At 71.8% G+C, this 220474-nt stretch carries 217 protein-coding genes, 1 other RNA gene, 1 pseudogene and 2 riboswitches (2 of these 221 only partly in view); of the genes and pseudogenes, 94 read left to right on the top strand and 125 right to left on the bottom strand.

Annotation, left to right across the window (positions count from 1 at the left end; all coding sequences use genetic code 11):
- The 4 genes in view from GWK15_RS16170 to GWK15_RS16155 are tightly spaced (at most 57 nt apart) and all read right to left on the bottom strand, a layout consistent with a single transcriptional unit that may run on beyond the window.
- Positions 1-268, bottom strand: the beginning of a protein-coding gene (locus tag GWK15_RS16170) for a carbohydrate ABC transporter permease (protein ID WP_168042381.1). It extends 686 nt beyond the left edge of the window; 268 of the gene's 954 nt are visible here — the first part of the coding sequence; its start codon is at positions 266-268; its stop codon lies beyond the left edge, outside the window.
- A 57-nt stretch (positions 269-325) separates the two neighbouring features.
- Entirely contained in the window at positions 326-1666 is a 1341-nt protein-coding gene (locus GWK15_RS16165; RefSeq protein ID WP_168042380.1) for an ABC transporter substrate-binding protein, read from the bottom strand.
- Positions 1667-1698: 32 nt separating this feature from the next.
- Positions 1699-2745 carry an ABC transporter ATP-binding protein gene (locus GWK15_RS16160; protein ID WP_168042379.1) on the bottom strand — a complete coding sequence of 349 codons (1047 nt, stop codon included), beginning with the start codon at positions 2743-2745 and terminating at the stop codon, positions 1699-1701.
- Positions 2746-2801: 56 nt separating this feature from the next.
- Positions 2802-4430 carry a thiamine pyrophosphate-requiring protein gene (locus GWK15_RS16155; RefSeq protein WP_168042378.1) on the bottom strand — a complete coding sequence of 543 codons (1629 nt, stop codon included), beginning with the start codon at positions 4428-4430 and terminating at the stop codon, positions 2802-2804.
- A gap of 122 nt (positions 4431-4552) precedes the next feature.
- Here GWK15_RS16155 and GWK15_RS16150 point away from each other — a divergent pair, with 122 nt between their 5' ends.
- Positions 4553-6139 carry a serine hydrolase domain-containing protein gene (locus GWK15_RS16150; RefSeq protein WP_168042377.1) on the top strand — a complete coding sequence of 529 codons (1587 nt, stop codon included), beginning with the start codon at positions 4553-4555 and terminating at the stop codon, positions 6137-6139.
- Between the two features lie 9 nt (positions 6140-6148).
- On the opposite strand, the gene GWK15_RS16145 is transcribed toward GWK15_RS16150, so the two are convergent.
- Genes GWK15_RS16145 through GWK15_RS16135 form a run of 3 tightly spaced genes read right to left on the bottom strand, consistent with a single transcriptional unit; the run spans position 6149 to position 8125 of the window.
- Positions 6149-6940, bottom strand: a complete 792-nt coding sequence (locus tag GWK15_RS16145) for an enoyl-CoA hydratase/isomerase family protein (protein ID WP_211844001.1) — start codon at positions 6938-6940, stop codon at positions 6149-6151.
- Complete coding sequence (locus GWK15_RS16140) at positions 6937-7647, bottom strand: metal-dependent hydrolase (RefSeq protein WP_168042376.1); 711 nt, start codon at positions 7645-7647, stop codon at positions 6937-6939. The genes GWK15_RS16145 and GWK15_RS16140 overlap by 4 nt, the downstream gene beginning before the upstream one ends.
- Positions 7648-7666: 19 nt before the next feature.
- Complete coding sequence (locus GWK15_RS16135; protein ID WP_170055651.1) at positions 7667-8125, bottom strand: MaoC family dehydratase; 459 nt, start codon at positions 8123-8125, stop codon at positions 7667-7669.
- A 95-nt stretch (positions 8126-8220) separates the two neighbouring features.
- On the opposite strand from GWK15_RS16135, the gene GWK15_RS16130 reads away from it, so the two are divergent.
- Entirely contained in the window at positions 8221-9426 is a 1206-nt protein-coding gene (locus GWK15_RS16130) for an MFS transporter (RefSeq protein ID WP_168042375.1), read from the top strand.
- A 3-nt stretch (positions 9427-9429) separates the two neighbouring features.
- On the opposite strand, the gene GWK15_RS16125 is transcribed toward GWK15_RS16130, so the two are convergent.
- The gene (locus tag GWK15_RS16125) at positions 9430-10029 is read right to left on the bottom strand and encodes a HupE/UreJ family protein (RefSeq protein WP_168042374.1); all 600 of its coding nucleotides are present in this window, start codon (positions 10027-10029) and stop codon (positions 9430-9432) included.
- Here GWK15_RS16125 and GWK15_RS16120 point away from each other — a divergent pair.
- Entirely contained in the window at positions 10028-10897 is an 870-nt protein-coding gene (locus GWK15_RS16120; RefSeq protein WP_245211694.1) for a sterol desaturase family protein, read from the top strand. The two genes, GWK15_RS16125 and GWK15_RS16120, sit on opposite strands and share 2 nt — an antisense overlap.
- Position 10898: 1 nt before the next feature.
- Positions 10899-11684, top strand: a complete 786-nt coding sequence (locus tag GWK15_RS16115) for a hypothetical protein (RefSeq protein WP_168042373.1) — start codon at positions 10899-10901, stop codon at positions 11682-11684.
- A 4-nt stretch (positions 11685-11688) separates the two neighbouring features.
- Here GWK15_RS16115 and GWK15_RS16110 read toward each other — a convergent pair whose 3' ends face one another.
- Positions 11689-14067: a recombinase gene (locus GWK15_RS16110; RefSeq protein ID WP_168042372.1), complete on the bottom strand. Its 2379-nt coding sequence runs from the start codon at positions 14065-14067 to the stop codon at positions 11689-11691.
- Positions 14068-14201: 134 nt separating this feature from the next.
- On the opposite strand from GWK15_RS16110, the gene GWK15_RS16105 reads away from it, so the two are divergent.
- Positions 14202-14996, top strand: a complete 795-nt coding sequence (locus GWK15_RS16105; RefSeq protein WP_168042371.1) for an RMD1 family protein — start codon at positions 14202-14204, stop codon at positions 14994-14996.
- Between the two features lie 34 nt (positions 14997-15030).
- Here the strand turns inward: GWK15_RS16105 and GWK15_RS16100 are convergent, their stop codons facing one another.
- The 5 genes from GWK15_RS16100 to GWK15_RS16080 form a co-directional block, all read right to left on the bottom strand.
- The gene (locus GWK15_RS16100; RefSeq protein ID WP_168042370.1) at positions 15031-16416 is read right to left on the bottom strand and encodes a GDSL-type esterase/lipase family protein; all 1386 of its coding nucleotides are present in this window, start codon (positions 16414-16416) and stop codon (positions 15031-15033) included.
- 82 nt (positions 16417-16498) lie between these two features.
- Positions 16499-17482, bottom strand: coding sequence for a zinc-dependent alcohol dehydrogenase family protein (locus GWK15_RS16095; RefSeq protein ID WP_168042369.1), 984 nt, complete (start codon positions 17480-17482; stop codon positions 16499-16501).
- A 2-nt stretch (positions 17483-17484) separates the two neighbouring features.
- On the bottom strand, positions 17485-18870 hold the full coding sequence (locus GWK15_RS16090; protein ID WP_168042368.1) for an amidase: 1386 nt from the start codon (positions 18868-18870) through the stop codon (positions 17485-17487).
- Positions 18867-19061, bottom strand: coding sequence for a hypothetical protein (locus tag GWK15_RS16085; RefSeq protein WP_168042367.1), 195 nt, complete (start codon positions 19059-19061; stop codon positions 18867-18869). The genes GWK15_RS16090 and GWK15_RS16085 overlap by 4 nt, the downstream gene beginning before the upstream one ends.
- Positions 19062-19126: 65 nt before the next feature.
- Positions 19127-20305, bottom strand: a complete 1179-nt coding sequence (locus GWK15_RS16080) for a pyridoxal phosphate-dependent aminotransferase (protein ID WP_168042366.1) — start codon at positions 20303-20305, stop codon at positions 19127-19129.
- A gap of 65 nt (positions 20306-20370) precedes the next feature.
- Here GWK15_RS16080 and speB point away from each other — a divergent pair, with 65 nt between their 5' ends.
- The 4 genes from speB (at position 20371) to GWK15_RS16060 (ending at position 26368) form a co-directional block, all read left to right on the top strand.
- On the top strand, positions 20371-21267 hold the full coding sequence (gene speB, locus GWK15_RS16075) for an agmatinase (protein ID WP_168042365.1): 897 nt from the start codon (positions 20371-20373) through the stop codon (positions 21265-21267).
- A 645-nt stretch (positions 21268-21912) separates the two neighbouring features.
- Positions 21913-23127 carry a type III PLP-dependent enzyme domain-containing protein gene (locus GWK15_RS16070; RefSeq protein WP_168042364.1) on the top strand — a complete coding sequence of 405 codons (1215 nt, stop codon included), beginning with the start codon at positions 21913-21915 and terminating at the stop codon, positions 23125-23127.
- A 21-nt stretch (positions 23128-23148) separates the two neighbouring features.
- Positions 23149-24552, top strand: coding sequence for a homospermidine synthase (locus GWK15_RS16065; RefSeq protein ID WP_168042363.1), 1404 nt, complete (start codon positions 23149-23151; stop codon positions 24550-24552).
- 118 nt (positions 24553-24670) lie between these two features.
- A complete protein-coding gene (locus GWK15_RS16060; RefSeq protein ID WP_168042362.1) occupies positions 24671-26368 on the top strand; it encodes an acyl-CoA dehydrogenase family protein in 1698 nt (565 codons plus the stop codon).
- Here the strand turns inward: GWK15_RS16060 and GWK15_RS16055 are convergent, their stop codons facing one another.
- Positions 26369-26848, bottom strand: coding sequence for an STY0301 family protein (locus GWK15_RS16055; RefSeq protein WP_168042361.1), 480 nt, complete (start codon positions 26846-26848; stop codon positions 26369-26371). It abuts the gene before it with no gap.
- A gap of 17 nt (positions 26849-26865) precedes the next feature.
- The gene (locus GWK15_RS16050; protein ID WP_168042360.1) at positions 26866-27807 is read right to left on the bottom strand and encodes a mitochondrial fission ELM1 family protein; all 942 of its coding nucleotides are present in this window, start codon (positions 27805-27807) and stop codon (positions 26866-26868) included.
- A 63-nt stretch (positions 27808-27870) separates the two neighbouring features.
- Between GWK15_RS16050 and GWK15_RS16045 the strand changes: the two genes are divergently transcribed.
- The 8 genes from GWK15_RS16045 to GWK15_RS16010 all read left to right on the top strand — a co-directional run bounded on the left by GWK15_RS16045 (position 27871) and on the right by GWK15_RS16010 (position 34133).
- On the top strand, positions 27871-28593 hold the full coding sequence (locus GWK15_RS16045) for an orotate phosphoribosyltransferase (RefSeq protein WP_168042359.1): 723 nt from the start codon (positions 27871-27873) through the stop codon (positions 28591-28593).
- Positions 28594-28605: 12 nt separating this feature from the next.
- Complete coding sequence (locus GWK15_RS16040) at positions 28606-29283, top strand: hypothetical protein (protein WP_168042358.1); 678 nt, start codon at positions 28606-28608, stop codon at positions 29281-29283.
- On the top strand, positions 29280-30944 hold the full coding sequence (locus GWK15_RS16035; protein WP_338147270.1) for a peptide ABC transporter substrate-binding protein: 1665 nt from the start codon (positions 29280-29282) through the stop codon (positions 30942-30944). The genes GWK15_RS16040 and GWK15_RS16035 overlap by 4 nt, the downstream gene beginning before the upstream one ends.
- Positions 30944-31333 (top strand): VOC family protein, encoded by a 390-nt coding sequence (locus tag GWK15_RS16030; protein WP_168042357.1) that lies wholly within the window; start codon positions 30944-30946, stop codon positions 31331-31333. Before GWK15_RS16035 ends, GWK15_RS16030 begins: the two co-directional genes overlap by 1 nt.
- A gap of 85 nt (positions 31334-31418) precedes the next feature.
- Positions 31419-32342 (top strand): ABC transporter permease, encoded by a 924-nt coding sequence (locus tag GWK15_RS16025; RefSeq protein WP_168042356.1) that lies wholly within the window; start codon positions 31419-31421, stop codon positions 32340-32342.
- Positions 32339-33175 (top strand): ABC transporter permease, encoded by an 837-nt coding sequence (locus tag GWK15_RS16020; RefSeq protein WP_168042355.1) that lies wholly within the window; start codon positions 32339-32341, stop codon positions 33173-33175. Before GWK15_RS16025 ends, GWK15_RS16020 begins: the two co-directional genes overlap by 4 nt.
- 126 nt (positions 33176-33301) lie before the next feature.
- Positions 33302-33691, top strand: coding sequence for a hypothetical protein (locus GWK15_RS16015; RefSeq protein WP_168042354.1), 390 nt, complete (start codon positions 33302-33304; stop codon positions 33689-33691).
- A 145-nt stretch (positions 33692-33836) separates the two neighbouring features.
- A complete protein-coding gene (locus GWK15_RS16010) occupies positions 33837-34133 on the top strand; it encodes a hypothetical protein (RefSeq protein WP_168042353.1) in 297 nt (98 codons plus the stop codon).
- Between the two features lie 58 nt (positions 34134-34191).
- Here GWK15_RS16010 and GWK15_RS16005 read toward each other — a convergent pair whose 3' ends face one another.
- The 3 genes from GWK15_RS16005 to GWK15_RS15995 form a co-directional block, all read right to left on the bottom strand.
- Complete coding sequence (locus GWK15_RS16005; RefSeq protein ID WP_168042352.1) at positions 34192-36153, bottom strand: PhoX family protein; 1962 nt, start codon at positions 36151-36153, stop codon at positions 34192-34194.
- A gap of 89 nt (positions 36154-36242) precedes the next feature.
- Positions 36243-37682: a PhoX family protein gene (locus GWK15_RS16000; RefSeq protein WP_168042351.1), complete on the bottom strand. Its 1440-nt coding sequence runs from the start codon at positions 37680-37682 to the stop codon at positions 36243-36245.
- Positions 37679-39994 carry a molybdopterin-dependent oxidoreductase gene (locus GWK15_RS15995; protein WP_168042350.1) on the bottom strand — a complete coding sequence of 772 codons (2316 nt, stop codon included), beginning with the start codon at positions 39992-39994 and terminating at the stop codon, positions 37679-37681. The genes GWK15_RS16000 and GWK15_RS15995 overlap by 4 nt, the downstream gene beginning before the upstream one ends.
- A 124-nt stretch (positions 39995-40118) precedes the next feature.
- On the opposite strand from GWK15_RS15995, the gene GWK15_RS15990 reads away from it, so the two are divergent.
- A complete protein-coding gene (locus GWK15_RS15990; RefSeq protein WP_168042349.1) occupies positions 40119-41522 on the top strand; it encodes an aspartate aminotransferase family protein in 1404 nt (467 codons plus the stop codon).
- A 144-nt stretch (positions 41523-41666) separates the two neighbouring features.
- On the opposite strand, the gene GWK15_RS15985 is transcribed toward GWK15_RS15990, so the two are convergent.
- Positions 41667-42623 carry a polyprenyl synthetase family protein gene (locus GWK15_RS15985; RefSeq protein WP_168042591.1) on the bottom strand — a complete coding sequence of 319 codons (957 nt, stop codon included), beginning with the start codon at positions 42621-42623 and terminating at the stop codon, positions 41667-41669.
- Positions 42624-42779: 156 nt separating this feature from the next.
- Here GWK15_RS15985 and GWK15_RS15980 point away from each other — a divergent pair, with 156 nt between their 5' ends.
- On the top strand, positions 42780-42992 hold the full coding sequence (locus GWK15_RS15980) for a putative signal transducing protein (RefSeq protein ID WP_168042348.1): 213 nt from the start codon (positions 42780-42782) through the stop codon (positions 42990-42992).
- On the top strand, positions 42989-43711 hold the full coding sequence (locus GWK15_RS15975; RefSeq protein WP_168042347.1) for a methyltransferase domain-containing protein: 723 nt from the start codon (positions 42989-42991) through the stop codon (positions 43709-43711). Before GWK15_RS15980 ends, GWK15_RS15975 begins: the two co-directional genes overlap by 4 nt.
- A 136-nt stretch (positions 43712-43847) precedes the next feature.
- Here the strand turns inward: GWK15_RS15975 and GWK15_RS15970 are convergent, their stop codons facing one another.
- From GWK15_RS15970 to GWK15_RS15945, 6 genes are all read right to left on the bottom strand, one after another.
- Entirely contained in the window at positions 43848-44054 is a 207-nt protein-coding gene (locus GWK15_RS15970; RefSeq protein ID WP_245211692.1) for a hypothetical protein, read from the bottom strand.
- Positions 44055-44236: 182 nt separating this feature from the next.
- The gene (locus tag GWK15_RS15965; protein ID WP_338147269.1) at positions 44237-44956 is read right to left on the bottom strand and encodes an SCO family protein; all 720 of its coding nucleotides are present in this window, start codon (positions 44954-44956) and stop codon (positions 44237-44239) included.
- Positions 44957-44979: 23 nt separating this feature from the next.
- Positions 44980-46032: a ribonucleotide-diphosphate reductase subunit beta gene (locus GWK15_RS15960; protein WP_168042345.1), complete on the bottom strand. Its 1053-nt coding sequence runs from the start codon at positions 46030-46032 to the stop codon at positions 44980-44982.
- Between the two features lie 128 nt (positions 46033-46160).
- Positions 46161-47129 (bottom strand): Bug family tripartite tricarboxylate transporter substrate binding protein, encoded by a 969-nt coding sequence (locus GWK15_RS15955; RefSeq protein WP_168042344.1) that lies wholly within the window; start codon positions 47127-47129, stop codon positions 46161-46163.
- Positions 47130-47185: 56 nt separating this feature from the next.
- Complete coding sequence (locus GWK15_RS26595) at positions 47186-48265, bottom strand: phosphatase PAP2 family protein (RefSeq protein WP_168042343.1); 1080 nt, start codon at positions 48263-48265, stop codon at positions 47186-47188.
- A gap of 311 nt (positions 48266-48576) precedes the next feature.
- On the bottom strand, positions 48577-50469 hold the full coding sequence (locus GWK15_RS15945) for a ribonucleoside-diphosphate reductase subunit alpha (RefSeq protein ID WP_168042342.1): 1893 nt from the start codon (positions 50467-50469) through the stop codon (positions 48577-48579).
- Positions 50470-50716: 247 nt separating this feature from the next.
- Between GWK15_RS15945 and GWK15_RS15940 the strand changes: the two genes are divergently transcribed.
- Positions 50717-51694 carry a Bug family tripartite tricarboxylate transporter substrate binding protein gene (locus tag GWK15_RS15940; protein WP_168042341.1) on the top strand — a complete coding sequence of 326 codons (978 nt, stop codon included), beginning with the start codon at positions 50717-50719 and terminating at the stop codon, positions 51692-51694.
- Here GWK15_RS15940 and GWK15_RS15935 read toward each other — a convergent pair.
- The gene (locus GWK15_RS15935; protein WP_168042340.1) at positions 51684-53312 is read right to left on the bottom strand and encodes an FAD-dependent oxidoreductase; all 1629 of its coding nucleotides are present in this window, start codon (positions 53310-53312) and stop codon (positions 51684-51686) included. The two genes, GWK15_RS15940 and GWK15_RS15935, sit on opposite strands and share 11 nt — an antisense overlap.
- A gap of 89 nt (positions 53313-53401) precedes the next feature.
- Between GWK15_RS15935 and GWK15_RS15930 the strand changes: the two genes are divergently transcribed.
- Positions 53402-53917, top strand: coding sequence for a VOC family protein (locus GWK15_RS15930; protein WP_209442235.1), 516 nt, complete (start codon positions 53402-53404; stop codon positions 53915-53917).
- A gap of 102 nt (positions 53918-54019) precedes the next feature.
- The gene (locus tag GWK15_RS15925) at positions 54020-54604 is read left to right on the top strand and encodes a lipase family protein (protein ID WP_168042339.1); all 585 of its coding nucleotides are present in this window, start codon (positions 54020-54022) and stop codon (positions 54602-54604) included.
- On the opposite strand, the gene GWK15_RS15920 is transcribed toward GWK15_RS15925, so the two are convergent.
- From GWK15_RS15920 to GWK15_RS15905, 4 genes are all read right to left on the bottom strand, one after another.
- Positions 54601-56412 carry an ABC-F family ATP-binding cassette domain-containing protein gene (locus tag GWK15_RS15920; RefSeq protein ID WP_168042338.1) on the bottom strand — a complete coding sequence of 604 codons (1812 nt, stop codon included), beginning with the start codon at positions 56410-56412 and terminating at the stop codon, positions 54601-54603. The two genes, GWK15_RS15925 and GWK15_RS15920, sit on opposite strands and share 4 nt — an antisense overlap.
- A gap of 32 nt (positions 56413-56444) precedes the next feature.
- Positions 56445-56855, bottom strand: coding sequence for a VOC family protein (locus GWK15_RS15915; RefSeq protein WP_168042337.1), 411 nt, complete (start codon positions 56853-56855; stop codon positions 56445-56447).
- Between the two features lie 94 nt (positions 56856-56949).
- On the bottom strand, positions 56950-58239 hold the full coding sequence (locus GWK15_RS15910) for an adenylosuccinate synthase (RefSeq protein WP_168042336.1): 1290 nt from the start codon (positions 58237-58239) through the stop codon (positions 56950-56952).
- Between the two features lie 4 nt (positions 58240-58243).
- The gene (locus tag GWK15_RS15905) at positions 58244-59383 is read right to left on the bottom strand and encodes an ATP phosphoribosyltransferase regulatory subunit (RefSeq protein ID WP_168042335.1); all 1140 of its coding nucleotides are present in this window, start codon (positions 59381-59383) and stop codon (positions 58244-58246) included.
- Positions 59384-59530: 147 nt separating this feature from the next.
- Here GWK15_RS15905 and GWK15_RS15900 point away from each other — a divergent pair, with 147 nt between their 5' ends.
- Positions 59531-60106, top strand: a complete 576-nt coding sequence (locus tag GWK15_RS15900; protein ID WP_168042334.1) for a hypothetical protein — start codon at positions 59531-59533, stop codon at positions 60104-60106.
- A gap of 51 nt (positions 60107-60157) precedes the next feature.
- On the opposite strand, the gene serA is transcribed toward GWK15_RS15900, so the two are convergent.
- From serA to glmM, 5 genes are all read right to left on the bottom strand, one after another.
- A complete protein-coding gene (gene serA, locus GWK15_RS15895) occupies positions 60158-61744 on the bottom strand; it encodes a phosphoglycerate dehydrogenase (protein ID WP_168042333.1) in 1587 nt (528 codons plus the stop codon).
- A gap of 3 nt (positions 61745-61747) precedes the next feature.
- The gene (locus GWK15_RS15890; protein WP_168042332.1) at positions 61748-62923 is read right to left on the bottom strand and encodes a phosphoserine transaminase; all 1176 of its coding nucleotides are present in this window, start codon (positions 62921-62923) and stop codon (positions 61748-61750) included.
- Between the two features lie 84 nt (positions 62924-63007).
- Positions 63008-63820 (bottom strand): DUF1217 domain-containing protein, encoded by an 813-nt coding sequence (locus GWK15_RS15885; RefSeq protein ID WP_168042331.1) that lies wholly within the window; start codon positions 63818-63820, stop codon positions 63008-63010.
- A 34-nt stretch (positions 63821-63854) separates the two neighbouring features.
- Positions 63855-64664: a bifunctional hydroxymethylpyrimidine kinase/phosphomethylpyrimidine kinase gene (thiD, locus tag GWK15_RS15880; RefSeq protein WP_168042330.1), complete on the bottom strand. Its 810-nt coding sequence runs from the start codon at positions 64662-64664 to the stop codon at positions 63855-63857.
- Positions 64665-64787: 123 nt separating this feature from the next.
- A complete protein-coding gene (glmM, locus tag GWK15_RS15875) occupies positions 64788-66167 on the bottom strand; it encodes a phosphoglucosamine mutase (protein ID WP_168042329.1) in 1380 nt (459 codons plus the stop codon).
- Positions 66168-66275: 108 nt separating this feature from the next.
- Here glmM and GWK15_RS15870 point away from each other — a divergent pair, with 108 nt between their 5' ends.
- Positions 66276-67187, top strand: coding sequence for an MBL fold metallo-hydrolase (locus GWK15_RS15870; RefSeq protein ID WP_338147268.1), 912 nt, complete (start codon positions 66276-66278; stop codon positions 67185-67187).
- A 108-nt stretch (positions 67188-67295) separates the two neighbouring features.
- On the opposite strand, the gene folP is transcribed toward GWK15_RS15870, so the two are convergent.
- From folP to GWK15_RS15800, 14 genes and pseudogenes are all read right to left on the bottom strand, one after another.
- On the bottom strand, positions 67296-68336 hold the full coding sequence (gene folP / locus GWK15_RS15865; protein WP_168042328.1) for a dihydropteroate synthase: 1041 nt from the start codon (positions 68334-68336) through the stop codon (positions 67296-67298).
- 160 nt (positions 68337-68496) lie between these two features.
- Positions 68497-70419: an ATP-dependent zinc metalloprotease FtsH gene (gene ftsH / locus GWK15_RS15860; RefSeq protein ID WP_168042327.1), complete on the bottom strand. Its 1923-nt coding sequence runs from the start codon at positions 70417-70419 to the stop codon at positions 68497-68499.
- Between the two features lie 85 nt (positions 70420-70504).
- Complete coding sequence (gene tilS / locus GWK15_RS15855; protein WP_168042326.1) at positions 70505-71716, bottom strand: tRNA lysidine(34) synthetase TilS; 1212 nt, start codon at positions 71714-71716, stop codon at positions 70505-70507.
- A 51-nt stretch (positions 71717-71767) separates the two neighbouring features.
- On the bottom strand, positions 71768-72637 hold the full coding sequence (locus GWK15_RS15850; RefSeq protein WP_245211691.1) for a tol-pal system YbgF family protein: 870 nt from the start codon (positions 72635-72637) through the stop codon (positions 71768-71770).
- A gap of 43 nt (positions 72638-72680) precedes the next feature.
- Positions 72681-73145, bottom strand: coding sequence for a peptidoglycan-associated lipoprotein Pal (gene pal, locus GWK15_RS15845; protein ID WP_168042325.1), 465 nt, complete (start codon positions 73143-73145; stop codon positions 72681-72683).
- Between the two features lie 219 nt (positions 73146-73364).
- Positions 73365-74741 carry a Tol-Pal system beta propeller repeat protein TolB gene (gene tolB / locus GWK15_RS15840; RefSeq protein WP_168042324.1) on the bottom strand — a complete coding sequence of 459 codons (1377 nt, stop codon included), beginning with the start codon at positions 74739-74741 and terminating at the stop codon, positions 73365-73367.
- Complete coding sequence (locus GWK15_RS15835; RefSeq protein WP_168042323.1) at positions 74738-75769, bottom strand: hypothetical protein; 1032 nt, start codon at positions 75767-75769, stop codon at positions 74738-74740. Before GWK15_RS15835 ends, tolB begins: the two co-directional genes overlap by 4 nt.
- Positions 75770-75785: 16 nt before the next feature.
- Entirely contained in the window at positions 75786-76310 is a 525-nt protein-coding gene (gene tolR / locus GWK15_RS15830; RefSeq protein ID WP_168042322.1) for a protein TolR, read from the bottom strand.
- Positions 76311-76317: 7 nt separating this feature from the next.
- Entirely contained in the window at positions 76318-77061 is a 744-nt protein-coding gene (gene tolQ / locus GWK15_RS15825) for a protein TolQ (protein ID WP_168042321.1), read from the bottom strand.
- 69 nt (positions 77062-77130) lie between these two features.
- Positions 77131-77598 (bottom strand): YbgC/FadM family acyl-CoA thioesterase, encoded by a 468-nt coding sequence (locus GWK15_RS15820; protein WP_338147267.1) that lies wholly within the window; start codon positions 77596-77598, stop codon positions 77131-77133.
- A complete protein-coding gene (gene ruvB / locus GWK15_RS15815) occupies positions 77595-78629 on the bottom strand; it encodes a Holliday junction branch migration DNA helicase RuvB (protein WP_168042320.1) in 1035 nt (344 codons plus the stop codon). The genes GWK15_RS15820 and ruvB overlap by 4 nt, the downstream gene beginning before the upstream one ends.
- Positions 78626-79243 (bottom strand): Holliday junction branch migration protein RuvA, encoded by a 618-nt coding sequence (ruvA, locus tag GWK15_RS15810; RefSeq protein WP_168042319.1) that lies wholly within the window; start codon positions 79241-79243, stop codon positions 78626-78628. Before ruvA ends, ruvB begins: the two co-directional genes overlap by 4 nt.
- Positions 79244-79358: 115 nt before the next feature.
- Positions 79359-79877, bottom strand: a complete 519-nt coding sequence (gene ruvC, locus GWK15_RS15805; RefSeq protein ID WP_168042318.1) for a crossover junction endodeoxyribonuclease RuvC — start codon at positions 79875-79877, stop codon at positions 79359-79361.
- Positions 79878-79988: 111 nt separating this feature from the next.
- Positions 79989-80291, bottom strand: a pseudogene (locus GWK15_RS15800) (YkvA family protein); the annotation flags it as partial.
- A 148-nt stretch (positions 80292-80439) separates the two neighbouring features.
- On the opposite strand from GWK15_RS15800, the gene GWK15_RS15795 reads away from it, so the two are divergent.
- Together GWK15_RS15795 and GWK15_RS15790 are read left to right on the top strand one after the other, a co-directional pair.
- Positions 80440-81102, top strand: coding sequence for a winged helix-turn-helix transcriptional regulator (locus tag GWK15_RS15795; RefSeq protein WP_168042316.1), 663 nt, complete (start codon positions 80440-80442; stop codon positions 81100-81102).
- A 75-nt stretch (positions 81103-81177) separates the two neighbouring features.
- Entirely contained in the window at positions 81178-81780 is a 603-nt protein-coding gene (locus GWK15_RS15790; RefSeq protein ID WP_168042315.1) for a LysE family translocator, read from the top strand.
- A gap of 10 nt (positions 81781-81790) precedes the next feature.
- Here the strand turns inward: GWK15_RS15790 and GWK15_RS15785 are convergent, their stop codons facing one another.
- Entirely contained in the window at positions 81791-82543 is a 753-nt protein-coding gene (locus GWK15_RS15785; protein WP_168042314.1) for a YebC/PmpR family DNA-binding transcriptional regulator, read from the bottom strand.
- A 117-nt stretch (positions 82544-82660) separates the two neighbouring features.
- Between GWK15_RS15785 and GWK15_RS15780 the strand changes: the two genes are divergently transcribed.
- Complete coding sequence (locus GWK15_RS15780; RefSeq protein ID WP_168042313.1) at positions 82661-83293, top strand: MSMEG_1061 family FMN-dependent PPOX-type flavoprotein; 633 nt, start codon at positions 82661-82663, stop codon at positions 83291-83293.
- Between the two features lie 62 nt (positions 83294-83355).
- Here the strand turns inward: GWK15_RS15780 and GWK15_RS15775 are convergent, their stop codons facing one another.
- The 9 genes from GWK15_RS15775 to GWK15_RS15735 form a co-directional block, all read right to left on the bottom strand.
- Positions 83356-84147 carry an SDR family oxidoreductase gene (locus tag GWK15_RS15775; RefSeq protein WP_168042312.1) on the bottom strand — a complete coding sequence of 264 codons (792 nt, stop codon included), beginning with the start codon at positions 84145-84147 and terminating at the stop codon, positions 83356-83358.
- Positions 84148-84224: 77 nt separating this feature from the next.
- Entirely contained in the window at positions 84225-84809 is a 585-nt protein-coding gene (locus tag GWK15_RS15770; RefSeq protein ID WP_168042311.1) for an HXXEE domain-containing protein, read from the bottom strand.
- A 54-nt stretch (positions 84810-84863) separates the two neighbouring features.
- Positions 84864-86207, bottom strand: coding sequence for an LLM class flavin-dependent oxidoreductase (locus tag GWK15_RS15765; protein WP_168042310.1), 1344 nt, complete (start codon positions 86205-86207; stop codon positions 84864-84866).
- Positions 86208-86309: 102 nt separating this feature from the next.
- Positions 86310-88073: a solute carrier family 23 protein gene (locus GWK15_RS15760; RefSeq protein ID WP_168042309.1), complete on the bottom strand. Its 1764-nt coding sequence runs from the start codon at positions 88071-88073 to the stop codon at positions 86310-86312.
- Positions 88070-88891 carry a TIGR00282 family metallophosphoesterase gene (locus tag GWK15_RS15755; RefSeq protein WP_168042308.1) on the bottom strand — a complete coding sequence of 274 codons (822 nt, stop codon included), beginning with the start codon at positions 88889-88891 and terminating at the stop codon, positions 88070-88072. Before GWK15_RS15755 ends, GWK15_RS15760 begins: the two co-directional genes overlap by 4 nt.
- Positions 88888-89487, bottom strand: coding sequence for a 5-formyltetrahydrofolate cyclo-ligase (locus tag GWK15_RS15750; protein ID WP_168042307.1), 600 nt, complete (start codon positions 89485-89487; stop codon positions 88888-88890). The genes GWK15_RS15755 and GWK15_RS15750 overlap by 4 nt, the downstream gene beginning before the upstream one ends.
- A gap of 276 nt (positions 89488-89763) precedes the next feature.
- A non-coding RNA gene (gene ssrS, locus GWK15_RS15745) (6S RNA) lies at positions 89764-89918 on the bottom strand.
- Between the two features lie 9 nt (positions 89919-89927).
- On the bottom strand, positions 89928-90272 hold the full coding sequence (locus GWK15_RS15740) for a cell division protein ZapA (protein WP_168042306.1): 345 nt from the start codon (positions 90270-90272) through the stop codon (positions 89928-89930).
- The gene (locus GWK15_RS15735; protein WP_168042305.1) at positions 90272-90493 is read right to left on the bottom strand and encodes a hypothetical protein; all 222 of its coding nucleotides are present in this window, start codon (positions 90491-90493) and stop codon (positions 90272-90274) included. Before GWK15_RS15735 ends, GWK15_RS15740 begins: the two co-directional genes overlap by 1 nt.
- A 90-nt stretch (positions 90494-90583) precedes the next feature.
- On the opposite strand from GWK15_RS15735, the gene GWK15_RS15730 reads away from it, so the two are divergent.
- The 4 genes from GWK15_RS15730 (at position 90584) to thiE (ending at position 93671) form a co-directional block, all read left to right on the top strand.
- A complete protein-coding gene (locus GWK15_RS15730; protein ID WP_168042304.1) occupies positions 90584-91042 on the top strand; it encodes a hypothetical protein in 459 nt (152 codons plus the stop codon).
- Between the two features lie 66 nt (positions 91043-91108).
- Positions 91109-92029 (top strand): class I fructose-bisphosphate aldolase, encoded by a 921-nt coding sequence (locus tag GWK15_RS15725; RefSeq protein WP_168042303.1) that lies wholly within the window; start codon positions 91109-91111, stop codon positions 92027-92029.
- A gap of 104 nt (positions 92030-92133) precedes the next feature.
- On the top strand, positions 92134-93003 hold the full coding sequence (locus tag GWK15_RS15720; protein WP_168042302.1) for a tetratricopeptide repeat protein: 870 nt from the start codon (positions 92134-92136) through the stop codon (positions 93001-93003).
- A 41-nt stretch (positions 93004-93044) separates the two neighbouring features.
- Positions 93045-93671 (top strand): thiamine phosphate synthase, encoded by a 627-nt coding sequence (thiE, locus tag GWK15_RS15715; RefSeq protein ID WP_168042301.1) that lies wholly within the window; start codon positions 93045-93047, stop codon positions 93669-93671.
- Between the two features lie 4 nt (positions 93672-93675).
- Here the strand turns inward: thiE and GWK15_RS15710 are convergent, their stop codons facing one another.
- The gene (locus GWK15_RS15710; RefSeq protein ID WP_168042300.1) at positions 93676-95310 is read right to left on the bottom strand and encodes a pectate lyase family protein; all 1635 of its coding nucleotides are present in this window, start codon (positions 95308-95310) and stop codon (positions 93676-93678) included.
- A 113-nt stretch (positions 95311-95423) separates the two neighbouring features.
- On the opposite strand from GWK15_RS15710, the gene GWK15_RS15705 reads away from it, so the two are divergent.
- Together GWK15_RS15705 and GWK15_RS15700 are read left to right on the top strand one after the other, a co-directional pair.
- Entirely contained in the window at positions 95424-96158 is a 735-nt protein-coding gene (locus GWK15_RS15705) for an FkbM family methyltransferase (RefSeq protein ID WP_168042299.1), read from the top strand.
- A gap of 23 nt (positions 96159-96181) precedes the next feature.
- Positions 96182-97027, top strand: coding sequence for a TauD/TfdA dioxygenase family protein (locus GWK15_RS15700; protein ID WP_168042298.1), 846 nt, complete (start codon positions 96182-96184; stop codon positions 97025-97027).
- Here GWK15_RS15700 and GWK15_RS15695 read toward each other — a convergent pair.
- The 3 genes from GWK15_RS15695 to epmA all read right to left on the bottom strand — a co-directional run bounded on the left by GWK15_RS15695 (position 97024) and on the right by epmA (position 99131).
- Positions 97024-97335, bottom strand: coding sequence for a c-type cytochrome (locus GWK15_RS15695; RefSeq protein WP_168042585.1), 312 nt, complete (start codon positions 97333-97335; stop codon positions 97024-97026). The genes GWK15_RS15700 and GWK15_RS15695 overlap by 4 nt on opposite strands.
- Positions 97336-97337: 2 nt before the next feature.
- Positions 97338-98039, bottom strand: a complete 702-nt coding sequence (locus tag GWK15_RS15690; protein WP_168042297.1) for a hypothetical protein — start codon at positions 98037-98039, stop codon at positions 97338-97340.
- 69 nt (positions 98040-98108) lie between these two features.
- Positions 98109-99131 carry an EF-P lysine aminoacylase EpmA gene (epmA, locus tag GWK15_RS15685; protein ID WP_168042296.1) on the bottom strand — a complete coding sequence of 341 codons (1023 nt, stop codon included), beginning with the start codon at positions 99129-99131 and terminating at the stop codon, positions 98109-98111.
- 35 nt (positions 99132-99166) lie between these two features.
- On the opposite strand from epmA, the gene GWK15_RS15680 reads away from it, so the two are divergent.
- Positions 99167-100153: a lysine-2,3-aminomutase-like protein gene (locus GWK15_RS15680; RefSeq protein WP_168042295.1), complete on the top strand. Its 987-nt coding sequence runs from the start codon at positions 99167-99169 to the stop codon at positions 100151-100153.
- Here the strand turns inward: GWK15_RS15680 and GWK15_RS15675 are convergent.
- From GWK15_RS15675 to GWK15_RS15660, 4 genes are all read right to left on the bottom strand, one after another.
- Positions 100150-101040: an EamA family transporter gene (locus tag GWK15_RS15675; protein ID WP_168042294.1), complete on the bottom strand. Its 891-nt coding sequence runs from the start codon at positions 101038-101040 to the stop codon at positions 100150-100152. The genes GWK15_RS15680 and GWK15_RS15675 overlap by 4 nt on opposite strands.
- Positions 101041-101295: 255 nt before the next feature.
- Complete coding sequence (locus GWK15_RS15670) at positions 101296-101856, bottom strand: transposase (RefSeq protein ID WP_168042293.1); 561 nt, start codon at positions 101854-101856, stop codon at positions 101296-101298.
- Between the two features lie 97 nt (positions 101857-101953).
- Positions 101954-102466, bottom strand: coding sequence for a hypothetical protein (locus GWK15_RS15665; protein ID WP_168042292.1), 513 nt, complete (start codon positions 102464-102466; stop codon positions 101954-101956).
- A 2-nt stretch (positions 102467-102468) separates the two neighbouring features.
- Complete coding sequence (locus GWK15_RS15660; RefSeq protein ID WP_168042291.1) at positions 102469-103722, bottom strand: AAA family ATPase; 1254 nt, start codon at positions 103720-103722, stop codon at positions 102469-102471.
- 253 nt (positions 103723-103975) lie between these two features.
- Here GWK15_RS15660 and efp point away from each other — a divergent pair, with 253 nt between their 5' ends.
- Positions 103976-104542: an elongation factor P gene (gene efp, locus GWK15_RS15655; protein ID WP_168042290.1), complete on the top strand. Its 567-nt coding sequence runs from the start codon at positions 103976-103978 to the stop codon at positions 104540-104542.
- Positions 104543-104761: 219 nt separating this feature from the next.
- Here efp and GWK15_RS15650 read toward each other — a convergent pair whose 3' ends face one another.
- Positions 104762-105214 carry an SgcJ/EcaC family oxidoreductase gene (locus GWK15_RS15650; RefSeq protein WP_168042289.1) on the bottom strand — a complete coding sequence of 151 codons (453 nt, stop codon included), beginning with the start codon at positions 105212-105214 and terminating at the stop codon, positions 104762-104764.
- A 176-nt stretch (positions 105215-105390) separates the two neighbouring features.
- Between GWK15_RS15650 and GWK15_RS15645 the strand changes: the two genes are divergently transcribed.
- The 5 genes from GWK15_RS15645 (at position 105391) to GWK15_RS15625 (ending at position 110860) form a co-directional block, all read left to right on the top strand.
- Positions 105391-106203, top strand: coding sequence for an inositol monophosphatase family protein (locus tag GWK15_RS15645; RefSeq protein ID WP_245211689.1), 813 nt, complete (start codon positions 105391-105393; stop codon positions 106201-106203).
- Entirely contained in the window at positions 106200-106721 is a 522-nt protein-coding gene (locus GWK15_RS15640) for an OmpA family protein (protein WP_168042287.1), read from the top strand. The genes GWK15_RS15645 and GWK15_RS15640 overlap by 4 nt, the downstream gene beginning before the upstream one ends.
- Complete coding sequence (locus GWK15_RS15635) at positions 106718-107854, top strand: flagellar motor protein MotA (protein ID WP_168042286.1); 1137 nt, start codon at positions 106718-106720, stop codon at positions 107852-107854. The genes GWK15_RS15640 and GWK15_RS15635 overlap by 4 nt, the downstream gene beginning before the upstream one ends.
- A 230-nt stretch (positions 107855-108084) precedes the next feature.
- Entirely contained in the window at positions 108085-110019 is a 1935-nt protein-coding gene (locus GWK15_RS15630; RefSeq protein WP_168042285.1) for a peptidoglycan -binding protein, read from the top strand.
- Positions 110020-110023: 4 nt separating this feature from the next.
- The gene (locus GWK15_RS15625) at positions 110024-110860 is read left to right on the top strand and encodes a diguanylate cyclase (protein WP_168042284.1); all 837 of its coding nucleotides are present in this window, start codon (positions 110024-110026) and stop codon (positions 110858-110860) included.
- Positions 110861-110867: 7 nt separating this feature from the next.
- Here the strand turns inward: GWK15_RS15625 and GWK15_RS15620 are convergent, their stop codons facing one another.
- Positions 110868-111200 (bottom strand): DUF1491 family protein, encoded by a 333-nt coding sequence (locus tag GWK15_RS15620; protein ID WP_168042283.1) that lies wholly within the window; start codon positions 111198-111200, stop codon positions 110868-110870.
- A gap of 200 nt (positions 111201-111400) precedes the next feature.
- Here GWK15_RS15620 and GWK15_RS15615 point away from each other — a divergent pair, with 200 nt between their 5' ends.
- Both GWK15_RS15615 and GWK15_RS15610 read left to right on the top strand, forming a co-directional pair.
- Positions 111401-111616, top strand: coding sequence for a hypothetical protein (locus GWK15_RS15615; protein WP_168042282.1), 216 nt, complete (start codon positions 111401-111403; stop codon positions 111614-111616).
- 84 nt (positions 111617-111700) lie between these two features.
- Positions 111701-112570 carry an OmpA family protein gene (locus tag GWK15_RS15610; protein ID WP_168042281.1) on the top strand — a complete coding sequence of 290 codons (870 nt, stop codon included), beginning with the start codon at positions 111701-111703 and terminating at the stop codon, positions 112568-112570.
- Positions 112571-112702: 132 nt separating this feature from the next.
- Here GWK15_RS15610 and GWK15_RS15605 read toward each other — a convergent pair whose 3' ends face one another.
- Positions 112703-113290, bottom strand: coding sequence for a cytochrome b (locus tag GWK15_RS15605; RefSeq protein WP_168042280.1), 588 nt, complete (start codon positions 113288-113290; stop codon positions 112703-112705).
- A 63-nt stretch (positions 113291-113353) separates the two neighbouring features.
- Here GWK15_RS15605 and GWK15_RS15600 point away from each other — a divergent pair, with 63 nt between their 5' ends.
- Genes GWK15_RS15600 through GWK15_RS15590 form a run of 3 tightly spaced genes read left to right on the top strand, consistent with a single transcriptional unit; the run spans position 113354 to position 116392 of the window.
- Positions 113354-114277 carry a hypothetical protein gene (locus GWK15_RS15600; RefSeq protein ID WP_168042584.1) on the top strand — a complete coding sequence of 308 codons (924 nt, stop codon included), beginning with the start codon at positions 113354-113356 and terminating at the stop codon, positions 114275-114277.
- Positions 114278-114325: 48 nt separating this feature from the next.
- On the top strand, positions 114326-115585 hold the full coding sequence (locus GWK15_RS15595) for a tetratricopeptide repeat protein (RefSeq protein WP_168042279.1): 1260 nt from the start codon (positions 114326-114328) through the stop codon (positions 115583-115585).
- A gap of 51 nt (positions 115586-115636) precedes the next feature.
- Positions 115637-116392, top strand: coding sequence for a metallophosphoesterase family protein (locus GWK15_RS15590; protein ID WP_168042278.1), 756 nt, complete (start codon positions 115637-115639; stop codon positions 116390-116392).
- Positions 116393-116476: 84 nt separating this feature from the next.
- Here the strand turns inward: GWK15_RS15590 and GWK15_RS15585 are convergent, their stop codons facing one another.
- From GWK15_RS15585 to GWK15_RS15570, 4 genes are all read right to left on the bottom strand, one after another.
- The gene (locus GWK15_RS15585) at positions 116477-116620 is read right to left on the bottom strand and encodes a hypothetical protein (protein WP_168042277.1); all 144 of its coding nucleotides are present in this window, start codon (positions 116618-116620) and stop codon (positions 116477-116479) included.
- A gap of 62 nt (positions 116621-116682) precedes the next feature.
- On the bottom strand, positions 116683-117672 hold the full coding sequence (locus GWK15_RS15580; RefSeq protein WP_168042276.1) for a 2-dehydropantoate 2-reductase: 990 nt from the start codon (positions 117670-117672) through the stop codon (positions 116683-116685).
- Entirely contained in the window at positions 117669-118460 is a 792-nt protein-coding gene (locus GWK15_RS15575; protein ID WP_168042275.1) for a creatininase family protein, read from the bottom strand. Before GWK15_RS15575 ends, GWK15_RS15580 begins: the two co-directional genes overlap by 4 nt.
- Positions 118457-119632, bottom strand: coding sequence for a M20 metallopeptidase family protein (locus tag GWK15_RS15570; protein ID WP_168042274.1), 1176 nt, complete (start codon positions 119630-119632; stop codon positions 118457-118459). The genes GWK15_RS15575 and GWK15_RS15570 overlap by 4 nt, the downstream gene beginning before the upstream one ends.
- Positions 119633-119757: 125 nt before the next feature.
- On the opposite strand from GWK15_RS15570, the gene GWK15_RS15565 reads away from it, so the two are divergent.
- From GWK15_RS15565 to GWK15_RS15555, 3 genes are read left to right on the top strand one after another with little or no spacing between them, the layout of a single operon-like run.
- Entirely contained in the window at positions 119758-120735 is a 978-nt protein-coding gene (locus GWK15_RS15565; RefSeq protein WP_168042273.1) for a Bug family tripartite tricarboxylate transporter substrate binding protein, read from the top strand.
- A 43-nt stretch (positions 120736-120778) separates the two neighbouring features.
- Positions 120779-121375: a tripartite tricarboxylate transporter TctB family protein gene (locus GWK15_RS15560; RefSeq protein ID WP_168042272.1), complete on the top strand. Its 597-nt coding sequence runs from the start codon at positions 120779-120781 to the stop codon at positions 121373-121375.
- A gap of 19 nt (positions 121376-121394) precedes the next feature.
- Positions 121395-122900, top strand: coding sequence for a tripartite tricarboxylate transporter permease (locus GWK15_RS15555; RefSeq protein WP_168042271.1), 1506 nt, complete (start codon positions 121395-121397; stop codon positions 122898-122900).
- Positions 122901-123272: 372 nt separating this feature from the next.
- Here GWK15_RS15555 and GWK15_RS15550 read toward each other — a convergent pair whose 3' ends face one another.
- On the bottom strand, positions 123273-123695 hold the full coding sequence (locus GWK15_RS15550) for a PaaI family thioesterase (protein WP_245211707.1): 423 nt from the start codon (positions 123693-123695) through the stop codon (positions 123273-123275).
- Between the two features lie 158 nt (positions 123696-123853).
- Here GWK15_RS15550 and GWK15_RS15545 point away from each other — a divergent pair, with 158 nt between their 5' ends.
- The 7 genes from GWK15_RS15545 to GWK15_RS15515 all read left to right on the top strand — a co-directional run bounded on the left by GWK15_RS15545 (position 123854) and on the right by GWK15_RS15515 (position 131041).
- A complete protein-coding gene (locus tag GWK15_RS15545; protein ID WP_272870052.1) occupies positions 123854-125257 on the top strand; it encodes a mannose-1-phosphate guanylyltransferase/mannose-6-phosphate isomerase in 1404 nt (467 codons plus the stop codon).
- 440 nt (positions 125258-125697) lie between these two features.
- Positions 125698-126486 (top strand): hypothetical protein, encoded by a 789-nt coding sequence (locus GWK15_RS15540; protein ID WP_168042268.1) that lies wholly within the window; start codon positions 125698-125700, stop codon positions 126484-126486.
- A gap of 82 nt (positions 126487-126568) precedes the next feature.
- A complete protein-coding gene (locus GWK15_RS15535; RefSeq protein WP_168042267.1) occupies positions 126569-126832 on the top strand; it encodes a hypothetical protein in 264 nt (87 codons plus the stop codon).
- A gap of 103 nt (positions 126833-126935) precedes the next feature.
- Positions 126936-127922, top strand: a complete 987-nt coding sequence (locus GWK15_RS15530) for a TRAP transporter substrate-binding protein (RefSeq protein WP_168042266.1) — start codon at positions 126936-126938, stop codon at positions 127920-127922.
- Between the two features lie 163 nt (positions 127923-128085).
- Entirely contained in the window at positions 128086-129084 is a 999-nt protein-coding gene (locus GWK15_RS15525; RefSeq protein WP_168042265.1) for a TRAP transporter substrate-binding protein, read from the top strand.
- Between the two features lie 86 nt (positions 129085-129170).
- Positions 129171-129710 (top strand): TRAP transporter small permease, encoded by a 540-nt coding sequence (locus GWK15_RS15520; protein ID WP_168042264.1) that lies wholly within the window; start codon positions 129171-129173, stop codon positions 129708-129710.
- Complete coding sequence (locus tag GWK15_RS15515) at positions 129710-131041, top strand: TRAP transporter large permease (RefSeq protein ID WP_209442233.1); 1332 nt, start codon at positions 129710-129712, stop codon at positions 131039-131041. Before GWK15_RS15520 ends, GWK15_RS15515 begins: the two co-directional genes overlap by 1 nt.
- Positions 131042-131434: 393 nt before the next feature.
- Here the strand turns inward: GWK15_RS15515 and GWK15_RS15510 are convergent, their stop codons facing one another.
- Both GWK15_RS15510 and GWK15_RS15505 read right to left on the bottom strand, forming a co-directional pair.
- The gene (locus tag GWK15_RS15510; protein ID WP_168042262.1) at positions 131435-132001 is read right to left on the bottom strand and encodes a DedA family protein; all 567 of its coding nucleotides are present in this window, start codon (positions 131999-132001) and stop codon (positions 131435-131437) included.
- A 127-nt stretch (positions 132002-132128) separates the two neighbouring features.
- Positions 132129-132536 (bottom strand): VOC family protein, encoded by a 408-nt coding sequence (locus tag GWK15_RS15505; protein ID WP_168042261.1) that lies wholly within the window; start codon positions 132534-132536, stop codon positions 132129-132131.
- A 77-nt stretch (positions 132537-132613) separates the two neighbouring features.
- On the opposite strand from GWK15_RS15505, the gene GWK15_RS15500 reads away from it, so the two are divergent.
- From GWK15_RS15500 to GWK15_RS15470, 7 genes are all read left to right on the top strand, one after another.
- The gene (locus GWK15_RS15500) at positions 132614-133951 is read left to right on the top strand and encodes a TAXI family TRAP transporter solute-binding subunit (protein WP_168042260.1); all 1338 of its coding nucleotides are present in this window, start codon (positions 132614-132616) and stop codon (positions 133949-133951) included.
- 88 nt (positions 133952-134039) lie between these two features.
- Positions 134040-134540, top strand: a complete 501-nt coding sequence (gene mscL / locus GWK15_RS15495) for a large conductance mechanosensitive channel protein MscL (protein ID WP_168042259.1) — start codon at positions 134040-134042, stop codon at positions 134538-134540.
- Positions 134541-134676: 136 nt separating this feature from the next.
- Entirely contained in the window at positions 134677-136974 is a 2298-nt protein-coding gene (locus GWK15_RS15490; RefSeq protein WP_168042258.1) for a type VI secretion system Vgr family protein, read from the top strand.
- A 40-nt stretch (positions 136975-137014) separates the two neighbouring features.
- The gene (locus GWK15_RS15485; RefSeq protein WP_168042257.1) at positions 137015-139618 is read left to right on the top strand and encodes a DUF2169 family type VI secretion system accessory protein; all 2604 of its coding nucleotides are present in this window, start codon (positions 137015-137017) and stop codon (positions 139616-139618) included.
- On the top strand, positions 139615-140676 hold the full coding sequence (locus tag GWK15_RS15480) for a pentapeptide repeat-containing protein (RefSeq protein WP_168042256.1): 1062 nt from the start codon (positions 139615-139617) through the stop codon (positions 140674-140676). Before GWK15_RS15485 ends, GWK15_RS15480 begins: the two co-directional genes overlap by 4 nt.
- Before the next feature lie 27 nt (positions 140677-140703).
- Positions 140704-141303, top strand: coding sequence for a DUF3540 domain-containing protein (locus tag GWK15_RS15475; protein WP_168042255.1), 600 nt, complete (start codon positions 140704-140706; stop codon positions 141301-141303).
- 9 nt (positions 141304-141312) lie between these two features.
- Positions 141313-141708, top strand: a complete 396-nt coding sequence (locus GWK15_RS15470) for a DUF4150 domain-containing protein (RefSeq protein WP_168042254.1) — start codon at positions 141313-141315, stop codon at positions 141706-141708.
- Positions 141709-141718: 10 nt separating this feature from the next.
- On the opposite strand, the gene GWK15_RS15465 is transcribed toward GWK15_RS15470, so the two are convergent.
- The 8 genes from GWK15_RS15465 to GWK15_RS15430 all read right to left on the bottom strand — a co-directional run bounded on the left by GWK15_RS15465 (position 141719) and on the right by GWK15_RS15430 (position 152090).
- Entirely contained in the window at positions 141719-146242 is a 4524-nt protein-coding gene (locus GWK15_RS15465; protein WP_168042253.1) for a DUF4011 domain-containing protein, read from the bottom strand.
- Positions 146243-146282: 40 nt separating this feature from the next.
- Positions 146283-147851: a Na+/H+ antiporter gene (locus tag GWK15_RS15460; protein ID WP_168042252.1), complete on the bottom strand. Its 1569-nt coding sequence runs from the start codon at positions 147849-147851 to the stop codon at positions 146283-146285.
- 43 nt (positions 147852-147894) lie between these two features.
- Positions 147895-148065 carry a hypothetical protein gene (locus GWK15_RS15455; protein ID WP_168042251.1) on the bottom strand — a complete coding sequence of 57 codons (171 nt, stop codon included), beginning with the start codon at positions 148063-148065 and terminating at the stop codon, positions 147895-147897.
- A complete protein-coding gene (locus tag GWK15_RS15450; protein WP_168042250.1) occupies positions 148062-148586 on the bottom strand; it encodes a DUF1003 domain-containing protein in 525 nt (174 codons plus the stop codon). Before GWK15_RS15450 ends, GWK15_RS15455 begins: the two co-directional genes overlap by 4 nt.
- Before the next feature lie 55 nt (positions 148587-148641).
- Positions 148642-149394, bottom strand: coding sequence for an SDR family oxidoreductase (locus GWK15_RS15445; protein ID WP_168042249.1), 753 nt, complete (start codon positions 149392-149394; stop codon positions 148642-148644).
- A 79-nt stretch (positions 149395-149473) separates the two neighbouring features.
- Positions 149474-149905, bottom strand: a complete 432-nt coding sequence (locus GWK15_RS15440; protein ID WP_168042248.1) for a CBS domain-containing protein — start codon at positions 149903-149905, stop codon at positions 149474-149476.
- A gap of 173 nt (positions 149906-150078) precedes the next feature.
- Positions 150079-150324 carry a hypothetical protein gene (locus GWK15_RS15435; protein WP_168042247.1) on the bottom strand — a complete coding sequence of 82 codons (246 nt, stop codon included), beginning with the start codon at positions 150322-150324 and terminating at the stop codon, positions 150079-150081.
- Positions 150324-152090, bottom strand: a complete 1767-nt coding sequence (locus GWK15_RS15430) for a glucan ABC transporter ATP-binding protein/ permease (RefSeq protein ID WP_168042246.1) — start codon at positions 152088-152090, stop codon at positions 150324-150326. Before GWK15_RS15430 ends, GWK15_RS15435 begins: the two co-directional genes overlap by 1 nt.
- Positions 152091-152240: 150 nt before the next feature.
- Here GWK15_RS15430 and GWK15_RS15425 point away from each other — a divergent pair, with 150 nt between their 5' ends.
- Together GWK15_RS15425 and GWK15_RS15420 are read left to right on the top strand one after the other, a co-directional pair.
- Positions 152241-153230 (top strand): Bug family tripartite tricarboxylate transporter substrate binding protein, encoded by a 990-nt coding sequence (locus GWK15_RS15425; RefSeq protein WP_168042245.1) that lies wholly within the window; start codon positions 152241-152243, stop codon positions 153228-153230.
- Positions 153231-153328: 98 nt separating this feature from the next.
- Entirely contained in the window at positions 153329-154321 is a 993-nt protein-coding gene (locus tag GWK15_RS15420) for a Bug family tripartite tricarboxylate transporter substrate binding protein (RefSeq protein WP_168042244.1), read from the top strand.
- A 9-nt stretch (positions 154322-154330) separates the two neighbouring features.
- Here GWK15_RS15420 and GWK15_RS15415 read toward each other — a convergent pair whose 3' ends face one another.
- The 3 genes from GWK15_RS15415 to GWK15_RS15405 form a co-directional block, all read right to left on the bottom strand.
- Positions 154331-154678 carry a hypothetical protein gene (locus tag GWK15_RS15415; RefSeq protein WP_168042243.1) on the bottom strand — a complete coding sequence of 116 codons (348 nt, stop codon included), beginning with the start codon at positions 154676-154678 and terminating at the stop codon, positions 154331-154333.
- A gap of 103 nt (positions 154679-154781) precedes the next feature.
- Complete coding sequence (locus tag GWK15_RS15410) at positions 154782-155597, bottom strand: MBL fold metallo-hydrolase (RefSeq protein ID WP_168042242.1); 816 nt, start codon at positions 155595-155597, stop codon at positions 154782-154784.
- Positions 155594-156328, bottom strand: a complete 735-nt coding sequence (locus tag GWK15_RS15405) for a DsbA family protein (protein WP_168042241.1) — start codon at positions 156326-156328, stop codon at positions 155594-155596. The genes GWK15_RS15410 and GWK15_RS15405 overlap by 4 nt, the downstream gene beginning before the upstream one ends.
- A 514-nt stretch (positions 156329-156842) precedes the next feature.
- On the opposite strand from GWK15_RS15405, the gene GWK15_RS15400 reads away from it, so the two are divergent.
- The 3 genes from GWK15_RS15400 (at position 156843) to GWK15_RS15390 (ending at position 161413) form a co-directional block, all read left to right on the top strand.
- On the top strand, positions 156843-158255 hold the full coding sequence (locus GWK15_RS15400) for a gamma-glutamyltransferase (RefSeq protein WP_168042240.1): 1413 nt from the start codon (positions 156843-156845) through the stop codon (positions 158253-158255).
- Between the two features lie 38 nt (positions 158256-158293).
- Positions 158294-159421 carry a pyridoxal phosphate-dependent aminotransferase gene (locus GWK15_RS15395; RefSeq protein ID WP_168042583.1) on the top strand — a complete coding sequence of 376 codons (1128 nt, stop codon included), beginning with the start codon at positions 158294-158296 and terminating at the stop codon, positions 159419-159421.
- A 66-nt stretch (positions 159422-159487) separates the two neighbouring features.
- On the top strand, positions 159488-161413 hold the full coding sequence (locus tag GWK15_RS15390) for a hypothetical protein (protein WP_168042239.1): 1926 nt from the start codon (positions 159488-159490) through the stop codon (positions 161411-161413).
- A 9-nt stretch (positions 161414-161422) separates the two neighbouring features.
- On the opposite strand, the gene GWK15_RS15385 is transcribed toward GWK15_RS15390, so the two are convergent.
- Positions 161423-161773 carry an antibiotic biosynthesis monooxygenase family protein gene (locus GWK15_RS15385; RefSeq protein WP_168042238.1) on the bottom strand — a complete coding sequence of 117 codons (351 nt, stop codon included), beginning with the start codon at positions 161771-161773 and terminating at the stop codon, positions 161423-161425.
- 84 nt (positions 161774-161857) lie between these two features.
- Here GWK15_RS15385 and GWK15_RS15380 point away from each other — a divergent pair, with 84 nt between their 5' ends.
- A complete protein-coding gene (locus GWK15_RS15380; RefSeq protein WP_168042237.1) occupies positions 161858-162571 on the top strand; it encodes an ArsR/SmtB family transcription factor in 714 nt (237 codons plus the stop codon).
- Positions 162568-163794 (top strand): MFS transporter, encoded by a 1227-nt coding sequence (locus GWK15_RS15375; RefSeq protein WP_168042236.1) that lies wholly within the window; start codon positions 162568-162570, stop codon positions 163792-163794. The genes GWK15_RS15380 and GWK15_RS15375 overlap by 4 nt, the downstream gene beginning before the upstream one ends.
- 82 nt (positions 163795-163876) lie before the next feature.
- Here the strand turns inward: GWK15_RS15375 and GWK15_RS15370 are convergent, their stop codons facing one another.
- From GWK15_RS15370 to GWK15_RS15360, 3 genes are all read right to left on the bottom strand, one after another.
- Complete coding sequence (locus GWK15_RS15370) at positions 163877-164833, bottom strand: NAD(P)H-dependent flavin oxidoreductase (protein WP_168042235.1); 957 nt, start codon at positions 164831-164833, stop codon at positions 163877-163879.
- Positions 164834-164857: 24 nt separating this feature from the next.
- Positions 164858-165949 (bottom strand): NAD(P)H-dependent flavin oxidoreductase, encoded by a 1092-nt coding sequence (locus GWK15_RS15365; protein ID WP_209442232.1) that lies wholly within the window; start codon positions 165947-165949, stop codon positions 164858-164860.
- 206 nt (positions 165950-166155) lie between these two features.
- Complete coding sequence (locus tag GWK15_RS15360; protein ID WP_168042234.1) at positions 166156-167034, bottom strand: LysR substrate-binding domain-containing protein; 879 nt, start codon at positions 167032-167034, stop codon at positions 166156-166158.
- A 23-nt stretch (positions 167035-167057) separates the two neighbouring features.
- Between GWK15_RS15360 and GWK15_RS15355 the strand changes: the two genes are divergently transcribed.
- The 3 genes from GWK15_RS15355 to GWK15_RS15345 all read left to right on the top strand — a co-directional run bounded on the left by GWK15_RS15355 (position 167058) and on the right by GWK15_RS15345 (position 169801).
- On the top strand, positions 167058-167678 hold the full coding sequence (locus tag GWK15_RS15355; RefSeq protein WP_168042233.1) for a ribonuclease HII: 621 nt from the start codon (positions 167058-167060) through the stop codon (positions 167676-167678).
- Between the two features lie 418 nt (positions 167679-168096).
- Positions 168097-169182 carry a DNA methyltransferase gene (locus GWK15_RS15350; protein WP_168042232.1) on the top strand — a complete coding sequence of 362 codons (1086 nt, stop codon included), beginning with the start codon at positions 168097-168099 and terminating at the stop codon, positions 169180-169182.
- 37 nt (positions 169183-169219) lie between these two features.
- On the top strand, positions 169220-169801 hold the full coding sequence (locus GWK15_RS15345) for a hypothetical protein (RefSeq protein ID WP_168042231.1): 582 nt from the start codon (positions 169220-169222) through the stop codon (positions 169799-169801).
- Here the strand turns inward: GWK15_RS15345 and GWK15_RS15340 are convergent.
- Both GWK15_RS15340 and GWK15_RS15335 read right to left on the bottom strand, forming a co-directional pair.
- Positions 169776-170966 carry a glycosyltransferase family 87 protein gene (locus tag GWK15_RS15340; protein ID WP_168042230.1) on the bottom strand — a complete coding sequence of 397 codons (1191 nt, stop codon included), beginning with the start codon at positions 170964-170966 and terminating at the stop codon, positions 169776-169778. The two genes, GWK15_RS15345 and GWK15_RS15340, sit on opposite strands and share 26 nt — an antisense overlap.
- A complete protein-coding gene (locus tag GWK15_RS15335; protein ID WP_168042229.1) occupies positions 170963-172018 on the bottom strand; it encodes an NUDIX domain-containing protein in 1056 nt (351 codons plus the stop codon). Before GWK15_RS15335 ends, GWK15_RS15340 begins: the two co-directional genes overlap by 4 nt.
- On the opposite strand from GWK15_RS15335, the gene GWK15_RS15330 reads away from it, so the two are divergent.
- The 9 genes from GWK15_RS15330 to GWK15_RS15290 all read left to right on the top strand — a co-directional run bounded on the left by GWK15_RS15330 (position 172012) and on the right by GWK15_RS15290 (position 181663).
- Positions 172012-172476: a DUF721 domain-containing protein gene (locus tag GWK15_RS15330; protein ID WP_168042228.1), complete on the top strand. Its 465-nt coding sequence runs from the start codon at positions 172012-172014 to the stop codon at positions 172474-172476. The two genes, GWK15_RS15335 and GWK15_RS15330, sit on opposite strands and share 7 nt — an antisense overlap.
- A gap of 85 nt (positions 172477-172561) precedes the next feature.
- Complete coding sequence (locus tag GWK15_RS15325; protein ID WP_168042227.1) at positions 172562-173161, top strand: DsbA family protein; 600 nt, start codon at positions 172562-172564, stop codon at positions 173159-173161.
- Positions 173161-177255 (top strand): chromosome segregation SMC family protein, encoded by a 4095-nt coding sequence (locus GWK15_RS15320; RefSeq protein ID WP_245211688.1) that lies wholly within the window; start codon positions 173161-173163, stop codon positions 177253-177255. The genes GWK15_RS15325 and GWK15_RS15320 overlap by 1 nt, the downstream gene beginning before the upstream one ends.
- Before the next feature lie 110 nt (positions 177256-177365).
- A complete protein-coding gene (locus tag GWK15_RS15315; protein ID WP_168042226.1) occupies positions 177366-177662 on the top strand; it encodes an AtpZ/AtpI family protein in 297 nt (98 codons plus the stop codon).
- Between the two features lie 22 nt (positions 177663-177684).
- Positions 177685-178440, top strand: a complete 756-nt coding sequence (locus GWK15_RS15310; protein ID WP_168042225.1) for a F0F1 ATP synthase subunit A — start codon at positions 177685-177687, stop codon at positions 178438-178440.
- Positions 178441-178516: 76 nt separating this feature from the next.
- Entirely contained in the window at positions 178517-178741 is a 225-nt protein-coding gene (locus GWK15_RS15305; RefSeq protein ID WP_027284881.1) for an ATP synthase subunit C family protein, read from the top strand.
- Positions 178742-178836: 95 nt separating this feature from the next.
- Positions 178837-179439 (top strand): F0F1 ATP synthase subunit B family protein, encoded by a 603-nt coding sequence (locus GWK15_RS15300; RefSeq protein ID WP_168042224.1) that lies wholly within the window; start codon positions 178837-178839, stop codon positions 179437-179439.
- Positions 179439-179945 carry a F0F1 ATP synthase subunit B family protein gene (locus GWK15_RS15295; protein WP_168042223.1) on the top strand — a complete coding sequence of 169 codons (507 nt, stop codon included), beginning with the start codon at positions 179439-179441 and terminating at the stop codon, positions 179943-179945. Before GWK15_RS15300 ends, GWK15_RS15295 begins: the two co-directional genes overlap by 1 nt.
- Before the next feature lie 110 nt (positions 179946-180055).
- The gene (locus GWK15_RS15290) at positions 180056-181663 is read left to right on the top strand and encodes an ABC transporter substrate-binding protein (protein WP_245211687.1); all 1608 of its coding nucleotides are present in this window, start codon (positions 180056-180058) and stop codon (positions 181661-181663) included.
- A gap of 141 nt (positions 181664-181804) precedes the next feature.
- Here GWK15_RS15290 and GWK15_RS15285 read toward each other — a convergent pair whose 3' ends face one another.
- The 10 genes from GWK15_RS15285 to GWK15_RS15240 all read right to left on the bottom strand — a co-directional run bounded on the left by GWK15_RS15285 (position 181805) and on the right by GWK15_RS15240 (position 192420).
- Entirely contained in the window at positions 181805-182776 is a 972-nt protein-coding gene (locus GWK15_RS15285) for a Bug family tripartite tricarboxylate transporter substrate binding protein (protein ID WP_168042222.1), read from the bottom strand.
- 30 nt (positions 182777-182806) lie between these two features.
- Positions 182807-184198: an MmgE/PrpD family protein gene (locus GWK15_RS15280; RefSeq protein WP_168042221.1), complete on the bottom strand. Its 1392-nt coding sequence runs from the start codon at positions 184196-184198 to the stop codon at positions 182807-182809.
- Positions 184102-185199: a TRAP transporter substrate-binding protein gene (locus GWK15_RS15275; protein WP_168042220.1), complete on the bottom strand. Its 1098-nt coding sequence runs from the start codon at positions 185197-185199 to the stop codon at positions 184102-184104. Before GWK15_RS15275 ends, GWK15_RS15280 begins: the two co-directional genes overlap by 97 nt.
- 79 nt (positions 185200-185278) lie before the next feature.
- The gene (locus GWK15_RS15270) at positions 185279-186175 is read right to left on the bottom strand and encodes an alpha/beta hydrolase family protein (RefSeq protein WP_168042219.1); all 897 of its coding nucleotides are present in this window, start codon (positions 186173-186175) and stop codon (positions 185279-185281) included.
- Complete coding sequence (locus GWK15_RS15265; RefSeq protein WP_168042218.1) at positions 186172-186498, bottom strand: cupin domain-containing protein; 327 nt, start codon at positions 186496-186498, stop codon at positions 186172-186174. The genes GWK15_RS15270 and GWK15_RS15265 overlap by 4 nt, the downstream gene beginning before the upstream one ends.
- A gap of 145 nt (positions 186499-186643) precedes the next feature.
- Positions 186644-187204 (bottom strand): NUDIX hydrolase, encoded by a 561-nt coding sequence (locus tag GWK15_RS15260; RefSeq protein ID WP_168042217.1) that lies wholly within the window; start codon positions 187202-187204, stop codon positions 186644-186646.
- Positions 187201-190101 carry an aminomethyl-transferring glycine dehydrogenase gene (gene gcvP / locus GWK15_RS15255; protein WP_168042216.1) on the bottom strand — a complete coding sequence of 967 codons (2901 nt, stop codon included), beginning with the start codon at positions 190099-190101 and terminating at the stop codon, positions 187201-187203. The genes GWK15_RS15260 and gcvP overlap by 4 nt, the downstream gene beginning before the upstream one ends.
- Positions 190098-190475, bottom strand: a complete 378-nt coding sequence (gcvH, locus tag GWK15_RS15250; protein ID WP_168042215.1) for a glycine cleavage system protein GcvH — start codon at positions 190473-190475, stop codon at positions 190098-190100. Before gcvH ends, gcvP begins: the two co-directional genes overlap by 4 nt.
- Positions 190476-190488: 13 nt before the next feature.
- Positions 190489-191598, bottom strand: coding sequence for a glycine cleavage system aminomethyltransferase GcvT (gene gcvT / locus GWK15_RS15245; RefSeq protein ID WP_168042214.1), 1110 nt, complete (start codon positions 191596-191598; stop codon positions 190489-190491).
- 47 nt (positions 191599-191645) lie between these two features.
- A riboswitch (glycine riboswitch) is annotated at positions 191646-191738 on the bottom strand.
- A 3-nt stretch (positions 191739-191741) separates the two neighbouring features.
- Positions 191742-191831: riboswitch (glycine riboswitch) on the bottom strand.
- A gap of 55 nt (positions 191832-191886) precedes the next feature.
- Positions 191887-192420, bottom strand: coding sequence for a hypothetical protein (locus tag GWK15_RS15240; RefSeq protein ID WP_168042213.1), 534 nt, complete (start codon positions 192418-192420; stop codon positions 191887-191889).
- 112 nt (positions 192421-192532) lie between these two features.
- Here GWK15_RS15240 and ispH point away from each other — a divergent pair, with 112 nt between their 5' ends.
- From ispH to GWK15_RS15210, 6 genes are all read left to right on the top strand, one after another.
- Complete coding sequence (ispH, locus tag GWK15_RS15235) at positions 192533-193489, top strand: 4-hydroxy-3-methylbut-2-enyl diphosphate reductase (protein ID WP_168042212.1); 957 nt, start codon at positions 192533-192535, stop codon at positions 193487-193489.
- Positions 193489-194469, top strand: a complete 981-nt coding sequence (locus tag GWK15_RS15230) for a homoserine kinase (RefSeq protein WP_168042211.1) — start codon at positions 193489-193491, stop codon at positions 194467-194469. The genes ispH and GWK15_RS15230 overlap by 1 nt, the downstream gene beginning before the upstream one ends.
- A gap of 145 nt (positions 194470-194614) precedes the next feature.
- Positions 194615-195064, top strand: a complete 450-nt coding sequence (gene rnhA, locus GWK15_RS15225; protein WP_168042210.1) for a ribonuclease HI — start codon at positions 194615-194617, stop codon at positions 195062-195064.
- A gap of 52 nt (positions 195065-195116) precedes the next feature.
- Positions 195117-196001 carry a rhodanese-like domain-containing protein gene (locus GWK15_RS26590; RefSeq protein WP_168042209.1) on the top strand — a complete coding sequence of 295 codons (885 nt, stop codon included), beginning with the start codon at positions 195117-195119 and terminating at the stop codon, positions 195999-196001.
- A complete protein-coding gene (locus GWK15_RS15215) occupies positions 195994-196194 on the top strand; it encodes a hypothetical protein (protein WP_168042208.1) in 201 nt (66 codons plus the stop codon). Before GWK15_RS26590 ends, GWK15_RS15215 begins: the two co-directional genes overlap by 8 nt.
- 64 nt (positions 196195-196258) lie before the next feature.
- Entirely contained in the window at positions 196259-197467 is a 1209-nt protein-coding gene (locus GWK15_RS15210) for an MFS transporter (RefSeq protein WP_168042207.1), read from the top strand.
- A gap of 100 nt (positions 197468-197567) precedes the next feature.
- On the opposite strand, the gene GWK15_RS15205 is transcribed toward GWK15_RS15210, so the two are convergent.
- Genes GWK15_RS15205 through GWK15_RS15195 form a run of 3 tightly spaced genes read right to left on the bottom strand, consistent with a single transcriptional unit; the run spans position 197568 to position 200491 of the window.
- Entirely contained in the window at positions 197568-198581 is a 1014-nt protein-coding gene (locus tag GWK15_RS15205; RefSeq protein WP_168042206.1) for a cytochrome d ubiquinol oxidase subunit II, read from the bottom strand.
- Positions 198578-199924, bottom strand: coding sequence for a cytochrome ubiquinol oxidase subunit I (locus GWK15_RS15200; protein WP_168042205.1), 1347 nt, complete (start codon positions 199922-199924; stop codon positions 198578-198580). Before GWK15_RS15200 ends, GWK15_RS15205 begins: the two co-directional genes overlap by 4 nt.
- Positions 199925-199927: 3 nt before the next feature.
- Positions 199928-200491 carry a GbsR/MarR family transcriptional regulator gene (locus GWK15_RS15195; protein WP_168042204.1) on the bottom strand — a complete coding sequence of 188 codons (564 nt, stop codon included), beginning with the start codon at positions 200489-200491 and terminating at the stop codon, positions 199928-199930.
- 185 nt (positions 200492-200676) lie between these two features.
- Here GWK15_RS15195 and GWK15_RS15190 point away from each other — a divergent pair, with 185 nt between their 5' ends.
- Positions 200677-202668, top strand: coding sequence for a VWA domain-containing protein (locus GWK15_RS15190; protein ID WP_168042203.1), 1992 nt, complete (start codon positions 200677-200679; stop codon positions 202666-202668).
- Positions 202669-202707: 39 nt separating this feature from the next.
- Here GWK15_RS15190 and GWK15_RS15185 read toward each other — a convergent pair whose 3' ends face one another.
- Complete coding sequence (locus GWK15_RS15185) at positions 202708-203190, bottom strand: peroxiredoxin (RefSeq protein WP_168042202.1); 483 nt, start codon at positions 203188-203190, stop codon at positions 202708-202710.
- A 103-nt stretch (positions 203191-203293) separates the two neighbouring features.
- On the opposite strand from GWK15_RS15185, the gene GWK15_RS15180 reads away from it, so the two are divergent.
- Positions 203294-203884 carry a YqgE/AlgH family protein gene (locus tag GWK15_RS15180; protein ID WP_168042201.1) on the top strand — a complete coding sequence of 197 codons (591 nt, stop codon included), beginning with the start codon at positions 203294-203296 and terminating at the stop codon, positions 203882-203884.
- Positions 203885-203895: 11 nt separating this feature from the next.
- Positions 203896-204237 (top strand): DHCW motif cupin fold protein, encoded by a 342-nt coding sequence (locus GWK15_RS15175; protein WP_168042200.1) that lies wholly within the window; start codon positions 203896-203898, stop codon positions 204235-204237.
- Positions 204238-204411: 174 nt separating this feature from the next.
- Here the strand turns inward: GWK15_RS15175 and GWK15_RS15170 are convergent, their stop codons facing one another.
- The gene (locus GWK15_RS15170) at positions 204412-205056 is read right to left on the bottom strand and encodes a hypothetical protein (protein WP_168042199.1); all 645 of its coding nucleotides are present in this window, start codon (positions 205054-205056) and stop codon (positions 204412-204414) included.
- Positions 205057-205141: 85 nt separating this feature from the next.
- A complete protein-coding gene (locus tag GWK15_RS15165; RefSeq protein WP_168042198.1) occupies positions 205142-205513 on the bottom strand; it encodes a DUF983 domain-containing protein in 372 nt (123 codons plus the stop codon).
- A gap of 118 nt (positions 205514-205631) precedes the next feature.
- Between GWK15_RS15165 and GWK15_RS15160 the strand changes: the two genes are divergently transcribed.
- Positions 205632-207017, top strand: a complete 1386-nt coding sequence (locus tag GWK15_RS15160; RefSeq protein WP_168042197.1) for an aminotransferase-like domain-containing protein — start codon at positions 205632-205634, stop codon at positions 207015-207017.
- Between the two features lie 111 nt (positions 207018-207128).
- Here GWK15_RS15160 and GWK15_RS15155 read toward each other — a convergent pair whose 3' ends face one another.
- From GWK15_RS15155 to GWK15_RS15145, 3 genes are read right to left on the bottom strand one after another with little or no spacing between them, the layout of a single operon-like run.
- Positions 207129-207482, bottom strand: coding sequence for an MmcQ/YjbR family DNA-binding protein (locus GWK15_RS15155; RefSeq protein WP_168042196.1), 354 nt, complete (start codon positions 207480-207482; stop codon positions 207129-207131).
- Positions 207479-208339: a TIGR01459 family HAD-type hydrolase gene (locus GWK15_RS15150; protein ID WP_168042195.1), complete on the bottom strand. Its 861-nt coding sequence runs from the start codon at positions 208337-208339 to the stop codon at positions 207479-207481. Before GWK15_RS15150 ends, GWK15_RS15155 begins: the two co-directional genes overlap by 4 nt.
- Complete coding sequence (locus GWK15_RS15145; protein WP_168042194.1) at positions 208339-209394, bottom strand: quinone-dependent dihydroorotate dehydrogenase; 1056 nt, start codon at positions 209392-209394, stop codon at positions 208339-208341. The genes GWK15_RS15150 and GWK15_RS15145 overlap by 1 nt, the downstream gene beginning before the upstream one ends.
- Before the next feature lie 104 nt (positions 209395-209498).
- Here GWK15_RS15145 and GWK15_RS15140 point away from each other — a divergent pair, with 104 nt between their 5' ends.
- Complete coding sequence (locus GWK15_RS15140; RefSeq protein WP_338147265.1) at positions 209499-210371, top strand: DMT family transporter; 873 nt, start codon at positions 209499-209501, stop codon at positions 210369-210371.
- On the opposite strand, the gene GWK15_RS15135 is transcribed toward GWK15_RS15140, so the two are convergent.
- Genes GWK15_RS15135 through GWK15_RS15125 form a run of 3 tightly spaced genes read right to left on the bottom strand, consistent with a single transcriptional unit; the run spans position 210344 to position 211493 of the window.
- Positions 210344-210700 carry a DUF952 domain-containing protein gene (locus GWK15_RS15135; RefSeq protein WP_168042193.1) on the bottom strand — a complete coding sequence of 119 codons (357 nt, stop codon included), beginning with the start codon at positions 210698-210700 and terminating at the stop codon, positions 210344-210346. The genes GWK15_RS15140 and GWK15_RS15135 overlap by 28 nt on opposite strands.
- 26 nt (positions 210701-210726) lie before the next feature.
- The gene (locus GWK15_RS15130) at positions 210727-211161 is read right to left on the bottom strand and encodes a cell wall hydrolase (protein WP_168042192.1); all 435 of its coding nucleotides are present in this window, start codon (positions 211159-211161) and stop codon (positions 210727-210729) included.
- Complete coding sequence (locus GWK15_RS15125; RefSeq protein WP_168042191.1) at positions 211158-211493, bottom strand: hypothetical protein; 336 nt, start codon at positions 211491-211493, stop codon at positions 211158-211160. The genes GWK15_RS15130 and GWK15_RS15125 overlap by 4 nt, the downstream gene beginning before the upstream one ends.
- Positions 211494-211581: 88 nt before the next feature.
- On the opposite strand from GWK15_RS15125, the gene GWK15_RS15120 reads away from it, so the two are divergent.
- The gene (locus tag GWK15_RS15120) at positions 211582-211803 is read left to right on the top strand and encodes a hypothetical protein (protein WP_168042190.1); all 222 of its coding nucleotides are present in this window, start codon (positions 211582-211584) and stop codon (positions 211801-211803) included.
- Between the two features lie 100 nt (positions 211804-211903).
- On the opposite strand, the gene terL is transcribed toward GWK15_RS15120, so the two are convergent.
- From terL to GWK15_RS15080, 8 genes are all read right to left on the bottom strand, one after another.
- Positions 211904-213349 carry a phage terminase large subunit gene (terL, locus tag GWK15_RS15115; protein WP_168042189.1) on the bottom strand — a complete coding sequence of 482 codons (1446 nt, stop codon included), beginning with the start codon at positions 213347-213349 and terminating at the stop codon, positions 211904-211906.
- Positions 213327-213590: a hypothetical protein gene (locus tag GWK15_RS15110; RefSeq protein WP_168042188.1), complete on the bottom strand. Its 264-nt coding sequence runs from the start codon at positions 213588-213590 to the stop codon at positions 213327-213329. The genes terL and GWK15_RS15110 overlap by 23 nt, the downstream gene beginning before the upstream one ends.
- A 47-nt stretch (positions 213591-213637) precedes the next feature.
- Positions 213638-215917: a glycosyl hydrolase family 28-related protein gene (locus GWK15_RS15105; RefSeq protein ID WP_168042187.1), complete on the bottom strand. Its 2280-nt coding sequence runs from the start codon at positions 215915-215917 to the stop codon at positions 213638-213640.
- A gap of 164 nt (positions 215918-216081) precedes the next feature.
- Complete coding sequence (locus GWK15_RS15100; protein WP_168042186.1) at positions 216082-216522, bottom strand: hypothetical protein; 441 nt, start codon at positions 216520-216522, stop codon at positions 216082-216084.
- Positions 216522-218399 (bottom strand): hypothetical protein, encoded by a 1878-nt coding sequence (locus tag GWK15_RS15095; RefSeq protein WP_168042185.1) that lies wholly within the window; start codon positions 218397-218399, stop codon positions 216522-216524. Before GWK15_RS15095 ends, GWK15_RS15100 begins: the two co-directional genes overlap by 1 nt.
- Before the next feature lie 3 nt (positions 218400-218402).
- A complete protein-coding gene (locus GWK15_RS15090) occupies positions 218403-218972 on the bottom strand; it encodes a hypothetical protein (protein WP_168042184.1) in 570 nt (189 codons plus the stop codon).
- A 170-nt stretch (positions 218973-219142) separates the two neighbouring features.
- Positions 219143-219976, bottom strand: a complete 834-nt coding sequence (locus GWK15_RS15085) for a phage capsid protein (protein WP_168042183.1) — start codon at positions 219974-219976, stop codon at positions 219143-219145.
- Between the two features lie 359 nt (positions 219977-220335).
- Positions 220336-220474 carry the 3' end of a capsid assembly protein gene (locus GWK15_RS15080; protein WP_168042182.1) on the bottom strand. 602 nt of this gene lie beyond the right edge of the window, so 139 of the gene's 741 nt are visible here — the last part of the coding sequence; its start codon lies off the right edge, out of view; it ends in the stop codon at positions 220336-220338.

Below are 220474 nucleotides of genomic sequence, written 5' to 3'. Positions count from 1 at the left end.
AATAGAAGACCGCGTTCCAGAAGATCGGGTCCTCCATCATGAACTCGAAATTCTCGAGCCCGACCCAGACGCCGCTGCGCCCGATGGTGGTGTCGGTGAAGGCGAGCCAGATGCCGAGGCCGAGCGGATAGGTCAGAAAGACCATCAGCAGCGCGACCGCCGGCAGCAGGCACATCACGACGAGGAAGGGTTTCCAGTCGAGCAGGCGCGTCAGCCAGTTCTGCTCCTGGTTCTTCCTGACCCAGCCTTGGGCGGCGGTGGCGGACATCGGGCGGTCTCCGTGGCGGTCCGGCGGCGCCACGAAGGGCGCCGCCGGGGTCGCGGTTCAGCGGCGGAAGATGCGGCGCGCGCGGCGATCGGCCTCGCGCATCGCGGCGTCGGGCGTGGACTGGCCCGAGGCGACGGCCGCGAACATCTGCACCAGCACGTACTCCGCGTTGGCCTGGCCGGAAGCGACCGTGATCGGTCCCTTGTAGCCATTCCAGAACTGGTTGTTCATGCTGTCGCGGAAGATCGCGATCTTCGGATCGGAGGTCCACACCGCCGCATCCTTGTAGGCGTTCACCGGATGCGCCCAGTAGCCGAGGTTGGCGTCGAGCCACGGCTCGTACTGCGGCTGCTCCATCAGGAACATCAGCAGCGCCTTGGCCGCGTTCGGGAAGCGGCTGTGCTTGAACACCATGGCGTTGAGCGTCAGCGGCGCGCTCGGCCAGGAATTCGCCACGCCGAGCGGCATCACCGAATGCTCGGTGTCGTCCGCGATGGCGCGCGTCGCCGGGTCGTTCTTCAGCGCGAAGTAGAGCGATACGCCGTTCGAGGTGACGAAGAGCGTATTCGCCGCATAGGCCTGGTTGTTGCTGATGTCGCCCCAGGAGATCGTGCCGCCGTCCACGAAGGTCGGATACAGCTCCTTGAGGTAGTTCAGCGCCGCGAGCGTCTGCGGGCTGTTGACCGAGACGGCGCCGGATTCGTCCGTGATGGACGCGCCGTGCGACCACATCAGCCAGTTGGCGAAGCCGTTGCCGTCGCCGACCGCGTTGCCGAGCGCGAAGCCTGCCGGCTTGTTCGCCTGGCGCAGCTTCTTGCACATCTCGAGGAAGCCCGGCAGGTCCGACGGCGGCGTCTGGTAGCCGACCGCATTCACCGCCGACTTGCGCCACACCAGCGGGCCGGCGGTGCCGCCGAAGGGCAGGCCGATCCAGTTGTTGGTGCCATGCCGCTTGCCGAGCTTGTTGCCGACGAACATCCAGCCGCCGTACTTGCGACCGATGTATTCCGCGATGTCGGAGACCTCGACCAGCTTGTCGACGTAGATGTGCGGCGCGTCGCCGAAGCCCACGATGATGTCGGGGCCCGCGCCGGTGTTCGCCGTCACCGCGGTCTGCTGGTTGATGTCCTCCCAGCCCACGAAGTCGACGCGCACCTGCACGCCGGTCTGCTGGGTGAAGCGGGCGCAGTTGGCACGGAACACTTCTTCGTCCGGGGCGACGAAGCGGACCGGGCGCAGCATGCGCAGCGTCGCGCCGCTCTCGATCGACAGGTTCGGCGCCGAGACGCCCGAGGCGACCTGCACGCGCGACTGCGCGTAGGCCCCGCCCCCGGCGGCGAGCGCGGCCACGCCCGCCCCCGCCCCCAGGATGCTGCGCCGAGTGATGATGTTCGCCATGTTTCCTCTCCCTGGTCGGTGTTGCCCCAACTCTAGATGCGCTGGCCCGTCGCCTTGTCGAAGAGATGGACCAGCGAAGTGTCGGGGCTGACCGGAAGGGTCTCCCCGGGGCGCGCCGTGATGCGTTCACGGAAGGCGCCGATGACGGACGCATCGCCCAGATGCATCACGACCTGCGTCTCCGAACCCGTGGGCTCGATGACGTGCACGGAAGCGGGCAGGCCATTCGGGTCGAGGCGCAGATGCTCGGGCCGGATGCCGTAGATCACCTCGCCCGAGGCCGGCGCGCCGGGCGGCAACGGCCAGGCCACGCCGCCGGGCCCTCGGAAGGCGCCACCCTCGATCCGCCCTTCCATCATGTTCATCGCCGGCGACCCGATGAAGCCCGCGACGAAGGTGTTGGCCGGGCGGTCATAGAGCTCGAGCGGCGCGCCTGCCTGCTCGATGCGGCCATGGTTCATCACCACGATCAGGTCGGCCATGGTCATGGCCTCGATCTGGTCGTGGGTGACGTAGACCGTCGTGACCTTCAGGCGCTGGTGCAGCTCCTTGATCTCGGAGCGCATCTGCACGCGCAGCTTGGCGTCGAGGTTGGACAGCGGCTCGTCGAACAGGAAGACCTGCGGGTTGCGAACGATGGCGCGGCCCATGGCCACGCGCTGACGCTGCCCGCCCGAGAGCTGGCGCGGGAAGCGATGCAGCAGCTGCTCGAGGCCGAGAATCTTCGCGGCCTTCTGCACCTCCCGCTCCATCACCTCCTTGGGCGCGCCCGCGAGTTTCATGGAGAAGGCCATGTTCTGGAACACGGTCATGTGCGGGTAGAGCGCGTAGTTCTGGAACACCATCGCGATGTCGCGGTCCTTGGGCGGGACGTTGTTCACCACCCGCCCGCCGATCGCGATCTCGCCGCCCGTGATGTTCTCGAGCCCCGCGAGCATGCGCAGCAGCGTCGATTTGCCGCAGCCCGACGGCCCGACGAGGACCACGAACTGCCCGTCCTCGATCGCCACGCTGACCCCATGGAGGATCTTCGTGCTGCCAAACGCCTTCCGCACGTCGCGGATATCGACCGTCGCCATTCAGCCTCCCTGGGTGTCCCGGACGGGTTGGTCCCCGCCTCGTGGCCGCATCCGTCCTACAGACGCGATACGGCGGTTTCCTTGGACGTGATGAACTCCAGCAGCGCCGGGGTTCCGTTCCTGGTCTGCTCGATGCCGCGCCGGATGGCCGGCACGATGTCCGCGACCTTCGTCACGCGTTCGCCATAGCCGCCGAAGGCGCGCGCCATCGCGGCATAGTCGCCGGAAATGTCGGTCGAGCGATACTTCTCCGTGCTGACCGGCATGACCTTCAGCTCGATCGCCATGGAGAAGTTGTTGAGCAGGATGGACAGGATCGGGATGCGTTCGCGCACCGCCGTCTCGAAATCCATCCCCGTGAAGCCGATCGCCGCATCGCCCCAGACATTGATGCAGAGCTTGTCCGGCGCCGCGAGCTTCGCGCCCATCGTAAGGCCAAGCCCGTATCCGAGCTGCGTCGTCTTGCCCCAGCCGAGATAGGACAGCGGCGTGCGCGCCACCCAGAAGGGGGAGAGCTGATCGCGCGGCGACCCCGCATCATGCGTGATGATGGTGTTGTCCACATCCACCGTGCGCCACAGGTCGCGCAGCACGCGATAGGGGTTCAGCGGCTCCGCATCGCTGTCGGTCTTGGCCGCCCAGGCGGCAAGCCATTCGGCGCGATGCTCCTGGATCTCCTTCGCCACGGGCCCGGCATCGCGCGCTTCCTTCACGCGGCCTTCGAGCTCCACGATCAGCGCATCGAGCGTCAGCGCGGCATCGCCCACCAGGCCGATGTCGCAGGCGACATCCTTGTTGAGATGGTCGGGGTCGAGCGTGGCATGGATGATCTTCTTCCCCGCCGGCATCTTCACGCCGAAGTTCGTCTCGGTGAACGAACACCCGATGCCGAGGATCAGGTCCGCATTGTCGAGGAAATGCCGCACCGGCTTCGGGATGGCGAGGCCGCCGGACCCGAGCGCGAGCGGATGATCCTCGGGGAAGGAGGACTTGCCGCCGAGGCTCGTCGTCACCGGCGCCGCGAGCAATTCCGCCAGCCGCCGCAGCTGCGGCCAGGCCCGCGCCCAGTGCACGCCGGTACCGGCGTAGATGACGGGCCGCTTCGCCGCCGCCAGCGCCTCGGCCGCGCGTGCCACGTCGGCCGGATCCGGCCCGTAGCGCGTCGCGATGACCGGCGTGTAGTTCAGCGGCTCGGGAACCTCCTCGTTCCACATGTCGGTCGGGATCTCGACCAGCACGGGGCCGCCGCGGCCATTCCTGAGCCGGGTGAAGGCGCGGCGCAGGATGTTCGGCACCTCGGCGGCCGAGGTGATCGGCTCGGCGGATTTGGTGATGCCGCGCATCTGGATCGACGAATTGAAGTTCGGATCGACATGCGCAAGGCGTCGCGCATAACCCATCGGCAGCACCAGCACCGGGATGCTCTCGCCGTAGCATTGCGCGACGCCGCCATAGGCGTTCTCGGATCCCGGCCCGTGCTGCATGCAGAAGGCGCCGATGGTGCGGCCCGAGGTGACGCGGCTGATCGCGTCGGCCATGTGCAGCCCGATACGCTCCTGGCGCACCATGATCGGACGGATGTCGATCGCCGCCGCGTGCTCGATCAGGTGATTCACCGGATAGCCCGTGAGGATCTCAATGCCCTCACGCTTCATGATCTCGGCGATCGCCGCACCCAGCTTCATTCCGTCGCTTCCTCATGGCCGGCGCTCTAAGGGCCCGGCTGCTATGGCAGCCTAGACACCGCATGACTGGGACGGCAACCCCCTGCTTGTGTCATGCCTTTGCGAAGGGCAGGCTGCTTAACATGACAGCGCGCGACCTCGATGCCCTCGCCCTCGAACGCCGGGTGGAGGCGCTGCTCGCGCCCTTCGGCACCCCCGGATCGCCTGGCTGCACCATCGGTGTCGTGCGCGACGGCGCGCTCGTGCTGCATCGCAGCGCGGGGCTCGCGAACATCGAGCATGGCGTGCCGATCAACGCCACGACGACCTTCCGCATCGCCTCAGTGACCAAGCAGTTCACCTGCGCGGCGGCGCTGCTGCTCGCCGAGGATGGCGCGCTCTCGCCCGAGGACGACGTCGCGGCGCTGATCCCCGAATTCCCGGATCTCGGCGCGCGCATCACGCTCGACCACTTGATGCGCAACACCTCCGGCATTCGCGACATGCTGGAACTGCTGCGCTTCGGCGGGCTCGACCTCGCCATGCCGTGCAGCGAGGCCGGGCTGCTCGCCGCGATCTGCCGCCAGCGGTCGCTGAACTTCGCGCCGGGCAGCCGCTTCCTCTACAGCAACGCAGCCTTCTTCCTGCTCGGCCTCGCGGTCGAGCGCGCCGCCGGTGTGCCGCTCGGCGCCTTCCTCGAGAAGCGCATCTTCGCGCCCCTCGGCATGACGCGCACGCGGCTGACGCCGCGCACGACCGAGGTCGTGCCCGGCCTCGCCACCGGCTACCTGCCGGCCGCGGGCGGCTACGCGCGCGCCGCGCATGGCTTCGCCCTCGGCGGCGAGGGCGGCCTCGTCTCCTGCGTCGAGGACCTTGCCCTCTGGGCGCGGAACTACGAGACGGGGCGCGTCGGCGGGCCGGCCCTGGTCGCCGCGCTGCAGCATCGCATGCCGTTCACGAACGGCGCGCTGAACCTCTATGCCCGCGGGCTCGAGGCCGGGGAGCATCGTGGCGTCGCCACCATCGGCCATGGCGGCCTCTGGCCCGGCTACAAGACGGCCTTCCTCCGCGCGCCGGCCGAACGGATCGCCGTCATCGTCATCACCAACCACGGCGGCGCCGATCCCGGGGCGATCGCGCTGCAGGCGCTCGATGCCGCACTGGCCGGCACGCCGCGCCTCGCGCCCGAACCGCCGCTGCCGCCGCGCCACGCACTGGAAGCAATGGCCGGCCGCTGGATCGCGGAGGACGATACGGCCTCCTTCGACCTCGCGCTGCGCCCGGACGGCGTGCCGGAGGTCCGCAGCCACGGCATGCCCTTCGCGCTGGCGCCGCTCGCCGATGGCGCGCTGACGGCGCGACGCGGCGTCTTCTGTTTCACGCTGCGCCAGGTCGCGGATGGCCTCGAAGTCGAGGAGGACGCCGAACGGCGGCGCCTGTATCGCCGCGCGCCCGATTCGGCGGAACTCCCCGGGGACCTCTCCGGTCGCTACGCCTGCGCCGAGCTCGATGTCGAATGGGAGATCGATGCGGCGCACCAGGTGACGGTGCGCGGGCCCCACGCCGTCGCCGGCCCCTGGCGGCTCGAGGCCATCGCGCCGGAGCGATTCCGCCTGCACATCCCCGGTGCGCTCGCCGACACCTGGGCCGAACTGCGCCGCCGCCCCGATGGCAGCATCGAGGCGAACGGCGCACGGGCGCGCGGGTTGATCTTCGCGCGCCGCGGCTGAACCGGAAGGTCAGCGCCCCCGGAACACCGGCTTGCGCTTCTCCGCGAAGGCGGCCAGCGCCTCCTTCGTGTCCTCGGTCTTCGCAAGTGCGGCCGTCTGCGTCTGCTCGAAGCGGTAGCCCTCGTGCAGCGGCATGTACTCGCACAGCGTGAAGGCCCGCTTCATGGCAGCGACGGCGAGCGGCGCCTTGCCCGCGATGTCCTTCGCCATGGCCTGCGCCACCGCCAGCAGCTCCGCCTTCGGATAGCAGCCCGAGGCGACGCGCATCCGGTGCAGCTCGACGCCCGACAGCCGCCGCGCGGTGTAGAGGAACATCCGCGCATCCGACTGGCCGAAATGCCGCAGCACGTGCTGCACCCCGCCGGCGAGGCCGACCTCCACCTCCGTCATGGACATGAAGGCATCCTCGGCGACCAGGATGATGTCGCAGACCAGCGCCAGCACGCAGCCCGCGCCGATTGCCGCCCCGTTCACCGCCGCGATCACCGGCTTGCCGCATTCCATCACGCAGTCGAAGCCGGCGCGCACGCCGCGGCTGTGGCGCGGAAAGGCGCCGCGCTTCGCCGCATCCGGCCGGTCGCGCAGATCCGCCCCGGCCGAGAAGGTCTTGCCCGCCCCGGTCAGGACGATGGCGCGGACCTCCTCGGATTCGTGCAGCACGTCGAAGACGCGCGTGATCTCGTCGCGGAACACGCCGTTCTGCGCATTGACCGGCGGGCGGTCGATGGTGACCGTCGCGACGCCCTCGGCGACCTCGACGCGGAGGACCGAAAGGTCCTCGATCCCTGGCAGCGCGCTCACGGCGTGAAGGCCACGCCCTTCTCGGGCACCAGGACGCGCGCATTGGCGCCGTCCATCGCCGCCACGAAGCCCGAGGCATCCGGCAGCAGCAAGCCGAAGGTCGCATAATGGCAGGGAATAGCGGTGCGCACGCTCGGCAGGAAGCGCTTCAGCGCCAGCGCCGCGCTGCGCGGGCCCATGGTGAAGCGGTCGCCGACCGGCACCATCGCGACGGCGGGGCGATACAGCTCATCGATCAGCGCCATGTCCGAGAACACGTCGGTGTCGCCCATATGGTAGACGACGGGTTCCGCCTTGTCCTTGGGCGTCACGACGATCCCGTTCGGCAGGCCGAGGCACTGCGACACGCCATTCGCGTCGATCTCAGACGAGGAATGGAATGCGATGGTGAGCGAGACCGAGAACTCGCCCTGGTCCGTGGTGCCGCCCGTGTTCATCGGGTCGAGCTTCTCGACACCCTGCCGCGCGAGATACATCGCGAGGTCGTAGTTGGTGACGAGCTTCGCGCCGGTGCGCTTGCAGATCGCCACCGTGTCGCCGATGTGGTCGCCATGCCCATGCGTCAGCAGCACATGCGTCGCGCCGGCGCTGGCCTTCTCGGCATCGCCGCCGAAGGCCGGGTTGCCGGTCAGGAAGGGGTCGATCATCACGACCGAGGAGCCGAATTCCAGCCGGAAGGCGGAATGGCCGAACCAGGTGATCTTCATCGTCGTTGGTCTCCTTCGCTCAGGGGAAGGTCATGCGGATGGTGTCGGCGATCAGGGCGGGCTTGTCCTTGCCCTCGATCTCCATGGTCTGGCGCACCACGATGCGGTGCGTGCCGTTCGCGCCGTCATCGACGCCCACCAGGGCCTGGCGCAGCCGCACACGGTCGCCGGCCTGCACCGGGTTGATGATGCGCACCTTGTCCGACCCGTAGTTCAGCGTGCGCGACGGCCAGGACACCTTGTAGACGCCGCCGCCGAGCTTGGGCAGCAGCGAGAGCAGCAGGTAGCCGTGCGCGATGGTCTTGCCGCCCGGCATCTCCTTCTTCGCGCGTTCGACGTCGACATGGATCCACTGGTGGTCGCCGGTGACCTCGGCGAAGCGGTCGATCATCTCCTGCGTCACCTCGAGCCACTCGCCGACGCCAAGTTCCTGGCCGATCAGCGCCTTCAGCGCCTCCGGCGTCTCCACCACGCGCATGCGTTCCTCCTGGATTGGGGCGCGGAGTGTCGGGCGGCGGGCCGCCCCGATCAACCCCGCTTCCGGGACCGGCGGGCTGGCCCTACGGTTGCGTCATGGCGCTCAGTCCCGGCACCTCCCGCTTCGTCGCCGCCATGGTGGCCGCGCAGGTGCTGACGCAGATCGGCGCCTTCACCCTGCCCGCGCTGTTGCCGACCTACATGGAACGCTGGTCGCTGTCGGGCACCGAGGCGGGCTGGCTGATCGGCGTTTTCTTCGCGGCCTATGTCCCGGCCGTGCCGGTGCTGCTGGCGCTGACCGACCGCGTGCCGTCGCGGCGGATCTACCTGGTCGGTACGGGCGCGACGGCGCTGGCGCATCTCGGCTTCGCGCTGCTCGCGGACGGGTTCTGGAGCGGGCTCGCCTTCCGGGCGCTGGCAGGCATCGGCTGGGCCGGGGCCTACATGCCGGGGCTCAAGGCGATCGCCGATCCGCTGACCGGAACGGCGCAGACGCGCGCCGTATCCTGGCATGCGGCCGGGGTCGGCTTCGCGGGGTCCTTCTCCTTCCTGCTCGCCGGCATCCTCGATGGGCTGGCGGGGCCGGAGGCGGCCTTCCTGTTCGGCGGGCTTTGCGCCACCGGCGCCTTCGTCATCGCGCTGGCGATCCTGCCCGATACGCCTCCGCCACGACGCGCGGGCGGCGGGGCGCTGCTCGACTTCCGGCCGGTGTTGCGCAACCGCCGCGCGCTCGCCTGGATCGCGGGCTACACGGTCCATACGCTGGAACTCGCGGTGCTGCGGGCCTGGGCGGTGACCTTCCTCGCGGCCTCCTTCGCCATCCAGGCCGCGCCCGCCTGGCTGCCGGCGCCGACGGTGCTGTTCACCGCCGCCGGCCTGGTCGGCAACGTCATTTCCATCTTCGGCAACGAGGCCTCGGTCCGCTTCGGCCGGGCGCGCATCGTCGGCATGGCGATGCTGGGCGGGGCGGCGCTCTCGGTGGTGACCGGCTTCACGGCCGGCGGGGTGCCGCTGCTCGCCCTCGCCTGCGTCCTGCTGTGGAACGCGACGATCTACCTCGACAGCTCGGCGCTGACGGCGGGCACGGTGCAGGCAGCGGAACCCGCGCTGCGCGGCGCGACCATGGGGCTGCATTCCATGGCGGGCTATGCGGGCGGCTTCGTCGGGCCGCTGCTCTGCGGGGTGGTGCTCGACCTCGCGGGCGGGGACGGGCCGATGGCCTGGGGACTCGCCTTCGGCCACGTCTCCCTGATCACTCTGGCGGGCTATGCCGCGGTGCGGCGCCTCGGGCGGGCGGGCTGACCCTCAGCCGACCAGCGAGACGCCGAGGAACACCGCGCCGATCGCGATCCCGGCGAGCCCCGCCGCGGTCCGCATCCGCGCTTCGTGGCCCGCTGCAGCGATCCGCCGCGCGACCAGCATCGCCACGATGCCGATGCCCGCCTGCATCAGCGCCAGCGCGGCGAGATAGGCCACGAGGGGCGTCGCCTCGGCGCCGATGATCGCCTCGGCGAAGGCATGGCCGTGCACCAGGCCGGCGACGGCGAAGGCTGCCGGCAGCAGCGCGCCCGTCACGCCGCGCAGCAGCGCGAGGCCCGCCAACACCACCGTCAGTGCTACCAGCGCCTCCACCGGCCCGAAGCCGATGCCCGCGACATGCGCGAGGCTGCCCGCGAAGCCGCCCCCGACGAAGGCGAGGATCGCCAGCACGCCGCGACGGGTCGGCAGCGTGGCGGCCAACACGCCGGCCGCCAGCAGGAAGGCGAGATGGTCGAGCCCGATCACCGGATGCCCGATGCCGGAGGCGAAGCCCTCCCACAGCGTCGCAGGCGTCGTCCCGCCCATCGGGTGGTGCGCGAAAGCCGGCAGGGGCGCGAGCGCGAGCAGGGCAACGAGGCGCTTCATGGGGGGTCTCCTTCTGCCGGCGATGCTCGCCCCTGCGGGCGGCCCCTGCAAGGGGTGGCCGATCGCGCTACATCTGCGGCCGATGCTTGCGCAGGAACCTCTCATCCGGCTTGGCGCCTTCCTCGGCGTGCTGACGGCGATGGCGCTGCTCGAGCACGCCTTCCCGCGCCGGCCGCAGCGGCTTGCCTGGCGGCGCTGGCCGTCGAACCTCGGGCTGGTGGCGGTCGCCTCCGTGCTGCTGCGGCTGGTGGCGCCCGCCGGGGCGGTCGGCGTCGCGCTCTGGGCGGGGTCGCAGGGGATCGGGCTGTTCCGCTGGTTCGGCGTGCCCGGCTGGGTGGCGGGGCCGGCCTCGGTCGTGCTGCTCGACTTGCTGATCTATTTCCAGCACCGCGTCTTCCATGCGGTCCCGGCGCTGTGGCGGCTTCATCGCGTGCATCACGCGGATCCGGAGCTCGATGCCTCCTCCGGCCTGCGCTTCCACCCGGTCGAGATCCTGCTCTCCCTCGCCATCAAGGGGGCGGCGGTGGTCGCCCTCGGCGCGCCGGCCGAGGCGGTGCTGGTGTTCGAGGTGCTGCTGAACGCAACCTCGCTGTTCAACCACGCGAACCTCGCTCTGCCCGCCTGGCTGGACCGGCCGCTGCGCCGGGTGCTGGTCACGCCCGACATGCACCGCGTCCACCATTCCGAGATCCGCGCCGAGATGGACAGCGATTTCGGCTTCTGCCTGTCCTGCTGGGACCGGATCTTCGGCACCTATGTCGCCGCGCCGGCGAAGGGGCAGCTCGGCATGGTGATCGGCGTCCAGGGCTTCCGCGCCGATCCCGAGCAGCGCCTCGACCGGTTGCTGCTGCAGCCGCTGAAGGACTGACATGGCCGAGGAGGGCGTGCTGCGGCTGAAGCCGGACGGCGCCGCCTCGGGCGCGGTGCGCGCGGCACTGGAGGCGGCGCTGGCGCGGCACGGCCTCTCGGTGGTTTCGCGGCGCGTGCTGCACCTGTCGCCGGAGGATGTCGTCGCGATCTGGCCGATGTTCGGCGGCGGCGCGCATCCGGTCATGTCGGCGCTCTATCGCCACTACGTGACCAGCGGCCCGTCCGAGGCGCTGCTGCTCGGCGGCGCGGATGCGCCCACCCGCTGCGCCGCGGTGAAGTCCGAGATCCGCAGCGCCTTCGAGATCTGCGCCATCGAGAACGCCATCCACGCGCCGGCGGATGCGCAGGAACGCGCGGCGAACCGCGCCTGGCTGTTCGGCGGAGCGACCGCCCTGCCCGACCACACCTGGCCGGACTGGACCAAGCGCGGACGCAGCGGCGCGGCGCTCGCCATTCCCGATGCCGAGATCGATCGCATCGCCGCCGCCATCGGGGCGGACCGCGTCGCGGGCGGCTGGACCCGCGTCTTCGACACCTTGCCCGACGGCGCTGGGGCGCCCTGGCGCGCGGAACTACTGCCAGGCGACCCGAACAGCATCGACCTCGGCCTGTCGCTGTTGTTCGACACCCTGCCCGGATGCGACTTCGAGACCTGCGTGCGGCTCTACATTCAGGCGGAGGTCACTGGCCGCGCCGTCATCGCCACCGGCGGCCGCGGGGCGATGGAAGCGATCCGCGACGCCCTCGCGCAGCACCGCATGACCGTCGACGTCATCGCACGCTGACCGATCAGATCGGGCAGACCCCCGCCTCGCATTGCAGCCGCGCGAGGTCCACCGCCTCGGCGAAGCCCGGGTCGCGGATGCCGGCGACGATGGCCCGGAATCGCGCCTCGTCCACCTCCTCCTCGGGCAGGTACTCGTAGCCGAGGTCGCGGTCGGGCCGGCTCGGCAGCACGGCGCAGCAGCGCAGATGCGGCTGGTGGTCGCGCAGCAGGGCGCGGAAATCCTCGAGCCCGACGCGATCCGTCGCGATCTTCAGCGTGTAGGAGACCTGGTTGCCGCGCTCGGCGCCGATCCAGTGGCGCTCGAGCAGCATCAGCCAGTGGTACTGCTCCTCGGGGCTCGCCTCGGGCGCCGTCACCAGCCGATCCCCGATGCCGAGGCGCTGGATCAGCGGCAAGGTCGGGAAGCCGACGATGGTGACCCCAGGGAAGGTCTCGAGGTCGCGCGTCGGATAGCCGCGCGCGGCGTAGTCGGCGATCAGCGGATCGCCCTCCGGCCCGCCGCGGAACTGCACCCAGCGCAGGTATTGCCGCCGCGCGGGCAGGTGCGCGCCCTCGGTGAGGCCGAACAGCTTGCTGGTGGTCCCCGCCGGCTTGATGGTCGTGACCGTCGCCGGCGGTGCCATGCCGAGGCTCGCGGCATAGGAGGTCGCTTCCTCCTTCGCCGCCGCGGACAGCCGCGCCAGCGCGTCCCAGAAGGGCTTGGACCGCGCCTCCTCGACAAGGTCGGGGAAGGCGAGGCCGAAGCGCGCCCAGGCCCATTCGTGCAGCCCCGTCGGGCCGATGCCGATGCGGTTGGTGCGCGCGACCTCGGCGCCATAGAGCGCATCCATCCGGTTCACCCGGATGAGGAACCGCACGCCGAGGCGCACCGCATCCTCGACGCGCGCATCCCAGTCGCGCGCAACCTGTTCTTCCACGGCGCCGGGCGTCAGGCTGTCCAGCGGCACCGGGCAGGCGAGCAGCGGCGCGAAGTCCGAGATCACGCAATACCCGCCGGTGACATGGAGCACGACCTCGCCACAGGGATTGGTCGTGACCGGGAAATGCGTCGATGCCGCGCGGCGCGCGACCTCCGCCAGCAGGCCAGCGCCCTCCTCGACGCGGTAACGGGAGGAGCCGGCCTCGGCCGTCGCAGGCTTTTGCCGCGCGAAGCCGGTGCGGGCATCCTCCAGCCGGTCGCCGTTGATGAAGCCCGGCTCGCCGTTGACATAGGCGCAGGCGGTGGCCGCGGCGAACAGCGCGCGGGCATGGCGCGTCAGCGGTTCCTCGTCGTTGCGCCCGAGGCGGTCCCAGAACTCCGCATCGACCATCAGCGAATGGTTCGCGGTCCAGAGGCCTCCTTCCGCCTTCAGCCGCACGAAGCGCAGCGCGCCGGGATCGCGCCAGGACTTGGTCGCCATGCGCGCGGCACGGCGCGCGCCGCCGACCTGCACCTCGGTGGACAGGATGTGGTCCGCGCGCAGCGCCTGTTCCCAGGGGCGCATCGCCTCGCCATCCGGGTCGCGGTCGCGCGAGGCCTCGATCACCTCCCGCCGCAGGTTGATGAAGGCCCGCAGCAACGACAGCGGCCCCGAGGCCGGCCGTCCCTGCATGCCCTTGATCGGCGCCCCGAGCGGGCGGACGCCGGAGAGATCCAGCAGCAGGGTCCGGCCGCGCTCCCGCCGGAAGGCCATGCCCTCCAGGATCTCGACCGCCTTGGCCCAGCCCTCGCGCGTGTCGGCGATGCGGTGGCGAATTGCGTCCGCGGGCACGCGCGCCAGGTCGTGCACCATCTCCCGCGCCAGGAAGGCGCGGACGTCGGCTTCCTCGATGTCGCCGAAGGCGTCGGGGCCCATGCCCCATCGCAGCAGGCCGAACTCGACGCCGAAGCGGTGCAGCGCCGCGCGGTCCTTGGGCCAGTCGGGATGCGAGGGCGCCAAGTAGAGCAGCAGGTCCGGCGCCTCGGCCCAGTCGACGGGACACAGATCGTCGTCATAGGCGCGCCCGACGCCTGCGCCGTTCAGCAGCAGGTAGAACTTGGTGAAGGTCGCGCCGGCGGTGGCGCAGTTGGTGAAGACCTCCATGTTCCGCCGCGCCTGGCCGGCATCGCCATGCTGCAGGTGGCGCCCCGAGGTGATCAGCGCCCCGGTCGCGATGGCGTTGCGCAGCCGCGCCTGCTCGATGCGGGCGGCAGCCGCCGGCGCAGCGCCGAGCAGCGTGATGTTCCCCGCCGCGACCCGGTCGGCGACGCGGCCGAAATCCTCGCCATCCTCGGCGCGCAGAATCGTGCGCCTGGCGACGGCCAGGCCCATGCCGGGGTCGAAGGCGCGGGCCGGCAACGGGGCCTCCCCGAAGGATGCGCCGGGCGGCCCGGATGACGGGGCGGGGGTGAAACCGTCCATCCATTCCTCCGCCGCCGGCGGTCGGCGCCGGCGACCCACCCAATATAGGGGGCCGGGGGGTGGGATTCACACCACATCTCGGAGACAGCCGGCGATGGACAGACGGGCCACGGACCGCCCAGGCTTGGCGCACCATGCCCGAAGCCCCAGCCGTCCGCGCCCGCGCCGTGTTGCTCGGCGAACGCCTCGACCACCGCGGCCTGCCGCGCGAGGGCGCGCCCACGGCCGACCCCGTCCCCCTCGCGACGCCCGAGGGCTTCACCGCCTTCGCCTTCCGCTGGGGCGCGGTGGTCTTCATCGGCGCGACCGCGGCGCAGGAAGCCGCGATCGTCGAGATGCTGCGTCCCCGCCTGACCAACCCACTCGCGAAGCCGGTCGAGGAAGCGGCGACGATCCTGCCGGGCGCCGAGCAGGACGGCGTCGACCCGGACGGCGTGATCCGATTGCGCGACCTGGCGGTGCCGCGCCTCGCCGTGGTGGCGGATGCGCTGGCGAAGAGCGCGGCCCTCGCCCACCAGGAAGTCCTGCTGACCGAGGCGCTGGACCGGCTCGAACCCATCGTGACCACGCTGCGGAAGGAGGGGCGCCTCGCCGCTTCCTCCCGCGCGCTGCAGCGGCAGATCGGCCATGCGCTCTCGGCCCGCAGCCGCACCACCGCCCGCGTCGAGGCGGAGGAGAAGCCCGAGATTCTTTGGGACCATCCGGGCCTCGAGCGCCTGCATGCGCGCCTCGCCGATGAATACGAGCTGAAGGAGCGTTCCGCCGCGCTCGACCGCAAGCTCGCGCTGATCGGGGACACGACCGAGGGCGTGCTCTCCCTGCTGCATGGCCGGCGCGCGCTGGGGCTCGAGATCGCGGTGGTGGTGCTGGTCGGGATCGAGGTGGTCTTCACCCTGTGGGAATACGTGGCGAAGCCCTTGCTGCGCTGAGGGGGCGGGCGGCGCGGCCCGCCCCCCCGCGCGATCAGCCGCGACGCCGGTGCTGCGGCCCCGGACCCGGCATGGGCGCGAGGCCGAGCGCGTCGATCGGCACCGTCTCGGCCATTGCCATCAGCCCGGCGCGGTTCGGGTGCAGCCGGTCGCCCGCGCCGCCCACCGTGCTGTTCGGAATGAATTGCGGCTTCAGCCCGCCCGTCGCGGCATCGATCGTCACCGCGTCGAAATCCGCCACCGCGTCGAAATTGCCCGAAGCGCGGATCCACGCATTGATGGCGCGACGGCGTTCGTCCACCTGTGGCGTGCCGTGGCCGCCATTGTAGCCGAGCGCCGTGGTCAGCGTCGCGCCGATGACGCGGATGTTGCGCTCGCGCAGGCGGCGCACGCCCTCGCGCAGCCCGTCGATCACCTGCTCGGCCGTCGCATTCGCGGTGCCGAGGTCGTTGATGCCTTCCATCCAGATCACCGTCCGCACGCCCGAGGCCTGCAGTACGTCGCGGTCGAGCCGCGACAGCGCCGACGGCCCGCCCGGTATGGGATTGGCCGGCGTGTATTGCGGGGGGCCGACGACCTGGTTGCCGCCGATGCCGGCATTCACCACAGCCACGCGATGCCCGAAGCGTGCGTGCAGTCGGCGCGACAGCCCGTCCGGCCAGCGGTCGTCCCCGTTCATCGTGGTGTTGGTGCCGTCGGTGATGGAATCCCCGAAGCAGACAACGACCTGGGTGCCCGGCATCGCCCGCATGTCCACCATGTCGAGGAAGAACCAGGACGCGGTGGTGAAGGGGAAGGCCGCGTCGCTTTCCTCCTCGCCCTTGGACCCGCCGCCGGGCGGCGTGACGTAGCTCGTCGTCAGGGACTTGGCGTGCCAGGTCATCGGCCCGGTCGGGCCCGGCAGGTGCAGGCTGACGGCAAGGCGCCGGCCCTCGAGCCGCGGATCGCCCGGCCCGCGCACGAAAGGCAGGTCGACGGCGTCGCTCCAGGCCGTCTGCCCCGGCGGGATGGTGATGGTCTTGCCGCCGCTGAAGGTGACCGGCCGGTTGGTGCCGCGCGCGACATTGCCGCCCATGCCCTGCAGGCCGGCGAAGACGCCGTCGATCACCAGCGGCCGCGTGCCGAAGGCGTTGCTGAAGCGCAGCCGCGCCGCCGGCCCCCAGATGTCGGGGCGGACCATCAGGCGCAGGGTCTGGTCGCGCGCGCCCTCGGCCGCGGTCGGGAAGGCGAAGGACTGGTCAGGCTGCGCCGAGGGATTGCCCGACGGATAGGGCCCATGCGCAGACCCGGCCCAGGCGCAGGCCCAGGCGCCGTCGCGCGGCGGGCCGCGGCGGGGACGATCCTGGGCGGCTGCGGGGGAGGCGAGGAGCGCAAGGGCAAGGGGCGCCTGCAGGAACGGGCGCCGGCCGACACCTGTCATGGTCGTTGTCCTCCGTGACCGGCGTCGTGCCGCGCCGGGACGCAAAGCGTGAACCCGCCGCACCGCGTCGGGCAAGGGGGCCTCAGGGCACGAGGACGAGAGCGCCTTCCACCTGGCCCGCCCGCAGCCGGGCGAGTGCCGCCGGCGCCTGCTCCAGCGGCAGCGCCTCCGCCGCGATGCGGACGGGCACGCGCGGCGCGAGGGCGAGGAACTCCTCCCCGTCCCGCCGCGTCAGGTTGGCGACGGAGCGCACCACCCGTTCCTCCCATAGGATCGCGTACGGGAAGGACGGGATGTCCGACATGTGGATGCCGGCGCAGACCACCACGCCGCCCTTGTCCACCGCGCGCAGCGCCGCCGGCACCAGCGCGCCGACGGGGGCGAAGATGATGGCGGCATCGAGCGGCACCGGCGCCGGCCCGTCCGACGCCCCCGCCCAGGCGCAGCCCAGCCCGCGCGCGAAATCCTGCGACGCCGTGTCGTCGCGGCGGGTGAAGGCGAAGACCTCGCGTCCCTCCCACACCGCGACCTGCGCGACGATGTGCGCCGCCGCACCGAAGCCATAGAGGCCGATCCGCTTCCCATCGCCCGCCATGCGCAGCGCCCGGTGCCCGATCAGCCCGGCGCAGAGCAAGGGCGCCGCCTCGACATCGGAATAGGCGTCGGGGATGGCGAAGCAGAAGCGCTCGTCCGCGACGGCGAATTCGGCATAGCCACCATCGACCTGGTAGCCGGTGTAGCGCGCGGCGTCGCAGAGGTTCTCCTGCCCCCGCGCGCAGAAGCGGCAGGTCCCGCAGGCAAAGCCGAGCCACGGGACGCCGACGCGCGCGCCGATGGCGTGGCGATCGGCCCCCGCCCCGCGCGCGACGACGCGGCCGACGATCTCATGGCCCGGAATGACGCCTGACTTCGGATGCGGCAGGTCGCCATCAACCACATGCAGGTCGGTGCGGCAGACGGCGCAGGCGGCGACGCGGATCAGCACCTGGCCCGGACCCGGCGCCGGCACCGGGCGGCTTTCCAGCCGCACGGACCGCGCTGCCGCGTCCAGCGCCATGGCGCGCATGGCTAGGCGGCCATGGCGGGCCGGCGCGTCCGCCAGGTGGTCGCCTGCTCATAGGCATGGCCGGCGCGGAGCACCGTCGCATCCTCGAAGGGCCGGCCGATCAGCTGCGCGCCGACGGGCAGGCCGTTCTCGCCGAAGCCCGCGCAGACGGTCAGCGCCGGCTGGCCGGTCAGGTTGAAGGGGATGGTGAAGTTGGCGACCTCGAAGGAGGTCCACTTCCCCGGCACGGTGATGGGCGGCGCCTCGGAGGGCTGGGCGGCGGTCAGCAGCAGGTCGCAGCCTTCCATCGCCTTCGCCACCGCGTCGCAGAGCTCCCGCCGCCGCCGCTGCGCCTGCAGGTAGTCGGCGGCGGAGATGGTGCCGGCGAGGGCAAGGCGCTCGCGCAGGATCTCCCCGTACTCGCGATACTTCGTGCGCAGCCAGGGCTCGTGCACGGCGAAAGCATCGGCGGCGAGGATCAGCCAGCCCGCCGCGTTGAAGTCCTGCAGCGGCGGCAGGCGCACCTCCTCCACCGTCGCGCCGAGGCCCTCGAGCGTTTCGGCGACATGGCGGATGCCGGCCGCGACGCCGGGGCTGACGGGCCAGTCGCTCTCGTGGAAGTGCCGAATGACGCCGATCCGCAGCCCGCGCACGCCGCCGTTCAGCCCCGAGAGCAGGTCCGGCTTCGGCCGGTTGGCCGAGGACGCATCCGCTGGATCGAAGCCCGTCAGCGCATCGAGCAGCAGCGCGCAATCCTCGACCGTCCAGGCGAGCGGCCCGACCGTGTCGAGGCTGTGCGACAGCGGCAGCACGCCGACGCGCGAGCACAGGCCGTAGGTCGGCTTGATCCCCGCCGTGCCGCACAGCGCCGCCGGCCCGCGGATGGATCCTCCGGTGTCCGACCCGGTGCCGCCGAGGATGACGCCCGCAGCGACCGCGGCGCCGGTGCCCGAGGATGAGCCGGAGGTGAACCGCGCCGTGTCCCAGGGATTGCGTGCCGGCGGCCAGGGCAGGTCGAAGGACGGCCCGCCCCAGGCGAATTCGTGCGTCGCGAGCTTGCCCAGCATGACCGCCCCGGCATCCGCCCAGGCGCGCACCGCCGCCGAATCCTGCTTCGGGACATGGCTCTCGAGCACGCGGGAATGGCCGGTCGTCGGCACGCCGGCGGTCTCGTAGATGTCCTTGTGGCCGATCGGGATGCCGTCGAGCGGCCCCTTCAGCGTGCCGGCCATCTGCCGTGCCTCGGCGGCCTTGGCCTGCTCCAGCGCGATCTCGGGCGTGAAGCGGATGAAGGCGTGGATCTCGGCGTTCACCGCCTGCGCCTTGGCCAGGCGGTCCTTCGTCAGCTCGACCGGCGAGAGCTCCTTCGCGGCGATGCGCTTCGCCGCCTCGGCGATGGTCGGGATCATCGCGCGGCCCCCTTCGGGGCGAAGGTGACGGCCATTTCGGCGAAGCATTCGCGCGGGGTGCGCACGCGCTCGCCCATGGCGAGGATATGGCCGGAGACGGCGCGGATGGCTTCCTTCTCGGCCTCCGTCAGCGGAAGGCCGTGGCGCGCCATCAGCGCGTCGAACTGGGGCTTGTCCATGGGCTCGGGCATTGCGGCGTGCTCCTTCGGCAGGCCGCGGATGCTGCGCCCCTGGGCGCGAAGGTCAATCCCGCGCGTCAGCCCTTCGCCGCGCGGGCGGACAGGGCCTGCGCAACCTTCGTGCAGGCGGTGCGCAGGCGATCCTCGCTCTGCGCGAAGCACAGGCGCAGATGCCCCTCCCCGCCCGGCCCGAAGGCGGCACCGGGGGCGAGGCCGACACCCGCCGTCGTCAGCAGGTCCTTCGCCAATGCCAGGCTGTCGGTGCAGCCATCGACCTTGAGGAACAGGTACATCGCCCCGTCCGGCCGCGGCGCCGTCACGCCCGGCACGGCGCCCAGGATGTCGAGTGCGAGGTCCCGGCAGGCGCGATAGCGCGCCTGGGTCTCGGCAATGAAGGCGTCGCCCTGGTCGAGGGCCACCACCCCCGCATGCTGCACGAAGGTCGGCGCGGAGGACATGTTGAACTCGTTGAGCTTCGCGAGGCTGTCCATGAGCGCCGGCGGCGCGACGATCCAGCCCAGCCGCCAGCCCGTCATCGACCAGGACTTGGAGAAGGAATTGACCGAGACGACGCGGTCCTCCGCCGTCGCGATCTCGAGGAAGGAGGGCGCCGCATCGCCGGCGAAATACAGCCTCTCATAGACGTCGTCGGCCAGGATCCAGGTCCCGGTCTTGCGGCAATGATCCAGGATGGCGCGCTGCTCCGCGGCCGTCAGCGTCCAGCCGGTCGGGTTGCCGGGGCTGTTGAGGAACAGCAGCCGCGTGTCCGGCGTGACCGTCGCGAGGAGTTCATCGAGGTCGACGCGCCACACGCCGTTGGCGATGCGGATCGGCAGCGGCGTCACCTCCGCGCCCATCACCCGCGCGATGCCGTCCATGTTCGGCCAGGCCGGCATCGGGATGACCACCCGGTCGCCCGGCGAGAGCAGCGCCTGCGCCACCAGCATCAGCGCATTCACGCCCGAGGCCGTCACCGCGATCCGCTCCGGCCCCACCGGGCGGCCGTTGCGCGTCAGGTAGCGCGAGATCGCCTCGCGCAGCGGCGCGATCCCGGGGTTCGGCGCGTAGAAGGTGTGCCCGGCATCGAGCGCGGCCTTCGCGGCCTCCCGGATGAAATCGGGCGTGACGGTATCCGGCTCTCCGAAGAAGAGCCGGATCAGGCCGGGTATGTTCCGCCCGGCTTCCGAGACCTCCCGGATCAGGGAACCGGGGATGACGTCGAGGGCGGGGCGCGGGCCGGTCGGGAAGGCGGTCATGCCGCGGACTTACCGCCGCGCCGCGGTCCTGGACAGGGGCGGCGGCGACGGGCTTAGGTCGCGCCATGCCCGTGCCCGTCACCTTCGCCGCCCCCCATGCCTATCTCGGCGCCCGTCCGGACGACCGGGGGGCCGCCTTCTGCATCGCCGGCGTGCCGCTCGACATCGGCACGACCAACCGCGCCGGCACGCGGGACGGGCCGCGCGCCATCCGCGCCGCCGCGCGCATGCTGACCGACGGGCGCCACCCGGACAGCGGCGTCGACCCGACCGCGCTCGACCTCTCGGACCTCGGCGAGTTCGAGATCGCGCTGGGCGACATCCCCGAAAGCCTGCGGCTGATCGAGCAGCAGGCGGCGGGGCTGAACCACCTGCTCGCCTTCGGCGGCGAGCACGGCGTGACGCTGCCGCTGCTGCGGGCGCTGACGAAGCGCCTCGGCGGGCCAGTGGGCCTGGTGCATATCGACGCGCATCTCGATACGTCCGAGGACAATTTCGGCCAGCGCTTCGCCCATGGCTCGGTCTTCTGGCACGCCATCACCGAGGGGCTGATCGCGCCGAAGCGCATGATCCAGGTGGGCATCCGCGCGCCCGCCTGGCCCGAGATGTACGACTGGACCCGCGGCCAGGGGGTGACGATCGTCCCCGCGCAGGAGGTGCACGAGAGCACGCCCGCGGCGGTCGCTGCCCGCATCCGGGAGGTGGTGGGCGAAGGCCCGGCCTACCTGTCCTTCGACATCGACGGGCTCGACCCCGCTTTCGCGCCCGGCACCGGCACGCCCGAGATCGGCGGCCTCGCGACATGGCAGGCGCAGGGGATCCTGCGGCGGCTGGGTGGCATCGACTTCCGCGGCGCGGATGTGGTCGAGGTCGCGCCGGCCTATGACGTGGCGGAGATCACCGCGCTCGCCGCGGCGACGATCGGGTGGGAATACCTCTGCCTCCAGGCGGCGCGCGCCTGACCGAGGGGGCTTTGCTCCCCTCCAGGCGACGACAGTCCCCTGGCCCCCGCGAGGGGCGGTACCCTTTCGCCGGAGACTTTCCGGCCACCCGGTGCCCCTTTCCGGCCGATATGCGCCCTGCTCATGGTCGTTCCGCAGGAATTCACTTGAAATGGGGGGCTCGGCCGCATATTTCCCTGCCCGCGCCCAATACGGGGCGCTGACGCCATCGCACGTGCCGCGAGGCAGCGTTCAAGGTGGCGGCACCGGCCCGCTCCCCCACCCGGCCACCCATCCAGGATACTGTCGCTGGGTGGCCGGGTGGGGGAGCGGACCGGTGCCGTCTCCGGACAACGCGCCACAAGCAACGACGGGACGCGTCCTTTGTTCGATCCGGCCATGAGCGTGGGCCGGAAGGTTCGAGGGAGCCGCCTGTGTCGCCTGTCCGCCGCCTTGCGATGAGGTCTCATCGCATCAGACGCAGCGCCTGATCGGCAGCGCCGCGCCGCCGTCCCGTCCCTAAGCGCCCAGGCGCCGAGGGGATCGCGGGGCGTCGCGCGCGGCGGATGGCCGGGCAGGCTCCGTCATTCCCCGCCGCCGCGCCCGGCCGTGATGGCCCTGCGGCGCGGCGGCGGGCGCCCTTCTTGCCCTGAAAGTCCCGATGCGATGACCCAGTTTCGCCCCCGCGGCGCCGTCGCGCCGCTCCGCCGCCCCGCCGCCCGCGCCACGACCGTGGATGCGGCCGTCGCCGCGCTGCGCCCCGAGGCGCCGCTGCACTGCCTGCGCCCGCAGGCCGTGGCTGCGGCCGCGCACGCCTTCGTCGCGGCCTTCCCGGGGGACGTGCTCTATGCCGTGAAGTGCAACGCGGAACCCGCCATGCTGCGCGCCGTCGCGGCTGGCGGCGTGACGCATTTCGACTGCGCCTCGGATGCCGAGGTCCGCGTCGTGCGCAGCATGTTCCCCGATGCCGCGATCCACTTCATGCATCCGGTGAAGTCCCGCGCGGCCATCCGCGCCGCCTGGTCGCAGTTCGGCGTGCGCGACTTCGTGCTGGATACCGATTCCGAGCTGACCAAGATCCTGGAGGAGACCGGGTCGCAGGATCGCGGCCTGGTGGTGCGCCTCGCGCTGCCCAAGGGCTCGGCGGCCTATGACCTCTCGGGCAAGTTCGGCGCGGCGCCGGAGGAGGCCGCCGCCCTGCTGCGTGCCGCGCGCCCTCATGCGGCGCGGCTCGGCCTGTCCTTCCACGTCGGCTCGCAGTGCCTCGACCCCGGGGCCTGGACGCGCGCGCTCGCGCTCGCGGCCGAGGTGATCGCGGCGGCCGGCGTGGCGGTCGAGATCGTCGATGTCGGCGGCGGCTTCCCGGTCGCCTATCCGGGCAGCGAGCCCCCTCCGCTTGCTGCCTTCATGGACGCGATCCGCGCCGGCGCGGCGCTGCTGCCCGAGGGCGTGCGGCTCTGGGCCGAGCCCGGCCGCGCGCTGGTCGCGGGCGGCGCTTCGGTGGTCGTGCAGGTGCAGTGCCGGCGCGGCGATGCGCTGTATGTGAACGACGGCGTCTATGGCGCGCTGTCGGATGCCGGCGCGCCCGGCTTCCGCTTCCCGCACCGGCTGCTGCGCCTCGACGGCGCGGCGTCCGAGGTCCCGCGCGCCTTCACGCTGTTCGGCCCGACCTGCGACAGCGCCGACGTGATGCGCGGCCCGTGGATGCTGCCCGCCGATGTGCGGGAAGGCGACTGGATCGAGGTCGGCCAACTCGGCGCCTATGGCACCGCGCTGCGCACCGCCTTCAACGGCTTCGACCAGGCGCTTGTCACGGAAGTGACGGATTCGCCCATGCTCGCCACGCCGGGCTATGACACCGCCGCGGCGCGCGCCGCCTGATTCCCAGGGGATACGAGAACGATGAAGCACGCCGCCTTCCAGGGGCGCCTGGTGATGCTCGGCTTCGGGTCGATCGGCGAGGGCGTCCTGCCGCTGATCCTGCGCCATATCGACATGCCGAAGGACCGGATCGAGATCGTCACCGCCGATGACCGCGGCGTGGCGATCGCGGCCGAATATGGCATCAGGCATACGGTTCTGCCGCTGACGCGCGAGAACTACGCGACCGTGCTGCGCGGCCGCCTGTCCAAGGGCGACTTCCTGCTGAACCTGTCGGTGGACGTCTCCTCCGTCGCGCTCATCACGCTGTGCCGCGAACTCGGCGCGCTGTATCTCGACACCTGCATCGAGCCCTGGGCCGGCGGCTACACCGACCCGTCGCTGACGCCGTCGCAGCGGTCCAACTACGCGCTGCGCGAAGGCGCGCTGGCACTGAAGGCCGGCGCTGGCCCGACGGCGGTGACGACGCATGGCGCGAACCCGGGCCTCGTCTCCCACTTCGTGAAGCAGGCGCTGCTCGACATCGCGCGCGACACCGGCCACGACACCACGGTGCCGACCACGCAGCAGGGCTGGGCGCAGCTGGCCCACGACCTCGGCGTGAAGGTCATCCATATCGCCGAGCGCGACACCCAGGTCGCCGCCGGCCAGCCCAAGAAGCGCGGCGAGTTCGTCAACACCTGGTCGATCGACGGCTTCACCGGCGAGGGCTGCCAGCCCGCGGAACTCGGCTGGGGCACGCATGAGAAGGCGATGCCCGCCGACGGCCTGCGCCACGATTTCGGCTGCGACGCGGCGATCTACCTGATGCGTCCCGGCGCCTCGACGCGCGTCCGCTCCTGGACGCCGCTCGAAGGGCCGATGCATTCCTTCCTGATCACGCACAACGAGAGCATCTCGCTCGCCGACTACTACACGCTGCGCGACGCGCAGGGCCGCGTGGTCTACCGCCCGACCTCGCACTACGCCTACCACCCCTGCGACGACGCGGTGCTGTCCGTCCACGAATTCGCCGGCCGCAACTGGGAACTCCAGCCCGAGAAGCGCCTGATGATGGAGGAGATCACCTCCGGCATGGACGAGCTCGGCGTGCTACTGATGGGCCACAAGAAGGGCGCCTACTGGTACGGATCCCGCCTGACCATCGAGGAAGCGCGCGCGCTGGTGCCGCACAACAACGCGACCTCGCTGCAGGTCTGCGTCGCGGTGCTCGCCGGCATGGTCTTCGCCATCGAGAACCCCAATGCCGGCGTCGTCGAAGCCGACGAGCTCGACCACGCCCGAGCGCTCGAGATCTGTTTCCCGTATCTCGGCGAGATGGCGGGGGTCTATTCGGACTGGACGCCGCTGCAGGGGCGCGGGGAACTCTTCCCCGAGGACACCGACGCGGACCCTTGGCAGTTCGCCAACTTCCGCGTGACGTGACCGGAGAGGGGCACCGCCCCTCTCCAGACCTCACCCCGCCGAGGGCCGAAAGGCCCTCGGAACCCTTTACTTCCCCATGCGTGAACCGGCACCTATCCTCCCGGCGGAGGAAACGCCGATGACCATCATCCGCCCGAACCGGCCCGCCCCCATCGGCGCCGAGGCCGTGCCCGACAGCCACGGCCTCAACCTCTATCGCGCGGATCCGGCCTTCGCGAAGCTGCTGCCGCTCTATCTGCCCAAGGACCTGCTCGCGCACCTCGCGCCGCATCTCGACCGGCTCGGCGGGCTCGCGGGCGGCAGGCTCGCGGACCTCGCGGCGACGGCGGACATGAACCCGCCCGAACTCGTCCACCGCACCCGGCGCGGCGAGGACAGCCAGTCCATCGCCTACCACCCCGCCTACCGCGAAATGGAACGCATCGCCTTCGGCGAGTACGGCCTCGCCGCGCTGTCGCATCGCGGCGGCGTGCTGGACTGGCCCAAGGCCATGCCGGCGGCGGCGAAATACGCCATCACCTACCTGTTCGTTCAGGCGGAATTCGGCCTCTGTTGCCCGGTCTCGATGACCGACAGCCTGACGCGCACGCTCCGCAAGTTCGGCTCGCAGGACCTGATCGATCGCTATCTGCCGTCGCTGACCTCGCAGGACCTCGACGACCTGTACCAGGGCGCGATGTTCATGACCGAGCAGGGCGCCGGGTCCGATATCGCCAACACCGCCGTCACCGCCGCACCGAACGGCGACGGCTCCTGGGCGCTGACCGGCGACAAGTGGTTCTGCTCCAACGCGGACGCCGAACTCGCCATGGTGCTGGCGCGGCCCGACGGCGCGCCAGCGGGCATCAAGGGCGTCTCGCTCTTCTTGCTGCCGCGCGTGCTGCCGGACGGCACGACCAACCGCTACCGCATCGTGCGGCTGAAGGAGAAGCTTGGCACGCGGTCCATGGCCTCGGGCGAGATCAGGCTCGAAGGGGCGACGGCCTGGATGATCGGCGCGCCCGGCGCGGGCATGCGACAGATGGCCGACATGGTGAACAATTCCCGCCTGTCCAACGCCGTGCGCGCGGCGGGGATGATGCGCAAGGCGGTGACCGAGGCGCTCTACATCGCCCATCGCCGCATCGCCTTCGGCGCGCCAATCGTCACCCTGCCGCTTATGCGCCGGCAACTGGTGAAGATGCTGATGCGCGCGGAACAGGCGCGCAGCATGACCTTCCAGACCGCCGAGGCGCTGCGCCGCTCCGATGCCGGGGAGAACGGCGCCTATGCGCTGCTGCGGATCCTGACGCCGCTCATCAAGTTCCGCGCCTGCCGCGATGCGCGCGTCGTCACCGGCGACGCGATGGAGGTGCGCGGCGGCTGCGGCTACATCGAGGACTTCCCCGATGCCCGCCTGGTGCGCGACGCGCATCTCGGATCGATCTGGGAAGGCACGTCGAACATCGTCGCCCTCGACGTGCTGCGCGCGGCGCAGCGCGAAGGATCGCTCGAGGCGCTGGAAGGCCATCTCGCCGCGCTCCGCGCGACGACGCCGGAGGACCTGCCGCATCTCGACACCGCGACGGAACGCGCCTTCGCCCTCGCGCGCCATGCCCTCGGCGAAGGCGGCCCGGTGCTGGCGCGCCAGGCGGGGACGGCGCTCTACAACATCGCCTCCGCCACCGCGATGGCGTGGGAGGCCGCGCGGATCGGCGCGCCGGAGCGGCGCGAGCTCGCGCGCCTCGTGCTGGTCCACCGGGTGCTGCCGCGCGACCCGCTCGTGGCAGAGGCCGAACCCATCCCCGACGCGCTGCTGCCCGATCCGGGCGCCTGATCAGCGGCAGTCGACCTCGACGCGCTCGGGGCCCGTGACCTCGCGCCCGAAGCGCACGCCGCGGCCGTCCGAGCGGACCGTGCGGACCTCGCAACGCTTCGCCGCGCGCGGGACCTCGCCCTGGATGCCGGATTCCAGGCCCTCGTAGCGGCAGATCAGGAAGTACGGCCGGCCGTTGTCGTAGATGTCCCACCATTCGCGGCGGGCGCGGCGGTCTTCCTCCGGGCGCAACTGGGCCAGTTCGGCCGGGTCGCCTTCGAAGAGGTCCGCACCGCGCAGGTAATGGGTCTGGTGCTCGGGGCGCAGCGTCCAGCCCTGCGGCACCACCGGCGTGTCGCCCGTTTCCACCTGCAGATGCGGCGGGCAGGCGATGAGCGGGGGGCCGGGCGGCGCCGGCGGGCGTGTGGGCGGGCGCGGCACCTGCTGGGCCAGGGCCGGCCCGGCGGCGAGGGCGAAGACGGCGGCGATCACGAGGCGCATGGCGAGGGGACTCCCCTTCAGCGCAGGAAGCGCTCCGCTATTTCGTAGGCGACGCGGCCGGTTTCGTCGAAGGGTTCCCGCGCGAAGGGCGTCGGCGCTTCCTCGAGCGGCCGGGCCTGGCCGGCGGCGTAGATGCTGCGGTGCAGGCGGCGATGCCGTTCACCGAGCCCGCCGGGATCGGCGATGAAGACCGACACGGTGGTGGCCAGCGCCTCGGACACCATGGAGACGGAATCGCCGGTCACCACCACCGCATCCGCCCAGGCGAGGATTCCGGCATAGGGGTTGGCCCCGCGCCCGCCCCAGCGGTGCAAATGGTGCGGCACGCCCTCCAGCGCCTCGGCTACCGCCGCCTCGGCCGGGCGGCCTGTGCGGCGGGAACCGGTCGCCAGGACGCTGCCCGCAAAGCCCGCGACCTGGCGGGCGATGGCGGCGGCGGTCTCGGGCGCCATGCCCTCCCCGCGCGGCGGGCCGCCCAGCAGCAGGGCGACGCGGGGGCCAGGGAATTCGGCGAACATCCCCCATTCCTCCCGCGCCGCGGCCAGGCGGGCGGGGCTCATCCGGTGGGTGGCGCCGAGGATGGGCAGGATGTTGGGGGCTGCGGGCGGCGAATCGTGCCGGCCGATGACCAGCAGGTCGAAGCGGGACTCGCCGAAGCCCGGCGCCATGCAGTGGACCGTCCGGACCCCCTGCCGCCCCAGCCACAGCGCCACCGCGGCGCTGCGCCGCCCGGCCGAGATCGCGAGGTCCGGCAGCGGCCCGTCCAGTTCCCGCCGCGCGGCCGCCGTCAGCCCCATGGTCGTCGCCCAGCGCAGGGGCAGCCGGGCCATCATCCCCCATTCCAGCGGCACGGTCCGGAAGGGCCGGCCGAGCCGTTCGGCGATGCCGATGGCCTGGGCCGCGGTGCCCGCGCGGGGGTCGGCCAGCACCCAGATGCGCCCCGCCTCCGCCTGCGTCATGGACGGCGCCCCTTCCGCCGACTACCAGAGGGGGGAACCGGACCACCACCAGGACGAAGAACCATGACCGCGCTGCACGCCTCCGAATGGGACCGCGATGCCGCCCTGACCACGGCGCGCATCCTGCTCGAGATCAAGGCGGTGAATTTCCGCCCCGAGGAGCCCTACACCTTCACCAGCGGCTGGAAGAGCCCCGTCTACATCGACTGCCGGAAGATCATCTCCTTCCCCCGGGCGCGCAACCGCATCATGGAACTGGGCGTCGAGAAGATCGGCCGCCATGTCGGCTATGAATCGATCGACGTGGTGGTGGGTGGCGAGACCGCCGGCATCCCCTTCGGCGCCTGGATCGCCGACCGGATGATGGCGCCCATGGCCTATGTCCGGAAGAAGCCGAAGGGATTCGGCCGCAACGCCCAGATCGAGGGCGAAGTGCCGGTCGGCCAGCGCACCCTGCTGGTCGAGGACCTGACCACCGACGGCGGGTCCAAGATCCGCTTCGCGAACGCGCTGCGCGAGGCCGGCGCGGTCTGCGAGCACACCTTCGTCGTCTTCTTCTACGGCGTCTTCCCCGGCGCCTTCGACAAGATGCAGGCGATGGGGCTTAACCTGCACCACCTCTGCACCTGGTGGGACGTGCTCGAGGTCTGCCGCGAGAAGCCGTATTTCAGCGAGGCCGCGCTGAAGGAAGTGCGGAAGTTCCTCGAGGACCCGGTGTCCTGGTCGAAGGCGCATGGGGGCGTGGGGAGCGTGGAGGAAGCGAAGCTGAAGGATGCGGTGGAGTAATCGGACAGCAGCATGAACACCGATCCCTCCACGCTTTTGCTGACGGGCGGTGCGTTCACCGTTCCTGGCGGTGTGGAGGGTCGCGACCTCGTTGAAGAATTGACATTTGATGCTCCGAGTCGAAGCGAAGGACGCACCCCGGCCCATCGCGAGCGCTTCTGCTTGGTTGCCTTGCTACGGCACCTGCTCCTGACGGAGCCCAGCCTCTTTCCGGCGACCATCTTTCGCAACGAGGCTCCCGACTTCCTCATCCATCGTCCCTGCGGCGCAGCCATCGCGATAGAGCACACCGACGCGGGGGAGCCTCACTACCAGCGTTTCTTGTCAGAGATCGAGCATGCGCGCTCAGAGACTGTGGGTCCCACTGAGGTTGTCTCCATCCCCAGTCCGGGCGGGGACGGTTGGATCGGGGACGCTCCTGAGCGGACTTTCATCGAGGCCCTGAGAGCGTCCTTCTTGCGCAAGTCCGCCGAACAGACGTGGCGAAATGCACCCGCTTCAGCTGAACGCTGGCTCCTAATCTACGATCAAACCAATACTAGCATCTACCTCAGCAACAGTGCTGCAGCGGGGTTCCTACGATGCGCCGCACAGGATAAGGGCGGCGCGAACTGGCCATACGATCGGATCTATCTGGTTCGCAGCCAGGAAATCGTGCTCGGCTGGCGTCAGCAGAAGAGCACCTCATGAGCATGCGACATCAGGTCCTTTGCTATGCGGCACTCTTACTGGCTGCTGCGGCGCCCGCCGCCGCCCAGCCGCGCGACGCGCTCACCATCGGCATCACCCAGTATCCGTCGACCTTCCACCCCAACATCGAGAACATGGCCGCGAAGTCCTACGTGCTGGGCTTCGCGCGACGTCCGCTCACGGCCTATGGCGCGGACTGGCGGCTCACCTGCCTGACCTGCGAGACGCTGCCCTCGCTCGAAAACGGCCTCGCGGTGCGGGAGACGACGCCGGACGGGAAGCCCGGCATCCGCGTCACCTATCGCCTTCGGGAGGGCCTGCGCTGGGGCGACGGCACGCCGGTCTCGGCGGAAGATCTGCGTTTCGCCTGGGAAGCCGGCCGCGACGCCGCCACCGGCTTCGGTCCCGCGGAATACTACCGCAGCGCCTATGAGCTGATCGTCGAGGACCCACGCACCGTCACCATCCGCTTCGACCGCGTCACTTTCGAATACGCCTCGGCCGGCGACTTCCAGCCCTTGCCCGCACACATCGAGCGCACCCGCTGGCAGGCCGATCCGCGCGCCTACCGCACGCGCACCGCCTACGACACCGAGACGACCAACCCCGCGCTGTGGAACGGCCCCTTCCGCATCACCGCGGTACAGCCGGGCGCCTCCGTCACGCTGGAACGCAACCCGACCTGGAACGGCGCTACGCCGCAGTTCCGCCGCATCACCATCCGCACGGTGGAGAACACGCCGGCGCTGGAGGCGCAGCTGCTCGCCGGTCAGGTGGACATGGTCGCGGGTGAGCTCGGCCTGCCGATCGAGCAGGCCATCGCGCTGGAACGCCGCACCGGCAACCGCTTCCGCTTCCTCTACCAGCCGGGGCTGATCTACGAGCACATGGACGTGCGGCACGACCATCCGGCGCTGTCGGACCGGCGCGTGCGCCAGGCGCTGCTGCTCGCCACCGATCGTGCGCAGATCACCGAACGGCTCTTCGCCGGACGGCAGCCGGTCGCGCATAGCTCGGTCAATCCGCTCGACCCGATGCACGATCCGGACGTGCGGCAATGGCCCTTCGACCTCGCCCGCGCGCGGGCGCTGCTGGATGAGGCCGGCTGGACGCCGGGCCCCGACGGCATCCGCCGCAACGCGTCCGGAGACCGCCTGTCCATCGAGTTCATGACCACCGCCGGCAACCGCTCGCGCGAGGCGGTGCAGCAGGTGCTGCAGGGCATGTGGCGGCAGGCGGGCATCGATGCCCGGATCAGGAACGAGCCGCCGCGCGTGCTCTTCGCCGAGACGCTGTCGCGCCGGCGCTTCCAGGGGCTGGCGCTCTTCGCCTGGATCAGCGCGCCGGAGAGCGTGCCGCGATCCGCGCTGAACTCCGACGACATCCCGCGCGAGGCGACCAACTGGTCCGGCCAGAATTACGGCGGCTACCGCAACCCGGAGATGGACGTGCTGACGCAGACCATCCCCGAGCAGCTCGACCCCGCCGAGCGCCGCGTGATGTGGCGTCGGCTGCAGGCGATCTATGCCGAGGATCTGCCGGCCATCCCGCTCTGGTTCCGCGCGGACGCGCATGTCTGGCCGCAATGGCTGGAGGGGGTGCGGCCGACGGGGCATCTGAACGTCTCGACCTTGTGGGCGGAGGAGTGGCGGGCGCGCTGATGCTGGACCACGTCTCCATCACCGTGGCCGACCTGCCGCGCGCGGCGCGGTTCTACGACGCAGTGATGGCGGCGCTCGGCGTGCCGTGCGTGTGGCGCGAGGCGGATGCCATCGGCTACGGCCTGCGCAGCAGCGCCGAGGATGACGGCCACACCTACCTGACCATCCGCGCGACCGGCGCCGTGATCCAGGCGGACCGCCGGCACTGGTGCTTCCGCGCGCCCGATCGTGGCGCCGTCGACGCCTTCCACGCCGCGGGCGTGGCACACGGCGGCACGGATGACGGCCCGCCCGGCCTGCGCCCGCACTACCACGCGCACTACTACGCCGCCTTCCTGCTGGACCCGGACGGCAACCGCGTCGAAGCGGTGTGCCACCGCCCCCCGTGACACGCCCTGCGTATCGGTTTCCAAAGGCCTTTCGGCCTTTGGCGGGGTGGGTTCGGGAGGGGCGGCGCCCCTCCCGTCACCGCGCATGATCGCTCGCCGTCTCCTCCAGATCGCACTCACGCTGGCGATCCTTTCCTTCTGCGCCTTCGCCCTGATCGCGCTCATGCCCGGTGACCCGATCGAGGTCGCAATCGCCGGCGACCCGCGGCTGACGGCGGAGGACGCCGCGCGGCTGCGCGCGCTGCATGGCCTCGACCGTCCCTTCCTCGAGCGCTACCTCGCCTGGGCGTCGGGGCTGGTGCGCGGGGAGTTCGGCTATTCGCGCCTCTTTGCCCAGCCGGTGGCGTCGCTGCTGCTGCCGGCGTTGCGATCGACGCTGGTGCTGGCGGGGACGGCGCTGCTGATCGCGCTGGTCTTGGGCGTCGCGCTGGGCGCGCTGGCGGCGTCGCGGCCGCGGACGGCGCCGGCCGTCGATGCCGTGGCGGTGATGGGCCAGGCGATGCCGACCTTCTGGCTCGGCATCCTGCTGATCATCGCCTTCGCCGTGACGCTGGGCTGGCTGCCGGCGGGCGGCAGTGCGGAACACGGTCTCGGCCTCGCCTACCTGGTGCTGCCGTTGGCGACGCTCGCGGTCGCGCATCTCGCCGCCTATGCGCGGCATTCGGCGGCGAGCCTCGAGGCGACGCTGACCGAACCCTGGATCCGCACCGCGCGGGCGCGCGGCGCGCCGGAACGCGTGGTGCTGTGGCGGCATGCCTTCCCGAACGCGGCGCTGCCGGTGCTGCAGATCGCGGCGCTCGATGCCGGGGCGCTGGCGGGCGGCGCGCTGGTGACCGAGACGGTCTTCGCGCGGCCCGGCATGGGCAAGCTGCTGTATGACGCGGTGATGGGCAACGACACCAATCTCGCGCTGGTCGCGCTGCTGCTGGTGGCCCTGGTGACGATGCTCGCGACGCTCGCGGCTGATGTCGCGCAGCGGCTGCTCGACCCGAGGCTCGCGGAACGATGACGCGGCTCGCCGCGGGGCTCGCGATCCTGGGCGCGCTCGCGCTGGCGGCGGCGGCCGCGCCGCTCGTCGCGGCGATGCTCGGGCATGATCCCTTCGCGCCCGACCTGCTGGCGCGGTTCGAGCCGCCTTCGGCCACGCATCCGCTCGGCACGGACGACCTCGGGCGCGACATCCTGCTGCGGCTGCTGCACGGGGCGCGGGTGTCGCTCGCGGTGGGGTTGGCGGCGGCGCTGGCGGCGACGGTGATCGGCACGGCGGCGGGGCTCTTCGCGGCCTGGCGCGGCGGGGTGGCGGATGCGCTGGTGATGCGCATCGCGGACTTCATGCTCGCCTTGCCGGCCCTGCCGCTGCTGGTCCTGCTGGCGGCGGCGGATCCGTCGCGCATCGGCCTGCCGGCGCGCGGGGAGGCGGCGGGCGACGTGCTGCGGATCGTCGTCATCCTCGCACTGTTCGGCTGGATCGGGGTGGCGCGGCTGGCGCGCGCGGCAGCACTCTCGACCTTCGCGCGGGACCATGTGCGGGCGGCACGCGCGCTTGGCGCCAGCGAGGCGCGGATCCTGCTGCGCCACGTCCTGCCCGCCCTCGCCGCGCCGGTGGCGGTGGCGACGGCGCTGGCCGTGGCCGGCGCGATCCTCGCCGAATCGACGCTGTCCTTCCTCGGCCTCGGCATCAGCCCGCCGGCGCCGTCCTGGGGGAACATGCTCGCGAACGCCCAGGAACTGGTGTTCAGCGCCCCCTGGGCCGCGGTCTGGCCGGGCCTCGCCATCATGCTGACGGTCGCCGGCTGCACCCTGGTGGCCGACGGGGTCCGCCGCCGCCCCGGCACGCGATAGATTCCGCGCCGCATCATCGAGGCTTGCCCCGGATCAAGGCAGGCCCTAGCCAGTGCGCTGAATTTGCCATCCAGCCCGGCCCCCGGCGGGGGGCCGCGACCTATCGAGAGGGACGCCGGTCAGACCATGCCGAACACGCCGCTTACGAAGTCCATGATGGACCTGCTCTCCCACATCAGCCTGCCGGCCGCCGACGCCCCGTCGGAGAAGGACCCGGGCCTCACGGACCCGATGACCCCGCTGGCCGAGACGCTGACCGGCCCGCACGCGGTGGTCGACCACCTGCTCGCCGAGGTCGAGGAAGACCTGCGCGTTGGCCGCAAGGAAGCCGCCGCGACCGCGCTCGGCCTCGCCGCGACGCGCATCAGCCTGGACGCGGCGCGCGGCACGACCCCGCCCAAGCATGTCGAGTGGCTCGCGGCGCATCTGCGCAACGCCCATCAGGCGCTGGCCGACGGCTTGCCCGGCAAGGCGCTGCCGTCGGTGCGCCGGGCGCGCCTCGCATTGCGCCCGTGACATCTGCCGGTAACGAATCTTACGAATCAGTCACTTTGCGGTGACTCTTCGGATAGGACGAGAGGTGTAGGAGGGCCCGAGGCAGCGGCCCCCCGACCGTGCCGATTCGTGATTCGGTCTACCAGGTCGAAAGGATCCTTCGTCCATGTTCCGCGCCATCCTGATCGCCGCCGGCCTGCTGCTGGCCATCGGCACGCTCAGCCCCGCCGACGCCGCCCGCAGCCGCACCCGCGCCAGCACCACCGAGGCGACCTCCGCCTCCGGCGAGGCGCCGCGCGCCACCAATTCGCGCCGCCACCGCTCCTCGGCCTCCCAGCAGCGCCGCCACCGCAACGAGGCGTCGACCTCCCGCCGCAGCCGCGGCGAGGCGTCCTCCCGCCGCCGCGGGTCGCAGCAGGCCTCGGCGCGCCGCAGCACGCCGCGCACCACCGAGACGCAGTAAGCGACGACGACACGAGGGGGCCGAAAGGCCCCCTTCCCTTTTCCGCGGACGGCCGGGGTCAGTCCCCGATGGGGCCGCCATCCTTCCTGACGATCGCGATCACGGATGGCCGGGGCGGCATGCCCTCGGCGAAGTCGGGCCAGCGCGTGGACGGCCGCTCGAAGGTCGACCCCGCATCCTCGCCGGGGTGCTGGATCGCGAGGAAGATGGTGCGGTCGTCCGGCGTGAAGCGCGGGCCGCAGACCTCCGCCCCCGTCGGCGCCTGGTAGAACAGCCGCGTCAGCGCCCGCCCGAACCCCGCCGTATCGGCCGCATAGAGACCGTCCGCCACGCCGGCATTCGCCGGTGCACCATCCGTCGCGATCCAGATCCGGCCCTTGCTGTCGAAGGCGCAATTATCCGGACAGGATAACCAACCATCGTCCGAGGTCGCGCGATGGTACTGCGCGCCCGCATCGATGCCTGGCTTGCCGGCGGCGATGAACAGCGCCCAGCGCGCCTCGGTCGCCGCATGGTCGACGCGGTCGGTGCCCGCGCCGGGCGGGATGATCTCGAGGACATGGCCGTGGATGTTCCGCGGCCGCGGATTGGCGCCGCCGGCCTGCTGCGCCGTGCGGCGGCTGTTGTTGGTCAGCATGACGTAGACGCGGCCATTGACCGGGTTGGTCTCGACATCCTCCGGCCGGTCCATCGGCGTTGCCCCCAGCAGGTCTGCCGCGCGCCGCGTCTCGATCAGCACGTCGGCCTGGCTGGCGAAACCGTTCGCGGCGGTCAGCGGGCCCTGGCCGAAGACCAGCGGCAGCCACTCCACCTTGCCGTCCTCGAGGAACTTGCCGGCGTAGAGCGTGCCCTCGTCCAGCAGGTCCCGGTTCGCCGCGCGGTCGTTGGGGTTCCAGGGGCGCGCGGTGACGAACTTGTAGACGTATTCGAAGCGCTCATCGTCGCCCGAATAGATCACCACGCGGCCATCGGCGCTGACCGCATGCGTCGCACCTTCATGCTTGAAGCGGCCGAGTGCCGTGCGCTTCACCGGCACGCTCTCGGGGTCGTAGGGATCGAATTCCACCACCCAGCCGAAGCGGAAGGATTCGTTCGGCTCCTTCTCGACGTCGAAGCGGTCCTGGTGGCGCCACCAGTTGTACAGGCTGGCATTGACGATGCCGTAGCGGCGCATGATCGCCTGGTGCGGCGTCTTCGCAGGGTCGCCGCCGAAATAGTAGTTGGTGTTCTCCTCCCCGGTCAGGACGGTGCCCCAGGGCGTGTTGCCGCCGGCGCAGTTGTTGAGCGTGCCGAGCACGCGCATCCCCGTCGGGTCGTCCTTGGTCTTCATGCGCTCCGCACCCGCCGCGGGGCCGGCGACGCGCATCGGCGTCTCCCCGGTGATGCGGCGGTTGCGCGGGCTGTCCTTCACATAGGACCAGGCATTGCCCTCGCGCTTCACCTCCACGACCGACAGGCCATGGGCCATGAGCTCGGCGCGCGTCTGCGGGCCGCTCGATCGCGTGCGCGCCTCCCGCCCCGATCCCATGCCGGGGAAGATCAGATTGGTGTTGGTGTATTCGTGGTTGACCACGAGCAGCCCGTGGTCCGCCGTCCGGCTGCCCATCGGCAGCGGGAAGTAGTCGAGGTAGTCGCAATTGTAGCCGAACTGCTTCGCCTGGCTGGCCTCGGTCACGGCGCGCGGGTCGAAGGGCGGAGCGCCGGGCAGCACGGGATCGCCCCAGCGGATGACGACCTGGCGCTCATAGCCCTCGGCCACCGCGTCGGTCTGCGCCAGGCGATGGCGCAGCTCCGGGAAGGTCAGGGTCGAGGGCCCGCCCTCGCGCGGCGCCACGGTCTGCGCCGGCACGTCCCCCGGCAGCGCGGCGATCGCGGCGGCGGCGGCACCCGCGGCCAGCAGGCTGCGGCGGCCGTAGCGCGCGGCGATCACCTCGCCGATCGGGCGCCGGGGATCGGGGTTGGCCCCGACATCCTCCAGCGCCTCGATATCGATCTCCTCGGTCCGCTGCGCGTCCGGCATGCATCGCTCCCCGCCTATGCGGCAAGTGTGGCCATGCCCCGCGCCCAGGGAAACGGGGAAATCCGTGAAGCCTTGGCGACGGTCGCCGGTCAGCGCGCCAGGGTGACGATGGTGCTGCGCGGCGGTTCGTCGGGCTGCATGTTCGGCCAGCGCGTCGCGGGCTGCGCCCAGTTGGCACCGGGCGTCGCGCCGGGATGCGCGATGGCGGCGAGCACGGTGCCATCGGGCGCGACCGCCGCCCCGCCCGCCGCCGCGCCGACCGGTGTCGCGACCACCAGCGCCGGGGCACCGCCTTCGGCCGGCACGCGGTAGAAGGCCTCGGGCAGCGCGCCGGGACGGGCGCCACGATCGGTGCCGATCAGCAGCGCGCCGTCGCCATCGAAGCCGAGCGTCGCCGGCGCCCAGGGCCAGGCGGGCACCGCCGCCGGCGCCTCGTTGCGGCGGGTCGGCTGGACCGGCGCCTCGCGGCCCTCGACCAGGACCTCCGCGATGGCGGTATCGGCCGCCGCATTGCCCGCGGCCATGCGGATGTCGAGCACGCGGCCAGCCCCGCCCCGGATCGCAACACACAAGCGCTTGCGCCGCGCCTCATAGGCAAGGCCCGCCGCGCCGTCGAAGGCGGTGGCCCCGGCGTCGCGCGCCGCGGCCATGGGATTGCCCTGCGGCAGCGTCACCCAGCGGAGGTTGCCGCCCTCGATCCGCGCCGCGGCCATGCGTCCGGCGTCGAGCGCCCCGATCCCCGCCGTCCCATCCGAGACGAAGCGATAGAGGTAACCACCCGGCCGGCCGTCGGTCATCCAGACCACCGCGCGCCCGTCCTCGGACAGTGCGGCCGCGGCGTCCACCGGCCCGAAGCGGCCCGTCGCGGCATGCTTCACCGGCACGAAGGACGGGTCGGAGGGATCGACCTCCACCAGCATCCCGACCGCGTTCGCGTCGAGGCCCGGCAGGCGCTGCCGCCACTCGGCAGCTCCGCCCTCGGCGAGCAGCAGCGTGCCCCAAGGCGTCGCGCAGCCGCCGGTCACGCCGGCGATGCCCGCCACGGGACCACCATCGGCGCCCATGCGGCACAGCGTCGTCGCGGTCAGGCGCCGGTTCTGGAAGCCGCCATCCACGACCTCCCAGTTCCGGCCGCGCCGCTCGAGGTTGACGATGGAAACACCCTGCATCGCCCCCGCGATCGCCGGCACGTCCCGCCCGCCGGGGAAGGCCATGGCGGCGTTGACCGTCGGATGCGCGACGACGAGCAGCGCGCGCGGCACGCCATCCGATTGCGGGCCCGGCGTCACGACGGCGACCATCCGCGCATCCCAGCCGAACTGGGCGCCGGCGGCCTCGGCGGTCGGCTGCTGCGGGGTCCAGGGCGGCGCGTCGAAGGTGACGCGATCGCCCCAGCGGATCAGCACGCCGCGCGTCCAGCCCGGCGCGACGAAGTCGTCCTGGCGGATCGTCAGGGACTGCGCGCGAAGCACGCCAGGCGCAGCGAGCAGCGCCGGGGTCGCGAGCAGCAGCGCGCGGCGACGGGTCATGCGGGGACCTCCTCGATCCGGGGTGGCAGGTGGGCGCGGACGGGCGGCAGCGCCTCGGTCCACTTCTCCACCTGCACCAGGCAGGATTGCGCCGAGGGCCCCTGCCCCAGGCGCGAGGTGCCGACATCGGGCGTCAGCACGTTCGGATTGCCGTGCACGCAGAGGCTGCCGGGCACGCCCGGTTCCAGCGGATCGAACCAGGCGCCGGTCGCCATCATCGCCACGCCGCGCATCAGCCCGGCATCGGTGCGCAGGCCGCCGAGGCAGGCGCCGCGCGCGTTGAAGACGCGCACGATATCGCCCTCCTTCAACCCGCGCGCCGCGGCGTCCTCGGGGTTCAGGGTGATCGGCTCGCGGCCGCCGATCTTGTTGGTGGCGGCGACGCGGCCGGGATCGAGCTGCCCGTGCAGGCGCGTGGCCGGCTGGTAGGACAGGAGATGCAGCGGGAAGCGGTCCGCCTGCTGCGCGCCGAGCCATTCGCGCGGTTCGATCCACACCGGATGGCCGGGGGCGTCGTCATAGCCGAAGGACGCGACGGTCTCGCTGAACAGCTCCACCCTGCCGGTCGCGGTGTCCAGCGGGTTCTCCGCCGGGTCGGCGCGGAACTCGGCGAACTGGGTGTATTCCTGGCCGGGCGCGGGCGGCTCGGCCTCCCAGTATCCCTTGGCCCAGAAGCTGTCGAAGTCCGGCGTCTCGAAGCCGAGGCGCGCGGAATTCTGGCGCCACTGCTCGAACAGGTGGCGCAGCCAGGCGTCCTCGTTGCGCTGCTCGGTGAAGCGGTCGCGGTAGCCCAGTTCCTCGGCGATGTCGGCCAGCATGTCGTGGTCGTTGCGCGCCTGGCCGACGGGCTCGATCGCCTTGTGCATCGCGCGCAGGAAGCGGTCGCGGCCGCTGGACGCGATGTCGTTGCGCTCGAGCGTGGTGGTCGCCGGCAGCACGATGTCGGCGTGCCGCGCGAGCGCGTTCCAGTGCTGCTCCTGCGCGATGATCGTCTCCGCATTCGCCCAGGCGCGCAGCATGCGGTTGAGGTCCTGGTGGTGATGGAACGGGTTGCCGCCGGCCCACCAGATGATGCGCGTATCGGGGTAGCGGTGCTCGCGCCCGTTGAAGGCGTAGGTGCCGTTCGGGTTCTCGAGCATCTCCGTCACGCGCGCGACCGGGATGAAGGTGCCGGTCGGGTTGCGGGTGGCGGGCATGGAGAAGGAGGGCACTTCCTGCCGTGGATTGCCCATGCCGTTCACCGAGCCGTAGCCATAGGCGACGCCCTCGCCGGGCTTGCCGATCTTCCCCAGGATCGCGGCGAGCGCCGCGAGCATCCAGTAGGGCTGCTCCCCGAAATCGGCGCGCTGCAGCGACCAGGTCGCGGTCAGCATCGCCGGCGCCGCGGCCAGTTCCAGCGCCAGCGCGCGGATGCGATCCGCCGGGATGGTGGTGATCGGCGCGGCCCAGGCGGGCGTCTTCGGCGTGCCGTCGCTCTCGCCCAGGATGTAGGCGCGCAAGCGATCCCAGCCGACGCAATGCGAGGCGAGGAAGGCGCGGTCCTCCTTCCCCTCGGTCACGACGACATGCGCCATGGCGAGCAGCAGCGCGGTGTCCGTGCCCGGGCGGATCGGGATCCACTCGGCCTGGCACCAGTCGGGCACGTCGGCGCGATTGGGCGAGACCTGCACGAAGCGCAGCCCCGCCGCGGCGGCGCGGCGCAGGTTGATCTCGTTGGAATGGTCCCCCGCCCCGCCCGAGGTGACGAGCCCGTTGCGCAGCGGCAGCCCGCCCAGGCAGAGCATCACCTTCGCGTGACGCGTGATCGCCGCCCAGTCGGTGGTGCGGCCGAGCAGGACCTCGTTGGTGCCGAGGATGTGCGGCAGCAGCGCCTGCGCCGCCGCGTAGGAATAGGCGTTGACCTGCCCGGTATAGCCGCCGCCGAGGCCGAGGAAGCGCTGCAGCTGCGACCGCGCATGGTGGAAGCGACCCGCCGAGGACCAGCCATAGGAGCCGCCGAAGATGCTGGTCGGGCCGTGCTCGGCGCGCACGCGGCGCGTCTCCTCCGCCACCAGCCGCACCGCGCGGTCCCAGGAGACCGGGACGAAGGCATCGCCGCCGCGCAGCGCGCCCTTGCGCCGGCCCTCGAGCCAGCCCTTGCGCACATACGGCCGGTCCACGCGGCAGGCGGCATGGACGATGTCCGGCACCGCGTCGATCAGGCTGCCGGGGAAGGGATCGCGCGCGAAGGGCTGCACGCCCACCACGCGGCCGTCGCGCACCACCGCTTCGAAGCTGCCCCAGTGGGCGGCATGTGGCTTGAGTTCGGTCATGGGGGCGCTCCTTCGCGCGGAAAGGTGGCGCGGGCATGGCTGCATCGCAACCTTGCCCCCTTGGGCGCCGGGCGGGTCCGGGCCTAGAGTGCGGTCCTCGCTTTGCCGAGGAAGGCCCAGAAGCATGACACCGCCGCGCAATTCCAATGCCGCTCGCGACATCGCGAACGTGCTGCACCCCTACACCGACGCCAAGGCGCACCTGCAGAACGGTCCGCTGGTGATCACCCGCGGCAAGGGCGTGAAGATCTACGACGAGCAGGGGAAGGAATACATCGAGGCGCTGGCCGGCCTGTGGTGCGCCAGCCTCGGCTTCGACAACGAGCGCCTGGTCAAGGCCGCGACCGACCAGATGCGCAAGCTGCCCTTCTACCATTCGTTCACGGCGAAGTCGCACGAACCGATGATCGACCTGGCCGAGATGCTGATCGAGCGCGCGCCCGCGCCGATGAGCAAGGTGTTCTTCGGCAACTCCGGCTCCGAGGCGAATGACTCGGCGCTGAAGATGATCTGGTACATGAACAACGCGCTTGGCCGGCCGAAGAAGAAGAAGGTCTTCGCGCGGCTGAAGGCGTATCACGGCATCACGCTCGCCGCCGCGTCGCTGACCGGCCTGCCGGCCAACCACAAGCTGTTCGACGCGCCGATCGCCGGCGGGCGCTTCTGCCATGTCGGCACGCCGCACCACTACCACGAGGCGAAGCCGGGCGAGACCGAGGAAGCCTTCGCGACGCGCCTCGCCGAGGAACTCGAGGCCCGCATCATCGAGGAAGGTGGCGCCGAGGAATGCGCCGCCTTCTGGGCCGAGCCCGTGATGGGCGCTGGTGGCGTCATCGTCCCGCCGAAGACCTACTTCGAGAAGGTCCAGGCGGTGCTGAAGAAGTACGACATGCTCTTCGTCGCGGACGAGGTGATCTGCGGCTTCGGGCGCACCGGCAACTACTGGGGCAGCCTGACCTTCAACATCCAGCCGGACATCCTGGTCTGCGCCAAGGCGCTGTCGTCCTCCTACCTGCCGATCTCGGCGGTGATGGTGAACGAGAAGGTGTTCCAGGGCATCGCCGAGGGCAGCCACACCGTCGGCACCTGGGGCCATGGCTTCACCTATTCGGGTCACCCCGTCGCCGCCGCCGTCGCGATCGAGACGCTGAAGATCTACGACGAGACCAACCTGATTGCCCATGCGGCGGAGGTCGGCGCGCACATGCAGGCGGAACTCCGCAAGCGCTTCACCGATCATCCGATCGTGGGCGAGGTGCGCGGCGTCGGCCTGATCGGCGCGATCGAGCTGTCCTCGGACAAGGCGGCGCGCAAGCCGATCGACCCGGCGAAGAAGGCCGGCGCGCGGCTGTGCAAGCTGGGCGAGGAGAACGGGGTGATCCTGCGCGCCATGATCAACGACAGCATGGGCTTCTCGCCGCCGCTCGTGATCACCAAGCAGGAGGTGAACGAGATGCTGGACCGCGTGGGCAAGTCGCTCGACGCGCTGGCGGTGGAACTGCGGCGCGAGAGCATCGCGGCGGTGTGAGGCAAGGGCGGGGGAGGTGAACCTCCCCCGAGCCCCCTCCCTTCTCTGTCTGTTGGGAACTGACGTCCGAAGTCAGTCCCCAGGTTCCAAAAAAGGTTGAGGGGGGGACGGGGGGAGAAGTTCCCTTCTCCCCCCGCTTCTTTTTCAGCGCGCCCGTTCCACGACGAAATCCGCCGCCGCTGCCAGCGCGCGCTTCTCCGCCCCGTCCGGGAACGGCTCCAGCAGTGCGATCGCCTGGTCGGCGTAGCTCCGCGCGCGCCCGATCGTGTCCTTCAGCGCGCCGTGCTTCGTCATCAGCGCCAGGGCGCGGGCCAGGTCGGCATCCCCCTGGTCGCGGTCTTCCAGCGTGCGCCGCCAGAAGGTCCGTTCTTCCTCGCTGCCGCGCGCGAAGGCGAGCAGCACCGGAAGCGTGATCTTCCCCTCGCGGAAATCGTCGCCGACCGTCTTGCCGAGCGCTTCCTGGTCCGCGCTGTAGTCGAGCGCGTCGTCGACCAGCTGGAACGCGACGCCGAGCGACATGCCGAAGTCGCGCAGCGCCTTCTGGCGATCGGCGGGCTCGCCGGCGACGACGGCGCCGACCTCGGTCGCTGCGGCGAACAACGCGGCGGTCTTGCCCTCGATCACCGCGAGGTACTGCGCTTCGGTCGTCGCGGTGTCGTTCTGCGTCATCAGCTGCAGCACCTCGCCTTCCGCGATGATCGCGGAAGCGTCGGAGAGGATGCGCAGCACCTCGAGCGAGCCGTCGGCGACCATCACCTGGAAGGCGCGGGAGAACAGGAAGTCGCCCACCAGCACCGAGGCCTGGTTGCCGAACATCGCGTTGGCGGAGGCCTGGCCGCGCCGCAGCGCGCTCTCGTCCACCACGTCGTCGTGCAGCAGCGTCGCGGTGTGGATGAACTCGACGCAGGCCGCGAGGCCAACATGGCGATCGCCGCGATAGCCGCAGAGCCGCGCGGCGGCGATGGTCAGCAGCGGGCGGATGCGCTTGCCGCCGGCGGCCACGATATGCGCGGCGACCTGCGGGATCAGCGCCACGTCGGACTGCATCCGGTCGAGGATCAGGCGGTTGCAGGCCGCCATGTCGTCCTTCAGCAGCGCCATCAGCGCGGTCAGCGCGTCCTCCCCCCGCGGCGCCGGCGGGGCGACGAGCGGCGATGCGGTTGCGCTCACCCTTGCTCTACTCCTGGTGCGGCGGGCACCATAGTCATGCCCCGGCGGTGCGGCAAGCGCCGGAAAAACAAGGGATTCTCTCGTGATATGCGGGTGATCGCGACCACCACGGACCCGGTCCGGCTGTCCTTCCTGCGCGCGCTGCTGGCCGATGCGGGCATCGGGACGGTGGTGCTGGATGCGCATATCAGCGCGATCGAGGGCGGGATCGGCGCCTTCCCCCGCCGCCTCGCGGTCGCGGAGGACGACGAACGCCGCGCCCGCGCCGTGATGCAGGAGGCCGGCGAGGAGACGGTGTGAGCGGCACGACGGACGACCTGCTGCTCGGCGGCCGGGTGCGGCTGCGCCAGCCGGCGCAGGGCTTCCGGGCCGGGCTCGACGCGGTGCTGCTGGCCGCCTTCGTGCCGGCCCGGCCCGGGGATCGCGTGCTGGAGGCCGGCTGCGGCAGCGGCGCGGCCTTCCTGTGCCTCGCCGCGCGGGTGCCGGGGCTCGAGGTGACGGCGGTGGAGCGCGAGCCCGCGATGGCTGCGCTGGCGCGGGAGAACGCCGCGGCGAACGGCGTGGCCGCGACGGTCGAGGACGGCGACGTCGCCGATGTCGCGCTCGCGCGGCGGCTCGGTCCCGTCGAGCACGCCTTCGCCAACCCACCCTACTGGCCTGGCGGCACGCCACCACCGGGCGCGATCCGCCGCGCGGCGACGCATGAAGGCGCGTCGGGACTCGACGCCTGGGCGCGCTTCCTCGCCGCCGCGCTGAAGGATGGCGGCACGGCGAGCCTGGTGCTGCCCGCCGCGCGCTTCGACGCGGGCGTCGCCGCGCTGCGCGATGCCGGTTGCGGCGCAACAACGCTGCTGCCGCTCGCACCGCGGGCGGGTCAGGCGGCGAAGCGCGTGCTGATCCGCGCACGACGCGGCGGGCGCGGCCCGGCGACGCTGCTACCGCCCTTCGTGCTGCATGAAGCGGATGGCCGCTTCACCGCGGCGGCGGAATCGGTGCTGCGGGACGCCGCGCCGATCTGAGGAGAGGCAAGACAGCATCGCCTTGCGGTCCGAAGGGGCGCCCCGGTGGATGCCGCGAAGCCAAGGGAGACGGATGCGTCCCGCCCGGCGTCTGAGGGGCACGAAGGCGGGACCTGCGTGCGCAGCCAACGACCCTCTACTGGTCCTTCACCTCGGGGTGGCGCAGCAGCCAAAGGCGCTCATGCGCGGCCACCAGGCTTTCGAGGTTCTTGCGGCGGTTGGTGTCGGGCGAGGACGGACGGCGCGTCAGCATCATCTCGAGCACGCGGAGCAGTTCCTCCGCGACCTCGAAATCGCCCTGGTCGCAGGCGTGGTGGAAGGCGATCAGGATCTTGTCGGACAACCGGCGCGTGTGGCGCGGCGCCGGTGCGGCACCACGTCCCGATTCGGCGCCAGATCCGCCCTCATCGTCGTCCAGACTCATCCGCCCCCCGAAGCCGCTAACGGGCCTGTTCAGTCCTACGCGTCCCACGATTCCGGCGCGACGACCATACCGATTGCCAAAACTTTTCGGAACCCCGCGCGTCAGAGCGCGCGAAGCTGTGCACTCACGGCGGCGGCAATCGCCTCGGGAGTCGTCTCGGGGCGGAACAGGCTGCGCACGCGCCCGTCGGGCCCGACGAGGTAGATGAAGGAGGAGTGGTCCATCGTGTACTCGGTCGTGTCGCGCTGCCGGGCCTTCGCGTAGTAGACGCGATAGGCGCGCGCAGCCTGCGCGACCTGCTCCGCGCTGCCTGTCAGGCCGACCAGGCGCGGATGGAAACGCGAGACGTAGTCCGCCATGGCCGCCGGCGTATCGCGCTCCGGGTCGATAGAGATGAAGACCGGCGTCACGCGCTCGCCCGCCGGGCCCATCGCATCGAGCGCCGAGGCGATGGTGCCAAGCTCGGTCGGGCAGACATCCGGGCAATAGGTGAAGCCGAAGTAAACGAGCAGCATCCGCCCGGCGAAGTCGCGCTCGGTCACGGTGCGGCCGGTTTGGTCCACGAGCGTGAAGGGCCCGCCGAGCGAGACACCCTGCGCGAGTTGCACGCCGCCGGCCGATGGCGCCGGCATGTCGCCGCCGGTCAGCGCGGCGACCTGGCGGAGGAAGGCGTCGGCGATCGATTCACCCGGCGCGCGCCCGAACCAGGCAACGCCCCAGACGGCGCCCAGCAGGACCACGAGGACAACGGAGATGAGGCGAACGGTGCGCAGCATGATGCGGCGCACATAGGCGCCGCGATGCGGGGCGCGCAAGGGCACCCCGCGTCACGTTCAGTCGCGCATCAGTGGCGCACGCCCTCGATCGCACCGTCGGGCTGCGGCGAGGAGAAGACGGAATCCGCGAAGGCCTCCTCCCAGGTGCCGGCCGTGCTGGCCTTCGAGTATTCCGTCGCGCGGTTCTCGAAGAAGTTGGTGTGCTCGACGGCGTTCAGCATCTCGTCGAGCCAGGGCAGCGGGTTCTTCTCGATGTTGTAGAGCGGATCGAGGCCGAGCTGCTGCAGGCGCCGGTCGGCGATGAAGCGGATGTACTGCTTGGTCGCCGCGGCATCGAGGCCCTGCACGCCGCCGAGCTCGAAGGCGAGGTCGATGAAGGCGTCCTCGTGGTCGACGATGGTCGCGCAGATCAGGGCGATGTCGCGCTGCAGCTCCTTCGTCCAGATCTCCGGGTTCTCCTGCACGAAGGTGCGGAACAGCCGGATGACGGACAGGCAGTGCAGCGTCTCGTCGCGCACCGACCAGGACACGATCTGCCCCATGCCCTTCATCTTGTTGAAGCGCGGGAAGTTCATGAGGATCGCGAAGGAGGCGAAGAGCTGCAGCCCTTCGGTGAAGGCGCCGAAGGCGGCGAGCGTCTTGGCGATCTCGACCTTGTTGGCGACCGAGAAGGCCTGCATGTAGTCGTACTTGTCCTTCATCTCCTTGTACTTCAGGAACGCCGTGTACTCGATTTCCGGCATGCCGATGGTGTCGAGGAGATGGGAATAGGCCGCGATGTGCACCGTCTCGATGTTCGAGAAGGCCGACAGCATCATGAGCACTTCCGTCGGCTTGAACACCTGGGAGTAGTGCTTCATGTAGCAGTTGTTCACCTCGACATCGGCCTGGGTGAAAAAGCGGAAGATCTGCGTCAGCAGGTTCCGCTCGGACTCGGTCAGGTTCTTCTGCCAGTCCTTCACGTCGTCGGCGAGCGGCACTTCCTCCGGCAGCCAATGGATGCGCTGCTGGGTCAGCCAGGCGTCATAGGCCCAGGGGTAGCGGAACGGCTTGTAGACCGGGTTCGCGGTCAGCAGGTCGAACTTCACCGGAAGTTCGTCGGTCGAAATGCCATCGGCCATGAGCCATCCCCCAGGAACGGTGCGTCGCGCTGATTCCTACCACGATTGGTGGTCGCGGCAATGTCCGACCGCTACATGTTGTGGTTGGCCGGGTTGGCAAGAGGACGAAGCGCGACTCGCGGCAATCCCTACTCGACCCTGATCCCGGCCTCGCGCGCGATGACCGCGTTCTCTGCCAGTTCGCGCCGGATGCGGGCGTCGAAAGCCTCTGGCCCCTCGCCGATGACGACGCCGCCGGCGTCGACGATGCGGCGCTGGATCGTGATGTCGCGCAGCAGGCCGAGCGTGTCGTTGGCGACGCGATCGACGATCGGCCGCGGCAGGCCCTTCGGGCCGATGAAGCCATACCAGGGGCTGGTGTCGGGGATGCCGAAGCCGGCCTCCTCGAGGGTGGGAACGCCTGGCAGCACCTCGACCCGCTGCGGACCGCCGATGGCAAGCGGCCGGAGGCCACCGTCCCGTGCGAGGCCGATCGCGCCCGACAGGGTGCTGAAAGTGGCCGGCACGCGGCCGGCCATCACCTCCTGCAGGGCGGGGGCGGCGCCCCGGAAGGCGACATGGGTGACCTCGATCCCCGCCTTGCGGCGGAACATCTCGAGCGCGAAATGCCCCGAGGATCCATTGCCCGAGGAAGCGAAGGCCATGCCGCCCGGATCGCGCCGCGCGGCGGCGACGAGGTCGGCGACGCTGCGCAGCGGGGAATCCCGCCCGACGAAGAGCACGGTCGGCGAGGCGTAGATGTTCACGATCGGGGTGAAGTCCGCGAGCGTGTCGTAGGGCAGCCGGGCATAGACCGCGGCGTTGCTCGCATGGGTGCTGGCCGAGAGGAACAGCGTGTAGCCATCGGCCGGGGACCGCGCGACCGCCTCGCTGGCGATGACCTGGCTGGCGCCGGGGCGGTTCTCGATGACGATGGGCTGCCCCCAGAGCCGCCCGAGCGGGTCCTGCAGCAATCGCCCGCCGAAATCGGTCGGGCCGCCGGCAGGATAGCCGATGATGAGCCGGACGGGCTTGTCGGGCCAGGCAGCCTGGGCGCGCGCAGCGGGCACGATGGCGAGGGCGGCCCCGGCAAGGCCGAGGGTCCGGCGTGGCATCATGCGTGTCATTCCTCCCGCAGCGACCGCCCCGGCGGGACGACCGCGTTTCGGGCAGCCTAGCCGCCCGCGCCCGCCGGTGCCATCGCCCCGTCGAGGGCCGCCGGCGGGGCCGTGCGGCGCACGGGCTGCCGCGACGCAGCCTGATCGACCGTGCGCCAGATGAGGTAGGTCAGGACGATCGAGGCATAGCCGTCGACCGCGTAGTGCCAGCCCAGATGCACCGATCCCGCCTGGGTCAGCAGCACCATGAGCACGGCTGGAATGGCCAGGCGGCGGTGCATCCGCGTCAGCCAGAGGGCGATCAGCGTCGCCATGGACACGTGCATGCTGGGGAAGGCGGAAATGCCGCTGCCGAATTCAGGCGCGCCCAACCGATGCAGGGTCCAGAGGTAGGATTGGTAGACGCTGACCGCGAGCGGCGGATCCTGGTAGCCGCCGATGTAGTCGAGGAGAAACCGGAACCTCTGCGCGTCGCCAACCACGCGATCGTAGAATATCGGCCCCGCCGAGTAGAACATGCCGGCCAGGACGTTGCCGAGGACGATCCAGCACAGGAAGAATATGATGAAGAAGCGCCGACGCCTCTGGTTCGCGAATGCCATGGCGAGGACCATGGTCAGCATCGCGACCTGCCAGAAGACATTGTAAAAAATATCAATATACCGCGTGTAGGGCGTCAGAACCGGATGCAGGTGGCGCCACAGCGGCGTCCCGCCGTGCATCCACTCGCCCAGATCCGCCAGAGCGACGTCCCAGTCGAAATGCGACACCTCGGGCAGGAGGTTCTTGGCCGAGGTGAAGGCGCCATAGAACAGCGTGACGGAGGTGAAGAGCACCAGACCCGCGGCGAGCCTGGGACCGCGGGGGTGGCAGAGAAATCTCACGAGCCCGGTGAAGGGGGCTCTCGGATGCGTGATGACGGCGCAGACCACCCCGATGCAGGCAATCCCAGGCAAGACCAGGCCCGGCAGGACGATGATCCATCGTTCCGCATACATCAGCAGCTCGAACTTCTCGGGACGGCCCAATGTCTGGGCGACCAGGAAGACCGCGCCCGCATAGGCGGCGACAATGAGATGCAGGGGGATGTCGGCACGCAGCTCGGCCAGCAGGCGCTGCGCGAAGGATCCGGACACGGCCCCGGAATCCACGGACGCACCCCCTGGCCACGAGCCGGCACCACCCCCCCGGTGGACCGATTGCCCGAGCATGCGTTCATCGTAGACACGAATCCGTGAGGACTACAACCAGAAGTATTCATACCTCGGACAAAATCGCATCACGCCACGAGACTCGGGTGATTTAGACAGCAAATTCAGGGCCAAACCGCACGAATCCGTGATAATCCGCGCTACCCGGATACCCTCGAAACGCACCGCGGCCGCCAGGGTCACCCCTGGCGGCCGCGCATACTCATCCGCCCGTCAGGCGGACCCTTGCCTGCCGATCACTGGCAGGCCAGGCATTCCTCGTAGTTGTTCGAATTCCCCGCCGGCTGCGCCGCCGCGACCAGCGGCATCTGCACCGGCGCGACGTCGTTCGCCGCCTTGGCGCCGAGGGCCGCCTGCGGCGCCACCTTCTCGCTGATGGTATCGGCGCGCTGGATCGACAGCGAACGGCAGTAGTAGAGCGACTTCACGCCCTTCTTCCACGCGCTCATGTGGATCTGGTGCAGGTCGCGCTTGTGCACGTTGGCCGGCAGGAAGAGGTTCACCGACTGCGACTGGCAGATATACGGCGTGCGGTCGGCCGCATGCTCGATCACCCAGCGCTGGTCGAGTTCGAAGGCGGTCTTGAACACCGCCTTCTCCTGCTCGGTCAGGAAGTCGAGATGCTGCACCGAACCCTTGGTCACGGTGATCGATGTCCAGGTCTCCTCGTCGTCGCGCCCGTGCTTCGCCAGCGCCTTCTGCAGGTACGGGTTGCGGACGATGAAGGAGCCCGACAGCGTCTTGTGGTTGTAGACGTTCGCCGCGATCGGCTCGATGCCCGGGGATGCGCCGCCGCAGATGATCGAGATCGAGGCCGTCGGCGCGATCGCGATCTTGTGGGAGAAGCGCTCCATGATGCCGTATTCGGCGGCGTCGGGGCACGGGCCCCGCTCCTCCGCCAGCACGCGGGACGCGACATCCGCCTGGGCGCGGATGTGCTTGAACATCTTCTTGTTCCACACCTTCGCGACGACGGACTCGAAGGGCACGTTCATCTTCTGCAGGAAGCTGTGGAAGCCCATCACGCCGAGGCCGACGGAACGTTCCCGCATCGCGCTGTACTTCGCCCGCGCCATCGAATCCGGCGCGGTGTCGATGAAGGACTGCAGCACGTTGTCGAGGAAGCGCATGACGTCCGGGATGAAGTCCGGATCGTCCTTCCACTCGAACCAGGTCTCGCAGTTCAGGGACGACAGGCAGCACACCGCCGTGCGCTCCTGGCCATGCTGGTCGAGCCCGGTCGGCAGCGTGATCTCGGAGCAGAGGTTCGAGGTCTTGACCTCGAGCCCCGCCAGCTTGTGGTGCGCCGGCTGCGCGCGGTGCACGTGGTCCGAGTAGATGATGTAGGGCTCGCCCGTCTCGATGCGGGCGGTGAGGATGCGGATCCACAGCGCGCGCGCCGAGACCTTGCGCATCACCGCCTGGTCCTTCGGCGAGAGAAGCGCCCATTCCTCGTCATTCTCGACCGCGCGCATGAAGGCGTCGGACAGCAGCACGCCGTGGTGCAGGTTCAGCGCCTTGCGGTTCGGATCGCCGCCGGTCGGGCGGCGCATCTCGAGGAATTCCTCGATCTCGGGGTGGTGCACCGGCAGGTAGCAGGCCGCCGAGCCGCGCCGCAGCGACCCCTGGGAAATCGCCAGCGTCAGGCTGTCCATCACCCGAATGAAGGGGATGACGCCCGAGGTCTTGCCGTTCTTGCCGACCTTCTCGCCGATGCCGCGCAGGTTGCCCCAGTAGGACCCGATGCCCCCGCCCTTGGCCGCGAGCCAGACATTCTCGTTCCACAGCCCGACGATGCCATCGAGGCTGTCCGAGGCCTCGTTCAGGAAGCAGGAGATCGGCAGGCCGCGAGTCGTGCCGCCATTCGACAGAACCGGCGTCGCCGGCATGAACCACAGGCGCGAGATGTAGTCGTAGATCCGCTGCGCATGGGCCGCGTCGTCGCCGTAGGCCGAAGCCACGCGGGCGAACAGGTCCTGGTAGGACTCGCCCGGCAGCAGATAGCGGTCATCTAGCGTCGCCTTGCCGAAATCGGTCAGCAGCGCGTCGCGCGAACGATCGATGCGGACCTGGCCATGGCCCTCGAGCTGTACTGCGTCGAACACTGAAGAACCCCCCGGATAACTCATCCCCTGGACCGGCATCCTGCCGCCCAGGGGCCACCAGACACAAGATGTAGTCTTGCCACAGTCCTGCCACCACCACATGGGGTGGCAAAGAGACCCCTTGCCAAGAGTCCCGACTTTGTCACAGGACGAAACATGTTCCCGTTTCGTTCATGATTCCGCGCAAGGCCGCGGGGCGCAAGTCCAGACTTTTCCACAGCTTCGAAGCGCCGCACTCTGGGGCCCGACGCCGCCCGCCGGAGCCCCGACCATGATCCGCCTGCCCCGCCGCAGCCTCCTCGCCACCCCATTTGCCGGCCTCGCTGCCCCGGCGCTGGCCCAGTCGCCCTGGCCGACCCGGCCGGTGCGGATCGTCGTGCCCTTCGGGACCGGCGGCGGAACGGATGTCACCACCCGCCTCCTCGCGCCCAAGCTGGCCGAGATCCTCGGCCAGCCCGTGGTGATCGAGAACCGGCCCGGCGCCGGCGGCGTGGTGGGCACCGACTACGTCGCGAAGCTGCCCCCGAACGGGGAGGCCTTCGTCCTCTCGACCCTTTCGCCCATCGCGCTCGCCCGCGGCCTGCCGGCCCCGGTGCCCTTCGACGCGCGGCGGGACCTGGTGGCGGTGGCGCCGACCGTCTTCGTGCCCATCGCGCTCGCGGTGACCACGCGCAACTTCGCCCCGCGCACGGCGGCCGAGTTCGTGGCGGCCATGAAGGCGGCGCCGAACCGCTACCAGTACGGCTCCTCGGGAATCGGGACCTCGGGGCACATCGCCGCGGCCTCCTTCTGCATCCGCACCGGAACCGAGGCCGTGCACGTCCCCTATCGTGGCGGTGGCCAGGTCTTCGCCGCCCTGACCTCGGGCGAGATCCAGTTCTGCTGCGACATCCCCTCCCTGCTGAAGGGCATGCACGAGGGCGGCCAGGCCCGCGTCCTCTTCGTCGCGACCGAGCAGCGCTCCTCCCTGCTGCCCGAGGTGCCGACCGCGGTCGAGGCAGGCATCACCGGCTACAAGGCCTATTCCTGGTACGGCTTCTTCGCCCCCGCCGGCACGCCGCAGCCGATCGTCGACCGCATGGCCGCGGCGACCGAGCAGGCGTTGTCCGACCCCACCATCGCCGGCCGCTTCGAGGAGATGGGCACCCCCGCGATGCGCGGCTACACGCCCGCCCGCTTCGCCCAATACGTCCGCGACGAGATCGCCTTCTGGGAACCCGAGGTCCGCGGACTCGGCATCAGGGAGTAGGCCCGAGGTTCCGCCGCGCGAGCCGCATCCCCGCGATGTAGCCCCAGGCCATGTTCGGCCCGATGGTCGTGCCGGTGCCGACGTTGCGCGTGCCGATCGGGTTCGCCATGGCGACCCCGGCCGCGAACAGGCCGGGGATGACGCTGCCGTCGGGGCGCAGCACCTCGGCGTGCTCATTGGTCCGCGCACCGCCCTTGGTGCCGAGGATCGAGCGGTTGAACGGCATGGCGAGGAAGGGCGGCCGCGCGATCGGCTCGATCCCCGCGCGGCGGCGCTTGTCGCCGGCCGCGGCCGGGTCGGGGCGCGCGGGGCGGCCGAAATCCTCGTCCGCGCCGGCGATGGCGGCGGCGTTGAAGCGCGCGACGCTGTCCGCCAGCGCCTCCTCCGGCACGTCGATCTGCGCGGCGAGTCCCGCAAGGTCCTCCGCCTGGCGCAGCCAGCCCGGATCGGCCCGCGCAGCCCAGCGCGCCGGCGGCAGCCGGTCGAGCAGCACCGAATCGCTGATCACCCAGCAGGGTAGATGCACCGGCGCGCCGGTCGCGGGGTCGCGGCGGTCGATCTGCTCGCCGATGTTGAAGGTGAGTTCGTTCACGAAGCGCCGGCCATGCCGGTTCACCAGCATGGCGTTGGGCTCGGTGTGGAAGGGCACCGGCTGGGCCAGCACCTTGCCCTGGTAGCGCACGGGGATCGACGGCGTAATGGTCGCCTGGTCCATGTGCGCGAGTGCGGCCCCCGCCGCCTCGGCCATGCGCTGCCCGTCGCCGTCATGGGCGTCCGGGCTGCCGAGGTAGTCGACCGGCCCGGGGAAGTGCCGCGCCATCAGCCCCGAATCCCATTCGAAGCCGCCGGTCGCGATCACCACGCCGCGCCGGGCCGTCCAGCTCTCCCGCCGCCCCTTCCGTTCTACCGTCGCGCCGGTGACGGCACCCGTCGCGTCCTGCGTCAGCGCCACAGCCCGCGCGCCGAGCACGACGTGCACCCCCGCATCGAGGCAGCCGCGCAGCAACCCCGTCACCAGCGCCGTCCCCTTCCCCCGCGCATTGGTCAGGAAACGCCAGACCAGCTGCGGCCAGAGCGACAGCGCCGTGCGGTAGGGCTTGTGATACAGGTCGGTCGTTACCGCCTCGTGGTAGGTGAAGATCTCCGGGATGGTGGATTTGCGGATGCGGAAGGCGAAGCGCCCCGCCCGCCAGCGGCTGAGCGGCAGCGGCGACATCATCCGCCCCCGCGCCTTGGCCCCGGGCAGCGTCCGCAGCGGGTCGGGTTCCGGCGTCAGCGCGAACTTCAGCGGCGTGCGGGCCTCCACGAAGCGCAGCATGTCGGGGGCGGCGCGCACGAAGGCCTCCCACAGCGCTGCCTCGGTCTCGGCCCAGCCTTCCGGCGCGCCGGCGCGGATATAGGTCAGCGCCTCCTCGACGCTGTCCTCGATGCCGGCGGCGGCCGCGAGATGGTTCGCCGGGATCCAGGTGCCCGCGCCGGACATCGCCGTGGTGCCGCCGAGCCGGTCGGTCTTCTCCAGCACCGCGACCGACAGCCCCTGCGCCGCCGCCGTCAGCGCCGCGACCAGCCCCGCCGAGCCTGAGCCGAGAACGAGCACATCCGTCGCGAATTCCGCCATTGCCCCCGCCGATGGTGATGATCCGGCCATTCCATTGGCACTTGATCGGGCGCGGCGCCAGATAGGCAGCACGGAAGGACACCCCAGCCATGCCCGACACGATGCCCCAGCCCGCCGCCACCCGCCCCGCGATCCATCCCGGGACGCGCATCGGCCATGTCCACCTCAAGGTTGCCGACATCGATCGCGCCCTCGCCTTCTGGCGCGACGTCATTGGCCTCGAGGAACAGCAGCGCTACGGGGACCAGGCCGTCTTCCTCTCGGCCGGCGGCTACCACCACCACATCGCGCTCAACACCTGGGAGAGCAAGGGCGGCGCCTGGCCGCCGCCAGGCACGACGGGGCTGTTCCACGTCGCCCTGCTCTATCCCGACCGCAAGGCGCTGGCCCAGGCGCTGCTGCGCCTGCTCGAGGCCGGCTGGCCGCTCGAAGGCGCCTCCGACCACGGCGTGTCGGAAGCGCTCTACCTGCGCGACCCCGACGGCAACGGCGTCGAGCTCTACCGGGACCGCCCCGAGGCCGAGTGGCCGCGCGATGCGGAAGGGAAGCTCGCGATGGTGACGCGCCGGCTCGACCTCAACGCCCTGCTGGCCGAGGCGAACTGACGCGCATCGCCCTCGCCAGGAGGGCGGCGGGGCCGTTATGATCGTGGCAAGGTTTCCATCAGCTCCGCCACGACACCCATGCCGTGCCTGCCTCCGCCCCCGGTGGGGCGCCGTTCCCTCCTGGCCGCGCCGCTCGTCCTTGCGGGCTGCGCCACCGGCATCGGCGAACCCCTGCCCGGCCCGCCGCGCGCCCGCGTGGTGCTGTTCCGCGGCATCGCCGAGATCTCGACCGGCCTCGACGATTTCGCCCGGCACCTGCGGGAGGCCGGCTACAGCGCCTCGGTCCACAGCCACCTCGCCGGGGAACAAGTGGCCGAGCGGCTGCTGACGCTCGCACGGCAGAACCGGCTCCCGCGGCCGCTGTGCATCGGCGGGCATTCGCTCGGCGCGGATACCGCGATCGATCTTTGCGGGGAGCTCTACGCCGCGCGGCTGGTGACGGACGGCCTCTTCACCCTCGACCCCGTGCTGGTCGGCACGGTGCCGCCCGGGCCGCGGCGGGTGACGAATTTCTACCAGGCGGGCAACGGCTTCGGCCGGCCACTGGCGCCGCGACCGGGCTTTGACGGCGCGATCGAGAACATCAACCTCGCGGAGGTCCCGAGCCTCGGCCATTTCAACATGGATGCGAGCGCGCGGATCCAGCACGACATCGTCGACCGGATCAACGCGCTGCGGCGGGCCTAGCCGGCCTCCTCGCGCAGCATCTCGAGTTCAAGCCAGCGTTCCTCGGCCGCGGCGAGCGCCGCCTGCGCGGCCGCCAGCGCCTCGGTCGCCTTGGCGAAGCCCGCGGGATCGCGCGCATAGAAGCCGCCATCCGCGACCTTGGCGTCGAGCGTCGCGATCTCCTTGCCCAGCGCCTCCATGCGCGCCGGCAGCGTCTTGAGCTCGTGCTGCTCCTTCGCGTTCATGCGCACCCGCTTCGGCGGCGGCGGCGCGGCGCGCTCGGCCTTCGGCGCGGCGGCGGGCTTCGCGGCGGCCTCGGCCGCGCGGGCCTGCACGCCATGGCCGCGCTGCGCGACCATGTCGGAATAGCCGCCGGCATATTCCTGCCAGCGCCCCTCCCCTTCCCAGGCGATGACGCTGGTGACCGCGCGGTCGAGGAAGTCGCGGTCGTGGCTGACCAGGATGACCGTGCCCGCATATTCCGCGACGAGTTCCTGCAGCAGGTCCAGCGTCTCGAGGTCGAGGTCGTTGGTGGGTTCGTCCAGCACCAGCAGGTTCGAGGGCCTGGCGAAGGCGCGCGCGAGCATCAGTCGCCCGCGTTCGCCGCCGGACAGGGCCAGGAGCGGCGTGCGCGCCTGCTCGGGCGTGAAGAGGAAGTCCTTCATGTAGCCGATGACGTGGCGCGGCAGGCCGTTGACGTGCACCTGGTCGCCGCGGCCCTCGGTCAGCGCCTCGGACAGCGTGATGGTGGGATCGAGGCTCGCGCGCCGCTGGTCGAGCCCGACCATCTCGAGCCCGGTGCCGAGCCGCACCTCCCCCGCATCCGGCGCCAGCACGCCGGTCAGCATGTTGAGCAGCGTCGTCTTGCCCGCGCCATTCGGCCCGACGATGCCGATGCGATCGCCGCGGATGATGCGCGTGGAGAAATCCCGCACCACGAAACGCTCGCCGAAGGCCTTGGAGATCCCGTCCGCGGCGATGACGAGATTGCCCGACCCCGCCGCCTCGGCCGCCGCCATCGTCACGCGCCCCGGCGCGGTGACGCGTTCCCGCCGCTTGGCGCGCAGCGTGTGCAGGTTCTCGAGCCGCCGGACGTTGCGCTTGCGCCGCGCGGTGACGCCGTAGCGCAGCCAGTGCTCCTCGCGGACGATCTTGCGCGCGAGCTTGTGCGCCTCGCGCTCCTCGTCCTCCAGCACCTGGTCGCGCCATTCCTCGAAATGCGCGAAGCCGCGTTCCAGCCGCCGCGTCGTGCCGCGATCCAACCAGACCATCGCGCGCGACAGGCGCTCGAGGAACCGCCGGTCGTGGCTGATCAGCACCAGCGCGGAGTCGAGCGAGGCCAACTCGCTCTCCAGCCACTCGATGGCCGGCAGGTCGAGGTGGTTGGTCGGCTCGTCCAGCAGCAGGATGTCCGGGGATGGCGCCAGGGCGCGTGCCAGCGCGGCGCGGCGCGTCTCGCCCCCCGACAGCGCGGCCGGCTTCTCGCCCCCCGTCATGCCGAGCTGTTCCAGCAGGTAGCGCGCGCGATACGGATCGTCCGCCGGCCCGAGTCCCGCCTGCACATAGGCCATGACGTCCGGAAACGCCGAAAGGTCGGGTTCCTGTTCCAGGTAGCGCATCGTCGCGCCCGGCTGGACGAAGCGGGTGCCGCCCTCGGCCTCGATGATCCCGGCTGCGACCTTCAGCAGGGTGGACTTGCCGGACCCGTTCCGCCCGACGAGGGCGAGCCGTTCCCCCGGCGCGACGGACAGCGACGCGCCCTCCAGCAGGCGGGTGTTGCCGAAGCCGTGGCGGATGTCGGTGAGGAGGAGAAGCGGCGGCGCGGCCATGGGCCGCTACCTCGCCGCTCCGCCCGCCCGGGTCAACCCGGCGAGGGCGCGTAGGGGTCGTAGGTGCCGAAGCACCAGACATGCCCGCCCGGGTCCCGTGCAATGTAGTCGCGGGATCCGTAGTCCGTGTCGAAGGGCGCGCGGATGATCTCGGCGCCCGCCGCAGTGGCGCGGGCGTGGTGGGCGTCGATGTCGGCGACGACCAGGTAGGTCACCTGCGCCCCGGCCTCCAGCGCGCGCTCGAGCGCATCGTCCGACGCGCCGCGGCGCGATCCGAGCATGATCATGCCGCGCCCGACGCTCATCTGGGCATGGGCGATGCCGCCAGCGCCGTCCGGCACGACCAGGCCACGGGCGAAGCCGAAGGCGCGTTCCAGCCAGTCGAGCGCCGCCGGCGCATCCGCGTAGCGGAAGCAGGGGAAGATGTCGGGCGTGTCGGGCATGGCGGGCCTCAGGTTCCTGGCCCGCCGATCCTCCGCCCGAAGGCGCTGCGAGTCTTGCGGAAATCCGTGGCGGGTCAGGCCGCCACGATCCGCCTCACCCCGCGAAGGGGTCCCGCATCATGATGGTGTCGTCGCGCTCGGGGCTCGTCGACAGCAGCACGATCGGCGCCTCGACCAGTTCCTCGATGCGGCGGACATACTTCACCGCCTCGGCCGGCAACTCGGCGTAGGAGCGCGCGCCGCGGGTGGACCCGCTCCAACCTTCCAGCGTCTCGAAGATCGGTTCCGCCGCCGCCTGGGCCTTGAAGGCCGCCGGCAGGCGCTTCACCACCTCCCCGTTGATGCGGTAGCCGGTGCAGATCTTCAGTTCCGGCAGCCCGTCGAGCACGTCCAGCTTGGTCAGCACCAGGCCGTTGATGCCGCCGACCTTCACCGCCTGGCGCACCATGCAGGCATCGAACCAGCCGCAGCGGCGCGGACGGCCCGTCACGGTGCCGAACTCATGCCCGCGCTCGCCGAGCCGCTTGCCGATGTCGTCATGCAGCTCGGACGGGAAGGGCCCGGAGCCGACGCGCGTCGAATAGGCCTTGGCGATGCCGAGCACGAAGCCGATCGCATCCGGCCCGACGCCCGCCCCCGCCGCCGCATTGCCGGCAACGGTGTTGGACGAGGTCACATAGGGATAGGTGCCGTGGTCGACGTCGAGCATCACCGCCTGCGCGCCTTCGAACAGCACGCGCTTGCCGCTCGACCGCGCCTCGTCCAGGCGCTCCCACACCGTGTCGGCATAGGGCAGCAGCTTCGGCGCCAGCGCGAGCAGCCCGTCGAGCAGCTCCTTCTTCGGGAACTCCGGCGCGCCGAGGCCGCGCAGCAGCGAATTGTGGTGCAGCAGCAGCTCGTCGAGCTTCGCCGACAGCGTCTCCGGTTCCGCGAGGTCGCACAGGCGGATGGAGCGCCGGCCCACCTTGTCCTCATAGGCCGGGCCGATGCCGCGCCCGGTGGTGCCGATCTTGTCCTGGCCGCGCGCCGTCTCGCGCGCGCGGTCCAGCGCCGGGTGCAGCGGCAGGATCAGCGGCACGTTCTCGGCGATGCGCAGGTTCTCGGGGCTGACCTTCAGCCCCTGCGCCGTGACCTTCTCGATCTCGCTCAGCAGCGCCAGCGGGTCGAGCACGACGCCGTTGCCGATGATGCCAAGCTTGCCGCGCACCACGCCCGAGGGAAGCAGGCTGAGCTTGTAGGTCTCGCTGCCCACGACCAGCGTGTGGCCGGCGTTGTGGCCGCCCTGGAAGCGGACGACGATGTCGGCGCGGCTGGCGAGCCAGTCCACCACCTTGCCCTTGCCCTCGTCGCCCCACTGGGCGCCGATCACGGCGACATTGGCCATGAGGTCAGTCCTTCGTCACGACGGGGACGGGTGCGCCGTCCCTCAGTTCATGGGTGCAGCGCAGGCGCTGCGGCGTGTCATCGGGCGCCAGCGCGGCGACCGTCGCGTAGCCCTGGGCGCGGTAGGTCGCGCCATCGGCGCCGACCGGAAGGAAAAGCCGCGGCTTCGGCGCCGCCGGCGGCGCCGCGCGCAGCACCGCATCCGGATAGAGCGACATCCCGGTCGCCGGCTCGTCGTTCTGCGAGACGTAGCGCCCGCCGCGCGCGAGCTCGCCCGACATGCCGGGCCCATAGATCGTGAAGGCGACGCCGGTGTGGTAGCGGAAGCCGCGGAACTCCACGGGGTCGAGGGTGATGCGCAGCCCCGGCGCTCGCGCGGCGATCGCGGCCAGCACGGCCGCCGCGTTCTCGGCGATGGCCTGGGCCGCTTCGGGCAGCGCCGCGGCCTCGAGCGCGGCGAGCGCGCCGTCGGCCGGGCCGGTCGCGGCCATCAGCCCCGGCAGCACCGCGAGCGCGGCATCCTGCCCCTGCACCAGCGCGGCGACGGCCGCGCTGTCCTTGCGGTCCAGCGCGCGGGCGAGCCGCGCCCGCAGCGCCGGGTCGACCTGCGCGGCATCGAGCAGCGCCGGCACCATGGTCGGCAGCGTCACGTCGAGGCTGACGCCCGGCACGCCGACCGCGGCCAGCGCCTCGACGGCGACGATCGCGATCTCCCCGTCCGCGGCCGGGGCGGCGCCGCCGATCAGTTCCACGCCGACCTGTGGCAACTGCCGCGACGGGGCCAGCTGCGTCCCGCGCACGCGCAGCACCTGGCCAGCGTAGCAGAGCCGCAATGGCCGCGCCTGGGCGGACAGGCGCGTTGCGGCGATGCGCGCGACCTGCGGCGTGGTGTCGGCGCGCAGGCCCATCATGCGCTGGCTGACCGGGTCCATCAGACGGAAGGTCTGCTCGGCCACCGCGGCGCCGGACCCCGCCAGCAGGCTGTCCTCGAACTCGAGCAGCGGGGGCTTCACCCGTTCGTAGCCGTGGGCGGCGAAGACGCCCATCATCGCCTCGACCAGCGCGGCCTCGCGCTCGGCCTCGGGCGGCAGCAGGTCGGCAAGCCCCGCGGGCAGCAGGGCCGGGTTGGGCAGGTCGTCGGTCATGGCCGGCGGAGGGTGTGACAGGCGCGGCGGGCCGGGGCAACCCCCGCCCATGGCGGGGGGCGCATGCCAAATCCGGACAATGCGACGGGCTTCCCGACCGCCCTGCGGCCCGACACAATAGGCCCGCTGACGGAAGGAGATGCGATCATGCGGCGGCGAATCATTCTGGCGGGCTGCGCCATGCTGGCCCTGGCGGCGTGCGCGCAGGTCGCGGGCCCGCCCGACTTCTCCTTCGGCGGCCAGGGCTTCCAGATCGACAACACGCGGCTGAACCTCGCCTATGCCGAGCGCAACCTCGGCGACATGAGCCGCTTCCGCGGCAAGCCGGCCGAGGCCGCCGCCGCGCTCGCCCAGTTCGAAGCCGCGGTCAGCGGGATGCGCAACCCGGGCAACAACATCACGGTGACGCAGGTCGAGGCGGAGCTGATCGCCAAGGCGATCCGGACCGAGCGCGAGGCGCTCGGCATCCCGCTCGCGATCCCGCCGGGGGAGGTCGCGGCGGCGCTGGCCAATGCCGTGCCGCCGCTGGTCTCGGGCGACCAGGGGGCGATCCAGGCCGCCCTGTCGAACCACATCTTCACCTTCGGGCCGGCGGAGACGCTCGCGCGCCTGTCGAACCTGCCGCCGATGCCGGAACTGGAATCCGTCGCCCCGCTGCTGACGACGTCGGCCGCCAGCGAGTGGAACCCCGGCGGGAGCTTCATGGTGCCCCACCGGCGCTGAGAATGGGTCAGGGGCCGCGCCGACGGGCGCAGCCCCGGGCCCGGCCCCGGTTCAGAACGCCAGCGGCGTCGCCTGCACCACCAGCGGCAGCCCCCGGATCCCGGACAGCACCGCGTCCGGGATCGGCCCGTCGAGCCCGACCAGGCAGATCGCATCGCCCCCCGGCGCCGAACGGCCGAGGTGGAAGGTCGCGATGTTGATCCCGGCATCGGCGAGCGCCATGCCGAAACGGCCGATGAAGCCCGGCTTGTCCTGGTTGGTCACGTAGAGCATGTGCGGGGCGAAGTCGGCCTCGACCGAGATGCCCTTGATCTCGACCAGGCGCGCCTTGTTCTCGGCGAGCAGCGTGCCGGCGATCGACTTCTCGTAGCGGTCGGTCACCACCGTCAGGCGCACCAGCGTCTGGTATTCGCCGCTGCGCTCGACGGTCGTCTCGGCCACGTCGATGCCGCGCTGCTTCGCGAGCACCGGCGCGTTGACCATGTTCACCGCGCCCATCAGCGGCGTCAGCACGCCGGCAAGTGCGGCGGCCGTCAGCGGCCGGCGGTTCAGTTCCGCCGCATGGCCTTCGTATTCGACGCGGATGGCCTTGATCGCACCCTCCTGCGCCGCGGTCAGCTGCCCCGCCATGCCGCCGAGCAGCCGCGCGAGTTCCATGTAGGGCTTGAGGCGCGGGGCCTCCTCCGCCGTTACGGAGGGCATGTTGATGGCGTTGGACACGGCGCCGGTCAGCAGGAAGTCGGCCATCTGGTCGGCGACCTGCAGGGCGACGTTCTCCTGCGCCTCGGCCGTCGCGGCCCCCAGATGCGGGGTGCAGACGACGTTCTCGAGGCCGAAGAGCGGGCTGTCGGTCGCGGGCTCCGTCTCGAACACGTCGAGCGCGGCGCCGGCGAGGTGCCCGGACTTCAGCGCATCGAACAGCGCGGCCTCATCCACCAGCCCGCCGCGCGCGCAGTTGATCAGCCGTGCGCCGGACTTCATGCGCGCGATGTTCTCGCGCGAGAGGATGTTCTTGGTCTGCTCCGTCAGCGGCGTGTGCAGCGTGACGAAGTCGGCGCGGTGCAGCAGGTCGTGCAGTTCGACCTTCTCCACGCCCAGTTCCAGCGCGCGCTTCTCCGACAGGAAGGGGTCGAAGGCGACGACGCGCATCTTCAGCCCGATCGCGCGGTCGGCGACGATGGAACCGATGTTGCCGCAGCCGATCAGGCCGAGCGTCTTGCCGAACAGCTCGACGCCCATGAAGCGGTTCTTCTCCCACTTCCCGGCCTTGGTGGAAGCCGACGCCTCCGGGATCTGCCGGGCGAGCGCGAACATCATCGCGATGGCGTGCTCGGCCGTGGTGATGGCGTTGCCGAAGGGCGTGTTCATCACCACGACGCCGCGCGCGGTCGCGGAGGTGACGTCCACATTGTCCACGCCGATGCCGGCACGGCCGACCACCTTGAGGTTCGGCGCGGCTTCCATCAGCTCGCGCGTGACCTTGGTGGCGGACCGCACCGCGAGCCCGTCATAGGCGCCGATGATCTCGCGGATCTCGGCGGGCTTGAGGCCCGGCTTGAAGTCCACCTCGATGCCGCGGTCCTTGAAGATCTGGACGGCGGCGGGCGACAGCTTGTCGGAAATCAGAACCTTCGGCATCGGTCAGGCCACCACCACGTCGGATTCAACGGTGGCGAGCGCCCAGTCGAGCCAGGGCAGCAGCGCCTCGATGTCGGAGGTCTCGACGGTCGCGCCGCCCCAGATGCGCAGGCCCGGAGGCGCGTCGCGATAGGCGCCGGCGTCGAGTGCGACGCCTTCCTTCTCGAGCAGGCTCGCGATCTTCTTCGCCGCGGCCGCCTGGGCATCCGCGCCCATGACGGTGAACCACGGCGCGGTGATCTTGAGGCAGATCGAAGTGCAGGACCGCGTCGCCGCGTCTTCCGCGAGGAAATCGTAGCCCGGCTTCGTCGCGACCCAGCGCGCGATGGCGGCGAGGTTCGCCTCCGACCGCGCGACCAGGCCCTTCAGCCCGCCGATGCTTTCGGCCCATTTCAGCCCGTCGATCGCGTCCTCGACGCAGAGCATCGATGGCGTGTTGATCGTCTCGCCCTTGAAGATGCCGTCGATCAGCTTCCCGCCCTTGGTCATGCGGAAGATCTTCGGCAGCGGGCGATCGGGGGTGAAGGATTCCAGCCGCGCCACCGCGCGCGGGGACAGCGCGAGCATGCCGTGCGCGGCTTCCCCGCCCAGCACCTTCTGCCAGGACCAGGTCACCACATCGAGCTTGTTCCACGGCAGGTCCATCGCGAAGGCCGCGGAGGTCGCATCGCAGATCGCGAGCCCTTCCCGCGCATCGCTGATGAAGTCCGCATTCGGCAGCCGCACGCCAGAGGTCGTGCCGTTCCACACGAAGACCACGTCGCGCGCCGGATCGACCTGAGTCACGTCCGGCAGGCGGCCATAGGGCGCCTCGATGACGCGTGCGTCCTTCAGCTTCAGCTGCTTGGCGACGTCCGTCGCCCATTCCTTCGAGAAGGATTCCCACACCAGCACGTCGACGCCGCGCGCGCCGAGCATCGACCACAGCGCCATCTCCACCGCGCCGGTGTCCGACGCCGGCACGATGCCGAGCTTCCAGTCCGCCGGCATGCCGAGCACGGCCTTGGACCGCTCGATCACCTCGTTGAGGCGCGCCTTCGGATCCTTCGCGCGATGGCTGCGCCCGAGCAGAGCGGCGTCCAGCGCGGCCAGCGTCCAGCCAGGACGCTTCGCACAGGGACCGGATGAAAATGCGGGGTTGGCCGGACGGACCTCCGGCTTGGGGGTGGCGATCGCCATGATGCAGCTCCCTCTCAGAAGCGAATGCGCCCCGGTGGGGGGGCGTGGCCCGGGCGGAGGGTTACGCCCGGTGGCCGTGTCCGATCAAGCCTTGATCGACAGGGCGATGATCGAGGCCATCGGATCGGTGGATTGCGCGGCGGACGCCGCCGCGGCCTTGTCTGCCGCCGCGATCAGGTAGCGTTCGGCCAGTTTCCGCACCGCCCGGCCGTCCTGCAGGCTGTCGAACTTCAGCCGGGACGACACCGCGCGCCCCTGCGCTTCCACCGACTGGATCGCGATCTGGTCGGGCAACCCAAGCGCCCCGGTCACCACCCGCCGCAGCACCGGATCCCCCAGCACGTCGTAGACGTCCGAGGCGGTCTTCGCCGATTCCAGGAAAAACAGCGCGTCCGACAAGCCGGCCTGCTGGTCGTCCAGACCGGAGCGATACTGGTACTTCAGGTAGGCATTGGTCAGCCGGTCGACCATCGCGGGATCGCGCAGGCCGTCGAGCCCCGTCCTGTAGACCCCGAGCGTCTCCGCCGCCGCCTGCCAGGTGCTGCCGAGCGCCGCGGCGAGGCCCTTCTCATCGGACGGGTCCGACAGCAGCGCGCGGCGCACCATGCCGGCGTTGCCCTCCTGCCCCGCCAGGCCCAGCGCCGGCAGGATAACCTTCAGGATGCGCGGGTCCTGCAGCGCCTTCTCGATGCTGCCGGCCTTGTCGAGCGCGCTGCGGAACTGCGCCAGCGCGGACAGCGTGACCGGGTCTTTCTTCTCCTGCGCGATGCCCTTGGCCTCGGCGCCGTCGGCCGTCGCCCGCCGCAGCGCAGGAATGGCCTGCGCCGCACCGCCCGAGGCGGTCGCGGACGCCGACACGCCGAACAGCGACTGCACCTGGGCGAGCGACAGGACCATGCCCCACCCTGCCGCCGCCGGGGTGAAACCGCGGTTAACCCGCGATGCGCGAGGGGTCGACCGTCACCCCGTGGTCGAGCGGCCCGTGCCCCGCGCCATAGCCCGGCGCCGCCGCGATCGCCGCCCGCACATAGGCCCGTGCCCGCACTACGGCGTCCCGCAGCGACATCCCCTGCGCCAGACCCGTCGCGATCGCGGATGCCAGCGTGCAGCCCGTGCCATGCGTGTGCCGCGTCGGGATGCGCGGGGAGACGAACTCCTCCGCCCCGTCCGCCGTCACCAGCAGGTCGGTCACGACATCGCCCTCGAGATGCCCGCCCTTCAGCAGGACCGCCGGCACGCCGAGGCCGCGCAGCGCCGCCGCCGCCTCCCGCATCCCAGGCACGTCGCGGATCGGGCGGCCGACCAGCACCTCGGCCTCAGGGAGGTTCGGCGTGATCACCGTCGCCAGCGGCAGCAACCGCGCCTTCAGCGTGTCCACCGCATCCGGCGCCAGCAGCGGATGCCCGCCCTTGGCGACCATCACCGGGTCGGCCACCAGCGGCACGCCCTTGGCGCGCGCGGCGATCTCCTCGCACACCGCCTCGATCACCGGGACGTCGTGCAACATCCCCGTCTTCAGCGCGTCGGCGCCGAGGTCGTCCAGTACCACCGCGATCTGCTGGCGGATGAAGTCGATCGGCACGCCCGCCACGCCATGCACGCCGAGCGTGTTCTGCGCCGTCAGCGCGGTGATCGCCGTCATGGCGAAGCCACCCAGCGCGGTCACCGCCTTGATGTCGGCCTGGATGCCGGCGCCGCCGCCGGAATCACTGCCGGCGATGATGAGGACTCGTCCCTTCATGGTCGCTCCGTAAGTCGGGGGGAGAAGGGAACTTCTCCCCCCGTACCCCCCCTCAACCTTCTTTGACAGCTGGAGACTGACAGCGGTGGGCGGTGCCTTGAGGAGGTTCCCCTCCCCCGACCTTCACGCCCTGGCCTTCGCCCGGATCGTCTCCGCCAGCCGCGCCACCGTCGCCTCGACCAGCGCCTCCTCCTCGGCTTCCGCCATCACGCGGATCACCGGTTCCGTCCCGCTGGCGCGGATCAGCACGCGCCCGCGCGCGCCAAGCGCCGCCTCCTCCGCCGCGATCGCCGCCTTCACGCCCTCGTCGTGCAGCGGCGACGGGCCCGCGTAGCGCACATTCACCAGGCGCTGCGGAAGCGGCGTGAAGCAGCGCAGCGCCTCGCTCGCCGGGCGCTTCTCCTCGACCAGCACGGCGAGCACCTGCAGCGCCGCGATCAGCCCGTCACCCGTCGTGCCGAAATCCGGCATGATCATGTGGCCCGACTGCTCGCCGCCGAGGTTGCAGCCTTCCTCGCGCATCCTCTCGCCGACATAGCGATCGCCGACCGCCGTCCGCAGCAGCTTCAGCCCGCGCTGCCCGAGGAAGCGCTCGAGCCCCATGTTCGACATCACCGTCGCGACCACCGCACCGCCGCGCAGCGTGCCCTGCGCGTGCCAGGACCGCGCCACCAGCGCGAGGATCTGGTCCCCGTCGATCACCTGGCCGGCCTCGTCCACCAGCACCAGGCGGTCCGCGTCGCCATCCAGCGCGATGCCGAGATCCGCCCGCCGTTCCTGCACCAGCGCCGCGAGCTGCCCCGGCGCGGTCGAACCTACGCCCTTGTTGATGTTGAAGCCATCCGGCGCGACGCCGATCGGCACCACCTCGGCGCCCAGTTCCCACAGCACGGTCGGCGCGACCTTGTAGGCGGCGCCATTCGCGCAATCGACGACGATGCGCAGGCCCTCGAGCGTCAGGCCGCGATGGAAGGACTGCTTCGCGGCCTCGATGTATCGGCCAGGCGCGTCCTCGAGCCGGCTGGCGCGGCCGAGCCGCGACGGCGGCACCAGCGCGGCCCCGAGGTCGCCGGCCATCAGCGCCTCGATCTCCATCTCCTGCTCGTCGGTCAGCTTGAGGCCGTCCGGCCCGAACAGCTTGATGCCGTTGTCCTCATAGGGGTTGTGCGACGCGCTGATCATCACACCGAGATCGGCGCGCAGCGAGCGCGTCAGCAACGCGATCGCCGGCGTCGGCAGCGGACCTACCAGCACCACGTCCATCCCCGCGCCGACGAAGCCCGCGGTCAGCGCGGGTTCCAGCATGTAGCCCGACAGCCGCGTATCCTTGCCGATCACCACGCGGTGCCGGTGCGTGCCGCGGTTGAAGTAGCGCCCGGCGGCCTGGCCGAGGCGCAGCGCCGTCACGGCGTCCATCGGCGCCTTGTTGGCGGTGCCGCGGATCCCGTCCGTGCCGAACAGGCGACGGGCGGGGGCAGGCGGCGTCGGGGAGTCCTTGGGCATGGCGTGCATCCTCTGACCCATCCCTACAGCGCGCGGGAGGGCCGCGTCCATGTGCCGGTTTGGCGCGGCGCGCTGCCCATGCTCTGCTTCCGGCCAAGGAAAGATGGAGTGAACGCGCCCATGGCCAGCCCGCCCACCGCCCAGGTCCCCGCCATCCACCACCGCCGCGTGGGGGACGTCACCCTGACCGTGGTGAGCGACGGCTTCCTCGAGGGCTCGATGGCGGTGCTGCAGAACATCACGGTCGAGGAATCGTCGGAGATGCTCCGCGCCGTCTTCCGCCCGGTGCCGCGGCGGACCTCGCTCAACTGCTTCATCATCCACGGGCCCGACGGGCGGGTGGCGCTGATCGACACCGGCGCCGGGACGCATATGCAGAAGACCTCCGGGCAACTGCCGAAGAACCTGGCCGCCGCGGGGATCGCGCCGGGGGATGTCGACACCATCCTGCTGACGCACATGCACCCGGACCATTCGAACGGCCTCGCGACCGCCGACTGGAATGCCGCCTTCCCCAAGGCCGAGCTCGCCATGCACGCGGCCGAGCACGCCTACTGGACCAGCGCGGACGCCGAGGCCGAGGTCGCCCGATCCGGCCAGGGGGTGCCGACCGGCGGGGCCTATTTCCCGATGGCGAAGCGCCAGATGGCCCCCTACGCCGACCGCATGCGCTTCTTCGCCCATGGGCAGGAGGTCTTCCCCGGCGTCACGGCGATGCACTTCCCCGGCCATACGCCCGGGCATTGCGGCTTCCTGATCGCCTCGGGCGGGCAGTCCCTTCTGATCTGGGGCGACATCGTCCACCTGCCCGAGGTGCAGGTGCCGCGCCCCGAGGTGACGATCCTGTTCGACGTCGACCCGCACCAGGCTGCGGCGACGCGCCGGCGCGTCTTCGACATGGTCGCGACCGAGAAGACCCATATCGCGGGCATGCACCTGCACTTCCCGGCCACCGCGCACCTGGCGCGGGAAGGCGGGACCTACCGGCTCTACCCGGAGGCCTGGACGCAGGTGCTGTAGGCGCCAGAGCCGTTCCCGTTCGCCACGGCTCACGGGCAACGTCTCCGGGCTTCTGCTTTTGCGAGCGTCTTCAACCCATCAGGTGATCCCACCTGACCGGGATCGGCTCTACGCCGGCGCGCGGCCGACCGCGCAGGCGCGCCAGACGGCGAGCGCCTGCACGGTCTCCGCGACATCGTGCACCCGCAGCACGGAAGCCCCGCGCGCCGCGCCGGCGAGTGCGGCAGCCACGCTGCCCGGCCCGCGCTTCCCCGCTTCCTCGACGCCCGAGAGCGTGCCGATGAAGCGCTTGCGCGAGGCCCCCAGCACCACCCTGCAGCCGAGGGAGGCGATCAGCGGCAGCCGGTCGATCAGCGCCAGGTTGTGGTCGATCGTCTTGCCGAAGCCGATGCCAGGATCGACCGCGATGCGTCCGCGTTGGATGCCCGCGGCCTCGCAGGCGGCGATGCGCTCGGCGAGGAAATCCGTCACCTGCACGGCCACATCGTCATAGGTCGCGAGCGACTGCATCGTCGCCGGATCGTCCCCCGGCATGTGCATCAGGATGACGGGGGCGTGCGATCCGCGGACGACGGCGAGCGCCTCGACATCGTGGCGCAGGGCGGAGACGTCGTTGATAACCTCCGCCCCGGCCTCGAGGGCCGCGCGCATCGTCGCGGCGTTGCGCGTGTCGATGCTGACCGGCGCCGCCTTGGCGAGTTCGCGCACCACCGGGATGACGCGGGCGATCTCCTCCTTGGGCGTGATGGTGGTCGCCCCGGGGCGCGTCGATTCACCGCCGATGTCGAGGATGTCCGCACCCGCTTCCAGCATGGCGTGGCCCGCATCGATCGCGACCTTGGCGTCGAAATGCACGCCGCCATCCGAGAAACTGTCGGGCGTGACGTTCACCACGCCCATCACCAGCGGCCCGTCGGCGGTCAGGCCCGCGAAGGGCGCGGGGCGCTGGGTGATGGCGTGCATCGCCTCATGCCAATCCTCCGGCACCTCGCGGATCGGCCCGACGCCAAGATCCTCGCCATCCTCGATCAGGCGGACGAAGGCGAAGGCGATGTCGCCGCCCTGCAACGGGAGGGCGAAGCCCTCGCGCAGCGCGTGGAACGCAACGGGGCCGGTGATGAGGCCGAGAGGTTCGACGTAGCGGGGCATCGAAGGGGCTCCGCCCCTCCGGACCGCCCCGGCGCGGGGCATCCCGGACGGGACCAACAGAAAAGGGCGCGCCCGGCATAGCGCGCCCCGTATCGGTGTCCAGAGGCCTTTCGGCCTCTGGCGGGGTGGTCCGGAGGGGCAGCGCCCCTTCCGGGACCGGTCAGGTCGCCGGCGCCGGCCCCGGGTTCAGCCCCGGCGGCCGCGGCGTCGCCCGCCCGGCCGAGGGCACGCTGCCGCGCCCGGTGTTCACCGGCTCGTCCGGCCGGTTCCGCACCACCGGCTCGCCGCGGATCACCTGCTTGATCTCGTCGCCCGACAGCGTCTCGTGCTCGAGCAAGCCCTTCGCGAGCAGATGCAGCTCGTCCATGTGCTCGGACAGGATGTGCTTCGCCCGGGCATAGGCGCCGTCGATGATGGCGCGGATCTCCGCGTCGATCTTCTGGGCCGTGGCTTCCGAGAGGTTCTTCGTCTGCGTCACGGAATGGCCGAGGAAGACCTCCTGGCTGTTGTCGCCGTAGGCGATCATGCCGATCACGTCGGACATGCCCCATTCGGTGACCATCATGCGCGCCTGGTTGGTCGCCATCTTGATGTCGCCGGACGCGCCGTTCGACACCTTGTCCGGCCCGAAGATCAGTTCCTCGGCGACGCGCCCGCCCATCGCCATGGCGAGTTCCGACTTCAGCTTCGACTTGTGCTTGGAATAGCGGTCGCCTTCCGGCAGCGACATCACCAGGCCCAGCGCACGGCCGCGCGGGATGATGGTCGCCTTGTGGACCGGGTCGCACTCGGGCTCATGCATCGCGACCAGCGCGTGGCCGGCCTCGTGGTAGGCGGTCATGCGCTTCTCGGCGTCGGACATGACCAGCGAGCGCCGCTCGCTGCCCATCAGCACCTTGTCCTTCGCCGCCTCGAACTCGTGCATGCCGACGGTGCGCCGGCCGGTGCGCGCGGCGAGCAGCGCCGCCTCGTTCACCAGGTTCGCGAGGTCCGCACCGGAGAAGCCCGGCGTGCCGCGCGCGATCACCTTCGGATCGACGTCGGAGGCCAGCGGCACCTTGCGCATGTGCACGCGCAGGATCTTCTCGCGCCCCTGCACGTCCGGGTTCGGCACCACGACCTGACGGTCGAAGCGGCCCGGGCGCAGCAGCGCGGGGTCGAGCACGTCCGGACGGTTGGTCGCGGCGATGATGATGACGCCCTCGTTGGATTCGAAGCCGTCCATCTCGACGAGCATCTGGTTCAGCGTCTGCTCGCGCTCGTCGTTGCCGCCGCCGAGGCCGGCGCCGCGATGCCGGCCGACCGCGTCGATCTCGTCGATGAAGATGATGCAGGGCGCGTTCTTCTTGCCCTGCTCGAACATGTCGCGCACGCGCGAGGCGCCGACGCCCACGAACATCTCGACGAAGTCGGAGCCCGAGATGGTGAAGAACGGCACATTCGCCTCGCCGGCGATGGACCGGGCGAGCAGCGTCTTGCCGGTGCCGGGCGGGCCCACCAGCAGCACGCCCTTCGGGATCTTGCCGCCGAGGCGCTGGAACTTCTGCGGGTCGCGCAGGAAATCCACGATCTCCTCGAGCTCGGCCTTGGCCTCGTCGATGCCAGCGACGTCGTCGAAGGTGACGCGGCCCTGCTTCTCGGTCAGCAGCTTCGCCTTGGACTTGCCGAAGCCCATGGCGCGCCCGCCGCCGCCCTGCATCTGGCGCATGAAGAAGATCCAGACGCCGATCAGCAGCAGCATCGGGAACCAGGACATCAGATAGTGGATGAGCGGATTGACGTCGCTCTCCTCCGGCCGCGCCACGACGCGCACGTTCTTGTCGGTCAGGCGGCTGACCAGCTGCGGGTCTTCCGGCGTGTAGGTCTGGAAGGTGCGGCCGTCGCTCAGCGTGCCCGACAGGGTGCGACCCTGGATCGACACCTCCCGCACATGGCCGGCGTTCACCTCGTTGAGGAAGTCCGAGTAGGCGACCTGCTGCGCGCTCACCCGCCCGCCGCCCGAAGGCTGGAAGAGGTTGAACAGCGCCACGAGCAGCAGGGCGACGATGACCCAGAGCGCCAGGTTCCGGCCGAAATTGTTCACGTGCGGTTGTCCGTCTCCGTGCCGGTCGGAAAGTCCCGCCGGCGTTCTGCACTAAACATAGGTTCGGTTGACCACGCTTGAATGGTCAGCCGGAAAATGCGGCGCCAGCACCCGCCCCCGGGGCGAAGGCCACGGCGAAGGGCACACAGTCGGCAAATGAAGGATAGTCCAGCAAAGGCACGGCGGCCAGCGCGCCGTGCGGGTCCCGCACCGCGGGCAGTGCCCGCAGGACCGCGTCGGGCAGTCCATGGGCCCCGCGCAGGCCGGCCGGCACCGTCCCGAGCGCCCCGAGCCGCCATCCCGCCCGTCCCGGCCCGGTCATCCGGTACCGCCCGTCCCACGCCGCACCGCGGACCGCCGGGACCTCCGGGCCGATCGTTCCGGGGTCGCGAAGCAGCAGCCACCGCCCGCCGGCCCCGTCCCGCAGCCAGGCGCCCCCGAGCGTCCCGCCGCCGCGCGCCATCAGCGCCGCCACCGCGTCCGCCGCCGGCCGGAAGCCGCCGCCCCCCACCATTGCGATCAGCCGCCCGAGCGCGGCCCGCGCCACCGCATCGGTGCCGAGAAGCGCCGGATCGATCGCCGCGAAGCCCTCGGGCCTGATCTCGGCGGCCAGGGCCAGCCGCTCCGCGACCGCCGCGTCGATCCGCGCCCGCCGCGCCGCGAAGGCCCCGGCCGCTTTCGCCACGGCGGCGATCCCCGGCCCCTCCCCCTCGGGGTCGCCCAGCGCCTGCCGCAGGCGGACGCGGGTGAAGCGGGGGTCGCAGTTGCTCGGATCCCGCACCGGCGGCACCCCGGCCGCGACCAGCACCGCCTCGAGCCGCGCCGGCGCGACGCCAAGCAGCGGGCGCAGCACCAGCACCCGCCCGGCATCCCGCACCGCCGCCATGCCGGCCAGCCCCTCCGGCCCGCTGCCCCGCAGCGCCCGGAACAGGACGGTTTCCGCCTGGTCCGCCCGGTGATGGCCAAGCAGCAGCCACGGCCGCCCGTCCTCCGCCGCCGCTTCCGCCAGGGCCGCGAACCGCGCCGCCCGCGCCCGCGCCTGCAGCCCCGGCCCACCGGGCAGCCCCAGCCGCAGCACCCGCGCCGCGATGCCGCGCGCGGCCAGCAGCGCGGCCACGCCCTCGGCCTCGGCCCCGCTGTCCGGGCGCAATCCATGATCGGCAACCAGGGCGAGCAGATCCCCGCCTCGCGCCCGCGCCCAGCCATCGGCCAGCAGCGCCAGGGCCAGGCTGTGCGGCCCCCCGGAAACCCCCGCCGCGATCCGCGGCGCCGCCCCGAACGGCCCGAGCGGCGCCATCAGCGCCGCGAATTCGGCCGGGCTCAGCCCCCCGCTATCCCCATCGGGCGGTCAGCGGCACTGGCCGCGCCGCCGCGCATCCGAGACGCGCTGGGCCAGCTGCGGCGACACGCGGGGGAATTCCGATGCGAGCTGGTCGAGCGTGTCGCAGGCCTCACGCCGCGCCCCGAAGCCCAGGAAGGAATTGGACAGACCGAGCAGCGCCTCCGGCGCGCGGGTGGACTGCCGGTTGCGCCGATAGGCCTCGTCGAAGGCGAGGGCCGCGTTCTGGTATTGGCGGCGGCCGAGCAGCGCCTCGCCCAGCAGGATGTTGGCATCCTGGGTGCGCGGACCGGGGCGGGCCGTCGTCACCTCGCGCGCCGCGGCCTCGGCACCGGCGAAGTCGCCGCGGGCGAGCGCGGCCTGGCCGTCGGCGATCGCCCGTTCAGCGGGTCGCGGCCCGGTTGCCGGAGGAGGGCTGGCCGGAGCGGGCGCCTGAGGCTGCGGGGCCGGGGCCTGAGCGGCCGCCGGCCCCTGCGGAGGGCGCGGGGCAGCCGCCCGGCCACCCCCTTCCAGCTGCTGGAGGCGGAAATCCATGTCGCCGCGCAGCTTCTCCACATCCTCGGAGAGGCGGCGATTGGCGTTCTCGGCGACGTCGAGCTGGCCGCGCAGGCGGCGGACCTGTTCCTCGAGCTCGCCGACGCGGGCGAGCAGCTGCTGCACCAGATCCCCCGAGGGGGCCGGGCCACCGCGCGGCGGGGCCACCGGCACGGGGGCCGAGGACACCCCGCCGCGCCGCAGCGCGTCGAGGTCCCGTCGCAGCTCGAGGATCTGGTTCTGCAGCGCGATGCCCTCGCGGCTGTCCATCTGCGCCGCCGCCGGGGTGGCTGCGAGCAACGGCAGGGCCGCCACGGCGGCGAGGATGGTCAGGCGAGGCATCATGCGATCGCGACGGCCCGGCGCGGGTCCGGGCCGCCCCTTCCGATTACTGGACGACGGTGACGGCGCGGCGGTTCTGCGCCCAGGCGGCCTCGTCCGAGCCGAGCGCGGCCGGGCGGTCCTTGCCGTAGGAGATGGTCGAGATGCGCGCGCCGTTCACGCCCGAGGCGACCAGCACGTCGCGCGCGGAATTCGCGCGGCGCTGCCCCAGGGCGAGGTTGTACTCGCGCGTGCCGCGCTCGTCGGTGTGGCCTTCGACCTGCACCCGGACGTCCGAATAGCGGCCCATCCACTCGGCCTGGCGCTGCAGCACCGGGCGCTGATCGGCGCGGATCACCGAGCTGTCGAAGTCGAAGAAGACGCGGTCGCCGACATTGGCCACCAGGTCCTCCTGGCTGCCCGGGCGGATCGTGCCGGCCCCGCCGCCACCCGTCGCCGACGCGTTCTGGTCGGTGTTGGAGCAGGCGGCGAGCAGCGCGAGGGCGGCGACGCCAAGAAGACGGGTCTTCATCGGGGGGATCTCCTGGAAGTCGGACGGAACGGGGCCGGCAAAGCACCGGCGGATGGCAGGGTCAAGGCAGAACGCCTCGGAGCGGGTTCGGGACTGCGCCATCCGGCACCTTCTCGGACGCAGCGCCGGCCCGGCCTCCCACGCGACAACCCCATCCAGGATGCCCGCATGGGCGGTCGGGTCGGGGCGCGGGCCGGCGCCGCAGTCTCGAACCGCATCTCAGGACAACAACGGCGACCAGGCCGGATCGGTTGCATCGGTCGGCGTCGGGATCGGCCGTTCGTTGAAGCCGGCGATGTCGATCGACACGATGCGGGAGGAATAGCCGCCGCCGCGGGAATCCGAGCGGGTCTCGCGGTAGAACATCAGCACGCGGCCGTTGGGCGCGAAGGTCGGGCCTTCCATCTGCCAGCCCTCGGACAGGATGCGCTCGCCCGAACCATCGGGGCGCATGACGCCGATGGCGAAGCCGCCGCCGCCGCCGAAGCGGGTGAAGGCGATCAGGTCCCCGCGCGGCGACCAGACCGGCGTCGCGTAGCGGCCCCGGCCGAAGGAGATGCGCCGGACATTCCCGCCGCCCGCATCCATCACGTAAAGTTGTTGGTCGCCGCCTCGGTCCGAGTTGAAGACGATCTGCGACCCGTCCGGGGAGAAGCAGGGCGAGACGTCGAGCCCGCCGCCCGAGGTCAGCTGCCGTTCCCGCCGCGAACCGAGGTCGACGATGTAGATGTTCGCATCGCCCCCGCGCGTGGCCGACAGCACCACCGACCGCCCGTCCGGCGAGAAACGCGGCGAAAGCGTCATGCCCGGGAAGTTGCCCAGCACCTGCTGCGAGCCGGAATCGAGGTCGAACAGCACGACGCGCGGCTGGCCGCGGTCCTGGTAGGACATGAAGGCGATGCGCCGCTGCGTCGGATGGAAGCGGGGCGTCAGCGCGGCGAAGCGGCCATCGGTCAGGAAGCGGTTGTTCTCCCCGTCCTGGTCCATGATGGCGAGCCGCCGGGTGCGCCGGTCGCGCGGCCCGGTCTCGCTGACATAGACGACCTGGGTGTCGAAGTAGCCCTTCTCGCCCAGCAGCCGTTCGTAGATCACGTCCGAGATCATGTGCGCGATGCGCCGCCACTGCGCCGCGGGGGCGGTGAAGGCGGTGCCCTGCAGCTGGGTCTCGGGCAGCACGTCCCACAGGCGGAACTCGACGCGCAGGCCACCGCCCTGTTCCAGCACGCGGCCCGTAACCAGCGCCTGGGCGCCGATCACGCGCCAGTCCTGGAAGCGCGGCGTCTGGGCCGCGGCCTCGGCGGTCTGGATGAAGGCCTGGCGGTCGACCGGTCGGAACAGGCCCGAATTGCGCAGGTTGGCCTGGATGACGCGGGCGATGTCGCGGCCCACGCGCGCGCCTTCCCCCGCCCCGGCAAGGTCGGGGATGGCGATCGGGATCGGATCCGTCCGCGCGCGGGTGATGTCGATGACGGCACCCTGCGGCTGCTGGGCGGAAGCCGGCAGCGGCGTCGCGAAGATGCCCGGCGCGACCAGGCCGGCGCCTGCGCCCATCAGCACCAGGCGCCGCGTCGGCGCGAAGGGGGAATCAGGGTTCATCTCACGAGGCCCCTCGGATTGAAGCGGAAGACCGACGCCATGACGGTGCCGTACTTGCTGGGTGGGACGCGAAGCGGGTTGCACTGCGGCGACATAAGGGCGCGGCGCGCGGATTCGTAGACCGAGCGCGCGCGCGGGTCCGATGGCGGCGCCCCGGATGGCACGACGTTGCGCACCACCCCCTGGCTGTCGAGCTGCACGCGCAGCTCCACCACGATCTGGTCGAGCCCGAGCATCCCGCGGTCGACGTTCCAGCATTCGGAGATCTGCTCGGCGAGGCCGCGGATCTCCCCCTGCGTCAGCGCCGCGGCGCCGGTCGGGCTGCCGCCGCCCTGCTGCGGGCTGCCGGACGGGTTCGGCCGCGCGGTCGGCGCGCGGTCCTGCTGCTGCGCGGTGCGCAGCCGCTCGAGCGTGTTCAGCACCGAATTGCTGCGGTCCTGCGGCCGCTGCACCGGCGGCGTCTGGCCGGTGCCGGCCTGTTCGGACGGTTCGGGCGGCGGCGGCACCGGGGGCGGCGGCAGGGGCAGCGGCGGCGTCGGGCGCGGCGGCGCGGCGGCCTGCTGCTGCGGCGGCTGCGGCGTTGGCGGCGGCGGGGTCTGCTGCGTCTGGCGCGTCGCCGGCGTGGGTTCGGGCGTCGGCGCCGGCGGCGGCGTGGGCGGGGAGGGCGTCGGCGGCGTCGGGCTCGGCGGCGCGGGCGAGGGCGAGGGCGCCGGCGGCGGCGGGGGCGGCGGCGGGGGCGGCTCGGGCGGCGTGTTGCGCGGCGGCTCGGGCGCCGGGGGTTCCGGCGTCGGCGGGCGCGGTTCGGCCTGCGGGGTCGGCGGCGCCGGGATCGGCGCGGGCACGTCCGCCTGCGCGAGCAGCGGCGGCCCGGGCGAGACGAGTTCGACCGCGATGCCCTGCTCCTCCGGCTCCGGGATCGGGCGCGCGAGCACGAACAGCGCCCCGATGCCGAGCACCAGCGCATGCAGGCCGGCGGAAATGCCGGCCCACCGGTTCAGGCGGGAATCGTCGCGGGAGGGCTCGTACACCCCTCCGTCTCCTTCCTCAGCCGCGCGGCTGGCCGGCCTGCGGGCGCGCCGGCGGGGCGGCCGGGCGCTGCGGCGACCCGGACGGGCGGGCGGCGGCTGGCTGGCCGGAGGGCTGTTCGGCGAGGAGCGCGACGCGGGTGAAGCCGGCGCTCGAGATGATCCCCATCACCTCCATGACGCGGCCATAGGCGATGGCGCGGTCGCCGCGGACGAAGATGCGGCGTTCCGGCTGGCCCTGGGGCTGCTGGCCGACGATGGCGCGCAGCCGCGGCACCAGGTCGTCCGCGGTCACCTCGGTCTCCTGCAGGAAGATCTTGCCTTCCGGGTTGACCGTGATGGTCAGCGGCTCGGTTTCCTGGTTGAGCGGCGTCGCCGCCGTGCGCGGCAGGTCGACCGGCACGCCCACCGTCATCAGCGGCGCCGCGACCATGAAGATGATCAGCAGCACGAGCATCACGTCGACCAGCGGGGTGACGTTGATCTCCGCCATCGGGCGGTAGCGCGACCTGCGGTCGCGCCCGCCGATCATGGGCCCGGCCATGGTCGGTCTATTCCGCCGCGGAGGCGGCAGGCGCCGCCGTGTCGTTGGCCGCCGTCTCGGTCTGGCGGGACAGGATCGCGCCGAACTCGGTGGCGAAGGATTCGAGCCGCCCGCCGAACCGCGCGAGGTCGGTGTTCAGCTTGTTGTAGGCGAGCACCGCCGGGATGGCGGCGACCAGGCCGATCGCGGTGGCGAACAGCGCCTCGGCGATGCCGGGGGCGACGACCGCGAGGTTGGTGTTCTGCATCCCCGCGATGGCGGTGAAGGAATTCATGATGCCCCACACCGTGCCGAACAGGCCGATGAAGGGCGCGACCGAGCCGACCGAGGCGAGGAAGACCATCCAGCGCTCGAGCCGTTCCATCTCGCGCCCGATGGTGACCGACATCGCGCGCTCGACGCGTTCCTTGGCGCCGCCGAGGAGCGCGGCCTTGCCCGCGCTGCGGCGCCATTCGCGCATCGCGGCGCCGAAGACGGCGGCCATCGGGTTGGTCGGCTCCTCGCCTTCGCGGGCGTAGAGGTCGTCCAGGCTGCCGCCCGACCAGAAGCGGTCCTCGAAGGCGTCGGCCGCCTTGTTGGCGCGGCGGATGCTCGTCACCTTGTCGAAGACGATCGCCCAGACCCAGATGCTGGCGAGCAGCAGGCCGATCATGACCAGCTTCACGATCCAGTCGGCCTGGAGGAAAAGCCCCCAGAGCGAGATGTCGTGGGCTGCCTGCCCGAGTGCCTGAGCGGTGACGTTACCGTTCACGCCGAGTCTCCTTTCCCGCCCCCGCCGGGGGCGATCGCGGCCGCGGCCGCCTTCAACGAATACGGGGGCTCAGCCCGGCGCCTCGGCGCGGACCAGCCCCTTGAGCACCGTCCGCCAGGGTTCGGGCAGCGGCACGGGCTTCAGACTGTCCTGGTCGACCGAAACGAGGCCGACCTTCAGCCCAGCGAGCCGTTCGCCCGGTGCGCCCTGCCCTTCCGCCCCCCGGACGGTCTGGTCAAGCACGATCTGGGCGCCGGTGACCCGGCGGACGGCCGTCTCCACGACCACGGCATCGTCCAGGCGGGCGGGCCGCCAATACTCCACTTCGATGCGCCGCACCACGAGCAGGGCGCGATGACGTTCTATCATCAGATTGTGTGGCAACCCAATGGCACGCAAGGATTCTGTCCGGGCGCGCTCCGCCCAGTGCAGATACCGGGCGTGATAGGCCATGCCGCCCGCATCCGTATCCTCGAAATACACCCTGAGGTTGTATCGATGGATGCCATCCCCCGCATCCGGTTCGGTCGCGCTCACGAATCTGTGTCCCGCAAGAGGTCCAGCTGGGCGACCATCGACGCCGGCGGCGCGAGGCCGAGATGCCGCCAGCCGCGTTCGCCGAGCATCCGGCCGCGCGGCGTGCGCAGCACCAGGCCTTCCTGGATCAGGTAGGGCTCGACCACTTCCTCGAGCGTGTCGCGCCCCTCGGCCAGCGCCGCGGCCAGCGTCTCGATCCCGACCGGCCCGCCGCCATGGTGTTCCGCGATGCGTCGGAGGTAGCGGCGGTCCATGGCATCGAGGCCGAGCTCGTCGACCTCGAGCCGCTTGAGCGCCGCATCGGCCATGGCGCGGTCGGCGACGCGGTTCTCGACCATCGCGAAGTCGCGCACGCGACGCAGCAGGCGGCCGGCGATGCGCGGCGTTCCACGCGACCGCTTCGCGATCTCCATCGCGCCGTCGTCCGACAGCGCGAAGCCGAGCTTCCGCGCCCCGCGCGTGACGATGCCGTGCAGTTCCTCGGCCGTGTAGAACACCAGGCGCAGGGGGATGCCGAAGCGGTCGCGCAGCGGCGTGGCCAGCAGCCCCGCGCGCGTCGTCGCCCCGATCAGCGTGAAGGGCGGGATGTCGATACGCACGGTCCGCGCCGCCGGCCCCTCCCCGATGATGAGGTCGAGGCAGAAATCCTCCATCGCGGGATAGAGCGTCTCCTCGATCGCCGGCTGCAGGCGATGGATCTCGTCGACGAACAGCACGTCGCGCGGCTGCAGATTGGTCAGGATCGCCGCAAGGTCGCCGGACCGCTGCAGCACCGGCCCGGAGGTCGCGCGGAAGCCGACGCCCAGTTCCCGCGCGACGATCTGCGCCAGCGTCGTCTTGCCGAGGCCCGGCGGCCCGTGGAACAGCACGTGGTCCATCGGTTCCTGGCGCGCCTTCGCCGCCGCAATGAAGACCGCGAGGTTCTCCCGCAGGCTCGCCTGGCCGGTGAAGTCGGCCAGCGTCTGCGGGCGCAGCGCGTGCTCGCCGTAATCGTCGTCCTGCTTGTCGGGCGAGGTGAGCCGCTCGCTCATCGCGCCATCTCCTTCAGGCCCTCGCGGATCAGCGCGTCGAGCGTCGCGGCCTCACCCAGGCGCTTCGCCACGCGCGCGATGGCGGTCACGGCCTGGGGCTGCTTCCAGCCAAGGTTCACCAGGGCCGAGACGGCATCGGCTTCCGCGCCCCGCTCAGGCGCGACGGAGGGCAGCGCGCCCTCCCCGTCCGCCTCGGGCGTCGCGCGGCCCACGGCCCATTTCTGCATCGCGGGTTCGTCGACGATGCGGTTCGCCGTCGCCGCGCCCAGGCCCTTCACCTCGGACAGCCGCTTGCGTTCCTTGCCCGCGATGGCGCGCGCCAGGCCATCGGGCGTCAGCGAGGACAGCACGATCAGCGCCTTCTGCGGGCCGACCGTCTTCACTTCGATGAGCGCGCGGAAAGCCTCGCGCTCGGCGGCATCGGCGAAGCCATAGAGCGTGATCGCGTCCTGGCTGACGCGCGTCTCGACCAGCAGGCGCTGCGCGCCCTCGCGCCCCGCCAGCGCATCGAGCGTCTTGCGAGAGCACGACAGCAGGTAGCCCACGCCGTTCACGTCGAAGACGCAGCCGCCCTCATGCGTGGACTCCAAGCGCCCCTTCAGCGCGCCGATCATCGCGCCCGCCCCCACCAAAGGCCGAAAGGCCTTTGGAACCCGGTTCGCAAAGGCCTTTCGGCCTTTGCCGGGGTGGCTTGGAGGGGCGGCGCCCCTCCAACGATGCGCCGCACGATCATGCCGGCTGATACCCCCGCGCCAGCGCCCGCTTCGACTGCCGGTGATGCGCGTGGCAGATCGCCACCGCCAGCGCATCCGCAGCGTCCGCGCGCTTGAAGGTCACGCCGGGCAGAAGGTGCTTCACCATCGCCTGCACCTGTTCCTTCGCCGCATGCCCGTTGCCCACCACCGCGCGCTTCACTTCCATCGCGCCGTATTGCGCGACCGCGAGGCCCGCCAGCGCCGGCGCCAGCACCACGACGCCGCGCGCCTGGCCGAGCTTCAGCGCGGAATCCGGGTTCCGCGCGACATAGGTGTTCTCGACCGCGGCTTCCTCCGGCGCGTGCAGGTCGATCACGGCGGCAAGGCCGCGGTGCAGCGCGAGCAGGCGGTCGGGCAGATCCTCGGCGGGCGTGGTGGAGACCACACCCTCGGCCAGGAAGCGCAGCCGGAAGCCGTCATGCTCGATCAGCCCCCAGCCGGTGTGCTGGAGGCCCGGATCGAGGCCCAGGATGCGAATCGGCCGGCGCGACATGCGGCGCGGTTCTACCAGAAGCCGGCCGGCCCTGCCCGCTCACCCGGCCAGGTGCTGCCAAGCGGCCCATCCGGCGGCGAGACCGAGCAGCACCCAGACCGCGACGATGAAGGCCGCCCCCGCCCGGCTCACCGGCCGCGCCACGGCGGCCTCGGCCCGCAGCCGGCACTCGGCCATGACGTCCCTCGGCACCAGCGCGACAACCGCGAGGATGCCGAGCGGCACCAGGATGACGTCGTCCAGATAGCCCAGCACCGGAATGACGTCCGGGATCAGGTCGATGGGCGACAGCGCATAGGCCGCGACGGCCACCGCCAGCACCCGCGCATACCAGGGCGTGCGCGGGTCCCGTGCCGCCAGCCAGACGGCCAGCACGTCGCGCTTGATGACACGCGCCCAGCCTTTCAGTCGCGCGAGCATGCCGATTCAGGCGGCCGTGTGGCCGCGAAGGGGAACGGAAAGCATGCCGGCTTATAGCGCGCCTCGGCCCGGGGCAGCGCGGCGGTTGGTCGGTCCGGATTCCGGACCGGTCGTGGCCGGCACGTCATGGTAGCCTGAGATCATGAGCGGATACGGTCAGTTCTGCGCGGTCGCGCGGGCCCACGAGGCGCTCGGCGGGCGCTGGACGCTGCTCGTGGTCCGCGAGCTGCTCTCCGGCAGCCATCGCTTCAACGACATCCGCCGGGGCATCCCGCGCATCTCGCGCACGATGCTGTCGGAACGTCTGCAGGGGCTGGTGCATCTCGGCGCCGTGATCCGCGGCGAAGGACCGCACGGGCCGGAATATCGGCTGACGCCCGCGGGCCACGAGCTGGCCGCCGTCATCGGCGCCCTGGCCGTCTGGGGCCAGCGCTGGCTGCCGCGGCGCGCGGCGGCGGAGGACCTCGACCTCGAGCCCGTGCTGGCCGACATGGCGCGTCGCACCCGGGCGGAGGCCCTCCCGCGCGCCCCGACCGTCCTGCGCTTCGACCTGCGCGGCCACGCCACGCGCTTCATGCTGCTCCGCCCTGGCGAGGCATCGGTCTGCGAGCACAATCCCGGCTTCCCCGAGCGCCTGCGCCTGCATGGGCCGCTCCCGGCGCTCGTCGCCTGGTGGCGTGGCGATGCCGAGTTCCCGGAAGCCAGGCGCCTCGGCCTCGCCATGGACGGCCCGCGCGACCTGGCGCGCGCCTTCCCGGGCTGGTTCGACCGGTACCAGTTCGCCGAGATCCGTGCCGCATCCTGACGGGTCAGGATTCCGGACCCCACGTCGGACAGCGGGCCGGGCATCACTCTGCTCCTCGCCTGACGGGAGAGCCCGATGCCCACCGACACCCTGCTCGCACTGCTCGTCTTCGCCGCGGTGAGTTCCATCACGCCGGGGCCGAGCAACTTCATGCTCCTCGCCTCAGGCGCCAATTTCGGCTTCCGCCGCACCGTGCCGCAGATCCTCGGGATCTCGGCCGGATTCGGCTCGCTGCTGCTCGGCGTCGGACTGGGGCTCGGCGCCGTTCTGACGGCGATACCGGCGCTGCACCTGGCGCTGAAGTTCGCCGGTGCCGGCTACCTGCTGGTCCTCGCCTGGCGCATCGGCTCGGCCCGCGCCATCGGGGCTGGCGCGGCCGTGCCGAAGCCGCTCACCTTCGCCGAGGCCGCGGCCTTCCAATGGGTCAATCCGAAGGCCTGGGTGGCGGCCGTCAGCGCCATGGCCGTCTATGTCAGCGCGACGGCGCCCTTCGTCTCGGTCATCCTGGTCTCGGCGGTCTTCGCGCTCGCCATCCTGCCGAGCCTCGCCGCCTGGACCGGCTGCGGCCTCGTGATTCGCGACCTGCTCTCGGATGCCAGGCGGCTCCGCCTCTTCAACCTGTCGATGGGCGCGCTGCTCGCCGCGACGCTCTGGCCCCTGTTGCTCCAGGGGCCCTGAGCATGGCGGCTCAGGCGGCCGAGAGCCGTTCCGCCGCAGCCTCGTCCACCTCGAAATTGGCGTAGACGTTCTGCACGTCGTCATTGTCGTCGAGCGCATCGACGAGCTTCAGCACCTCGCGCGCCTTCTCCTCGTCGAGGTCGACGGTCGTGGACGGCCACCATTCCAGCTTCGCCGCCTCGGCCTGGCCGAACTTCGCCTCGAGCGCATCGCGCACCGCGGCGAAATCCTCGACCGAGCAGGACACCTCATGCCCCTCCGCGTCGGATTCCACATCCTCGGCGCCGGCCTCGATGGCCGCTTCCAGCATGGCGTCGGCGGAAGCCGCGTCCGGCTTGTAGCGCAGCACGCCCTTGCGTTCGAACTGGAAGGCGACCGAATTGGTCTCCCCCAGCGCGCCGCCGTTCTTGTTGAAGATCGACCGAAGGTCGCCGCCGGTGCGGTTGCGGTTGTCGGTCAGCGCCTCGACGATGATGGCGATGCCGTGGGGGCCGTAGCCTTCGTACCGGACCTCCTGGTAGTCCTCGCCCTGCCCGGCGCTGCTGGCCCGCTTGATGGCGCGGTCGATGGTGTCGCGGGTCATGTTGGCGACCAGAGCCGCCTTCACCGCCGCGCGCAGCCGCGGGTTCATCGCCGGGTCCGGGATGCCCATCTTGGCGGAGACCGTGATCTCGCGGATCAGCTTGCCGAAGGCCTGGGCCCGCTTGGCGCCCTGGGTCGCCTTGCGGTGCATGACGTTCTTCGCGTGCGAATGGCCGGCCATGGCCGCCTCTCTCTCGAAAATCGGTGATGTCGGATCGGCCGCGCTTCTACCCGCCGCCCGCCGCCCCGGGCAAGCGCGGGCTGGCCGGACGGTGCGCAACCGGGCCAGACTGGCCCCATGGACACGCAGACCCCCGCCGACCCCTTCGCCGTCACCTCCGAGGCCCGCCTGCGGGAACTCTACGACCAGCCGCTGGAAGGGCCTCTCAAGAAGGTGGCCTACCGGATGGAGGCGACCGCCCGCGCCTGGATCGCGGCCTCCCCCTTCTGCATCATCTCGACCGTCGGGTCCCGCGGCGTGCACGCCACCCCGCGCGGGGACGCGCCGGGCTTCGTGGCGGTCGAGCCGGACGGGTCGCTCGTCATCCCCGACCGGCGGGGCAACAACCGGCTCGATGCCCTGCGCGACATCCTCGAGGACAACCGCGTCTCGGTGATCTTCTTCGTCCCCGGCGCGTCGGAGGTGCTGCGCGTGCACGGCACGGCCCGCATCACGGCCGACCCGGCGCTGACCTCCCGCTTCGTCGAACGCGGCAAGACGCCGACGACGGTGCTGGTCGTGACCGTCACCGAGCTCTTCATGCAATGCGCGAAGTCCATCATGCGGTCGCGCCTGTGGGACGGGAAGGCGCGCCCGGAAGGGCTGCCGACCATGGGGCAGCTGATCGCGTCCCATCGCGGGGACGGGCAGGTGGACGCCTCGGCCTATGACCGGGACGCGCCGGAACGGCTCAAGCAGACGATGTACTGAAGCAAGGTCGGGGGAGGAGAACCTCCCCCGAATCCCCCTCCCTTCTTTGGGAACCGGGGGGCTTACAAAAGGCCGCGCGCGATGCCGCCGTCGACATTCACCGTCTGGCCGGTGACGTAGGAGGCACGGGGGCTCGAGAGCCACACCACCATCGCGGCGATCTCCTCCGGATTGCCGAAACGGCCCAGCGGGATCTCGTGCGCGAATTCCGCGATCACGTCCTCGGCGGTGACGTTGCGCTCCGCGGCCAGCTTCGCGGCGCGGTCGGTCCACAGCCTGGTCAGCGTGCGCCCGGGCGCGACGCAGTTCACCCGGATGCCCTCGGCCGCATACTCGCCGGCCAGCGTCTTGGTCAGGCCGAGCAGGCCCGCCTTGTGCACGTTCGACACGATCTGATTCGGATAGGGCATCCGCGACGCCGCCGCGCCGAGCAGCACCACCGACGGCGCATGCCCCTTGCGCAGCAGCGGCAGCGCCGCGCGCACCACCCGCACGGCCGAAAGCACGTTGAAGGTGTAGTTGCCGATCCAGTCCGCGTCGCTCAGCGCCTCGAAGCCCGACCGGATCGAACCACCCACCGCATCCACCACCGCATCGACCGCACCCCAGCGCGCCGCGACCTCCGCCAGCAGCGCCTCGGCCGCACCGTCCTGCGTGATGTCGGCGACCGCGGTCGCGGGCCGGCGCCCCGTCGCTGCCGCGATGCGATCCGCCGCCGCGGCGATGCCCGCCGCGTCGCGGGAGGCCATCACGACCCCCGCCCCTTCCGCCGCCAGCGCCTCGGCCGTCGCGAAGCCGATCCCCGCAGAGGCGCCGACCACCAGCACCCGCCGCCCGCTGAAACCCAGATCCATCCCTACCCCCTTGGAACGCGTTCCCGCGCGTCCCTAGCAGGCGCCGGGCGACCGGGCCATGCGGCGCGGCCCTCGCGCTATGGCGTCAGACCCTGGGCCGCGTTCCGCCTCAACCGCAGGAGAACATCGGCGATGATGAGACCATGCAGGACGACGGCCAGTCCCAGCGCCGCGAGATGGAAGCCGATCCCGACCGGCCCGATCGCGACGATCGTCGCGAGGCTCAGCGGCAGGAACACGACCACCGAGGTCGCCAGACCCGGATTGTAGCCGCGGAAGCGCAGGGCGGCGGCGATATGGGTGATGCCGTTCAGCAGCATCGCATAGGGCGCCACCAGCCCGAACCCAGCGCCCCAGAGAAAGGCGGCATACAGCGCCGCGAGGTTGAGACCCCAGACGACGGGCAGGTTGATGACGAGGACCGCCGTGACGCTGAGGGCATCCCGGCCGCCGAAGATCCGCTGGTTGACGAAGCGGCGGAAGCGATCGCCCGTATGCTCCTCGACCTGGTGGACCATGTAGCCGGGGCTATGGAGGAACAGGAGCACCAGCGGCAGCGCATAGGACGCGTGCAGCAGCGGCAGGATCGCGAGCAGCGCCGCCGCCATGAAACCGGCCGCCGCCACCCAGCGCCCCGCGAGCCACGTCTTCAGTCCCTGCATCGGTCCCTGCCCCGGACGGAGGCCGTATCGCGGTCGGACATCCCCCGGCGCGGGCTATTCCGCCGCCCGCGCCGTGGCGAAGAAGCGGTTCTCCGGCCGCGGCAGGCCGAGATGCTCCCGCAGCGTCGTCCCCTCATACTCGGTGCGGAAGATGCCGCGCCGCTGCAGTTCCGGCACCACCTGGTCGACGAATTCGTCGAGCCCGCCCGGCACATAGGGGAACATGACGTTGAAGCCGTCGCAGGCGCCGGTCTCGAGCCATTCCTGCATCTCGTCGGCGATCGTCTGCGGCGTGCCGACGATCGCCGCGCCGCCATAGCCGCCGAGGCGCTGCGCCAATTGCCGCACCGTGAGGTTCTCGCGCCGCGCGATGGCGATGGCGCGCTCGCGGCCGCTCTTGCTGTGCTCGGTCTCGGGGATGTCGGGCAGCGGCCCGTCCGGGTCGAAGGCACGGGCATCGACGCCGAGCGCGATGGACAGCGAGCCGATCGCGCTCTCGTAGTGCACAAGGCTGTCGAGCTTCGCGCGCTTGGCCTTCGCGGCCTCGACAGTGTCGCCGACGACGACGAGCGCGCCGGGCAGGATCTTGATGTGGTCGGGGTTGCGCCCGGCCGCGGCCGCGCGGGCCTTCACATCGGCATAGAAGGCGCGCGCATCGGCGATCGGCCCGCCGGCGGCGAAGACCATCTCCGCCGTCTCGGCCGCCAGCTGCCGCCCGGCATCGGAGGCACCCGCCTGCACGATCAGCGGCCAGCCCTGCACCGGCCGCGCGACGTTGAGCGGCCCGCGCACCTTCAGCTCCGCCCCCACATGGTTCAGCACGTGCATCTTCGCGGGGTCCCAGAAGATCCCACTTTCCGCGTCGCGGATGAAGGCGTCGTCGGCGAAGCTGTCCCACAGGCCGGTGACGACGTCGTAGAATTCGCGCGCGCGCTTGTAGCGCTCGCCATGGGCCATGTGCTCGTCATGGCCGAAGTTCAGCGCGGCGTCGGGGTTCGCGGTGGTCACCACGTTCCACCCCGCCCGCCCGTTCGAGATGTGGTCGAGCGAGGCGAACTTCCGCGCGACGTGATACGGGTCGTTGTAGGTGGTCGACGCGGTCGCGATCAGCCCGATGCGTTCGGTCACCGCGGCGAGCGCGGGCAGCAGCGTCAGCGGGTCGAAGGAGGTGACGGTGTGGCTCCGCCGCAGCGCCTCGATCGGCATGTTCAGCAGCGCCAGGTGGTCGGCCATGAAGAAGGCGTCGAACTTCCCCGCTTCCAGCTTCTGGATCAGCGTCCTGAGCCGCGGGAAGGAGAAGTTCGCATCCGGCCAGGCGCCGGGATAGCGCCACGCGCCGGTATGGATGGAGACGGGACGCATGAACGCGCCCAGATGCAGGCGACGCGGTGCGGGCATGGGTTGCTCCCGATCAGGCGCGCGACATGGCGGCGCCTGCGAAGATGGCTTCGACGTGGGCGTTTAGATCGTGACGCACGGGGCCCGGAGCAAGGCGCCGGCCTAGTCCTGGAAGTCCATCCAGAGCTCCTGCCCCGAAGTCGTCGCCCGCATCCCATGCTCGCTGGTCTCCCGCAGGGCGAGCCAGAGCGCGGTCATCTCGAGCGCATCGCCGCCGGCCTCGATGTCCTCCGCGCGCGGCCGGCGCTTCGGCTTGGGCAGCGGCGGCCCGGTGAAGGCGACGGCGATGCGCACCCGTTCCTCGAGCTGCGTCGCCGTGATCACCGCCTCATCCAGGCCGCGCCCGGCAAGCAGGTCGCACAATTCCATCAGCGCGTGGTGCATCTTGCGCACCGTGTCGGGCCGAAGTCCCCAGGCGCCGCCCATCTGCGCGGTGCGGTCGTCGAGCAGGTCGCCCACGCGGCCGTCCAGGCGGACGGGGAAGGTCTCGACGCGCTTGACCAGCGGCAGCGTCACCAGGTTCGCGAGGAAGGCCACGAGCCCGCCCACCGCGAGCGGCGCGGCGAGCGCAGGCATCGCCGCCGCGAAGAAGCCGGGCGCCACCAGCGCCGACAGCCCCGCCGACAGGCCGAGCCCCGCCACCACCGTGCGTCGGGCATCGAGCTTGCGGATCACGATCATCTCGCTGCCCTGCGCCATCATGAAGCAGGCGACGTAGAGCAGCATCGCCGCCTGCACCGGCGCCGGCACCAGCACGAACAGCGCCACCAGCTTGGGCGAGAAGGCGAGCAGGAACAGGATCCCCGCCCCCGCGAGCGCGATGGTCCGCGCGAAGGTGCGCGTCGCGATCGCGAGGCCCACGGAGGCGGAGGACACCGCGGCCGGCATGCCGCCCATCAGCCCGGCAACGGCGACCGCCGAGCCATGCGCGAGCAGGCCGCGCCGCAGCGGCCCCGGGTCCGGCCGCGTCCAGTCCCCATCCACCGCGCGCTGGAAGGCGACGAGAGAGCCGAGCAGGGCGGCGATCGCCGCGACGGTGCACAGCAGGAAGGAGACGACGAGCGTCGGGTCGAAGGCGATGCCGCCATGCGCGCCGGGCCGCGGCAGCGCGAACCACGGCGCGGCCTCGAGCAGCTCGGCCGCGCCCGGGGTCGCCATGCCCGCGGCGAGCGCGCCCGCGACGCCGGCCAGCGTGCCCGCCAGCACGGCGTATCGCGCGAAGCGCCAGCGCAGCACGCCCACCACCACCATGACGAAGAAGCAGCCGAACATCACCAGCATGCGCGGCAGGGATTCCGCTGGCCGCTCGGCATCGGCGCCGGCCATGGCCAGCACGCTCGGCAGCACCGAGGCGCCGATCAGGAAGACGATGACGCCCATCACCTCGGTGGGCAGCAGCGCGGAGAGGCGGCGCACCGCCGGCGCCACCACCACGGTCACGATGCCGACCATGACCACCATGGTCGAGGCCTCGGCAAGGCTGGCCCCGAGCTGCGCGGCCAGCAGCATGGGCGCGAGCATGACGATCGAGGGAATGCTCGGCACCGGGTAGCCCGAGCCGACCGGCCCGCGCGTCAGCACCTGCAGCGCGGTCGCCACGGCGACCGAGATCAGCGACAGGCAGAGGAAGTTCGTCGCCTCGAGCGGCCCGGCGCCGAAGGCGGTCGCGACCATGCCGGGCAGCAGGAAGTAGATCGACTGGATGGCGATCTGCTGCAGCGCGAGTGCGAGGGTCTGCGCCGGCGGCGGCCGGTCCTCGAGCCCGAGCACGACGTCGGGCACATGGCCGGGCACGCGGTCCCCCGACCGACCGAACGCGGCCGCCATCCGCCCGAGCAGGCCGGGCCGTTCGGGAATGGCCCTCATGCGATCGGGCGTTCGGGCGCGAGGCAGCCGCCCATGCGCAGCGGTGCTACGCGGCGCGCGAGGCCGGTCGCGTCGTCGGTCTCGACGAACAGGCCGCAGACGGTCGCCTCGCCCTCGGCCGGGGCGAGGCGCTCGGCCGGCACCTTGCGCCAGAAGCGGATCGAGGCGCCGCCCTTCTGCATGCCGATGACGCTGTCGTAGTCGCCGCACATGCCGGCATCGCTCTGGAACGCGGTGCCGCCAGGCAGGATGCGCGCATCGGCGGTCGGCACATGGGTGTGGGTGCCGATGACGAGGCTCGCCCGCCCGTCGAAGGAATGGCCCATGGCCTGCTTCTCGGACGTCGCCTCGGCGTGGATGTCGACGATGGCCGCCTGCACGCTGCCCTGCGCGCCGAGCGTGTGCTTCGCGAGTTCGGCCTGCACCGCGCGGAAGGGGTCGTCGAGCAGTTCCATGAACAACCTGCCCATCGCCTGGACGACCAGCGCGCGGCGCCCGCCGCGCAGATCGATCACCGCCGCCCCGCGCCCGGGCGTGCCGGGCGGATAGTTGAGCGGGCGGACGATCCGCGGCTCCTCCTCCATGTAGGGGATGATTTCCTTGCGGTCCCAGGCATGGTTGCCGAGGGTGATCGCGTCCGCTCCGGCCGCGAACAGCGCGCGCGCCATGTCGGGCGCCAGGCCGAAGCCGTGCGAGGCGTTCTCGGCGTTCACCACCACCAGGTCGAGGGCGAGGTCGCGCCGCAGGCCGGGCAGCGCGGCGGTCACCGCGTCACGCCCGGATCGTCCCACCACGTCGCCGAGAAAGAGGATCCTCAACTGGTCCCTGCGCAGTCCACCACGCCCTGTTCGGTCGCCACCCTGCGGAGCCGGACGTCGGTGGGTCCCGCCGGCACGCCGGGAGGGTCATGCATTTCCTGCGCCGCGTAGGCAACCCCGATCGCGGTCGCGTGAGGCAAGGCCGCCAGCGTCCGGTCGTAATATCCGCCCCCGTAGCCGAGCCGCCGGCCGGCACGGTCGAAGGCGAGCAGCGGCACAAAGAGCCAGTCGGGCGTGACGTCCTCGCCCGAAGCGGGCTGTCGCGTGCCCATCGGGCCGGCGGCGAGAGGGTCGCCGGGCTGCCAGCGGCGGAAGCGCAGCGGCTGGCCGCGCCTGGGCGTCACCGGCAGGCAGAGCTTCTGGCCCCGCGCGTGCAGGGCCTCCAGCAGCGGCCTCACGTCGATCTCGGGCCCCATTGGCCAGAAGGCGGCGACGACGGCTCCCGGCGGCGGCGGACAGTCCCGAAGGACGACGGCGGCAAGCGCCTTCCCCTTCCCCGCGGGATCGACGGCCGCCCGGCGCGCGAGGGCGCCACGCCGCGCCTCCGCCTTCAGTTCCGCCAGGAGAACGTCGCAATAGGGCGCGCTGTCGCTCATGCGCGGACGTCAGCGCGTTCCGGCCTCAGGCGCAACGGGCCCGGCCGCCCTACCCATCCGCATCACCCTTTCGGCCCGAGGCCTTGCCTCGGGCCGGGAGCGCGAAGCGCGACCGCGCCAAGACCACCAGCCGCCTTCGTCGCGCCAGTCCACGGCGCGCAAGCCAAGCCGGCGGATGCCGGCGCCGGCGCCTGAGGCACAAGAAGACTCCGGCGTCTGAGGCAAAAAACAACACGCCCCCCGAGGCCAGGCCTCGGGGGGCGTGTTGGAATCGAGTGCGGAGCCGCCCTGGCCGCTGGCGTCTCATCCTCCCAAGGCCTGCTAATGCAGGTGGGCGCCGGGTGCCCGGACCACGGCCCGGACAGAGCCAGCTCCCGGAGGATGCTTATTGGCCCTGGGGATGAAGTGCCTGGCGCGCCGGGCAGCCCCACGCAAGGAACCTAGGCGCGCTCCAGGGTCGCCGCAATGGCCTCGATCGCCTCGGCGACGCGGTTGAGCCGTTCGGCGAGCGCGGTGTCGGGCACCGGCGCGGGCGGAGGCGGCGCGGCCACGGCGCCGCCGGCCTTCAGCGCGGCGATCTCGGCCTGCAGGTCGCCGGTCTCGTCGGCCAGTTGCAGGGCGGCAAGGAGCAGCATGCGCGTCTCGCCGAACTGCATGCCCATGGCCTTGAGCGTGCCGATGCGCTTGTCGACCTCGGCGGCCATGTTCGTGAGGTGGCGTTCCTGCCCGTCCTGGCAGGCGACGGGGTGGGAATATCCGCCGACGCGGACCGTGACCTGGGCCATCAGACCTCCTCGCCCAGAACCCCGCGCAGCCGCGCGATGGTCTCGTCCAGGCGGGCGGCAAGGGCGGCCACGGCGGCGGGATCAACGCCCTCGGACGGTGCCGCGGCGGATGCCTCGGCGGGCACCGGCGCGGGACGGGCCGTCATCGCACGGCCGAGCCGCGCGACGGCGGCTTCGAGCCGCAGCGTGGCCTCGGCCACCGGATCCACCGCCTCGTTCATCCGACCCCTGGGTTCCACCGTTCCCTTGCCCCGCGCAACGCCGCAGGATGACAGGGAAAGCCTTGGCAGAGAGGGACCTCGGGGTCAACGGTGACGCAGCGTGTCAGCAGTCCGGCGGTCACGGTCCATGCGCTGGCGCAGGCCGAGGCGGCGCTGGCGGCGGCCGGGCCGGCGGGGGTGGTGCTGCTCTCCGCCCCCGGCGCCGCGGGCTTCCTGGGTCCGTCCTGGTTCCTGGCGATGACGGCCGAGGCCGGGCGACGGCATCCGGGCACGGCATGGGGGGCGGTGCTGGACTGCGCCGATGCGGCGGGGACGGCGCTCGCCGCGATCCGGGCCGGGGCGCGCAGCGTCATCCTGGCCGGCGGCGCGCCGGGCTTCGCCGCGGTCGCCGCCGCGGCGGCCGAGGCCGGGGTGGATCTCCGGCACGGTCGTCCGGACAGCCTCGACCTCGGGCGGCTCGACCTGCGGCGCCGGGCGGATGCCGCGCGGCTGGCCGCCTGGCTCGCCATGGAAGCGCCACAGGAATCGCCGACACCGCCGGCCCCGTGACAGGGCGCATCGCCTGCGGTATCGCGCGCTGCGCTAGACTTAAGGCCCCGAAGGAAGGACGCCACGATGAAGCTGACCCGCCGCGTGAAGGAAATCCTCTCCTGGTACGAGAGCGACAACCCCGGGACGAAGGCGAACCTCGCCCGCATCCTGATGGAGGGGAAGCTCGGCGGCACCGGCCGCATGGTGATCCTGCCGGTCGACCAGGGCTTCGAGCACGGCCCGGCCCGTTCATTCGCGCCGAACCCGGCCGCCTATGACCCGCACTACCATTTCGAACTCGCGATCGAGGCGGGGCTGAACGCCTATGCCGCACCGCTCGGCATGATCGAGGCCGGTGCGGCGACCTTCGCCGGCTCCATCCCGACCATCCTGAAGGTCAATAGCAGCAACAGCCTGTCCACCACCAAGGACCAGGCCGTGACCGGCAGCGTCTCCGACGCGCTGCGCCTCGGCTGCTCGGCGATCGGCTTCACGATCTATCCGGGCAGCGAATACCAGTTCGAGATGATGGAGGAGCTGCGCGAGCTCGCCGAGGAAGCGAAGGCCGCCGGCCTCGCGGTCGTGGTGTGGTCCTATCCGCGCGGCCCGATGCTCGACAAGACCGGCGAGACTGCCTTCGACATCTGCGCCTATGCCGCGCACATGGCCGCACTCATGGGCGCCCACATCATCAAGGTGAAGCCGCCGATGGAGCCGCTGTCGCTGGAAGCGGCGAAGAAGGTCTACGTCGAGCGGAAGATCGACGGCTCCGACATGGCCGCGCGCATCCGCCACATCGTGCAGACCTGCTTCAACGGCCGCCGGCTGGTCGTCTTCTCGGGCGGCGAGGCGAAGGGCACCGACGCGCTGCTGGCCGAGGTGAAGGCCATCCACGCCGGCGGCGGCAACGGCTCGATCGTCGGCCGCAACGCCTTCCAGCGCCCGAAGGACGAGGCGCTGAAGCTGCTCGCCTCGATGATCGAGGTCTACAAGTCCAAGCCGTGAGGCGTGATGCGGCCGGGGGTCCAGGCCCCCGGCCGCGCGCCATCCGGCGCATCCTCCGGATCTGCCTCCTACTCGCCGCCGCCCCCGCTTCGGCGCAGGCCCCGGTGCAGGAGAGCGCCTGCGAAGACGTCCAGCCCGGCCCGCCGGCCCACGCGGCCGAGGCGGCCTGCAGCTTCCTCCTCGACAACGACATCCCCGCCGGCCCGGCCGAGCGCGCGCGCATCCTGGTCAACCGGGGCGTGGCGCGGACGCTGACGGGCGCGATCGACGGCGCGGGGGCGGATTTCGATGCCGCGGTCGCGCTCGATCCGGCGAACCTCCATGCGCGGTCGAACCGCGCTGCCATGGCCGTGGGGCGCGGGGATCACGAAGCGGCGCTCGCCGACCTCGATGCGGTCATCGCCGCGAACCCCGACTTTCCCCTCGCCCAGCTGTCGCGCGCCCGGGTGCGGCGCGCGCTCGGCGACCGGGACGGCGCGCGCAGCGACCTCGACGCCGCCATCGAGGCCGCGCCGATGCTCTTCGAACACTATGCCCTGCGTGGCGACCTGCGGCGGGAGGAGGCCGATGTCGGCGGCGCCATGGCCGACTACGAGGCCGCCCTGCGCCGCCAGCCGGTGAACGCCTACGTGCGCACCAACCGCGCCGTGCTGCTGTTCCACATCGGCGCCCGGCGTCAGGCAGCCGAGGAGATCGAGCGCGCCCTCGACGAGGCCCCGCCCGGCGATCCCTGGCCGCTCGCCGCGAGCGCGGGGCTGGCGCTGCTCGCCGGCGACATCGGTCGTGCCGAGGCAGAACTCGCCGCCGCGCTGGAACGCGCGCCGCGGGACGCGATGGCGCTGCACCTGCGCGCCATCCTGCGCGCCCGGCTGGGCGATGGGCAGGGCAGCCGGGCGGATGCCGCCGCCGCCCGCGCCGGGCAGCCCGACATCGCGCAGGCGGCGGAGATCGTCTTCGGCCTGGGTCCGCCCTGACCACGCTTCCCAAAGCCCCCGAAGCGCGCGAAGGAAGCGCCATGACCGACGCCTGCCGCCTCTACCTCATCACCCCGCCGCGGCTCGACCCGCAGGGCTTCCGCGACACGCTCGGCGCGGCGCTCGATGCCGGGGACGTCGCCTGCCTGCAGCTGCGGCTGAAGGACGCGGCGCCGGACGACATCAGGCGCGCGACCGAGGCGCTGATGCCGGTCTGCCACGCGCGCGACGTCGCCTTCATCCTCAACGACGATGCGAAGCTCGCCCATGCGCTGGGCTGCGACGGCGCGCATCTCGGCCAGACGGACGGCGACCACGCGGGCGCGCGCAAGCTGCTCGAGGGAAAGATCCTCGGCATCACCTGCCATGCCTCGCGGCACCTCGCGATGGAAGCGGGCGAGCTCGGCGCCGACTACGTCGCCTTCGGCGCCTTCTTCCCCACCGACACGAAGGAGGTCGTGCACCACGCGGCGCCCGAGATCCTCGAATGGTGGTCGCAGATGATGGAGATCCCCTGCGTCGCGATCGGCGGCATCACGGCGCAGAACTGCGCCCCGCTGGTACGCGCGGGGGCGGATTTCCTCGCCGTGGTGGGCGCGGTGTGGAACCATCCGGACGGGCCGGCCGCCGGCGTGCGGGCGATGAACGCAGCCATCGCGGCGGCCTGAGCGCCTACATCGTCCACCCGCCGACATCGGCGAGAAAAAGTTCCGTCCCCGCCCCCACCGACACCATCGACGTGGTGATCAGCACATGCGTCGCCCAGGCCGGCGCCTCCTGCGGCGCGGTGGCGGTCTGGTCGAGGCTCCGGCTGTTGAAGCGCACCTCCCGCCAGTCGGCGACCTCGGCGGCCGCGGCGGGCGTCTGCACCTCGCCCCAGAACTGCGTCTCGCCGAAGCGCATGACGCCATGCGCATCGGTCGCGAGGTGGCGGGCCCAGAAGACCTGGAACCAGATCGGTCCGAGTGGCCCGGGGCCCTCGACGCGGTACCACAGCGCGGCCCCGAAGCCCTGGCCCGGACGGATCGGCGCCGCGACGCTGAAGGTGAAGTCCGTCCCGCCGCCGACCTCCTTCAGGATGCGCAGGCAGCGCGGCCCGTTTCGGGGACGCGTGGTGGACAGCGCCGCTTCCCCGCGCGCGGTATTCCAGCGGACGAGATGCGCACTCTCGCGCTGAGTCCCCGCACCGCCGACCCAGCAGGGCAGCGTCAGCGTTTCCCCACCGAAGCGCCCGGCATCGCCGAACACGTTGTGGCGCCTGTCGTCCTTGGTGATGGCCGGGACGTGGCGGTTGCCCTGCCCGGCCATGCCGTCGATCAGGATGCTGCCCTCCCCGCCCGCCAGCACGCCGCTCGCGGTGCGCCAGTTCCAGGCGAAGCAGTCGCGCAGCACGATGCGCGCCTGGCGGTCGCGCGCCATGAACATGAAGCGGTTGCGGTTGCCCTGCGCGAAATTGACGCCGGAGATCTGGATGCCACCGCCCTGCAGCAGCAGGTTCCCGGCGACGAGGTCGAAGGGAATGTCATTCTCCGCCGTCGGCCGGTGCTTCTCGAACCAGCAGCCGAAGAACTGGTTCAGGCCGGATCCCACGAACCATTGACGGCAATAGTCGAAGGCGCAGCCCTGGAAGATCGCCATCGAACCGGAGCGGTTCGCCACCGCGACGTCCGAGTTGCCCAGCGTGCAGCCGTAGAAGGACATGTTCTCGCCGGCGTCGTCGTTGCTGGTGAAGGCGAGGCAGGTGCGGCAGCCATGCACCTGCAGGCTGTAGCCCTGGCAGAGATAGGTCTTCGCCCCGTAGTCGATGCCCGTGCCGAAATCCGAGATCGAGAGGTTGCGCAGCGTGATCCGGCTCGACCGCGTCTCCGCCGCGGTGGCCATCGCGATGCCGGTCGAGGCGCCGCGGGATCCGGGGCCGCGCAGGATCAGCCCCTCGATCACCTGCGGTCCGTGGTCGTATTGCGGCGCATCGGCGGGCGCCGTCACGGTCAGCAGCGCCGTCCCCGCCGGCAGGCGGCGCCCGTCCAGCACCGCCCGCGCGCCGCTGACCGACACCCGTGTCGGATCCAGCCGCAGCCCGCGATCCACGCGGTAGGTCCGCGCGGCGAGCACCAGCACCCCGCCCTGCGGCCCCAACGCATTGATCGCCGCCTGGATGGCGCGCGCATCGTCGGCCTGGCCGTCGCCGCGGGCGCCGAAAGCCTCGGGCGTGACGCGCCCCGTCCCCGGCGCCTGCGCGGCGGCGGGCAGGGCGGCGAGCGCCAGCGGCGCGGCGGTGAACAGGGCACGACGGTCCGGGCCGGCCATGCGGTGGTCCTCTGAGCGGGCCGGGCAGCATAGGCGGCGCCGGCGCCGGCGCCGGTCCACGGGAGGCGAAAACTGCTGGGGCGATCGCCCGCCGGTTGCTAAGGCCATGGACCATGGACGAGACCCGCTTCCACACCCTGCTCCATCGCCCCGGCACGCTGGTCGATGTCGGCGCCCATGATGGGCTGATCACCATCCCCCTGGCGCGCCTGCCCGGGTCCCGCGTGATCGCCTTCGAACCCCTGCCGCCCGCCTTCGCGCGGTTGCAGGCGGCGCTGCGCGGCGCCTTCGGGACCGCGCCCGCGCATGTCGACTGCCGCGCGGCGGCGCTGGGCGACAGCGTGGGGGAGATCGTGCTCGCCATGCCGGTGCTCGACGGGGTCGCGCAGGAACAATGGGCGAGCACGGCCAAGGACTACGCGGCGCATCTGTCCGCGCGCGTGACCGTCGAGCGCTTCGCCGTGCCGGTCGAACGGCTGGACGATCTCGGTCTCGCGGACCTCACCGCGATGAAGGTCGACGCCGAGGGCGCCGAATACGAGATCCTGCGCGGCGCGCGCGAGACGCTGCTGCGCTGCCGCCCGGTGATGACGCTCGAGATCGAGGAACGCCACCGCGAGGGCAGCACCTGGGCGGTGCCCGCCTATCTCGATGCGCTCGGCTACGAGGTGCTGTTCGAACTGGGCGGGGAATGGTTCCCGGTCGCCGCACTCGATCGCGCGACGATGCAGCGCGCCTCGCCCGATCCTTCGGTGTTCGAAGCGTCGGACCCGTACGTCTTCGTCTTCTACGCGCTGCCGCGCGAGGACGCGCCGGCCCTCCTGGCGCGCCTGCAGGGGGCAGCGTAACCTCCGCGCAAACGGAGGGAAGCATGTCCATCACCGCGCAGCGCCTCATCGTCACGCGCGCCTCGGGATCCTGCGGGGCGGAGGTCTCGGGCCTCGACCTGCGGGACGGGCTCGACGATCGCACCGCCGCCGAATTGCGCGCCATCTGGCTCGAACACGGCGTGATCTTCCTGCGCGATGCGGACCTTCCGCCGGCGCGCTTCCTCGACGTCGCGCGCAAGTTCGGCACGCCCGTCGAATACCCCTTCGTGCGCGGCCTGGACGGCTTCCCGCAGATCACGCCGGTCATCAAGGAACCGCACGAGCGCATCAACTTCGGCGGCGTCTGGCATTCCGACACCGCCTATCTCGAGCGTCCGCCGATGGCGACGATGCTGGTCGCGCGCGAGGTGCCGGCGGCCGGCGGCGACACGCTCTTCGCCGATGCGCGCGCGGCCTACGAGGCGCTGTCGCCGGGCCTGCGCGCGACGCTCGACGGGCTGCGCGCGATCAATTCCTCGAAGAAGGCCGATGCGTCCAAGACGCGCGAGGACCGGCAGAAGGAACGCGGCGCGGTGACGAACGCCGAGGTGCTGGAAGCCTCGCATCCCGTGGTCCGCACGCATCCCGAGACGGGGCGCCGCGCGCTCTACGTCAACCTCGGCCACACCGCGCAGTTCGAGGGCTGGACGGTCGAGGAATCGAAGGCGCTGCTCGACTACCTGTTCGCCCACATCACCAAGCCGGAATTCACCTGCCGCTTCCGCTGGGCGCCGGGCTCGCTGGCCTTCTGGGACAACCGCGCGGTGCAACACTATCCGGTGAACGACTACCACGGCCAGCGGCGGGAGATGCACCGCATCACCCTGCTCGGCGATGTGCCGGCCTAACGCTCCAGGCTGCGGAGATAGGCCAGCAGGGCGTTGATCTCGGGCTGGCTGAAGGACTGTTCCGGCATGTCGGGATGGCCGGTGACGATGCCCTCGGCCAGCGCCTCGGCGAGGTCGTCGACCGGATAGCGACGGTGCAGGTCGCGGAAGGCCGGTGCGTTCGGCCGTGGGCTCGTCCCCGTGCGGCCGACCGCGTGGCAGGATCCGCAGCGCTCGGTCGCCAGGCGTTCGCCCTGGGCCACGTCCTGCGCATCGCCCGGCGCGGTGCAGGCGGCGACGAGCAGGGCGAACAGGGCCAGGGCGCGCATCGTCACGACCCGCAATTCGTCAGCGCGGCGGTCGCGAAGCCGCGGATCTCCGAGGTCACGCTCAGCGCCAGTTCCGCATTGCCGAGCACCACCACCTGGCGCTGCGGCAGGCCGGTGAAGGTCTGCGGGTCCTGCCCCGCCACCGTCACCACGACATTCGCCGTGCGGTTGATCTCATCCGTCTGGTTCGCGGTGCTGACCACGACGCGGACCAGGCCCTCGGCCAGTTCGATGCCGGAATTCTCCGGGATGCGGGTGCCGTAGACGATGGCGAAGCGGCGGGAGGTGCCGCGCGCCTCGCAGCGGCGGACCGGGGCGGCGTCGCGCAGCACCTGCTCGACGCGCTCGCGCGGGATGCCGGCGGCGATGCGCTGCTGGGCCAGCGAGAACAGCGCCGCCGCATCGCCCGCCGGCACGTCCCGCCGGTAGCGCGCCTGTAGCGCGGCGTTGTCGGCGCGGGACTGGCGCAGTTCGCCTTCCAGCTGGGCGTTGCGGGAATGCAGGTCGCGTATCTCGTTGCCCTGGGTCTCGATCCGTTCCTCGAGGCCCGTGACCTCGGCCCGCGCCAGGTCGAGGCCCGTCCGGTACGACCAGAAGCCCAGGCCCAGGAAGATGGCGAGCACCGTCACCCACTTCGCCGCGCGCGCGGCGAATTGCGCGTTGCGGCGCCTGCGTTCCCGGCTGCGTTTAGATCCGATCGCCATCGACCCCGTGCTCTGTTCCGGCAGGGCTTATAGACGCGAGGCCACCCGCCAAGGCAACCCGCCCCGGCGTCATGCCAGGGGCAGCCACAGCACGTCCTCGATCCGCGGCGCGCCGGCGGCGAGCATCGCCAGCCGGTCGAAGCCTAGCGCGATCCCGGCCGTCGGCGGCAGCCCCTGGTCCAGCGCGGCGAGGAAATCCTCGTCCACCTCCCAGCCATGCTCGCCGGTGATGCGGCGGCGCTCGGCGTTCGCTTCCTCGAAGCGCAGGCGCTGCTCGGCGGGGTCGGTCAGCTCGTCGAAGGCGTTGGCGAGTTCGATCCCGGCGACGAACAATTCGAAGCGCAGCGCGGCGCGGGGGTCGGCCGGGTCGCGCCGGGCGAGCGCCGCCTGGGGGGCCGGCCAATGCGTGAGGAAGGTCGCGCGCCCGCGGCCGATCGCGGGTTCTACCCGTTCCAGCAGCAGGCGGAAGAACAGGTCCTCCCAGGATTCGTCCGCATGGGGCGGCAGCCACGCCGCCGCGGCGGCCGCATGCAGCCGCGCCGCATCGCCCTCGGTCGCCAGGATGTCGAGGCCGTTGCAGTGGCGGCGAAAGGCCTCGGCCATGGTCAGCCGCTCGAAGGGCAGGCGCAGGTCGGTCGCGACGCCCTCATGCGCGACCACCGACGGGCAGACGGCGCGGACATAGGCTTCCGTCTCGTCCATGAGGCCCTCGAAGCACAGGCCCGGGCGATACCATTCCAGCATGGTGAATTCGGGGGCGTGGCGGGCCGAGACCTCGCCGTTCCGCCACACCCGCGCCAGTTCGAAGACCGGCCCGGCCCCGCCCGCCAGCAGCTTCTTGATCGCGAGTTCCGGCGAGGTCCGCAGCCATAGCCCCCGCCCCTCCCCCGCGCCGAGATGCGGTTCGAAGCGGGTGCCGAAGGCGCGGATATGGACCTCGGCGCCCGGGGCGGGGACCAGGCAGGGGGTCTCGACCTCCCTGTAGCCGCGCCCGGTGAAGAAGGCGCGGGTCGCCGCGACCAGCGCGGCGCGGCGGTCGAGGAAGGGCAGGCGCGCGGCGAGCCGCTCGGGGCTCCAGGGGGCATTCGGCATTGTGCGGACAGGGGCGTTGCAGTAACCGCCCGACCATGCCGGACGGTGACACGACACGCCAGGGACGCACGCTGCGCAGCGCCCGCGCCCTGCGCGAGGCCGGGCTGATCCCGCCCGCGGCCGAGGCCGCCGCCGCGCGCGTCGCCGAACGGTACGCCATATCGGTCACGCAGCACGTCGCGCGGCTGATCGACCCGGCCGACCCGGCCGACCCCATCGCCCGGCAATACATCCCCGACGCCGCCGAACTGGCGACCGCCCCGCACGAGGTCGACGACCCCACCGCCGACGGCCCCTTCACCCCGGTCAAGGGCGTGGTCCACCGGTACCCGGACCGGGCGCTGCTGAAGCCGCTGCTCGCCTGCCCCGTGTATTGCCGCTTCTGCTTCCGGCGCGAGGTCGTCGGCCCCGATGGCGGCCTGCTGACCGAGGCGGAGCTCGACGCCGCGCTCGCCTGGTTCGAAGCGACGCCAGCAGTGAAGGAAGCGGTGCTGACCGGGGGCGACCCGCTGATGCTCTCCCCCCGCCGGCTGGGCGCGATCCTGGCCCGCCTGGCGGCGGCGCCGCATATCGAGACGCTGCGCATCCACACCCGCGTCCCGGTCGCCGACCCCGGGCGCATCGACGCCGCGATGGCGGCGGCGCTGGACCAGGACAAGCCCGTCTTCCTCGCCGTCCATGCCAACCACGCGCGGGAATTCACGGCCGAGGCGCAGGCCGCGCTGGCCTGCCTTGCCCGCGCCGGGGTGCCGCTGCTGGGCCAGACGGTGCTGCTGCGCGGGGTCAACGACAACGCCGCCGCGCTCGAGGACCTGTTCCGCGCCATGCTCCGCGCTCGGGTGAAGCCCTACTATCTGCACGCGCTGGACCCTGCGCCGGGGACCGCGCGCTTCGCCGTGCCGGACGCGGACGGCCTTGCCCTGCTGCGCGCCCTGCGCGGACGGGTGCCGGGGCATGCCATCCCGACCTTCGTGCGCGAACGTCCGAACGGCGGGGGGAAGAAGCCGGTCGGAGCACCCTAGCGCTTCCTCGTCTGCGACCAGCCGATGTAGAGGCCCGAGGCGACGATCACCGCCGCCCCGAGCCAGGTGAAGGCGTCCGGCAGCTCGGCGAACATCCAGTAGCCGACGGCCACCGAGCTCAGCAGCTGGAAGTACTGGAAGGGCGAGATGACGTTCGCCGGGCCGAAGCCGAAGGCGATCGCCACGCAGTAATGGCCCAGCGCCCCCAGCACCCCCAGCGCGCAGAACAGCATGATGTCGAACCAGCCCGCCGGCGCGATCCAGACGAAGGGCATCACCAGCAGCATCCCGAAGGCGCCCACCGTGCTGCTGTAGAAGGCCGAGGTCTCGGGGCTCTCGATGCCCGCGACCATGCGGGTGAGGATCTGGTAGACGCCGTAGGACGCGGCCGAGAGCACCACGAACAGCGACGCCCAGTGGAACACCGCGCTGCCCGGCCGGATCACCAGCAGCACGCCGAGGAAGCCGCAGAGCAAGGCCACCACCCGCGCCTTCGTCGTGCGTTCGCCCAGCATCGGGCCGGCCAGCATCGCCACGATCAGCGGCGCCGTCAGGCTGATCGAGGCCGCCTTGCCCAGCGGGATGAAGGTGATGGCGAAGAAATGCGCGAGGTTCGAGGTGAACAGCAGCGCCGACCGCCCAAGCTGCATCAACGGCCGCCGGGTGCGCAGCACCGCCAGCCCATGGCGGGGGAAGAAGGCGATGGCGAGGAAGATGATGTGGCCGAAGGCCCTCGCCCAGGAGACCTGCAGGGAGGAATAGGTCTGCCCGAGCAGCTTCGCGCAGCCGCCCATGACGGCAAACAGCACGCCCGCCCCGACCATGAAGAGGATGCCGACGAGAAGACGCGTGGGCGCGGGAGCGGCGGCGGTTCGGGTGTCGGTCACGCGGGTGCGGTCGGGGCTCGGCGGGTGCTTGGGGCACGATGGGGCGGCGCGGAGTGCGTGTCCACGCACGCCGCGCACCCCGATGACCGCAGGGCGGAGGCGCGGCACGCGCCGAGCACCGGAGGTCTGAATCGGGGTATCCGACAAAGTTGCCGGCCGGGTGCGCGCGTCAGACCCGGGGGCGCCGCCCCCGGACCCCCGCCGAGGGCCGAAAGGCCCTCGGAACCCGGTTTTCCGCCCTTGGTCCATGGGGGCCTATCTGAGGCGCCAGCGGCGGCGGTTGCCGCCGGCGAGGCGCATCATCTTCGCCAGCGCCGCGAAGGTGCCGACGACCTGGGCCCAGGGGTTTTCGAAGGCCCGGCGGACCAGAGCCTGGGCGGTTTCGGACAAATTCGGGTCCGGCAGGTAGCGCGGGGCCGCCGGCAAGGCCGGGCGCAGGCCGAGGCGCTTCGCGAGCAACAGGCTGCCGAGGCCGACGAGGCGCGAAACCCGCCGCCAGGCGCGGCAGATGCGCCAGGCGAGGCGGTTCCATAGGCGGTCCTTCCTACGGTCCCGGTTGGCGACGAGGGTGAGGAGGAGGTCCATGTGGCCGGTCGCCGCCCAGCGGCGGAGCTGGCGGTGGGCGGTGTCGGCGCGGCCGTATTCGGCGGGCAGGTCCTTCCAGGGGCCGGAGGAACAGGCGACCCAGAAGATGGCGTTCAGCGTGCGGCGCCGGTCGGCGGGCGGGCGGCCGCGGGTGTGGTCGGGGCTGGGGAGGTGGCGGGAGAGGAGGGCGAATTCGGCGTCGGTGAGGGGGTGGAAGGGGTGGGGGTGCATTCATGCAGCTTATAAGAAATTTTTCCTAGAATCAACCTTGGCGTGAGATGTCGATATTGAACTAACGATCCCCACGAATTCGCCTAATCAAGCGCTTTTAGAATTGCCTTCGGCGCGGAACCAACATTGGAGTCTTCGGCTCATAAGCCTTTAAACCAGCGTCTCCTGTCAATATCTCAACCTCATACCCAGCCTTGGAATACCAATTTGCGACATGGTTAATTGTCACATCTCCAATCGTTCGTCGTTGAACGGCCTGATTTGGCCAATCGTTAGCTAAATTATTCAATTTTTCAGATGACCAAAGATCTAGTTGCTCCGTAAAAGCTGCCCACGGCGTTTCCGCATTGGCAGATAACCTTAAATAATTTGCAAATTCCTGAGCCAAGTTGAATCTATCCCCTGAACACTGAGCAATGTGATTTCCTGTCTCAATGATGGTAGCGACAGGAAGGACTAGTGTAGATCTTTTTTTTACCTCTGAATCTATAACTTTCTTTACACGCTCGAAATCCCATTGAAATTCTCCAGATCCCGCCGTTTCTTTTCCGGGGATCCTCAGCCAGCAACAAAGAATAGATGTGTCTATAACAATAATTCTTCTTTTCATTTTTAGTTCGCCGCTTCAGATTTCAAAGAATTTTCAATTAATCCTTGACTAGTCAATCTTCCAACAGGACCTAGTGCAAGGAGTTTCGGTAACACCTTTATGTCTTCCAGAAGTGTAAACATACTTGCGCCAGTCTTCGGATTACGGTGGGCGACAGTTATAAAGGGCACCATCTCTGTGCCCATAGCGTCCAGTAGAGCTGGGTTGTGTGTGGTTACGACTACGTCAACTTTTCGTTTTGATCCAACTTCCCTGAGCATCTTCAAAAGAAGATGAGATCTTGACGGATGCAAGCCATTATCCACCTCTTCGATAATCAAGAGACTACCAGGAGGGCGTGTTTGTAGGGCTGTTAGGATTGCAAGAAAACGCAAGGTTCCATCGGACATACCTCGCGCATCGACAATAGGGATGCCCTCCTTTTCCCCCCACTGCTCTTCGCAGTACAACATGGCATCCGTCGCGAATTTCCCAACCGTCTCGGCATAAACTCGCCTAATATCTTTCTCAGGCAATTGCCTCACATATTCGGTGAGCACTGCCTCAATCTGCACTCGGGCGGACTCAGGGAGTGCCGCAATCACCCCTGCAATATTTCCCGCATCGGGATCAAGTCGATCCGAAAGGCGCGCAAACCCCCTCATATGAGAAGGAATCGGATCTAAAATAAAAATATTTCTCAGGGCATTTATTACCTGATCCACACCCTCCTGAATTTCAACTCGTGATTTTTGACCAACTAACTGAAAAAGAATTGAATTAGAGCGACTTAATTGCCTAGGAGTTCCTCTCTTTTCGTTGTATAATCTTGCAACAATAGTCGGGGAACCCTCGGAAACTTGATCCGTCCAAAATAAACGAATTCGTCCAGACTCCATTTTTTTACGACCAATTCTGTATTTTATCCTCTCAAGACGCTCCGAAATTAACTCACATCTATTTTGTTTAGCAGAGCATTCGATTGTGTAAGAATACTCAATTGATTCATCAACAATAACACTCAGTCCAATGCTAAAAATTTCTCCCGGCTTCTGAGCCGCCCACTCTACGCCGCCGCGAAGTGGCGGAATAATCCCATCTCCTTGAAGAGCTGACGTGAGCATTAATCCATTTGATATTCGCGTCAAAAACGAAATAGCGTCGAGCGCGTTCGATTTTCCGCTAGAATTTGTCCCAATTATGATGGTTAACGGATCTATATTGAGTTCCGATTTCTCAAAACTCTTCCATTTCTCGAATATGAACTTCGTTATCATCTAACTATCCCTCAAGAACGCGGCCAGATCTCCAGCGCAACCCCATCATTTTCTCTACTGGCAACCTAGTAATCTGATCGTCCAATGGAGATGCGCTTGCTTCACAAACACACATACACACATGCGAATGGTCACAACGTTCCGAGCGGTTGCGCCCTATCCGCTACATGACTAAAGGGCTCGGCTCATCGGACCTCCAGAAGCGGAGGTTCCACCCGTCCGCTCAACCTCGCCGTACCAAGGTCACCTCCCCATGGCAAAGATGCAAGCCAACCAGATGCGTGCCGGCATGGTCATCGAGTTCGAAGGGGCTCGCTACACCATCCTCAAGCAGAACATCATGATCCCGGGGAAGGGCGCGGCGGTCATCCAGGTGGAGATGCGCAACGTCAAGACCGGCGCCAAGAAGGACCAGCGCTGGCGGACGGCCGACACGGTCGAGCGCCTGACCACCGAGGACAAGGAGTTCACCTACTCCTACACCGACGGCACCAACCTGGTGCTGATGGACCCGGAAAGCTTCGAGCAGACCATGGTCCCGCAGGACATCCTCGGCGACCGCCTGCCCTTCCTGCAGGAGAACATGACGGTCAACGTCAAGCTCATCGAGGGCGAGCCCGTCTCGATGGACCTGCCCGAGACCATCGTGCTCGAGGTGGTCGAGGCCGATCCGGTCGTGAAGGGCCAGACCGCCTCTTCCTCCTACAAGCCGGCCGTCATGTCGAACGGCGTGAAGGTCATGGTGCCCCCCTTCATCACGGCGGGCGAGAAGATCGTCGTGAAGACCACCGACGGGACGTATTACGAACGCGCGAAGTGAGACTTCGCGCGTTCTGGGTGCCTCAGACGCCGGCGCGCGCGTCCGCGCGCTTGGCTTGCGCGCCGTGGACTGCCGCGCCAGGGGCGACTGACGGTCTGGGCGCGGTCGCGCCTTGCGCTCCCGGCCCGAGGCATCGCCTCGGGCCGTTTTCGTTCGGGGTGCCGCGGGTCCGGGGGCACGCATACCCCCGGCGGGGGTCCAGGGGGCTGGCCCCCTGGCCTATCGTGCCGCGGGCAGTCGCGACGAATGGTGGTCCGCGATCCGCCACAGCCCGTCCGCTCCGCGCACGAAGGTCATGCTGAACCGCGACGGATCCGAGGATGCCGACCCGTCCGCCATCCGCCGGTGGAAGGTGTAGACGCCCGAGGCCACGGCGACGCCTGGCGCGATCTCCCGCAGGGAGTAGTCGCCGAGGGTGACGGTGTTGGACGCGACGCCTGGCCTGGTGCGGCCGAAATACTCGGCGATGGCGGCGGTCCCGATGGTGCGTTCGCGGCTGACGCTGCCCCACAGGGTCGCGTCGGGCGTGTACATCGGCGCGGCGGGCGGGCCCTGGTTGGTGCCGTAGGCCTCGGCCCAGGCGGCGGGGACGGCGGCGGCTTCGGTCGGCGGGCCGGCGGCGAGCGCCGGGGCGGCGAGGAGCGCGAGGAGGGGGAGGAGGGCGCGGACCATCGTTTTCTCCCTGGTGGCGCGGCGAGGGTATCGGCGTCGGCCGGTGGTGCATGTGCGAAATCGCACGCGGGTGGGGGCTGGCCCCCCGTCGCCGCCTCCGCTAACCCTCCATCCGCTCTTTCCCCCGCAAGGTTCGTCTGATCATGCCGCCCGTCTCGTCGCGTCTTTCGCCTGCCATGCAGGTCGTCACCTCCGCCGTGCGCAAGGCGGGCCGCCGGCTGCTGCGCGACTTCGGGGAGGTCGAGCAGCTCCAGGTCTCGGTGAAGGGCCCGTCGGACTTCGTGTCCACCGCCGACCTGCGCGCCGAGCAGACGCTGAAGGAGGAGCTGTCCAAGGCGCGCCCCGCCTTCGGCTTCCTGATGGAGGAATCCGGGGCGAGCGGGAACGAATCCTGGGAATGGCGCTGGGTGGTCGATCCGCTGGACGGCACCACGAACTTCCTGCACGGCATTCCGCATTGGGCGATCTCGGTCGGCATCGAGAAGCGCATCGACGCCGAGAAGACCGAGATCATGGCGGGCGTGATCTACAACCCCGCCTCGGACGAGCTGTTCTGGGCCGAGAAGGGCGTGGGCGCCTTTCTCAACGACCGGCGCCTGCGCGTGTCGGGGCGGAAGGAGATGAAGGAAGCCGTTTTCGCCACGGGCATTCCCTTCGCCGGCGTGCCGCGCAAGGCGGAATTCAGCGCCATCCTGCACAGGATCATGCCGCAGGTGGCGGGCGTGCGGCGGTTCGGGGCGGCGGCACTCGACCTCGCCTGGGTGGCGGCGGGCCGCTACGACGGGTTCTGGGAACTGGGCCTCAAGAAGTGGGACGTCGCGGCGGGGCTGCTGATGGTGAAGGAGGCCGGCGGCTTCTGGACCGACCCCGAGGGCGGCGATGCGTATGAGACCGGCAATGTCGTCGCCGGCAACCCGGCCCTGCAGCCGAAGCTGCGGGAGGTGGTGGCCGAGGGCATGGCGGCCGTGAAGGCGCGCCCGGCGGGATGAGGCGGCGGGCGGTCCTCGCGGGGGTTTTCGCGGCCGGGGTGGCGCGCGCGCAGGATGCGCCGTCCGATTTGCCGCCCGAGCCCCCGCCCGCCCCGCCCGCCCCGCCGCGCCTGGCGCCCGAGGGCGCGCCGGCCCCGGCGATGCCGACCCCGGGCGATCCGCTGCCGCCCGGGATGGCGATGCTGCCGACGGGGGGCGTGCGAATCGCCCTCGAGTCGGCGGTGCTGGATCCCGCGCAGGCGCGGGCTCTCGAAATCTTGGGGCGCGGGCTGGCGGCGCTGCCGGCGGGGCGCATCACGGTGGAGGCGCAGGTCTCGGGGCCGGCCAATGACGTGTCGGTGGCGCGGCGGGCCTCGCTTGCGCGGGCGCAGGCGGTGAAGGCGGCGCTGGTCGCGGGCGGGCTGCCGGCGACGCGGATCGACCTGCGGCCGCTGGGGCGGCTCGGTGCGGGCGCGGACCGGGTGGACGTGCTGCCCCCTGGCGTGGCAAGCCCCAATGCGGAGGCGCGGGGGCGATGACGCAACCCAAGGTCTATCTGTGGCGGATGCTGGGCTTCCTCGGCGCCGTGGCGGTCGTGGCCGCCGCGCTGTCGGGGGAACTGGGCCACGCCTTCGCGGCCAACCCAGTGCTGAACGGCGTGATCGTCGCGGTGCTGCTGTTCGGCATCCTGTGGAACCTGCGCCAGGTGCTCTCCCTGCGGCATGAGGTCGCGTGGATCGAGGGCTTCCGGTCGGTGCGCGGCACGGGCGAGGAACCGGTGACGCCGCGGCTGCTGGCTCCCATGGCCTCGATGCTCGCGGCGCGGCGGGCGGAGCGGGTGTCGCTGTCGGCGATCGCGCTGCGCTCGGTGATGGACGGGATCCTGTCGCGGCTGGACGAAAGCCGCGAACTGTCCCGCTACATGACGGGGCTGCTGATCTTCCTCGGCCTGCTCGGCACCTTCTGGGGCCTGTTGCTGACGATCGGGTCGGTCGCGGACGTGATCGGCAACATGTCGGTCGGATCGGGCGACCTGAACCAGCTGTTCAACCAGTTGAAGACCGGCCTCGCCCGGCCGCTCGAGGGCATGGGGACGGCGTTCTCGAGCTCGATGCTCGGCCTCGCCGGCGCGCTGGTGCTGGGGTTCATGGACCTCACCGCGGGGCAGGCGCAGAACCGCTTCACCAATGAGCTTGAGGAATGGCTCGCGGGGCTGACGCGGCTGTCGTCCTCCGGCGTGCAGGACGCGGACGGGAACGTGCCGGCCTATGTCTCCGCGCTGCTCGAGCAGACCGCGGAGAACATGGAACGCCTGCAGGCGATCCTCGCGCGCGGGGAGGACGGGCGGGCCGAGACCTCCCGCGCCCTGGTGACGCTGACCGAGCGCCTCACCGTGCTGACCGAGCAGATGCGCGCCAACAACCGGCTGATGCTGCGCGTCGCGGAAGGGCAGGCGAACCTAGGACCCGCGCTGGCCCGCATCGCCGAAGGCGAGGCCATCGGCGGCATGGACGAGGAAACCCGCGGGCACATCCGCAACCTCGACATCCACATCGCACGCCTGTCCGAGGACATCGCCCAGGGACGCGCCCAGGCGACCAACGAACTGCGCAACGAGATCAAGGTGCTGACCCGGACGATCGCCGCGATCGCCGAGGAGCAGGCACGGTGAGGGTTGCGGACGCGGGAGGGCGCTGCCCTCCCGCACCCACCCGCCAGAGGCCGAAAGGCCTCTGGACACCAGCACATTGGCCGGATGGGAGGAGGGGCGCAGGCTGCGCGCCGAGCCCGGCGGCCGTTCGGGGCCCCTCCTCCCATCCGGCCAAGTGTCGGGTTCCGAGGGCCTTTCGGCCCTCGGCGGGGGGTCCAGGGGGGCGGCGCCCCCCTGTCCGCGCCTGACCCATGGCTGGCTCCTCCAACCGACGGCGTGGCCAGGGTGGGCTTGATGCGTGGCCAGGCTATGTGGATGCGCTGTCCACGCTGCTCATGGTCATCATCTTCGTGCTGCTGGTCTTCGTGCTCGCGCAGGGATTCCTGTCGGTCGCGCTGGGGTCGCGCGACCGGGCGCTGGACCGGCTGAACCGGCAGGTCGCGGAGCTGGCGGAACTGCTCTCGCTGGAACGCGGCCAGGCCGAGGAACTGCGCAGCAACCTCGCGCGCGCGACGCAGGAACTGGCGTCGGCGGCATCGGTGCGCGATGCGGCGCTGCGTTCGCTGGGCGAGGTGCGCACCGAGCGCGACCGGCTGACGGCGGAACGCGACGCGGCGCGCGGTGAGCGCGAGCAGCTGGCCGCGCGGCTGGCGGATCTGGGGCTGACGGGGCGCGGCACGGCGGAACGCGTCGCGACGCTGGAACGCCAGCTGGGCGAGGCGCTGGCGCGCGCGGAGAGCGTCGGCGCCGACGCGGCGCGCACGGCGCGCGACCTGACGGAGACGCGGCGTGGCCTTGCCGAGGCCGAGCAGCGGCGCAGCGCGCTGGAGCGCCAGGCGGCGACGACGGCGGCGCAGTTGACCGCGGCGCGGCAGGAACTCGACCGGCTGCGGGCGGAGGCGATCGCGCTCGACCAGCAGGTGCGCGTCGACCGCGCGACGATCGAGGCGCGGTTGTCCGACCTCGCGCGCATGACGCGGGAAGTGCAGGCGCTGACGGCGCTGCGCGACGAGCTGGAACGCCAGGCACAGGCCGCGATGGCACGCGCAGAGACCGAGGAGCGCGGCCGCCGCGCGGCCGAGCAGTCCTCGGCCCAGGCATCGGCCGCCATGGCGGAACTGGAACGGCAGCGCGCGGCGCTCGCGGCGGCGGAACAGGCGGCGCTGGCGCGCCTTGCCGGCGCGGAGCAGGCACGCCAGTCGGCCGAGGCCGAGGCCGCCGAGGCGACCCGCCAGCGTGCCGCCAACGAGGCCGCGGCGCGCGCCGCCGAGGGCCGCGCGGCCGAGGCCGATCGCGCGCGGCAGGTGGCCGAGGGCGTCGCGGCGCGGATGCAGAACGAGACGGCGGAAGCGTCCCGCCGGCGGGTGGAGGCCGAGGGGCAGCTCGCCGCCGCGCTGGCCCGCGCCGGGCAGTCGGATTCCGCCGCCCAGGCGGCGCAGCGCCAGGCGACGGGCGCCGAGCGCGCCGCGCAGGACGCCGCCCGCCGCGCCGGCTTCGCGGAGGAAGCGCGGCGGCTCGCGGAAGCGCAGGCGGCCGAGCAGGTGCGGCTCGCCGAGAGCGCGCGGGCCGAGGTCGCGCTGCTGACGCGCCAGATCGAGGGGCTGCGGCGCGAGATCTCGCGCCTTGCCGCGGCACTCGACGCCGCCGAGGGCGAGACGCGGGCGCGCGACACGCAGATCGCGCAGCTCGGCGCTCGGCTGAACGCGGCGCTGGCGGCGCGCGTCGAGGAACTGCAGCGCTACCGCTCGGACTTCTTCGGCCGCCTGCGCCAGGTGCTGGGCGAGCGGCCCGAGGTCCGCATCGTCGGCGACCGCTTCGTCTTCCAGGGCGAGGTGCTCTTCGCCCCGGCCTCGGCCGAGCTGAGCGAGGCGGGACGGCAGCAGGTGCGCGACCTCGCGCGCGTGCTGCTCGAGGTGACGCCGCAGATCCCCTCTGAACTCGCCTGGGTGGTGCGCGTCGACGGCCATGCCGATCGTTCGCCGATCCGTTCGGCGCGCTATGCGAGCAACTGGGAACTCGCCGCGGCGCGCGCCATCGCGGTCGCGCAGCTGCTGATCGCCGAGGGGCTGCCCGCCAACCGCGTCGCAGCGACGTCCTTCGGCGACACGCAGCCGCTCGACACGGGCGACGGCCCGGCCGCCCTCGCACGGAACCGGCGCATCGAGCTGCGCCTGACGGACCGCTGAGCGGGTGCTGCTCGCGGAGGACATCTTCCTCGTCGCGCGGCTGCTGATCGCGGTGCTGTGCGTCTTCGCGCTGGTCGCGGCGGTCCGGCGCTGGGGCTCGGCCTCCGCGGGACTGCCGCAGCACCGGCCGCTGCTGATGATGCTGATCGTCGTGCTGGTCATCGGCATCGGCCTGGTGATCTACGACGGCTGGGACAATGCCGTGTCGCGGCGCGAGCAGCCGCTGCTGCTCGGCTCCTGGCTGTGGCTGTCCTTCGACGCCGCGGTGCCGCTGCTGGCGATCCTCTCGCTGCGGGCGCTGCAGGAACGCGACGAGGCGATGCGCCGCCTGGCCGAGGCCGCGGTGACCGACCCGCTGACTGGCCTTGCGAACCGTCGCGGCTTCCGCGAGGCGGCGCTGCGCGCGCTGGAGGAATGCCGGCGGCGCGACCGGCCCGCGGCGGTGCTGATGTTCGACATCGACCGCTTCAAGTCGGTGAACGACGGCCATGGCCATGCGGCGGGCGACGCGGTGCTGCAGGGCATGGGCGCGGCGCTGCACCGCGCGGTGCGCGCGAGCGACCTCGTCGGGCGGCTGGGCGGGGAGGAATTCGTCGTGCTGTGCCCCGACCTCGACCCCGCCGGCGCGGCGCGGGTGGCCGAGCGGGTGCGCGAGACGCTGCGCGCCGAGGTGCCGCATCCGGCGGGCGGCGAGGCGGTGATCACGGCTTCGGTGGGCGTGGCGCGAGTGCGCGCCGGCATCCTTGCGACGGCGCTGGAGGCGGCGATCGACGCCGCCGACCGCGCGCTCTACGCCGCCAAGGAAGGCGGGCGCGACCGGGTCGCGCTGGCCGCCGACTGACGGCGGGTCAAATCAGCCGCGCCTCGAAGGGCGGCATCAGGTCGGGGGCCTCGAACTCCACCACCCAGAGATCGGGATCGCGCTTCACCTGGCGGTCGACATAGGCGGTCGCGACCTCCTCCTCGACCGCCGCGGGGCCGGTGCCGCGCAGCCAGGCCGGGCGGCCCTCCGCATCGCGCGCCTGGGACAGCACCACCACCCCGTCCCGTCCCCGCAGCACGGCGAGAATGCCGCCGGAATCGGGGTCCCCCTTGCGCAGCACGGCCGCCGGGCGTCCCGCCATGTCCGACAGCCGGATCGCCATCGAGACCCAGATCCCCGCCTTGACCTTCGCGTCCATCGGTTTGCCTCAGGCGCCGGCGGCGGCGGGCGGGGTGGGCGCGGTCGCGCTTCGCGCTCCCGGCCCGCGGCCGTGGCCTCGGGCCGCAGGGGGTTTCGGTCGTTTCGGTTCGGTCGGTGCCATGCGGTGAAACTCGCATGGCGGGGGCCTTGCCGGAAGGCGCGCGGCGGGCCATTCACGCGGCGCGGCGGAGGATCCCCATGAGCGATCGCAAGATGACGGACGCGCAGCGCGCCTATGAGGCGAAGCGCGCGGCCAAGGCAGGCATGAGCCTCGACAAGTGGCTCGTCGAGAAGGAAAAGCGCGCCCAGGCCGAGGCGAAGGAAGCCGCGGCCGCCGCCGCGCAGCCCGCCGCCGCCCCGAAGAAGCCGGGCTTCTTCGGCCGCCTGCTGGAAAAGGCGCAGAAGCCGCTCTGATGCCGCGCGCACGAAGGTCCTGCCTTCGTGCGCCCGCCGGTCGGATCTTCGTGCCCCGGGCGTGGCCGGTGTAGCCTCGCGCGCATGAGGGGCGGGACCGCGGCGCTGATGGGCGTGCTGGCGCTGGCCATCTGGCCAGGGCGCGTGCCCGCCTATGTGCCCGAGAATGCCGTGATGCTGTTCGCGCCGGGCTCGGCCGAGATCAGCCAGGCCGCGCGGGACGCGCTGCTCGCCTTCCTGCGCCCGCCGCGTCCGGCGCCGTTCCGCGGCCAGTGCATCGTGGCGCATGCGGATCGCGGCCCCGGCGCCGCCGCCCTGGCCCGCGCGCGGGCCGACGCCGTCGCCGCGATGATGGCGCGCCAGGGCGTGAACCGCGCCGACATCGCGATCGAGGCGCGCGGCGATGCCAGCCCCGCCAGGCTCGCCCCGCCCGGCACGGCCGAACCGATGAACGACCGCGTCGAGCTGTCCCCCTGCCCCGGACCGCGCCTGGCGGGCGTCGCGGCAGCGCAGGCGATGGTCCTCGATGCCGCGATCGTGCCGCCGCATGTCGCGGCGATGGCGTCGCTGATCGCCCGCGCGCTGGGCTGCGTGGCGCCGGAGGTGCCGCGGGACGCCCTCGCCTTGCCCGCCTTCGACTGCCCGCCGGAGGTGCCGCCGCAGGCCGTCCCGGCCGTGACGGTGGGGCGGATGGAGGGATCGCGGCGGATCGCGGTCACGCTGGAATGGCCGGCGGGGTTCGGCGCCGCACCGGACCGGGCGCGGGCGGCGGCCGGGGCGGTGCTGGACCATTTCGGGTTCGCGCCGGGCCCGGCGCTGGCGGCGCTCGGCGGCGGGGCCGCGGCGGGCTCGCGGCTGGATATCCCCGGGCGCGGGCTACGGGCGGAGGTCGCGGCCGGGCCGGGCGCGCTGCGCCGGCTTCGGATCGTGCCGACCGAGGCCGAGGGGCCGTAGCGGCGCGGCGCTCGCCACGGGCAAGGCGCGTTCGGCCGCGCAGGAACACACGACCGACCCGTCCGTGAGAAGGTTCGGCTGCGTCGGCTCCCCGCAATGGGGGCATTCGACCAGATCGCGCGACGGCGCCATTCAGAGCATCCGCATCAGCGTGCCATCCTTGCGGATGGCGTGGTGGAAGATCGCCCCGCCGATATGGGCCGCGAGCAGCAGCGCGAAGAGGTAGCCGCCGATCGTGTGCAGCAGGGACAGCGTCTGGGCGAGGCCTTCCGACGTCTCCATGAACTTCGGCAGGTCGATCAGGCGCAGATAGGCGGTCTGGCCCTGCAGCGGGAATCCCCAGGCATTGGTGGCGAGGAAGCCGAGCAGCGGCTGGATGATGAGCAGCGCATAGAGCCCGTGATGGACCGCCGTCGCCGCCACGCGCATCAACCCCGGCAGTTCGGGCGGGTGCGGCGGCGCCGGATGCGTCGCCTTCCACAGGATGCGCGCCACCGCGGCGAACAGCACCGTCAGCCCTGCGCTTTCATGGATGGCGTAGAAGCCCATCTTGTAGGCCCCGTCCGCCTCGCCTGTGATGAACTTGATGACGAAGCCCGAGGGCAGCGCGATGGCGATCAGCCCGACCGTGATCCAGTGGAACCATTTCGCGACGGTGCCGTACTGCCCGTCGGGGTGGGCGGCGTCCTGGCCGGGAAGCCGGGCGGTGCTCGCATCCATGCTGTTGCTCCATCGGATCGAGGCGACAGCGTATCGCATGGCCGGGGCCACTGGCACGTGCGGATGATCGCAGCCCATGCCGATTGGAGCACCGATCCGCGCAAGCGATGGATCAGCATCGCGCGACGCGGGCCGGATGGCTGGCGCGCGGAGGCGCCGGTGCCGGTCGGCGATCCGTCCGCAATGGTCGCGGCGCTGCTCGCCGAGGGCGCGCCGGTGGCGCTGGGGCTCGACCTGCCGCTCGGCGTGCCGCGGGGCTTCGCGGCGGGGCGCGCGGAGCCCGGCTTCGTCGACTTCCTGCGCGGGCTGGCGGGGCGGCCGGGCTTCTTCGCCGTGGCGCCGACGCTGACCGAGGTCAGCCGCGAGCGGCCCTTCTATCCCGCGCGAGGGGTGAAAGGGATGACGCGGGCGGCGCATGCGCAGGCGCTGGGCCTGGGGGATGCGGGCGGCCTGTCGCGCTGGTGCGACCGCGCCACGGCCGAGCGCCCGGCCGGCGCGCCGGTGTTCTGGACGCTGGGTGCCAACCAGTCCGGCAAGGCGGCGATCGCGGCCTGGCGGGACTGGCTGGCGCCGGGGCTGGCGGCCGGCGCGCCCTATGCGCTCTGGCCCTTCGCGGGCGGGCTGCACGGGCTGCTCGCGCCGGGCCGCGCCGTGCTGGCCGAGGTCTATCCGGCCGAGGCGCTGCGCCATTGCGGGATCGTGCTAGGCGGGTCGAAGCGGGTGCGGGCCGACCGCGCGGCGGCGGCCGAGGCGGTGTTCGCCGCGATGGCGGCGCGGCGCGTCGTGCCCGCCACGGCATTGCACGACGCGGTGCGCGAGGGCTTCGGGGCGGATGCGGCGGGCGAGGATCGCTTCGATTCGGTCATCGGCCTGCTCGGCCTCATCGGCGTGCTGGACGGGCTGCGCCCCGATTTCGTGCCGGAAGATGCGGCGATCCGCGCCTGGGAAGGCTGGGTGCTCGGCCAGACCGCGCTGCCGCGTGCGTAACGCCTCCGCGCGCGGCGGCGAATGAGGGTGCAGCAGAAGGAGCACCCCATGCGCCATGACCCTCGCGGCCTCGCCATCACCACCGACAGCGCGGAGGCCGCGCGCGAGCTCGACGCCGCGGTCATGGCGCTGCTCGGCCAGAAGGCGGAGGCGGGGACGCGCCTCGCCGCGGCGCTGGCGGCCGATCCGGGCCTGGTCGCGGGGCATGCCATTGCGGGCTTCGCGCAGATGATGGCGGCGCGGCAACCGCTCGCCGACCAGGCGCGGCTCGGCCTCGCCCGCGCGCGGGATGCGCTGGTCGCGCGCGGCGGCACGCCGCGGGAACGCGCGCTGGTGCAGTCGCTCGCCGCCTGGGCCGAGGGCGGCGACATGGAGCGCGCCGCCGCGGGGCTCGAGGCGATCGTGCAGGAGGACCCGCACGACGTGCTCGCCCTGCGCCTGTCGCATGGGATCCGCTTCATGCTGGGCGATGCGCCGGCCATGCGCCACGCGATCGAGGCCGCGCTGCCGCGCTGGGACGCCGCCATGCCCGGCTACGCGCACCTGCTCGGCTGCCATGCCTTCGCGCTGGAAGAGACCGGCGAGGCCGCGCGCGCCGAGGCGGTCGGCCGACGCGCGGTCGCCATGGTGCCGGACGATCTCTGGGGCGCGCATGCGGTGGCGCACGCGATCGGCGCGCAGGGGCGGATGCGCGAAGGCATCGCCTGGCTGCGCTGGCTCGAACCGCATCTCGCCGGCGGCAGCAACTTCGTCCGCCACGTCCATTGGCACCGCGCGCTGTTCCACCTGGCACTCGGGCAGACCGAGGAGGCGCTGGCGCTGCATGACGGCCGCGTCTGGGCCGAGGCGAGCGAGGATGTGCGCGACCTCATGAACGCGGCCTCGCTGCTCTGGCGGCTCGAGGCGGCGGGTGTGGCGGTCGGCGCGCGGCGGTGGGAGGAACTCGCCGCAATCGTCGAGCCGCGCATCGGCGAGCACGCCTGGGTCTTCGCCGACCTGCACTACGTGCTGTGCCTCGCCGCCGCCGGGCGGCGGGAGGCGTTGGGACGGATGCTGGCCTCGATCTCGGCGCGCGCGGGCGGGGAGGCCGACAGCCAGGCGCGCGTGCATGCGGCGGTCGGACTGCTGGCCGCGCGCGGCGTCGCGGCCGCGGCCGCGGGCGATCCGGCCGAGGGCGCGCTACGGCTCGACGCCGCCATGCCGCGCCTGCACGAGACCGGCGGCAGCCACGCGCAGCGGGCGCTGTTCCTTGCGATGCGCGACCATGCCGCGGAGGCGGCCCGCGACATCCGTCGCCGGCAGGGGTGACGCGACGGCGCGGATGCGCGATGACTTCCGCCGGAACGGGGGAAATCGCGCATGCGCATCGCGGTCATCACGGACATCCACGGCAATGCGGTCGCGCTCGAGACGGCGCTCGCCGACATCGCGACGCGCGGCGCGGATGCCACGATCTGCCTGGGCGACATCGCCTCGGGCGCCGGCTGGCCGGCCGAGACGGTCGAACGCCTGCAGGCCGCCGGCATCCCCTGCATCCGCGGCAATCACGACCGCTGGATCAGCGAGCACGACCCCGCGAAGATGGGGATGCAGGACCGTATCGCCTATGAAGGCCTTACAGCGTCCCAGCGTGACTGGTTGATGGAACTGCCCGCGACGCTGGAACCGGCGCCGGGCGTGCTCGCGGTGCACGGCACGCCGTCATCGGACGTGCAGAACCTGATCGAGGAAGTCGTCGCCGAACGCCTGCGTCCCGCACCCATGGCGGTGCTGCGCGAGCGGCTCGGCGAGCAGGGCATGGCCGCGCGCGTCGTGCTGTGCGGGCACAGCCACCGCACCGGCATGGTGCAGGTGCCGGGCGGGCCGCTGGTGGTGAACCCGGGCAGCCTCGGTCTGCCGGGCTTCCGCATCTCGCGCGAACCGGCGCACCGGCAGGAGGCCGGGACGCCGCACGCGCGCTACGCCATGCTCGACGTGGCGGGGGCGGAACCGGCGGTGGAGATGATCGCCATCGCCTATGACTGGGACCGCGCGGCGCGGCGGGCGGAGGAGCACGGGGCCGGCGCGGCCTGGCCGCATGTCATCCGGACGGGGTTGCTGCCCGAGAGCGCGTGACGTTGGAGGGGCGCTTGCCCCTCCAAACCTCCCCGCCAGGGGGCTGCGGCCCCTGGACCGCGGGAACCTGGCGCCGGGGCGGCGTCAGTGGCGCTCGATGCTCACGCCGCCGCGGCCGACCGAGATCTCGACGCCGTCGCGGTGGCTGTCCTGATAGACCCACACGCCCGCGCCGATCAGGCCGGCGAGCATGAGCCCGACGAGGAAGTACATCGCGTTGGAGTTCATCACAGCCATCCTTCCGTGCTGACAGGGTCCTGCCCCGTCAACGCGGAAAGTGGGCGAGGGTTTCACGCGGGCGGCGTGTAGAGCCCCGCCGCCGTTGCCGCCTGTGTCGACAGCCGCGCGCAGAGCTCGAAGGTCGGCATCGGCACGCCCTTCTCCCGCGCCATGGCGAGCGGCACGGTGAACAGCGCGTCGATCTCCATCGCACGGCCGAGTTCCAGGTCCTGCAGGATGGACGGCTTGTGCGCGATCATCCCGGACCGCCGGATGCGCGCCTCGGACGAGGTCTGCAGATCGTGGCCATAGGCGAGCGCGAGCGCCCCGCCCTCGTCCGAGATGCGCACGCCGGCGGCGAACAGCACCGGGTCGGCAAAGGTCGTCATCATGTCCTGCCGCGACAGGATGCAGAGCGGCCCGCTGGTGAGGTTGCCCATCAGCTTGCCCCAGATGCGGTGCCGGATGTCGGCGACCACCGGCGCCGGCATGCCGCCCGCGTCGATCGGTGCGGCGATCCCGCGCGCGCGGTCGCTCAGCGACCCGTCGGGTTCACCGAGGAAGAGGCGGATGTCGGCATGCTCGGACTTCACCACGCCGGGCTCGATGACCGCGCTCGCGGAATAGACGACGCCGCCGAGCGTGCGGGCGATGCCGATATTCGCCTCGATCTCCCCACCCGGGTCGAGCAGCGGCAGGCGCCGCCCGTCCATCTCCCCGCCATGGCGCAGGAAATACCACCAGGGGATACCGTTGGTGACGAAGGCGACCGGCGTGTCGGGACCGAGCAGCGGCGCGATGGCGCGCGCGACGGACGGCAGCGCCGGCACCTTCGTCGTGACGATCACCGCATCGACCGGCCCGATCGCCGCGGGGTCGGCTTCCGCGCGGACGCGGACATTGTGCTCGCCGTCATGGGCGATGAGCGTGATGCCCTTCTCCCGCACAGCCGCGAGGTGCGGGCCGCGCGCGACGATCGAGACATCCGCCCCGCCAAGGGCAGCGCGCGTGGCGAGGTGGCTGCCGATCGCCCCGGCGCCGAAGACGCAGATGCGGGTCACGGCGCGTTGTCCCGAAGCTGCTGGCACATCGCGGCGCCGGCCGCGATCAGGCGTTCGGCGATCGCGCCGCCGTGCGCGGCGTTGGCGCTTCGCGGATCCGGCGCGGCGACGCCGCCGGGCGCGACTTCCTCGACCCACATCGGCACGGCGAAGTCGACGCCATGGGCGCGGATGGCGCCGAAGCCCGTCGGCGGCAGGCCGAGATAGGGGCCGGTCGCCTGCTTCTCCCGCGCCGCATCGGGCCGACAGAGATCGGGGCGCAGATACATCGTCACCGAGGCGACGGGGTCGCCGCCATGGCCAAAGGCGGCCTGGCTGCCGCCGAGCTCGGCATGCAGCTTCCCGGCCTCCCGCCACAGGTGAAGCGCCGGGATGATGACGCCGTGGCGGTGGCGCATGGCGCGCGCGGCGGCCTCGGCCGGGGCGATGGTGCCGGCATGGCCGTTCACGATCATGATCCGCCGCGTGCCGATGCGGATGAACGCCTCGGCCATTTCCTCGATCACCGCGGTCAGCGTCGGGACGCTGAGCGTGATGCCGCCGGCGACACCGGCGAAGAAGTCCTCCCCGCCGAAGGGGATCGCGGGCGCGACCAGCGCATCGGCGCCGAGGCCGAGCGCCGATTGCGCGATGCGCGCGGCGATCTCCTCGGCGACCAGGTAGTCGCCCATCGGCAGGGCGGGGCCGTGCGTCTCGAGGCTGCCCATGGGCAGCAGCGCGACGGCGCCGGCGGCGAGGCGGTCCGCGACCTCGGGCGCCGTCAGCTCGGCGATGCGCGTGCGGGTCACGACAGGATGTCCAGCGCCGCGCGCGAGAGTGCCTGCACGCCGAGGCCGATGGTCTTCTCGTCCGGCTGGTAGAAGGCATTGTGGAGGCGGTCCGCCCGACCCGGCGCGCCGGAGCCTATGCGCAGCTGGAAGGACGGCGCGAGGGCGGCGAATTCCGCGAAATCCTCCGAGCCCATCGACGGCTCGCCTTCCTCGACCGCCACGCCCATCTGGCGCGCCACCGCGGCGATGACCGGGTCGAGCACGCGGTCGTCGTTGACCAGGGGCGGCACCTTGCGGACGTAGGTCATGTCGCAGGTCACGCGCATCATCTGCTGCAGGCCTTCGGCCAGGCGGCGCAGCGCGGCCTCGGCGGTATCGCGTGCATCGGCATGGAGCGTGCGGACGGTGCCCTTCAGGTGCACCCGCTCGGGGATGATGTTGTAGGTCGTCCCGCCCTGGAACATGCCCACGGTGACGACGGCCGGATGCAGCGGCTTGATCTCGCGGCTGACGACGGTCTGCGCCTGGGCGACGAAATGCGCCGCGGCGACGATCGGGTCGACCGCGTCGTCGGGATGCGCGGCATGGCCCGACTTGCCGCGCACGATCAGGTCGAAGCGGTCCGAGGCCGCGAGGCAGGGCCCGCGCACATAGCCGAAGGTGCCGACCGGCATGTCGGGGTGGTTGTGGAAGCCGATCGCGATGTCGACGCCCTCGGCCGCGCCGTCGGCGATCATTGCCGCGGCACCTTCGAGCACTTCCTCGGCCGGCTGGAACACCAGGCGCACCGTGCCCGCGATCTGCGGCGCGAGGTCCTTCAGCACGGCGGCGACGCCGAGCAGCGTGGTGGTGTGGATGTCGTGCCCGCAGGCGTGCATCTGGCCATCGACGGTCGAGGCGAAGGCAATGCCTGTCTCTTCATGGATCGGCAGCGCGTCCATGTCGGCGCGGATCGCGAGCGTCGGGCCGGGACGGCCGCCCTTGATCTCCCCGACCACGCCGGTGCGGCCGATGCCGGTGCGGTGCGGGATCCCCAGGCGCGCGAGCTCGGCGGCGACGATGCCCGCGGTGCGTGTCTCCTGGAAGGCGAGCTCCGGCACGCTGTGGATGTCGCGGCGCATCGCGATCAGGCGTGGCTCGGCGGCCACGGTGGCGTCGCGAATGGCGCGCTGGGGATCGTTGGCGATCATGGGCGGGGGTCCTGCGGTGCGAAGATTACCTGGGAGCATAGGTTCACGAGGCACTTAGGCAAGGCGGACGCTTGTCTGCGCCGGAGGTGCATGCCATAGGGCGAACCGGGAAGAGGGGAGGCGGAATGTCCTGGGCGCTGCGCCGGCGGATCGTGCTGGCCGGAACAATACCTGCATTGCTGACGGCACGCGCCGCGACGGCCCAGGCCTGGCCTGCGCAGCCGATCCGCCTTGTCGTGCCATTCGCGCCCGGCGGAACGACGGACCTCGTCGCCCGGCTGGTGGCGGCGGGGCTGCAGGAACGCCTGGGTGTTTCCGTCATCGTCGAGAACCGCGCCGGCGCCGGCGCGACGGTGGGCAGCGAGATCGTCGCGCGCTCCGCCCCCGACGGCTACACGCTGGTGATGTCGAACATCGCGAGCCACGGGATCAGCCCTTCGGTCTATCGCGGGCGGGTGCGCTACGACGCCGTCACCGACTTCAGCCACATCGCCCTTGTCATCACCAACCCGACCGTCTGGGTGGCCAATCCGCGCGCGGGGATCCGCACGCTGCAGGATGCCGCCGCGCGCGCGAAGAGCCCCTCCGGCCTCGATGTCGCGACCTCGGGTGCCGGGTCCTCGAACCACCTGATGGTGGTGCGGATGGGCCAGCTGATCGGCAAGGAGCTGAACCACATCCCCTTCCGCGGCGCGGGACCCGCCATGCAGGCGGTGATCGCGGGCCAGGTGCCGATGATGTCGGACAGCCTGCCATCCGCCGCATCGCACATCCGGCAGGGGTCGGTGATCGCGGTGGCCATGGCCTCGGCCCAGCGGCACCCGGCCTTTCCGGACGTGCCGACCTTCCGCGAGCAGGGCTTCGACCTCGCGAGCGATTCCTGGTTCGGGCTCTCGGCCCCCGCCGGCACGCCGGCGCCGATCGTCGAGCGCATCCACCGGGAGACCATGGCCTTCCTGGCCATGCCCGAGACGCGGGCGCGATTCTCGGAACTCGGCGGAACGCCGGGCGACCTGACGCCCGAAGGTTACGCAGATTTCGTAAGACGGGAGGTGGCCGCCTGGGCGCCTCTGGTGCAGGCTTCCGGCGCGACGCCGGACTGACGGCTCTTTTTTCGACAACTTCATCGTGGGTGGACCAACGGGGATGAAGATCAACACGAAGGACCTGCTTTCCGCAGCGATCCTGATCAGCCTGGCCCTCATCGGGCTGTGGCTCAACATGGACCACACCATGGGCACCGCGCGCCGCATGGGGCCGGGCTACATGCCCTGGCTGTCCTTCATGCTGCAGCTGATCCTGGGCTGCATCGTGCTCGGCTTCTCGCTGTTCAGCGGGCCTGACCCGCTGGAGAAGTGGACCTCCCAGGAGGTCGCCTTCCTCATCGCGGGCGGTGTCGTCGGCATGGCCGCAGGCATCGGTGCGGCGCACATGCCGGGGTGGTTCTCCTCGGGCTGGAACCCGCTCGGCATCGGCATGTTCGTCGGCTGCATGGTCCCCAGCATCGTGAAGTCCTGGCGCCCGCTCTTCCTGATCAGCGCCGCCTTCGCGCTGTTCGGCCTGATGCTCGAGCCGGTCGGCCTGATGGCCGCGATCGCCGCTTCGGTCGCCCTGTCGGCGCTGGCGGACGAGACGCACAAGCCGCTCGGGGTGCTCGGGCTCGTCGTGTTCCTCTGCGTGCTGTGCTGGGCCGTGTTCATCTACGAGCTCGACATCCGCGTGCCGGTCTGGCCGCAGTTCTGAGACCGGGGGGAAACGCTCAATGGATCTCGTCGCAAATCTCGCGCACGGCTTCGGCGTCGCGCTCACGCTCAACAACCTGCTGTTCTGCCTGATCGGCTGCCTCATCGGCACGGCGATCGGCGTGCTCCCCGGCATCGGCCCGGTGGCGACCATCTCCCTGCTGCTGCCGATCACCTTCGGCCAGCCGGCGACCACCGCCATCATCATGCTCGCCGGCATCTACTACGGCGCGCAGTACGGCGGTTCGACCACGGCCATCCTGCTGAACCTGCCAGGTGAGGTCAGTTCGGTCGTAACCACGCTCGAGGGCTACAAGATGGCCCGGCGCGGGCGCGCTGGCGCGGCGCTCACCATCGCCGCGCTCGGCTCGTTCTTCGCCGGCACCTTCTCGACCATCCTCGTCGCCGCCTCGGGCCCGCTGCTGACGCAGGTCGCGCTGTCATTCGGCCCGGCCGACTACTTCTCGCTGATGCTGCTCGGCCTCGTCATCTCCGCCGTGCTCGCCCAGGGCTCGGTGGTGAAGTCGATCGGCATGGTGGTGTTCGGCGTCTCGCTCGGCATGGTCGGCACGGACGTGCAGACCGGCCAGCAGCGCTTCACCTTCGGCATCCCGGAACTGTCGGACGGCGTCGGCTTCGTCTCGATCGCGATGGGCATGTTCGGCATCGCCGAGATCATCCTGAACCTCGAGCGGCCGGAATCGCGTTCGGTCATGTCGGGCAAGGTCGGCAGCCTGATGATGACGCGCGACGAGGTGCGGCGCTCGATCCCGTCGGTGCTGCGCGGCACCGCGCTCGGCTCGATCCTCGGCATCCTGCCGGGCGGCGGCGCGGCGCTGGCCTCCTTCGGGTCCTACATGATGGAGCGCAAGCTCTCGAAGTACCGCCACGAGTTCGGGTCGGGCGCGATCGAGGGCGTGGCGGGTCCGGAATCGGCCAACAACGCCGCGTCCCAGACCTCCTTCATCCCGCTGCTGACGCTCGGCATCCCGGCCAACGCCGTCATGGCGCTGATGGTCGGCGCGCTGATCATCCAGGGCATCCAGCCGGGGCCCCGCATGGTGGAAGCCCAGCCGGACCTGTTCTGGGGCCTGATCGCGTCGATGTGGGTCGGCAACCTGATGCTGCTGGTCATCAACCTGCCGCTGGTCGGCATGTGGGTGAAGCTGCTCGCGGTGCCCTACCGCCACATGTACCCCTCGATCATGATCTTCTGCGCGATCGGCGTGTACTCGCTGCAGAACAACGTGTTCGACGTGTACCAGACGGTGTTCTTCGGCATCTTCGGCTACCTCTGCTCGAAGCTGCGGCTCGAGGGCGCGCCGATGCTGATCGGCTTCGTGCTCGGCCCGATGATGGAGGAGCACCTGCGCCGCGCCATGCTGCTGTCGCGCGGCGACGTGATGGTGTTCATCGAGCGGCCGATCAGCGCGACCATGCTGGCGATCGCCGCCGTGGCGCTGGGCGCGATGCTGCTGCCCAACCTCCGCAAGGGCAAGGACGCGGCGCTGGCGGAAGGCGGGTGAGGTTGGTCTGACCAGACCTGCTGGTCGGGTGATTGGGAGGCGGGTTCCGGGAGGGACCCGCCTTCCGTTTTTTTTGGGGTGCCTCAGACGCCGGCGCCGGCATCCGCCGGCTTGGCTTGCGCGCCATGCACGGTCGCGTTGGCGGCCGCTGGCGGTCTGGGCGCGGTCGCGCTTCGCGCTCCCGGCCCGAGGCCGGGCCTCGGGCCGCGCTTGTTTGGTGCCTCAGACGCCGGCGCCGGCATGCGCGCCATGCACTGGTGCGCTGGGGGCGGCGGGCGGGACGGTCGCGCTTCGCGCTCCGGACCCGAGGCTTAGCCTCGGGCCGCGCGTCGCCGTTGCCTCAGGGGGTGGGCGGCTGTGGGGGCCGCTCGGTCAGCCCTTCGGACGCGGCAGGCTGAACACGCCGCTCGCGCGCAGCACGGGCACGCCATCGGCCTCGAAGCGGCCCTCGACGAACATCAGGCGGGACGTCCGGCGCAGCAGCGACGGGCGGCATTCCAGCCAGGCGCCGAGCGGCGCCGGTGCGAGGTAGTCCGTCACCAGGCTGACCGTGACGAAATGCCCGGGCGTGCCGCCCTGCTCCCCGCCGCCGATGCCCAGCACGATGTCGGCGAAGGTCGCAAGCATCCCGCCATGCGCCACCGCCTGGTTGTTGCAGTGCCGGCGCTCCAGCCGGATGCCGAAGACGGACCCGCCCTCCGCCGGCCGCAGCCAGATCGGGCCGATCGGTTCCAGGAACGGGCCGCCGGCCCGGCGCGCGACGAACCCCTCGGGGATACCGAGCCCCGTTTCCATATCCGCCACGCGCACACGCCTCCGGTCAAATCCTCGCAGGACGATCCTACAGGGGGACCAAACTTGTGCCGAGATGCCTTCCCTTCGCCCTCATTGCATCGCATAGGACAGGCCGTTCCCGAACCGACCGCCGGACGGCCATGACAGCGCAAGACACCATGATCCTCCCCGTGATCCTTTCGGGCGGCACCGGCACCCGCCTCTGGCCGCTGTCGCGCGAGGGCTATCCGAAGCAGTTCTGGCCGCTCGCCTCCGACCGCCCGATGCTGGCCGAGACCGCCGCCCGCGCCGAAGGCCCCGGCTTCCTGCCCCCCATGGCGGTCTGCAACGAGGCGCACCGCTTCCTCGTCGCCGAGCAGCTGCGCGGCCGCAACGCGCGCATCGTCCTCGAACCCGCCGGGCGCAACAGCGCCCCCGCCATCGCCGCGGCCGCGCTGCTCGCCGAGGAAGCCGGCCCCGGCACGGTCATGTGGATCATGGCGGCCGATTCCGCGATCGGCGACGTCCCGGCCCTGCACGCGGCCCTCGCCGCCGCGGCCGCCGGCGCGCGCGCCGGGCGCATCGTGACCTTCGGCATGAAGCCCACCGCGCCCGAGACCGGCTACGGCTACATCGAGGCCGGCGCCGAGCTGCCCGGCCTGCCCGGCGTGCGCGACATCGCCCGTTTCGTCGAGAAGCCCGACGCCGCCCGTGCCGCCGAATTCGTCGCCGATGGCAGGCACCTGTGGAATTCGGGGATGTTCGTCGCGACCGCCTCGGTGCTGCTCGCCGAGCTTGAGCGCCATGAGCCGGAGCTGCTCGCCGCCGTGCGGGCCGCGGTCGAGGGCGCGAAGCGCGACATGGATTTCGTGCGCCTCGCCCCCGAGGCCTTCCTTGCCGCGCCCTCGATCAGCATCGACTACGCGGTGATGGAGCGGACCAAGCACGCCGCCGTGGTGCCCGCCGCGATCGGCTGGTCGGACATCGGGTCCTGGGCCGCGCTGTGGGACATCAGCGCGAAGGATGCCGCCGGCAATGCGGCGACGGGCCCGGTCGAGATCCTCGACAGCCGCAACTGCTACGTCCGCAGCGAGGGCATCCTGACCGGCGTGGTCGGCCTCGAGAACGCGGTCGTTGTCGTCACCGACGACGCGGTGCTCGCGATGCATCGCGACCGCGCGCAGGACGTGAAGAAGCTGGTGGACCAGCTCAAGGCCAAGGGCATCCCGCAGGCCACGGAACATCGCCGCGCCTATCGCCCCTGGGGCCACTACGAGGGCGTGGTGCGCGGCGAGCGCTTCCAGGTGAAGCGCATCCAGGTGCGCCCGGGTGCGAAGCTGTCCCTGCAGAAGCACTTCCACCGCGCCGAGCACTGGGTCGTCGTCTCGGGCACCGCCATCGTCCGCCGCGACGACGAGGAGATCCTGCTGCGCGAGAACGAGAGCGTGTATCTCCCGCTCGGCTGCGTGCACCGCATGGAGAACCCGGGGATGATCCCGCTGGTGCTGATCGAGGTGCAGTCCGGCTCCTACCTCGGCGAGGACGACATCGTGCGGTTCGAGGATACCTACGGCCGCGCGTAGTCTTTTTGCCTTAGGCGCCGGCGCGCGCATTCGCGCGCTTGGCTTGCGCGCCGTGCACGGGACCACCGGGCGCTGCGATCGGCCTGGGCGCGGTCGCGCTTTGCGCTCCCGGCCCGATGCCGAGCCTCGGGCCGCATTGTTGTATGCCTCAGGCGCCGGCGCGCGCGTCCGCGCGCTTCGCTTCCGCGCCTTGCACTGGACCACCCGGCGCTGCGGTCGGTCGGGGCGCGGTCGCGCTTTGCGCTCCCGGCCCGAGGCCTTGCCTCGGGCCGCTTTATCTTGGGGCTTGGCGCGACTTCCTCGGGACGGCCGGGCGGGACCGGTTGCGCGTTGCACCTGGCTTCGATGCCATCGCATTGGCTTGGTTTTTCTGGCCGGGCGAATTCGCTTGAAGTCCCGCGACGCGCCGACCGAACCTCCGCCGACGCGTGGAGGTGGCCATGTCCGACAAGGGTTCGGGGGGCAACATCCCCCGGTATGACCGCGACTTCCTGCTCAGCCCTGCGAAGCGCAACCAGGTCATCGAGCTCTGGGAGGTCGAGAAGTTCGGCCGCGATTCCTTCAGCGACCCGGATGCCGTCGCGCTCTACGGCATGCGTCCGGCGGACTGGTACGCGAAGGGTGTGCGCATCCTCGCGCGCACGGCGCTCGAGGCGGTGCGCGATCCGCTCGGCGACCTGATCGGCGGCGCCGTCGCGCGCGTCGCGGCCGGCGCCCCGCAGGGCAGCGCCTTCGGCGTCGTCGACTGCTTCGCGGGATCCTGCAACGGCCTCTATTCCATCCTGCGGCACCTGCCCGGCGCCGAGGGGATCGGCTTCGAGGTCGAGCCCGCGATCTTCGAGATGAGCACGCGCAACATCGCCTCGCTCGGCGCGCCGATCCACCTCGCCCATGGGGACTTCCGAACGCTGCTCGGCACGCATCGCGTCCCGGCCGGCCGGCGCGTCGTCGCCTTCCACGCCCCACCTTGGGGCGACGCGCTGAGCCGCGAGGCGGGCCTCGACCTCGGCCGCACCAAGCCGCCGATCGCCGAGATCGTCGCGGCCTTCGAGGCGGTCTACGGCTCCCGGCCGATCCTGCATGTCGTCGAGGTGCACGAACGCCTGGTGCCGGGCCCGCTTGCCGCCCTGCGCGCCGGCTTCGACTGGTCCGACCTGCAGGTCTTCGACATGGCGGGGCCGACGGGCCGCCACGGCGTGCTGCTCGGGACCCGGCGCTGGGGTGGATGACGCGCCTTGATGCGGCGCAAGGCGGCGGCGCAGAATCCGCGGAATATGGCGGGCGAAGCACAACCGCCAGGAAAGGCCGGCCATGAACCATCGCCACCGCAAGGTCCTCCACGCCCTCTTTGCGCACCCGGTCAGCGCCAACATCGACCCCAAGCTGGTCCATGCGGTGTTCGAGGAACTCGGCGCCGAGGTCTCGCACAACGGCTCCGGCCGCGTCGCCGTGAAGCTCAACGGCAAGGCCCATGCCTTCCACGACACGCACCACAGCCTGTCAAAGGAGGAAGTCGTTTCGATCCGCACCTTCCTGACCGAGGCCGGCGTCGATCCCGCCGCCTACCCGGCGTGAAATTCCCCGCGGCGGGTGGCTTGATCACCCGCCGCCTTCGCGCGGTATCCTCTCCCTCCAGGCGCCGCTCCCGCGGCAGCCACCGGGAGAGGAAAACGCCCGCATGACCCTTCACCGTCGCGCCCTGATGGGCGCCGCCGGCCTCGCCGCCATGGCCCCGATCGCCGCCCACGCCCAGGCGCGCTGGCAGATGGCGACGGCCTATGCCGACGGGAACCTGCACACCCGCAACATCCGCACCTTCCTGCAGGAGATCGAGCAGGCCTCGGGCGGACGCCTCGCCGTGCAGCTGCATTCCAACGGCAGCCTGCTCAAGATGACGGAGATCAAGCGCGGCGTGCAGACCGGCCAGGTCCAGGCGGGCGAGATCCTGCTGACCGCCTATGCGAACGAGGATCCGATCTTCGACGCCGACGCGCTGCCGCAGCTCGTCACCAACTTCGCCCAGGCGAAGAAGCTGTCGGACCTGCAGAAGCCCTTCATCGAGGCGCGCTTCGCCCGCCAGGGCCTCACGCTGCTCTACATGGTGCCGTGGCCGCCGGCCGGGCTCTACGCGCAGCAGCCGGTCACCTCGCTCGAGCAGCTGCGCGGGTCGCGCTTCCGCACCTATTCGCCGATGACCAACCGCTTCGCGCAGCTGATCGGCGCGCAGCCGACGCTGGTGCAGTCCGCGGAACTCGCGCAGGCCTTCGCGACCGGCGTGGTGCAGGCGCAGGTCACCTCCGCCGCGACGGGCGTCGACACCCAGGCCTGGGACTATGCGCGGGTCTTCATTCCGCTCGGCTTCACCATGACGAAGAACGCGGTCTTCGTGTCGCGCCGCGCGCTGGAAGGCCTGCCGCGCGAGCTGCAGGACGCGATCCGCGCCGCCGCGGTGCGCGCCGAGGCGCGTGGCTACGAGCTCGCCGAGGCCGCGACGCGCGAGACCGAGGCGACGCTCGGCCAGCGCGGCATGCAGGTGCTGCAGCCCTCTCAGCAGCTGCTCGACGACTGTGCCCGGGTCGGCCGGACCATGGCTGACGAATGGGTCCAGCGCGCCGGGGACGACGGCAAGCGGCTGATCGAGCAGTACCGCGCCGCGACCGCCTGACGACGCCCCCCGGCTGCGCGCCAGGCGGGCAGCCGGGGCCGCCACGGCCCAGCATCCGGGCAGGTCGGGCGGGGCGGGGCGATTGCCCCGCCCCTGCCCCCTTGCGCCGGCCGCCCCCCGGTGCGGAAGATGCCCCGCCTGAAGAACAACAGGGGGCTTCCGCATGACCACCATTCGCCGCCGCGGGTTTCTCGCGGCTTCCGGCGGCCTTGCCGCTGCCGGCCTTGTCACCGGGCCCGCCCGGGCCCAGACCCGCTGGCAGGTCGCGACCGCCTATCCGGACGGCAACTTCCACACGCGCAACATGCGCGCCTTCGTCGAGGAGGTGCAGAACGCCTCCGGCGGACGGCTGCAGATCCAGGTGCATTCCAACGCCTCGCTGCTGCGGATGCCCGAGATCAAGCGCGGCGCGCAGACCGGCCAGGTGCAGATCGGCGAGATCCTGCTCTCGGCCTATGGCAACGAGGATCCCTTCTTCGAGGTCGACAGCGTGCCCATGCTGGTCACCAGCACGGCGATGGCGCGCAAGCTGGCCGAGCTGCAGAAGCCCTATGTCGAGGCGCGGCTGAACCGGCAGGGCCTGTCGCTGCTCTACTGGGTGCCGTGGCCGCCCTCGGGCCTCTACACCAACGCGCCGGTCGAAAGCGTGGAGTCGCTGCGCGGGACCAAGATGCGCACCTTCAACGCGCTGACCAACCGCTTCGCGACGCTGTGCGGCGCGACGCCGACCCTGGTGCAGCAGGCCGAGGTGCCGCAGGCCTTCGCCACCGGCGTGGTGAACGCGATGGTCACCTCGGCGGCGACCGGCGTCGACGTGCAGGCGTGGGATTTCTGCCGCTTCTTCACGCCGATCGGCTTCACGCGGACGAAGAACGCGATCTTCGTACGCCAGCGCGACCTCGCTGCCCTGCCGGCCGACGTGCAGGCCGCGATCCGCACCGCCGCGGCCACGGCCGAGGCACGCGGCTGGGAAGCGTCGGACACCGAAACGGTCAACCAGCAGGCGACGCTCGCCCAGCGCGGCATGACCGTGCAGGAGGCGACGCCCGCGCTGATGCAGGGCCTGATGCGCATCGGTGCAACACAGGCCGACGAATGGGTCGCCAAGGCGGGCGACGAGGGCAAGCGCCTGATCGACGCCTACCGCGCGGCCGTTGCATGATCCTGGGGGCCCTTCGGGGCCCCCACCACTTTTCGGACGGAAGCAGCAAACATGATCGAACCGCCCTGCCCGCGGCGCGCACCGGCATGAGTCCCGTGCGCCGGGCGCTCGATGCGCTCTATCTTCTCGGCGGCGTCGGGGGCGGCATCGCGCTCGCGGCCATCGCCGGCATCATCGCGGCCCAGGTGATCGGCCGCCAGTTCGGGCTGACCGTGCTCGGCGCCGACGACCTCACGGCCTTCTCGGTCGCGGCCTCGGCCACGCTGCCGCTCGCCTATGCCTTCCGCCACGGCGCGCATATCCGCGTGGACCTGATCATCGGGCGGCTGTCGGGCAAGGCGCGCTTCGTGATGGAGACGATCGCCCTCGTCATCACCACCGCGCTCTGCTTCTTCTTCGCCTACGCGATGCTCGACCTCGCCACCGACAGCTTCGAGTTCGAGGACGTCGCGCAGGGCTCGGTCGCGTGGAAGCTCTGGGTGCCGCAGGGGATGGTCGGCGTGGGCGTCGCGCTCTTCGCGGTCTGCCTGCTGGACGACCTGGTCGTGCACCTCACGGGGGGCACGCCCTCCTACCGCAAGGCGGCGGAGGCTTCCGCCCTCGAACGCGCGACGGAGGAACTGTGATGGAACTCGCGCTGACGGAAGCCGGGCTGCTGCTGCTGCTCTGCCTGTTCTTCTTCCTCGGGCTTGGCGTCTGGATCGGGCTCGCGCTCGCGCTGGTCGGGCTGGTGGGCATCGTCGCGCTGCCGATGCTGATCCCGGCCATGCCGACCTTCCCGGCCGAGAAGGTGATGGGCACGGCGATCTGGCAGTCGCTCGCCTCCTGGACGCTCGCCGCGCTGCCGCTGTTCATCTGGATGGGCGAGATCCTGTTCCGCACCAAGCTGTCCGAGGACATGTTCCGCGGCCTGGCGCCGTGGGTGCAGCGGCTTCCCGGCCGGCTGATGCATGTGAACGTCATCGGCTGCGGCATCTTCGCGGCCGTCTCCGGCTCCTCGGCCGCCACCGCGGCGACGATCGGCAAGATGTCGCTGCCGGCGCTGGTGCAGCGCGGCTACCACGCGCCGATGGCGATTGGCAGCCTCGCGGGCGCGGGCACGCTCGGCCTGCTGATCCCGCCCTCCATCGTCATGATCGTCTATGGCGTGGCGGCGGAGGTCTCGATCGTCCGGCTGTTCATCGCCGGCGTGCTGCCGGGCATCATGCTGATGGTGCTGTTCAGCGGCTACATCGCGGTGTGGTCGCTGCTGAACCCGAAGCTGACGCCGCCGCCCGACCCGCCGATGCCCTTCCTGCAGAAGGTGCGCGAGAGCGGGCAGCTCATCCCGGTGGTGCTGCTGATCGGCTTCGTGATGGGCAGCATCTACCTCGGCTGGGCGACGGCGACGGAAGCGGCGGTGTTCGGCGTGGTCGGCGCGCTCGCGCTGTCGGCCTGGGGGCGGACGCTGTCGTGGAAGTCCTTCACCGACAGCCTGATGGGCGCGGTGCGGCTGTCCTGCATGATCAATCTGATCCTCGCGGGCGCGGCCTTCCTGACGCAGGCCATGGCCTATTCCGGCGTGCCGGCGGCGATGGCAGCCTGGGTCGGTTCGCAGGGCTTCAGCCCCTACATGATCATCTTCTTCCTGACGATCATCTACCTGATCCTCGGCTGCTTCATCGACGGCATCAGCATGATCGTGCTGACGGTCTCGGTGGTGCTGCCGATCATCCAGGGTACCGGCTTCGACCTGGTGTGGTTCGGCATCTTCATCGTGCTGGTGGTCGAACTCGCGCAGATCACGCCGCCGGTGGGCTTCAACCTGTTCGTGCTGCAGGGCCTGTCGGGCAAGGGCATCTTCGAGGTGGCGCGCTACACCCTGCCCTTCTTCTGGCTGATGCTGGTGGCGGTCGCGATCGTCACGGTCTTCCCGGCCATCGTGACCTGGCTGCCGCAGACGATGCTGGCGCGGTAGCCAGGAGCACCGCGCCGGCGCACGGCCCGCCCTGTCATGGGGCGGGCCGTTTGCGTTTCAGGGTGGGGATGATGCCAACCGCACGTTCCGAGCTGCGCCCGCCAAAGTCGGGCGAGGCCGCGAAGCGCCGGCGCTCGAGGGCACGAAGGTGAAACCTTCATGCGGCTGGCATGAGACGTCCGCAGTTGGCGACCGCGCGCAATGCGGTGCTGGCCCCGGCCGTGAGGGCACCGGCCGTGCCGGCGGCGCGTCCGGCGCAGCCTTCGGATGTCAGGCACCGAGGGGACCGTATCCTTCACGCCGGGATCGGGCGCACGGGTCACCGCGCGCCGGCCGCAGGTCCGACACCGTCAGGCAAAGAACCGCAGCGCCACCGCCGCGGCGGGACGACGGTCAGGTCGTCGCCGCGGCCCGGCGCCGCGACCGGCGCCAGTAATGACGGGCGATGAACCCGACCAGCGCCAGCCCCGCGATGGAGCAGATCGTCCAGAACAGCATGTCCACGCCGAGCCAGGCGCCGAGGAACCAGCCGGCCGCGACGAAGGAGGCCGACCAGACGCCCGCCGCGACGAAGTTCAGCACCGCGAAGCGCATCCAGTCATAGCCCGCGATGCCGCAGGCGACCGAGGCCACGTTGCGGATGCCGTAGAGGAAGCGGAAGCTCAGGATGAACAGCGTGCCGTAGCGCTCCAGCAGCGCGTTGGCGCGTTCGACCTGCGGCTGGCTCTTCGGGAAGCGGCGCAGGATGGCAGGGCCATAGCGCCGGCCAAGATAGAACCAGGTCTGGTCGCCCAGGTAGGAGCCGATCCAGACGGAAAACATCAGCACCCACGGATCCACGAGATCCATGGTGGCGCCGAGCGCGGCGGCGGCGAGCACGAAGGTCTCGCCTTCGAAGAATGCCCAAATGGCGGCCAGCAGATATGCGAGGTCACCCCATTCGGCCCAGAACTCGGCCAATTGCGGAAGTCTCCCTGGTTCGTTACCGGCCACACTGCCCTGTCCCGCGACGGAGGGAAATGGGAATCCCGATGATGCGCCGCACTGTTACGATGAAAGCCGGAGGGCGCCGCCCGCGCCCCGCGGTTCAGGCGCCGGGCGCCGGCCAGTCGGGCCGGTCGAAACGCTGGATTTCCAGCGTGTACCCCGCCGGATCTTTGAAGAAGAACGAGGTCACGCGGTAGGTTTCCGAATATCCCGGCGCCGCGGCGATCTCGACTCCGCGCTCGCGCAGCCTGTCGTGCCAGCCTTCCACATCCGCATGTACGAAGGTGATGACCGCACCGCCCTGCACGCGCGGATTGTCCGTCACGCGCGGCCCGCGCGCGCGGCAGACGCCGAGGAAGGCGCGCCCGCCGGGGGCGAGGGCGTAGATGCGGCAACTGCCCTGGTCCTGCGCCAGGGGCAGGCCGAGCACCTCCTCGTAGAAGCGCCAGGATGGCGCGGGGTCCTCGGCGTAGAGGAAGGTCACGTGCTGGTCGAAGGGTCCCGTCATGGGGACAGCATCGCCCGCGCGCCGCGCAGCTGCCAAGCGGATGGACGGGACCCGGCCGCCGTCGCATCGTTGCCGCGATGCAGCGCCTGCTCGCCTGGTTGATCCGCCACTGGGCCCTGAGCGCCGCGGCCCTGCTGATCGGCTGCGGCGCGCTCGGCTATTCCCTCGCCGCGCCGGCGCCGCCGCGGGAGATCCGCATCGCCAGCGGCACCGACCCCGATTCGGCGTACACGCGCGCGGCCGAGGCCTATGCCGCGCGCCTCGAGGCGACGGGCTTCCGCGTCCGCCGCGTCGCGACGCAGGGGTCGGTCGAGAACCTCGCGATGCTGCGGGCCCGCGAGGTGGACGTGGCACTGGTGCAGGGCGGCATCGCGGATCCGGTGCGCGATGCGGGGCTCGAATCGCTCGGCGCCGTCTTCCCCGAACCCGTCTGGGCCTTCGTGCATGCCGGGCACGGCATCACCCGCCTTGCCGAGCTGCGCGGCCGGCGCGTCGCGATCGGGCCGGAGGGCAGCGGCACGCGGGTGCTGGCGCTCGCGCTGCTCGCCGCGAACGGCATCGCACCCGGCGACATCGATCCCCTGCCCCTGACCGGCATGGCGGCGGCCGAGGCGCTGCTGGGCGGGGCCGCGGACGGGGCTATCCTGGTCTCGGCGCGCACCACCGGCGCGATAGCGCGGCTGATCGCCGCGGCGCCGGCGGTCGCCCTTCTCGATTTCGACGGGCGCGCCGAGGCCTATGGCGTTCGGCTGCCCTTCCTCACCGCCGTGACCTTCCCGCGCGGCGGCGCCTCGATCGCCGAGGACCGGCCGGATCGGGCCCTGACGCTGCTCGCCCCCGTCGCCTCGGTCGTGATGAACGAGGCGACGCATCCCCAGGTCGTCAGCCTGCTGGTCTCGATCATGCAGGAGGTGCACCGGCCGCGGACGCTCTTCGCCGCCGAGGGCGCCTATCCGAACGCGCTCGCGCAGGACCTGCCGATGAACGCAGATGCCGAGCGCTACTACGCGCGCGGCCGCACCGTGCTGCAGTCCTGGCTGCCCTTCTGGGTCGCCGTGCTGGTCGAACGGCTGCTGGTCATCCTGCTGCCGGTCATCGGCATCGCCCTGCCGCTGATCCGCTTCGGCCCGGCGATCTACGCCTGGCAGATGGAGACCCGCGTCTGGCGCCACTACGAGACGCTGCGCCGGATCGAGGCCGAGGCGGAGCAGACCGCCACGCCGGCCGAACGCGCGGCGCTGCGCGCGCGGCTCGAGGAGCTGGAAGGCCGCGTCGCGCGGCTGAACCTGCCGCTCACCTACCGCCGCCACGTCTTCGCGCTGCGGCGGGACATCGCCTATGTCCGCGCGCAGCTGGCCCCCGGCGGGGATGGCCCCGGCCCGCACGATCGGGCGGCGGCCATCGAGGGGCTTTGAGCCGGCCGCCCCGCCGCGGCACTGGAAAGAACCGCGCGGGCAATGGATGATCGGGCGGTTCCACCGACCGCAGGGAAGGCCCGACGGCATGAGCGACCTCGCGAACAAGATCACCAGCCAGATTCCGATCAAGGAGCCGGAGTGGCTGAAGGAATTCAAGGCCTTCATCATGCGCGGCAACGTCATCGACCTCGCCGTGGGCGTGGTGATCGGCGCCGCCTTCACCGCCATCGTCACCTCGGTGGTCGAGGACCTGCTGAACCCGATCGTCGGCATCCTGATGGGCGGGATCGACTTCTCGAACCTGTTCGTCGTGCTGTTCGGCGAGCGCCGCGCCTCGCTCGAGCTGACGCGCCAGGGCGGCGCATCGGTGTTGGCGCTGGGCTCCTTCCTGAATGCGGTGATCAAGTTCCTGATCGTCGGCTTCGCCGTGTTCTGGCTGGTGAAGATCCTGAGCAAGCTGCAGGCCTCCCAGGCGGTCGAGAAGGCCAAGGCGCCCCCGGCCCCGACGGCGAGCGAGAAGCTGCTCGCCGAGATCCGCGACGAGCTGAAGGCGCAGCGGGGCGCCGCACCGCCGCCGGCAGGCTGAACAGGCGGGGACGCCGGGCTTCGCCTGACGACGCGGCCCGGCCCTTTCATTCATTTTCCTGTTTGGGGAGTTCAAGTGGCCGTGAAACGAGTCTAGGCTCCCGTTACGGGGTCGAAGCGGACGGGAGGAGAGGGCATTGAGTGGCTCAACCAACACGACCCGGCTGCTCGACATGCAGGTCACGGCGCTCGGTTCGAGCGTCATCGTCCCCTACGACCTGGTCGGCGAGGACGCGATCTCGAAGCCCTTCGTCTTCACGGTCCGCTTCGCGACGGACGCCGCGATCGCCGATGTCGCGAAGCAGCTCGGCGGCGAGGTGACGGTCTGGTTCGGGGAGCCGGAGGCGAGCGCCACCATCGCGGACCCCTCGGTCGCGCGCCGCCCGCTGCATGGCCATTTCCGTAGCCTGTCGCGCATCGGGCGGCGCCCCAACAACGCCTCGACCACTGCCCTTTTCGACTGGGAGGCGGAGATCGTCCCCAAGGTCTGGTTCCTCTCCCAGACCAGCGACTTCCGCATCTTCCAGGACATGACGGTGCCCGCCATCGTCCAGCAGGTCCTGGCGGATCACGGCATCACGTCCAGCACGGTCGCGACCACGGGCAGCTACGGGACGCTCGAATACTGCGTGCAGTACGGGGAGACGGCGCTCGACTTCATCTCGCGGCTGATGGAGCAGGCAGGCCTCTACTATTGGCACGAGCACACGGACACGACGCACACGCTCGTCATCAAGGACATCAAGAGCGGCGCGCGCGTCCCGAGCCCTTCGCTCGGCACGCTCGCGGTGGGTGGCGGCGGGAAGCTCACCAGCATCGCCCAGCGCTACGCGTTCCGGACCGGCAAGTGGCACGCGCGCGACTACAACCTGCTGAATCCGACCTCGGCCTACGAGGGTGATTCGGAATGGGCGGATTCCTACGGCGCGTCGAACAACACCGGCGTGCCCACCGAGGTGACGACCCGCCTCAAGGACCGTGAGCGCTACCGTTATCCCGCCCTGCCGCTGGCGCGGGTGCACAATTCGAGCACCGGCACCTCCTACGTGACCAGCACCGATGTCCGCGGCGTCAGCGACCTGCTGATGGAGGTCGAGGAGGCGAATTTCCAGCGCTGGGCGGGCCGGGGCGCGGCTTCGCAGCTCGACGCCGGCACCAAGGTGGCGATCGATCCCGAGGACGACGCGACCACCTCGGTCGACTTCGTCGTCACCCGGATCAGCCATCAATGCTCGGACTACAGCTACTGGGCGGACCAGACCGCCTCCCCCGTCTACACGAACGCGTTCGAGTGCATCCCCTACGCCGTGCAGTTCCGGCCTGACCGCGTCACGCCCAAGCCCGCCGTGCAGGGCCCGCAGACGGCAATCGTCGTCGGCGCCTCGGGCGACACGGCGGGGAATGTGCGGACGGACAATTATGGCCGCGTGAAGGTTCAGTTCGCCTGGGATCGCGCGTCCTACAGTTCGCCCGACGCCTCCTCCTGCTGGGTCCGCGTCTCGCAAGCCTGGGCTGGGGGTCGCTGGGGGCACTTCTTCATCCCGCGCGTCGGGGATGAGGTGATCGTCGATTTCCTCGAGGGCGATCCCGACCGGCCGATCATCACCGGGCGCGTGCATCACACGAGCAACATGCCGCCGCTGCTCGGGAGCGGCGGGGGCAGCGACATCTCGGCGACGACGCCCCTGTCCGGGATCCGGACACGTTCCACGCCGGGCGGCACGGCCGACAACTACAACGAGCTGTCCTTCAACGACTCCATCGGCAGCGAGCAGGTGCTGCTGCACGCCGAGAAGGACTACATCGTCGAGGTCGAGAACAACGAGACGCGCACGGTCGGGATGGGGACCAAGACCGGCAACCGCACCACGACGATCAAGACCGACGAGACGATCTCCGTCGGCGGCAACAAGTCCACCACCGTCACCGGCAACGTCACCGAGGCGATCAGCGGCAGGGAGACGCGGACGGTGACGGGGAACGTCACCGAGACCTTCTCCGCCAACGAGACGCGCACGGTCACCGGCGACTTCACCGAGGCGGTGACGGGCAAATATTCCGTCACAACCTCTTCGTCGATGACGCTGACGGCGGCGACGTCGATCACCTTCAACGCGCCGCAGGTGCTGCAGACGGGTCCATACTGGTTCGTGACCGGCGGCTATTCCGGCACCGCGTACGGCTTCACCGCCTCGGTCGTCGGCGTGTCGACCAGCTTCACCGGCGCCTCGGCGCTGAGCGCGGCGACGACGGCCTTCAACACCGGCGTCGTTTCGGGCAACACGGTCGCGATCCAGATGAACGCTGGCGCGATCTCGCTCGAGAACAAGAAGATCGGCCTCGCCGCGGGCCTTATCGATCTTCAGAAGAAGGCGGTGAAGGTGAACAAGAAGGAGGTGAAGATCGACAGCGCCGGCGCGATCCTCATCACGTGACCGCCATGGCAACCCGAAGCGACGCCGGCACGACAAGGCCATGAAGGTCGACAAGCCCTTCGCCCTCGGCATCATGTCGAGACCGGTGGAGTTCCGTCGGCGATTCTTCCTCAGCGTCGCCGCCCTTGGCTTCTGCGAGATGGGCGACAGCCCGACGCTGCTCGGCGAGATCGAGATGTGGAAGTTCCTGCCCGAGGCGCTGCCGCCCGGACAGGTGCTGGACCTCGGCCTGCCGAAGATCGGCGCGGAATTCCTCGTCGCCGGCAGCGCCTACGCGCCGGGCGGCCAGCCGGTGCGCTCGCTCGAGGCCGCGGTCCGCCTGGGCGCCCTCAGACGGCGCCTCGCGGTGGTCGGCGACCGCCACATCGAGAATGGCCTGCCGACCGATCCGATGCCCTTCACCGAGATGCCGCTGGGCTGGGACCGGTCCTACGGCGGGAAGAAATACGCCCAGAACCCGCTCGGCCGCGGCATCGACGAGGCGCCGATCCCGGGCGTGGGCTACCGCGTCGCGCTGCCCAACATCGTCCTGCCGCATGGCGCCGCGCCGGCCGGCCGGCCAGAGCCGGTGAATTTCGGCCCGATCGACATCGCCTGGCCGCAGCGCGCGAGCCTCGCCGGCACGCATGACCAGACCTGGCTCGAGGAGGACTTCCCCGGCTTCGCGCGCGACATCGACTTCCGCATGGCCTTCGCCGCGCAGCCGGAGCAGCGCTTCGCCGGCTTCCTCGTGGGCGACGAGGACTACGCGATCACCAACATGCACCCGGAGGAACCCGAGATCGCCGGGCGTCTGCCGGGCGTCCAGCCGCGCATCCTGGTGCGCCGGCGCGGGGCCGATGCGCTCGAGGACGTGCCGCTGTCGCTGACGACCGTCTGGTTCTTCCCGGCGCACAAGCGGCTGGTGACGATCCACCACGGCCGCGTGCAGGTCGCCGAGGAGGATGCGCGCGACATCACCTTCGCTCTGCTCGGCGCCGACCTGCTCGGCGCGCCGCGCAGCATTCCGGAGTACGAGGCGATCCTGGCCGCGCGCAGCGAGCCCGAATTCGGGCTGCTCGCGACGCTGAACGATGCGCCGCTCGTGGCGCCCGAGGTTCTCGGCCCCAACGCGATCCTTGAAGGCCTGCGCGCCGGGATGGAGCAGGAACCCATCCAGACAAAGCGGGCGCGGGCGCGGGAGGACCTGGCCCGCGAACGCACCCGCGCGCAGCTGGCGGAGCGCGGCGTCGACATCGATACGCTGCTTCCACCCCCCGCGCCGCCCGAGAAGCTCCCCGCCATCGAGGACATCCCCGCCTACATCAAGGCGAAATGGGATGAGTTCGAGCGCCTGAAGACCGAGGCCGAGGCGAAGATCGCGAAGGACGTGGCCGAGGCCGACGCCAAGGCGGTCGAGCTCGGCCAGCAGCCCGCGCCGCGCAGCGCGCGGCCCTCCGGCCCGCCGCGCATCGACGCGGCACAGCGGAAGATGATGATCGACACCGAAGTCGCGGCCGCCGTCGCCGCCGGCGTCGATCCCGCAGAGGCGCGCCGCCGCGCGGAGGATCCTTCGACGCCCGGCCAGGCGAAGGAACTGGAGGAAGCGGCGCGCGACGGCTACCGGCAATCGGCCGACATGCAGGATCCCGCGCCGCCGGTCGATGCCGCGACGAACGCGGCGCTGCACGCACGGCTGCTCGACGGCAGCAGGGGCGGGCCGCGGCTCGATCTCTGCGGCGCGGATCTTGCCGGGGTCGACCTCTCGGGCTTCGACCTGACCGAGGCATGGCTCGACGGGGCGAACCTCGCCGGCGCCAATCTCAGCGGCGCGCGGCTGACGCGCGCGGTGCTGGCCCATGCGCGGCTCGACGGCGCGCGCTTCGCCGGGGCGGACCTGACCGAGGCCAATCTTGGCCGGGCCGTGTTCGGCGGCGCGGACTTCTCGGGCGCCGTGCTGCGCGGCGCCGTCCTGCGCGGGGCGGATCTGCGCGGAGCCATCCTGCGCGGCGTCGACCTGACGGATGCGCAGCTGCTCGAGGCACGGCTGGACGGGGCGGACCTCAGCGAGGCGATCGCGCCGGACCTTTTCATCCACGATGCCTCGCTTGCGGGGCTGCGCGCCGCCGGCGCGATGCTGGACGGCGCGATCTTCATCAAGGCCGTGCTCGACGGCGCCGATTTCTCCGATGCGCGGATGACGGGCGCGAGCTTCGTCGAGACGCGCGGCGAGGGCGTCGTCTTCGACGGCGCCGAGATGGTGCGCGCGGTGTTCGTCAAGGATTGCGCGCTGCCGAGGGCACGCTTCGCGGGGGCGCGCTGCACCAGCGCGACGCTGCGCGGCGTGCCGCTCGACGGCGCGACCTTCGATGGCGCCGTGCTGGACGAAACGGATTTCTCCGACTGCCCGCTGCAAGGCGCCTCCTTCGACCTTGTCTCGGCGCGCAGCGCGCGGTTCACGGTGGCCGACCTGCGCGGCGCGCGCCTGACGCGGGCGGATTTCGCGGGGGCGAGCCTCGCCCGCGCCGACGTCCGGGGCACCGACCTGTCCGATTCAAGCTTCTACGAGGCCGACATCGCGCGCGTCCGATCCGACACCCAGACGCGCTACGAGCGTGTCCAGCGCACGCGGGTGCGCTTCCATCCGCGCAGGACGCCCGAATGAGCCGCGAGGACCTCATCGCGCTGGTGCATGGCGGCGAGGTGATCGGCCCCGGCCGCAGCTGGGCGGGGCTCGACCTGTCGGGGGCGGACCTGTCGGGGGGAATCTTCGACGGCGCCAACCTCGCGGATGTCGACCTGCGCGGGGCCGACCTGCGCGAGGCGCTGTTCAACAACACGCAGCTGGACAACGCGAAGCTCGCCGGCGCGAAGCTGGCGGATGCGGCCTTCACCGACTGCACCATGTCGCGCATCGACCTTTCGGGCGTGGCGGCGAAGGACTGGAACGCGATCGGCTGCATGATGCGCGGAGCGAACCTGGCGCAGGCCGACCTGACCCATGCGACGCTGATGCGCTGCCGCCTGTCGCGCGCGGACCTGACCGGGGCGCGCCTCGTCAACACGAACATCCTCGAATGCCAGACCGACGGGATGGACCTCTCGGGCGCGCATTGCGAGAGCATGGTGCTGATGGACGCGGACCTGACGCGCAGCGGCATCGCGGGCGCGCAGTTCGTGCGCGTGAACTTCCTCAAGGTCGTCCTGGCCGGGCGGGAGCTGCGCGGCCTGTCGGTTCCCGGCTGCCTGTTCAAGGATTGCGACCTGACGGGGTGCGATCTGTCGGGCGCTGACCTGACGCAGACGGGGCTGCAGGGCGTGAAGGCGGCCGACACGGTGTTCGAGGGTGCGCAGATGGCGCGCGCCATGCTGCTCGAGGCGACGCTGACGCGCGCCGTGCTGCGTGGCGCGAACCTCGAGAATGCGATCCTGCAGGATGCCGACCTGACCGAGGCCGATGCGACCGGTGCGCGGCTCTACCAGGCGATCTGCGTGCGCATGACGGCACCCCGCGCGCGCTTCGCCAATTGCGACATGACCTATGCCGACCTCAGCCACGCGGACCTCGAGGCCGCGGACCTGGCCGGCGCAACGCTGTTCCGTGCCAACCTCCATGCGATCCGCGACGCCGATGCACGGATTCCCGACCGCCGCGCCGCGCTGCCGCCCGACCAGGCGCGGACGGAAGCCGAGCAGTGGCGGCAACGCTTCGTGCCAGGGTGAGACGATGACCACGAAGGAGACGTCCCGATGAACGCCATGACCGGGATCGCCCAGCAGATCGGCGCTGCGACCGACAGCGCAGAGGTTCTTGCCTGCGACGGCGCCTCCGTCCTGCTGCTGCGGGAGGGTCAGGAGGAACGCGCCGGTCGCGCCTTCTCCTGCCTGGTGGAGCCGGCACCGGGCGACCTGGTGCTGGTCGGGCGCGCCGGCGGGCAGGCCTATGTGCTGGCGGTGCTGGAACGGCGGGGCGATACGGCGATGCGGCTCGCGATGCCGGACGGGGCGACGATCGGGGATGGCGCGGGGCGGTTGAACCTCGCTGCCGGGACGCTGGTCGTCGATGCGGAGACGACGCAGGTCGCGACGCGCAGCCTCGATGTCGTCGCCACGCGCACCGAGGCGCATCTTGGCCGCGTCGGCCTCTTCGCCGAGGCGATCGAGACCATCGCGCAGCGTATTATCGGCCGCTTCCGCCGATCCTTCCGCTTCGTCGAGGAAGGTGAGCAGCTGCGTGCGCGTGACATCGACCAGCGCGCGAGCGGGCATGTGAACCTGAAGGGCGAGACCATTACCGTGCAGGGCGGGGCGCTGGTGAAGCTTCGCTCGGACCAGATCCACCTCGGCTGAGAGGGCGCGATGTTCGCCAACACCCAGATGTCCGGCGTCGACGTCGCGTTCCCCGACGTATGCCTGACGCCGTCCCCGGTCGGCCCGGTGCCGATCCCGTATCCGAACATCGCGAGCGGATCGACCGCGATCCCGAGCCAGTTCACGACGATGATTCTCTGCGCGCCGATGCACAACATGGGCACCACCGTCCCGCTGACGAACGGCGACAATGCCGGCGTGGCGACGGGCGTCGCCTCGGGGATGGTGATGGGGCCGTCGCGGCATGTGCTCGGCGCCTTCACCGTGCTCGTGAAGGGCCAGCCGGCGACGCGCATGACGTCCATGTCGAACCAGAACGGCACCAACGCCGTCGGCGCCCGCATCGCGCCGAGCCAGACGAAGGTCATCATCCTGGCCGGCTGACCCGGCCCGTTCAGCCGAGCCGGATCGTCCCTCCGCCCACCAGCGCCGCGATGCGCGCCGCGATCGCCATCTGCGCCCCGGCATCGAGGCCGAGCGCGCCATGCACCGCCGCCGCGAGGTCGCTTTCCGCAAGCCCCGGGTGCGCGGCGAGCACAGCGTCCGCCGTTGCCGCGATCTCGGCGGGCGGCACCGCGGCCGCGCGGCGCAGATGCGCCGCCGCCGCCCGGCGGTCGCGCGGGACCACCTTGGTCGCCGCGGTTGCCAGCACGCCGGCCGACCCGGTCACGCCATGGCTCGTCTTCGCCAGCGCCGTGGCCTGGCGCACCGCGTCGCGTTCCTTCGTCGTCAGCGCCTGGCGGCCGGCGCAGAGGCGCAGGCGCTCGGCGAGGCTGTCCGGCGTGATCGGCGCTTCCACCGCGACGACCTCCCCGATCGCGGCGGCGAGGTCCGCGGGGGGCAGCGCGTCGAGCGGGCCCTGCGCCAGGACGGGTGCCGCCTCGCGATAGGGTTCGGCGATGCCCGGAAGGGATGGTGCGGGCGGTGCCTCAGGCGCGGGGGTTTCGGCGGGCGCGGCGCCGAGGGCCTCCTTGATGCGCGCCGCCTCGGCTTCGGGGCGCGCATACCAGGCGAGCGACCAGGCGCGCGCCAGCTTCCAACCCATCGCCTCCAGCGCCGCGGCACGGCCGCGCTCGCGGTCGCGGGCACAGCGCAGCGCGGCCCAGTCGCCGGCATCGGCCTCGATGCCGAGCTCGTAGCCCTGCTCCCCCTTCGCCGCGACGTCGAGGAAGAGGCCCGCAAGGCCGACATGCGGCACGGGGTCCTTGCCGGCCTCGCGCACCGCCTCGCTGATCGCCTCGGCGATCGGGCTGCCGGTGCCCTCCCCGCCCGCGCGTGGGGCGGTGGGCGGGGCAGCGGCGAAGGCGAGGAAGGTCTTGAGCGCGGCGACGCCGCGGCCCGAGGCGCGCGCAAGGTCGATGTCGTCCGCGCCGATGCCCGAGAAGACGATGCAGCGCTTCTTCGCGCGCGTGATCAGCACGTTGAGCCGCCGCTCGCCGCCCTCGGCGGAGAGCGGGCCGAAGCGCATGGCCAGCCGTCCGTCCTTGTCGCGGCCATAGCCGACCGAGATCAGGATCGCGTCGCGTTCGTCGCCTTGCACGTTCTCGAGGTTCTTGACGAAGAAGGGCTCGTCCTCATGCGCGGTGAAGAACGCATCGGCGGAGGGATCGGCGCGGCGCGCGGCCTCGACGGCGTCGATGATCGCGTCGCGCTGCTTGATCGAGAAGGCGGCGACGCCGAGCGTATCGCCGGGCGTCTCCTTCGCGTGGCGCATCACCGCCTGGGCGACGGCCTCGGCCTCGGCGCGGTTGACGCCCTCGCCGGTCTCCCAGGCGCCGTCGACGCGCACCAGCGAGAGGCCAAGCAGCGCGGAGCGCGGGCGGGGGCTCGGCAGCACGAGCAGGCGGTTCTCGTAGAATTCCGCGTTGCTCGTCGCGATGAGGCTTTCGTGGCGCGACCGGTAGTGCCAGCGCAGCATCGCGGCGGGCACGCCGCGCGCGTTGCACAGGCCGAGGATGCTCTCCACGTCGCGCGCCGCGACCGCCTCCGGCGCGTCCTCGGGCGGCGTGTCGTCCTCCTCGCCGGTCATGCGCTGGAAGAAGCGGGTGGGCGGCATCTGCCGGTCGTCGCCGACCACCACCACCTGGCGGCAGCGCGCGATGGCACCCAGAGCATCGACGGGTTCGACCTGCGACGCCTCGTCCATCACCATCAGGTCGAAGGTCAGGCCCGGGCGCAGCCCGTGCGGCGGTGCCAGGAACTGCGCGACCGACAGCGGGCTCATCATGAAGACCGGCTTGATCTTCTGCACCGCGGGTGCCGCGCGCAGCAGCAATTCGCGCACCGGCAGGTGGCCGCGCTTCTTCTCCATCTCGCCGCGGATGACGGTCATGCCGGGCGCGCCGTCGCGCACTTCCTTCACGCGTTCCGCATGGGTGCGCGCGGCCTCGGCGCGGGTCAGCGCGATGCGGGCGCGGTCGGCCTCGCGGAACTCGGCGACCAGGCGATCGTACCCGGCGGCATCGAAGGCGGCGAGGTCGGGATGCTTCGCACTCGCCGCGCGCATCAGGCCTTCGTGCAGGGCGTAGGCGAAGGCGTCCTCGGCGGCCTCGGGCGTCAGGCGGCCGTCCTGCAGGCGTTCGACGATCGGCTCGATGCCGCGCGCCTCGGCCAGCGCGCGGCGCCAGCCCTGCCAGAGCGGCAGCGCCTCGGGGCGTTCGGCCCAGGCGCCGAGGCGCTCGGCGATGGCGGCGAAGGACGGATCGGCGGTGCCGAAGGCGGCCACCGCGTCGAGACCCGTCGCCGCGACCAGCTCCGCCCAGGCCGCGGCCCCGGCCTCGAGCACGGCGGCGTCGCCGGCGGGGGCCTCGGCGGCGAGCGCGGCGGCGGCATCGGGCCCGTGCTTCTGGCGCCATAGGATCAGCGCCGACATGGCGGAGGGATCGGTGTCCTCGCCGCGCCACAGCCGACCGAAGGCGGCCTGGCCGAGCGCATTGCCGTTGCGCACGCGCAGCCGCGCCGCCTGGCCGGCGATCGCGGCGTCGAGCGCCTTGACCGCGTCGGTGCCCTCGCGCGCGACCTTGTCCGCGACTTCCTGCGCCGTGCGGCGCGCGGAGCTGAGGAAGCCGAAGAAACCGCCGGAGGAGGCAAGCGTCGCGCGTGCTTCCTCGAGGCCGCCGACGTCCAGCGCACCGGGCTTCAGCCGCGCGTCGCGCCGCACAATGGCGAGTTGCGCCACCGCCTCGGTCAGGCCCACCAGCGGCGCGGGATCGGCGCGCCAGGCTGCGCTGCCCATCGCGGCCTTGTCATGGTCCGGCGCCTCCCGCAGCGCCGCGGCGGCGCGCAGCCGCGTGGCGATGCCCGCAGGTCCCGCGGTACCACCCGCCGCCGCGCCGGCCGCGGCCAGGGCACGGATCCAGCCGGGCAGCCGCGCCATCAGCCGGTCGGCATCGGCGGGACCGATATCGGCCGTCACGCCGCGCCAGGGGTTGTTCGCGCCGTCCGCTTCCACCGCGCGCGCGGCGAGGTCGCGCACCGCATCGCGCTTCGCCGCGATCGTCGCCCCGTCCCAGGCGGCGGGATCGAGGGTGAAGTCCGGCACCGCCACGCGCCGCCGGCGCAGCCCGACCAGCGCGCCGACCACCTGGTGCAGCGGGATGCCCGAAGCCCCGGCCGGCTGGCGCATCGCCGCCGCGTGGCGGTTGAGCCGCCCGCGCAGCGTCGCGAGGCGATCCACCACCGCCTGACGGTTCGGCTTGGGCGGCGGCGGCAGGGCGAGCGTCGCGCGCAACTCGTCCAGCACCGCGCGCTTGGACTGCTTCTCGGAATGCAATTCGAGGCACGCCGCGCCGAGGCCCATGTTCTCGAGCCGCCGCTTCACCACCTCGAGCGCGGCGAGCTTCTCCGCCACGAACAGCACGCTGCGCCCGTCGAGGATCGCCTGGGCGAGGATCGTCGCGATGGTCTGCGACTTGCCCGTCCCGGGCGGCCCCTGGATCACGACATGGCCGCCGCGTCGGACGGATTCCGCCGCCAGCGCCTGCGACCCGTCCATGTCCATGACGTGGTCGAGGCGCTCGACCGGGATCTCCTCATCGACATCGGCATCGTCGGGGAAGGTCGGCGGGGTGGACAGCGCCTCGCCACCGACCAGCGAGCGCACCAGGGGATGGTCGCCGAGGCCGGGATTCTCCTCCGGCCCCAGGTCGCGCCACATCAGGAATTTTGCAAAGGAGAACAGCCCGAGGGCCAGCGCGTCCGGATCGACCGTCCATTCCGGGCGGTCCTTCACCGCGGCCGCGACGGATTCCGCCCAGGCGGTCGGGTTGTAGGCCTCGGGGTCGAAGTCGGGCAGCGCGGTGCCGAAGTTGACCTTCAGCATCTCGCGCAGCGAGAGGTTCTCCGCGACCTCGTTGGTGCCGGCGCGCAGGCGGAAGGTCTGGGAGACGCCCTCCCGTTCCAGCGCGACCGGCAGCAGGGCGAGCGGGGCGCGGCGCTCGGTCTCGGGCGTCGCGGGATCGCGCCAGCACAGCACGCCGAGCGCGAGGTAGAGCGTCGGCACGCCCGTCTCCTCGCGGGCCGTGCGCGCATCGGTCATCAGGTCGCGCAGGCGGCGGGCGAGGTCGCTCGGCGCCAGGCGCACGCGCAGCCATTCGTCGCGCTGCCAGTCCTCGCGCGTCGCCTTGCCGTCGGCCTTGCCGACGCCCTCGGCCTTGGCGGCGGCCTTGGTGGTGCGGCGGCGGCGGGGCTTGGCACCTTCCTCGCCGGCCGGCGGGTCGGCGGCTTCCTCGGCCGCGGCCTCGAAACCGAAGGCGCGGCCGGCGGCGAGCGCGCCCACCACGAAATCCGCATCCTCGTCGTCGAGGATGACGACGCCGCGCGACCGGCCCGGCTTGGGCAGGGCCAGCAGGCGGTTGCGGGTCGAGAGGTCGAGCAGCGCCCGGCGGGCGTCCTCGAGGGCCTGGCGGAGCGCGGTCATGGCCTTCCCCTATAGCGCGGCGGATGGAGAGCCGCTCGCATCAAGCGTCGGTCGCGCCAAGGAGGCGGCGCAGGCGCAGTTCCTCGAGGTCGAGTTCCTCGGTGAGGCGGTTCATCAGCTCCTCCTCCACGCCGTCCTCCGCGCGGTGGCGCAGCAGCCGGGCGCGGCCGGCGCGCAGCGCGTGCAGGCGGTGCTCCAGCCGGGCGGCGCGCTCGGCGGCGATCGCGCCCTGGCTGATGCCGTCCAGCAGGCGCACCCGGTCGCGGTATTCGGGCAGCAGGTCCTGGGCGATGGCGCCTGACAGCAGGTCTTCGGCGCGGCTTTCCATCTCGCGCAGCGCGGCATGGGCGATGAGGGTGCGGGCGGCGGCCTCGTCGATGCTCATGCCGGGCTTGCGCTTCTCCTCCACGCCAAGCCGCTTGATCAGCCATTCGAGCGTCGTGCCCTGCATGACCAGCGTCGCGAGGATGGCGCAGAAGGCGAGGAAGACGATCAGGTCGCGCTCGGGGAAGGTGACCGGCAGCGCGAGCGCGGCGGCGAGCGAGACCACGCCGCGCATCCCGCACCAGGCGATGATCGTGGTGTGCGACCAGGGCCGCGGCGAGCCGAAGCGCGCCAGCGCCGGCACCAGCCGCGGCGTCAGGGAGGCCGGGAAGACCCAGATGAAGCGCGAGACGATCAGCGCCGCCGAGACGACGAAGGCGCAGGAGGCGAGCTGCCAGGCGCCGTATTCCTCCATGCGGCCCAGGATCTCGTTCAGCTGCAGCCCGATCAGGATGAAGACCAGGCTGTTCAGCACGAATTCGATGAATTCCCATACCACGCGCGACTCCCGCCGCGTCCGCGCGGAGAGCGCGTGCTGCGCCCGCCCGAGCACGAGCCCCGTCACCACCACGGCGATGACGCCCGAGACATGGAAGAATTCCGCCGCGAAATAGGAGGCGAAGCAGGCGATGAAGGACATCGCCGTTTCGAGCAGCGTGTCCTCGAGCCGGCGGATGGCGAGGATCGCGCCGCGCCCGACCAGCCAGCCGATCATCGCCCCGCCGATGGCGAGCGCCAGGAAGGTGAAGCCGGCCTCCGCCCAGGAATAGGCGCCGGCCAGCGTCGCCGCCACCGCGAAGCGATAGAGCACCAGCGCCGAGGCGTCGTTGACGAGGCTTTCGCCTTCCAGCACCGCGACGATGCCCTTGGGCAGCCGCAGGCGCTGCAGCACGGCGCCGGCCGCCACCGCATCGGGCGGGGCGACGATGGCCCCGAGCGCGATCGCCGCCGAGAAGGGCAGCCAGGGGATGATGGTGAGCACCGCGAACGCGACGCAGAGCGCGGTGAACAGCACCGCGCCGAGGGCGAGGAAGAGGATCGGCCGGATGTTGCCGGTGAAGGCGCGCCAATCGGTCCGGTAGGCGCTGGCCATCAGCAGCGGCGGCAGGAAGAAGGCGAGGGCGAGGTCGGGGTCGAGCTCGACCCGCGGCGCGCCGGGGATGAAGGCGAGCACCATGCCCCCCAGCACCAGCACCACCGCGTAGGGCAGCCGCGCATGGCGGGCCAGCAGGGCGAAGCCGATGCAGGCCGCGATGAGGGCAAGGAGGGCCTGGACGATCGGCATGGGCTGGTCTTAACGGCTTTGCACCGGGGCGGGAACGTCCCGGCTATTCGTCCTTCTTCCAGCGCCACAGCACGATGATGCCGATGACGCAGACCAGGACGACGGTCGAGAGCATCCCCTGGACCACGCCGAAATTGGGTGAATCCTCCGCGACGAACAGCGCCGCCACGGCGCCGCCCACCGCGAGCAGGATGCGGACAGCGAGGTTGATCATGCAGCCCCCCCCTTGGCTTCCAGGCATTCGATGCGCGCCAGGGCGGCCTTGAGCAGTTGCGTCAGTTCGATCAGCTCGCGCTCGCGCATCAGGTCGATCTTCTCGTGCAGCAGGGCGATCTCCGCCTCGGCGCGGATATTGACCTGATAATCGGCCAGGGCGCGGTCGCGGTCGATATCCGCCTGGCGGTTCTGGCTCATCATGATGACAGGCGCGGTGTAGGCGGCCTGGAAGGACAGCAGCAGGTTCAGCAGGATGAAGGGATAGGGGTCCCAGGCGCCGCCGCCGAAGATCGCGTTGCCCGCGATCCATACGGTGATCAGCCCGGTCTGGACGACGATGAAGCGCCATGACCCGACCGTCGCCGCGACGGCATCGGCGAGCACCGCGCCGAGCGGCAGCCGCGGGGCGGGACCGAGGCCGCGCCGGCGCCGCCGGGCGAGGTGGATCGCGGCCCGCAGGTGGCGGCGATAGGCATTGCCGCGGTGGCGCGTCGCGGCGGGGGCGGCAGGCTGGTTCATCGCGACTCCTCGTCGCCTGGTGGTGCGCCAGCCTGGAACCGCGGGCGGCCCAGGCTCAATGGCTGGATCGCAGCGTTCCGCCGTCGACGTGGATCACCTGCCCCGTGATGTAGCGGGCGCGCGGGGAACAGAGGAAGGCGACGAGGACCGCAAGGTCCTCCGGTTCCCCGATATAGCCGACCGGGACCTCCTTCTCCGCCCAGGCGCGCTGCGATTCGGGCGTGGGCATGATGCGGGTGTCGATCTGTTCGGAATGGATGCGACCCGGCGGGACGCAATTCACCGTGATCCCGTCCTTGCCCAGCACCCGCGACAGCGCCTTGGACCAGATGTGCACCGCGCCGTTGGGGGCATTGGCGGGGTTGATGGAGAAGGGTTCGTCCGTGCCGGTGAGGCTGACGATGCGGCCCCATTTGCGCGCCTGCATGGCCGGGATGAGGGCATGGGTGATGCGCCGCCCGGCCTCGAAGTTCAGCAGCATCGCCTCCTGCCAGACCGCGTCGTCGCCGAGGTCGGGCTGCGGGCGGGACCCGCCGGCATTGTTCACCAGGATGTCGCAGCAGCCGAAATGGCCGAGTACCGCGTCACGGATGCGCGGCGCGGCGTCGGGGGCGGTGATGTCCTGCTCGATGACGAAGGGCGTCGCGGAGGCCGGCAGTTCGGCCGCGAGGGCGTCGAGCAGCGGGCGCCGGCGGGCCAGGATGGCGAGGCGGCAGCCCTCGGCCGCCAGCATCTTCGCAATCGCGCGGCCAAGCCCCACCGAGGCGCCGGTGACGAGCGCCACCCTGCCGGTCAGTTGAAGGTCCATGCCTGCGCTCCCGTTCTCTCCGGGGCGCAGGCTCGCACGCGGCGCCGGCGGGCGCGACGGGGGTCGCGCGCCGCCCGGGTCAGGCCGCGGTGACGAAGGCGCGGAGCGACTCCGCCTCTTCCTCGGCCTGGGCGATGCGGGCCTTCACCAGGTCCCCGATCGAGACCATGCCGGCGAGCCGCCCATGGTCCATCACCGGCAGGTGCCGGCAGCGATGGTTGGTCATCAGCCCCAAAGCCTCGGCCACCGAGGTGGAAGGCGCGGCGGTGACGAGGTCGGCGGTCATCAGGTCCCGCGCCGTGCGGGCCAGGGCGGTGGTGCCCTCCCGCGCCACGGCGCGGACGATGTCGCGCTCGCTGACGATGCCGAGCACGGCGCCGTCCTGGTCGCGCACCAGCGCCGCGCCGATGCGGTGCTGCGCGAGCGCCTGCGCGATCGAGGTGGCGTCCTCGCCGGGGCCGACCGAGAAGACGTCGCCGCCCTTGTGACGCAGGATGGACTGGATGGTCATGCACGCACCCTCCCTGCTCCGCCGCGGGCCGGGGGGCCCGCGGGGCGCGGCAGGGCGCCGCCGGGAGATCCTGCATCGGGGAGGGGTCCGGCAGCACCCGTCCGCGCAACCGATGCGCGAGCGTGCCAGGGCGGCGGCGCGCGATGCAAGGAAGAAGCGCGGAACCTCGCGGATCAATGAAGCGCGGCGAACCACGGAATGGCGCGGCGCGCGGCAGCCTCGGCCTCGGCGCGCGTCGCGAAGACCGCCGACGAGAACCAGGCGACCGGCGTCCAGGCGCCGGCATCCTCGGGGTCGCGGCGGAATTCCTCGAAGCCGAAGGTGCCGTCGGGGCGCAGGAAGACGTCGACGCAGCGGTTGCCCTCGGCCGTCTCGATGCTGGCGAGCACGACCCAGGATCGGTCGATGCGGCGCGACATCAATGCGCCGGCGCCGCCCCGCCCGCGAGCTGCGTGCGAACCAGTTCCGCGAAGCGACCGCCCTGGGCGACCAGCTCGGCGAAGGGCCCGCGCTCGGCGATGCGGCCGCCGTCGAAGACCAGGATCTCGTCGGCCTCCCGCACCGTCGACAGGCGGTGGGCGATGATGAAGGTGGTGCGGCCGGCCATCAGGGCGGCGAGCGCCTTCTGCACCCGGGCCTCGGTCGCGGCGTCGAGGGCGGAGGTCGCCTCGTCCAGGATCAGCACGGGCGGGTTCTTGATCAGGGCGCGCGCGATGGCGAGGCGCTGCCGCTGGCCGCCCGAGAGGTTCGACCCGCGTTCCCCCACCACCGTGTCGTAGCCCTGGGGCTGGCGGAGGATGAAGTCGTGCGCCTCGGCCTGGCGGCAGGCCTCCTCGATCTCGGCCTGGGTGGCCTCGGGGCGGCCGACCAGCAGGTTTTCCCGGATGGTGCGGCTGAACAGCATGGATTCCTGGAAGACCACGCCGATGTTGCGGCGCAGCGACTCCAGGCTGATCTCACGCAGATCGTGCCCGTCCAGCGTGATGCGCCCGTCGACCGGGTCCCACAGCCGCTGCAGCAGCGCCATGGCGGTGGACTTGCCGGCGCCGGTCTGGCCGACCAGCGCGATGGTCTTGCCGGGGGAGGCCGCGAAGGTGACGTCGCGCAGGATGGGCGGCCCGCCGGGATAGGCGAAGCCGACGCCCTCGAAGGCGACCTGGCCGGTGGCGCGGCCGGCATCGATCGCGTTCGGCGCCTCCGGCACGGTGGAGCGCGCGTCGAGCACCTGGAACAGTTCCTCGATGCGCGGCTGCACGAAGACCATGTGGGAGACGAAGCCGATCGCGCTTTCCATCCGCCCGATCAGCAGCGTCGCGAAGCCCATGAAGGAGACGATCTCGCCCACCGTCGCCTGGCCGCGGACGTGCAGCACCGTGCCGAAGACGAAGATCGCGATGACGCAGATGGTCGACGCTGCGCGCGTCAACACCGCCACGATCGCCCACCAGTTCAGCACCGGGAACTGGTGGTCGAGCACCTGGCGGATGATGTCGCCGAACATCCGCGCCTCGGAATTCAGGCGCGTGAAGGACTGCACGACGACGACGTTGGACAGTGCATCCTGGGCGTTGCCGGCCAGGCGCGAATGGAACTGTTCCACCTTCGCCTGCGCATCCTGGGTGCGGCGGATGACGAAGGCCGAGACCGCGGTGAAGACGACGACGAGCAGCACCAGCAGCACGCCGAGCCGCCAGTTCATCGCCATGGTCAGCGGCAGCAGCACGATCAGCGAGACGAAGGTGATGATGTGCTCGCGGAAGAAGCCGAGCCAAAGGCCGAAGAGGTTGTCCGTGCCGACCAGCATGATCTTCATCAGCCGGCCGGACTGCGTGTCGCCGTGGAAGGACAGCGGCAGGGCGAGCACGTGCTGGAAATACTCGTGCATGACCTTGAGGCGGTTGCGGTGCGCCATCCGGTCGGCGAACAGGCCGACGGCGACATTGGCCGCGATGCTCGCCAGGCCGACCACGGCCCAGACGCCCAGCAGCGTCGTCGCCTCGGCCCACAGCTGGCTTGGCGCCATGCGTTCGGACCGGGCCAGCAGGTCCACCACGCGGCCGAACAGCACAGGCTCGAGGAACTGCAGGCCGGCGAGCGCGAGCGCGGCCACGGCGAGCCCGAGCGCCATCGGCCGGTCGCTGCCCAGCATCCAGAGCACGCGCCAGTACAGCCTGAGGAAACCCATTGCGCCGCGACTCCCCTGCCCGCCCCTGGGGCCCGGCGCAGGCTAGCCGGGACCGAAAGCCCAGGCGAGGTTGAACGCGACCCCGCATCGGGCCAGTTTGGGGCCTTCGACAACGGGCCGCATGCGGCCCGCCGGGAGGAGAAGACAAGAATGATCGACCGCCGCGCCCTCATGGGCGCCATCGCCCTTGCCCCGCTTGCGCGCCCCGCCTTCGCCCAGGCCTGGCCTTCGCGGCCCGTGCGCCTCGTCGTCGGCTTCCCGCCCGGGGGCACGACCGACCTCGCCGCGCGCGTGATGGTGGAGCCGTTGACGCAACGCCTCGGCCAGCCGGTGGTGGTCGAGAACCGGCCGGGCGGGTCGGGCGGCAACATCGGCGCCGACGTCGTCGCGAAATCCGAACCGGACGGCTACACGCTGCTGATGCAGACCGTCTCCTCGGGGGCGATCAACCACGGGCTCTATGGCGCGCGGATGCCGCACAAGCCCGAGGACCTCGCCGCCGTCGCGCTGGTGGTGAAGGTGCCCAACGCCATCTTCGTGAACAACGACCTGCCCGTGCGCACGCTGCGCGAGCTGGTGGACCTCGCGAAGCGGCAGCCGGGCAAGCTCAACATCGGCTCCTCGGGCGTCGGCACCTCGCTGCACATGACGGGCGAGCTGCTGAAGCAGGCGGCGGGCATCGACCTCACCCACGTGCCCTTCCGCGGCGCCGGGCCGATGCTGCAGGAGATCATCGCCGGGCGCGTCGAGGTCGGCGTGGACAACCTGCCCTCGGTCATCGGGCATCTGCGCGACGGGCGGCTGCGGCCGCTCGCCGTGACGACGGCCACGCGCACGCCGGCGCTGCCCGACGTCCCGACCACCGCCGAGGCCGGCTTCCCCGCCGTCGAGGCGACCGCCTGGTTCGGCATCTGCGCCCCCGCGCGCACGCCGCGCCCGGTCATCGACCGCGTCGCCCAGGCGGTGAACCAGAGCCTCGCGGACCCGGCGGTGTGGTCGAAGATGGCCGATCTCGGCGGCATGAAGCCGGACCTGACACCGGACGGGCTGTCGACCCCGGCGACCTTCGACGCCTTCATCCGCGCCGAGATCGTGAAGTGGGGCGAGGTGGTCCGCCGCGGCAACATCACCGTCGACTGACGCCGCGGCGTTGCGGCGGGCGCCACATGGTCTAGGCTGACCCGACAAGGAACCGGCGGGCGCATCGCGCCGCCAGGCGTGACGGGAAGGAAACGACCATGGGTATCGCCCGCCGCGGCGTGCTTGCCGCTCTGCCTGCCGTGCTGGCGGCCCCGCGCCTTGCTTCCTCGCAAGGTGCGCCCTCGCGCCCGATCCGCATCGTCATTCCCTTCACGCCGGCAGGAACGACAGATCTGGTCGGCCGGCTGACGGCCGAGATGCTCGGCCAGCGGATCGGCCAGCAGGTGGTGGTGGAGAACCGGCCCGGCGCCTCGGGCAACATCGCCGCCGAATATGTGGTGCGCAGCGATCCCGACGGGAACACGCTGCTGCTGACCACGATCGGGACGGGCGCGATCAACTACGCCGTGTTCCGCGACCGCATGCCCTACAAGCCCGAGGACCTTGCCGCCGTCGCGCTGATGACGCGCGTGCCGAACGTGCTGATGGCGGCGAACAACACCACCATCCGCTCCGTCGCCGACCTGGTGCGGGAAGCCCGCGCACGGCCGGGGCAGATCAATTACGGCACCGCGGGCATCGCGACCTCGCCCCATGTGGTGGTGGAGCAGCTGCGCCTCGCGACGGGCATCGACATCAGCCACGTCCCCTTCCGCGGCTCGGCGCCGATGCTGACCGAGATGGTGGCGGAGCGGATCGAGATCGGGATGGACAACATCCCTTCGGCCCTGCCCTTCATCAAGGAAGGGAAGATCCGCGCGATCGGCGTCACCAGCGCGCGGCGCAACCCGTCCCTGCCCGAGGTGCCGACCATCGCGGAGCAGGGACTGCCCGGCTTCGAGGCCACGGCCTGGTTCGGCCTGCTGGCGCCCGCCGCGACTCCGCCCGCGGTGGTCGAGCGCCTGGGTCGCGAGCTGAACGCCGTCGCGCTCTCGCCCGCCTTCCGGCAGCGGATGGAAGCCCTCGGCGCGGATCCGCCGGGGCTGACGCCCGATGGCGGCACCAGCCCCGCGACCTTCGCCGCCTTCATCCGCGCCGAGATCGCGAAATGGGCGGACGTGGTCTCGCGCGCCAACGTCCGGGTGGAATAGGCCGCGCCGTCAGGCGAACAGCCGCGGCACGAAGAACGAGAACAGCACCGCGGCGCAGCCGAGGACGGCGAGCGCCGAATACCAGAACACCGCCGCGTCCAGTTGCTCGACGAGGCGCTTGACCACGGCGACGCCGATCATCTCGCCGATACGCCGCGTGACGATGCGCTTCAGCAGCGGGTTGCGGATCGCCTCGACCGCCTTCGCCGCGCGCGCCCGCACGCCGTCGGGCGATTCGTCGCGCAGCGCCTCGCGGAAGGGGCGGCGCAGGCGTGCGAGGGCCATGGCGAAGGCGCCACCCAACACCGCCGCGGCCAAGCCCAGGATCGCTACGAGAGCCGCCGCCAGATACGCCATGTCGTCCCCGCATCACGCGCCGGCCCGGCCCGGCGCACCGGCATGACACATGATGGCCTGGCCAGCGCCAGTGATGGACTTCACACCGCGTGACGCGGCGCCGTCAGGCGGGCAGGCCCTCGGTCACCGCGCGGATGTAGCGCGCGACGCTGTCCCGGGCGGCCTGCTTGCCGCCGGTCGGCAGGACGCGGTCCCACCAGCCGCCATAGATCGCGTCGAACTCCAGCGCATCGAGCCGCGCGCCGATGCGGGCGATCTCGGCCGCGGGCAGCGGCACCCAGTTGGGGAAGGACCACATGAAGGACAGGTGCTTGCGGTCGGCCGCGACACTCGCGATGTCGCCGGTCAGGATCGCGCCCTTGCCCGCCGCCCAGTGCAGGATGGTCCCGCCGGCGAAGTGCCCGCCCAGGCGGTGCAGCGTGATGCCCGGCAGCAGGTCGTGCGTCTCGCCCGACCAGAAGGTCACCGCGGGATCGGGGTACTTCACCCAGTCGCGGCTCGCCTCGTGGATCAGCACCGGACAGTCGAAGGCGCGCGCCCATGCGGTCATCGAGGTGTGGAAATGCGGATGGCTGACGGCGATCGCCGCGAGGCCACCCAGCGCCTTCACGATCTCGACCGTCGCCGGATCGAGCAGCGCGACGCAGTCCCACAGCACGTTGCCGGCCGGCGTGCGCACCATCAGCGCGCGCTGCGCGATGCCGAAATCGGGGAAGACGCCGACGCCGAGGAGATCCGGCGCGACCTCGCGGAAGCCCACCGCATGGCGCCGGCCGAGTGCCTCCATCGTCGTCCAGGCCTGGCCGGATTGCGGCACCCATTGCCGCGCATCCTCGCAGACCTCGCAGCGCGCGGGCGGCGCCGCGGAGGGCGCATGCTGCGTGCCGCAGGTGACGCAGATGAAGGCGGTGCCGGTCATCGCCGTCGTTCCCTTTCTGCCTGGACCAGGCGCTCGATCTGCGAGGCCGGCAGCGCGCCCGGGATCAGCGTGTCGCCGATGACGAGTGCGGGCGTGCCCTCGATCTGCAGGGTGCGGGCGAGCGCGATGTTGTCGTCGAGCCGCCGCTGGATCGCCGGGTCCTGCATGTCGCGGAACAGGCGGGCGGCGTCGAGGCCGATGCGCTGCGCCTCGGCGCGGATCGCCTCGTCGGTCGGCTCCCCGCGCAGTCGCATCAGCGCGTCGTAGAATTCCGGATACTTGCCCTGGCGCTGGGCGGCGAGCAGCGCGCGTGCGCCGACCACGCTCTGCGGCCCGAGGATCGGCAGGTCCTTCATGATGATGCGCAGGTTGCGGTCGCGGCGCAGCACCTCGGCCATCTCGCCATGCAGGCGCTTGCAGTAGGGGCAGCGCACGTCGAAGAACTCGACGATGGTGACGTCGCCGCGCGGGTTGCCGCGGATGGGATCGCCGGCCGTCCCGAACAGCGCGGCGCGCTGGGCCACGATGCCGCTGCGCTGCGCCTCGGCGCGGTCGCGTTCCTCGGCGGCCTGGATGGCGGAGAAGGCCTCCCGCAGGATGGTGGGGTCGCGGCGCAGCGCCTCGCGGATGATGTCGACGATCTCGGCGCGCTGGGCATCGGTGAAGGACTGCGCCATGGCGCGTCCGCCGAACATCACCCCGGCCGCGGCCAGAAGGAAGCCTCGCCTCATCGTCTCTCCTCGCGTCGTCGCGCCTGCTCCGCTGACCGCTGCCCGGGGGGCAGGTGCGGCTCCGCCATCAGGGCCAGCATGCGGGCCGTGGCGAGGACGCTCAACAGCATGGCTTCCTCGGCCGGCGCAAGGTCCGGCCCGGCCACGTTCCCGCGACGGCCGCGGGCGGTCGCCGGCCGGCGCCGGGCGCGGGGGCCGGCGCCGCCCGGGGCGTCCCGTTCCGCCAGGGCAAGGGATTGCGGGGCCGTGGCCCCGATCATCGCCCGGCCCCGTCGGCGCCTCCGCCCGCCGGATCACGCCGGTGTGGACGAAGAGCCGGTTGCCGGTCGTGACGAAGGCGTCTATGGCCCAGCCTTGCAGGAGCGTGATGCGGATCGACGCCGGGTCCAGCCCCGCTTCCCGGAACAGGGGATGCGCGATGGCCCGGATCAGGGCCTTGGCCTCCGCATCCCGAACCGTGACCACCCGCGCCTGGCCCTGGGCCGGCGCGGCAGGAGGGGCCAGGACCAGCGGCATGAGCACAAGGACGACCAGGAGCGCCAGCGCCTTCCCCATGGGTGCGAGCCCAGACGGCGGGGCGGCCCGGCGCGACCGGCGCGGGCGGGCGGCGGCCCTGCTGCTCGCCGCCGCGGCGCTGCTGCCGGGCTGCTCCTCCGTCATGCCGTCCTTCGCGCGCGGGCCGTCGGTGCCGATGGGCACGCCCGGCTTCGTCACGGGCTTCTTCGGCGGCGTCGCGACGGAGGAACCCCGCGCGGCGATCGTGGCGCGCGACATCCTCTCGGCTGGCGGCTCGGCGGTGGATGCGGCGGTGGCCGGCGCCTTCGCGCTGTCCGTCACCCTGCCCTCCCGCGCCGGGCTGGGCGGCGGCGGGGCCTGCATCGTCTACAACAACCGCCGGCGCGAGGTGGACGCCGTCACCTTCCCCGCCGGGCCGCGCAGCGCGCCGCCGCAGGGCGCGGACCGCCCGGCCGCCGTGCCGATGATGGCGCGGGGGCTCTATCTGCTGCACACCCGCGGCGCGCGGCTGCGCTTCGAGCAGCTGATCCGCCCCGCCGAGGACCTGGCCCGCTTCGGCACCGAGGTCAGCCGCGCGCTGACCGACGACCTCGCGGCCGTGGCCGCGCCGCTGCTGAACGACCCCAATGCGCGGGCGGTGTTCGGCGCGCCTGGCGGCGGGCCGCTGCGCCCGGGGGACCGCATCACGCAGCTCGACCTCGGCGCGACGCTCGCGCAGCTCCGCACGGGCGGCGTGGGCGAGTTGTACCAGGGCGGGCTGTCGGAGCGCTTCGCGGAGGGGTCGGTCGTCGCCGGCGGCGGGCTGACGCAGGACGAGCTGCGCGGCGCCCGCGCCCAGGTCATGGCGACCGAGCGCGTCGATGTCAGCATCGACAGCGTCTACTTCCTGCCGGGCGCGGTCGATGGCGGCGCGGGCACCGCGCAGGCCTTCCAGGCGGCGATGGCCGGGCAGCCGGCGCTGCCGCCGGTGGGCGCGCCCGTCGGCGCCTCCACCGCGCTGCTGACCATGGACCAGGAAGGCAACGCGGTGTCCTGCGCCTTCAGCATGAACAACCTGTTCGGCACCGGCCGCGTGGTGCCCGGGACGGGCATCCTGCTCGCCGCCGCGCCGGGGATCGGCAACGTGCCGCCCGCGCCGCTCGCCGTCGCGCTGGCGACGAACCGCGACCGGCGGTCCTTCCGCGCCGTGGCGGCGGGGTCGGGCCAGTACGCCGCGGGCGCGGCGGCGGGGGCGACCATGGCGGCGACGCTGCGCCGGGTGGCGCCGGGCGACATCTTCGCCGCGGTGCCGGATCCGGGGCGCGGCATGGTCATCACCTGCCCGTCCTATGCGCCGGGGTCGAACGCCTCCTGCATCGGCAGCGCGGATCCGCGCGGCACGGGCGTCTCGATCGGGACCTTCGGGCGGTGAAGGTCGGGCGCGCGGCAGACGCGCCGCCCTTCCTCGTCATGGACGTGATCGCGGCGGCCAATGCGCGCGCCGCGAGCCTGCCGCCGGGCGCGCCCGGCATCCTGCGCATGGAGGTCGGCCAGCCCGGCACCGGCGCGCCGCGGGGCGCGCGGGAAGCCGCGATCCGCGCCCTGCAGGACGCCCATCCGATGGGCTACACGGAAGCCTTCGGCCTGCGGTCGCTGCGCGCGCGCATCGCGCGGCACTACCGCGAGCGCTACGGCGCCGAGGTGGCGGAATCGCGCATCGCGGTGACGGTCGGCGCATCCGGCGCCTTCCCGCTCGCCTTCCTCGCCGCCTTCGATCCGGGCGACCGGGTGGCGATGGCGGCACCCTTCTACCCGCCCTATGCGAACATCCTCACCGCGCTCGGCATGCAGCCGGTGCTGCTGCCCTGCGACGCGACGACGCGCTTCCAGCCGACCCTCGCGATGCTGGAGAAGATGGATCCGCGGCCCGAAGGGCTGATCATCGCGAGCCCGTGCAACCCGGCGGGCACGATGCTCTCGCCGGCCGAGCTGCAGGCGATCGCGCGCTGGTGCCACGGCAACGGCGTGCGGCTGATCAGCGACGAGATCTATCACGGCCTGACCTGGGGCACGGTCGAGGAGAGCACCGCGGCCGCCTTCAGCCCCAGCGCGGTGGTGGTGAATTCCTTCTCGAAATACTGGTCCATGACGGGCTGGCGCATCGGCTGGCTGGTACTGCCCGAGGACCTGGTCCGCCCGGTCGAGTGCCTGGCGCAGAACATGTTCATCAGCGCCCCGCATGTCGCGCAGGTCGCGGCCGAGGCGGCGATGGACTGCGTCGAGGAACTCGAGGGGAACAAGGCGGCCTATGCGCGCAGCCGCGCCGCGTTGCTGGATGGCCTGCCGAAGGCGGGCTTCACCCGGATCGCCACGGCGGACGGCGCCTTCTACCTGTGGTGCGACGTCGGGCACCTCACAAACGACAGCGCCGCCTTCTGCGCCGAGATGCTGGACCATGCGGGCATCGCTGCGACGACGGGGCTCGATTTCGACCGGGACCGCGGCAGCCGCTTCCTGCGCTTCTCCTATTGCGGGCCGGAGGCGGACATGACGGCCGCGCCGGAGCGGCTGACGGGGTGGCTCGGGCGGCGGGCGTAGGACCGCAGCGACGCGGCTTGCGCCGGATCAAGAAACGCGGCGCGGCCGCTTCCTATGACTGGCGCGATGCCGGGAGGCCCGCACCGCCGCGACCTGCTCGCCCTCGCCCTCGCCGCGACGGGGTGCGAGGCCGTCGCGCCGCGCCCCACGCCGCCTGCCATCGGCGTCGCGGAACCGCTCGACGAGACCGGGCAGGAGCCCGACCGGGCCGCGCTCGCCGCGCTGCGGGAGGAGGTGGTCGCGGAACTGCGCCGCCTCGGCTTCGACGCCGCGCCCGGCACGGCCGGCGGGCCGGCCTTCGAACTGCGGCTCAAGGTGATCCAGTGGCACGGGCCCGACCTGCTGCCCCCGGCGATGCATGACGGCGGCCTGGTCGTCGCGAGCCTGCACGAGCACGACTGGCGCCGCACGAAGTTCGCGATCGTCGCCCATGCGCCGCGGGGCGCCGCGCCGGGGCGGCTCGCGCACGCGATCGCCGACGCCATCGCGCCGGCCATCCGGCCCCTCACCACGGCGACGCATGGCGGCACGGACATCACCGCGACCGGCCGGCCCGTCCGGCACCTGGGCGCGGCGCGCTTCTCGGTCGGCGAGGACCGCATCGACCTGCGCGCCGTCACCCATGCGCATGATGCGCTCGAGGACCCCGACGTCCCGGCCTTCACCGACGTCACCCTGGCCGATCCCGTCCCGGCGCCGGGCGGGGCGGCGGATGTGGCGACCATCACGCTGTACCAGATCGACCCGCCGCTGACCGGCCTGCCCTCGCGCCAGCCGGGCATCGACCGCAGCATCGACTTCCGCGATCCGGCGAACCTGGTGAAGTCGGCCTATTCGAACATCGTCAGCGTCGTCCGCACCGAAGACCCACGCCCCGTCCCGGTGGCGAGCCACCCGGTCGGCCATTTCGTCGTGAAGGTCGAGGTGCCCGGCTACCCCACCATCCTCACCGGTATGACGACGATCCAGCGGGCCGATGCGGAACTCGTCGACCTCACCATCGGGCGGGAACTGGGCATCGGCGGCGTGCTGCTGATGCCCGAGCCGGGGCGGCTCAACGCGGCGCACGAGGTCGCGCGGGAACTGGCGCTGCGGCAGCGCCGGCTGCGCGTGGTGGACGGGCTCTATTTCCGCCCGCGGGACGGGCGGAACAGCGGGCCGGAATACCTGCTCGAGAACGGCAACGTGACCTTCGCGCGGGTGCGCGTGCCGCTGCGCAACGGCACCGATGCGCTCGCCTGCTTCACGGAGCTGCTCGCGCGCGGCGGGCACAATCGCTTCGGCTCCCTGCTCAACCGCACCTTCAAGGGCACCGGCGCCGGCTGCGCCGCCTTCGCGATGAGCTGGCTGCAGGCCGCCGGCGTCATTCCCTTCGTCACCGACCCGCCGGACGGCGAGGCCCCGGCCGATCCGGGATCGCTCGGACCGACGGAGTTCTGGCGCGCCTTCCACAGCCGGGTGCGGATCCCCTGGGCGCATCTGGGCTGCGACCAGCGGATCGGCGCGGCGCGTCCGGTGGCGGCGCGCTACACGATCTACGACCTGCTGCTGCACGGCGAACGCTACGGCTTCGTCCAGTCGGCGACCGAAGGGCTGATCGACCGCATCCGCAGCCGCTTCGGGCTGATCGGCACCACCGTCTTCGAAGTGGGCATCCAGACGCCGCTGCGCGGCGTGGCCGTGCTGGTGCAGCGGCGCGACCCGCTCGACCGCGGCGAGTATCGCTGGGGCGGCGAGGGCCTCGACGTCGCCTTCTGGGAGAACGCCCGCTTCTCTGCCTGGGTGCGCGGCCTGTGGCAGACCGGGCAGCGGCATCCGCAGGTGCGGCTGGCGCGCGAGGGCCGCTTCCTCGGCGTCGAGGTCGACGCGACCGGGGCCCCGCGCCAGCGCGAAGCCTTCTACGCCGCCGCCGACCGGCGCGACGCGGCGCTGCGCGCGGGCGGCCCGCGCCCCGTCACCTGCGAGGCGGCCTTCGCCCTCGGCCTCGAGTGACGCGCCGCGCTACAGCCCCCAATGCGCGTTGCTGTCCGCCGGCGCCTGGTCGCGGCGTTCGGTCATGCCATAGTCGCGGATGACGCCGGCGACGCGCAGCCGGTAGCCGGCGAACACGCCCTCGCGGCCCGACTTCTGCGCACCGCGATGCCCGCCATGGCAGCGCCAGTTCCGCACCGCCTCCTCGTCCTCCCAGAAGGACAGGGAGAGCAGCTTCGCGGGGTTGGTGATGCTGCGGAAACGCTCCACCGCGATGAAGCCGGGCTGCCGTTCCAGTTCCGACCGCATGGCGGCGGCGATGGCGAGGTAGTCGTGCTCGCGCCCCGGCGCGGGCTCGACCTCGAAGATGATGGCGATCATGGCATCCACCCTGGCTGGCTCGCGCGGACGAATGCTTCGGCGAAGGCCGAAGCGCGCGGCGCCGAGGCGGGATAGCATTCCCCCATGACCGATCCCACCGCCCCCGGGCCGCTCGCGGCCGTCGCCGCGCTGATGGCCGATCCCGCCCGCGCGCGCATGCTCGCCGCGCTGATGGGCGGCGAGGCGCTGACCGCCGGCGAGCTCGCCCGCGTCGCCGGGGTGACGGCGGCGACCACCAGCGGGCATCTCGCGCGGCTGGCCGAGGGCGGGCTGGTGGTCGTCCATGCCCAGGGGCGGCACCGGTACCACCGCCTCGCCTCCGAGCATGTCGCGGCGGCGATCGAGACGCTCGGCGGCCTCGCCGCCCGCATCGCGCCGGTGCGCCACTGGAAGCACGGGGAGGAGGCGCGCGCGGCACGGCTGTGCTGGAACCACCTCGCCGGGCGGCTCGGCGTCGCGCTGCATGAGCGGCTGACGGGCGAAGGCCTGCTGCGGCCGGTGTCCGGGGGCTGGGATGCGGCGCCGGAAGGGCGCGCGCGGCTGGTCGCGACCGGGGTCGACCTCGATCGCGCCGATGCGGCGCCGCGCTTCGCCTGCGACTGCATGGACTGGTCGGAGCGCCGCCCGCACCTCGCCGGCGGGCTGGGGCGGGAGATCGCGGCCGCCTGGATCGGCCGCGGCTGGCTGCGCCGCCTGCCGGCGACCGAGGACGGCGACATCCTCGCCCGCCGCCGCGTGGGGCTGACGCCGGCCGGGCGGCGCGGGCTCAAGGACGCCTTCGGCCTCGAGGCGGCATGAGCCCGGTCGTCGCGCTGATGGCGGCGCTCGCCGTCATCACCAGCCTGTCGCAGTTCCACCGCGCCTCGCTCGGCGTGGTCGCACCCGAGTTGATCGCCGACCTGTCGCTGACGCCGGCGGTGCTCGGCGCGGCGAACGGGGTGTTCTTCGGCGCGCTGCTGGTGGCCCAGCTGCCGGTCGGCCTGGCCCTGGACCGCGCAGGGCCGCGGCGGACGGTGGCGGCGCTGACCGGCCTCGCGGTCGCCGGGGCGGCGCTGCAGGCCTTCGCGACGGACGGGGCGGGCCTGCTCGCGGCGCGGTTCCTCCTCGGCATCGGCTGCGGGGCGTCCTTCATGGCGGCGGTGGTGCTCTGCGCGCGCTGGCATGACGGGCCGGCGCTGACGCTGGCGCTCAGCCGCGTCTTCGCGCTGTCGCAGGCCGGCATCCTGCTGGCCGGCGCACCGCTGGCGGCGATGGTCGAATGGGTCGGCTGGCGCGGGGCGCTCATCGCCTCGGCGGGGCTGACCGCGCTGGGCTGGGCGGTCTGGTGGCGCCTGGCACAGGACCATCCGCCGGGCCGCCCGCCGCCCTTCCGCAAGCCGGAGACGCTGCGCGAGGCGCTGGCCGGGCAGGTCTTCATCTGGCGCCTGCCGGGCCTGCCGCGGGTGCTGTCGATGCACCTCGTCGCCTATGCCGCCGCGGCGACGGTGCTGGGTCTCTGGGCGGGGCCCTACCTCGCGGACGTGCATCGCCTGGACGCCGCTGGACGGGGCTGGGTGCTGGCGGCGATGGGGATCGCCATGCCCGTGGGCGTGCTGCTGGTCGGGCCGCTCGAAAGGCTGGTCGGCAGCCGGCGACCGGTGGTCACGGCGGGGGCGTCGCTCTCGGCGGCGATGCTGCTCGGCCTGGCATCGTGGCCCGGCGCGCCCCTGCCGGCCGCCGTCGCGCTGCTGGTGCTGCTGGTCCTGTTCTCGGCCTATCCGGTGCTGGTGGTGGCGGAAGGCCGCGCGCTGTTTCCCGACCACCTGGTCGGGCGCGGGGCGACGACGGTGAACCTCGCGCAGGTGCTGGGGTCCGCGCTGCTGCCGCTGCTGGTCGGCGCGGTGGTGGGGCTGTTCCCGGAAGGCACCGAGGGCGCGCGGCCGGAAGCCGCCTATCGCGCCGGGTTCGGGGCGATCGCGGCCTGCCTGCTGGGCGGGCTCGCGGGATGGCTGCTGCTGCCGCGGCCGCCGATGCGCGGCTAGATGCGGTCCCGATCGGGGGAAGATGCTCGCGCAAACAATGGGCCGGAGACGGCGCCGTGAGCGCAGGCGAACGGAGACGGCTCTAGCCGCGCGCGACGCGGGCGATGGCGGCTTCGGCCTCCTGGACCACACGCTCGACCACCGCCGCCGCGGGCGGGATGTCGTGGATGAGGGCGGCGGCCTCGCCCACGATCACGCCGGCCACGTCGAAATCGCCACGCGCGCGGGCGGCGGCGTAGTCGGCCGCGACCTCCTCCATGCGCTCGCGCATCTCGGCCTCGTGGCCGAGCCAGCGCTCGGTCGTCGCGTTGCGCAGCACGCGCCCGGTATAGGGCGCGGGCCAGACGTTCTTCCGGGCGATGTCGAAGACGATGGAGCGCACCGTCTCGCCCGGCCCCGCGGCGACGGCGCGGGCCTTGGCGCGGGGGTCGATGTCAGCTTCCTCGGTGACGTAGAAGCGCGTGCCCATCAGCACGCCCTCGGCGCCGTACATCATCGCGGCCGCCAGGCCGCGGCCATCGGCGATGCCGCCGGCGGCGACGACGGGTATGCCGGGGCAGGCCTCAACCACCAGGGGCAGCAGCGTCGTCAGCGGCAGGGACTGGCCGTGGCCGCCGGCCTCGGTGCCCTGGGCGACGATGACGCCCGCGCCGGCCTCCATCGCCTCATGCGCCTGCGCCACGGTCTGCACCTGGCAGATCAGCGTGGCACCCGCCTCGTGAATCTCCCGCGCGAAGGGCCGCGGGTCGCCGAAGGACAGCATTACCGCCGCCGGCCCACGCGCGAGCGCCTGGCCGAGCAGCGCGGGCTGTTTCGCGAGGCTCCAGGTGATGAAGCCGCAGCCGACCCGCGCATTGCCCGCGGCATCGAAGGCGCGGCCGAGCCAGGGCCCGTCCCCGTAGCCGCCGCCGATCAGGCCGAGGCCGCCCGCCTGGCTGACCGCGGCAGCGAGCCGCCCGCCGGCGACATAGTCCATCGGCGCGAGCAGCACCGGATGCTCGATGCCGAGCGTCCTGGTCAGGCGGCTGCGGAAGGGCATGGCCGTGGCTCCCTCAGCCTGGCGTCACGGTAGCAGGGCGCGCGCTTCGTCCCACAGCCGGGTCGCCAGCGCGCCGGCCGGTTCCACGCGGGCGAGCGGCGCTGACTGGCCGGCCCACATCTGCATCGCGCCGGGATCGTTGGCCATCTCGGCTGCCGCACGCACCGGGGCGTAGAGGGCGCGCTGCACCGGATAGGGCGCGGGCGCCGGATGCGCCGCGCGGGCCGCCGCATTGGCGACGCTACGGCCGAGCCGTCCGGTGAAGAGGCGCGTCAGCATCGTGCCCTCCGCCTCCACGGCGCCGATGGCATCGGCCCAGGCCCGATGGATGCCGGCCTCGGGGCAGCGCAGGAAGCCGGTGCCGATCTGTACCGCGCTGGCGCCGAGCGTCAGCGCGGCGGCGATGCCGCGCGCATCGGCGATGCCGCCCGTGGCGATGACGGGCACGTCGAGCGCATCGGCCAGGCGTGGGATCAGCGCCAGCCCGCCGGTGAGCTGCGATTCCGCCGCCGCGCCATCGAAGGCGCCGCGATGGCCGCCCGCTTCCATGCCCTGGGCGACGATGGCATCCGCGCCGGCGGCGACCGCCTCGCGCGCCTCGGCGAGCGTGGTCGCGGTGGCGAACCAGGCGATGCCGCGGGCCTTGGCCTCGGCCACCACCCAGTCGGGAAAGACGCCCATGATGGAGGAGATCGCCGCCGGCCCGGCATCGAGCATCGCGCGGCACTGCGCGTCGAAATCGGGCAGAAAGGGGCCATCCGGGATCTTCGGCCGCGGGCCGATGCCGCCGAGAAAATCGGCCATCGCCGCTTCCCGCGCGGCGTCGCGCACCGGCGGCGGGTCGGGGATCCAGACGTTCATCTGGAAGGCGCCATTGGACTGGGATCGTACCGCGCGGGCCCAGTCGGTGATCGCCTCCGGCGCCATCATCAGCGCGCCGACCGCGCCCATGCCCCCGGCATTGGCGACGGCGGCCGAGAGCGCGGGCGCCGCCACGCCGGCCATGGGCGCGAGCAGGATCGGGACCGAGAGGCCGAAGCGTTCGCAGAAGGCGGCCGCCCGCGCCGCCTGGGGTCCGGTGCCGTTGCGCGCCATGTCCTGCGTCCTGCCTTGCATGGTGCTGAGACTAGCGGGCGGCAGGCATCACGAAAAACGCTTTGATCCGATGGCTGCGATCGCCGATGGCGATGCCTTCAGAGACCGTTTGACAATGCCGGCACCGGCCCGCTTCCCCCACCCGGCCACCCACCCAGGACATTGTCGTTGGGCGGCCCAGTGGGGCGCGGGCCCGGGCCGGGCTGCAGAATGCCTCGAACGGTCACTCAGGCCGCGACCGCCGGGCGCCGGCGCGCCTGGTCGAGGAAGGCGGCGAGCGCGCTCGATACCCGCGCCTCCCGCCGGCGGACGAAGACCGTCTCGACCATCGCCTCGGCCGGCGGCAGGCGATGGACGGCGAGACGGCCGGCCGCCAGCACGCGGGGGACCAGCCGCACCGGCAGCAGCGTGACGCCGAGGCCCGCTTCCACCGCGCCGAAGATCGCTTCCAGCGTGCCGAATTCCAGCACCCGCGGGCCGACGACGCCGCGGCGGGCGAGCAGCGCCTCGAGCCGCTGGCGGTAGGAGCAGCCGGCGCGCAGGACGATGATGCGCATCCCCTCGGGCGCCAGGGCCGCTGCCGCGTCGCGGATTCCGGGTGCGGCCATCAGGGCGAGTTCCTCGCGATAGGCGAGCTCGGTGACGAGGTCGGCGTGCTCGACCGGGCCGCAGGCGAAGGCGCCGTCGACGCGCTCGGCGAGCACCTCCTCGACCATCTCCCGCGTCGTGCCGGTGCGCAGCACCAGGTCCACCTCGGGGTGGGCCTTCGCGTAGGCGGCGAGCATGGGCGCGAGGTGCATCGCCGCCGTCGTCTCGAGCGAGCCGATCGCGAGCGGGCCGCGCGGCGTGCCGTCGTCGCGCGCTGCGGCGGCGGCCTCGGCGACCAGGCGCTGGGCGCGCTCGGCATAGGGCAGCAGGCGCCGACCCGCGGCGGTGAGCGTGACGCCGCGCGCGTGCCGGTCGAACAGGGCGAGGCCGAGCTCGGCCTCGAGCGCGCGGATGCGGGCCGTCACGTTCGACTGGACGGTGTTGAGTTCGGCCGCCGCCCGGCCCATGCCGCCGAGCCGGGCCACCGCCTCGAAGACGCGAAGGTCTGTGGTGTCCATGCCGGCCATGCTACTGCCGCCGCATGCCCGCGCGGAAACCGGATTTCAGCCTGGAGGCCGAAGGCGGCCGCGTCGCCGGCGTGGACGAGGCCGGGCGCGGGCCCCTGGCCGGGCCGGTGGTCGCGGCGGCCGTGGTGTTCCGCGGCGCGCCGCCGGCGGGGCTCGCAGCGCTGCTGGATGATTCGAAGAAGCTGAAGCCGGCGCAGCGCGACGCGGCCTTCGGGGCGCTGCGCGTCGCGGCGGCGGAAGGGTTGCTCGACTACGGCGTCGGCGCGGCCTCGGCGGCGGAGATCGGGGCGATCAACATCCTGCGCGCGACGCACCTCGCCATGGCGCGCGCGGTCGCACGGCTCGGCGCGGTGCCGGACCTGGCACTGGTAGACGGCAACCAGCCGCCGCGCCTGCCCTGCAAGGTGCGCTGCGTGGTGGGCGGGGACGGCATCTCGCTGTCGATCGCCGCGGCCTCGATTTTCGCGAAGGTGGTGCGGGACCGGGCGATGACGCGGCTCGATCCGCGCTGGCCGGGCTATGGCTTCGCGAAGCACGCGGGATACCCGACGGCGGCGCATCTCGCGGCGCTCGCGCGGCTCGGGCCCAGCCCGCATCATCGACGGGGCTTTCGCCCCGTCGATGATGTTTCTTGATGCCTCAAACGCCGGCGCGCGTGGATTTTCTTTGCCTCAAACGCCGGCGCGCGCCTCCGCGCGCTTGGCTCGCGCGCCCTGCACTGGTGCGCTGGCGTGGCTGACGGTCTGGGCGCGGTCGCGCTTCGCGCTCCCGGATCGCGTCGTGGCCGCGATCCGCAATTGCCGCATCCGGCGGTGGTGACTGACTGACGCGATGGACCAGCTGTGGCGGATCGAGGCTCTGCCTCGATCCGGGAGCGCGAAGCGCGACCGCGCCCAGACGAACCGTCGTCGCCAGTGCGACAGTGCGTGGCGCGCAAGCCAAGCGCGCGAATGCGCGCGCCGGCGCCTGAGGCAAGCAAACCACGCAAACCTTGACCTGCCGAGTCGCACAAGCGATTCTGCGGGCTTCGCGTCGGGGGACGGGGCTTCGCTAGTGGGGACGCAGATCGATCTGCCGCTCGACCAGGTGCTGGTCGGGGACTGCATCGCATGGCTGCGGCACCTGCCGCCGGCCTCGGTGCATGCCATCTTCGCGGACCCGCCGTACAACCTGCAGCTCAAGGGCACGCTGCGCCGTCCCGATGATTCCGTCGTGGACGGCGTGGACGACGAATGGGACCGCTTCGCGGACCTTGGCGCCTATGATTCCTTCACGCGCGAATGGCTGACCGAATGCCGCCGCGTGCTACGCAAGGACGGCACCATCTGGGTGATGGGCGCCTACCACAACGTCTTCCGGCTTGGCTCGGCGCTGCAGGATCTTGGCTACTGGATCCTGAACGACGTGATCTGGCGGAAGTCGAACCCGATGCCGAACTTCCGCGGCCGCCGCTTCACCAACGCACATGAGACGCTGGTCTGGGCCGCGCGCGGGCCCGAGAGCCGCTACCGCTTCAACTACGCCGCGATGAAGGCGCTCAACGACGACCTGCAGATGCGCAGCGACTGGCTCATCCCTCTCTGCACCGGGCATGAGCGGCTGCGCGACGACAAGGGCGACAAGCTGCACCCGACGCAGAAGCCCGAGGCGCTGCTGCATCGCGTGATCCTATCCTGCACCTCCCCGGGCGAGGTGATCCTCGATCCCTTCCTCGGGTCGGGCACCACGGCGGCGGTGGCGAAGCGCCTCGGCCGCCGCTTCATCGGCATCGAGCGCGAGCAGTCCTACGCCGATGCCGCGATGGCCCGCGTCGCCGCGGTCGAGCCCGCGCCCGAGGATGCCGCCGCGGCGCTGCCGTCCAAGAAGGAACAGCCGCGCATCCCCTTCGGCACGCTGGTCGAACGCGGCATCGTGCCCGCCGGGGCGAAGCTGTATGACCGGCAGAAGCGGTGGGAAGCGGTGGTCGGCGCCGACGGCACGCTGCGCTGCGGCCTGGCCAGCGGGTCGATCCATAAGGTCGGCGCGGCAGTGCAGGAAGCGCCGTCCTGCAATGGCTGGCTGTTCTGGCATGTCGAGGCGCGGGACGGGCGGCTGCGCGTGATCGACGACTACCGCGCCGAGTTGCAGCGCGAGGCGTGATCGCGCGCTGCGACGCCCAACCAAGGAGGCCCCGCGCATGGGCGAGACCGCGACACCAGGCGTGACCGCCGCCGAGCCGCCGATGACGCCGGTGACGCCGCCGCCGCCGCGCTCCTGGGGCCGCATCCTGCTGGCCGAGGCGCCGTATCTCGCGATGCTGATCGCGGGCTTCGCGGGCGTCGCCTATGTCGGCGTGTCGCGGCAGCCGAACCTGCTCTACTGGCAGATCCTCGCGCCCGTGTTCGGCATCCTGTGCGTCTTCGCGGGGTGGAAGAGCGCGGCCGGGCGCGGGCTGCGGACGCGGCTGATCTGGACCCAGGCGCTGCACTGGGCGGCCTTCCTCGGCGCGATGCTGATGCTGTTCCTGCCGTCGGTGCGCGGGGTGGTGAACGACAACGCGACCGAGATCGGGCTGCTGCTTCTGCTCGGCCTCGGCACCTTCGTCGCGGGGGTGCATGCACTCTCGTGGCGCATCGTCGCGGTGGGGGCGGTGCTGGCGCTGTCGGTGCCGGCGGTCGCGATGCTGCAGGATTCGGCGTTGCTGATCGTGGGCGGGGCCGTGCTGATCGCGGTGGTCGCTGCGATCTTCCTGTTCACGTCGTCGCGCGGGCAGGGCTGAGGCGGCGGAGCACCAGCACGAGCAGGATCGCCGCGGGCAGCGGACCTGGCGAGACCCCGGTCACGAGACCGCCGAGGAAGGCCAGCAGCGGCATCAGCCAGGTCAGGAGCAGCGCCGACTTCTCCCAGGGCCGGAAGCCTTCATGCCGCGCCTGTGTCGCGATCCACAGCGTCGGCACCAGCAGCACCACGAAGTCGTAGACCAGCACGAAGGGTGTGACGAGCGGCGCTCCGGCGGCGACCAGCGCGACCGTCGCGCGCCCGTCCGTCCCGCGCCGGACGGCGATCACGACCGCCGCGACGGTCACGATCGTCGCGGCGGCCTGGACCAGCGTCGCCACCGCCTCGGGCGCGCCGAGGCTGCGCGCGGTTGCGTAGAGGCTCAGAACCTTCCACGTCGCGAGCGCGCCGGAGGCAAGCACCTCACCGGCATCGGGCATGCGCGCGAGAAAGGCGCGCCAGGCTTCGGTCCCGAAGGCCGCCCAGGCGGCGAGCCCCCAGGCGAGGCCGCCCGCGCAGGCCGCCCCGATCGCCGTCCAGCGCCGCCCGGCCAGCAGCGCCGGCACGACCAGGATGCCGAGCTGCGGCTTGAAGGCGAGCGTCGCGAAGGCGAGCCCGGCAAGTGCCGGGCGGCGGTCGAGCAGCGCGCCTGCGGCGGCGAGCAGCGCGGTGGTCAGGAAGGCATTCTGGCCGTGCAGGATGTTGAGCAGGCTCGCCGGCGCCAGCAGCACGAAGATCGCCGGCGCCCAGCCACGTTCGGCCGTCCAGGCGCGCAGGGCGGCGAGGCAGGCGGCGCCGGTCGCCGCCATCCAGGCCAGGTAGGCCGGCAGCACCGGCAGCAGGCCGAAGGGCAGGCAGATCAGCAGGAACACCGGCGGGTAGAAGAAGGCGAAGTAGCGCCCGCCCTCGCGCCCCTGGATCGCCGCCTGCATCGCGGCATGGACGTCGCGCAACCAGGGCCCGGCGGGGTTGCCCTCGAGCGCCAGCCGCGCCGCGGCATGGAAGCTGAGGAAGTCGGTGTCCGCCGGCGGCGGCTCCCGCCAGCCGAGCAGGCGCAGGCCCGCCTCGACCAGGATCGGCAGGCACAGCGCCGCGTAGGCGAGGAGGTAGGCGCGCGCGCGATCGCGCGTCATCCAGCGGGCGTCGCGCAGGATCGCCAGGCTCATCCGCCGCCCGCGAGCACGAGCAGCCGCCGCATCACGCTCGGCAGGGCGCGGGACGCGTCGGCAGCGGCGAGCCATTCGCCCTGCGGCACCGCGGCCCGTCCCGGCAGGGCGGCGGCGAGGAGCCGCATCTCCAATTCGAAATGCGTGAAGCCGTGCCGTGCGACGCCTGGAACGGGCGACCAGCCGGCCGATACAGGCGCGTGCCCCATCGCCTCGGCCTCCGCCCAGGGCTCCGCGCGCCAGGGCGTGCCGGGCACCTCGAGCATGCCGCCGAGCAGCCCCTTGTCCGGCCGCCGGCGCAGCAGCACCCGGCCCGCATCGTCGCGCAGCAGGAAATGCACCCCATGGCGCAGCGGCCGTGCGGGTTTGGGCGACTTCCTCGGCAATTCCGCCTGGATGCCCGCCCGCCGTGCGGCGCAGCCCTCCCGCCAGGGGCAGAGCGCGCAGGCCGGGTTGCGCGGCGTGCAGACGGTGGCGCCGAGGTCGAACAGCGCCTGGGCGAAGTCGCCGGGCCGGGCTCGGGCGACCGGGTCCTCCATGCAGGACGCGGCATGGGCGGCGAGCATCGGCTTCGACCCCGGCAGCGGCGCCTGCACGGCATGGATGCGGGCCATCACCCGCTCGACATTGCCGTCCACCGGCACGACCGGGGCATCGAAGGCGATCGCCCCCACCGCAGCCGCGGTGTAGGGCCCGATGCCGGGCAGCGCCGCCAGGCCGTCGGTGTTGCACGGGAAACCCCCGGATGCCGCCACCGCCTTGGCGCAGGCATGCAGGTTCCGCGCCCGGGCGTAGTAGCCAAGGCCCGCCCATTCCTCGGCGACCTCCGCCCAGTCCGCGGCGGCGAGGGCGTCGACCGTCGGGAATCGTTGCAGGAACCGGGCGTAGCGTGGGCCCACCGCGGCGACCGTGGTCTGCTGGAGCATCACCTCCGACAGCCAGATGCGGTATGGGTCCCTCGCCTCCCCCGGGGCCGCGCGCCAGGGCAGGACACGCCGGTGCCGGTCGTACCAGGCGAGGAGATCGGCGGCGGAGGGCTTGGCGGATGGCACGGGACGGAGAGGAGAAGCGGTTCCTGGGCGGGCCGAGGCCGCTCGGCGCGCTGGTGCCAGCGCTCACACGCCCGGCCTTCAAGCGCAAGAGCCCCGCGGGGGCGCAGATCATGGCCGACTGGCCGGAGCTCGTCGGACCGGCGCTCGCGGCCGTGACGCAGCCTCTCCGGCTGGCGTCCGGGACGCTGACGCTCGCCTGCGCCGGGCCGGTCGCGATGGAGTTGCAGCACCTGGCCCCACAGCTGGCCGGGCGGATCAACGCCGCGCTCGGGCGGGTGGCGGTGGAGCGGTTCCGATTCGTCCAGCAGGCCCCGGCCGCGGCCGCTCCCCGGAAAAAGGCCGCCCCCAAGCCCGTGGCGCTGCCGGAACGGGTCGAATCCGCCATCGAATCGGTCGCCTCCCCGGAACTGCGCGAAGCGCTGGAAAGATTGGGCCGCGGCGTCTATCGGACTCGGTGACAGGCGGGCCCGAGTCCCGGAACGGCGCCAGGCGGCCCATATGCGACGGGTCGCCGCCCGGCCGGGCGGCCCCAAAGGAGACCGGATGCCCATGCTTCTTCGCCGCACCCTGCTCGCCGCCGGCGGCACCCTCGCCGCCCTGCCGGCCCTGGCGCAGGCGCCCGCCGACCCGCGGCTGTCCGAACGCTCCATGGGCAGCGCCTCGGCCCCGATGGTGGTGACCGAGTTCTTCTCCCTCACCTGCAGCCATTGCGGCGCCTTCCACAAGGAAACCTGGCCGCGCGTGAAGGCGGAGCTGGTGGAGACCGGCAAGGTGCGGATGGTGTGGCGCGACTTCCCGCTCGACCAGATCGCGCTGCGCGCCGCGGCCGTCGCACGCTCCTTCCCGCCGGCGGCCTATGAGCCCTTCATCTCGGCCCTGCTGACCAACCAGGATCGCTGGGCCTTCGCCCGCGGCGTCGACCACAAGGCCGAGATCGCCAAGATCGCCGCCATGGCCGGCATGTCCCAGGCCGCCTTCGACGCCGCCTGGGGCGACGACGACCTGGCCCGCGCCATCCTCGCCCAGCGGCAGGAAGGGGAGCGCCAGTTCAACATCCAGGCGACGCCGACCTTCGTCTTCGGCACCCGCGTGGTCTCGGGCGCCATCGGCTACGACCGCTTCGCCCGCGAGGCCCAGGCCTGATGATGGACAACGGGTCCCTGCCGCCGGCGCCCCCCGGGCCGGAGGAAGAGGATTCCGCACCGCGCACCGAGGCCCAGAAGGCGGCCTCGGTGCGCGCGACGCTCGCGCGGATCCGCATCGCGGGCTTCAAATCCTTCGCCGAGGCGACCACGGTCGAGGTCCTGCCGGGCCTGACCGGCGTCGTCGGCCCGAATGGCTGCGGCAAGTCCAACGTGGTGGAAGCGCTGCGCTGGGCGATGGGCGAGACCTCCGCCAAGGCCATGCGCGGCGGGGAGATGGACGACGTCATCTTCGCCGGCACCGCGACCCGCCCGGGGCGCAATGTCGCCGAGGTGACGCTGAGCCTCGAGGAAGCGGAAGGGCTCGCCCCGCCGCCGAACCAGGACCAGCCCGAACTCGAGATCATCCGCCGCATCACCCGCGGCGAGGGCTCCGCCTTCCGGGTCAACGGCAAGGAGGTCCGGGCGCGCGACGTCCAGACCATGTTCGCCGACATCGGGTCAGGCGCTCGGGCCTCGGCCATGGTCAGCCAGGGGCGCGTGTCGACCCTGATCCAGGCCAAGCCCGAGGACCGGCGCCAGGTGCTCGAGGAAGCGGCCGGCATCGCCGGACTGCGCGCCCGCCGGCATGAGGCGGAACTGAAGCTGCGCCAGGCGGAGACGAACCTGTCGCGCGCCGAGGACCTGCTCGGGCAGCTGGACAGCCAGCGTCAGGGGCTGCAGCGCCAGGCGCGGCAGGCCAATCGCTATCGGAATCTTTCGGGCCTCGTGCGCCAGGCGGAGGGCGAGTGGCTCGCCATCCTGGCCGCGCGGGCCGATGCCGCCGGCCGGCACGCGGCGCAGCAGCTGGCCGACGCGAAATCCGCCGTCCGCGCCGCCGAGGCCGAGGCCGAGCGCGCCGCCATCGCCGCCTTCGAGGCCGAGCAGGCCATCCCCGCCCCCCGCGCCGCCGAGGCCGCGACACGCACCGCGCTGGAACGCCGCCGCGTCGAGACCGAGGGCCTCGAAGCCGAGGAACGCCGGGCGCGCGAGGCGCTGGAGGCCGCCGAGGCGCGTCTCACGCAATTGAAGCGGGACCTCGCCCATGCCGAGGGCGTGCTGCGCGATGCCGAGGCCGCGCGCGAGCGGCTGAGCCAGGAGGCCGAGGCGCTGACCGCGGTGGAGGGGTCCCTCCCCGCCCGGCGGGACTCCGCCGAGGCCGCGCTGATCGCCGCCGCCGAAGCCGCCCAGGCCGCCGAGCGCGCCGCCGAGGCCGCGACCGTCGAAGCCGCCGAGGCCGCCGCCCGCGTCCAGTCCGCCGCCGAGGCCCGCACCGCCGCCGAGGCCCGGCTGAAGCGCGCGCAGGAGGGCCACGCCCGCCTCGCCGCCGAGCGCGACGCCGCCGCCCGCGCCCGCGTCCCCGCAGAGGCGCGCGCGGAGGCCGCCGCCGAGGTCGCCGCCGCCGATGCCGCGCTCGAAGCCGCGCGCGTCGCGCTGGAACAGGCCGAGGCCGCGCGCGCCGAGGCCGCCAATGCCCATGCCGAGGCCCGCCGCGCCGCCGCCGAGGCCGCCTCCGTCGCGCAGCGTGCCGCCGCCGAGAAGGCCGGGGCCGAGGACCGGCTGAACCGCATCGCAGCCCAGCACGCTTCCATGGCGAAGGACCGCGACGCCGCGGCCGCCGAGATCATCCCCGCCGCCGAGCGCGAGGCCGCGACCGCCGCGCTGACCGCCGCGGACGAAGCCGTGGAGCAGGCGCGCAAGGCGCTGGAGGAGGCGGAGGCGATGCGCGCCTGGGCCGCCGCCGCCCATGCCGAGGCGGGCCGTGCGGCCACCGCCGCCGGCGGCGAGCGCGCCCGCGCCGCCGCCGAGGTCGCGGCCCTGCGCGAGGTCCTGACCGCCCGCGAGCCGGGGGCGGCGGCGCCGATCCTCGACCAGGTGGGCGTGCCGGCGGGCCTGGAAGCCGCGCTGGGCGCGGCGCTGGGCGAAACGCTGGAAAGCCCCGCCGAGGAGTCCGGCCCGCGCTTCTGGCGCGCCCTGCCTCCGCTCGATGCCGCGGCCCCGCTGCCCGACGGCGCGGTGCCGCTGTCGCGGCTGGTGGAAGCGCCGGCGATGCTGACCCGGGCGCTGTCGCAGATCGGCCTGCTGCCCAAGGGTGCCGACGGCGCCGCGCTGCAGGCCGCGCTGAAGCCCGGCCAGTCGCTGGTGACGGAGGATGGCGCGCTGTGGCGCTGGGACGGGCACACCGCACGCGCCGGGGCGCCGACCCCGGGCGCGGTGCGCCTCGCCCAACGCAACGCCCTGCGCGCCGCCGAGGCGAAGCTGGACCGCGCCGAGGCCGAGGCGGCGACCACCGAGGCCGCTCGTGCCGCCGCCGCCGCCCGCGAGGAGGAGGCCCGCGCCGCCGAGGCCCGCGCCCGCGACGCCCGCGCCCGCGCCGATGCGGCGCTGAACGAGGCGCGGCAGGCCGAATCGGCGCTTGCCGCGCGGCATGCGCGCGCCGAAAGCCGGCTCGCGGCGATCGAGCCGCAGCTGGCCCGCCTCGCCGCCGACCGGGCCGAGGCGGAGGCCGCCAAGGAAGCCGCCTGGGCCGCCATCGCCGCCCTGCCCGACCTGCCGACGCTGCGCCGCGCGGCCGAGGAGGCCGGCGCCGCCGAGACGCGCGCCCAGGCCGCCGAACACGCCGCCCGCGAAGCCCGGCGTAATGCCGAGGCCACTGCCCGCGGCGCGCGGCAGCACGAATCGACGCTCGCTGCCCGTGCGGCCGAGGCGGAGAGCCGGCTCGCGGCGCTGGAGCCGCAGCTCGCCCGCCTTGCCGCCGATTGCGCCGAGGCCGAGGCCGCGCTGGCCGAGGCGGTGGCGACCGAGGCGGCGCTGCCGGACCTCGACGCCCTGCGCGCCGCCGTGGCCGGGGCGCGCGACGCGCTGACCGCCGCCCGCGCGGCAGAGGTGACGGCGCGCAGCGACATTGCCGCGCTGGCCGCCGAGGCCGGACGCGTCGCCGCGCGGCTGACCTCGGTGGGCGAGGAAGCCGCGCTCTGGACCTCCCGCGGGGAGGATGCCGAGGCGCGGGTCATCGAGTTGCGCCGCCGCAGCGCCGAGGCCGGGACGGAGCGCGAGGCACTCGCGGAAGCCCCCGAGGATGCCGCGGCGCGCCGGCGCAGTGCGGCGTCGCTGCTGGCCGAATCGGAAGCGGCCCATGCCGCCGCGGCCGCCGCCCTGTCGGCCGCCGAGACGCGGCTGCGCGACAGCGGCGAGGCCCGCCGCAAGGCCGATGCCGCCTTCGCCACCGCGCGCGAGGGCCAGGTCCGTGCCGAGGCCGCCGCCGAGGCCGCCTCGACCGCCGAGGAAGCCGTCGCGGCCCGCATCGCCGAGCGACTCGGCGAGGATGCCGAGCTGCCGCCGCCGCCCGAGGAACTGTCCGACGCCGCCGAGGAGAAGGCGCGGCGCAAGGTCGAGCGCCTGGCCCGCGAGCGCGAGGAGATGGGCCCGGTCAACCTGCGCGCCGAGATCGAGGTCACCGAGATCGAGGAGCGCATCGGCCAGATCACCACCGACCGCGACGAGGTGACGGCGGCCATCGCCAAGCTGCGCGGGTCGATCGGCCACCTGAACCGCGAGGGCCGCGAGCGGCTGCGCGAGGTGTTCGACCGGGTGGATGCCGAGTTCCGCAACCTGTTCTCCCGCCTGTTCGGCGGCGGGCGGGCGCATCTGGCGCTGGTCGGGTCCGACGATCCGCTCGAGGCGGGGCTCGAGATCTATGCCGAACCGCCGGGGAAGAAGCTCGCGACGCTGTCCCTGCTCTCGGGCGGGGAGCAGGCGCTGACGGCGCTCTCCCTCATCTTCGCGGTGTTCCGCTGCCAGCCGGCGCCGGTCTGCGTGCTGGACGAGGTGGATGCGCCGCTCGACGATGCGAACGTGGAACGTCTCTGCGACCTGCTCGACGCCATGGCGGCGGAGAGCGGGACGCGCTTCCTGGTGGTGACCCACCATCCGCTGACCATGGCGCGGATGCATCGGCTCTATGGCGTGACGATGCAGGAACGGGGCGTGTCGCGGCTGCTGTCGGTCGATCTGGGCCAGGCGGTGCAGATGGCCGAAGGTCCCGTCGCAGCCTGAGGAAAAAAGCCGCGCTGCGGCCGTGTTGCGGCGCCGCATGCGCTTGACAGCCAAATGGCCAAACCCTAAAGGCCGCCTGCCTTCCGGCGGGGTTCCGCCAGGGAGCTAAGGTGAACGAGCGCAGCGATTTCGAGGATCGGTTGCGGCAGGCCAGGACCCGACAGGGCCTGGACAAGCGTCCCGAAGGGCGCGGAAGCCTGCCGCCGGGCCCCTGGGGCATCGGACTGCGCGCGGGGGTCGAGGTCGTCTCGGCCCTGGTCGTCGGCATCGGTCTCGGCTACGCGCTGGACCGTTGGCTCGGGACCTGGCCTTGGCTCTTCCTGGTGTTCTTCGTCCTGGGCAGCGCGTCCGGGGTCCTGAACGTCTATCGGCTGTTCAATCCCCGGAAGACACCCCGCGCAAACTGACGGACGAACGGGAGACAGGCCGGTGGCAGCCGAAGGCAAGACGATCGACGCGCTCAGCCAGTTCGAGCTCTCGCCGGTGCTCGGCATCTTCGGCAATGCCGTGTCCTTCAGCCAGTCGAACCTGTTCATGGTGATCGCGGTCGCGATCGCCTACTTCCTGATGAAGGTGACCGCCGACCGCGGCGAACTCGTCCCCGGCCGCCTGCAGGCGCTGGGCGAGGCATCCTACGGCTTCATCGCCGGCATGGTGCGCGACCAGGTCGGCGACGAGGGCAAGAAGTATTTCCCCTTCGTCTTCTCGATCTTCATGTTCGTGCTGCTGGGCAACCTGCTTGGCATGCTGCCCTACGCCTTCACCTTCACCTCCCACATCATGGTGACGCTGACGCTGGCGATCGTGGTGTTCGTGGTGGTGACGGGCGTGGCGCTCGCCATCCACGGCATGCACTTCTTCACCTACTTCTTCCCCGAGGGCGCGCCGAAATGGCTGGCGCCGATCATCATCCCGGTCGAGATCATCTCCTACTTCTCCCGCGTGGTGTCCCTCTCGGTCCGTCTTTTCGCGAACATGGTCGCCGGCCACGTCATGCTGAAGGTGTTCGCCACCTTCGTCGTGCTGCTGGGCGGCCTTGGCGCCGTCGGCCCCTTCGTGGCCGCCATGCCGCTCGCGGTGAACGTTGTCCTGGTCGGTTTCGAATTCCTGGTGGCCTTCCTGCAGGCCTATGTCTTCGCGATCCTGACCAGCATCTACCTGCACGACGCGGTCCACCTGCACTGACCCGCCATGTGAACGGGGTGCGGTTGTCACCTGCGTACGTACAGAACCTCCATGTGATTTAGGAAGGACGAGCATCATGGAAGTCGCCGCCGCGAAGGCCCTCGGGGCCGGTATCGCCGTCATCGCCCTCTTCGGCGTTGGTCTGGGCATCGGCAACATCTTCTCCTCGCTGATCAACAGCGTGGCGCGCAACCCGGCGGCCCGCGATGCGGTCTTCCCGATCGGCATTCTCGGCTTCGCGCTGACGGAAGCCGTGGCGCTCTTCGCGCTGCTGATCGCCTTCCTCATCCTGTTCGCCTGATCACCCCGGCCCCGCCGGCCCATCCGGGCCTTGGCGGGGCCACGGGCCTGCCCGGGCGGCCTTTGGCCCGGGCATCGAGGCGAGGAGAGACGGCGATGCGCCGAGTGACGTTGCTGGCGGCCCTGGCCGCTACCCTGCCCACCATTGCCATGGCCGCGAGTTCCTCGGCGGTGCCCGTCGAGGGCATGCCGCAGCTCGCCTTCGGCCACCCCGAGCAGGGCCGGCTCCTGATCGGCCAGGTGGTGTGGCTGCTGCTCATCTTCGCGGCGCTCTATTTCCTCATGGCCAAGATCGCGCTGCCGCGCGTCGGCGCCGTGATCGAGAACCGCCACGCGCGCATCGCCGCGGACCTCGAGGCCGCGCAGGCCGCGAAGGCCGAGGCTGACGGCGCCATGGCCGCGCACCGCGCCGCCACCGAAGCCGCCCGCGGCGAGGCCCGCGCCGCCGTCGCCTCCGCCGTCCAGGCCGCCCAGGCCGACAGCGACGCGAAGGCCGCCGCGCTGAACGCCCGGCTCAACGCCCAGATCGCCGAAGCCGAGGCCCGCATCGAGGCGGCCCGCGCCTCCGCGATGGGTGCCATCCGCGGCGTCGCCACCGACACCGCCGAGGCGCTGGTCGCCAAGCTCGTCGGCCGCGCCGACCGCGCCGCGATCGACACCGCCGTCGGCGCCGCGCTGACCGCGCAGGGGAGGGCCTGATGCACCACTACGAGCACTTCTGGCTCGACCCGAAGTTCTGGGTCGCCGTCTCCTTCGTCATCTTCTTCCTGCTGCTGGGCAAGAAGGTGTGGGGCGCGCTGGCCGGCGCGCTCGACGGCAAGGCCGAGGGCATCCGCCGCCAGCTGTCGGAAGCCGCCGAGCTTCGCGCCCAGGCCGAGCAGATGCTCGCCGACGCCGAGGCCGAGCGTGCCGCCGCGGCGAAGGAAGCCGAGGAACTGCTGGCCCGCGCCCGTGAGGAGGCCGTGCGCCTCGCGTCCGCCGCGGCCGCCGAGGCCGAGGCCGCCGCCAAGCGCCGCGAGCGCATGGCGATGGACCGCATCGCCGCCGCCGAGGCGTCCGCCGTCGCCGAGGTCCGCAACGCCGCCGCCGACATCGCCGGCATCGCCGCGCGCACCGTCATCCGGGCGACGCACGACGCCGCCGCGGATGCCGCGCTGGTGGACCAGAGCCTCGCGGACCTGCCCAAGGCGCTGCGCGCCGCCTGATCGCTGCTGCTGCGCCGCAGCAAAGGGTGCCCGCCGCAAGGCAGGCACCCTTTTTTCATGCCCGGACTGCGCGGGCGCGGGCTTTCCCTCCGGCCCGCGATAGAGCAAGCATGGCGCACACTTCGATGCTGGGGGCAGCAGTCATGACATTACGATTCACCCTCGCCGCCGCGCTCGTCGCGGGAACGGCCTTCGCCGCACAGGCCAACACCTTCCGTTGGGCCAATGACGGCGACACCAACTCGATGGATCCCTACACGCGGCAGGAGACCTTCCTGCTGTCGTTCAACGCCAACATCTACGAGCCGCTGGTCCGCCGCGACGCGCAGATGCGCGTCGAGCCTGCGCTCGCCGAGCGTTGGGAAGTCGTCTCGCCGACCGTGTGGCGCTTCCATCTGCGCCGCGGCGTGAAGTTCTCGGACGGCACGCCCTTCACCGCCGACGACGTGGTGTTCAGCGCGCAGCGCGCGCGGGCGCAGGGGTCGAACATCCAGGGCGTGCTCGCCTCGGTGAAGGAGGTCAGGCGCGTCGACGACTTCACGGTCGACTTCGAGACCACGGTGCCGAATCCGATCCTGCTCCAGGAGATCACCAACTGGGGCATCATGAGCCGCGCCTGGTCGGAGCAGCACAACGCCACCCGCCCGGCCGACCTGACCTCGCGCGAGGAGAACTTCGCCACCCGCAACGCGATGGGCACGGGGCCGTTCCTGCTGTCCGCGCGCGAACCCGACCGCCGCACCGTGCTGGTGCCGAACCCGGGCTGGTGGGACACGCCGCGCCACAACCTCACGCGCGTCGAGTTCAACGTCATCTCGAACGACGCGACGCGCGTGGCCGCGCTGCTCTCGGGCGAGCTCGACTTCGTCTACACCGTGCCGCCGCAGGACGTGGAGCGCATCCGCCGTTCGCAGGGCGTGTCCATCATGCAGGGGCCGGAGCTGCGCACGATCTTCCTCGGCATGGACCAGATGCGGCCGCAGCTGCTGAAGTCCGACGTGCAGGGGAAGAACCCGTTCCAGGACGTGCGCGTGCGCCGCGCGATGCTGCTGGCGATCGACGTCAACGCCATCCAGCGCACGGTGATGCGCGGCCAGTCGCGGCCGTCGAATCTGATGTACGGGCCGGGCGTGAACGGCTTCCTCGAGGCCGATGACCAGCGCCCCGCGGTGAACATCAACGAAGGGCGCCGCCTGCTGACGGAGGCCGGGTATCCGAACGGCTTCGGCGTCACCATGGATTGCCCGAACGACCGCTACGTGAACGACGAGGCGATCTGCACCGCGATCACCGCGATGCTCGCCCGCGTCGGCATCCGCGTGACGCTGAACGCGCAGACCCGCGCGCGCTACTTCGCCGAGATCAACGCGCCGCGGTTCAACACGTCCTTCTACCTGCTCGGCTGGACGCCCTCGACCTCGGATGCGCACAACGCCTTCTACAACCTGGCGGCGACGCGCGACGGCGCGCGCGGCGTGTTCAACAGTGCGGGCTATTCCAACCCGCAGTTCGACACGCTGCTGGACCGCATGGCGGTCGAGACAGATCCGGCGCAGCGCCAGCGCATGATCTCCGAGGCGAGCCGGATCCTGCGCGACGACGTCGCCTTCATCCCGCTGCACCAGCAGCAGATCGTCTGGGCGGTGCGCAGCGGCTGGACGGTGGTGCAGACCGCCGACAACTACTTCCAGCTGCGCCACGTGCGGTTCGGGCAGTAAGCGATATCGAGGGGGCGCCGCCCCCTCGAGCACCCCTGCCGAGGGCCGAAAGGCCCTCGGAACCCAATACTGGTTTCCAAAGGCCTTTCGGCCTTTGGCGGGTGGGGTTCCGGGGAGGGCAGCGCCCTCCCCGCTTTTGTTTCAGTCGGCGCGCGCGCCCGATGCCCTGACCGCTTCCCGCCACCGCGCGCTTTCCGCCGCCACGAAGGCCGGCAGTTCGCCGCGCGGGATCGGCATCGGGTCGAAGGCGCGTTCGCGGAACAGCGTCGTGAGCTCGGGGCCCGCGAGGGCGCGGCGGGTCTCGCCGTCGATGCGCGCCAGGACGGGTTCGGGCGTGCCGCGCAGGGCGAACAGGCCCGTCCAGTTCACCGACAGGAAGCCGGGCAGCACCGTGGCAATCGGCGGGACGCCGGGCAGCGCGGCGGTCTCGGTCGTCGAGGCGACGCCGAGCGCGCGGATCGCACCGCCGCGCACCTGCGGCAGCGCGGTGCCGAGCCCGTCGAACATCATCGGCACATTGCCCGCGACCAGGTCCGTCATCGCCGGCGCGCTGCCGCGATAGGGGACGTGCGTCATGTCGACGCCGACGGCGGCGCGGAACATCTCCCCGGTCAGGTGCAGTTGGGATCCCGTGCCGGCCGAGCCGTAGTTCACCTGGCCCGGATGCGCGCGGATGTAGGCCACCAGTTCCGCGAGTGTGGGCATCGGCAGCACGCGCGGGTTCACCACCAGCACGTTGGGCTGCTGCGCGAGCATCGCGACCGGCAGGAAATCCGTGTCGGGATCGAAGGGCAGCCGCGCATAGAGCGCCTTGTTGATGCAGATGAGCGAGGCGGTCGCGACCAGCAGCGTATGCCCGTCGGGATCGGAGCGTGCGAAGGCCTCGCCCGCCACCGTGCCGCCGGCGCCGCCGCGGTTGTCGATCACCACCGGCTGGCCGAGGGCGACCGAGAGCCTTTCCCCGATCGCGCGCGCCAGGATGTCGGTGGTGCCGCCCGCGGCGAAGGGCACCAGGATGCGGATCGGGCGCGAGGGGAAGGCCTGGGCGCGCGCCGGCGCGGCAAGCGCGGCGCCGGCCGCGAGCACGAGGGCGCGGCGGGTGGGACGGACCATGGGCGGCACTCCGGCTGGATCGGACGAAGTCTAGGCCGCGTTGGGCGCGAGGAGCATCCCCCCGGGGCGCTGCGTGGCCTCCCCGTCGAGCAGCATGGCCAGCGCCGACCGGGCGCCCCCTGCCCCGAGCATCGGCGTGGCGAAGCGGAAGACCTTGGCGCGCACGGCCGCGGCGTCCATCGGCAGGTCGGGATCGCCGGCGACGCGCTCGGCGCGGGCGGCACGCCGCGTGCCGTCGCGCAGCGTCACGGCGAGCGTCGCGCCGCGCCGGCCGGCGGCGGTCAGCGCGGCGTCTTCCTCGAGCGTCACCAGCGCCTCGATCCGGCGCAGCGCGGGCTCGGACAGCGCGGCATCGGTGTAGGCCGCGGGGCCGAGGTCGCCCTGCACCAGCGCCGCAGCCACCGCCCAGGACAGGCTGAACTGCGCCGCGATGGCGCTGCGCGGGGCACGATTGGCGGCGTAGCGCAGTGCCTCGGCATAGGTGGACAGGGTGATCGCGGCGATGTCGTCCGGCGGCGGTGCGCCGAGGTCCAGCGTCGCGGCCGCCGCGTAATGCGCGTGGCGCACGCCGGCGAAGGGCTTGAGGTAGGCTTCCTCGAGCAGCCACTGGCCGGGCGGCGCGACCTCGGCGGGCGCCTCCAGGCCGAGCGCGACGCGGCGGGCCTCGGCGACGCCGACCTCCGGCGCATCCATGTCGGCCATCGCGGCGGCGGCCACCAACGTCCCGAGCAGCGCGGCATGGGCCGGGTAGGAATTGCGCCCGTCCATCCCGGCGGCGATCGGCGCGTACATCGCGAATGGCACCTGGCAGCCCGCGAGGCGCACGGCGCGCCCCGCCGCGGCGGCATCCCCGCCGGCGAGCCGCACCGCCGCCGCCGCGGCGCCGAGCGAATGCCACGACCCGTCGACATGCATCCCGGGCCGGATGCGCCAGGCCTCGCCGGCCCGGCCACCCACTTCGTAGCCGAACGCGAAGGCCGCGAGCGCCTCGCCCAGGGTCACACGCCCTTCGGCAAGTGCCGCGATACAGAGCGGTGCCACCGACAGCCCCGGGCGGCCATGCGCGCGGGCGAGCCCCTCATTCGCCTCGTCCCAGCACATCGCCGCCGCGAGGATGGCCGAGGCCCCCGCGGCGGACAGGGGCGCATCCACGCCCGGCAGGCGGATCGTGCCGGGCATGGTCGCGGCGAGTGCGGCACCGAAGTCGCGCACACGGGGATGGCCCAGGCCCGCCATCATGCAGCCCAGGCTGTCCGCCAGCAGGAGCCGCGCCTTGCCCGCCGCCGCGCTGCCGGGCGGCGGGCCGTTCCAGGCGAAGTCGATGCTCAGCGCGCCTGCGCCTGCACCTGCGCCATGGAGTTGGCGAAGCTGTCCTCCACCACGCGGAACCAGGTCTGCTGTTCCTGGCGGTAGCGGTCCCACTGGGCGTGGATCTCCTTGAACCGCGCATTGCGGTTGCCGAGCTCCGCGTAGAGTTCCTGCGTCACGCGGAAGCAGGCGGAGATCACGTCGCGCGGGAACGCCTTGAGCTGCGTGCCTCCCGCGATCAGCCGCCGCAGCGCCGGCGGGTTGAGCGCGTCGTAGCGGCCGGTCATGTAGGAATAGCCCTCGCCGCACGCCGTCTCGAGCGCCGCCTTGAACTGCGCCGGCAGCGCTTCCCAGGCGCGCAAGTTCACCATCATGGTGATCGACGGGCCGGGCTCCCACCAGCCGGGGAAGTAGTAGTACTGGGCGACGCGCTGGAAGCCGAGCTTCTCGTCGTCATAGGGGCCGACCCATTCGGCGCCGTCGATCACGCCGCGCTCGAGCGCGGGATAGATGTCCGAGCCGCCGAGCTGCTGCGCCACGGCGCCGAGGCGGTTGAAGACCTCACCGGCATAGCCCGCGATGCGGAACTTCAGGCCGCGGAGGTCCTCGATGCTGCGGATCTCCTTGCGGAACCAGCCGCCCATCTGAGCGCCGGTATTGCCACCGAGGATGCAGCGCACGCCCTGATCGGCGAAGACCGGGGCCATGAGGTCCTTGCCGCCGCCGTCATGCCACCAGGACCATTGCTGGCGGGCATTGAGGCCGAAGGGAACGCAGGACCCGAAGGCAAGCGAGGGGTCCTTGCCGGTGTAGTAGTACGGCGCGGACCAGCCGATCTCGACCGAGCCCGAGCCCGCGGCGTCGAGCACCTGCAGCGCGGGGACCAGTTCGCCAGCGGCGAAGGGCTGGATCTGGAAGGCGCCTTCGGTGATCTCGCTGACCCGGCGGCAGATGTGTTCCTGCGTGCCGTAGAGCGTGTCGAGCGACTTCGGGAAGCTGCCGGGGCAGCGCCAGCGCACGCGCGGGGCGCCCTGGGCGTTCACGACCTGCGGTGCGGCGACGGTCGCGGCGGCGGCGCCGGCGGCCCCGCTCGCGATGAAGCGGCGACGATCCATTCCTGTACTTCCTCCCACGCCGGCGCATGCCTGGCAGGCGGGCAGCATGCGTGGCGCGTGGGCGGCGCGCAACGGGCGCTCAATGTCCTAACGCGGCCGCAAAGAATGCGATGGCATCGGCGTTGAAGACGGCGTGGAAGGCGGCCCGGTCGAAGCCCGGCGGGTCGGAGCACAGCCAGGGTTCGGCGGCACGGCGCTCCGCGCTGCAGGGCGGCATGAACACCCAATGGTCGGCACCCGGCACGATCTGCGGCACCGGATGCCCGGGCAGGCGCGGCGCGATCGCTTCGGCGTGAAGGGGCTCGGCGAGCAGGGAATCGTTCCCCGCGCGCCAGAGGCGCAGAGCGGTTCCTGGCGGAACACCCGTCAGACCATCGGGCACGAAGAGGAAGCCGAGCGCCGGCGCGGCGAGCATCGCCGCGCGGAAGCGCGGATCGGCTGCCGCGATGGGCGGCATGTCGGCGGCGGCGAGCGCGCTGCGCCCGAAGGGCGTGGCGCAGAAGCGTTCCTGCGGCGTCGCCTCGCACAGCGCGGTCCAGCGCGCCGGATCGGCCCGTCCGCCGACGAGCAGCAGCGCCGCCGTCGCGCCGGCGGAATAGCCGAAGACGCCGATGCGCGCCGGGTCGATCCGATCGCCCGTGCGCGCCAGCACGGCGTCGAGCACCCGCGATCCCGCCCGCGCGCGCGTCGCCATGCGCAGGAACGGGTTGGGGGCGGCCCGGTCCGCGACCTGGGTGAAGCCGGCGGCCGCGATGCCGGCCGCGGCGAGCGCGGCGCCGAGCGGCGCATGGTCCGCCCAGGCGCCGCCCGCGCCGTGCAGCAGGATCACAAGCGGCGCACGGGCATGGCCCTCGGGCAGCCACAGCGCGGCCTCGAGCGGCGGTGTGCCGGGCACCTCGAACAGCGTCTGCGCCGCGGCGCCGCGCGCGAGCAGCGCCGCGGCGAGCAGCACCAGCGCGGCGAGGCGGCGGATCACCCCTCCCCGCCCTCCGGCCCGTAGAAGATCACCCAGGTCGCGAAGTCCGGCGTGAAGTCCTCGAAGCGATGCTCGGCACCCGCGGGCACCCAGAGCATGTCGCCAGGACCGAAGGGCGCGCGCGTGCCGGCGCAGAAAAAGGTGCCGCGGCCCCTGACGACGACATAGGCCTCGTCGCGCGTATGCGGCGTCTGCGGGTCGCTGCCCTTGGGCGCGTACCAGCGCGCCTCGAAGGTGCCATGGGCGAAGATCCGGGCCGAGAGGCGGCCAGGTTCGTTCGGGATGGTGGCGGCCTCGGCGGCGGGGAAGGTGAAGCGGGTCATGGCAAGGATGCTGCGCGCGCGGTGCGCCGTGGGCAACAGCGAGGGGGCGCCGTCCCCTCGCGCTCCCCGGCCCGGGATCCCATGGCCGATGCACAGCATCGGTCATGGGTACCCATGGGCCGAAAGGCCCTTGGAACCCGGAACTTCAGAAAGTCACGCGGCCGGCAGCGGCGAGCGCCAGCAGCAGCGAGGCGACATGCGTGGATTGCTGCACTTCGCCCTCGCGAATGACCCGCAGCACCTCGGGCACCGGGATCAGCTCGACGGCGATCTCCTCGCCATTGTCGAAGGACTGCGCGCCTTCCGCCGCAGCACCCAGCGCGAGCACCGTGTGCACGCGGTTGGTGTGCGTCGCAGGGTTCGGGCGCAGGCTCACGACGTGGCGGAATTCGCGCGCGCCGAAGCCAGTCTCCTCGCGGAATTCGCGGCGGCCGCCGGCGACCGGGTCGGCATCCGCCGCATCCAGCACGCCGCCGGGGAGCTCGAGATGCACCTCCCCGGCCGCATGGCGGTACTGGCGGTTCATCACCAGGCGGTCGTCGTCGGTGAGCGCGACGACATGCACCCAGTCCGAATACTCCAGCACGTAGAACGGATCGATCACGTCGCCCGTCGCGGCGCGGCAGGAATCCGCGCGCACGCGGATCCAGCGATCCGCCAGCACGATGCGGCTGGCGGTCACCGTCCAGGGCTTCAGGACCGTCATTCGGCCGCGATCTGGTGGGCCTGGGCGTAGGCCTCGAGCGGCGCGCAGGAACAGACCAGGTTGCGGTCGCCATAGACGTTGTCGACGCGCTTGACCGGCGGCCAGTACTTGCGCGCCTTGACGAAGGGCAGCGGGAAGGCCGCCTGTTCGCGCGAATACGGGTGCGACCAGGTCTCCGCCGCGATCTCGGCCGCGGTGTGCGGCGCGTTCTTCAGCGGGTTGTCGGCCTTGTCCATGCGGCCCTGCTCGATGGCGCGGATCTCGGCGCGGATGGCGACCATCGCGTCGATGAACCGGTCGAGTTCGGCCTTCGGCTCGCTTTCGGTCGGTTCGACCATCAGCGTGCCGGCGACCGGCCAGGACATGGTCGGCGCGTGGAAGCCGTAGTCCTGCAGGCGCTTGGCGATGTCCTCGACCATCACGCCGCCGCCCTGCTGGAAGCCGCGGCAGTCGAGGATGCACTCATGCGCGACCATGTTGTTCATGCCGCGATAGAGCACCGGGAAATGCGCCTCGAGCCGCTTCGCGACGTAGTTGGCCGCGAGGATCGCCACCTGCGTCGCGCGCTTCAGCTCCGCCGCGCCCATCATGCGGATATAGGCGTAGGAGATCGTGAGGATCGACGCCGAGCCCCAGGGCGCGGCGCTGACCACGATGTCCTTCGACCCGCCGCAATCCACCACCGGATGGCCCGGCAGGAAGGGCGCGAGTTCCGCCGTGACGCCGATCGGCCCCACGCCGGGACCGCCGCCGCCATGCGGGATGCAGAAGGTCTTGTGCAGGTTGAGGTGGCAGACGTCCGCGCCGATGGAGGCCGGCGAGGTCAGCCCCACCTGCGCATTCATGTTGGCGCCGTCCATGTAGACCTTGCCACCCTTCTCATGGATCAGGGTGCAGATCTCGCGGATCGCGGTCTCGAAGACGCCATGCGTGGACGGATAGGTGATCATCAGCGCGGCGAGGTTCGCCGCGTGCTGTTCCGCCTTCGCCTTGAGGTCGTCGAGATCGACGCTGCCGTCGCGGTCGGTGCCGACCACGACCACCTTCATCCCCGCCATCGCGGCCGAGGCCGGGTTGGTGCCGTGCGCCGAGGCCGGGATCAGGCAGATGTCGCGATGGGTGTCGCCGCGGCTCAGATGCCAGGCGCGGATCGCGAGCAACCCGGCATATTCGCCCTGGCTGCCGGCATTCGGCTGCAGCGAGACCGCCGCGAAGCCGGTGATGCGGCAGAGCCAGTCGGACAGGCGGTCGGTCAGTTCGCGATAGCCCTTCGCCTGGTCGACCGGCGCGAAGGGATGGATGACGCTGAAGCCGGGCAGCGTGACCGGCACCATCTCGGCCGTCGCATTGAGCTTCATCGTGCAGGACCCGAGCGGGATCATGCTGCGGTTCAGCGCGACGTCCTTGTCCTCGAGCGCCTTCAGGTAGCGGAGCATCGCGTGCTCCGAGTGATGCGCGTTGAAGACGCCGGCGGTGCAGTAGGCGGAGCGGCGTTCCAGCGCGGCGGGGATGCCGCCCGCGGTGGCGCCAGCCGCGGCGGGCTGGCCCGCCGCGTCGGCGATGGCCTGGACCAGCGCGTCGAGCTCCTCGCGCGTCACCGTCTCGTCGAGCGCGATGCCGACGGTGGTCGCGTCGATGCGCGCCAGGTTGAAGCCGCGCTTCAGCGCCGAATCCATCAGAGACTGCGCCTTCGCCCCGGCGTCGAGTGCCACGGTGTCGAAGAAGGCGTCATGCTTCGGCGCGAAGCCGGCGGCCTTGGCCGCGCCCGCGACGAGGCGCGCGAGCAGGTTCACCCGCGTCGCGATGCGCTTCAGCCCCTGCGGCCCATGCCACACGGCGTAGAACCCGGCCATGACGGCGAGCAGCACCTGCGCGGTGCAGATGTTCGACGTCGCCTTCTCGCGGCGGATGTGCTGCTCGCGGGTCTGCAGCGCGAGGCGCATCGCCGGCGCGCCGGCCGCATCCACCGAGACGCCCACCAGGCGCCCGGGCATCAGACGCTTGTGCGCGTCCTTCACCGCCATGTAGGCGGCGTGCGGCCCGCCATAGCCCATCGGCACGCCGAAGCGCTGGGCGGAACCGACGACGACATCGGCGCCCATCTCGCCGGGCGGCGTCAGCAGGCAGAGCGACAGCGGATCGGCCGCGACGATGGCAAGGCCACCGCCGGCCTGCACCGCGGCGATCTCGGCGGTCAGGTCGCGCACTTCGCCGGTCGTGCCGGGATACTGCAGCACCAACGCGAAGGGCTTCGCTTCCGTCACGGCCGCGACGATGTCGGCGACCTTCACGAAGCGCACCTCGATGCCGAGGGGTGCCGCGCGCGTCGTCAGCACCGCCTTGGACTGCGGGTGCAGGTCATCGGCGGCGATCAGCAGGTCCGACTTGCCGCGCGTGGCGGCATGGGCGAGGTGCATCGCCTCGGCGGCCGCGGTCCCTTCGTCGAGCAGCGAGGCATTCGCCACCGGCAGGCCTGTCAGGTCGCAGATCATGGTCTGGAAGTTGACCAGGGCTTCGAGGCGCCCCTGCGCGATCTCCGCCTGGTAGGGCGTATAGGCGGTGTACCAGCCCGGGTTCTCCAGCACGTTGCGCCGGATGACGAGCGGCGTGTGCGTGCCGTGGTAGCCCATGCCGATCAGCGACTTGATGTCGGCGCGGTTGCGCAGCGCCATGGCGCGGAGTTCGGCGAGCAGTTCGAGTTCCGTCGCCGGTTCCGGCAGGCCCGCGAGGTCCATCCCGAGGATCGCCGCGGGCACCGTCTTGGCGGCGAGGTCGTCGAGGCTCGACGCGCCGACGACGCGGAGCATCTCGGCGATCTCGCTCTCCGAGGGCCCGATGTGGCGCGGCGCGAAGGCGTCGCCCGCCTCCAGCGCCGCCAGCGTGTCGAGCGCGCTCATGCCAGGTCGTCCACGTAGGCCGCGTAGGTGGCCTCGTCCATCAGCCCGTCCAGCGCGCCGGGGTCGGAGGTCTCGATCTTGAAGAACCAGCCATCCGTGGTCGGCGCGGAATTGATCGTGCCGGGATTGTCGGACAGGGCGGCGTTCACCTCGACGATCTTGCCCGCGATCGGGGCATAGACGTCCGAGGCTGCCTTCACGCTCTCGACCACCGCGATCGGCTCGCCGGCGACGACGACGCGGCCGACTTCCGGCAGGTCGACGAAGACGACGTCGCCGAGAGCGTTCTGCGCGTGGTCGGTGATGCCCACGGTGGCGACGCCGCCGTCCAGGCGCACCCATTCATGGTCCTTGGTGAATTTCGTCTCGGACATCGGTGCGGCTCCTTCAGCGGACGTAGCGGTGGGGGACGAAGGGGGTGGGCGCGACGCGGGCGGGGATCGCCTTGCCGCGCACCATGAGGTCGAGGGCGGTGCCGTCCGCGGCGTGTTCGCGCGCGACGTAGCCCATGGCCATCGGGCCGTTGAGCGAGGGGCCGAAGCCGCCCGAGGTGATCTCCCCGATCGCCGCACCGCCTGGCGCATGGATCGGCGTGTGGCCGCGCGCGGGCTGGCGGCCCTCGGGCTTGATGCCGACGCGCAGGCGCTTCGTGCCGTTGGCGAGTTCGTCGCGCACGCGCTCGGCGCCGGGGAAGTTCCATTCCATGCGGCGGCGCTTGCCGATGGTCCAGGTCAGCGCGGCCTCGACCGGGCTCGTCGTCTCGTCGATGTCGTTGCCATAGAGGCAGAGCCCGGCCTCGAGCCGCAGCGAATCGCGGGCGCCGAGGCCCGCCGGCTGCACGCCGGGCAGGGCCAGCAGGGCGCGGGCGAAGGCCTCGGCCTGCTCGGCGGGCACCGAGACCTCGACCCCGTCCTCGCCGGTGTAGCCGGAGCGAGAGACGAGGGCGGGCACGCCCGCGATGGTGAAGGCGCCGACGCCCATGAAGCCGAGCTCGGCGATGCCGGGCGCGAGGGTCGCGATGGCGGCGACCGCCTGCGGCCCCTGCAGCGCGATCAGCGCGCGGTCCGGCAACGGCTTCAGCGTCACGCCGGCCGGCAGTGCGGCTTCAATATAGGGCAGGTCGACATGCTTGCGGCTGGCATTGACCACCAGGAACAGCCGGTCGCCGAGGTTCGCGACCATGAAATCGTCGAGGATGCCGCCCTCGGCGGTCGTCAGCAGGCCGTACTTCTGGCGCCCCGGCTTCAGGATCTGCACGTCGGCTGGCGTCACGCGTTCCAGCGCCGCGGCCGCGCCCTCGCCCACCAGTTCGGCCTGGCCCATGTGGGAGACGTCGAACAGCGCCGCGGCGGCGCGGGTGTGCAGGTGCTCGGTCAGGATGCCGGCGGGGTACTGCACGGGCATGTTGTAGCCCGCGAAGGGCACCATGCGCCCGCCCAGTTCGCGGTGCAGCGACGCCAGCGGCGTTTCCAGAAGCGATTCCGACGACTCGGCCACGGTTCCTCCCGCCGCGTCGCGGCGTGTGGGTTCAACTCCGTGGCCCCCCTCTGTCCGATGGACCTGAGAGATTCGGCGGGGGTGTTGCCTCGCCTTACTCCGTCGGTGCCGAAGCCTTGCGGCCCCGGGCTTTCCAGAGGCCCCTTCCCCGCGCGGCCCTTCTGCCTGAGCGTTTCCGGGGGCCGGTTGCGCCTTCGGCGGGGGCTCTCGCCCCTCTCTCCCGCGCGGGATCTGCGGGGTGCGCCTTCCTGACAGATCGGCCGCGCCGGTGCAACGGCCGAAGGCGCCTCAGCGCGGCCCGCGCCGGCGGTTCAGGGCGAGTTCGTCCGGCGTCAGCTGGAAGGAGATCCGGACGTTGTGGTTCTCGACCAGCCGCTCATCGGCCGGGAAGTTCAGCCGAACCGGGCTGCTCTGGACGCGCAGGCGGCCGGCATTCGATTCGAAGTTGACCTGGGTGACGAAGTCCTGCCGGTCGATCAGCTGGGCGTCGCCGGCATCGGTGACCGCGATGAACCAGGGCAGGTTGACCTGGCGCGACCGGGAGACCGGACCGCGCTCGACGTCGAAGATGGCGCTCAGCGTCACGCTCACGCCTTCGCGGCGCCGGGCGTAGTCGCAACTGGCCTGGAAGCCGACCAGCCGCGCATCGAAGGTCGTGGTGGCAAGGTCCTGGATCGCGCCGGGCTGGAAGCGCGTCAGGTCCGCCCCGTCGGACAGGATGGTGATGCGTGGGCAGGGCGCGGGCGGCGTCGCCGGCCCCGTGTTGCCGCAACCGGCGAGCGCCAAAGCCCCCGCCAGACCCATCGCCGTCCTGCGCACCATGCCCTGCACCCTTCCCGTCCCCCTTTGACCAGAGGCGCCCCATCTATAGTGTGCCGCCCGCCCGGAACAGGCCACCCTGCCCGATCCTTCCCCCGACCACCATGTCGAGACCATGACCGCCGAGAAGCCCCGCCTCCATGTCCTGCTTGCCGGCCCCCGCGGCTTCTGCGCCGGGGTGGACCGCGCCATCAGGATCGTCGAGGAGGCGCTGCGCCGCCACGGCGCGCCGGTCTATGTCCGCCACGAGATCGTGCACAACCGCTTCGTCGTCGAGGGGCTCGAGCGCCAGGGCGCGGTCTTCGTCCATGAACTGGACGAGATCCCCGACGACGGGCAGCCGGTGGTCTTTTCCGCCCATGGCGTGCCGAAATCCGTCCCGGCGGCGGCGCGGCAGCGCGAGATGTACTTCCTCGACGCCACCTGCCCGCTGGTCAGCAAGGTCCATCGCGAGGCGGAGCGCCACCATGCGCGCGGCCGCCACCTGTTCCTGATCGGCCATGCCGGCCACCCCGAGGTGGTCGGCACCATGGGCCAGCTGCCCGAGGGCGCGATGACGCTGGTCGAGGACGCCGAGTCGGCGCGCAGCGTGATGCCGCCCGAGGGGGCCGAGCTGACCTACACCACGCAGACGACGCTGTCGGTCGACGACACCGCCGAGATCGTCGCCATCCTGCGCGAACGCTTTCCCGGCATCGCCGAGCCGTCCAAGGAAAGCATCTGCTACGCCACGACCAACCGCCAGGCGGCGGTGAAGGCGATGGCGGCGCGCAGCGACCTGGTCATCGTGGTGGGCGCGCCCAATTCCTCGAATTCCGTGCGCCTGCGGGAGGTCGCCGAACGCGCCGGGGCGCCGCGCGCGGTGATGGTCCAGCGCGGCGCGGAGCTCGATCCCGCCATCGTGGACGGCTGCGCGACGATCGGCGTCACCGCCGGCGCCTCCGCGCCCGAGGTGCTGGTGCAGGAGGTCCTCGCGCGTCTCGGCGAGCGCTTCGACATCGTCACCGAGGATGTCGTCGTCGCGGTCGAGGACGTGACCTTCCGCATGCCGCCGATGCGCGCCGTCGCCTGATGGCCGTCTACACCGAAGTCACCGACGAGGCGCTGCGCGCCTTCCTCGCCGACTATCCGCTCGGCGAGTTGCTCGCCTTCCGCGGGATCGCGGAGGGGGTGGAGAATTCCAACTACGCGCTGAAGACCGAGGCGGGGGATTTCATCCTCACGCTGTATGAGAAGCGCGTCGATCCGAAGGAACTGCCTTACTTCCTCGGGCTGATGGACCACATGGCCGGGCGCGGCCTCGCCTGCCCGACGCCGGTCCATGGCAAGGACGGGCAGGCGCTGCGTACGCTCGCGGGACGGCCGGCGGCGATCGTGACCTTCCTGCCCGGCGTCTGGCCGCGGAAGGTGCGGCCGGAACATTGCGCGCCTCTCGGTCGCGCCCTGGCCGAGATGCACGTCGCGAGCGAGGGCTTTTCGATCGAGCGTCCGAACGCGCTGGGCCCCGCGGGATGGGCGCCGCTGCTCGAGGGCTGCCGCCCGCGCGGCGACGAGGTGCAGGCGGGGCTGGTCGCGGAACTCGACGCTTCGCTCGCGGGCATCCTCGGTGCCTGGCCGGCGCCGGGGGCGCTGCCGCGCGGGCACATCCACGCCGACCTGTTTCCCGACAACGTCTTCTTCCTGCCGGGCGAGGACGGGAAGCCGCGCGTTTCCGGGCTGATCGACTTCTACTTCGCCTGCACGGACCTCTACGCCTACGACGTCGCGGTCTGCCTCAACGCCTGGTGCTTCGAGCCGGACTACGCCTTCAACGTCACCAAGGCGCGGGCGATGCTGTCGGCCTACGACGCGGTGCGGCCGATGTCGAAGGACGAGCACGCGGCGTTGCCGGTGCTTTGCCGCGGCGCGGCGCTGCGCTTCCTGCTGACGCGGCTCTACGACTGGACACACACGCCGGCGGGCGCGCTGGTGACGCGGAAGGATCCGCTGGAATACCTGCGCAAGCTGCGGTTCTTCGCGCAGGCGGACAGCGCGGCGGCGCTCGGGCTGTGACGAGGCAAGGTGAAGGCCGGGGGAGGGTGAACCTCCCCCGGACCCCCTCCCTTCTTTGGTCACCTGGCTCCGGCCGCGGTGGTCAGTCTCCAATTGACAAAGAAGGTTGGGGGGCACGGGGGGAAGTTCCCTTCCCCCCGCTTCCATGAGCGACACCCGACCCCTCGTCGAGATCTGGACCGATGGCGGCTGCAAGCCGAACCCGGGCCCCGGCGGCTGGGCGGCGATCCTGCGCTTCGGCGAGCACGAGAAGGAACTCTCGGGCAGCGACGGCGAGACCACCAACAACCGCATGGAACTGACCGCGGCGATCATGGCGCTCGAGGCGCTGAAGAAGCCCTGCCGCGTCACGCTGCACACCGACAGCGAGTACGTGCGCAACGGCATCAGCCGCTGGATCCATGGCTGGGTGCGCAGCAACTGGCGCAACGCGGCGAAGGAACCGGTCAAGAACCTCGACCTGTGGCAGCGCCTGCTCGCCGCAGCGAAGCCGCACGAGATGGACTGGCGCTGGGTGCGCGGCCATGCGGGCGACCCGATGAACGAACGCGCGGACGCGCTGGCGACGGCGGCGCGCGACCGGGCGGCGGGGTAGACGCCCCCGCCGGGCCTGCGCCACGCTTCGGCAAAGCGCAGGAGGAACACCCGTGACCGAGCCCGCCCGCTACGCCCACCCCGAGGCCATCGTCTCGACCCAATGGCTCGCGCAGCACCTCGGCGACCCCGCGCTGCGCGTCTTCGACTGCACCACCTACCTGCTCTACGAGACCGGCACCGGCCGGCCCTATTCCGTCGGCAGCGGGCGGCCGGACTACGAGGCGGCGCATATCCCGGGCTCCGCCTTCCTCGACCTGCAGGGCGAGTTGTCGGACCGCGCGAGCCCGTTCAACTTCACCATGCCGGCGGCCGACGACCTCGCCGCGCGCGTCGCCGCGAAGGGCATCGGGGACGGCACGCGCGTCGTGCTCTATGCGCGCAAGAACATGCAGTGGGCGACGCGCGTGTGGTGGATGCTGCGGGCGATCGGCTTCGACGACGCGGCGATCCTCGACGGTGGCTTCGACAAATGGGCCGCGGAGGGCCGTCCGACGGAGACCGGCGAGACGCGATACGCACCCGCGCGGCTGGCCGCACGTCCGCGCCCGGGCCTGTTCGTCGGCAAGGCGGAGGTGAAGGCGGCGATCGGCGATGGCGCGACCTGCACCATCAATGCCCTGGCCCCGGACCTGCACAGTGGGGAGAACCCGCGCTACGGCCGGCCGGGCCGCATCCCGGGCAGCGTCAACGTGCCGGTAGCGGCCCTGGTCGACCCGGCCGCCATGACCTTCCGCGGGCCGGAGGAGGTGGCGGCGCGTTTCGCCGCCGTCGGCGCCGACCGTTCCAAGCGGATCCTGCTCTATTGCGGCGGCGGCATCGCGGCGACGCTCGATGCCTTCCTGCTGCACCAGCTCGGCTACCGGGACCTCGCGGTCTACGACGCCTCCATGACCGAATGGGCGAAGGACGAGGCGCTGCCGATCGAGCGTGGCTGACGACGGCCGGCGATCCTGCCGAATCCGGATAGGGGTTTGCCGCGCACCGGCCGGCTTCGGCGTCGGCTACCGGACCGGCTGGGCGGGCGTGATCGCGGGCTACCGCGACCTGTCCTTCGACCAGGGCGGCAGCGACCTCGTGAACAAGCTGTCGATGGGCGGCGCCTTCCTCGCGGTGAACTTCACCTTCTGATCCCGCCCGCCCTGGACGGGCGCGACCGGCTCGCGGAGACTTCCCCGCAAGGGGAAGGGAACGCATGCCGGGCGCCAGTATCGAGACGCGCCAGTCCTGGGTCGTCGCCATCGCTGCCGTGACCATGCTCGCCCTCGCGCAGGGTGGGCCGCTTTCGGTCGTGATCGGGCTGGTGCCGATCGCCGAGACGCTCGGCAGCGGACGGTCGCTGCCGGCGACGGCGACATCGCTCGCCTATCTCGGATCGGGCGTCGGCGGGGTGATCTGCGGGCTGCTGGCCGCGCGGGTCGGGCAGCGGCTGGTCGCGATGATGGGTGGGGCTTCGGTGCTGGCGGGGATGTGGCTTGCCTCGCTCGGCGAGGGCTGGTCGCTGCTCGCGGGGATCGGGCTCGGCGTCGGGCTGTTCGGCAACGGGGCGCTGTTCGCGCCGATGGTTGCCTATGTCTCGCTGTGGTTCGACCGGCGGCGCGGCACGGCGCTCGCGCTGGTCTCCTCGGGGCAATACATCGCGGGCTTCCTGTGGCCGTCGGTCTTCGAGCGCACCATCGCCACCTTCGGCTGGCAGGCGACGATGCGGACCTATGGCGTGGTCGCGGCGGCGGTGATCGTGCTGCTCGGCGCGACCGTCATCGCGCCCGCGCCGGTGGCCACGGGCGGGCCGTCCCTGCGCCTGGTGGGCGGGGAACGGCGCGTGCTCGGCATGCGGCCGAACGCGGCGCTCGCGCTGCTGTCGGCCTGTTCCTTCCTGTGCTGCATCCCGATGGCGATGCCCGCGGCGCATCTGGTCGCCTTCTGCGGGGATCTCGGCATCGCGGCCTCGCGCGGGGCGGCGATGCTGTCCGTGCTGCTGCTCGCGGCCTTCCTGTCGCGGCAGTTCTGGGGCTGGCTGTCGGACCGGATCGGCGGGCTGAGGACGGTGATGGCGGGGTCGGTGGCGCAGGTGGCGGGGATGCTCGGCTTCCTCGCGACGCAGGACGAGGCCGGGCTGTTCCTCGTCGCCGCGGCCTATGGGCTGGGCTTCGGGGGCATCATCCCGGCCTATGTGCTCGCGGTGCGGCAGTACTTCCCGGCCGCGGAGGCCGCCTGGCGCGTGCCGGCGTTGCTCTTCGTCAGCGCCTCGGGCATGGGGGCCGGCGCCTGGCTCGCCGGAACCATCTACGACCGCGTCGGATACTACGCGGCCGCCTGGTGGGTCGGCATCGCGGCCAACCTGGTGCAACTCGCGCTGGTCGGCTTCCTGCTCAGCCGCCAGCGCCGCTACGCGCCGGCCTAGAGCCGTTTCCGTTCGCCACGGCTCACGGCAACACCTCCAGGCTCTTATTTTCGCGAGCATCTTCACCCGATCAGGTGATCCCACCTGATCGGGATCTGCTCTAGTAGTAGGTCAGGTCCCGCGCCTTGCCGCCGAAGACGCGCCAGGCGAGCACCGTGTAGGCCAGGATCACCGGCAGCACGAACACCGCGCCGGCGAGGATGATCGAGAGGCTCTCCGGCGCGCTCGCCGCCTGCCAGATGGTCAGCCGGTCCGGCACCACGAAGGGGAAGAAAGACCAGGCGAGGCCGGCGAAGAACAGCGCGAAGAGCGCGACCGCGCCCCAGAAGGGCAGGCGCCGCAGCGCGTCGTCCGGCAGCGGCATGTGCTTCAGCAGGTTCGCGATGGCGAGCAGCAGCGCCGCGGTGGCGATCGGCAGCGGCGCGAGCAGCAGGAGCTCCGGGAAGGCGAACCAGCGTTCGAAGATGCGGTCGCTGACCAGCGGCGTCACCGCCGAGACGAGCAGGATGCCGAGCCCCATCGGCCAGATCGCCTGGCGCGCCCAGGCGATGGCGCGGCGCTGCAGGTCGCCCTCGGTGCGCCAGATCAGCCAGGCGGCGCCGATGAAGGCATAGGCGATGGCGAGCCCGCCCGCCGCCATGGCCGCGAAGGCATAGGCGGCAGGACCTTCCGCGAAGCCGAGGATGTAGCGCCCGAGCATCCAGCCCTGCGACAGCGCGGCGAGCAGCGAGCCCCCGACGAAGGCGTGGTCCCAGCGCCGCTTCTCCCTGACGTTGCCGGCCTTGGCGCGGAACTCGAAGGCGACGCCACGCAGGATCAGCCCGGCGAGCATCAGCGCGACGGCGAGGTAGAGCTGCGTCAGGATCAGCCCATGCGCCGCCGGGAAGGCCACCAGCAGCAGCCCGACGCCGAGGACGAGCCAGGTCTCGTTCGCGTCCCAGAAGGGGCCGATCGCGGCGATCATGCGGTCGCGGTCGGCTTCCTCGGCGACGCGCGGCAGCAGCAGGCCGACGCCGAGGTCGAAGCCGTCCAGCACGACATAGAGGAGGATGCTGACCGCCATCAGCGCCGCGAAGACGATGGGCAGCCATTCGGCGGAGATGAAGGGGGTCATGGCGTGGCGACCTTCGGAACGGGCATGGCGCTGCCGGGCACGGCATCCGCGAGGCGCCCGCGCGCGGCGAGGCGGTAGATCGTCGCGACATAGGCCGCGAGCAGCAGCACGTAGAGCGTGAGGTACATGGCGAGCGTCGCGCCGATGCTGCCCGCCGGCACCGGCCCCGCGGCCTGCGCGGTGGTCAGCACGCCGGTCACCAGCCAGGGCTGGCGCCCGATCTCGGTGACGTACCAGCCGGCGAGCGTCGCGACCCAGCCGGAGAAGGTCATGCCGACCAGCCCCCAGAGCAGCAGGCGCGGCAGCGCGCCGCGGCGCCACAGCAGGAAGGCCGAGACCAGGCCGAGGCCGATCATCAGCACGCCGGTGCCGACCATGACGCGGAAGGCGAAGAAGACCGGCGCGACCGGCGGATGCTTGCCGCGGAAATCGTCGAGGCCGGGAACCACGCCGTCAAACGAGTGGCGCAGGATCAGGCTCGCGACGGAGGGAATGGCGATCTCGAAGCGGTTCTCGCGCGCCGCCTCGTCGGGCCAGGCGAAAAGGACCAGCGGCACGTGGCCGCGGGTCTGCCAGTTTGCCTCCATGGCCGCGACCTTCGCCGGCTGGTGCTCAAGGGTGTTCAGCCCATGCGCGTCGCCGATGAAGAGCTGCATCGGCGCCAGCACCGCCGCCATCGTCACGCCGGTGCGCAGCGTGGCCAGGACGGATGGCGCGCGGTCCCCGCGCAGCCAGCGCCAGGCCGACAGCCCCGCCAGGAGGAAGGCGACCGTCAGCGCCGACGCGGTCAGCATGTGCGCGAGGCGATAGGGCATGGAGGGGTTGAGGAGGATCGCCCACCAGTCGGTGGCATGGGCGACGCCGTCGCGCATCTCGAAGCCCACGGGCGTGTGCATCCAGGAGTTCAGCACCAGGATCCAGAAGGCGCTCATGGTGGTGCCGAAGGCGACGAGAAGCGTCGCGCCGGTATGCACCCAGCCCGGCACGCGGCGGAAGCCGAACAGCATGATCGAGAGGAAGGTCGCCTCGAGGAAGAAGGCGGTCAGCACCTCATAGGCGAGCAGCGGGCCGGCGATGTTGCCCACGCGCTCCATGAAGCCCGGCCAGTTGGTGCCGAACTGGAAGGACATGGTGATGCCCGAGACGACGCCCATCGCGAAGGACAGGGCGAAGACCTTCACCCAGAAGCGGTAGGCATCCATCCACTTGTCGTCGCCGGTGGCGTTGAAGCGCAGCTTGAAGAACAGCAGCACCCAGCCGAGCGCGATGGTGATGGTGGGGAACAGGATGTGGAAGGAGATGTTCGCCGCGAACTGGATGCGGGCGAGAAGCGTCGCGTCCATGGATCAGGATTCCCTCTTGCCGCGCACCAGGCCGACGACCTTGTCCTTGGCCTCGAGCAGGCGGGTCACTTTGGCACCGAGGGCGAGCAGGGCTGCGAGCCTTTCGGTCTCGAGCCGCTTCACATCCTCGTACCAGGTGGTCAGGCGCTCGATCAGGCCGTGCATCTCGGCCATGCGGGCCTGGGCGTGGCGCTCCTCCTCGCTGCCGGGGGTCTGCATCAGCAGTTCGCGCAGCACGGACAGCGTCGGGTCCACCTCGCGTTTCTTCCGCTCCTCCGCCAGCACGCGCAGGATCTGCCAGACGTCGTCGGGCGTGGTGAAATGGTCGCGCCGGTCGTCTGGGATGTGGCGCAGCAGCACGAGGTTCCAGGCCTGCAGTTCGCGCAGCCCCATCGAGACGTTGGAGCGGCTGACGCCCAGCGCCTCGACGATGTCGTCGGCGCAGAGCGGGCGGGGCGAGACGTAGAGCAGCGCGTAGATCTGCCCCACGGTGCGGTTGATGCCCCAGCGGGAGCCCATTTCGCCGAAATGGAGCACGAAGGACTGGACGAGCGGCGGGAGGTTCATCGGCTACCGTGATTTCAGAATTTTCTGAAATCTATGTCCGACTTTGATCCAGATCAACCCACCGCCCCACGGCGTGACCGGGCGCACGGTGCGGCCCAGGCCGGGGTTGCGCCGCATGAAACGTCATTGCACAGGAGAATCGGGCGCGCCTCGGGCCTGCCCCAACTGCCGGGAAACGAACGACCATGCGCCTGCTTCCCCTCCTCGCGCTGCTTGCCGCGGCGCTCGGCTCTGCGCCGACGCGCGCCCAGCCGGCTGGCGAGACCATCGTCATCCTCGACCTCTCCGGCTCGATGTGGGGGCGGATCGGGCAGGAGACGAAGCTCGACATCGCGCGCGAGGCGGTGCGCGGGATGTTCTCCCGCTTCCCGGCCGACAGCCGCGTCGGCCTGATGGCCTTCGGCCACCGCCAGGCGCGCGCCTGCAACGACATCGAGATGCTGGTCCCGCCCGGTCCGGTCGACCAGGCCGCGGTGGACGGCGTGCTTGGCCGGCTGACCGCGCGCGGACGCACGCCGCTGACCGACAGCGTGCGGGAAGCCGCGCGCGTGCTGCGCGTGGCCGAGCGCGGCGGCACCATCATCCTCGTCACCGACGGCATCGAGACCTGCGGCGGCGATCCCTGCGCGCTGGCGGCGGAGCTCGAGGCCGCGAACGCCCGCTTCACCGCCCATGTCGTCGGCTTCGACCTGCGCAGCCCATCCGAGCGCGCCCGCGTGGCCTGTATCGCCGAGCGCACCGGCGGCACCTTCACCGCGGCGGGCGATGCGCGCGAGCTCGCCGAGGCGCTAGGCCGCACCGCGCAGGCACAGCCCGCCCCGCGCCCCGTCGCGGCGCCCCGCACCACCGGCCTGCGCGCGACCCTGGGTGCGAACGGCCCGGCGCTGCCGGGCGCCGTCTTCACCGTGCTGCGCGAGGGCGAGGAGACCCCGGTGCACGAAGGCGCCGCGGCGCGCCTGGCGCTCGCCCCCGGCCGGTATGTCGTGACGGCCTCCACCGAGGATCGGATCGGTTCCGTCACCGCTGAGCTGACGGCGCAGGGGCCGGCCGAGATCGCGGTGCCGCTGGCCGATGCGCTGCCCCGCGCGACGCTGCGACCCGCCGTGCCCAGCATCGGCGCGACCGAGCTGCTGGAGGTGGCGTGGGAGGGCCCGAACGAACGCGGCGACTACCTGGTCTTCGCCCCCGTCGGCCCGAATGCGGAGGAGCCGGAGACGCGGCACTATGCCTATACGGCCGATGGTTCGCCCGCGCGGGTCCGCGCGCCGGCAACCGCCGGGGCGCATGAGGTGCGCTACGTCCTCGCCCGCGCCGGGCGCACGATCGGGCGCGCGGCGGTCATGGTGACGCCGGTGACGGCGTCGGTCGCCGCCGCCGCCGAGGCGCCCGCGGGCAGCCAGGTCGAGATCCGCTGGACCGGCCCGCGCGCGCCGGGCTCCTGGATCGGCATCACGGAGGCAGGCAGCGACGCCGGCGCGTATATCGGCGGCGCCTATGCCTGGGTGGAGGGTGCTGAGAGCCCGCTGCGCGTCACCGCCCCGGCCGCGCCGGGCACCTACGAGATCCGCTTCGTCGAAGGCGTGGACGGCACCGTACTGGCCCGCGCGCCGCTGCGCGTCACCGAGGCCCGCGCGACGATCGAAGCGCCGGCCACCGCCATGGCCGGCAGCCACGTCTCGCTGCGATATGCGCCGGGCCAGGCGGCCGATGGCAGCTTCATCGCGGTGGTGCCGCCCTCGGCCGAGCCGGGAGCCTATATCGGCGGCGCCTACGTCAACATCGACGGCGGCGAGGGACGGCTGCGCCTGCCCGCGGCGCCCGGTGCCTACGAGGTCCGCTTCGTGCTGACCGCGCCGGGCGGGGCGAGCGTGATCGCGCGACGGCCGATCACGCTGACGACGCCGGTCGCGACGCTCGATGCGCCGGCGACGGCGGCGCCCGGCACGCCGGTCGCGATTCGCTATGGCGGGCCACGCGGCGACGGGGATTTCGTGACGATCGTCCGCCCCGATGCCGAGGCCGGCCACTACGAGGGCTGGTTCGGCGCGGAGGCCGATGGATCCGCCGGCGAGATCGCGGCGCCGGACGCGCCCGGCGACTACGAGATCCGCTACGTGATGATGGCGCCGGGGGCGGATGCGACGGTGATCGCGCGGCGCCCGGTCACCGTCCGCTGAAGGACCGGGCCCGCCGCGACCGGCGGGCCCGCATCCGGATCAGAGCGCGGCGAGGACCGCCTGGCCGCTCGACACCTCGAAGGCGCCCGGCGCCTCGATCGCGATGTGCGTCACCTTGCCGTCCTTCGCCACCAGGGCGAAGCGCTGGCAGCGCACGCCGAGGCCGCGCGCGGTGAGGTCGAACTCGAGGCCCATCGCCTTGGTGAAGACGGCCGAGCCGTCGGCGAGCATCGCGACCTGGCCGGCGATCCCCTGGTCCTTCGCCCAGGCGCCCATGACGAAGGCGTCGTTCACCGACATGCAGGCGATGGCGTCCACGCCCTTCGCCTTCAGCGCGTCCGCGTTCTCGACGAAGGAGGGGAGGTGCTTGGCCGAGCACGTCGGCGTGAAGGCGCCGGGGACGCCGAACAGGACGACGGTGCGGCCCTTGAAGAACTCGCCGGTGTCGACCTCCTTGGGCCCTTCGGCGGTGGCCTGCATGACCTTCACGGCCGGAATGGCGTCGCCAACACTGATCGGCATGTCGTCCTCCTCGTTGCCGCATCGTCATAGCGCGGGGCGGATGGACTGTCATCGGGGGGTGCGGCGCCTTGCGGCAACGCGCGGGCTGCGCCACCTAGGGGGCATGGCCACGACCAACCGCTCCGCGCCGGAGCCTGCCGGCGGCTACCTCTCCGGGCATCTGCTGATCGCGATGCCGGGGATGGAGGATCCGCGCTTCGACCACACCGTCGTCTGCCTCTGCGCGCACTCCTCGGAAGGCGCGATGGGGCTGATCGTGAACCGCCCGCTGGGCGGGATGGAATTCGACGACCTGCTGCGCCAGCTGAAGGTGGAGCCGGTGCCGCCGCAGCGGCGCATCCGGATGCTCTCGGGTGGGCCGGTCGAAGGCGGGCGCGGCTTCGTGCTGCACAGCGACGACTGGACCGCGGATGGCAGCCTGGCCGTGATGCCGGGCCTCGCGCTGACCGCGAGCGTCGACATCCTCAAGGCGATCGCCGGCGGCGGCGGGCCGAAGGATTGCATCCTCGCCCTCGGCTATGCCGGCTGGGCACCGGGACAGCTCGAGGACGAGATCCAGCGCAATGCCTGGCTCAGCGTGCCGGCCGATGGCGGCATCGTCTTCGGCGACGACACCACCCGCACCTGGGCCGCGGCGCTCGCGAAGCTGCGCGTCGACCCTGCCCTGCTGTCCGGCACAGCCGGGCGCGCCTGAAGGATTCCGCGATGCAGATGTCCGCCATTCCCTTCGACACCACCGACTGGTCGCAGGTCGCGCCGACGCGCCATGCCGGCGAGGAAGGCGAGGCGCTGTGGCGCACCCGCCATGTCGGGCCGGAGGGCAACCAGATCCGCGTGCGCATGGTCGAGTATTCGCCCGGCTACGTCTCCGACCACTGGTGCCAGAAGGGGCATGTGCTGCTGGTGCTGGAGGGCGAGCTCGAGACCACGCTCGCGGACGGGCGCGTCTTCACGCTGACGCCGGGAATGTCCTACCAGGTCGCGGACGGCGCCGAGCCGCACCGGTCGCGCACGCCGAAGGGTGCAAGGCTGTTCATCGTCGACTGACGGCTCGGCGAGCGTTCGGGACTGCGCCGTCCGGCGCAGTCTGACGTCCGGCGCCGGCCCGCTCCCACCCTGCCACCCGTCGCGCCGCAGGCGCGCTATTCGCGCGACGACAGTATCCTGGATGGGTGGCCGGGTGGGGGAGCAGGCCGGTGCCGTCGTTCTCGAACGGCGATCTCAGCGCGGCGGCATCGCCGCGAGGACGGCGAGCATCTCGCGCTGAAGGTCGGCGAGGTCCTGGGGAAAGCGGCGGACGCTGTCGGGCACCGGGCGCGGCGGGGCTTCGCTCGCGACCGCGGCGCCGGCGGCGGTCGCGTCGATGCTGCGGCGGGTCTCGGCGATCACCTCGGCGAGGCGCTGGAAGTATTCGTCCCGCAGCGTGGCGATGCCGCGATTGGCCTCGCCCCAGGTGATGCGGCCGCGCATCAGCGTCAGCACCATGGCGTCGCCGCGCAGCCAGATGTCGACGGCGGTCTCGGCCAGCGCGGGGGCGATGCGGGCGATGCTCTCGATCAGCGGGGCGCGGCAGACCGAGAGTTCCCCGTGCAGCGCGACCATCACCGCGACCGCGGCACGGTCCGGGCGGCCGGGATCGGCCATCTGGGCCGGCGTGGGCTCGGGCGGGGGGATGGTCGGTTCGATGGCGAGCCGCGCGTAGAGCGCCTGGTAGTCCCACTTGTCGCGCAGCGGCGCGAGGCAGGTGTCGGCGACGGCGATGGCGCGGTTGATCTCATGCTGGACGCGGATCGCCTCCTGCTGCGCGGGGGTCAGGCAGCCGGCGCAGAGAAAGGCCAGGATGAGCGCGGCGAGGCGGCGCGGCATGCCGGGGCGACCCTGAGGCAACCGCTGCCGCATGCCGCAACCGCCGTGCGCACGTCGTTGCGCCGGATCAAGACGCGCCGGGGCGTTACTGGCGGGCGCTTTCCCGCGTCACGCCCGCACCCCAGGCGAAGCCGACGACGGCGCCCTTCATGAAGGGCAGGGTCGCGATGCTGACGATCGCGATGAGCGGGAGCCAGATGGCGAACTGGACCCAAAGCGCCGGCGCCCAGACGCGGTCCGACCAGAACATGAAGGGCAGCAGCAGATGCCCGACGAGGAACAGCGTCAGGTAGGGCGGCGCGTCGTCCGAGGGATAGATGCGGTTGTCGGCGCCGCAGGCCTCGCAGCATGGCGCGACCTTGAGGAAGCCCGAGAAGAGGTGCCCCTCCCCGCATTGCGGGCACCGCAGCCGCAGGCCGCGGCGCACGCCCTCGGCGATCCTGGATGTCCCGGCCATGGGGGCCCTCCGTTGGGGCGCGCCGGGCGTGGCGCCGTTGCCAAACAATCCGAGAAGTTATACATACAATCTGCCCGGTATCGGATCATTTATATGGATTGCATGGAGCATTCGCAAGATGGCGCGCGAGGATCGCTGGATCGGCCGCGTCGCGGGGCATGAGGGGCCGATCTACCGCGCCATCGCGGATGCGATCGGCGCCGCCGTTGCCGCGGGGGAGTTGCGCGAAGGCGACCGGCTGCCGACGCACCGCGCGCTGGCCGAGGCGCTGGGCGTCGACCTGACCACCGTCACGCGGGCCTATGCCGAGGCGCGCAGCCGCGGGCTGCTGCAGGCGACGGTGGGGCGCGGCAGTTTCATCCGCGCCGCGCGCGCGCCGGGCGGCGGCGACAGCGCGGTCGACCTGTCGATGAACCTGCCGCCGCAGCCCGATGCCCCTGCCCTGCCCGCGTTGTTGCGGGACGGGATGGCGGCGCTGCTCGGCGGCCCCGGCGCGACGGAGGTGCTGACCTATCGCAGCGGGGCCGGCAGCCTGGCGGAGCGCGCGGCGGGCGCGGCCTGGCTGCGGCCGGTGCTGGGCGAGGTGCCGGTGGAGCGCGTGCTGCTCTCGCCCGGGGCGCAGCCGGCGCTGATGGTGGTGCTCGGGGCCGTCATGGCGCCCGGCGAGGTCCTGCTGACGGATGCGATGACCTATCCGGGGCTGCGGGGGGCGGCGGCGCAGCTCGGGCTGCGGCTGCGCGGCGTCGCGGCGGATGCGGAGGGGATGCTGCCCGAGGCGATCGAGGCGGCCTGCCGTGCAGAGCCGCGGCCGAAGGCGCTCTATTGCGTGCCGACCATGCACAACCCGACTGCGGCGACGATGCCGCTGGCGCGGCGGGAGGCGATCGCGGCGCTGGCGCGGCGGCAGGGACTGCAGGTGATCGAGGACGATGCCTATGGGCTGCTGCCCTCGGCGCCGCTGCCGGCGATCGCAAGCCTGGCGCCGGAATGCTGTTTCCATGTCGCGACGGTGTCGAAGGTGATCTCACCGGCGCTGCGCGTGGCCTGGCTGGTGGTGCCGGATGTGCGCTGGGCGGCGCGGATGGCGTCGGCGCTGCGGGCGACGGTGTTGATGGCCTCGCCGTTGCTGGCGGGGGTGTTCGCGCGCTGGGTGGAGGATGGGACGGCGGCCAGGGTGCTCGGCGCGATCCGGCACGAATGCGCCGCGCGGCAGCGGATCGCGCGGGAGGTACTGGCCGGGGCGCGCTTCGCCGCGCATCCCGAGGGCATCCATCTGTGGCTGGACTTGCCCGGCGGCTGGGACCGGCTGGATTTCGCCGCGCATCTGCGGCGGCGAGGCCTGGCGGTGGTGCCGAGCGATGCCTTCGCGGTCGAGGCGCCGGCCCCCGCGGTGCGCGTCTCCTTGGGTGCTGCGGCCGACCGCACCGCGTTGCGCGGCGCGCTCGGCGCCATTGCGGACGCGCTGCGCTCCGACGCCCCTTCATCGTTCTCGGACATCGTCTGAGTGACGGTTTCCAAAGGCCTTTCGGCCGATGGGACCCCTTTGACGTTGCAGCGCAACGTCAAAGGGAACCCGTGGCAGGTTGGCCCGGAGGGGCGGCGCCCCTCCGGTGCGTCACTCGGGCAGCGCCTGCGCCACCCGCTTCGGCGCGGTCATCCGCCAGGACCGGCGCACGATCGCCGTGACTTCCTTCCAGTCGACGCGCCCTTCCAGCCTCAGGCCGATCCACCCCTTGTGCCCGACATAGGGGGGCCGGAAGAAGCGATCCGGCGCGGCTTCCACCAGCATCTCCTGGACGCCCCGCGGCGCCTTGCACCACAGCGCTGGCGTGCCGTCGTCCATCGGGTTCCACATGCAGAAGATGCGGCCGCGGATGCGCCAGGTGGGGACGGTCCAGGTCTCCTGCTCCGCCGCTTCGGGCAGGGCGAGGCAGATCGCGCGCAGCCGGGACTGCGCGCGGGGGCTCACCAGCGCAGGGAGCGGACGGCCGCGATGGGCCGCACGCCTTCCTCATGCGCGACGGCGGCGAGGTGGCCGGGGTCGGGGTTGTCGCCATGGGCATGGGCGGCGAGGCCGGTGAGCGCCCAGAGTGCATCGAGCCCCGCCGCCTGCGCGCCCGCGAGGTCGGTGTGCGGCGTGTCGCCGATGGCGAGCACGCGGTGCCGCTGCGGATGACGGAGCAGTTCGAGCACCGGGTCGTAGACCTCGGGGTCGGGCTTGCCGATCTCGCGCACCGCGCCACCGAGGCCGAGATAGATGTCGGCAAGCGCGCCGGCGCAGATGAGCTTCTGGCCGGCCACCATCACCGCGCGGTCGGGGTTCACGCAGACCATGGGCAGGTGCTGCGCGGCGCAGGCCTCGAGGACGGGGACATAGGGATCGGGGCTCTGCGGGCCGCGTTCGTCGTCGGGGCCGGTGTTGAGCAGGAAGGTCGCCTCGCGCGGGTCGGTGACGATCTCGGCGACGCCGTCCTCGACGACCGAGAGGTCGCGTTCCGGCCCGACATGGACGCAGCGCGTGCCGAGCTTCGCGAACCACGGGTCGGTGCGGCGCTTGAGGTGGCGCCAGGAGATCTCGCCCGAGGAGATGATGCCGTCATAGAGCGCGCGGTCGAGCTCCATGCGGTCGAGCAGCTTCTGCACCATCCAGGCGCGGCGCGGCGCGTTGGTGAGGAACACCACGCCCTTGCCGCGCGCCTTCAGCTCGGCGAGCGCCTCGGGCACGCCCGGATAGGGCTTGCGCCCGTCATGCACCACACCCCAGAGGTCGAGGACGAAGCCGTCGTAGCGATCGGCGATGGCGGCGATGCCGTCGAGGATTTCCATCACGCATCCTTGCCGACGGCGTCGGCGACCGAAGTGAAGCCATCGCGCTTGAGCAGCGCGGCGAGGCCGTCGGCCAGGCGCCGCGGCAGCACCGGACCGGCATAGGCGAAGCCGGTGTACATCTGGATCAGCGAGGCGCCGGCGCGGATCTTGGCGTAGGCCTGCTCGGGCGTGGCGATGCCGCCGACGCCGATCAGCGTCAGGCGGCCGCGCGCGATGCGGTGGACCTTGCGCAGCACCTCGGTGGACGGCGCGAAGAGCGGGGCGCCGGACAGCCCGCCCGCTTCCTTCGCGTGGGCCGAGGCGAGCGCCGGCCGCGCGATGGTGGTGTTGGAGACGATGAGCCCCGCGACGCCGCGCGTGAGGCAGGCATTCACGATCGGCCCGAGCGCATCGTCGGCGAGGTCAGGGGCGATCTTCACCAGCAGCGGCGGCGTGCGGTCGAGGCTCGCGCGCTTCGCGGCGATGGCATCCAGGATCGAAGCGAGCCGCTCCTCCCCCTGCAGGTCGCGCAGGCCCGGCGTGTTCGGCGACGACACGTTCATCGTCACGTAGTCGGCGAAGGGTGCCACGGCGGCATAAAGCGCGGGGTAGTCGCGCTCGGGGTCCGCACCTTCCTTGTTGATGCCGACATTGGCGCCGAAGATCGCGGGCAGCGGGCGCGGCAGGTCGCGCAGGCGCGCGAGGTAGCCGTCGAGCCCGCCATTGTTGAAGCCCATGCGGTTGATCACCGCCGCGTCTTCCGTCAGGCGGAACAGGCGCGGGCGCGGATTGCCGGGCTGCGGGCGGGGCGTGACGGTGCCGGCCTCGACGAAGCCGAAGCCGAGGCGCATCAGCGGCACGACCGCCACCGCATCCTTGTCGAAGCCGGCGGCGAGGCCGATCGGGTTGCGGAAGCGCAGGCCGAAGGCCTCGGTGGCGAGCACGGGGTCGTCCGTGCCGGTGTCGCGGCCGGCGAGGCCGGCAGCGAGGGCCTTGAGCGCGATGCCGTGCGCGGTCTCGGCGTCGAGGCCGCGCATGAGCGGCATCAGGGCGGAAGCGAGGGCGGGGGTCATGGCGGGCGTCTTGTGCCCCGGTCCGGGCCGTCGCGGAAGCCCGGTTGACGCCCAAGGGGCGGCCCGGCCAGAAGCCTCACTTCACACGGCGGAATGAAAACAGGGTGCGGGGCCCGCTCTACATCATCGCGGCCATGGGGCTGTTCGCGCTCCTGGATGCGAATTCCAAGCTGCTGTCGGGGACCTATCCGGTCGAGCAGGTGGTGGCGATCCGCTACGCGGCGCTGCTGCTGGTGCTGTTCGCCGGGCGCGCGGCGGTCCCGGGCCTTGGCGGGCGGCTGGATACGGCGCATCCCTTCCTGCACCTGACTCGCGCGGCCTTCATGGTCGGGTCGGGCGTCGGCTTCTTCCAGGCGTTGCGGACGATCCCGCTGGCCGAGGGCTACCTGGTCTATTTCACTGCGCCCTTCATGACGCTCGGGCTTGCGGCGCTGGTGCTGCGGGAACGGACGGGGCCGGCGGTCTGGGGGTGGTCGCTGCTGGGCTTCTCGGGGGTCGCGGTCGCCATGTGGCCGGGGCTTTCCGTGTCCGGGCCGTGGGATGCCTATCTCTGGGCGCTGTTCGCAACGGGCTGCTACGCGGCGGTCATGACGATCAACCGGCTGCTGCGGCACGAGACCGGCGCGGCGGCGCTGATCCTGTGGTCCTCGCTGCCGGGGCTGCTGGCCCTCGCGCCCTTCGCGGCGATGGGATGGGTGCGGCCGGGCGTGGTCGACCTGCTGGCGCTGTCGGTGAACGGGCTGCTCGCGGGCGGGGCGACGGTCTGCCTCGCCATCGCGTTCCGGTACGATTCCGCGGCGCGGCTGGCGCCGCTCGAGTTCAGCGCGCTGGTCTTCGCGGTGGGGCTGGACCTCGCGGTGTGGCAGGTGCTGCCGAGCGGCTGGACACTGGGCGGCGCGGTGATCGTCGTCTTCGCGCTGGTGATGAGCCAGCGCGCCGCGAGCCACCTTCAGGCGAAGCCGTCGGGAAACGCGTGACGGCCCGCCGCGTCGAGCGGCAGCGCGACCACGCGCCGCACGGCCGACAGCGGCAGATGCCCGTAGAGATGCGGGAACAGCCCCGGCCGCTTGCCGCCCGACGCCGGTTCCCATTTCAGCGCCTCGCCGAGCAGGCCCGCATCGGCTTCCACCAGCAGCAGGTCGGGCACGCCGGCGCGGTGCTTCGCCGCGCTGGCGCGCACCTGCGCCGCCGTCGAGAAATGCAGGAAGCCGTCCCGCGCATCGTCGGCGCTGCCGGCATAGGCGCCGGCGGCCTCGGCGGCGCGCCAGTCGGCCTCTCGCACCAGGGTGTAGATCAAGGGTTCCATCCGCGCCGTGTAGCGTGGCGCGACGGTCAGGTCAGGTCCTCGGCGCGGTAGAAGCAGAGGCCGCCGATCTCGGCCGCCGCCGGCCGGCCGAGCGCCCAGCCAGGCAGCGCCGCGGCATCGTGGAAATGCGTCGCACCCCCGGTCGGGTCCGGCAGCCCGCCCGCCAGCGCCCGCGCAGCGATGCGCCGGCAGATGGCGAGGGCCGCGTCGCCCGGCGGGATCTCGCGCAGCGCGGCGTGGCGCGGATGGTTCCGGTTCCAGCATGGGAACTGGAAGGGCGCGCGGCAGACGCCCGCCACCCCCTGCCCCCAATGCGGCACGCCGGCGCGGACGCGGTTCATCACCAGGGCGGCCAGCGCCTCGATGGCGCGGACGGGGCGGTCCGCGGCCTCGCCCCAGAGGGTCAGGGCGAGGATCTCGGCCGCCGCATCGCGGGCGGGGATGTGCGGGGCGGCGCTCATTCCCGGTCCTCCAGCCGGCGGGCGGCCTGGGCGGCGGCGATGCCGGCGCGCGAGACCTCCTCGATCTTCTCCTCGATGCGGATCAGGTGGTCGGAGATGCGGCGGTCGAGGTCGCGGATCAGCGACAAGGGCACATAGGTCCGCGCCACCTCGATCTTGAACTGCGCGAGGTCCTCCCGCGTGCGGGTCAGCGCGTCCGAATCGCGCTGGTCGCCGCGGTCGATGCGGTCGTGCATGTCCTTCCGGAGGCCGTGGATCATCCAGAAGAGCGCGGCCACGATGGGCGCCTCCACGGCGGAGATCCACCATTGGGGTTCGATCTGGATCGGCATGGAACGCCTGCCCTCTCTGCTGGAACCTTGAAGGGAGGCGGCCGGGGCCCCAGAGTCCGAACCAGGACCCTGGGAACCCCGCGCCGCGATGTGGAATGAGCCGTATCTCGAGACCTGCTGCCGCTCGGCGCTGCACCGGCTGACGCTGGTGGGACCGCATGGCCGGCCGCCGGGCCTCAAGGACGGGCCGTGCCTGAACCGCCTCACCGCGATGGGCCTGGCCCGGCCGCGCGAGGACGGCCGGTTCGAGATCACCGATGCCGGCCGCGACCGGCATGCGAGCGAGATCCTGAAGAAGCAGGCGGCGTAGAGACGTCTCCGTTCGCCTTCGCTCACGGCAACGTCTCCAGTCCATCCTTCGTGCGAGCATCTCCACTCGATCAGGCGATTCCGCCTGATCGGGATCGGCTTCAGGCGCCTCGCCAGGGCGGCGGCACCACCGGCCGCGCCCCGCGCACCAGGCGCACCGGCTCGGCCAGCAGGCAGCCCGCCACGGCATCGAGCGCATCGTCGCGCACCCCCGCCGCACCGGGGCGCCATTCCGCCATCTCGCCCGCGAAGGGCGTGCGGAAGACGCTGTCATGCGCATGCAGGCGCCGCGCGGCGAGCGCGGGTTCGAGGGCCGCGAGGATGCGGTCCTCCTTCGCGCGCACACTGGTGTGCTCGATGACGGTGCAGGCGACGCCGGCGCGCGACAGTTCCCGCCGCAGCAGCGCGGGCAGGAAGCGGCCGAGGCCGTTGGTCTCCACCCGCACCGCCGGCAGCAGCGTCTCGCGCAGGATCTCGGCCACGCGGCGGCATTGCTGCGTCGCCGGGTCCTCCGCCGCGGCCGGGTCATGCGTCAGGTAGGCGAGGCGATGGAGGAAGTGATGCCCCTCCCCGTCCGCATAGGTCGCCGCCAGCACCGAGGCGTCGCCCGATCCGGGCCGTCCATAGGCCGGATCCCAGAAGGCGCCGCCCGAGACGAGCCGCCGGCCCAGCAGCGTCAGCACGCCGCGGCCCTGCGCCTCGCGGTAGTCGGGTTCCTCGGCGTAGCGGACGATCGCCGCGGGATCGAGCCGCACCGCGCCGGCCGCGACCGGCTGCAGCAGCATCTGACGCTGGAACTGCAGCGGGCCAACGCGATCGCGGAGCGACGCGACGACATCGCGCGGGAAGCGTTCGGGCCAGGCGCTGTGGCCGGCGGCGTTCACCACCGGCACGGCGAGCCGCCGGTAGCCGCGCAGGAAGGCGCCTTCCTCCTTCGGGTGGCGGTAGAGGCTGTCCTCGCAATGCGGCGTGCCGACGAACAGGATCGTGCCGCCGGGCACCAGGATGAACTCGGCCTCGGCCAGGCGTTCGCGCAACTCGGCGCGCTTGCCGGGCGTGTCGCAATTGCCCGCGACCTCGACGTCGTCGCAGACGATCACCTCCGCGCGGCTGCCGGTGACATTCCCGCCGATGCCCTGCGCAAGCATCGACGGATCGCGCAGCGCACCCTCCCGCGCGACGGTGAAGCGGTCCGATGCCCAGGCTTCCGCCGCGTCCGGCAGCAGGTGGCGGCAGAGCGGGTGCCGCTCCACGATCCGCCGCACCGAGGCGACCATCTTCACCGCCAGCGGCTGGTCGGCGGCGAGGACGAGGATGCGCGTCTCGGGCCGCCGCGCCAGCAGCCAGGCGCACCACAGCCCGATCAGCGTCGACTTGCCGCAGCCGCGGAAGGCCATGAGCAGCAGCCGGTTCTCCCCGGCCGCGCCGCGCGCCTCGAGCCAGCGGGCGATGCGCCGGTGCACGGCCGGCGTCTCGTGCTGGTGGCGGCGGTTCCAGATCCAGACGAATTCGAGGAAGCCTGCGTCAGCATTGCTCCTCTTCCCCATGCGGGTCCTCCTCAGGGAAGGCTGCGATGGCCTGGCGTGCCTCCACCAGGATGGTCGTGGCGTCCTCCGCCGCGCTGCCCTCCGCACCCATCAGCCGGCCGAGCTTCACCAGCGCCTCGACATGCGCGAGGGCGGCGCGGCAGGCGGCGTGATGGCCGGCGAAGGCCTTGGTGTCGTCGCCGGTCCCGGGTTCGGGCCCGGCACGGAGGAAGCGCAGATAGCCCTCCATGACGACATCCATGGCGGAGCGGAGATCGGGACCGCGAAGCGTGACCTCGCGGCACCCCTTCACGTCTTCACCACGCGCGCGCGGACGGTGCCGGCGGCGAGGTCGATGGCAACACCCGTCTTGTTCCAGGCGGTGACCGTCACGACGTCCGTCGCGCCGACCTGCGCCATGAACACCAGGCCCGAGGTCGCGAGCGAGAAGGCCGCCGAGGCGAAGTCGCCCGGCCGCGCGCCGTTGATGGTCACGTTGACCGCCGCCGTGCCGCCCGCCGCGATGGAAGGCGGATCCCAGGCGGCCTCGGCCACCAGTTCCCGCGCGCCATGCGGCAGGCTGGGCTGGCCGTAGATCAGGGTCGGCGCGAAGAGCGGATCGCAGGCCAGGCGCATCGAGCGCAGCTCGTAGTCGCTGCCGATGCGCGCCACGCCGATGATGGCGTAGGCGACCTCGGGCGCGAGGCGCACCACCTGCGGGCGGGTCAGCGTGGCATCCGCCATGTCGGCGGCACTCTGGTACCAATAGGCAGTCGGGTTCCAGGTGAGCGACTGACCCGAAGCGCGGGCCCGTGGCGTGCCGGTGTCGGTCAGCAGGTTGCGGCCGGCGTCGAAGCACATCACGACCAGGCGAGGCGCATCGGCATCGACCGCGAGGGCGAATTCGCGGCAGCCTCGCGCATCCACCACGAAGCCGAGGCCGCGCCCGCCGGTCAGAAGCACACCGCTGTCGGTGAAGGCGTAGGAGGACAGCGCCGGGAAGGCGAAGTCCGCCAGCGTCGCGATCGAGCCCGAGACGTTGGACGACAGGCAGGCCAGCTTCTCGAAGCCCCATTCCGTGTTCGACCAGCGGATGCGCGCGGCGCGCAGGTTCGGCACGGCGCCGATCTCGCGCGTCGCCTCGCGGAACGCCGCAGACTGGTGGGTGGCGCGCACGACCGACCCGGTCCGCGTGGCACTCGCCGGATAGTCGATGTCGACCAGGTAGCCCTGGCTCGCCCAGGCGACCTCGTAGACATGGTCCTGCGCGCCGGCGGTGTGGCGCGCGACATAGGGGCTGCACCCTTCCATGCGCACGGCGCGGGCCCAGACGGACCGGCTGTTCACCTCGATCAGGAAGGGAATGCCCGTGATCGGGCGGTCCCTCGCCTGCAGCTCGAAGCCCGGCCCGTCGAACAGGTGCCGGTTGTGCGCGACATAGGCGCCGGGTGCGGCGGAGAGGCGCACGCCGTAGCGGTCCTTGTCCGTGTGGACCGAGGAGCCCAGCGCGAAATGCCCGCCATAGTAGCGCACGGAGGTGTTCCACGCGCCCGCCGTCTCGGTGCGGACATCGAGGCCGATCTTGTTGTTCACGATGCGGCCGAGGATGATCGTCGTATCCTCGAAGCCGCGCTCGACGCCCTGGGTGCGGATGCCGATGGTGAAGCCCTCGACCTGGCGGATCTCGACGAAGGAGGCATCGAGGTTACGCATCACCAGGCCGATATCGGCCTCGTTCATCCAGTCCGAGATGCTCGCGCGCAGCACGCGCAGCCCCTCGTAGCGCTTGGCGGCGTTGCGCACGGCCGCGCCATCGCCCAGCGTCAGCGCCGCCTGCCCGTCCGGGCCGGCGTAGAGGATGGTGCCGCGCATCACGAGCCCGGCCGCACCGCCGCCGAGGACGAGCGGCTGCGTGGTGCGGAAGGTGCCCTCCCCGATCTCGAGCGTCTTGCCCGAGGCGGCGGCGGCGGCCATCGCGGCGGCGAGCGCAGGCCCGTCATCGGTCACGCCGTCCCCCGTCGCGCCGAAGTCGCGCGCGGTCAGGCGCTCGGCGAGCTTGTCCTCCACGCTGCGCGGCACGCCGCCCGGATAGGGCACGCCGAGCAGCCCGGTGTCGCGGTCGAACACCGTCACGTCGCCCGTGGAATCGAAGCCCAGCACCCGGTTCGCCCGCGCACCGCGCAGCGGCAGCACCAGCCCGCCTGCATCGGTGGGGTCGAGCCGCATCGCGCTGCCGACGTCGTCGGCCACCTGCTGTAGGGCGGCGACCTGGTAGTCGAGCTCGTCGTTCAGAGCGCGGGCGCGCAGCACGCCGTTGTTCTGGAAGTCGGTGGTGCGCGCGATGGCGAGCCTGCGGCGCAGCGTCACCTTCGCCCCGGCCCGCGGCGGCGCATCGAAGACGACGCTGCCGCCCTCGGAGGCGCCGGCCCCGGTCACGGTCGCGCCGCCGGTCAGCACCGCGCCGTCGATGCGGATCTCGAGATCGGCCGCGTCGAAGATCGGGAAGGGATAGGTGAACGCGGCCAGGACGCCGTCCGCGACGTACTGCACGCGCGGCGCGACATCGCCGATCGTGATGTGTTCGGCCATCGGGATCCTCGGTGTGTCTTGGGGTTGGGGCGGCGGCGCCGCGTCTCATGCCGGCGCGCCAAGGGTCCGACCCTTGGCGACCGGACATGGCGCGTGGGGTCGGTGGGACGGCCGCGCGTAAAGCGAGGGCCGATCCGGTCCCTGCATCCTGTGCAGGGGCCGGATCAGTCGAGCAGGTTGCGCACCGCGCCGCCGAGCGTCTGCCCGGCCCGCAGGAAGGCGTTCACGCTGCCATCGGGCGCGAGCAGCGACCGCCGCCCGGCCGCGAGACGCGCGCTCATGATCGCGGCTTCCTCGGCCGTGTCCTGCGCCGCATCGGTCTTGAGGCCGGCGGCAAGCGCGGCCGCCGAACCCTCGTCAGGCGAGACGCCGCCGGCGCCCAGCCTGGCGCGCGCCGAGGCCAGGGTGCGCGCCAGCGTGTCCCGCCGCTCGCGCGCCTTGGCGGCGAGTTGCGCATCGCCCTGCTGCTGCTGCGCCGCCTGCTGCTGGCGCAGGTTCTCCTGCTGCACCTGGGCGGCAACCTTCTGCTGCTGGGCCTGTCGGACCTGGCCGTAGACGGTGAGGCCCGCCCCGGCGAGCGAGGCGAGAGAGGCGAGCTGGGCCATCAATCGGTCATCCTGATCTCGGTGGTGACGGAAAGCAGGGTCATCGGCAGCGGCACCTCGCCCTCGATGCGCCAGAGCGGCCGCAGCCGGTCGCGCCGCCAGCCGAGGCCGCGCAGCGTGACATCGCCGGTGAAGGGCGCGGGTGCGACGTCCAGCACCGGCGTGTCGAGCCGGCGGAAGGACAGCGGTTCCGCCCCGCGCCCGAGGTCGACGGCGAGCGCCGGCGTCCCGAGCAGCCGGAAGGTCACGGCGACCAGGCGCAGCGGACCCGTCGCGGCCCCGGCCGCGGAGATCAGGTCGGGCGGCAGCGGCTCGATCTCGTGCCGGTAGACGAGGCCCACCTGCACCGAGGAGGCCGCATCCTCGAGCGTCACCGCGCCGTCGAGCACGCTCGCCGCCGCGCGCGGCGCACCGTCGGCGAGCACGCCGACGACGCGCCCCTCGAGATGCCCGAGCCCGCTCCATTGGTCCTGCGGCGTCGGCGCGGTTCCGGTCAGCGCGGCGTCGAGCCCAAGCGCTGCATCGAAGCGTTCGAGCGCGAAGGCGCCGTCGCGTTCCGTCACGGCCCAGACGATGCCCTCGCTTTCCGCCACGGCGCGGAAGGCGCCGTCGGTCTCCTGCCGCGTCCAGGCGGTGACCTGCTCGGCGCGGTAGATCGTCAGCGTGCCGATCGACCCGTCCGCCATCACCAGGTGCAGCAGCCGCGCGCCCTGATCGTAGGCGACGGACACCGGCGCCGAGACGATGTGGCGCGCCAGGATGGCGAGGTCATTCGCCTGGTAGGTCTGGCTGACGTCGGTATAGGCGAATTCGTAGACGCCCTGCCCGCTGCGCGCGACGAAGACGGTCGATCCGTCCACGTCCACCGGCGGCATCAGCCGGTCCACCGGCGATCCCACGCGCGTCTGCCGGTTCAGCTGGATGCTGGCCGGCGTCAGCGGATCGCCGGTGACCATCCACTCCGCGCCCGAGGTGAAGACCTGCAGGTGCCGCCCCGAGAAGACGCCGCGGATCGCGTTCACCTGGTCCGAGACCAGACCGAACTCGATCGCCTCGTCATCCAACCCTGTGCCGGCGTCGAAGTTGAACAGATCCCCGGTGCGCGACAGCCACAGCCGGTTCGGCAGGTCGCGCGACCCGCCGACGACCAGGCGCTCCTGGTGGAAGCCGCAGCTCACCGGCCAGCCGCGCGCGCCGCTGAAGGCGGCCTCGTCCCAATCCGTGGTCGGACCGGTGACGGCGAGCGCGTCCTCGACCACCGCGCTCGCCTGCTGGGCGGTCTGCAGCGCCGTGACCAGCAGCCGCCGGCCTGCGATGCGCAACCGCGCGCCGACATGGCCGGGCTGGAAGAAGGTCGCGCTGGTGAAGAGCGTGACCGTCCCGCTCGTCCCCGTCGCCTGCAGCGTCATCGCCGGGTCGGCGAAGCGGAAGAAGGGCTCGGCAACGAAGGACCAGGCCGCGATCGTCCAGCCGGCGGTCGTGCGCGTCACGCGCTGCGGCGCCATGTCGGGATGCGTCAGCAGCAGCGTGTCCGCACTCTGCGTGAAGCCGATCTGCGGCAGCATGGCCGTGGTCCAGGGGCCGGCCAGGCTCGCCACCGCGGCATCGCCCTGGAACACCTGCAGCGTGCCCGCGGTCAGGACCATCAGGTAGGTCTGCTCGGTGTTGAACTCGAAGGCGATCAGGCGCGCAGGCCCCGGCAGCGGCGTCACGTGCCGCAACCCGGGCCGTCGCGTCACGCCGCCGGTCGGCTGGATGAAGACGTTGCGCAGGCGCCGCGCCCCGTTCTCGAAGGCGCGCAGGTCGCCGCGCCCGAGCAGTTCGGGCGCGAGCTCCCCCGCGGCGAAGGATGTCTTGGCACGCTTGACGGCGGGCATGGCTCAGCCCCGCACGTCGATCAGCGGGAAACCCTCGAGTACGCGCGCGCTCGCCTGCTGGCTGTCGGCCTGGCGCGCCTGGCGCAGCTCGGCCTCGGCGAGGCGGTGCAGCATATCGGCGCGGGAGGAGTTCTCGGTCAGCGGGATGCAGAACTCGGCCGCAAGGCGGGCGACCAGGGCCGAGGCGAAGTAGGGCGGGAAGGCGCTCTCGTCGGGACGGAAGACGTAGGTCAGCGCGACCTCCTCGGCATCGGTGAACAGCCGGTCCTCCTGCAGGCGATAGACGATGCCGCGCGCCCGCCCGGCGGTGCCGGCCGACAGCGCGCGCAGGAAGCCACCCGGCAGCTGGAAGGCGTTGGCGAAGTCGGCCCGCGGCACGGCGGCGAGGCGCCCGAGCGCGGCCTGCGCCGTCGCGAAGGACCAGGGATGGACCGACAGCAGCGCGTCGCGGATTCCGGGATAGAGATTGGCCGCGACCTCGGCCTCGGCCGTCCCCTCGTCGAGCGAGGCGACCGGCTGCGCGCCGATCTTGAGCAAGGCGCGCGAGCAGAGCGCGAGGGCGGAGAGCGCCATCGGGGAGGTCCTCCAACGAACGGGGAAAAGGAAGACGGGGGGAAGGGAACTTCCCCCCGTGCCCCCAACCTTCTTTGTCATTTGGACACTGACCGCGAAGGCCAGCGCCCGGTTCCAAAGAAGGTTGAGGGGGGTCCGGGGGGAGAAGTTCCCTTCTCCCCCCGCCCTCATCACTCCTTCGCGCGCATCCGCACGACGCCGGTGGCGTCGATCATCACCGCGCCCTGCGACATCATGTTGTTCACGAAGTGCGCGGCGCGATCGCCGTGCCAGGTGATGTCGGTGACGACCTCGCTCGCCACCGCGTGGCCGACCGCGGTCTTGTGGTAGAAGTAGCAGTAGCGGAGCACGCCCGCCTTGGTCAGGCCGGAATGCGGCATCCAGGTCGCGCCGAGCCAGCGCTTCGCCTGCGTCCCCTTCCAGGGCAGCGCGTCATCGCCGACGTACTCCGAGGACGCGAATTCCTCGATCTGCAGCAGCTCGGACCACTGCTTCCAGCCGACCACGGCGAAGCGGTTGCCGTCGTCCGGCACGTCCGCGGCGCCGAGCATCTCGAAGGCCATCAGCACCTTCTGCTTGGTCAGGCCGTCCGTGTCGGTCAGGCCCGTGCCGGTGCCAGTGGCCACCTGCGTCGCGGTGTCGAGCGCGGCGATGATCAGCTCATCGGTCTTGCGGCCGAGCGCATAGGCGCCGGCATTGGCGATGACCGTGCGCTCGTCGATGTTGGTCTTGATCTCGTCGAGGCGGTCGATCCACTCGCCGGCGTAGTAGTCCTGCAGGAAGCACTCGGCGTTGGAGAATTCGAGGTTCATCACCGGCACGACGCCGTTGCGCGCCTTGGCGGCGGCCGTGCCCTTGCCGATGCGCGGGAAGATGGTCGACGCGCCCTTCACGTTCGACTTGGAACGCACGGTGGGGCGCAGCTTGCTGCCCTGGCGCTGATAGGCCTCGGCGACCTCGGCCTCGAACTGCTTCACGAAGGCCTGCTCGATGGTGCCCGACATGCGGGGTCCCTTTCGTCGTTCGGATTGCTGGGGGATGCGCCGGCGCCCGGTTGGCCGCGATGCGGGCCGGGCGGCGGCGCGGCGCGCGCGCCCCGGTGGGGTTGTGCGCGCGCCGGAAGGCGATCGGGGCGGGTGGCGCTGCCGCTTCGGCAGGCGCGCCACCCGCCCCTTCTGGCCCCGGCGCCAGGCGCGCGGGGCCACCGGCGCGGTGAGCGGCGGGAGGATCCGCTCAAGCCGCGCCGGAAGGCCGGCAGTGCTTCAGGCGGCGCGCATCAGCGCGCCGAGGCCGCGACTGCGGCCCGCCGGTCGTCCGGCGCAGCCAAGGCGGCCGGACGGCCGCCGCCCGGCGCCTGAGGGCATCACGACGCGCTCACGAGCCGGCGGAAGCCCTCGGTCACGCGCTTGACGAACTCCGGCTCCCGCGTGCGCCAGTAGCGCGGGTCGCGCATCATCGCGCGCAGCTCCGTCTCGTCGGAGGCGGACGGCGCCTCCCCGCGA

The organism is Neoroseomonas oryzicola, from assembly GCF_012163135.1.
GTDB classification, from domain to species: domain Bacteria; phylum Pseudomonadota; class Alphaproteobacteria; order Acetobacterales; family Acetobacteraceae; genus Neoroseomonas; species Neoroseomonas oryzicola.
The sequence above is the reverse complement of the archived record's forward strand: the minus strand, read 5'-3'. Positions and strand labels throughout refer to the sequence as shown.

Bases quoted from the DNA above. Each gene is read 5' to 3' on its own strand.
- GWK15_RS16120 (WP_245211694.1), top strand. From the start codon at position 10,028: ATGGGGGGTCTCCTTCTGCCGGCGATGCTCGCCCCTGCGGGCGGCCCC.
- rnhA (WP_168042210.1), top strand. From the start codon at position 194,615: ATGAGCGACACCCGACCCCTCGTCGAGATCTGGACCGATGGCGGCTGC.
- GWK15_RS15635 (WP_168042286.1), top strand. From the start codon at position 106,718: ATGACGCAACCCAAGGTCTATCTGTGGCGGATGCTGGGCTTCCTCGGC.
- terL (WP_168042189.1), bottom strand. From the start codon at position 213,349: ATGGGGAAGAGGAGCAATGCTGACGCAGGCTTCCTCGAATTCGTCTGG.
- GWK15_RS15150 (WP_168042195.1), bottom strand. From the start codon at position 208,339: ATGGAAATCCTCGACGGCATCGCCGCCATCGCCGATCGCTACGACGGC.
- GWK15_RS15480 (WP_168042256.1), top strand. From the start codon at position 139,615: ATGAGCCGCGAGGACCTCATCGCGCTGGTGCATGGCGGCGAGGTGATC.
- GWK15_RS15450 (WP_168042250.1), bottom strand. From the start codon at position 148,586: ATGAACCAGCCTGCCGCCCCCGCCGCGACGCGCCACCGCGGCAATGCC.
- GWK15_RS15620 (WP_168042283.1), bottom strand. From the start codon at position 111,200: ATGGACGCGAAGGTCAAGGCGGGGATCTGGGTCTCGATGGCGATCCGG.
- GWK15_RS16020 (WP_168042355.1), top strand. From the start codon at position 32,339: ATGACGCGGCTCGCCGCGGGGCTCGCGATCCTGGGCGCGCTCGCGCTG.
- GWK15_RS15120 (WP_168042190.1), top strand. From the start codon at position 211,582: ATGTGGAATGAGCCGTATCTCGAGACCTGCTGCCGCTCGGCGCTGCAC.
- GWK15_RS16150 (WP_168042377.1), top strand. From the start codon at position 4,553: ATGACAGCGCGCGACCTCGATGCCCTCGCCCTCGAACGCCGGGTGGAG.
- GWK15_RS15365 (WP_209442232.1), bottom strand. From the start codon at position 165,949: ATGCAAGGCAGGACGCAGGACATGGCGCGCAACGGCACCGGACCCCAG.
- GWK15_RS15085 (WP_168042183.1), bottom strand. From the start codon at position 219,976: ATGTCGGGCACCATCGAGCAGGCCTTCGTGAAGCAGTTCGAGGCCGAG.
- GWK15_RS15850 (WP_245211691.1), bottom strand. From the start codon at position 72,637: ATGATGCCTCGCCTGACCATCCTCGCCGCCGTGGCGGCCCTGCCGTTG.
- GWK15_RS15105 (WP_168042187.1), bottom strand. From the start codon at position 215,917: ATGGCCGAACACATCACGATCGGCGATGTCGCGCCGCGCGTGCAGTAC.
- GWK15_RS16025 (WP_168042356.1), top strand. From the start codon at position 31,419: ATGATCGCTCGCCGTCTCCTCCAGATCGCACTCACGCTGGCGATCCTT.
- GWK15_RS15565 (WP_168042273.1), top strand. From the start codon at position 119,758: ATGTCCTGGGCGCTGCGCCGGCGGATCGTGCTGGCCGGAACAATACCT.
- GWK15_RS15175 (WP_168042200.1), top strand. From the start codon at position 203,896: ATGCAGATGTCCGCCATTCCCTTCGACACCACCGACTGGTCGCAGGTC.
- GWK15_RS15650 (WP_168042289.1), bottom strand. From the start codon at position 105,214: ATGGTCCGCGCCCTCCTCCCCCTCCTCGCGCTCCTCGCCGCCCCGGCG.
- ruvA (WP_168042319.1), bottom strand. From the start codon at position 79,243: ATGATCGGCGCGCTGAAGGGGCGCTTGGAGTCCACGCATGAGGGCGGC.
- GWK15_RS16060 (WP_168042362.1), top strand. From the start codon at position 24,671: ATGACCATCATCCGCCCGAACCGGCCCGCCCCCATCGGCGCCGAGGCC.
- GWK15_RS15420 (WP_168042244.1), top strand. From the start codon at position 153,329: ATGGGTATCGCCCGCCGCGGCGTGCTTGCCGCTCTGCCTGCCGTGCTG.
- GWK15_RS15095 (WP_168042185.1), bottom strand. From the start codon at position 218,399: ATGCCCGCCGTCAAGCGTGCCAAGACATCCTTCGCCGCGGGGGAGCTC.
- GWK15_RS16050 (WP_168042360.1), bottom strand. From the start codon at position 27,807: ATGACGCAGGCGGAGGCGGGGCGCATCTGGGTGCTGGCCGACCCCCGC.
- GWK15_RS15520 (WP_168042264.1), top strand. From the start codon at position 129,171: ATGAGTCCCGTGCGCCGGGCGCTCGATGCGCTCTATCTTCTCGGCGGC.
- GWK15_RS15395 (WP_168042583.1), top strand. From the start codon at position 158,294: ATGGACGTGATCGCGGCGGCCAATGCGCGCGCCGCGAGCCTGCCGCCG.
- GWK15_RS15475 (WP_168042255.1), top strand. From the start codon at position 140,704: ATGAACGCCATGACCGGGATCGCCCAGCAGATCGGCGCTGCGACCGAC.
- GWK15_RS15790 (WP_168042315.1), top strand. From the start codon at position 81,178: ATGCCCACCGACACCCTGCTCGCACTGCTCGTCTTCGCCGCGGTGAGT.
- GWK15_RS15405 (WP_168042241.1), bottom strand. From the start codon at position 156,328: ATGAGGCGAGGCTTCCTTCTGGCCGCGGCCGGGGTGATGTTCGGCGGA.
- GWK15_RS15230 (WP_168042211.1), top strand. From the start codon at position 193,489: ATGGCCGTCTACACCGAAGTCACCGACGAGGCGCTGCGCGCCTTCCTC.
- GWK15_RS15190 (WP_168042203.1), top strand. From the start codon at position 200,677: ATGCGCCTGCTTCCCCTCCTCGCGCTGCTTGCCGCGGCGCTCGGCTCT.
- GWK15_RS16090 (WP_168042368.1), bottom strand. From the start codon at position 18,870: ATGATCCCGACCATCGCCGAGGCGGCGAAGCGCATCGCCGCGAAGGAG.
- GWK15_RS15355 (WP_168042233.1), top strand. From the start codon at position 167,058: ATGCCCGCGCGGAAACCGGATTTCAGCCTGGAGGCCGAAGGCGGCCGC.
- GWK15_RS16005 (WP_168042352.1), bottom strand. From the start codon at position 36,153: ATGCCGGACGCGCAGCGGACCGAGGAGATCGATATCGAGGCGCTGGAG.
- tolB (WP_168042324.1), bottom strand. From the start codon at position 74,741: ATGAACCCTGATTCCCCCTTCGCGCCGACGCGGCGCCTGGTGCTGATG.
- GWK15_RS15695 (WP_168042585.1), bottom strand. From the start codon at position 97,335: ATGCGCGCCCTGGCCCTGTTCGCCCTGCTCGTCGCCGCCTGCACCGCG.
- thiD (WP_168042330.1), bottom strand. From the start codon at position 64,664: ATGAAGGGACGAGTCCTCATCATCGCCGGCAGTGATTCCGGCGGCGGC.
- GWK15_RS15160 (WP_168042197.1), top strand. From the start codon at position 205,632: ATGGCGCGCGAGGATCGCTGGATCGGCCGCGTCGCGGGGCATGAGGGG.
- GWK15_RS15460 (WP_168042252.1), bottom strand. From the start codon at position 147,851: ATGCCGATCGTCCAGGCCCTCCTTGCCCTCATCGCGGCCTGCATCGGC.
- GWK15_RS15995 (WP_168042350.1), bottom strand. From the start codon at position 39,994: ATGACCGAACTCAAGCCACATGCCGCCCACTGGGGCAGCTTCGAAGCG.
- GWK15_RS16045 (WP_168042359.1), top strand. From the start codon at position 27,871: ATGACCGCGCTGCACGCCTCCGAATGGGACCGCGATGCCGCCCTGACC.
- GWK15_RS16155 (WP_168042378.1), bottom strand. From the start codon at position 4,430: ATGAAGCTGGGTGCGGCGATCGCCGAGATCATGAAGCGTGAGGGCATT.
- GWK15_RS15425 (WP_168042245.1), top strand. From the start codon at position 152,241: ATGATCGACCGCCGCGCCCTCATGGGCGCCATCGCCCTTGCCCCGCTT.
- GWK15_RS15305 (WP_027284881.1), top strand. From the start codon at position 178,517: ATGGAAGTCGCCGCCGCGAAGGCCCTCGGGGCCGGTATCGCCGTCATC.
- GWK15_RS15670 (WP_168042293.1), bottom strand. From the start codon at position 101,856: ATGCACCCCCACCCCTTCCACCCCCTCACCGACGCCGAATTCGCCCTC.
- GWK15_RS15375 (WP_168042236.1), top strand. From the start codon at position 162,568: ATGAGCCCGGTCGTCGCGCTGATGGCGGCGCTCGCCGTCATCACCAGC.
- GWK15_RS15300 (WP_168042224.1), top strand. From the start codon at position 178,837: ATGCGCCGAGTGACGTTGCTGGCGGCCCTGGCCGCTACCCTGCCCACC.
- GWK15_RS15170 (WP_168042199.1), bottom strand. From the start codon at position 205,056: ATGCCGCGCCGCCTCGCCGCGCTCATCCTGGCCTTTCTCTGCGCCGGC.
- GWK15_RS16085 (WP_168042367.1), bottom strand. From the start codon at position 19,061: ATGCCCGAGCCCATGGACAAGCCCCAGTTCGACGCGCTGATGGCGCGC.
- GWK15_RS15595 (WP_168042279.1), top strand. From the start codon at position 114,326: ATGCGCCATGACCCTCGCGGCCTCGCCATCACCACCGACAGCGCGGAG.
- GWK15_RS15585 (WP_168042277.1), bottom strand. From the start codon at position 116,620: ATGAACTCCAACGCGATGTACTTCCTCGTCGGGCTCATGCTCGCCGGC.
- GWK15_RS15465 (WP_168042253.1), bottom strand. From the start codon at position 146,242: ATGACCGCGCTCCGCCAGGCCCTCGAGGACGCCCGCCGGGCGCTGCTC.
- GWK15_RS15710 (WP_168042300.1), bottom strand. From the start codon at position 95,310: ATGGCCGGCCCGGACCGTCGTGCCCTGTTCACCGCCGCGCCGCTGGCG.
- efp (WP_168042290.1), top strand. From the start codon at position 103,976: ATGGCAAAGATGCAAGCCAACCAGATGCGTGCCGGCATGGTCATCGAG.
- GWK15_RS16035 (WP_338147270.1), top strand. From the start codon at position 29,280: ATGAGCATGCGACATCAGGTCCTTTGCTATGCGGCACTCTTACTGGCT.
- GWK15_RS16030 (WP_168042357.1), top strand. From the start codon at position 30,944: ATGCTGGACCACGTCTCCATCACCGTGGCCGACCTGCCGCGCGCGGCG.
- GWK15_RS15900 (WP_168042334.1), top strand. From the start codon at position 59,531: ATGCGGCGGCGAATCATTCTGGCGGGCTGCGCCATGCTGGCCCTGGCG.
- GWK15_RS16000 (WP_168042351.1), bottom strand. From the start codon at position 37,682: ATGACCCGTCGCCGCGCGCTGCTGCTCGCGACCCCGGCGCTGCTCGCT.
- GWK15_RS15915 (WP_168042337.1), bottom strand. From the start codon at position 56,855: ATGCCCGACACGCCCGACATCTTCCCCTGCTTCCGCTACGCGGATGCG.
- tilS (WP_168042326.1), bottom strand. From the start codon at position 71,716: ATGGCGCCGCTCGGGCCGTTCGGGGCGGCGCCGCGGATCGCGGCGGGG.
- GWK15_RS15980 (WP_168042348.1), top strand. From the start codon at position 42,780: ATGCGGGTGATCGCGACCACCACGGACCCGGTCCGGCTGTCCTTCCTG.
- folP (WP_168042328.1), bottom strand. From the start codon at position 68,336: ATGCCCCGCTACGTCGAACCTCTCGGCCTCATCACCGGCCCCGTTGCG.
- ruvC (WP_168042318.1), bottom strand. From the start codon at position 79,877: ATGTCGCGCCGGCCGATTCGCATCCTGGGCCTCGATCCGGGCCTCCAG.
- pal (WP_168042325.1), bottom strand. From the start codon at position 73,145: ATGAAGACCCGTCTTCTTGGCGTCGCCGCCCTCGCGCTGCTCGCCGCC.
- GWK15_RS15380 (WP_168042237.1), top strand. From the start codon at position 161,858: ATGACCGATCCCACCGCCCCCGGGCCGCTCGCGGCCGTCGCCGCGCTG.
- GWK15_RS15955 (WP_168042344.1), bottom strand. From the start codon at position 47,129: ATGATGCCACGCCGGACCCTCGGCCTTGCCGGGGCCGCCCTCGCCATC.
- GWK15_RS15680 (WP_168042295.1), top strand. From the start codon at position 99,167: ATGCCGGACGGTGACACGACACGCCAGGGACGCACGCTGCGCAGCGCC.
- GWK15_RS15775 (WP_168042312.1), bottom strand. From the start codon at position 84,147: ATGGATCTGGGTTTCAGCGGGCGGCGGGTGCTGGTGGTCGGCGCCTCT.
- GWK15_RS15240 (WP_168042213.1), bottom strand. From the start codon at position 192,420: ATGGTGCGCAGGACGGCGATGGGTCTGGCGGGGGCTTTGGCGCTCGCC.
- GWK15_RS15705 (WP_168042299.1), top strand. From the start codon at position 95,424: ATGGACGAGACCCGCTTCCACACCCTGCTCCATCGCCCCGGCACGCTG.
- gcvP (WP_168042216.1), bottom strand. From the start codon at position 190,101: ATGAGCGCGCTCGACACGCTGGCGGCGCTGGAGGCGGGCGACGCCTTC.
- GWK15_RS16015 (WP_168042354.1), top strand. From the start codon at position 33,302: ATGCCGAACACGCCGCTTACGAAGTCCATGATGGACCTGCTCTCCCAC.
- GWK15_RS16065 (WP_168042363.1), top strand. From the start codon at position 23,149: ATGAAGCACGCCGCCTTCCAGGGGCGCCTGGTGATGCTCGGCTTCGGG.
- GWK15_RS15930 (WP_209442235.1), top strand. From the start codon at position 53,402: ATGCCCGACACGATGCCCCAGCCCGCCGCCACCCGCCCCGCGATCCAT.
- GWK15_RS15390 (WP_168042239.1), top strand. From the start codon at position 159,488: ATGCCGGGAGGCCCGCACCGCCGCGACCTGCTCGCCCTCGCCCTCGCC.
- GWK15_RS15920 (WP_168042338.1), bottom strand. From the start codon at position 56,412: ATGGCCGCGCCGCCGCTTCTCCTCCTCACCGACATCCGCCACGGCTTC.
- GWK15_RS15795 (WP_168042316.1), top strand. From the start codon at position 80,440: ATGAGCGGATACGGTCAGTTCTGCGCGGTCGCGCGGGCCCACGAGGCG.
- GWK15_RS15555 (WP_168042271.1), top strand. From the start codon at position 121,395: ATGGATCTCGTCGCAAATCTCGCGCACGGCTTCGGCGTCGCGCTCACG.
- GWK15_RS15360 (WP_168042234.1), bottom strand. From the start codon at position 167,034: ATGGACACCACAGACCTTCGCGTCTTCGAGGCGGTGGCCCGGCTCGGC.
- GWK15_RS15550 (WP_245211707.1), bottom strand. From the start codon at position 123,695: ATGGAAACGGGGCTCGGTATCCCCGAGGGGTTCGTCGCGCGCCGGGCC.
- GWK15_RS15410 (WP_168042242.1), bottom strand. From the start codon at position 155,597: ATGACCGGCACCGCCTTCATCTGCGTCACCTGCGGCACGCAGCATGCG.
- GWK15_RS15325 (WP_168042227.1), top strand. From the start codon at position 172,562: ATGCCCATGCTTCTTCGCCGCACCCTGCTCGCCGCCGGCGGCACCCTC.
- glmM (WP_168042329.1), bottom strand. From the start codon at position 66,167: ATGCCCAAGGACTCCCCGACGCCGCCTGCCCCCGCCCGTCGCCTGTTC.
- GWK15_RS15640 (WP_168042287.1), top strand. From the start codon at position 106,200: ATGAGGCGGCGGGCGGTCCTCGCGGGGGTTTTCGCGGCCGGGGTGGCG.
- GWK15_RS15285 (WP_168042222.1), bottom strand. From the start codon at position 182,776: ATGGTCCGTCCCACCCGCCGCGCCCTCGTGCTCGCGGCCGGCGCCGCG.
- GWK15_RS16160 (WP_168042379.1), bottom strand. From the start codon at position 2,745: ATGGCGACGGTCGATATCCGCGACGTGCGGAAGGCGTTTGGCAGCACG.
- GWK15_RS15415 (WP_168042243.1), bottom strand. From the start codon at position 154,678: ATGGCGTATCTGGCGGCGGCTCTCGTAGCGATCCTGGGCTTGGCCGCG.
- GWK15_RS15430 (WP_168042246.1), bottom strand. From the start codon at position 152,090: ATGGGTTTCCTCAGGCTGTACTGGCGCGTGCTCTGGATGCTGGGCAGC.
- GWK15_RS16115 (WP_168042373.1), top strand. From the start codon at position 10,899: ATGGCCGAGGAGGGCGTGCTGCGGCTGAAGCCGGACGGCGCCGCCTCG.
- tolR (WP_168042322.1), bottom strand. From the start codon at position 76,310: ATGGCCGGGCCCATGATCGGCGGGCGCGACCGCAGGTCGCGCTACCGC.
- GWK15_RS15165 (WP_168042198.1), bottom strand. From the start codon at position 205,513: ATGGCCGGGACATCCAGGATCGCCGAGGGCGTGCGCCGCGGCCTGCGG.
- GWK15_RS15785 (WP_168042314.1), bottom strand. From the start codon at position 82,543: ATGGCCGGCCATTCGCACGCGAAGAACGTCATGCACCGCAAGGCGACC.
- GWK15_RS15205 (WP_168042206.1), bottom strand. From the start codon at position 198,581: ATGACCCCCTTCATCTCCGCCGAATGGCTGCCCATCGTCTTCGCGGCG.
- GWK15_RS15940 (WP_168042341.1), top strand. From the start codon at position 50,717: ATGATCCGCCTGCCCCGCCGCAGCCTCCTCGCCACCCCATTTGCCGGC.
- GWK15_RS15260 (WP_168042217.1), bottom strand. From the start codon at position 187,204: ATGACGGTCCTGAAGCCCTGGACGGTGACCGCCAGCCGCATCGTGCTG.
- GWK15_RS15890 (WP_168042332.1), bottom strand. From the start codon at position 62,923: ATGGCGATCGCCACCCCCAAGCCGGAGGTCCGTCCGGCCAACCCCGCA.
- GWK15_RS15200 (WP_168042205.1), bottom strand. From the start codon at position 199,924: ATGGACGCGACGCTTCTCGCCCGCATCCAGTTCGCGGCGAACATCTCC.
- ruvB (WP_168042320.1), bottom strand. From the start codon at position 78,629: ATGAGCGAGCGGCTCACCTCGCCCGACAAGCAGGACGACGATTACGGC.
- GWK15_RS15290 (WP_245211687.1), top strand. From the start codon at position 180,056: ATGGCGCACACTTCGATGCTGGGGGCAGCAGTCATGACATTACGATTC.
- GWK15_RS15700 (WP_168042298.1), top strand. From the start codon at position 96,182: ATGTCCATCACCGCGCAGCGCCTCATCGTCACGCGCGCCTCGGGATCC.
- GWK15_RS15180 (WP_168042201.1), top strand. From the start codon at position 203,294: ATGGCCACGACCAACCGCTCCGCGCCGGAGCCTGCCGGCGGCTACCTC.
- GWK15_RS15130 (WP_168042192.1), bottom strand. From the start codon at position 211,161: ATGAGCGCCGCCCCGCACATCCCCGCCCGCGATGCGGCGGCCGAGATC.
- GWK15_RS15145 (WP_168042194.1), bottom strand. From the start codon at position 209,394: ATGACCCCCGCCCTCGCTTCCGCCCTGATGCCGCTCATGCGCGGCCTC.
- GWK15_RS15100 (WP_168042186.1), bottom strand. From the start codon at position 216,522: ATGGCCCAGCTCGCCTCTCTCGCCTCGCTCGCCGGGGCGGGCCTCACC.
- GWK15_RS16165 (WP_168042380.1), bottom strand. From the start codon at position 1,666: ATGGCGAACATCATCACTCGGCGCAGCATCCTGGGGGCGGGGGCGGGC.
- GWK15_RS15400 (WP_168042240.1), top strand. From the start codon at position 156,843: ATGAGCACAAGGACGACCAGGAGCGCCAGCGCCTTCCCCATGGGTGCG.
- GWK15_RS15445 (WP_168042249.1), bottom strand. From the start codon at position 149,394: ATGGACCTTCAACTGACCGGCAGGGTGGCGCTCGTCACCGGCGCCTCG.
- GWK15_RS15195 (WP_168042204.1), bottom strand. From the start codon at position 200,491: ATGAACCTCCCGCCGCTCGTCCAGTCCTTCGTGCTCCATTTCGGCGAA.
- GWK15_RS15320 (WP_245211688.1), top strand. From the start codon at position 173,161: ATGATGGACAACGGGTCCCTGCCGCCGGCGCCCCCCGGGCCGGAGGAA.
- GWK15_RS15385 (WP_168042238.1), bottom strand. From the start codon at position 161,773: ATGATCGCCATCATCTTCGAGGTCGAGCCCGCGCCGGGGCGCGAGCAC.
- GWK15_RS15885 (WP_168042331.1), bottom strand. From the start codon at position 63,820: ATGGTCCTGTCGCTCGCCCAGGTGCAGTCGCTGTTCGGCGTGTCGGCG.
- GWK15_RS16095 (WP_168042369.1), bottom strand. From the start codon at position 17,482: ATGCGCGCCATGGCGCTGGACGCGGCAGCGCGGTCCGTGCGGCTGGAA.
- GWK15_RS15485 (WP_168042257.1), top strand. From the start codon at position 137,015: ATGAAGGTCGACAAGCCCTTCGCCCTCGGCATCATGTCGAGACCGGTG.
- GWK15_RS15535 (WP_168042267.1), top strand. From the start codon at position 126,569: ATGAACCATCGCCACCGCAAGGTCCTCCACGCCCTCTTTGCGCACCCG.
- GWK15_RS15990 (WP_168042349.1), top strand. From the start codon at position 40,119: ATGACACCGCCGCGCAATTCCAATGCCGCTCGCGACATCGCGAACGTG.
- speB (WP_168042365.1), top strand. From the start codon at position 20,371: ATGCCCGTGCCCGTCACCTTCGCCGCCCCCCATGCCTATCTCGGCGCC.
- GWK15_RS15570 (WP_168042274.1), bottom strand. From the start codon at position 119,632: ATGATCGCCAACGATCCCCAGCGCGCCATTCGCGACGCCACCGTGGCC.
- GWK15_RS15275 (WP_168042220.1), bottom strand. From the start codon at position 185,199: ATGGATCGTCGCCGCTTCATCGCGAGCGGGGCCGCCGGCGCCGCCGCC.
- GWK15_RS15910 (WP_168042336.1), bottom strand. From the start codon at position 58,239: ATGGCCAATGTCGCCGTGATCGGCGCCCAGTGGGGCGACGAGGGCAAG.
- GWK15_RS16040 (WP_168042358.1), top strand. From the start codon at position 28,606: ATGAACACCGATCCCTCCACGCTTTTGCTGACGGGCGGTGCGTTCACC.
- GWK15_RS15435 (WP_168042247.1), bottom strand. From the start codon at position 150,324: ATGTCGCGCCGCATCGACCGATCCTGGGTCGTGCTCGCCAGCATCGAG.
- GWK15_RS15530 (WP_168042266.1), top strand. From the start codon at position 126,936: ATGACCCTTCACCGTCGCGCCCTGATGGGCGCCGCCGGCCTCGCCGCC.
- GWK15_RS16140 (WP_168042376.1), bottom strand. From the start codon at position 7,647: ATGAAGATCACCTGGTTCGGCCATTCCGCCTTCCGGCTGGAATTCGGC.
- GWK15_RS15505 (WP_168042261.1), bottom strand. From the start codon at position 132,536: ATGACGGGACCCTTCGACCAGCACGTGACCTTCCTCTACGCCGAGGAC.
- GWK15_RS16135 (WP_170055651.1), bottom strand. From the start codon at position 8,125: ATGCGCGTGGTGGAGACGCCGGAGGCGCTGAAGGCGCTGATCGGCCAG.
- GWK15_RS15590 (WP_168042278.1), top strand. From the start codon at position 115,637: ATGCGCATCGCGGTCATCACGGACATCCACGGCAATGCGGTCGCGCTC.
- GWK15_RS15370 (WP_168042235.1), bottom strand. From the start codon at position 164,833: ATGCCCTTCCGCAGCCGCCTGACCAGGACGCTCGGCATCGAGCATCCG.
- GWK15_RS15210 (WP_168042207.1), top strand. From the start codon at position 196,259: ATGCCGGGCGCCAGTATCGAGACGCGCCAGTCCTGGGTCGTCGCCATC.
- GWK15_RS15345 (WP_168042231.1), top strand. From the start codon at position 169,220: ATGGGCGAGACCGCGACACCAGGCGTGACCGCCGCCGAGCCGCCGATG.
- GWK15_RS15725 (WP_168042303.1), top strand. From the start codon at position 91,109: ATGAAGCTGACCCGCCGCGTGAAGGAAATCCTCTCCTGGTACGAGAGC.
- GWK15_RS16055 (WP_168042361.1), bottom strand. From the start codon at position 26,848: ATGCGCCTCGTGATCGCCGCCGTCTTCGCCCTCGCCGCCGGGCCGGCC.
- GWK15_RS15185 (WP_168042202.1), bottom strand. From the start codon at position 203,190: ATGCCGATCAGTGTTGGCGACGCCATTCCGGCCGTGAAGGTCATGCAG.
- GWK15_RS16080 (WP_168042366.1), bottom strand. From the start codon at position 20,305: ATGACCGCCTTCCCGACCGGCCCGCGCCCCGCCCTCGACGTCATCCCC.
- serA (WP_168042333.1), bottom strand. From the start codon at position 61,744: ATGCCGAAGGTTCTGATTTCCGACAAGCTGTCGCCCGCCGCCGTCCAG.
- GWK15_RS15735 (WP_168042305.1), bottom strand. From the start codon at position 90,493: ATGAACGAGGCGGTGGATCCGGTGGCCGAGGCCACGCTGCGGCTCGAA.
- GWK15_RS16125 (WP_168042374.1), bottom strand. From the start codon at position 10,029: ATGAAGCGCCTCGTTGCCCTGCTCGCGCTCGCGCCCCTGCCGGCTTTC.
- GWK15_RS15750 (WP_168042307.1), bottom strand. From the start codon at position 89,487: ATGAGCGACAGCGCGCCCTATTGCGACGTTCTCCTGGCGGAACTGAAG.
- GWK15_RS15110 (WP_168042188.1), bottom strand. From the start codon at position 213,590: ATGGATGTCGTCATGGAGGGCTATCTGCGCTTCCTCCGTGCCGGGCCC.
- GWK15_RS15455 (WP_168042251.1), bottom strand. From the start codon at position 148,065: ATGATCAACCTCGCTGTCCGCATCCTGCTCGCGGTGGGCGGCGCCGTG.
- GWK15_RS15340 (WP_168042230.1), bottom strand. From the start codon at position 170,966: ATGAGCCTGGCGATCCTGCGCGACGCCCGCTGGATGACGCGCGATCGC.
- GWK15_RS15690 (WP_168042297.1), bottom strand. From the start codon at position 98,039: ATGGCGATCGGATCTAAACGCAGCCGGGAACGCAGGCGCCGCAACGCG.
- GWK15_RS15605 (WP_168042280.1), bottom strand. From the start codon at position 113,290: ATGGATGCGAGCACCGCCCGGCTTCCCGGCCAGGACGCCGCCCACCCC.
- GWK15_RS15945 (WP_168042342.1), bottom strand. From the start codon at position 50,469: ATGAGTTATCCGGGGGGTTCTTCAGTGTTCGACGCAGTACAGCTCGAG.
- GWK15_RS15630 (WP_168042285.1), top strand. From the start codon at position 108,085: ATGGCTGGCTCCTCCAACCGACGGCGTGGCCAGGGTGGGCTTGATGCG.
- ispH (WP_168042212.1), top strand. From the start codon at position 192,533: ATGACCGCCGAGAAGCCCCGCCTCCATGTCCTGCTTGCCGGCCCCCGC.
- GWK15_RS15600 (WP_168042584.1), top strand. From the start codon at position 113,354: ATGATCGCAGCCCATGCCGATTGGAGCACCGATCCGCGCAAGCGATGG.
- GWK15_RS15560 (WP_168042272.1), top strand. From the start codon at position 120,779: ATGAAGATCAACACGAAGGACCTGCTTTCCGCAGCGATCCTGATCAGC.
- GWK15_RS16130 (WP_168042375.1), top strand. From the start codon at position 8,221: ATGGCGCTCAGTCCCGGCACCTCCCGCTTCGTCGCCGCCATGGTGGCC.
- GWK15_RS15545 (WP_272870052.1), top strand. From the start codon at position 123,854: ATGATCCTCCCCGTGATCCTTTCGGGCGGCACCGGCACCCGCCTCTGG.
- GWK15_RS15515 (WP_209442233.1), top strand. From the start codon at position 129,710: ATGGAACTCGCGCTGACGGAAGCCGGGCTGCTGCTGCTGCTCTGCCTG.
- GWK15_RS15905 (WP_168042335.1), bottom strand. From the start codon at position 59,383: ATGACCGACGACCTGCCCAACCCGGCCCTGCTGCCCGCGGGGCTTGCC.
- GWK15_RS15540 (WP_168042268.1), top strand. From the start codon at position 125,698: ATGTCCGACAAGGGTTCGGGGGGCAACATCCCCCGGTATGACCGCGAC.
- gcvH (WP_168042215.1), bottom strand. From the start codon at position 190,475: ATGTCCGAGACGAAATTCACCAAGGACCATGAATGGGTGCGCCTGGAC.
- GWK15_RS15765 (WP_168042310.1), bottom strand. From the start codon at position 86,207: ATGCCCGCACCGCGTCGCCTGCATCTGGGCGCGTTCATGCGTCCCGTC.
- GWK15_RS15615 (WP_168042282.1), top strand. From the start codon at position 111,401: ATGAGCGATCGCAAGATGACGGACGCGCAGCGCGCCTATGAGGCGAAG.
- GWK15_RS15665 (WP_168042292.1), bottom strand. From the start codon at position 102,466: ATGAAAAGAAGAATTATTGTTATAGACACATCTATTCTTTGTTGCTGG.
- GWK15_RS15660 (WP_168042291.1), bottom strand. From the start codon at position 103,722: ATGATAACGAAGTTCATATTCGAGAAATGGAAGAGTTTTGAGAAATCG.
- GWK15_RS15960 (WP_168042345.1), bottom strand. From the start codon at position 46,032: ATGGCCGATGGCATTTCGACCGACGAACTTCCGGTGAAGTTCGACCTG.
- mscL (WP_168042259.1), top strand. From the start codon at position 134,040: ATGAGCGACCTCGCGAACAAGATCACCAGCCAGATTCCGATCAAGGAG.
- GWK15_RS15500 (WP_168042260.1), top strand. From the start codon at position 132,614: ATGCAGCGCCTGCTCGCCTGGTTGATCCGCCACTGGGCCCTGAGCGCC.
- GWK15_RS15440 (WP_168042248.1), bottom strand. From the start codon at position 149,905: ATGACCATCCAGTCCATCCTGCGTCACAAGGGCGGCGACGTCTTCTCG.
- GWK15_RS16100 (WP_168042370.1), bottom strand. From the start codon at position 16,416: ATGACAGGTGTCGGCCGGCGCCCGTTCCTGCAGGCGCCCCTTGCCCTT.
- GWK15_RS15645 (WP_245211689.1), top strand. From the start codon at position 105,391: ATGCAGGTCGTCACCTCCGCCGTGCGCAAGGCGGGCCGCCGGCTGCTG.
- GWK15_RS15470 (WP_168042254.1), top strand. From the start codon at position 141,313: ATGTTCGCCAACACCCAGATGTCCGGCGTCGACGTCGCGTTCCCCGAC.
- GWK15_RS16105 (WP_168042371.1), top strand. From the start codon at position 14,202: ATGCCCGAAGCCCCAGCCGTCCGCGCCCGCGCCGTGTTGCTCGGCGAA.
- GWK15_RS16070 (WP_168042364.1), top strand. From the start codon at position 21,913: ATGACCCAGTTTCGCCCCCGCGGCGCCGTCGCGCCGCTCCGCCGCCCC.
- GWK15_RS15090 (WP_168042184.1), bottom strand. From the start codon at position 218,972: ATGGCGCTCTCCGCCCTCGCGCTCTGCTCGCGCGCCTTGCTCAAGATC.
- GWK15_RS15295 (WP_168042223.1), top strand. From the start codon at position 179,439: ATGCACCACTACGAGCACTTCTGGCTCGACCCGAAGTTCTGGGTCGCC.
- GWK15_RS15770 (WP_168042311.1), bottom strand. From the start codon at position 84,809: ATGCAGGGACTGAAGACGTGGCTCGCGGGGCGCTGGGTGGCGGCGGCC.
- GWK15_RS15610 (WP_168042281.1), top strand. From the start codon at position 111,701: ATGAGGGGCGGGACCGCGGCGCTGATGGGCGTGCTGGCGCTGGCCATC.
- thiE (WP_168042301.1), top strand. From the start codon at position 93,045: ATGACCGACGCCTGCCGCCTCTACCTCATCACCCCGCCGCGGCTCGAC.
- GWK15_RS16010 (WP_168042353.1), top strand. From the start codon at position 33,837: ATGTTCCGCGCCATCCTGATCGCCGCCGGCCTGCTGCTGGCCATCGGC.
- GWK15_RS16110 (WP_168042372.1), bottom strand. From the start codon at position 14,067: ATGGACGGTTTCACCCCCGCCCCGTCATCCGGGCCGCCCGGCGCATCC.
- GWK15_RS15525 (WP_168042265.1), top strand. From the start codon at position 128,086: ATGACCACCATTCGCCGCCGCGGGTTTCTCGCGGCTTCCGGCGGCCTT.
- GWK15_RS15135 (WP_168042193.1), bottom strand. From the start codon at position 210,700: ATGGAACCCTTGATCTACACCCTGGTGCGAGAGGCCGACTGGCGCGCC.
- GWK15_RS15265 (WP_168042218.1), bottom strand. From the start codon at position 186,498: ATGACCCGCTTCACCTTCCCCGCCGCCGAGGCCGCCACCATCCCGAAC.
- GWK15_RS15740 (WP_168042306.1), bottom strand. From the start codon at position 90,272: ATGGCCCAGGTCACGGTCCGCGTCGGCGGATATTCCCACCCCGTCGCC.
- GWK15_RS15935 (WP_168042340.1), bottom strand. From the start codon at position 53,312: ATGGCGGAATTCGCGACGGATGTGCTCGTTCTCGGCTCAGGCTCGGCG.
- GWK15_RS15760 (WP_168042309.1), bottom strand. From the start codon at position 88,073: ATGAGGGCCATTCCCGAACGGCCCGGCCTGCTCGGGCGGATGGCGGCC.
- epmA (WP_168042296.1), bottom strand. From the start codon at position 99,131: ATGCCGAATGCCCCCTGGAGCCCCGAGCGGCTCGCCGCGCGCCTGCCC.
- GWK15_RS15330 (WP_168042228.1), top strand. From the start codon at position 172,012: ATGGCACGGGACGGAGAGGAGAAGCGGTTCCTGGGCGGGCCGAGGCCG.
- GWK15_RS15985 (WP_168042591.1), bottom strand. From the start codon at position 42,623: ATGGCGCTGCTGAAGGACGACATGGCGGCCTGCAACCGCCTGATCCTC.
- GWK15_RS15125 (WP_168042191.1), bottom strand. From the start codon at position 211,493: ATGCCGATCCAGATCGAACCCCAATGGTGGATCTCCGCCGTGGAGGCG.
- GWK15_RS15780 (WP_168042313.1), top strand. From the start codon at position 82,661: ATGGACACGCAGACCCCCGCCGACCCCTTCGCCGTCACCTCCGAGGCC.